Source organism: Labrys sp. ALF-8, from assembly GCF_059699065.1.
This window is the reverse complement of the sequence record NZ_AP048538.1, coordinates 1509214-1739899: the sequence shown is the minus strand read 5'-3', so window position 1 is coordinate 1739899 and position 230686 is coordinate 1509214. Positions and strand designations below refer to the sequence as shown.

The 230686-nt window shown below is 61.1% G+C and carries 211 protein-coding genes, 1 tRNA gene and 1 riboswitch (2 of these 213 running past the window's edge); of the genes, 111 read left to right on the top strand and 101 right to left on the bottom strand.

All coding sequences use genetic code 11. The annotated features are described in order from the left end of the window. The 3 genes from AC6H34_RS28305 to AC6H34_RS28295 all read left to right on the top strand — a co-directional run. On the top strand, positions 1–1352 hold the 3' portion of the coding sequence (locus AC6H34_RS28305; RefSeq protein WP_497541058.1) for an acetyl-CoA carboxylase biotin carboxylase subunit. It extends 664 nt beyond the left edge of the window; 1352 of the gene's 2016 nt are visible here — the last part of the coding sequence; the start codon falls outside the window, past its left edge; it ends in the stop codon at positions 1350–1352. Positions 1353–1509: 157 nt separating this feature from the next. After that, entirely contained in the window at positions 1510–2184 is a 675-nt protein-coding gene (locus AC6H34_RS28300) for a Crp/Fnr family transcriptional regulator (protein WP_497541057.1), read from the top strand. A 144-nt stretch (positions 2185–2328) separates the two neighbouring features. Next, positions 2329–2796 (top strand): hypothetical protein, encoded by a 468-nt coding sequence (locus AC6H34_RS28295; protein ID WP_497541056.1) that lies wholly within the window; start codon positions 2329–2331, stop codon positions 2794–2796. On the opposite strand, the gene lipB is transcribed toward AC6H34_RS28295, so the two are convergent. Beyond that, positions 2780–3562: a lipoyl(octanoyl) transferase LipB gene (gene lipB / locus AC6H34_RS28290; protein WP_448151302.1), complete on the bottom strand. Its 783-nt coding sequence runs from the start codon at positions 3560–3562 to the stop codon at positions 2780–2782. The two genes, AC6H34_RS28295 and lipB, sit on opposite strands and share 17 nt — an antisense overlap. A 103-nt stretch (positions 3563–3665) precedes the next feature. Here lipB and AC6H34_RS28285 point away from each other — a divergent pair. Then, positions 3666–3750: transfer RNA gene (locus tag AC6H34_RS28285), tRNA-Leu, on the top strand. A 183-nt stretch (positions 3751–3933) separates the two neighbouring features. After that, the gene (locus AC6H34_RS28280; RefSeq protein WP_497541055.1) at positions 3934–4371 is read left to right on the top strand and encodes a hypothetical protein; all 438 of its coding nucleotides are present in this window, start codon (positions 3934–3936) and stop codon (positions 4369–4371) included. Between the two features lie 90 nt (positions 4372–4461). Here the strand turns inward: AC6H34_RS28280 and AC6H34_RS28275 are convergent, their stop codons facing one another. Continuing rightward, positions 4462–5328 (bottom strand): polysaccharide deacetylase family protein, encoded by an 867-nt coding sequence (locus AC6H34_RS28275; protein ID WP_497541054.1) that lies wholly within the window; start codon positions 5326–5328, stop codon positions 4462–4464. Between the two features lie 163 nt (positions 5329–5491). Here AC6H34_RS28275 and AC6H34_RS28270 point away from each other — a divergent pair, with 163 nt between their 5' ends. Continuing rightward, positions 5492–6247: a glycoside hydrolase family 25 protein gene (locus AC6H34_RS28270; RefSeq protein WP_448148040.1), complete on the top strand. Its 756-nt coding sequence runs from the start codon at positions 5492–5494 to the stop codon at positions 6245–6247. A 27-nt stretch (positions 6248–6274) separates the two neighbouring features. On the opposite strand, the gene AC6H34_RS28265 is transcribed toward AC6H34_RS28270, so the two are convergent. After that, positions 6275–6538: a DUF3253 domain-containing protein gene (locus AC6H34_RS28265; RefSeq protein WP_448148039.1), complete on the bottom strand. Its 264-nt coding sequence runs from the start codon at positions 6536–6538 to the stop codon at positions 6275–6277. Positions 6539–6676: 138 nt separating this feature from the next. Then, positions 6677–7156: a hypothetical protein gene (locus tag AC6H34_RS28260; RefSeq protein WP_497541053.1), complete on the bottom strand. Its 480-nt coding sequence runs from the start codon at positions 7154–7156 to the stop codon at positions 6677–6679. Between the two features lie 805 nt (positions 7157–7961). Between AC6H34_RS28260 and AC6H34_RS28255 the strand changes: the two genes are divergently transcribed. From AC6H34_RS28255 to AC6H34_RS28245, 3 genes are all read left to right on the top strand, one after another. Then, positions 7962–8603, top strand: coding sequence for a glutathione S-transferase (locus AC6H34_RS28255; protein ID WP_497541289.1), 642 nt, complete (start codon positions 7962–7964; stop codon positions 8601–8603). 3 nt (positions 8604–8606) lie between these two features. Continuing rightward, positions 8607–9026: a DUF1489 family protein gene (locus AC6H34_RS28250; RefSeq protein WP_497541052.1), complete on the top strand. Its 420-nt coding sequence runs from the start codon at positions 8607–8609 to the stop codon at positions 9024–9026. 255 nt (positions 9027–9281) lie between these two features. Next, entirely contained in the window at positions 9282–9641 is a 360-nt protein-coding gene (locus AC6H34_RS28245; RefSeq protein ID WP_448148036.1) for a hypothetical protein, read from the top strand. Between the two features lie 19 nt (positions 9642–9660). Here AC6H34_RS28245 and AC6H34_RS28240 read toward each other — a convergent pair whose 3' ends face one another. Next, positions 9661–10251: a PAS domain-containing protein gene (locus AC6H34_RS28240; RefSeq protein ID WP_497541051.1), complete on the bottom strand. Its 591-nt coding sequence runs from the start codon at positions 10249–10251 to the stop codon at positions 9661–9663. A 197-nt stretch (positions 10252–10448) separates the two neighbouring features. On the opposite strand from AC6H34_RS28240, the gene AC6H34_RS28235 reads away from it, so the two are divergent. After that, a complete protein-coding gene (locus AC6H34_RS28235; protein WP_497541050.1) occupies positions 10449–11198 on the top strand; it encodes a rhomboid family intramembrane serine protease in 750 nt (249 codons plus the stop codon). 76 nt (positions 11199–11274) lie between these two features. Here the strand turns inward: AC6H34_RS28235 and folP are convergent, their stop codons facing one another. The 6 genes from folP to AC6H34_RS28205 form a co-directional block, all read right to left on the bottom strand. Further along, a complete protein-coding gene (gene folP / locus AC6H34_RS28230) occupies positions 11275–12570 on the bottom strand; it encodes a dihydropteroate synthase (RefSeq protein WP_497541049.1) in 1296 nt (431 codons plus the stop codon). An 11-nt stretch (positions 12571–12581) separates the two neighbouring features. After that, complete coding sequence (locus AC6H34_RS28225; protein ID WP_497541048.1) at positions 12582–13454, bottom strand: aminotransferase class IV; 873 nt, start codon at positions 13452–13454, stop codon at positions 12582–12584. Next, positions 13451–14017, bottom strand: a complete 567-nt coding sequence (locus AC6H34_RS28220; protein ID WP_497541047.1) for an anthranilate synthase component II — start codon at positions 14015–14017, stop codon at positions 13451–13453. Before AC6H34_RS28220 ends, AC6H34_RS28225 begins: the two co-directional genes overlap by 4 nt. Next, positions 14014–15372 carry an aminodeoxychorismate synthase component I gene (gene pabB / locus AC6H34_RS28215; protein WP_497541046.1) on the bottom strand — a complete coding sequence of 453 codons (1359 nt, stop codon included), beginning with the start codon at positions 15370–15372 and terminating at the stop codon, positions 14014–14016. Before pabB ends, AC6H34_RS28220 begins: the two co-directional genes overlap by 4 nt. A 196-nt stretch (positions 15373–15568) precedes the next feature. Then, the gene (locus AC6H34_RS28210; RefSeq protein ID WP_497541045.1) at positions 15569–16768 is read right to left on the bottom strand and encodes a benzoate/H(+) symporter BenE family transporter; all 1200 of its coding nucleotides are present in this window, start codon (positions 16766–16768) and stop codon (positions 15569–15571) included. 191 nt (positions 16769–16959) lie between these two features. Next, positions 16960–18183, bottom strand: coding sequence for a hypothetical protein (locus tag AC6H34_RS28205; RefSeq protein ID WP_497541044.1), 1224 nt, complete (start codon positions 18181–18183; stop codon positions 16960–16962). A gap of 448 nt (positions 18184–18631) precedes the next feature. Between AC6H34_RS28205 and cckA the strand changes: the two genes are divergently transcribed. After that, positions 18632–21193 (top strand): cell cycle histidine kinase CckA, encoded by a 2562-nt coding sequence (gene cckA / locus AC6H34_RS28200; RefSeq protein ID WP_497541043.1) that lies wholly within the window; start codon positions 18632–18634, stop codon positions 21191–21193. Positions 21194–21560: 367 nt separating this feature from the next. After that, complete coding sequence (locus AC6H34_RS28195) at positions 21561–22226, top strand: peroxiredoxin (RefSeq protein WP_448148026.1); 666 nt, start codon at positions 21561–21563, stop codon at positions 22224–22226. A 46-nt stretch (positions 22227–22272) separates the two neighbouring features. On the opposite strand, the gene metH is transcribed toward AC6H34_RS28195, so the two are convergent. From metH to AC6H34_RS28175, 4 genes are all read right to left on the bottom strand, one after another. Next, complete coding sequence (gene metH, locus AC6H34_RS28190; protein WP_497541042.1) at positions 22273–26037, bottom strand: methionine synthase; 3765 nt, start codon at positions 26035–26037, stop codon at positions 22273–22275. A gap of 245 nt (positions 26038–26282) precedes the next feature. Continuing rightward, positions 26283–26579 carry a hypothetical protein gene (locus tag AC6H34_RS28185; protein ID WP_448148024.1) on the bottom strand — a complete coding sequence of 99 codons (297 nt, stop codon included), beginning with the start codon at positions 26577–26579 and terminating at the stop codon, positions 26283–26285. A gap of 2 nt (positions 26580–26581) precedes the next feature. After that, the gene (locus tag AC6H34_RS28180; RefSeq protein ID WP_448148023.1) at positions 26582–27643 is read right to left on the bottom strand and encodes an FAD-binding oxidoreductase; all 1062 of its coding nucleotides are present in this window, start codon (positions 27641–27643) and stop codon (positions 26582–26584) included. 143 nt (positions 27644–27786) lie between these two features. Further along, positions 27787–29031 (bottom strand): aromatic ring-hydroxylating oxygenase subunit alpha, encoded by a 1245-nt coding sequence (locus AC6H34_RS28175; protein WP_497541041.1) that lies wholly within the window; start codon positions 29029–29031, stop codon positions 27787–27789. Positions 29032–29150: 119 nt separating this feature from the next. Beyond that, a riboswitch (cobalamin riboswitch) is annotated at positions 29151–29358 on the bottom strand. 243 nt (positions 29359–29601) lie between these two features. Here AC6H34_RS28175 and AC6H34_RS28170 point away from each other — a divergent pair. Both AC6H34_RS28170 and AC6H34_RS28165 read left to right on the top strand, forming a co-directional pair. Further along, positions 29602–31242: a fumarate hydratase gene (locus tag AC6H34_RS28170; protein WP_497541040.1), complete on the top strand. Its 1641-nt coding sequence runs from the start codon at positions 29602–29604 to the stop codon at positions 31240–31242. 415 nt (positions 31243–31657) lie between these two features. Next, positions 31658–32962, top strand: coding sequence for a porin (locus tag AC6H34_RS28165; protein WP_497541039.1), 1305 nt, complete (start codon positions 31658–31660; stop codon positions 32960–32962). Between the two features lie 108 nt (positions 32963–33070). Here AC6H34_RS28165 and AC6H34_RS28160 read toward each other — a convergent pair whose 3' ends face one another. Beyond that, positions 33071–34051 (bottom strand): GAF domain-containing protein, encoded by a 981-nt coding sequence (locus AC6H34_RS28160; RefSeq protein WP_448148019.1) that lies wholly within the window; start codon positions 34049–34051, stop codon positions 33071–33073. A 307-nt stretch (positions 34052–34358) separates the two neighbouring features. Between AC6H34_RS28160 and AC6H34_RS28155 the strand changes: the two genes are divergently transcribed. The 6 genes from AC6H34_RS28155 to recA all read left to right on the top strand — a co-directional run bounded on the left by AC6H34_RS28155 (position 34359) and on the right by recA (position 40724). Further along, complete coding sequence (locus AC6H34_RS28155) at positions 34359–35429, top strand: 2,3-butanediol dehydrogenase (RefSeq protein ID WP_497541038.1); 1071 nt, start codon at positions 34359–34361, stop codon at positions 35427–35429. A 29-nt stretch (positions 35430–35458) separates the two neighbouring features. After that, positions 35459–36424 carry a thiamine pyrophosphate-dependent dehydrogenase E1 component subunit alpha gene (locus tag AC6H34_RS28150; RefSeq protein WP_497541037.1) on the top strand — a complete coding sequence of 322 codons (966 nt, stop codon included), beginning with the start codon at positions 35459–35461 and terminating at the stop codon, positions 36422–36424. A 14-nt stretch (positions 36425–36438) separates the two neighbouring features. Continuing rightward, a complete protein-coding gene (locus AC6H34_RS28145) occupies positions 36439–37464 on the top strand; it encodes an alpha-ketoacid dehydrogenase subunit beta (RefSeq protein WP_448148017.1) in 1026 nt (341 codons plus the stop codon). Between the two features lie 2 nt (positions 37465–37466). After that, positions 37467–38591, top strand: coding sequence for an acetoin dehydrogenase dihydrolipoyllysine-residue acetyltransferase subunit (locus AC6H34_RS28140; protein ID WP_497541288.1), 1125 nt, complete (start codon positions 37467–37469; stop codon positions 38589–38591). A gap of 5 nt (positions 38592–38596) precedes the next feature. Beyond that, positions 38597–39427 (top strand): SDR family NAD(P)-dependent oxidoreductase, encoded by an 831-nt coding sequence (locus AC6H34_RS28135; protein ID WP_497541036.1) that lies wholly within the window; start codon positions 38597–38599, stop codon positions 39425–39427. Positions 39428–39650: 223 nt separating this feature from the next. After that, positions 39651–40724: a recombinase RecA gene (gene recA / locus AC6H34_RS28130; protein ID WP_497541035.1), complete on the top strand. Its 1074-nt coding sequence runs from the start codon at positions 39651–39653 to the stop codon at positions 40722–40724. A 138-nt stretch (positions 40725–40862) separates the two neighbouring features. On the opposite strand, the gene AC6H34_RS28125 is transcribed toward recA, so the two are convergent. After that, complete coding sequence (locus AC6H34_RS28125) at positions 40863–41780, bottom strand: NAD(P)-dependent oxidoreductase (protein WP_497541034.1); 918 nt, start codon at positions 41778–41780, stop codon at positions 40863–40865. Between the two features lie 450 nt (positions 41781–42230). Between AC6H34_RS28125 and alaS the strand changes: the two genes are divergently transcribed. The 3 genes from alaS (at position 42231) to AC6H34_RS28110 (ending at position 45975) form a co-directional block, all read left to right on the top strand. Further along, positions 42231–44882, top strand: coding sequence for an alanine--tRNA ligase (gene alaS, locus AC6H34_RS28120; RefSeq protein ID WP_497541033.1), 2652 nt, complete (start codon positions 42231–42233; stop codon positions 44880–44882). Further along, the gene (locus AC6H34_RS28115; RefSeq protein WP_448148012.1) at positions 44883–45074 is read left to right on the top strand and encodes a hypothetical protein; all 192 of its coding nucleotides are present in this window, start codon (positions 44883–44885) and stop codon (positions 45072–45074) included. 109 nt (positions 45075–45183) lie between these two features. Continuing rightward, positions 45184–45975 carry a dimethylarginine dimethylaminohydrolase family protein gene (locus tag AC6H34_RS28110; protein ID WP_497541032.1) on the top strand — a complete coding sequence of 264 codons (792 nt, stop codon included), beginning with the start codon at positions 45184–45186 and terminating at the stop codon, positions 45973–45975. A gap of 73 nt (positions 45976–46048) precedes the next feature. Here the strand turns inward: AC6H34_RS28110 and AC6H34_RS28105 are convergent, their stop codons facing one another. The 4 genes from AC6H34_RS28105 to AC6H34_RS28090 all read right to left on the bottom strand — a co-directional run bounded on the left by AC6H34_RS28105 (position 46049) and on the right by AC6H34_RS28090 (position 49370). Beyond that, positions 46049–46771: an ABC transporter permease subunit gene (locus AC6H34_RS28105; RefSeq protein ID WP_448148010.1), complete on the bottom strand. Its 723-nt coding sequence runs from the start codon at positions 46769–46771 to the stop codon at positions 46049–46051. A gap of 8 nt (positions 46772–46779) precedes the next feature. Beyond that, entirely contained in the window at positions 46780–47484 is a 705-nt protein-coding gene (locus tag AC6H34_RS28100) for an ABC transporter permease (protein WP_448148009.1), read from the bottom strand. A gap of 94 nt (positions 47485–47578) precedes the next feature. Then, positions 47579–48349: a transporter substrate-binding domain-containing protein gene (locus AC6H34_RS28095; RefSeq protein WP_497541287.1), complete on the bottom strand. Its 771-nt coding sequence runs from the start codon at positions 48347–48349 to the stop codon at positions 47579–47581. A gap of 220 nt (positions 48350–48569) precedes the next feature. Further along, a complete protein-coding gene (locus AC6H34_RS28090) occupies positions 48570–49370 on the bottom strand; it encodes an ABC transporter ATP-binding protein (protein ID WP_448148008.1) in 801 nt (266 codons plus the stop codon). Positions 49371–49527: 157 nt separating this feature from the next. Between AC6H34_RS28090 and AC6H34_RS28085 the strand changes: the two genes are divergently transcribed. Continuing rightward, a complete protein-coding gene (locus tag AC6H34_RS28085; protein WP_497541031.1) occupies positions 49528–50226 on the top strand; it encodes a phosphatidylserine decarboxylase in 699 nt (232 codons plus the stop codon). A gap of 14 nt (positions 50227–50240) precedes the next feature. Next, a complete protein-coding gene (gene pssA / locus AC6H34_RS28080) occupies positions 50241–51080 on the top strand; it encodes a CDP-diacylglycerol--serine O-phosphatidyltransferase (RefSeq protein ID WP_448148006.1) in 840 nt (279 codons plus the stop codon). A gap of 33 nt (positions 51081–51113) precedes the next feature. Here the strand turns inward: pssA and tyrS are convergent, their stop codons facing one another. After that, a complete protein-coding gene (tyrS, locus tag AC6H34_RS28075; protein WP_448148005.1) occupies positions 51114–52355 on the bottom strand; it encodes a tyrosine--tRNA ligase in 1242 nt (413 codons plus the stop codon). A 152-nt stretch (positions 52356–52507) separates the two neighbouring features. Between tyrS and AC6H34_RS28070 the strand changes: the two genes are divergently transcribed. Then, complete coding sequence (locus AC6H34_RS28070) at positions 52508–53632, top strand: anhydro-N-acetylmuramic acid kinase (RefSeq protein ID WP_448151298.1); 1125 nt, start codon at positions 52508–52510, stop codon at positions 53630–53632. Then, positions 53629–54033, top strand: coding sequence for a methylmalonyl-CoA epimerase (gene mce / locus AC6H34_RS28065; RefSeq protein ID WP_448148004.1), 405 nt, complete (start codon positions 53629–53631; stop codon positions 54031–54033). The genes AC6H34_RS28070 and mce overlap by 4 nt, the downstream gene beginning before the upstream one ends. A 130-nt stretch (positions 54034–54163) precedes the next feature. On the opposite strand, the gene AC6H34_RS28060 is transcribed toward mce, so the two are convergent. The 9 genes from AC6H34_RS28060 to AC6H34_RS28020 form a co-directional block, all read right to left on the bottom strand. Continuing rightward, positions 54164–55651: a DEAD/DEAH box helicase gene (locus AC6H34_RS28060; protein ID WP_497541030.1), complete on the bottom strand. Its 1488-nt coding sequence runs from the start codon at positions 55649–55651 to the stop codon at positions 54164–54166. A gap of 83 nt (positions 55652–55734) precedes the next feature. Next, positions 55735–55971, bottom strand: coding sequence for a hypothetical protein (locus AC6H34_RS28055; RefSeq protein ID WP_497541029.1), 237 nt, complete (start codon positions 55969–55971; stop codon positions 55735–55737). Between the two features lie 18 nt (positions 55972–55989). Next, a complete protein-coding gene (locus AC6H34_RS28050) occupies positions 55990–56556 on the bottom strand; it encodes a hypothetical protein (RefSeq protein ID WP_497541028.1) in 567 nt (188 codons plus the stop codon). Between the two features lie 128 nt (positions 56557–56684). Further along, entirely contained in the window at positions 56685–57101 is a 417-nt protein-coding gene (locus tag AC6H34_RS28045; protein ID WP_448148001.1) for an HIT family protein, read from the bottom strand. Positions 57102–57105: 4 nt separating this feature from the next. Next, positions 57106–58350 carry a GNAT family N-acetyltransferase gene (locus AC6H34_RS28040; RefSeq protein ID WP_497541027.1) on the bottom strand — a complete coding sequence of 415 codons (1245 nt, stop codon included), beginning with the start codon at positions 58348–58350 and terminating at the stop codon, positions 57106–57108. 190 nt (positions 58351–58540) lie between these two features. After that, the gene (locus tag AC6H34_RS28035) at positions 58541–59008 is read right to left on the bottom strand and encodes a RidA family protein (protein ID WP_448147999.1); all 468 of its coding nucleotides are present in this window, start codon (positions 59006–59008) and stop codon (positions 58541–58543) included. A gap of 118 nt (positions 59009–59126) precedes the next feature. After that, positions 59127–60338 (bottom strand): NADP-dependent isocitrate dehydrogenase, encoded by a 1212-nt coding sequence (locus AC6H34_RS28030; protein ID WP_448147998.1) that lies wholly within the window; start codon positions 60336–60338, stop codon positions 59127–59129. Positions 60339–60447: 109 nt separating this feature from the next. Then, a complete protein-coding gene (locus AC6H34_RS28025) occupies positions 60448–61095 on the bottom strand; it encodes a glutathione S-transferase family protein (protein ID WP_497541026.1) in 648 nt (215 codons plus the stop codon). A 65-nt stretch (positions 61096–61160) separates the two neighbouring features. Continuing rightward, the gene (locus AC6H34_RS28020; protein ID WP_448147996.1) at positions 61161–61403 is read right to left on the bottom strand and encodes a hypothetical protein; all 243 of its coding nucleotides are present in this window, start codon (positions 61401–61403) and stop codon (positions 61161–61163) included. Between the two features lie 198 nt (positions 61404–61601). On the opposite strand from AC6H34_RS28020, the gene AC6H34_RS28015 reads away from it, so the two are divergent. The 4 genes from AC6H34_RS28015 (at position 61602) to AC6H34_RS28000 (ending at position 65061) form a co-directional block, all read left to right on the top strand. Then, positions 61602–62348 carry an RNA methyltransferase gene (locus AC6H34_RS28015; RefSeq protein WP_448147995.1) on the top strand — a complete coding sequence of 249 codons (747 nt, stop codon included), beginning with the start codon at positions 61602–61604 and terminating at the stop codon, positions 62346–62348. Between the two features lie 83 nt (positions 62349–62431). Beyond that, positions 62432–62929, top strand: a complete 498-nt coding sequence (locus tag AC6H34_RS28010) for a CYTH domain-containing protein (protein ID WP_497541025.1) — start codon at positions 62432–62434, stop codon at positions 62927–62929. Positions 62930–63052: 123 nt separating this feature from the next. Next, the gene (locus AC6H34_RS28005) at positions 63053–64408 is read left to right on the top strand and encodes a tyrosine-type recombinase/integrase (protein WP_497541024.1); all 1356 of its coding nucleotides are present in this window, start codon (positions 63053–63055) and stop codon (positions 64406–64408) included. Positions 64409–64545: 137 nt separating this feature from the next. Further along, positions 64546–65061 (top strand): hypothetical protein, encoded by a 516-nt coding sequence (locus tag AC6H34_RS28000; RefSeq protein ID WP_497541023.1) that lies wholly within the window; start codon positions 64546–64548, stop codon positions 65059–65061. A 147-nt stretch (positions 65062–65208) separates the two neighbouring features. On the opposite strand, the gene AC6H34_RS27995 is transcribed toward AC6H34_RS28000, so the two are convergent. Then, positions 65209–65445, bottom strand: coding sequence for a hypothetical protein (locus AC6H34_RS27995; protein ID WP_497541022.1), 237 nt, complete (start codon positions 65443–65445; stop codon positions 65209–65211). A gap of 143 nt (positions 65446–65588) precedes the next feature. Then, positions 65589–66275, bottom strand: coding sequence for a hypothetical protein (locus AC6H34_RS27990; protein ID WP_497541021.1), 687 nt, complete (start codon positions 66273–66275; stop codon positions 65589–65591). Positions 66276–66656: 381 nt separating this feature from the next. On the opposite strand from AC6H34_RS27990, the gene AC6H34_RS27985 reads away from it, so the two are divergent. The 27 genes from AC6H34_RS27985 (at position 66657) to murI (ending at position 101084) form a co-directional block, all read left to right on the top strand. Beyond that, positions 66657–67202 carry a recombinase family protein gene (locus AC6H34_RS27985; protein ID WP_497541020.1) on the top strand — a complete coding sequence of 182 codons (546 nt, stop codon included), beginning with the start codon at positions 66657–66659 and terminating at the stop codon, positions 67200–67202. Positions 67203–67444: 242 nt separating this feature from the next. Then, positions 67445–68140, top strand: a complete 696-nt coding sequence (locus AC6H34_RS27980) for a DUF4145 domain-containing protein (RefSeq protein ID WP_497541019.1) — start codon at positions 67445–67447, stop codon at positions 68138–68140. A 339-nt stretch (positions 68141–68479) separates the two neighbouring features. Further along, positions 68480–68857, top strand: coding sequence for a DUF7303 family protein (locus AC6H34_RS27975; RefSeq protein WP_497541018.1), 378 nt, complete (start codon positions 68480–68482; stop codon positions 68855–68857). 486 nt (positions 68858–69343) lie between these two features. Then, positions 69344–69592, top strand: a complete 249-nt coding sequence (locus AC6H34_RS27970; protein WP_497541017.1) for a hypothetical protein — start codon at positions 69344–69346, stop codon at positions 69590–69592. Beyond that, the gene (locus AC6H34_RS27965; protein WP_497541016.1) at positions 69589–70269 is read left to right on the top strand and encodes a hypothetical protein; all 681 of its coding nucleotides are present in this window, start codon (positions 69589–69591) and stop codon (positions 70267–70269) included. Before AC6H34_RS27970 ends, AC6H34_RS27965 begins: the two co-directional genes overlap by 4 nt. A gap of 44 nt (positions 70270–70313) precedes the next feature. After that, positions 70314–72785 carry a DNA-directed RNA polymerase gene (locus AC6H34_RS27960; RefSeq protein ID WP_497541015.1) on the top strand — a complete coding sequence of 824 codons (2472 nt, stop codon included), beginning with the start codon at positions 70314–70316 and terminating at the stop codon, positions 72783–72785. Positions 72786–74243: 1458 nt separating this feature from the next. Next, positions 74244–74507 carry a hypothetical protein gene (locus AC6H34_RS27955; RefSeq protein ID WP_497541014.1) on the top strand — a complete coding sequence of 88 codons (264 nt, stop codon included), beginning with the start codon at positions 74244–74246 and terminating at the stop codon, positions 74505–74507. Positions 74508–75079: 572 nt separating this feature from the next. After that, positions 75080–75670, top strand: a complete 591-nt coding sequence (locus AC6H34_RS27950) for a hypothetical protein (RefSeq protein ID WP_497541013.1) — start codon at positions 75080–75082, stop codon at positions 75668–75670. An 85-nt stretch (positions 75671–75755) separates the two neighbouring features. Further along, a complete protein-coding gene (locus AC6H34_RS27945) occupies positions 75756–75929 on the top strand; it encodes a hypothetical protein (protein WP_497541012.1) in 174 nt (57 codons plus the stop codon). 245 nt (positions 75930–76174) lie between these two features. Next, positions 76175–76783, top strand: coding sequence for a GIY-YIG nuclease family protein (locus tag AC6H34_RS27940; protein ID WP_497541011.1), 609 nt, complete (start codon positions 76175–76177; stop codon positions 76781–76783). 12 nt (positions 76784–76795) lie between these two features. Next, positions 76796–77020 (top strand): hypothetical protein, encoded by a 225-nt coding sequence (locus AC6H34_RS27935; protein ID WP_497541010.1) that lies wholly within the window; start codon positions 76796–76798, stop codon positions 77018–77020. A gap of 248 nt (positions 77021–77268) precedes the next feature. Continuing rightward, positions 77269–78891: a portal protein gene (locus AC6H34_RS27930; RefSeq protein ID WP_497541009.1), complete on the top strand. Its 1623-nt coding sequence runs from the start codon at positions 77269–77271 to the stop codon at positions 78889–78891. A gap of 3 nt (positions 78892–78894) precedes the next feature. Beyond that, the gene (locus tag AC6H34_RS27925; protein WP_497541008.1) at positions 78895–79761 is read left to right on the top strand and encodes a capsid assembly protein; all 867 of its coding nucleotides are present in this window, start codon (positions 78895–78897) and stop codon (positions 79759–79761) included. 4 nt (positions 79762–79765) lie between these two features. Beyond that, positions 79766–79993 (top strand): HNH endonuclease, encoded by a 228-nt coding sequence (locus AC6H34_RS27920; RefSeq protein ID WP_497541007.1) that lies wholly within the window; start codon positions 79766–79768, stop codon positions 79991–79993. 231 nt (positions 79994–80224) lie between these two features. Continuing rightward, positions 80225–81184: a major capsid protein gene (locus tag AC6H34_RS27915; RefSeq protein ID WP_497541006.1), complete on the top strand. Its 960-nt coding sequence runs from the start codon at positions 80225–80227 to the stop codon at positions 81182–81184. A gap of 245 nt (positions 81185–81429) precedes the next feature. Next, entirely contained in the window at positions 81430–82041 is a 612-nt protein-coding gene (locus AC6H34_RS27910) for a phage tail tubular protein A (protein ID WP_497541005.1), read from the top strand. A gap of 5 nt (positions 82042–82046) precedes the next feature. Next, positions 82047–84785 (top strand): phage nozzle protein, encoded by a 2739-nt coding sequence (locus AC6H34_RS27905; RefSeq protein ID WP_497541004.1) that lies wholly within the window; start codon positions 82047–82049, stop codon positions 84783–84785. Beyond that, positions 84785–85240: a hypothetical protein gene (locus AC6H34_RS27900; protein WP_497541003.1), complete on the top strand. Its 456-nt coding sequence runs from the start codon at positions 84785–84787 to the stop codon at positions 85238–85240. The genes AC6H34_RS27905 and AC6H34_RS27900 overlap by 1 nt, the downstream gene beginning before the upstream one ends. Before the next feature lie 5 nt (positions 85241–85245). Then, positions 85246–85794 (top strand): virion core protein, T7 gp14 family, encoded by a 549-nt coding sequence (locus AC6H34_RS27895; RefSeq protein WP_497541002.1) that lies wholly within the window; start codon positions 85246–85248, stop codon positions 85792–85794. A gap of 50 nt (positions 85795–85844) precedes the next feature. After that, complete coding sequence (locus AC6H34_RS27890) at positions 85845–89264, top strand: M15 family metallopeptidase (protein WP_497541001.1); 3420 nt, start codon at positions 85845–85847, stop codon at positions 89262–89264. 18 nt (positions 89265–89282) lie between these two features. Then, positions 89283–93275: a hypothetical protein gene (locus AC6H34_RS27885; protein WP_497541000.1), complete on the top strand. Its 3993-nt coding sequence runs from the start codon at positions 89283–89285 to the stop codon at positions 93273–93275. A 35-nt stretch (positions 93276–93310) separates the two neighbouring features. Further along, positions 93311–95629: a phage tail fiber domain-containing protein gene (locus AC6H34_RS27880; protein WP_497540999.1), complete on the top strand. Its 2319-nt coding sequence runs from the start codon at positions 93311–93313 to the stop codon at positions 95627–95629. 1 nt (position 95630) lies between these two features. Then, the gene (locus tag AC6H34_RS27875; RefSeq protein WP_497540998.1) at positions 95631–97031 is read left to right on the top strand and encodes a glycine-rich domain-containing protein; all 1401 of its coding nucleotides are present in this window, start codon (positions 95631–95633) and stop codon (positions 97029–97031) included. Between the two features lie 129 nt (positions 97032–97160). Further along, positions 97161–97418: a hypothetical protein gene (locus AC6H34_RS27870; RefSeq protein ID WP_497540997.1), complete on the top strand. Its 258-nt coding sequence runs from the start codon at positions 97161–97163 to the stop codon at positions 97416–97418. Between the two features lie 21 nt (positions 97419–97439). Further along, the gene (locus AC6H34_RS27865; protein ID WP_497540996.1) at positions 97440–97667 is read left to right on the top strand and encodes a DNA packaging protein; all 228 of its coding nucleotides are present in this window, start codon (positions 97440–97442) and stop codon (positions 97665–97667) included. Continuing rightward, entirely contained in the window at positions 97664–99412 is a 1749-nt protein-coding gene (gene terL / locus AC6H34_RS27860; protein ID WP_497540995.1) for a phage terminase large subunit, read from the top strand. Before AC6H34_RS27865 ends, terL begins: the two co-directional genes overlap by 4 nt. Before the next feature lie 805 nt (positions 99413–100217). Continuing rightward, on the top strand, positions 100218–101084 hold the full coding sequence (murI, locus tag AC6H34_RS27855; RefSeq protein WP_448147993.1) for a glutamate racemase: 867 nt from the start codon (positions 100218–100220) through the stop codon (positions 101082–101084). 10 nt (positions 101085–101094) lie between these two features. Here the strand turns inward: murI and AC6H34_RS27850 are convergent, their stop codons facing one another. After that, complete coding sequence (locus AC6H34_RS27850) at positions 101095–101460, bottom strand: hypothetical protein (RefSeq protein ID WP_448147992.1); 366 nt, start codon at positions 101458–101460, stop codon at positions 101095–101097. 301 nt (positions 101461–101761) lie between these two features. Between AC6H34_RS27850 and rpsD the strand changes: the two genes are divergently transcribed. Next, on the top strand, positions 101762–102379 hold the full coding sequence (gene rpsD / locus AC6H34_RS27845; protein ID WP_448147991.1) for a 30S ribosomal protein S4: 618 nt from the start codon (positions 101762–101764) through the stop codon (positions 102377–102379). Here rpsD and AC6H34_RS27840 read toward each other — a convergent pair. Beyond that, positions 102367–102525, bottom strand: a complete 159-nt coding sequence (locus AC6H34_RS27840) for a hypothetical protein (RefSeq protein ID WP_448147990.1) — start codon at positions 102523–102525, stop codon at positions 102367–102369. The genes rpsD and AC6H34_RS27840 overlap by 13 nt on opposite strands. A 185-nt stretch (positions 102526–102710) precedes the next feature. Between AC6H34_RS27840 and AC6H34_RS27835 the strand changes: the two genes are divergently transcribed. After that, positions 102711–103349 carry a glutathione S-transferase family protein gene (locus AC6H34_RS27835; RefSeq protein ID WP_448147989.1) on the top strand — a complete coding sequence of 213 codons (639 nt, stop codon included), beginning with the start codon at positions 102711–102713 and terminating at the stop codon, positions 103347–103349. Between the two features lie 41 nt (positions 103350–103390). Here AC6H34_RS27835 and AC6H34_RS27830 read toward each other — a convergent pair whose 3' ends face one another. Further along, positions 103391–104317, bottom strand: a complete 927-nt coding sequence (locus AC6H34_RS27830; protein ID WP_448151297.1) for a LysR family transcriptional regulator — start codon at positions 104315–104317, stop codon at positions 103391–103393. Between the two features lie 86 nt (positions 104318–104403). On the opposite strand from AC6H34_RS27830, the gene AC6H34_RS27825 reads away from it, so the two are divergent. Next, positions 104404–105309 (top strand): DMT family transporter, encoded by a 906-nt coding sequence (locus AC6H34_RS27825; protein ID WP_497540994.1) that lies wholly within the window; start codon positions 104404–104406, stop codon positions 105307–105309. Between the two features lie 177 nt (positions 105310–105486). Here the strand turns inward: AC6H34_RS27825 and grxD are convergent, their stop codons facing one another. From grxD to purL, 3 genes are all read right to left on the bottom strand, one after another. Continuing rightward, positions 105487–105828, bottom strand: coding sequence for a Grx4 family monothiol glutaredoxin (gene grxD / locus AC6H34_RS27820; RefSeq protein ID WP_448147987.1), 342 nt, complete (start codon positions 105826–105828; stop codon positions 105487–105489). A 99-nt stretch (positions 105829–105927) separates the two neighbouring features. Then, positions 105928–106158, bottom strand: a complete 231-nt coding sequence (locus AC6H34_RS27815) for a BolA family protein (protein WP_448147986.1) — start codon at positions 106156–106158, stop codon at positions 105928–105930. A gap of 15 nt (positions 106159–106173) precedes the next feature. Beyond that, complete coding sequence (gene purL / locus AC6H34_RS27810; protein ID WP_448147985.1) at positions 106174–108396, bottom strand: phosphoribosylformylglycinamidine synthase subunit PurL; 2223 nt, start codon at positions 108394–108396, stop codon at positions 106174–106176. Positions 108397–108579: 183 nt separating this feature from the next. On the opposite strand from purL, the gene AC6H34_RS27805 reads away from it, so the two are divergent. Together AC6H34_RS27805 and AC6H34_RS27800 are read left to right on the top strand one after the other, a co-directional pair. Further along, the gene (locus AC6H34_RS27805) at positions 108580–108816 is read left to right on the top strand and encodes an Lrp/AsnC ligand binding domain-containing protein (RefSeq protein ID WP_448147984.1); all 237 of its coding nucleotides are present in this window, start codon (positions 108580–108582) and stop codon (positions 108814–108816) included. A 54-nt stretch (positions 108817–108870) separates the two neighbouring features. Then, on the top strand, positions 108871–110031 hold the full coding sequence (locus AC6H34_RS27800) for an FAD-dependent oxidoreductase (RefSeq protein WP_497540993.1): 1161 nt from the start codon (positions 108871–108873) through the stop codon (positions 110029–110031). A gap of 20 nt (positions 110032–110051) precedes the next feature. On the opposite strand, the gene AC6H34_RS27795 is transcribed toward AC6H34_RS27800, so the two are convergent. From AC6H34_RS27795 to purC, 6 genes are all read right to left on the bottom strand, one after another. Further along, positions 110052–110519, bottom strand: coding sequence for a hypothetical protein (locus AC6H34_RS27795; protein ID WP_448147982.1), 468 nt, complete (start codon positions 110517–110519; stop codon positions 110052–110054). Between the two features lie 253 nt (positions 110520–110772). Further along, complete coding sequence (purQ, locus tag AC6H34_RS27790) at positions 110773–111468, bottom strand: phosphoribosylformylglycinamidine synthase subunit PurQ (protein ID WP_448147981.1); 696 nt, start codon at positions 111466–111468, stop codon at positions 110773–110775. A gap of 92 nt (positions 111469–111560) precedes the next feature. Next, positions 111561–112103 (bottom strand): hypothetical protein, encoded by a 543-nt coding sequence (locus tag AC6H34_RS27785; RefSeq protein WP_497540992.1) that lies wholly within the window; start codon positions 112101–112103, stop codon positions 111561–111563. Beyond that, the gene (purS, locus tag AC6H34_RS27780; RefSeq protein WP_448147979.1) at positions 112103–112342 is read right to left on the bottom strand and encodes a phosphoribosylformylglycinamidine synthase subunit PurS; all 240 of its coding nucleotides are present in this window, start codon (positions 112340–112342) and stop codon (positions 112103–112105) included. The genes AC6H34_RS27785 and purS overlap by 1 nt, the downstream gene beginning before the upstream one ends. Before the next feature lie 235 nt (positions 112343–112577). Then, the gene (locus tag AC6H34_RS27775) at positions 112578–113093 is read right to left on the bottom strand and encodes a hypothetical protein (RefSeq protein ID WP_448147978.1); all 516 of its coding nucleotides are present in this window, start codon (positions 113091–113093) and stop codon (positions 112578–112580) included. A gap of 146 nt (positions 113094–113239) precedes the next feature. Next, positions 113240–114004 (bottom strand): phosphoribosylaminoimidazolesuccinocarboxamide synthase, encoded by a 765-nt coding sequence (gene purC / locus AC6H34_RS27770; protein WP_448147977.1) that lies wholly within the window; start codon positions 114002–114004, stop codon positions 113240–113242. Between the two features lie 357 nt (positions 114005–114361). On the opposite strand from purC, the gene AC6H34_RS27765 reads away from it, so the two are divergent. After that, positions 114362–114685 (top strand): DUF1476 domain-containing protein, encoded by a 324-nt coding sequence (locus tag AC6H34_RS27765; RefSeq protein WP_497540991.1) that lies wholly within the window; start codon positions 114362–114364, stop codon positions 114683–114685. Positions 114686–114772: 87 nt separating this feature from the next. Next, positions 114773–115567, top strand: coding sequence for an HpcH/HpaI aldolase family protein (locus AC6H34_RS27760; RefSeq protein WP_497540990.1), 795 nt, complete (start codon positions 114773–114775; stop codon positions 115565–115567). Positions 115568–115701: 134 nt separating this feature from the next. Here the strand turns inward: AC6H34_RS27760 and AC6H34_RS27755 are convergent, their stop codons facing one another. The 4 genes from AC6H34_RS27755 to AC6H34_RS27740 all read right to left on the bottom strand — a co-directional run bounded on the left by AC6H34_RS27755 (position 115702) and on the right by AC6H34_RS27740 (position 119596). Beyond that, positions 115702–116265: an RBBP9/YdeN family alpha/beta hydrolase gene (locus tag AC6H34_RS27755; protein ID WP_497540989.1), complete on the bottom strand. Its 564-nt coding sequence runs from the start codon at positions 116263–116265 to the stop codon at positions 115702–115704. Between the two features lie 177 nt (positions 116266–116442). Then, entirely contained in the window at positions 116443–117753 is a 1311-nt protein-coding gene (gene purB / locus AC6H34_RS27750) for an adenylosuccinate lyase (protein WP_497540988.1), read from the bottom strand. A gap of 85 nt (positions 117754–117838) precedes the next feature. After that, a complete protein-coding gene (gene rpe / locus AC6H34_RS27745; RefSeq protein ID WP_497540987.1) occupies positions 117839–118516 on the bottom strand; it encodes a ribulose-phosphate 3-epimerase in 678 nt (225 codons plus the stop codon). A 96-nt stretch (positions 118517–118612) separates the two neighbouring features. Next, a complete protein-coding gene (locus AC6H34_RS27740) occupies positions 118613–119596 on the bottom strand; it encodes a P1 family peptidase (RefSeq protein ID WP_448147971.1) in 984 nt (327 codons plus the stop codon). Positions 119597–119774: 178 nt separating this feature from the next. Here AC6H34_RS27740 and AC6H34_RS27735 point away from each other — a divergent pair, with 178 nt between their 5' ends. Further along, a complete protein-coding gene (locus AC6H34_RS27735) occupies positions 119775–120578 on the top strand; it encodes a cytochrome c biogenesis CcdA family protein (protein ID WP_448147970.1) in 804 nt (267 codons plus the stop codon). Positions 120579–120778: 200 nt separating this feature from the next. On the opposite strand, the gene AC6H34_RS27730 is transcribed toward AC6H34_RS27735, so the two are convergent. From AC6H34_RS27730 to AC6H34_RS27660, 15 genes are all read right to left on the bottom strand, one after another. Further along, entirely contained in the window at positions 120779–121900 is a 1122-nt protein-coding gene (locus AC6H34_RS27730; RefSeq protein ID WP_448147969.1) for a branched-chain amino acid ABC transporter substrate-binding protein, read from the bottom strand. Between the two features lie 209 nt (positions 121901–122109). Further along, positions 122110–122463, bottom strand: a complete 354-nt coding sequence (locus AC6H34_RS27725; protein ID WP_448147968.1) for a DUF6867 family protein — start codon at positions 122461–122463, stop codon at positions 122110–122112. Position 122464: 1 nt separating this feature from the next. Beyond that, positions 122465–123187 carry an ABC transporter ATP-binding protein gene (locus AC6H34_RS27720; RefSeq protein ID WP_448147967.1) on the bottom strand — a complete coding sequence of 241 codons (723 nt, stop codon included), beginning with the start codon at positions 123185–123187 and terminating at the stop codon, positions 122465–122467. A gap of 2 nt (positions 123188–123189) precedes the next feature. Then, complete coding sequence (locus tag AC6H34_RS27715) at positions 123190–124131, bottom strand: ABC transporter ATP-binding protein (protein WP_497540986.1); 942 nt, start codon at positions 124129–124131, stop codon at positions 123190–123192. Further along, entirely contained in the window at positions 124128–125531 is a 1404-nt protein-coding gene (gene livM, locus AC6H34_RS27710; RefSeq protein ID WP_497540985.1) for a high-affinity branched-chain amino acid ABC transporter permease LivM, read from the bottom strand. The genes AC6H34_RS27715 and livM overlap by 4 nt, the downstream gene beginning before the upstream one ends. After that, positions 125528–126481, bottom strand: coding sequence for a branched-chain amino acid ABC transporter permease (locus tag AC6H34_RS27705; protein WP_448147964.1), 954 nt, complete (start codon positions 126479–126481; stop codon positions 125528–125530). Before AC6H34_RS27705 ends, livM begins: the two co-directional genes overlap by 4 nt. A gap of 429 nt (positions 126482–126910) precedes the next feature. Further along, positions 126911–128527, bottom strand: coding sequence for an NTP transferase domain-containing protein (locus AC6H34_RS27700; protein WP_497540984.1), 1617 nt, complete (start codon positions 128525–128527; stop codon positions 126911–126913). Positions 128528–128562: 35 nt separating this feature from the next. After that, positions 128563–129270: an XdhC family protein gene (locus AC6H34_RS27695; RefSeq protein WP_497540983.1), complete on the bottom strand. Its 708-nt coding sequence runs from the start codon at positions 129268–129270 to the stop codon at positions 128563–128565. 3 nt (positions 129271–129273) lie between these two features. Then, complete coding sequence (locus AC6H34_RS27690) at positions 129274–129615, bottom strand: XdhC family protein (RefSeq protein ID WP_448147962.1); 342 nt, start codon at positions 129613–129615, stop codon at positions 129274–129276. A gap of 109 nt (positions 129616–129724) precedes the next feature. Continuing rightward, positions 129725–130945 carry a vWA domain-containing protein gene (locus AC6H34_RS27685; RefSeq protein WP_497540982.1) on the bottom strand — a complete coding sequence of 407 codons (1221 nt, stop codon included), beginning with the start codon at positions 130943–130945 and terminating at the stop codon, positions 129725–129727. Then, complete coding sequence (locus AC6H34_RS27680; protein WP_448151296.1) at positions 130932–131855, bottom strand: AAA family ATPase; 924 nt, start codon at positions 131853–131855, stop codon at positions 130932–130934. Before AC6H34_RS27680 ends, AC6H34_RS27685 begins: the two co-directional genes overlap by 14 nt. A 67-nt stretch (positions 131856–131922) precedes the next feature. Beyond that, on the bottom strand, positions 131923–132486 hold the full coding sequence (locus tag AC6H34_RS27675; RefSeq protein ID WP_448147960.1) for an O-acetyl-ADP-ribose deacetylase: 564 nt from the start codon (positions 132484–132486) through the stop codon (positions 131923–131925). A 63-nt stretch (positions 132487–132549) separates the two neighbouring features. Beyond that, the gene (locus tag AC6H34_RS27670; protein ID WP_448147959.1) at positions 132550–133347 is read right to left on the bottom strand and encodes an FAD binding domain-containing protein; all 798 of its coding nucleotides are present in this window, start codon (positions 133345–133347) and stop codon (positions 132550–132552) included. Positions 133348–133444: 97 nt separating this feature from the next. Further along, positions 133445–135814, bottom strand: a complete 2370-nt coding sequence (locus AC6H34_RS27665) for a xanthine dehydrogenase family protein molybdopterin-binding subunit (protein WP_497540981.1) — start codon at positions 135812–135814, stop codon at positions 133445–133447. 117 nt (positions 135815–135931) lie between these two features. Then, positions 135932–136426 carry a (2Fe-2S)-binding protein gene (locus AC6H34_RS27660; protein ID WP_497540980.1) on the bottom strand — a complete coding sequence of 165 codons (495 nt, stop codon included), beginning with the start codon at positions 136424–136426 and terminating at the stop codon, positions 135932–135934. Positions 136427–136671: 245 nt separating this feature from the next. Between AC6H34_RS27660 and AC6H34_RS27655 the strand changes: the two genes are divergently transcribed. Both AC6H34_RS27655 and AC6H34_RS27650 read left to right on the top strand, forming a co-directional pair. After that, the gene (locus AC6H34_RS27655; RefSeq protein WP_497540979.1) at positions 136672–137244 is read left to right on the top strand and encodes an RBBP9/YdeN family alpha/beta hydrolase; all 573 of its coding nucleotides are present in this window, start codon (positions 136672–136674) and stop codon (positions 137242–137244) included. A gap of 120 nt (positions 137245–137364) precedes the next feature. Beyond that, a complete protein-coding gene (locus AC6H34_RS27650; protein ID WP_448147955.1) occupies positions 137365–137982 on the top strand; it encodes an exopolysaccharide biosynthesis protein in 618 nt (205 codons plus the stop codon). 111 nt (positions 137983–138093) lie between these two features. Here the strand turns inward: AC6H34_RS27650 and AC6H34_RS27645 are convergent, their stop codons facing one another. The 8 genes from AC6H34_RS27645 to AC6H34_RS27610 form a co-directional block, all read right to left on the bottom strand. Continuing rightward, positions 138094–138501, bottom strand: a complete 408-nt coding sequence (locus AC6H34_RS27645; protein WP_448147954.1) for a DUF930 domain-containing protein — start codon at positions 138499–138501, stop codon at positions 138094–138096. 258 nt (positions 138502–138759) lie between these two features. After that, positions 138760–139161: a DoxX family protein gene (locus AC6H34_RS27640; protein WP_448147953.1), complete on the bottom strand. Its 402-nt coding sequence runs from the start codon at positions 139159–139161 to the stop codon at positions 138760–138762. A gap of 159 nt (positions 139162–139320) precedes the next feature. Further along, positions 139321–140088 (bottom strand): proteasome-type protease, encoded by a 768-nt coding sequence (locus AC6H34_RS27635; protein WP_448147952.1) that lies wholly within the window; start codon positions 140086–140088, stop codon positions 139321–139323. 148 nt (positions 140089–140236) lie between these two features. Beyond that, positions 140237–141049, bottom strand: coding sequence for an ABC transporter permease (locus AC6H34_RS27630; RefSeq protein WP_448147951.1), 813 nt, complete (start codon positions 141047–141049; stop codon positions 140237–140239). After that, positions 141046–141885 (bottom strand): ABC transporter permease, encoded by an 840-nt coding sequence (locus tag AC6H34_RS27625; RefSeq protein WP_497540978.1) that lies wholly within the window; start codon positions 141883–141885, stop codon positions 141046–141048. The genes AC6H34_RS27630 and AC6H34_RS27625 overlap by 4 nt, the downstream gene beginning before the upstream one ends. A 207-nt stretch (positions 141886–142092) precedes the next feature. Further along, positions 142093–143208 carry an ABC transporter substrate-binding protein gene (locus tag AC6H34_RS27620; RefSeq protein WP_497540977.1) on the bottom strand — a complete coding sequence of 372 codons (1116 nt, stop codon included), beginning with the start codon at positions 143206–143208 and terminating at the stop codon, positions 142093–142095. An 86-nt stretch (positions 143209–143294) separates the two neighbouring features. Continuing rightward, entirely contained in the window at positions 143295–144431 is a 1137-nt protein-coding gene (locus AC6H34_RS27615) for an ABC transporter ATP-binding protein (RefSeq protein ID WP_497540976.1), read from the bottom strand. Positions 144432–144553: 122 nt separating this feature from the next. Next, complete coding sequence (locus tag AC6H34_RS27610) at positions 144554–145462, bottom strand: LysR substrate-binding domain-containing protein (RefSeq protein ID WP_497540975.1); 909 nt, start codon at positions 145460–145462, stop codon at positions 144554–144556. A 142-nt stretch (positions 145463–145604) separates the two neighbouring features. Between AC6H34_RS27610 and AC6H34_RS27605 the strand changes: the two genes are divergently transcribed. The 5 genes from AC6H34_RS27605 to AC6H34_RS27585 all read left to right on the top strand — a co-directional run bounded on the left by AC6H34_RS27605 (position 145605) and on the right by AC6H34_RS27585 (position 151303). After that, entirely contained in the window at positions 145605–147176 is a 1572-nt protein-coding gene (locus AC6H34_RS27605) for a zinc-binding metallopeptidase family protein (protein ID WP_497540974.1), read from the top strand. A gap of 15 nt (positions 147177–147191) precedes the next feature. Further along, positions 147192–148115 (top strand): dimethylarginine dimethylaminohydrolase family protein, encoded by a 924-nt coding sequence (locus AC6H34_RS27600; RefSeq protein ID WP_448147945.1) that lies wholly within the window; start codon positions 147192–147194, stop codon positions 148113–148115. Between the two features lie 37 nt (positions 148116–148152). Continuing rightward, complete coding sequence (locus AC6H34_RS27595; protein WP_497540973.1) at positions 148153–149580, top strand: FAD-binding oxidoreductase; 1428 nt, start codon at positions 148153–148155, stop codon at positions 149578–149580. 69 nt (positions 149581–149649) lie between these two features. Beyond that, positions 149650–150546, top strand: coding sequence for an SMP-30/gluconolactonase/LRE family protein (locus AC6H34_RS27590; protein WP_497540972.1), 897 nt, complete (start codon positions 149650–149652; stop codon positions 150544–150546). Between the two features lie 457 nt (positions 150547–151003). Further along, positions 151004–151303, top strand: a complete 300-nt coding sequence (locus tag AC6H34_RS27585) for a hypothetical protein (RefSeq protein WP_497540971.1) — start codon at positions 151004–151006, stop codon at positions 151301–151303. Between the two features lie 101 nt (positions 151304–151404). Here the strand turns inward: AC6H34_RS27585 and AC6H34_RS27580 are convergent. From AC6H34_RS27580 to AC6H34_RS27560, 5 genes are all read right to left on the bottom strand, one after another. Next, positions 151405–152165, bottom strand: a protein-coding gene (locus AC6H34_RS27580; protein WP_497538130.1) for an IS5 family transposase whose coding sequence is annotated in 2 segments (ribosomal slippage) — positions 151405–151838 and positions 151838–152165 — 762 coding nt in all. Because the reading frame shifts where the segments join, the coding sequence is not laid out codon by codon here. 238 nt (positions 152166–152403) lie between these two features. Beyond that, positions 152404–153243 (bottom strand): transglutaminase family protein, encoded by an 840-nt coding sequence (locus tag AC6H34_RS27575; RefSeq protein ID WP_497540970.1) that lies wholly within the window; start codon positions 153241–153243, stop codon positions 152404–152406. A gap of 7 nt (positions 153244–153250) precedes the next feature. Beyond that, complete coding sequence (locus AC6H34_RS27570; protein WP_448147940.1) at positions 153251–154192, bottom strand: alpha-E domain-containing protein; 942 nt, start codon at positions 154190–154192, stop codon at positions 153251–153253. A 55-nt stretch (positions 154193–154247) separates the two neighbouring features. Next, positions 154248–155663, bottom strand: coding sequence for a circularly permuted type 2 ATP-grasp protein (locus tag AC6H34_RS27565; protein ID WP_497540969.1), 1416 nt, complete (start codon positions 155661–155663; stop codon positions 154248–154250). Positions 155664–155938: 275 nt separating this feature from the next. Continuing rightward, positions 155939–156862 (bottom strand): LysR family transcriptional regulator, encoded by a 924-nt coding sequence (locus AC6H34_RS27560; RefSeq protein ID WP_497540968.1) that lies wholly within the window; start codon positions 156860–156862, stop codon positions 155939–155941. 118 nt (positions 156863–156980) lie between these two features. Here AC6H34_RS27560 and AC6H34_RS27555 point away from each other — a divergent pair, with 118 nt between their 5' ends. Continuing rightward, complete coding sequence (locus AC6H34_RS27555) at positions 156981–158006, top strand: zinc-dependent alcohol dehydrogenase family protein (RefSeq protein WP_497540967.1); 1026 nt, start codon at positions 156981–156983, stop codon at positions 158004–158006. Between the two features lie 69 nt (positions 158007–158075). Here the strand turns inward: AC6H34_RS27555 and radC are convergent, their stop codons facing one another. The 3 genes from radC to AC6H34_RS27540 form a co-directional block, all read right to left on the bottom strand. Next, the gene (radC, locus tag AC6H34_RS27550) at positions 158076–158825 is read right to left on the bottom strand and encodes a RadC family protein (protein ID WP_497540966.1); all 750 of its coding nucleotides are present in this window, start codon (positions 158823–158825) and stop codon (positions 158076–158078) included. A gap of 15 nt (positions 158826–158840) precedes the next feature. Then, positions 158841–159671, bottom strand: a complete 831-nt coding sequence (map, locus tag AC6H34_RS27545) for a type I methionyl aminopeptidase (protein ID WP_497540965.1) — start codon at positions 159669–159671, stop codon at positions 158841–158843. 126 nt (positions 159672–159797) lie between these two features. Then, positions 159798–160421 (bottom strand): TetR/AcrR family transcriptional regulator, encoded by a 624-nt coding sequence (locus tag AC6H34_RS27540; RefSeq protein WP_497541286.1) that lies wholly within the window; start codon positions 160419–160421, stop codon positions 159798–159800. A 244-nt stretch (positions 160422–160665) separates the two neighbouring features. Here AC6H34_RS27540 and AC6H34_RS27535 point away from each other — a divergent pair, with 244 nt between their 5' ends. Then, positions 160666–161160, top strand: coding sequence for an anthrone oxygenase family protein (locus tag AC6H34_RS27535; protein ID WP_497540964.1), 495 nt, complete (start codon positions 160666–160668; stop codon positions 161158–161160). Positions 161161–161218: 58 nt separating this feature from the next. Here the strand turns inward: AC6H34_RS27535 and AC6H34_RS27530 are convergent, their stop codons facing one another. Beyond that, positions 161219–161845 carry a 2OG-Fe(II) oxygenase gene (locus tag AC6H34_RS27530; protein WP_448147927.1) on the bottom strand — a complete coding sequence of 209 codons (627 nt, stop codon included), beginning with the start codon at positions 161843–161845 and terminating at the stop codon, positions 161219–161221. Positions 161846–162206: 361 nt separating this feature from the next. Here AC6H34_RS27530 and AC6H34_RS27525 point away from each other — a divergent pair, with 361 nt between their 5' ends. The 3 genes from AC6H34_RS27525 (at position 162207) to gpt (ending at position 164764) form a co-directional block, all read left to right on the top strand. Next, the gene (locus tag AC6H34_RS27525) at positions 162207–163346 is read left to right on the top strand and encodes an Mrp/NBP35 family ATP-binding protein (RefSeq protein WP_448147926.1); all 1140 of its coding nucleotides are present in this window, start codon (positions 162207–162209) and stop codon (positions 163344–163346) included. Between the two features lie 39 nt (positions 163347–163385). Continuing rightward, positions 163386–164144, top strand: a complete 759-nt coding sequence (locus tag AC6H34_RS27520; RefSeq protein ID WP_497540963.1) for a competence/damage-inducible protein A — start codon at positions 163386–163388, stop codon at positions 164142–164144. Between the two features lie 116 nt (positions 164145–164260). After that, a complete protein-coding gene (gpt, locus tag AC6H34_RS27515; protein ID WP_448147924.1) occupies positions 164261–164764 on the top strand; it encodes a xanthine phosphoribosyltransferase in 504 nt (167 codons plus the stop codon). A gap of 51 nt (positions 164765–164815) precedes the next feature. Here the strand turns inward: gpt and AC6H34_RS27510 are convergent, their stop codons facing one another. From AC6H34_RS27510 to AC6H34_RS27495, 4 genes are all read right to left on the bottom strand, one after another. Then, on the bottom strand, positions 164816–166639 hold the full coding sequence (locus AC6H34_RS27510; RefSeq protein ID WP_497540962.1) for a glycosyltransferase family 2 protein: 1824 nt from the start codon (positions 166637–166639) through the stop codon (positions 164816–164818). Between the two features lie 8 nt (positions 166640–166647). Continuing rightward, on the bottom strand, positions 166648–167037 hold the full coding sequence (locus tag AC6H34_RS27505) for a DUF3224 domain-containing protein (protein ID WP_448147922.1): 390 nt from the start codon (positions 167035–167037) through the stop codon (positions 166648–166650). A 166-nt stretch (positions 167038–167203) separates the two neighbouring features. Further along, positions 167204–167662, bottom strand: a complete 459-nt coding sequence (locus AC6H34_RS27500) for a DUF2214 family protein (protein WP_448147921.1) — start codon at positions 167660–167662, stop codon at positions 167204–167206. 153 nt (positions 167663–167815) lie between these two features. Next, entirely contained in the window at positions 167816–168499 is a 684-nt protein-coding gene (locus AC6H34_RS27495) for a GntR family transcriptional regulator (protein WP_497540961.1), read from the bottom strand. 426 nt (positions 168500–168925) lie between these two features. Between AC6H34_RS27495 and AC6H34_RS27490 the strand changes: the two genes are divergently transcribed. From AC6H34_RS27490 to AC6H34_RS27480, 3 genes are read left to right on the top strand one after another with little or no spacing between them, the layout of a single operon-like run. Further along, entirely contained in the window at positions 168926–169831 is a 906-nt protein-coding gene (locus AC6H34_RS27490) for an aromatic ring-hydroxylating dioxygenase subunit alpha (protein WP_497540960.1), read from the top strand. A gap of 22 nt (positions 169832–169853) precedes the next feature. Continuing rightward, the gene (locus AC6H34_RS27485) at positions 169854–171620 is read left to right on the top strand and encodes a PDR/VanB family oxidoreductase (protein WP_497540959.1); all 1767 of its coding nucleotides are present in this window, start codon (positions 169854–169856) and stop codon (positions 171618–171620) included. A gap of 32 nt (positions 171621–171652) precedes the next feature. Beyond that, positions 171653–172300: a glutathione S-transferase family protein gene (locus AC6H34_RS27480; RefSeq protein WP_497540958.1), complete on the top strand. Its 648-nt coding sequence runs from the start codon at positions 171653–171655 to the stop codon at positions 172298–172300. Between the two features lie 150 nt (positions 172301–172450). On the opposite strand, the gene AC6H34_RS27475 is transcribed toward AC6H34_RS27480, so the two are convergent. Then, complete coding sequence (locus AC6H34_RS27475; RefSeq protein WP_497540957.1) at positions 172451–173377, bottom strand: LysR substrate-binding domain-containing protein; 927 nt, start codon at positions 173375–173377, stop codon at positions 172451–172453. Between the two features lie 169 nt (positions 173378–173546). On the opposite strand from AC6H34_RS27475, the gene AC6H34_RS27470 reads away from it, so the two are divergent. The 7 genes from AC6H34_RS27470 (at position 173547) to AC6H34_RS27440 (ending at position 181571) form a co-directional block, all read left to right on the top strand. After that, positions 173547–174659, top strand: a complete 1113-nt coding sequence (locus AC6H34_RS27470) for a polyamine ABC transporter substrate-binding protein (RefSeq protein WP_497541285.1) — start codon at positions 173547–173549, stop codon at positions 174657–174659. A gap of 211 nt (positions 174660–174870) precedes the next feature. After that, positions 174871–176223 carry a M24 family metallopeptidase gene (locus AC6H34_RS27465; RefSeq protein WP_497540956.1) on the top strand — a complete coding sequence of 451 codons (1353 nt, stop codon included), beginning with the start codon at positions 174871–174873 and terminating at the stop codon, positions 176221–176223. A 451-nt stretch (positions 176224–176674) separates the two neighbouring features. After that, positions 176675–177733, top strand: coding sequence for an ABC transporter ATP-binding protein (locus AC6H34_RS27460; RefSeq protein ID WP_448147915.1), 1059 nt, complete (start codon positions 176675–176677; stop codon positions 177731–177733). Continuing rightward, positions 177723–178778, top strand: coding sequence for an ABC transporter substrate-binding protein (locus tag AC6H34_RS27455; protein WP_497540955.1), 1056 nt, complete (start codon positions 177723–177725; stop codon positions 178776–178778). The genes AC6H34_RS27460 and AC6H34_RS27455 overlap by 11 nt, the downstream gene beginning before the upstream one ends. Beyond that, the gene (locus AC6H34_RS27450) at positions 178775–179614 is read left to right on the top strand and encodes an ABC transporter permease (protein ID WP_497540954.1); all 840 of its coding nucleotides are present in this window, start codon (positions 178775–178777) and stop codon (positions 179612–179614) included. Before AC6H34_RS27455 ends, AC6H34_RS27450 begins: the two co-directional genes overlap by 4 nt. Next, positions 179614–180420 carry an ABC transporter permease gene (locus AC6H34_RS27445; protein WP_448147912.1) on the top strand — a complete coding sequence of 269 codons (807 nt, stop codon included), beginning with the start codon at positions 179614–179616 and terminating at the stop codon, positions 180418–180420. Before AC6H34_RS27450 ends, AC6H34_RS27445 begins: the two co-directional genes overlap by 1 nt. Next, the gene (locus AC6H34_RS27440; RefSeq protein WP_448147911.1) at positions 180420–181571 is read left to right on the top strand and encodes a M24 family metallopeptidase; all 1152 of its coding nucleotides are present in this window, start codon (positions 180420–180422) and stop codon (positions 181569–181571) included. The genes AC6H34_RS27445 and AC6H34_RS27440 overlap by 1 nt, the downstream gene beginning before the upstream one ends. A gap of 131 nt (positions 181572–181702) precedes the next feature. Here AC6H34_RS27440 and hemN read toward each other — a convergent pair whose 3' ends face one another. Continuing rightward, entirely contained in the window at positions 181703–183055 is a 1353-nt protein-coding gene (gene hemN / locus AC6H34_RS27435) for an oxygen-independent coproporphyrinogen III oxidase (RefSeq protein WP_497540953.1), read from the bottom strand. 150 nt (positions 183056–183205) lie between these two features. Here hemN and AC6H34_RS27430 point away from each other — a divergent pair, with 150 nt between their 5' ends. From AC6H34_RS27430 to AC6H34_RS27365, 14 genes are all read left to right on the top strand, one after another. Beyond that, positions 183206–183934 carry a Crp/Fnr family transcriptional regulator gene (locus tag AC6H34_RS27430; protein ID WP_497540952.1) on the top strand — a complete coding sequence of 243 codons (729 nt, stop codon included), beginning with the start codon at positions 183206–183208 and terminating at the stop codon, positions 183932–183934. Positions 183935–184065: 131 nt separating this feature from the next. Further along, positions 184066–185679: a cytochrome-c oxidase, cbb3-type subunit I gene (gene ccoN, locus AC6H34_RS27425; protein ID WP_448147908.1), complete on the top strand. Its 1614-nt coding sequence runs from the start codon at positions 184066–184068 to the stop codon at positions 185677–185679. Positions 185680–185687: 8 nt separating this feature from the next. Then, entirely contained in the window at positions 185688–186419 is a 732-nt protein-coding gene (ccoO, locus tag AC6H34_RS27420; protein WP_448147907.1) for a cytochrome-c oxidase, cbb3-type subunit II, read from the top strand. A gap of 9 nt (positions 186420–186428) precedes the next feature. Further along, a complete protein-coding gene (locus tag AC6H34_RS27415) occupies positions 186429–186590 on the top strand; it encodes a cbb3-type cytochrome c oxidase subunit 3 (RefSeq protein ID WP_448147906.1) in 162 nt (53 codons plus the stop codon). Further along, positions 186587–187450 (top strand): cytochrome-c oxidase, cbb3-type subunit III, encoded by an 864-nt coding sequence (ccoP, locus tag AC6H34_RS27410; protein WP_448147905.1) that lies wholly within the window; start codon positions 186587–186589, stop codon positions 187448–187450. Before AC6H34_RS27415 ends, ccoP begins: the two co-directional genes overlap by 4 nt. Positions 187451–187556: 106 nt before the next feature. After that, a complete protein-coding gene (gene ccoG, locus AC6H34_RS27405; protein WP_448147904.1) occupies positions 187557–189113 on the top strand; it encodes a cytochrome c oxidase accessory protein CcoG in 1557 nt (518 codons plus the stop codon). Further along, positions 189110–189610 (top strand): FixH family protein, encoded by a 501-nt coding sequence (locus tag AC6H34_RS27400; protein WP_497540951.1) that lies wholly within the window; start codon positions 189110–189112, stop codon positions 189608–189610. The genes ccoG and AC6H34_RS27400 overlap by 4 nt, the downstream gene beginning before the upstream one ends. Next, the gene (locus AC6H34_RS27395) at positions 189607–191874 is read left to right on the top strand and encodes a cation-translocating P-type ATPase (protein WP_497540950.1); all 2268 of its coding nucleotides are present in this window, start codon (positions 189607–189609) and stop codon (positions 191872–191874) included. Before AC6H34_RS27400 ends, AC6H34_RS27395 begins: the two co-directional genes overlap by 4 nt. Beyond that, entirely contained in the window at positions 191871–192059 is a 189-nt protein-coding gene (gene ccoS, locus AC6H34_RS27390) for a cbb3-type cytochrome oxidase assembly protein CcoS (RefSeq protein ID WP_448147901.1), read from the top strand. Before AC6H34_RS27395 ends, ccoS begins: the two co-directional genes overlap by 4 nt. Positions 192060–192369: 310 nt before the next feature. Further along, on the top strand, positions 192370–193065 hold the full coding sequence (locus tag AC6H34_RS27385; RefSeq protein WP_497540949.1) for an OmpW/AlkL family protein: 696 nt from the start codon (positions 192370–192372) through the stop codon (positions 193063–193065). Positions 193066–193777: 712 nt separating this feature from the next. Then, entirely contained in the window at positions 193778–194455 is a 678-nt protein-coding gene (locus AC6H34_RS27380) for a response regulator transcription factor (RefSeq protein ID WP_497540948.1), read from the top strand. Beyond that, on the top strand, positions 194449–195804 hold the full coding sequence (locus AC6H34_RS27375; protein ID WP_497540947.1) for a sensor histidine kinase: 1356 nt from the start codon (positions 194449–194451) through the stop codon (positions 195802–195804). Before AC6H34_RS27380 ends, AC6H34_RS27375 begins: the two co-directional genes overlap by 7 nt. A gap of 305 nt (positions 195805–196109) precedes the next feature. Beyond that, positions 196110–196475: a hypothetical protein gene (locus AC6H34_RS27370; RefSeq protein WP_497540946.1), complete on the top strand. Its 366-nt coding sequence runs from the start codon at positions 196110–196112 to the stop codon at positions 196473–196475. 14 nt (positions 196476–196489) lie between these two features. After that, positions 196490–197233, top strand: coding sequence for a cytochrome b/b6 domain-containing protein (locus AC6H34_RS27365; RefSeq protein WP_497540945.1), 744 nt, complete (start codon positions 196490–196492; stop codon positions 197231–197233). Between the two features lie 316 nt (positions 197234–197549). Here AC6H34_RS27365 and tssA read toward each other — a convergent pair whose 3' ends face one another. Genes tssA through tssB form a run of 14 tightly spaced genes read right to left on the bottom strand, consistent with a single transcriptional unit; the run spans position 197550 to position 217837 of the window. Further along, complete coding sequence (tssA, locus tag AC6H34_RS27360; protein ID WP_497540944.1) at positions 197550–199085, bottom strand: type VI secretion system protein TssA; 1536 nt, start codon at positions 199083–199085, stop codon at positions 197550–197552. Continuing rightward, on the bottom strand, positions 199082–202846 hold the full coding sequence (gene tssM, locus AC6H34_RS27355; RefSeq protein WP_497540943.1) for a type VI secretion system membrane subunit TssM: 3765 nt from the start codon (positions 202844–202846) through the stop codon (positions 199082–199084). The genes tssA and tssM overlap by 4 nt, the downstream gene beginning before the upstream one ends. Positions 202847–202888: 42 nt before the next feature. Next, complete coding sequence (locus AC6H34_RS27350) at positions 202889–203668, bottom strand: type VI secretion system-associated protein TagO (RefSeq protein ID WP_497540942.1); 780 nt, start codon at positions 203666–203668, stop codon at positions 202889–202891. Continuing rightward, the gene (locus AC6H34_RS27345; protein WP_497540941.1) at positions 203665–205458 is read right to left on the bottom strand and encodes a sigma 54-interacting transcriptional regulator; all 1794 of its coding nucleotides are present in this window, start codon (positions 205456–205458) and stop codon (positions 203665–203667) included. The genes AC6H34_RS27350 and AC6H34_RS27345 overlap by 4 nt, the downstream gene beginning before the upstream one ends. After that, the gene (gene tssH, locus AC6H34_RS27340; protein WP_497540940.1) at positions 205458–208127 is read right to left on the bottom strand and encodes a type VI secretion system ATPase TssH; all 2670 of its coding nucleotides are present in this window, start codon (positions 208125–208127) and stop codon (positions 205458–205460) included. The genes AC6H34_RS27345 and tssH overlap by 1 nt, the downstream gene beginning before the upstream one ends. Then, the gene (icmH, locus tag AC6H34_RS27335) at positions 208124–208969 is read right to left on the bottom strand and encodes a type IVB secretion system protein IcmH/DotU (protein WP_497540939.1); all 846 of its coding nucleotides are present in this window, start codon (positions 208967–208969) and stop codon (positions 208124–208126) included. Before icmH ends, tssH begins: the two co-directional genes overlap by 4 nt. Then, on the bottom strand, positions 208966–210327 hold the full coding sequence (gene tssK, locus AC6H34_RS27330; RefSeq protein ID WP_497540938.1) for a type VI secretion system baseplate subunit TssK: 1362 nt from the start codon (positions 210325–210327) through the stop codon (positions 208966–208968). The genes icmH and tssK overlap by 4 nt, the downstream gene beginning before the upstream one ends. 10 nt (positions 210328–210337) lie before the next feature. Then, positions 210338–210877 (bottom strand): type VI secretion system lipoprotein TssJ, encoded by a 540-nt coding sequence (gene tssJ, locus AC6H34_RS27325; RefSeq protein WP_497540937.1) that lies wholly within the window; start codon positions 210875–210877, stop codon positions 210338–210340. 4 nt (positions 210878–210881) lie between these two features. After that, positions 210882–212393, bottom strand: coding sequence for a type VI secretion system-associated FHA domain protein TagH (tagH, locus tag AC6H34_RS27320; protein WP_497540936.1), 1512 nt, complete (start codon positions 212391–212393; stop codon positions 210882–210884). A gap of 11 nt (positions 212394–212404) precedes the next feature. After that, a complete protein-coding gene (gene tssG / locus AC6H34_RS27315) occupies positions 212405–213436 on the bottom strand; it encodes a type VI secretion system baseplate subunit TssG (RefSeq protein ID WP_497540935.1) in 1032 nt (343 codons plus the stop codon). Next, on the bottom strand, positions 213400–215196 hold the full coding sequence (gene tssF / locus AC6H34_RS27310; RefSeq protein WP_497540934.1) for a type VI secretion system baseplate subunit TssF: 1797 nt from the start codon (positions 215194–215196) through the stop codon (positions 213400–213402). The genes tssG and tssF overlap by 37 nt, the downstream gene beginning before the upstream one ends. Positions 215197–215210: 14 nt before the next feature. Next, positions 215211–215699, bottom strand: coding sequence for a type VI secretion system baseplate subunit TssE (gene tssE / locus AC6H34_RS27305; protein WP_497540933.1), 489 nt, complete (start codon positions 215697–215699; stop codon positions 215211–215213). 5 nt (positions 215700–215704) lie between these two features. Then, positions 215705–217219 (bottom strand): type VI secretion system contractile sheath large subunit, encoded by a 1515-nt coding sequence (tssC, locus tag AC6H34_RS27300; protein ID WP_497540932.1) that lies wholly within the window; start codon positions 217217–217219, stop codon positions 215705–215707. 54 nt (positions 217220–217273) lie between these two features. Further along, a complete protein-coding gene (gene tssB / locus AC6H34_RS27295; protein WP_497540931.1) occupies positions 217274–217837 on the bottom strand; it encodes a type VI secretion system contractile sheath small subunit in 564 nt (187 codons plus the stop codon). Between the two features lie 521 nt (positions 217838–218358). Here tssB and AC6H34_RS27290 point away from each other — a divergent pair. The 9 genes from AC6H34_RS27290 to AC6H34_RS27250 all read left to right on the top strand — a co-directional run. Beyond that, positions 218359–220212, top strand: a complete 1854-nt coding sequence (locus tag AC6H34_RS27290; protein ID WP_497540930.1) for an AfsR/SARP family transcriptional regulator — start codon at positions 218359–218361, stop codon at positions 220210–220212. A gap of 173 nt (positions 220213–220385) precedes the next feature. Further along, a complete protein-coding gene (locus AC6H34_RS27285; protein WP_497540929.1) occupies positions 220386–221600 on the top strand; it encodes a YcaO-like family protein in 1215 nt (404 codons plus the stop codon). Beyond that, entirely contained in the window at positions 221597–222331 is a 735-nt protein-coding gene (locus AC6H34_RS27280) for a TfuA-like protein (protein ID WP_497540928.1), read from the top strand. Before AC6H34_RS27285 ends, AC6H34_RS27280 begins: the two co-directional genes overlap by 4 nt. A 115-nt stretch (positions 222332–222446) precedes the next feature. Continuing rightward, entirely contained in the window at positions 222447–222719 is a 273-nt protein-coding gene (locus AC6H34_RS27275; protein WP_497540927.1) for a hypothetical protein, read from the top strand. A gap of 88 nt (positions 222720–222807) precedes the next feature. Beyond that, on the top strand, positions 222808–223323 hold the full coding sequence (locus tag AC6H34_RS27270) for an Hcp family type VI secretion system effector (RefSeq protein WP_497540926.1): 516 nt from the start codon (positions 222808–222810) through the stop codon (positions 223321–223323). 133 nt (positions 223324–223456) lie between these two features. Beyond that, the gene (gene tssI, locus AC6H34_RS27265) at positions 223457–225982 is read left to right on the top strand and encodes a type VI secretion system tip protein TssI/VgrG (RefSeq protein ID WP_497540925.1); all 2526 of its coding nucleotides are present in this window, start codon (positions 223457–223459) and stop codon (positions 225980–225982) included. Between the two features lie 17 nt (positions 225983–225999). Continuing rightward, a complete protein-coding gene (locus AC6H34_RS27260) occupies positions 226000–227175 on the top strand; it encodes a DUF2169 family type VI secretion system accessory protein (protein WP_497540924.1) in 1176 nt (391 codons plus the stop codon). After that, the gene (locus tag AC6H34_RS27255) at positions 227172–227573 is read left to right on the top strand and encodes a PAAR-like domain-containing protein (protein ID WP_497540923.1); all 402 of its coding nucleotides are present in this window, start codon (positions 227172–227174) and stop codon (positions 227571–227573) included. The genes AC6H34_RS27260 and AC6H34_RS27255 overlap by 4 nt, the downstream gene beginning before the upstream one ends. 50 nt (positions 227574–227623) lie before the next feature. Further along, positions 227624–230686, top strand: the 5' portion of a protein-coding gene (locus AC6H34_RS27250) for an endonuclease toxin domain-containing protein (RefSeq protein ID WP_497540922.1). Its footprint extends 1386 nt past the window's final position; the window shows 3063 of its 4449 coding nt (coding positions 1–3063); the start codon lies at positions 227624–227626; its stop codon lies off the right edge, out of view.

Sequence of the window (230686 nt, the reverse complement as noted above, 5' to 3'; positions counted from 1 at the left end):
TCCACCTCGGCGAGCGCGAATGCTCGATCCAGCGCCGCAATCAGAAAGTGATCGAGGAGGCACCATCGCCCCTGCTCGATGCCGAGACGAGGGCGCGCATGGGCGCACAGGCCGTCGCCCTCGCCAAGGCGGTGAACTACGATTCCGCCGGGACGGTGGAGTTCGTCGCCGGTCAGGACAAGAGCTTCTACTTCCTCGAAATGAATACGCGCCTGCAGGTCGAGCATCCGGTGACGGAACTGGTGACCGGCATCGATCTGGTCGAGCAGATGTTCCGCGTAGCGGCTGGCGAGAAACTGGCTCTGCAGCAGTCCGACATCGAGCTGAACGGCTGGGCGGTGGAATCGCGCGTCTATGCCGAGGATCCGGTGCGCAACTTCCTGCCGTCCATCGGCCGCCTCACGCAATATCGGCCGCCGGTGGAGCGGCGCGACAAGGAAGTCACCGTCCGGAACGACACGGGTGTGTTCGAGGGCGGTGAGATCTCGATCAATTACGACCCGATGATCGCCAAGCTCTGTACGCACGCGCCGACGCGCGCGGGTGCGATCGCCGCAATGTCGGATGCGCTCGATGGTTTCGTCATCGAAGGCATCCGGCACAACATTCCTTTCCTGGCGGCATTGATGGACCACCCGCGCTGGAAAGAAGGGCGGCTCTCCACCGCCTTCATCGCCGAGGAATTTCCGGCCGGCTTCGCGTCGGCGGCCCCACACGGCGTGGTGGCAGACCGCCTCGCCGCGGTGGCCACGATGATCGACCATCTGCAGAACCAGCGCAAACGCCGCATCAGCGGCCAGATGGGTGGCCCCCCCGTCATCTTCGACCGCAGGCGCGTGGCCGTGATGGGGCAGGAGTCCCTCACCCTCGAAGTGGACGATGCGCGTGGAGAGATGCAGGTTACATTCCTGACGCTGGAGGGGGCGCCGGGACGGCTCGTGACGCTGAGTTCCGATTGGAAGCCGGGCCAGCCGGTGTGGACGGGGCAGATCGATGGCGAGGCCGTCGCCATGCTGGTGCGGCCCATCCCGAACGGCGTGGTGCTGTCCCACCGCGGGGCTGCAGCGGAAGTCCGCGTCTACACAACGCGGGAGGCGGAACTAGCTCGCCTCATGCCCGTGAAGACGAACGCGGCTCTCTCAACCGCCTTGCTGTGCCCGATGCCCGGCCTCGTTCGCGCCATCGAGGTCAGGGAGGGCCAGGAGGTCAAGGCAGGCGAAGCCCTTTGCGTGGTCGAAGCCATGAAGATGGAGAATGTGCTGCGGGCGGAGCGCGACGCAACCGTCAAGAAGATTCGCGTCAAATCCGGCGACACGCTTGCGGTGGATGCCGTGATCATGGAATTTGCGTAGACCACGGGCGCTGTAAATCGCCGATGTTTTGGAGTGGCGGCCTCGGCCGTCATCGACTTGTCCGGCGAACACGGCGGTTCAAGACCGGCAGCCAGAGACTGCGCTCCAAATTCGCGGTTTTCCGTCGCTTGGCATCTCGCGTTGATGGAGCCGCGCCTTGAGCATCTGGGATCAGTTCTTCAGCTGGGCGGCCGTGCCCGGACATATTGCCTACGCGATCATCGCCGTCTCCTATCTGCTCACCAATATCTTCTGGCTGCGCTTGGCGGCCGTGGTCGGCATCAGTTTCGAGGTCCTCTATTTCCTGTTCAGCGGCTCGCCCGTCTGGCCCAGCATAGCCTGGGACAGCGCCTTCATCCTGATCAACCTGGTCCAGCTCGGCGTGCTTCTGCGGGATCGCTTCAGCCTGAGGCTCAGCGAGGACGAGAAGGCCTTCATCAAGCCGATCGTGGGAGATCTCGACAAGGCGCAGGTGGCTCAATTGCTGCGTACCGCCGAGTGGCGCACCCTGCCGGCCGGGACCGTGGTGACGACCGAGTCCCGGCCCGTCGAGGAATTGACCTTCATTTGCCAGGGGCAGACCGAGGTGCGCGTGAAAGACCAACTCGTCGCGCATGTGGGGGCGGGGGCCTTCGTCGGGGATGTCTCCTTCGCCACCGGTGTTCCCGCCACGGCGACGGTGACCACCGAGGATGCGGTGCGGGTGCTCGCCTTCGATCAGGAAAGGCTGAAGGCGCTGTGCAAGCGCGACGAGCAGATCGCGTATGCCCTCTATCGGCGGATTGGCGGCGGTCTTGCGGACAAGATGCGGGTGACGACAGGGCGGCTGTAGCCTCCGGAATCGCAAACCTTCCTCTGCGGTGCGCCTGCCGCCGCCTCTACGCCCATGACCTGAGTTCAGCGCTTTTGGCCGGAGAATGCGGCCCAAGGTTGATTCGTCGCGTTGAAACGTGACGTTAACCTCCCGATGTTAAACATGAAATCAGCTTTGTTTAACCGTCTCGTCAGGACAATGCTGTCAGTCGTCATCCTGCGTTTGCTGTTTTCGCCCAATGGGGCGATCGATCGGGCCGCCTTCGCGGCCGGCGTCCTTCTGCTGGCATTGGCGGCGATCGGCGTTCATCATGGCATGCGGGGTTGGAGCGGTCCCTTCGGGCTGGGTTCCTTCGCCTTCGTCGCTGCCGTCGCCTGGTCTGCGCTGTGCCTGTCGCGCAAACGTCTCCATGATTTCGGATGGTCGGGCTTCGTCATCCCGATTTTCCTCGGCCTGTACCTCCTGGCGGTGGCCGGAGCCATCTTCCTCCTCAACCCGGAGGCACTGGCGTCCTGGCAGCAGGCCATCGCCACGTTCGGCCTGTTCAGCGGTCCCATGATCGGCTGGCTGATCGCCCTTGCCATCGTGCCCGGCAACGGCCTGGCTTCGACCGTCAGGACGACCTGGTAAGCGTCGCGCCGAATATCGGCTCGAAAGCCTGCCGCAGCGCCAGATCCACGTCCTCCATCGTCACCGGCAAGCCCAGATCGACCAGGCTGGTCACGCCGTGATCCCGCACGCCGCAGGGAACGATACCGGAGAAGTGTTCGAGATTCGGTTCGACGTTGATGGCGATGCCGTGGAAGGACACCCATCGCCGCAGCCGAATCCCGATCGCGGCGATCTTGTCCTCGGCGCCTTCCCCGCGTTCGGGCCGGCGTACCCAAACACCGACACGATCGTCGCGCCGCTCGCCGCGCACATGGAAGGCCCAGAGCGTTTCGATCAACCAGGCTTCGAGGGCGGTCACGAGCAGGCGCACATCCTGCGCGCGGCGTTTCAGGTCCAGCATCACATAGGCCACCCGCTGGCCAGGGCCATGATAGGTATATTGGCCGCCGCGCCCGCTCTCATGCACCGGAAAACGGTCCGGCGCCACCAGGTCTTCCCGCCGTGCGGAGGTGCCTGCCGTGTAGAGGGCAGGGTGCTCGAGCAGCCAGACGCATTCCGCCGCCTTGCCGTCGGCGATGGCGGCCGCCCGCTCCTCCATGGCTGCCACCGTTTCCGCGTAGGGCACCAGGCCGGAAAGCACCTGCCATTCCACGGGAGGAGAATCGCTGATCGGCAGGAAGGAACTGGCAAGCGCGTCGCGGCTGGTCACGAAGGTCTGATCCAAGGGGCAGGAAGCCCTCATATCGGTGGATTCAGGGGCTTCGGCAAGGGTTGTCATGGGAATGCAAGAAAATCAGCAATAGGCCTTGCTGCCCTGTATTCGATCTGTTAGACGATGCGCCGCTTCACACGGCAGCGCGGCTTCGAGCCGGCTTCGCGAAGCACCCGCGGTCATGGCGGAATTGGTAGACGCGCTAGCTTGAGGTGCTAGTTGGGCAACCAGTGGAGGTTCGAGTCCTCTTGACCGCACCAATTCAGAGCATTGCTCCAGAAGGCGATCCAGGAATGGATCGCCTTTTGTTTTTGGGTGCTTGCGCTTGCTCGCCAAAGCCTCCCCCCATTCATTTCATGCGAACCGGCTTGGTTTTGAGCAGAACGTGGAATCGCGCCAACATGCTATGAAGAAGGCTTTCGCTGCGAGGGGGCGTAGAGCACATGGCCGATGAGGAGAAGACGCCGCTGAGCGACAGGCAAGCGTTTGCACTGGTCGAGGTCATGGATATGGCGTCCGAGTCCGAACGCATCGCATTGCGGGATTGGGCCGCGCAACTGCTCCTCATCAGAGACAGCGAACTCACGCCGATGCGAAAGGCAAGAATGGCGATCGCCGCGACGGCTTCCGCCAAGGTGGTCTGGCCGGCCGTTCGGATAACGGCGAAGAAGTTGAAGGAGGTCGGCTGGGATAATCGTAGCCGATCCGCGCGATTTGGCCTCGCCGGTGCCGCCGTGGGGGTGGCGCTTGCCGGTGGACAGAGTGCCGGCATCGCGGCTCTCGGAACGGCGATAGGCGTGCCTCTCTGGGTGGTATTCGGGGCGGGCGCCGCTTTCGCAAACGGTATCATCGAGGAAGTCAAACGACGCGGGGGCGACTAGCCTTTTTGACGGCACGCTCAACCCCGGCCGGCAGCCTCGGCAATTGGCCGAGAGCACCGATCAAATGATCGTTGGGCCTTGTCCTGTTTGTCACGGGGCCGGCGGCTTGAAGGTGGCGCCCTGCGGCGCGGCTCGGTCAGCGCGCCGCTTCTTGATGATCCGATCGGTCTGTGACGTCCATCCCGCGGGTGCCGGTCTCGTTTCCAGCGAACCGGGACCCGGCACGATCTGCACGATGCGGAAGCCGCGTTTCTTCAACTCCTGGAGGAACTGAGGCAGCATCGCCACGGTGCGTGGCTGGATGTCGTGCAGAAGCACGATGCCGCCCCTGGACTTCTCCAGACGCGCCAGGATCAGCTTCAACTCGGCGTCGGGTGTTTCCGGTTCCCAGTCGCTCGCCCATTGGTCGGCGCCGAATATCACCATGTCGAGCGAGGCCAGCCAGGTATCCAGTTGCTGTGTGTCCGCAAAGCCAGGGAAACGGAAGAACGGCTGATGCGGTCTCTCGCCAACCTTGCCGTAGACCGCCTTGTCGACCGCTCGGAAACCGTTCTCGATATCGGCCTTGGCCCTCTCATAGGCCATGCCGCGCATGACGGGATGAGTCATGGAATGATAGCCGATCGTGTGTCCTTCCCTCGCGACGCGCTCGGCGAGACCCGGGGCGCCCGCCGCGTTGCGGCCGATCATGAAGAAGGTCGCCTTCACGCATTGCGCAGCCAGTGCGTCGAGGACTTTTTCGGTGTGGCCCGGGCTCGGCCCGTCGTCGAAAGTGAGCACGACCTCGCCCGGTTCGAGCCTGAGAGTCTGCGGATAGGTCTTCAATCCGACCTCTCCGCCTCCCACGGTTCCGATCGGCAGGATACGCGAGACACCGAGCGAGTCGGGGCCGCAGGCGGCAAGAGCGGCAGTGGGAAGGGCACACAGCAGCGCCGCGGCAAGTAGTACGCACTTCATTATTGGAACCTGAAGAGGGGACGATTCGCCTGATAGAGACGATTCTTTGGTGAGTTTCCAAAGATTTTTGTCGACAGTGAGAAGCGGTTAAGCTTCTGTGTCTATCGTGCATTTCCAGTAATGGACCGCCGCCGGTAGCGGCCTCTTATATTGGGTTGTAACCATGGGATCGCTCTCGCGGCTCGTTCGCTTTGGCCTCGTTGCGGCGGGGGTGCTGTTGCTCAGCGCCTGCTCCACCGTCGAGCAGGCTTATCCTGGTCCCAAGGATTTCCCGGTTCACGGCATCGACGTTTCGAAATATCAGGGCGTCATCGACTGGCAGGCTGCCGCGCAGGGTGGCGTGCGCTTCGCCTATCTGAAGGCGACCGAGGGTGGTGACCGGATCGACGACCAGTTCCAGGCAAACTGGAATGGAGCCCGCGCTGCCGGCATTCCCACCGGCGCCTATCATTTCTATTATTTCTGCCGCCCGGTGGAAGACCAGATCGCCTGGTTCAAGACCCACGTACCGCCGGCGCCGGATGCGCTGCCGCCGGTTCTCGACATGGAATGGAACCACCTTTCCCCAACCTGCAAGCTCCGCCCGCCGGCCGCGAAGATCCATGTCGACATGGTCAAGTTCCTGCATGCCATGGAGCAGTTCTATGGCAAGAAGCCGATCATCTATACGACCGTCGACTTCCACCGCCAGATCCTGACGGGCGAGCTCGAGGACTATCCGTTCTGGGTGCGCTCCGTGGCCGGCCACCCGGAGAAGCGCTATGGCAATCGCTCCTGGGCATTCTGGCAATACACGGCCACAGGCAGCGTACCCGGCGTGCGGGGCCAGGTCGACCGCAATGCCTTTGCCGGCTCGGAGAAGCAGTGGCAGGACTTCCTGGCGCAGAACATCACCACCGGCAGCGTCGCATCGAACTGACGGACGAAAGCGGCGGCATCCGCCGTCTCAATCCATCCTCACCGGGCCGAGGCGGTAGACGCCCTTGAAGTCGTCGGGATCGGCAGGCTCGCCCTTGCGGTAAATGACCAGACGGCCTTCCTTGGCCAGTCGCACGACGATGCGGCGGATGGGCTGCATCAGTGGCCCCCATTGATCCGCCGCCTTGCCGGCAACTTCCTGCGCGATATCGGCGGGTGCCAGCGTCTTGCCGGCCGGGAGGGCCGCGATCAGCCGCAGCGCGACTTCTTCCAGAATTTTCTTGTCAGCCATTGGATCTTGTCTCCCGGAGCATCCTGTCGCAGGGCAGATGCTGAAGCCCGGCATGCTGCCCACGGTCTCCGGTTACAGCCCGCGTCACGATTCGCCCATGCAAAGGCAGTGCCCCGGATGCCGGTCGCTTCCGTCGATTCAGCAGGCCCCGCCTGCCGGGCCCGGCGCGCAGCGGCGCGGCGCGGGCGCAGGAGTAGGCCGGTTAAAGGACGGGCTCGAAGGCGAGGAGGCGCCGCCAAGGCCGGGTGCGTTTCTCCACGGGCCAGGGCGCGGGGGCGCAATTACCGTCGGAGGGGTGCCCTGGGCGGGCGGTGTGCCCGGTCGCGTGGATGGCCAGTTCGACCAGCGCCCCGGCCGCGGAGTGCCGGGACCGGTGCCCGGCGAGTTGCCGGCGCCAGGGTTGCCGGGCGCGCCGCCGGGGCGATGCGGGACAGGGCGCCCGCATTTGTAGGGATGGCGCCGGCAATAGCGGCGATCGCGGTAATCGTAGTCCGGCCAGGCGTAGTAGGGTTGTTCATAGTAGGGCTGGCCGTAAGGCTGATCCTCGTAATAGCCGGGTACAGCGCACCCGGCTAGGGGAGCCGTCAACAGGGCGGCGAGCAGGATTGTCTTCTTCATTGCCTCAATGCTCCGAGCCCATGTTCGGCCGTCCATAGCATGGCGGCATGTCGCGAGCCCCGCAACTCACCAATTATACCACGTCACCGGCCCGGCTCGCGCGACACGATTGTGGCCTCGGGATATCCCGACCCTGTTGCCGCCACCCCCTCGCGCCGGCTCAGCAACCGCCCGGGCCGGTGCCGGGTGGACAGCGGCGTGCGGCGCCATATCCGCCGCCATTGTTGTAAGCCGGTGCCGGGCCTATGCGCGGAGCGGGACGATTGGGGTTGTTCGTGTAGACCGGGCGGATCTGGCCGGGCCGGGGACGCGGGGGATAGGCGCCACCACCGGCCACGGGACCGCCCGGAGTGGTGACCGGAGGGCGAGGCTGGCCAGGATATCCCCGCCAGGGGCGGCCGTGGCGCCAGTAATCCCCACGATACCGAGGGTATCCGGAATTATAGTAATAGCTGTCCCCATAATAAATGGGAGCCGCGTAGCCGGGTTCTGAGTAGTATGGATCGTAGGGTGAATATCCATCGGTTGCGCATCCAGCTAGGGGAATGACAAGCAAGCCGACAAAAACAAGCATTTTCTTCATGGGTAGATCTCCCTGAATCGTCATGATCCGTAACGGCAACAATGCCCCTGCGACACGCCAAGCGCAACGAGATGTTCCAGCCGGGTCTCACCCGAAAGAAAACGCCTTGCGAGGTGTCGATGTTCCCAGTGGGGAACCGCTGTTGACGGTCGCAATCTCCGTTTGCGCCCAAGGCGTCAACTGGGCATGGTGCGGCACGTTTCCGGAGTGCCCGCCTTGAAGATGATCATAGCGAACAAGAACTATTCCTCCTGGTCGATGCGCCCCTGGCTTGCCGCCAAGGCGGCTGGCATCGGCTTCGAGGAGCAGGTCATCTGGCTGAGGCAGCCGGAGACTTCAGCGACGATCAAGACGATCTCCGCGGCCGGAAAGGTGCCGATCCTCATCGACGGCGACATCCTCGTGCATGAATCGATCGCCATTCTCGAATACCTCGCCGAGATTGCCCCCGCGCTCTGGCCCCAGGACAAGGAGGCGCGTGCGCACGCCCGTTCTATCGGATCGGAAATGCATGCGGGCTTCATGCCACTGCGCAGGAACTGCCCGATGAACATCAAGCGGCAACCCAAGGCGATCGCACTCGACACCGAGACGCTGGCAAGCGTCGAGCGCGTGGTCGATCTCTTCGTGGACTGCCGGGCCCGCTTCGGCGGTGGAGGCGATTTCCTCTTCGGTTCCAGTTTCAACAATGCGGACGCGATGTTCGCGCCGGTTGTCAACCGCCTTCATGCCTACGATATCAAGGTGCCGGCCTCGGTGAGGGCCTATATGGATGCGGTTATGGCGACCCCGATGTGGCGCGAGTGGGAGAGCGCCGCTCTCGATGAGGTCGAGGTGATCGCGGATATCGACGGTGTTGCATAGAGCATGGCTCTCCATTTGATCAAACTATGCGTCGGCGCGGAATCGATCGCCGATCTGGAGGAGTGGATCGCACTGCGGCTGCGGCTGGCGGGTGAGCAGATCCATACCACCCGCATGATGCCGAAGAACCGGGACGCCATTCTCGATGGCGGCTCGCTCTATTGGGTGATCAAGGGAGTACTGTGCTGCCGCCAGCGTATTCTCGGCCTGCGCGGCCATAGGGACGAGGACGGTATCTCCCGATGCGACATCGTTCTCGATCCCGCCGTCGTGGCCGTCGATCCTCGCCCTCGCGGCCCGTTCCAGGGGTGGCGCTATTTCAGCGAGGCGGACGCACCTCCGGATCTCCCCGGCGCCGGCACTCCCGATGCTGAGCTGCCCATGGAACTGCAGCGGCAGTTGCGGGTGATCGGCCTCGTCTGAGCAGGGCGATTCAGGCTCGCGACGGCGCTTTTCAACGGTCTGGAGCCAAGGCCTGTATCGCCCGTAACTGCGGGCGCGAGAACTTGCGCCGCATATTCACGAGAAGGTCACGTCACCTGCGTCAAATTGGCACTCATTGACCGGGACCACGTCGGAAGTCGGTTGCCAAGCGTTAACCATGTTGTGTGCAGGATAGCACTTCGGAATTTCCCCGCTCTGGCATCATCGCCCCAAGTTGAGTGGATGGAGGACGTCATGTTGATCGCAACCACGGAAGGGCAGGGCTGGTGCTACGAGGTGATCGTGCAGTCGGACGGCTTTCTCGTCCAGGCCCGTGACATCGATACAGGCGAGGTCTCCCTCAGCGAAACCAAGCTATTCCGTACGTCTCCGGTCGCGCTGGCCTACGCCGACATGGCGGCGGCCGCCGACCGCTTCGCCGCCTCCCGCCTGGATGATGTCGAGGATTGGCAGGATCTCGCGGACGACTATCATCATGAATTCGATCGCTACCAGGCGATCCGCGACAGGCTCTTCGACGATGGTGTCGGCGGCGACCTTCTCCATCGCAGCCGCGCCGGTTCGCTGCGCGAGAACGCTCATCGCGTGCACTGAGCGGCAAGGCCGAGCTGCTTCAGACGTGCGCCTTGCCGCCGTCCACCAGCGTCAGATGCCCATAGCGACGCGCTCCGGCGGGCAGGGCGGTTGAGCGCCTGGACTGGGCGGCTCTAGTCTCTCCGTGAACCACCTTTTCGACAGCGACGATTTCGAAGCGGGCGATTGGGTGCAGGCCGATCCAATAGGGTGCTTCGTTCGGCGTCAGACAGCCGAGAATGCGCGCATTGGCCTTGCCGCGGTGATGCAGCGGCAGCAAAAGCAATTCGAGATCGAGCTGATGATCCTGCTCGGTGACGGCCCTCACGGTGAGGACGCGCGCCGTCATGTCGCCGGACACCGCCATCACCAATTGCTCCAGCGCGGCGCGCTCCGTCCAGCGGTCGAGCAGCGAGGCGCCGCGCAACTCCCGCCCCAGCAGAGCACACATCCGCGTTCCCGCCAGGCGGAAGGGAAAGGTATGGCTCTTGTCGATCTCCACGATGAAGGTATCGCCAAGGACGCGGCGTATGGCGGCCGGATCGATGTCGACGCGTTCAGGCGCAGGCCGTCCGGCCCTTAAATTGTCCCAATACCCGTAGAGATCGCGTGTCGCCGCATTCTTCATCATCAGTCGCCCATTGCCCGCCGTCATGCGGGCGACGGCGGGACGATAGCACCGGCTGCAGGAACTGCGGCAGAGGGCAGCATGGTTACTGCCTGGAAACGAATTATTAATGTTAACAAAAGGTTAACGATGTTGATTCGGCATTAGGCATAACCGGATGGGTCTGCCGTGTTTGAACCGATGGCCGAGGAGTATCCCGCTTGTCCTTGAATTCTCGCAACAATATCGATCCGCCGGCTGCCTTCAACGTACCCTTGGCGCCGGTCGCGCTGACCGGCCTGCTGGTCGCCGTCCAGATCGTCAGAGCGGTATTACCGTCGGCCTGGGGGAACTGGGTCGACCTCGCGCTTGCCTTCGTGCCGGCGCGCTACGATCCAGCGACGGACGTGGCGAGCGCTTTGCCGGGCGGATACGTGGCCAGCATAACCAGCTTCGTCACGACGTTCTTCCTCCAGTCCGATCCCGGCACGCTCATGATAAACGGTGCGGCCCTGCTGGTGCTTGGCGCAGCGGTCACCTGGCGCTTCGGTACCTGGCGATTCCTCGGGTTCACGGCATTGTGCACCGTCGGCGGCTCGATCGCCTGCCTGCTTGTCTATTGGGGCAGGCCGGTGGCGATGGTGGGGGCGGGAGGGGGATTGGCCGGCCTGTTCGCCGCCGCCATCCACTTCCTCTTCAAGGGGGGCTCTCCCATGAACGCCTTCCGGGTCGCCGGCGGCAGTGCGTTCCGCAAGCCAGCCTGGACGTTGCGCGACGCCTTGGCTGACCAGAACGTGCGGATCTGGCTGGCTGTCTTCGGATTCATCACCGCCTGGAACGCGGTCAGCCCCTTCATCCTGAATGGAACGCAAGGCGTCGCGTCCTGGCCGGCCAATATCGGCGGCTTCCTCGCCGGGCTGCTGCTCTTTCGTTTCTTCGACAAGCAGCCTCGGCTGAGGCGCGTGGTCTAGACAGAAACACTGCAACGACATTGGCTGCCGCTCTCCCCGGCGAACGAGGCGAGGGAAGCGACTCCGGCCTGTGCGGTCAGCCGATGGCCTGGCCTTCGACCGCACTCCACACGGCAAGGGCCTGCCGGGTCTCGGCCACGTCATGAACGCGGAGTGCGTCCGCTCCCCGCTGAGCGGAAGCGATGGCGGCCGCTACCGATCCGCCCAGCCGCTGGGGCGGCGGCACTTCGCGATCGACACCGCGGACAAGGCTCTTGCGCGACGCGCCGATCAGCACGGGATAGCCGAGCGTCCGCAATTGGGGGGTGGCGTCGAGCAGGGCCAGATTGTGCTCGAGCGTCTTGCCGAAACCGAGCCCGGGGTCGAGCCACAGGCGTGAGGCATCGATGCCGGCCTTGATCGCACGCTGGCATTTGAAGTCGAGCTCCGTGCGAACCTGGCTGACTACATCCGTGTAGCACGGGTTGTTCTGCATCGTCTGCGGATCACCCTGCATATGCATCAGCACGATGGGGACATCGTGGCCGGCGAGAAGCTCGCGGCTGGCGGGATCGTCGAGGGCGGAGATGTCGTTGATCATGGTGGCGCCCGCGGTGAGGGCACGGGCCATGGTCGATGCGTGACGCGTATCGACGGAAAGCAGGCGGAAGCGTTCGCGCGCCTCGAACGCCAGCGCTTCGATGACCGGGCCGATGCGCTGCCATTCCGTGTCGGGGTCCACCGGACGCGAGCCGGGCCGTGTGGACTCTCCGCCAATGTCGAGGATATCCGCGCCATCGTCCATCAGGGCGCGCGCATGCGCGACGGCGCCCTCGGCCTGGTCGAAGCGCCCGCCATCGGAAAAGGAGTCGGGCGTGACGTTCACGATGCCCATCAATTGCGGGATCGGCCTCAGAGCGCGCACATTAGCCCGATCGGTCCGGGCGAGCATGGCGACCACCGTCTCGCCGGTGACGGGGTGGCGCCATTCGGGCGCGATGTCGGAGAGCGGCGCCAGGACGAAGGCGCGTTCATGCATGCGTGGATGCGGCACGATGAGATCGGGCGTGTCGATGATCTCGCGCTCATAGGCGATGAGATCGAGGTCCAGCGTGCGGGCAGCGTTGCGCTCGCTGCGTTCCCGCCCGAACAGATGTTCGACGTCCAGCAGGAGTTGGAGCACGCCATGGGGCGGGAGCCGGGTTTCGACCGCGATTACCTGGTTGGCATACCAGGGCTGGCGGGAGCGCGGCACGGGCTCCGTGATATAGGTGCGCGAACGGGCCGTGATCTTCAGGCCACGTGAGGCGAGAGCCGAGATCGCTCTGCGCAAGGTTTCCCGCGGAGCTCCTTCTCGCGAAGGCAGGTTGGCACCGAGTGCGATGAAGATCATGGCAGGCGAACTCATTGAACTGGGATGGGAGGAGCCGGAAGGCGAACGCATGTGTCGCGCTCGATGCGATCCAGGAGACGGGCGAGGATTTGAGGCGTCAGCGTCGCGGGGGGCAGCCTGTGCTCGCCCACGGCGATGACGGGCCGGACCACCCGGACGGAATTGGTGAGGAAGACTTCGTCCGCCCGGGCGAGGAGAGGAGGGGTGAGGCTGCGCTCGGCATGATGCAGCCCCATCGCTGTCGCTTCTTGCAGCACCAGCGAGCGCATCACGCCGTCGAGACACCCGTCGCCGAGCGGCGGCGTGACGAGCATGCCGTCCACCACCGCGAAAAGATTGGCGATCGTGGAGCAGACGGCATTTCCATCGAGGTTGCGGATGATCGCATCGTCCGCGCCCGCCTGCGCCGCCTCGCGCGCCGCAAGGATATTGTCGAGATAGGCCAGCGATTTGATGCGTGAAAGCAGGGAGTGTTGATTGCGGGGCGTGCTCGCTTCGCACAGCCGCGCCGGTTGGCCGAGCAAGGCAGGTGACCATGACTGCGCCGTCACCAGAAGGCTTGCCTGCTGGGCATCACCCGGCCACAGGCCCCTGGTGGCCTGGCCGCGCGTCAGCGTCGTGCGGAGAATGGCGTGCTCGCCACCGGCATCGGCCAGAACCGAGTCGAGCATGCTTTCGAGGGGCAGGTCCGCCGTATCGATCCCGATCTTCTCCGCATGCCGCTTCAGGCGCCCGACATGGTGGTCGCGAAGAAAAGCCCGGCCGCCGAAACTCACCATCGTGTCGAACACGCCGTCGCCAAGCTGGAAGCCGCGATCGAGTACGCTGATCGCGGCACCGTCTGGATCAGGCCGGGAATGCAGGCGTTGAATGAGGAAGCTCACGGAACCCGATCCAGGAACGCACGAATGATGTCGTGACCGTGCGGCGTTAAAATCGATTCCGGGTGGAATTGCACGCCGAAAGTCGGGTGCTGGCGGTGGGTGAGGGCCATGATCTCGCCCTCGCTGCTGCGGGCGGTGACCTCGAGCGGGCTGTCCTCGCCGAGTTCGACGATGAGCGAATGATAGCGGGCCGCCTCGAAGGGGCGCGGGAGGTTGGCGAACAGGCCGCCGCCCTGATGCTCGATGCTCGATGCACGGCCGTGCATCGGCGTGCGTGCATGGGCCGTGCGGCCGCCGAACGCCTCTCCGATGCACTGGTGGCCGAGACAGATGCCGAGGATCGGCAATCTGCCCGAGAAGGTTCGGATGAGATCGAGCGAGGTCCCGGCGTCCTTGGGCGCCTTGGGACCAGGGGAGAAGACTAGGGCCCTCGCGCCCATGCCTTCGACATCCTCGGCGGACACCGCATCGTTTCTCACCACCCGCGGCGTGGCGCCAGCTTCCTCGAAATAACGCGAGACGTTGAAGACGAAGGAATCGTAGTTGTCGACGATGAGGATCATGCCGCCGCTTCCTCCCGGGCGGGATCGTCGAAGGCGGCGAGGAGACGCTCGGCCTTGGCCAGGGTCTCGTCATATTCGGAAAACGGATCGGAGAGCAGGGTGATGCCGCCGCCGGCCCGGACGTGGAGCTCTCTTCCATCGAAGGTCAGCGTGCGGATGGCGATGTTGAGATCGGCCGCTCCGTCGAAGCCGATCCAGCCGATGGCTCCGCAATAGATGCCGCGAGGCTCTCGCTCAAGTTCCCCGATGATCTCCATGGCTCGGATCTTCGGCGCGCCGGTGATCGAACCGCCAGGGAAGGTTGCGGCGATCAGATCCGTGACATCGCGGCCCGCCTTGAGGCGCCCCGTCACCACGGAGGTGAGATGATGCACGGACGCGTAGGTCTCGATGCCGCAGAGGACAGGCACCTCGATGCTGCCGGCTTCGCAGACGCGTGAAAGATCGTTGCGCAAAAGATCAACGATCATAATGTTTTCGGCCCGGTCCTTCTCGCTCCCCGCGAGGGATTGGGCGATGGCCGCGTCGAGTGCCGGATGCGTGCTGCGCCGCTTGGTGCCCTTGATCGGCCGGGCCTCGACGAAGCCAGCGTCGAGACGCAGGAAACGTTCGGGCGAGGTCGAGGCGATGAAGCGCTCGCCGTCTACCAGCAACGCGGCGAAGGTCGCGGGATTGGAGCGGCGCAGGGCTCGGTAGGCCGCCAGGGCGTCGGCGCCGCCGGGCGGCGTGGCGGAGAACCGATGCGAGAGGTTGGCCTGGAAAATGTCGCCCTCACGAATATAGCCTACGACGCGGGCAACCTCGGCCTCGTATTCGGGGCGGCTGCGGCTGTCGCGCCAGGTCAGGCCGGTCGGCGCACGACCGCGTTTGGGCGCATGCTGGAGCTGCTGGTATAGAGCCTGCGCGCCGGCTTCGTCGGGGGCGATGGCGAAGGCGCGGCGCTCGGCCAGGTTGAAGGCGAGCAGCCGATCATAAAAGGGCAGGTCGATTTGCGCCGAGCCCTTCGCGGCCGGCGGAACGTCCGTCCCGAAGTTCTCGAACAGATGCCCCGCCTCATAGGCGATCGAACCTATGGCGCCGCCGGCAAAGGGCGGCGCGCCGGGGCAGGGAGGCCGTGCGTGGCGGTGGAGAACGGCGCGCAGGGCGGCCATGGGAGCCTCGGCGAGGGCCTCCTCGTTCCAGAAGGCCGTTCCATCCACCACCCTGAAGCGCCCGAACGGGGAGGCGGCGAGGTACGACCAGCGGCCGAGGCTCTCGTGGGGCATCGCACTGTCGAGAAGTGCTAGGCGCGGCTGATCGGCCAGCGCGGCGGCGGCTTCGACGGGATCGGTCCAGGGTATCTCAAGCACGATCATGATAGTTCAGCACAATCCCGGCCACGCCCCCCGCAGGACCAGCCAGCTCGTGTTACGCGGAAGCCCGCTTCAATGTTCGGCGATTGGAGCGTCGGGCGGCTTCCCTGTCAGCCGGCCGGAACTCATCACGCTTGAGCTGAAGCTGCAAGCGTCCCGCATCTCTCAGCCCTGTGGAGATACGTGGAACATCGTCTCACTATGTAGCGCTTTTTTCGACTTTTGTCCTGCCCATGTTTGCAGCGTTGTAAAGGAAATGCACCGCAAGTCCTGCACACAGGCCCCAGAAAGCGGCTCCGACACCGTAGAGGCTGAAACCGGAGGCGGTGATCAGGAAGGTGGCAAGGGCAGGCAGGCGCTCCTTTTCATCCTGCACCGCGCCGAGCATGGAGGTGCCGAAAGCTCCCACCAAAGCAAGTCCCGCGGCTGCTTCGATGAGGATGGGCGAAGAGGCGGTGACCAGGCTGGTGGCGATGGCGGCCAGAGGCGTGAAGATCACGACGTAGGCAAGGCCCGCCACCACTGCGGCCGTGTAGCGCCGCTCGGGCCGCGCATGGGCATCGGGGCCGGCACACAGTGCGGCGGTGATGGCGGCGAGATTGATCGTTGGGGCTCCAAGCACGGCCGTGACGGCCGAAAAGCCTCCCGTGGCAAGGAATGCCGGGCGTGACGGCGCCTTGTAGCCGTAGGTCGTGAGCACGGTGAGGCCTGGGATGTTCTGCGAGGCCATGGTCACGATGAACAAGGGCAGTGCGATCGAAATAAGTGTTTGCCAATCGAAGCTTGGCCATACGAACTCAAGTGCCGGCAGAGCGAATTGCTGGGTGCTTCGCTGCCCGTCGAAAGCCATGGCGGCGAGGGCGACTGCCAGCGCAGCCGGCGCCGCCCAGAGGCGCTGGAAGCGGCCCACCACCAACCAGGTCAGGATCACGGGCACTGCGAATTTCGGCACCTCTCCCAAGGCCGTGACGGGAGCGAGGCAAAGCTTGAACAGGATTCCCGCCAGCATGGCTCCCGCGATGGGGCGGGGAATGCGGGTTATCATGCGGCCGAGGGGGGACCAGAGGCCGGCGAGCATGATCAGAACGCCCGTCACCACGAAGGCCCCGGCTGCGGCCGAATAGCCACCCGCGGGAGCCGACAGGGTGGACAGCAGGGCCATGCCGGGCGTCGACCAGGCCGTCATCATCGGCATGCGGGTGGCGAGGCTCAGGATGACGCCGCAAAGGCCCATGGCGGCGCACAGCACGGCAAGACCTGAGGCGATCTGGCCGGGCGAGGCGCCCACGGCTTGCATGCCGTTGATCACGACGGCAACCGAGCTGGTATATCCCACCACGGCGGTCACGATGCCGATCCCGGTGGATTGGCCGCTGATATCGGAAAAGAAGGATCGCATGGGGTATCGGCCGGCGGAGTGAGTGAAACAGGCCTTATTCGGCCACCGGAAAGAAATGTGCAAGCCATGCGGCGTGCCTTGCCCGGTTGGCGAGCCAGATATCAGTTCGCGCCGGCCGGCGCTTGGACAGGATTGCGCTCATCTCGTCCAAAAGCAAAACGGGCGGAAGATCCGCCCGTTGCCACCCTCACTCAGGGCTTCCTGCCGTCATCCCTGGTTCGTCCGAGGAGATTGGCCATTTCCTCCTCGAGACTTGCGAAGGGATCTTCCGGCTCCACCGGGGCCCGCGTGGTCGAGGGTGCGGGCGGCGGCGTCAGCGGGCGGGTCGGCGTGGTCAGACGCTCGCCGATGCGGAAGGGCTCATGGCGGGCAGGGGCTTCGGTGGTCTGCGGCCGGGGCTCCGCCGGGGTAAGGCTGGGCTCGATCCGCCCGCCGCCGACGGGGCGCGGCTCGGGCGTGAAGCGGGGTTCGGGCGTGAAGCGGGGCTCGACCCTTGCTTCGGTCGGACGGGGCGTGGGCGCGGCGGGCGCTTCGCTGCTCGTCGCCGTCGCCGGTCTGCGCCATTGCGGCAATTTGAGATCCGGCAGTCGGATTTCGGGAAGGGTAAGGCGGGTGGTGGTGGGCTGCGGTGTCGTGACAGGCTCGACCTCTTCCGGCGCCGGCTCGAAATCGGTACCCTCGTAGTCGTATTCGCTCACCGGCGTCGCAGTGGTGGTTGCCGCCGGCACGGCCTGCTCTTCGGGAGCGCCCAGCAATTCCTCGAAATGGGCAGCGTCGATATGGGCACGAGGCTCATCCTCCTCTTCCCTGGGTGGCGTGGCGGCAGGAACCGGGGCGGCCGGACCGGCTGGAGGGTTCTTGAAGGTCTGGAAGCGCGTCGATGCACGCTGGAAGAAGCCTGGCTCCCGTGGAGGAACCACACCGGGCCGGGCCGCCTGCGCGGCTGTCGCGCCCGCCACCGGTGGCGCCGTTACGGGAGCAAAGGCGGGTGCCGCCGTCGTCGTGGCGACGGGCGTCGGCACAGGGGCCTCGATCTTGGCAACCGGCGGCGGTTCAATCTCGCCGGGGCGGGCGAAATCCTCTTCGACCTGACGCGGCGCGGGCGGATAGCTCGACACCCGCTCGGGCGCCGCAGTCGGCGGCGGAACGGCGACGCCCGCCGGACGCACCGGCTGCCCCGCGGCGCGGGCTCTCAGTATGGTTGACTCGATCAGCAGGTCGTTGGGGCCGCCGATCATGATGAGGTGCTCGACATTGTCGCGACGCACCAGGACGAGCTGGCGGACGCCGACGTCGTACTTGTCGACCACGCCAAGACGGGATTGCCGCCCCCCCTTGACCGCGCCTCTCATGTGCGGTCGGCTGATCGCCCGCCAGGCGTACATGGAGATGATCGCCACAATGACTGCAGCCACCAACAGCAAGCCAGCGAACAAGAACCACTGCGTGGGCAGCCAAGAGTTCAACGAATTCATCGATACGCTTCCTTAGATCAGGCCCGGCGCCGGAATGCACATATGGCCAGATACGACCTGTCTTCTTTCTGGGCAGTTTTCTTAGAAGACGGTTAACGTCCAAGAATCAACCGCAAACTGGCTAAAAATCCGCCTATCCCTGCAATCCCGCCCTTGATACGGGCAAATACGTTAAAAGACGTTCAACCTTGCCGCCCTTTGCCCTCCCAGTGGCGAAAAAAGGGGATTGACCGCCTTTGTGTGGGGAAGACCTGTCTCCATGGCAGTCGTCTCCCTATTTTTGTGAACGAGGTTAACACATTTTGAAATGTGACCTGATAAGCCAAGCTGACGATTGCCGGGTTCACGGCGGCGAATCGTTTCTTGGATGGATGCGGTGGGGTTGATCATGGCTGAAGGCGAGGAGGCGGCGGCGCGCGGTGCCGCAGTCGACCGCAGTGAGCGGCCCAGCGGCATCGCCTGGGTGTTGGTGCTCGCCGCCGCGATCATCGTGGTGGCCCTCGGCGTGTCCCTGCTGCCGCCCGATTGGGGCAAGATCGCCAGTTTCGGCATTCTCGCCGCCTTTGCCATCGCGGGCATGATCGCCATGTTCGCATGGGCGATGGGCATTGCCCATTTCGGCCTCGCTTCCAACGCCCGCAACGATCTCACCAAGCTCATCAGCGACGATTCTCCGGAAGGCATCCTCGTCACGAACAAGGAAGGCCGCATAGTCTACGCCAATCAGGCCTACCTGACGCTCACGGGTGCGGTGGGCGAACAGGACATGCGCACGGTGGAGCGTGCATTCACGGGGGACCCCGACGTCTCCGAGGCGACCTATCGTCTCGCGCAGGCGGCGCGGGAGGGCAAGCGCCTGATGGAGGAGTTTCGTATCGCGTCGGCCCCTCCGGCCGGCAGCGCCTCCTGGTATCGCGTCCGGGTGCGGCCGATCGAGCGCTCCTCAGGGCAGGCGGAAACCGTGTGGACCGTCGCCGACATCACCCGCGAGCGCGAGCGCCAGGAAAACGTCTTCCAGGAATTGCAGCATGCCATCGACTATCTCGACCATGCGCCGGCCGGTTTCTTCTCCGCCGATCCGTCGGGCGAGATCGTCTACCTCAATGCTACCCTCGCGGGTTGGCTGGACTACGACCTCGCCCAGTTCGGCACGGGGGGACTGACGCTCGCCGACATCGCTCCGGGCAATGCGGGTGCCCTGATGGTTACCCAGGCCGGCGAGCCCGGCGGCGTCCGCACGGAGATTTTCGACATCGACCTGCGCCGGCGCAACGGCACCATCATGCCCGTGCGCCTCTTCCACAAGATCGCCTATGCCGCCGACGGCCAGCCCGGGCCATCGCGCACGCTCGTGATCTATCGCGGCCCGGGCGGGGATGTTTCCGAAGGGCTTCGCGCTGCCGAAGTGCGCTTTGCCCGCTTTTTCAACAATTCGCCCTTGGCCATTGCGACCGTTGATGAAAGCGCCAGGATCGTGCGCACCAACGCGGCGTTCCTGCGCCTGTTCAAGGATTCCCTCAACGGTGAGGCCGCGGGTCATTCCCTGCTCGATGCCGTGGTGGAACGCGACCGCGACGGCCTCAACAAGCTCACCCGCCAGGCGATGGCCGGGCGGGGTGACGTCGATCCCGCCGAGGCCTCCCTGGTGGGCCAGGGCAACCGCTCCGCCCGTTTCTGGTTCGCTCCCGTCGATGGCGGCGAGAACGAGAAGGAAGCTGCCATCGTCTACGTCATCGACACCACCGAGCAGCGCGCATTGCAGGAGCAGTTCACGCAAAGCCAGAAGATGCATGCGGTGGGCCAGCTTGCCGGCGGTGTCGCGCACGACTTCAACAACGTCCTGGGCGCCATCATGCTGGCGGCGGATTTCCTGATCGGCAGCCACAAGCCGGGTGATCCGGCCTTCCAGGACATCATGTCGATCAAGAGCAATGCCAACAGAGCGGCCAATCTGGTCCGCCAGTTGCTAGCTTTCTCGCGCCGCCAGACCCTTCGTCCCCAGGTGCTGAACCTGAACGATGCGGTCTCGGACCTTTCAATGCTGCTACGCCGCCTGCTCGGCGAGAAGGTGACGCTCGACGTCGTGCACGGGCGCGACCTCTGGCCGGTGAAGGTCGACGTCAACCAGTTCGAGCAGGTGGTGATGAACCTCACCGTCAACGCGCGCGACGCGATGCCGGACGGTGGCAAGGTCATCATCCGCACCCGGAATGTGCCGATCTCAGAAGCGAGCGCGCTCGATCGGTCCGACCTACCCCCGGCCGACTACGTCGCCGTCGAGGTCGAGGACAATGGCAGCGGCATCCAGCCGGATGTGCTCGACAAGATTTTCGAGCCCTTCTTCACCACCAAGGAAGTGGGCAAGGGAACCGGTCTCGGGCTCTCGACGGTCTACGGCATCGTCAAGCAGACCGGCGGTTCCATTCTGGTCCATTCAGTGCTGGGCAAGGGGACCATCTTCCAGATCTTCCTGCCGCGCCTGGTGGAAACTGCCAAGGCGGTGCCGGAGGAGCCCGAAGCAGCGGTTGGCCACCCCAGTGCCGCGGCGGCCGCTGCCAAGAAGGAGATCACCGACCTCACGGGTCGCGGGCGCATTCTCCTCGTGGAAGACGAGGAAGCCCTGCGCGCGCTTTCCGCCCGCACGCTCGTTGCCCGCGGCTTTGAGGTCATCGAGGCCGGCTCCGGCATCGAGGCGCTGCAGGCATTGGAGGAGGCCGAGGGGGATATCGATCTCGTGGTGTCGGATGTGGTCATGCCCGAGATGGACGGGCCGACCCTGCTCAAGGAACTGCGCAAGCGCAAGTCCCAGACCCGTATCATCTTCGTCTCGGGCTATGCCGAGGAGGCGTTCGCCAAGAACATGCCCGAGGGCGAGGAGTTTGCCTTCCTGCCCAAGCCCTTTTCGATGAAGCAACTCGTCGAGGCCGTGAAATCCAACATGGGTCCATGACCGCATGTGAAAGAGCCGCGCTGCCGCTGCGGCATCGCCCGAAAGGCTGCTGCGGGTCCGTCTCGGCTTACTTCCTATCGGCAAGAGGAATTCCGGGACTGCCCATGCTATCCATACCCGCGCGCTCGCATCGAGGGGAGCGGGAACTGGCGACCGTTGCGATGGGGGCTGTCGTAGCGGGAAGATCGCTTTTGCGGCACCCCATTGTCGAACCGTCATCGAACGCGCCAGTACGGGCAGACAAGGCCGCCGCGCCTTGCTCGAAACTTTCGGCGCGCGCACTCTTGAGAAAGCATATAGACTTACTTCATGTTAGGTGGAACCGCTCTTCCAGGAGTTCAGGGCGGTTATGGCAAGGAGACTTCATATGACCCTTCAACTTGGCGACGTCGCTCCGGACTTCGAAGCCGACACCACCGAAGGCCGCATCCGCTTCCACGAGTGGCTGGGCGACTCATGGTGCGTGCTGTTTTCGCATCCCAAGGATTTCACGCCGGTCTGCACGACCGAGCTCGGCTACATGGCCAGGATCAAGCCTGACTTCGACCGGCGCGGCGTGAAGATCATCGGCCTCAGCGCCGACCCCGTCGATCGCCACGGCCAGTGGGCGCAGGACATCGCGGAGACGCAGGGGTACGCTCCCAACTATCCCCTCATCGGCGACTCAGATCTCGCCGTTTCCAAGGCCTACGGCATGCTGCCTGCAAGCGCGCCGAATTCCTCGGAAGGACGCACGCCGGCCGACAACCAGACGGTGCGCAATGTCTTCGTCATCGGACCCGACAAGAAACTCAAGCTGATCCTCGTCTATCCCATGACGACGGGCCGCAATTTCGACGAGGTGCTGCGCGTCATCGATTCGCTGCAACTCACCGCCAAGCATCGCGTGGCCACGCCAGTGAATTGGAAGCAGGGCGATGAGGTGATCATCGCAGGCTCCGTCTCCGACGACGAGGCGAAGCGGATCTATCCAGACGGCTGGAAGTCGCCCAAGCCCTATATCCGCATCGTGCCTCAGCCATCCGCGAAGTGACGAGGGCACAAGGTCGGCACGGGATCGTTCGCCTAGGCGCGCGATCCTATGCTGCCTCGCTGTTCGGCGTGTAGTTCAGCACGGGCGAGAGCCAGCGTTCGGTTTCGCTCAGCGACATGCCCTTACGCCGCGCATAGTCCTCGGCCTGGTCCCTCTCTATCTTGGAGACGCCGAAATAGAAGGCCTCCGGATGGGAGAGGTAGAGCCCCGAGACCGAAGCGCCGGGCCACATTGCGTAGCTTTCAGTCAGTTTCACGCCAATTCGCCGCTCGGCATCGAGCAGGGCGAAGAGGGTGGCCTTCTCGGTATGGTCGGGCTGGGCCGGATAGCCCGGCGCCGGCCGGATGCCGCGATAGGGTTCGCCGATGAGATCGCCGGGCGTGAAGGTCTCTTCCGGGGCGTAGGCCCAGAACTCCTTCCGCACGCGCTCATGCATACGCTCCGCGAAGGCCTCGGCAAAGCGGTCGGCCAGCGCCTTCACGAGGATGGAGGCATAGTCGTCATTGGCCCTGGCAAAGCGCTGGGCAATAGCTTCCTCCTCGACGCCGGCCGTCACCACGAAGCCGCCGAGAAAGTCGGCCTTGCCGCTCGTGTGGGGAGCGACGAAATCCGCGAGCGCGACGTTGGGACGCCCATCGCGTTTGGTGAGCTGCTGACGCAGCGTGAAAAAGGTCGCCAGGTTCGTCCCGCGTTTTTCTCCGTCATAGAGCTTGATGTCGTCGCCGACCGCATTGGCCGGCCAGAACCCCACCACGGCGCGGGGGCGGAACCATTTTTCGGCGATGATCCTGGCCAGCATGGCCTGCGCATCCTCGAAGAGCTGCCGCGCGGCTGCTCCCTGCTTCTCGTCATCGAGGATCGCCGGATAGCGGCCCTTCAGCTCCCAGGTCTGGAAGAAGGGCGTCCAGTCGATATAGCGGGCGAGCTCGGCCAGGTCGTATTCATCGAATACGCGCGTGCCGAGGAAAGCCGGCCGGGGCGGTTGATAAGACTCCCAATCGATCCGGACGGCATTCGCGCGCGCCTTTTCCAGCGGGAGTCGCAGCTTGTCGGCCTCGCTGCGCGCATGGGCGGCGGCAACCTTCGCATATTCGGTGCGCAAGGTTTCCACATAGCCGCGGTTCGCTTCGGACGACAGCAGGCTCGAGACCACGCCGACGGCGCGGCTGGCGTCTGTCACGTAGACCGCCTGGCCACGTTCATAGCGTGGGTGGACCTTCACCGCCGTGTGCACGCGGCTGGTGGTCGCTCCGCCGATCAGCAGCGGGATGTCGAAGCCCTCGCGCTCCATCTCCGAGGCGACATGCACCATCTCGTCCAGTGATGGCGTGATCAGCCCCGACAGGCCGACGATATCGACCTTCTCGTCCCGAGCGACCTGCAGGATCTTCGAGGACGGCACCATCACGCCGAGATCGATGATCTCGTAATTGTTGCAGGCGAGCACGACGCCGACGATGTTCTTCCCGATGTCGTGCACGTCTCCTTTGACGGTGGCCATCAGGACCTTGCCGGCACTCCGGCGCGCCTCGCCGCCATTGGCCGCCTTTTCGGCCTCCATGTAGGGAAGAAGCACGGCAACGGCCTGCTTCATGACGCGGGCGGACTTGACCACCTGCGGCAGGAACATCTTGCCGGAACCGAAGAGGTCGCCCACCACGTTCATGCCGGCCATCAGCGGCCCCTCGATCACATGGAGCGGGCGCTCGGCCGCCAGCCTGGCCTCTTCGGTGTCCTGCTCGATATAGTCGGTGATGCCATTGACGAGGGCATGTTCGAGCCGCTTCTCGACCGGCCATGAGCGCCAGGCAAGATCCTGCTGCCTGGCCTCTTTCGTGCCAGCGCCACGGAAACGTTCAGCCAACTCAAGCAGGCGTTCGGTCGCATCCTCCCGGCGGCAGAGCACCACGTCCTCGCAAGCCTCGCGCAAAGCAGGGTCGATGGATTCATAGACCGCGAGCTGCCCGGCATTGACGATGCCCATGTCCATGCCGGCCTGGATGGCGTGATAGAGGAAGACGGCATGCATCGCCTCCCGTACCGGCTCGTTCCCCCGGAAGGAGAAGGAGAGGTTGGAGACGCCGCCGGAAATATGGGCGTGGGGGAGGGTGGCGCGTATCCGCCGCGCCGCCTCGATGAAGGCGACGCCATAGCCGTTATGCTCCTCGATGCCGGTCGCCACGGCGAAGATATTGGGGTCGAAGACGATGTCTTCCGGTGCAAAGCCCGCCTGTTCGGTGAGGATCCGGTAGGCACGCGTCGAGATCGCCACCTTGCGTTCGAGCGTGTCCGCCTGTCCCTGCTCGTCGAAGGCCATGACGACCACGGCGGCGCCGTAGGCGCGCACGAGCCTGGCGTGGTGCAGGAAGGCTTCCTCACCTTCCTTGAGCGAGATCGAATTGACCAGCGGCTTTCCTTGCACGCATTTGAGGCCGGCCTTGATGATCGAGAATTTCGAGGAATCGATCATCACCGGCACACGCGCGATATCGGGTTCGGCCGCAAGGAGGTTGAGGAACTCCACCATCGCCCTTTCGGAATCGATCAGCCCCTCGTCCATGTTGATGTCGATGATCTGGGCGCCGTTCGCCACCTGGTCGCGCGCGACCTCGAGGGCTGTGGCGTAGTCGCCCCCCGTGATGAGCTTGCGGAACCTGGCCGAGCCCGTGACATTGGTGCGCTCGCCGACATTGACGAAGGGAATGGTGGCGTCGAGCGTGAACGGTTCGAGGCCCGACAGCTTCATCTGCGGTTCGAGAGTCGGAATCGGCCGGGGCTTGTGACGTCCCACGGTTTCGGCGATGGCGCGGATATGGTCCGGCGTCGAACCGCAGCAGCCGCCGACGATGTTGACGAGTCCGTCGCGGGCGAAGCCTTCGATCTGGGCGGCCATCGCCTCCGGGCTTTCGTCATACTGCCCGAATTCGTTGGGCAGGCCGGCATTGGGGTAGGCGCAGACCAGCGTGTCGGCCACCTGCGAGATCTCGTCGAGGTGGGCCCGCATGGCATTGGCGCCCAGCGCGCAGTTGAGGCCGATGGTGAAGGGTCGCGCGTGCCGCACCGAATGCCAGAAGGCGGTTGGCGTCTGGCCGCTCAACGTGCGGCCGGAAAGGTCGGTGATGGTGCCGGAGATCATGACCGGCAGGCGCACGCCCTTCTCGTCGAAGACTTCCTCGGTCGCGAAGATGGCGGCCTTGGCATTGAGCGTATCGAAGATGGTCTCGATGAGGATGATGTCCGCCCCGCCATCGATGAGGCCGCGGACTTGTTCGGCATAGGCCAGGCGCAGATCGTCAAAGGAGACGGCACGATAGCCGGGATTGTTGACATCGGGAGAGATCGAGGCGGTCCGGTTCGTCGGCCCCAGTGCACCGGCGACGAAGCGCCGGCGGCCGTCCTGCCGCTCGGCCTTGGCTATTGCACGCCGGGCCAGGCGGGCGCCGTCGCGATTGAGTTCATAGACGGCCGCATGCATGCCGTAGTCGGCCTGCGCGATCGAGGTGGAGGAGAAGGTGTTGGTCTCGACGATATCGGCGCCGGCCATGGCGTAGGCATAGTGGATGGCCTCGATGGCCTCCGGCTGGGTCAGAGTGAGAAGGTCGTTGTTGCCCTTGAGATGGCACTCGCAGCCCGTGAAGCGTTCGCCCCGAAAGTGGCTTTCCTCAAAGCCGAGGCCCTGGATCTGCGTGCCCATGGCGCCGTCGAGGATGAGGATGCGCTCGCGTGCGGCGGCAGCGAGGGCGTTCCGGATCTCCTCGCCGCGGTCGATCGTGGGCAGGGCCGGAAACAGAGCGTCCACGGGAGCAGCCATGATCGGCTCCTATAATCGAATTATGATATCAAGATATCCTTATATGATGCTTACTTAGTGGGAAGGTCAAGGCATTCCTGGGCATCGGGTGTCAGGCTCTGGATTGGGGCGGCGGCCTTAACCACCACATCGGCTCATGCTGACGTGGTGAGGCCATCTTCCTTCTCGCGTGAGACCCATTTCCAGGAATGTCGGCTGGAGATCGCTATTCGGCGTTCCATCCGGTGCCCTGATTCGGGAGCGTCTCAGGCGTCGGCACGGCCTCGCCGTCGCCGACGTGACGGGCCCGCATGCGCGCGGACCTCATCCAGCAACTCGCACAGATAGGGCAGCAGCGGATTGTCTTCGGGAGAGGCGGTGAGGAGCTGGCACTTCAGTTCGAACGCCGCCGTCGCCAGGTTCGTTCCGGGCCGCAGGCTCAGCACCCAGCTGAAGAGCAGGGTGCGCGCCCGTTCCTCGGCCGTTTCCACCACCTCGTCCTGCGCGGACAGCAAGGCATTCACCACGAGGGCGTCCGGATTGAGAGGCTCGAAACCCGGCATCGTCAGGCCTCGATCTCGACGCGCCCGACCGGGCGGGTACAGCAGGCGAGCACGAACCCGGCCGCGATCTCCTCTTCCCGGATGCCGCCCTGATGGTTCATCACCGTCTCGCCCGAGAGGCGCTGCACCTTGCAGGTGCCGCAAAGGCCCATGGTGCAGCCGGTGGGCAGGTTGAGGCCGGCGGAACGGGCTAGCTGGAGGATGGTCTCCTGGCTGGAGGAGGGAACTTCCATGCCGGAGCGCGTAAATGCGACGCTGCCCTCGCATATCTCGTCCGCACCGATCGCGGCCGCCGCCTCGTCCGTTTCGGGCGGATGGAAACTCTCCTCGTGGTAGCGGCGCATGTCGTAGCCATTGGCTTCGAGCATGTCCTTGACCGCTGCCATGAAAGGGGCAGGCCCGCAGCAGAACACTTCACGCTCGCGAAAATCCGGCGCGATGAGACGCAGCGCGGGGGCATTGAGGCGTCCACGAAATCCCGTCCACACTTCACCCGGATCCGCTTCCTCGACGATCCAGGCGAGGCGCAGCTGCCGCATGCCGGCGGCGAGGCGTTCCAGTTCATGTCGGAAGATGATCTCGGAAGGGCGACGCGCGCAATTGACGAAGGCGATGTCGGCCGCCTTGCCCTGGTCGGCCGCAAAGCGGGTCATCGATATCATCGGCGTGATGCCGGAACCTGCCGAGATGAAGAGATATTTCTCCGCCGGATGGCGGTGGAAGGTGAACTGGCCGAGAGGCCCGTAGGCCTTCAGCCGGGCGCCGGGCTTGAGGTTGTCTAACATCCAGCGGGTGCCGATGCTGGTTGCCTGCGCCTTGGCGGTGACGCTGATGGACAGCGGGCGCGAGGGACTGGAGGAAAGCGTATAGGTACGCAACACCGGTCCATCCAGCGCCGGAATTTCCAGCGTTATGAACTGGCCCGGCTCGTAGCGGAACCAGCCCTCCTCGGAAGCGCGGAAGGTGAAGGTCGCGACGTCACGGCCTTCGCTGACGACCGAGACGCATTCGAGCTGCTGGTCCCTGTCGTTCCAGGGCTGGGTTTGGTCGAGATGCTTGAACATGGAATCCTGAGCTTTCACGCTCCCCGGAGGGAGGGGCGACACGAGGTCTCGAAGATTGGGAACGCCGCGGCGGGTTTCATCGCGGGCGATGTCGCCCGGCCGTGGATTCTAGCCCTCTCCGGACGGTGAGGGCGCCTCTGCGCTCACGCCACGCTGCGCAGGCGTACCGCGTCGCCCCCCAGAGAGGCTTCCATCGCGTTGCGGTACCATTCGACGAACTGCATCACGCCGCCCTCGTGATCCGGCGCGTAGGGGCCGGGTTCGTAGGCGGGCGAGGCGACGCCGCGCTGGTTTTCCTCGACAATCTGCCGGTCCTGGTCGTTGGTCATGGTCCAGACATGGGTGAGTTCGTCGATCGTATAGTCGACGCCCTCCACAGCATCCTTGTGGACCAGCCATTTGGTGGTGACCTGCGTCTCCCGCGGGCCGATCGGAAGAACGCGGAAGCTCACGGCGTGGTCGCCCAGCACGTGGTTCCAGGTCGTGGGATAGTGGAAGAGCAGCAGCGTACCGATATTGCCTTCCTCGATCGAGCCGCTCAGCGGCCGGCTGACGGCAGGCCGCCCCGACATCGTGTAGCTGACGGCGTTGCGAAGCAGCGGCATGCGGGCCGTGCGATACTGGCCGCTCTGCGAGATCCGGAAGAGGGAGGGCAGTCCCGCTTCCTCGCAGCGGTCCCAGTGGGCAGCGATGAGTGGATCGTCCTGTGCGCCCTGCACCCCGCTGACGGTCGGCGCTTCAGGGAAGGTGCGGCACAGTTCCGGGTGGTTGCCGGCACAGTGATAGCATTCGCGATTGTTCTCCCACACCAGCTTCCAGTTGCCCTTCTCGACGATCGTGCTTTCGAAGGCGACCTTCGCATCCTTCAGCCGGTGGGGCGCCAGATAGGGCATAGCAAGGGCGCGCAACCCCTCGAAGTCCGGTGCGTCCTTGGCGAGGCAGATCCAGACATAGCCGCCGACGGTCTCGCAATGAACGGGCTTCAGGCCATATTGCTTGGCATCGAAATCGGCGCCCATGTCGCGTGCGAACAGCAGCCGACCGTCGAGCTCGTAGGTCCATTGATGGTAGGGGCAGACGAGCTTGGCCACCGTGCCGCGCTCCGCCGAGCACAGGCGGGAGCCGCGGTGGCGGCAGGAATTGTGGAAGGCGCGGATGGATCCATCATTGGCCCTCAGCACGATGACGGGATAGTCGCCGACCTGGAGGGTGATGTAGCTCCCCGGCTTGCCTAGTTCGCAATCATGGCCGGCGAACAGCCATTCGCGATACCAGATGTGCTGCATGTCGAGATTGAAGAACTCGGGGTCGGTATAGAACTTGCCGTCCAGCGTCGTGCCGGGGCGGTGGCCGCGAAGGCGGCCGAGCATGTCCTGATGCGCATTCATGTCAAAATCCCACGTGACCATCTGTGCGTTGGATGGACAACGGTGGGATTGGAAGGCGGATGGGGTCTTTGCCTCAGGCATCGAAGTCCCATCATCCATCCGGAACGCCCGCCGCGATCCATCGGTTTGGCTTCGAGGCTGGTTTCCGGGCTCAGGAGCGGCCTTGCGGGCCTGGTCTCGGCGCCTTCCCGGATCGTTCCCGATCCAGTGGCAGTTGCCAGACCAACTCCTCTACCGTTGCGGGGGCAGCGCCGGAATTTCCGCCGGCTTCCCAATTATCCAGTCCTCCTCCCAGGCAGGACCGGCACCACGAATGAGGTCAGACTACATGGAGTCGTGGGGCGTACTAGAGGCGAAGCGACATCGGCTGGCGGGATCGGGACATTGCTGTCGGGAGAGCAAGCGCCGCCTGCACCCAGGCACGCCGGGGGCTCGCACGCGGCGAGGGGCGCATGGCTCGGCTGCATTTCCAGGAAACCGTAGGCAGCGCGAGCAATAAGGTCTAGATGATGCGCCACCATGGGCAGTTTGGAATTGCCCTGATCTCGCAATGAACCGGAGTTCCCCTCCATGCCTGCCGATTCAGCTTCGAACGCCACTTATCCTCATGTGCCCCTTTTCCCACTCGGGGTCGATGAGACGCCCTACCGAAAGCTGACGGACCAGGGCGTGCGGGTCGAGAAGATCGGCGACAGGGAGATCCTGCAGGTCGATGGCGAGGCGATGCGGCTGCTTGCCGAGCAGGCCTTCACGGACATCAACCATCTGCTGCGGCCGGGCCATCTTCAGCAACTGCGCAATATCCTCGAGGATCCCGAGGCGACGGACAATGACCGCTTCGTCGCCTACGACCTGCTGAAGAACGCCAATATCGCCGCCGGCGGCGTGCTGCCCATGTGCCAGGACACCGGCACGGCCATCGTGATGGCCAAGAAGGGCCGCAAGGTTTGGACCGACGGCGAGGACGAGGGGGCCATCGCCCAGGGCATTCGCGATGCCTATGAGAAGAAGAATCTCCGCTATTCGCAACTCGCCCCGCTCTCCATGTTCGAGGAGAAGAATACCAAGACCAACCTCCCGGCGCAGATCGACATCTCGGCCGAGGGGGAGGAAGCCTACAAGTTTCTCTTCGTCGCCAAGGGCGGCGGTTCGGCCAACAAGACCTTCCTCTACCAGGCGACGCCCTCCATCCTGTCGAAGGACCGCCTGATCGCCTTCCTGAAGGAGAAGATCCTGACGCTCGGCACGGCCGCCTGCCCGCCTTATCACCTGGCCGTGGTGATTGGGGGGACTTCTGCGGAACTGACCCTCAAGGCCGTCAAGCTCGCTTCGGCGCGCTACCTCGATACCCTGCCCACGCAGGGGTCCGAACTCGGACATGCCTTCCGCGACCTCGAACTGGAGCAGGAGGTGCACAGGCTCACCCAGTCGCTGGGCGTGGGTGCACAGTTTGGCGGCAAATATTTCTGCCACGACGTGCGGGTCATCCGCCTGCCGCGCCACGGGGCGAGCCTGCCCATCGGCCTCGGCGTTTCCTGCTCCGCGGACCGGCAGGCGATGGGCAAGATCACGCGGGACGGCATCTTCCTGGAGGAACTCGAGCATAACCCCGCTCGCTTCCTGCCCGAGATCGACGAGAGCAAGCTGGGGGGAGCGGTGGTCAAGATCGACCTCAACCAGCCCATGCCGAAGATCCTGGAGACGCTGTCGCAATATCCGGTGAAGACTCGCGTGTCGCTCACCGGGCCGATCATCGTGGCGCGCGATCTCGCCCACGCCAAATTGCGCGAGCGCCTGGAAGCGGGGGGAGGGCTGCCCGACTACATCAAGAATCACCCCGTCTACTATGCCGGCCCGGCGAAGACGCCGGTGGGCTACGCCTCGGGTTCCTTCGGTCCCACGACGGCAGGGCGCATGGATAGCTACGTCGATCAGTTCCAGGCGGCGGGCGGCTCGATGATCATGCTCGCCAAGGGCAACCGCTCCGCGCAGGTGCGCGAAGCCTGCGCCAAGCATGGTGGCTTCTACCTCGGCTCGATCGGCGGTCCGGCGGCGCGCCTGGCCCAGGACTGCATCAAGAAGGTCGAGGTGCTCGAATATCCCGAACTCGGCATGGAGGCCGTCTGGCGCATCGAGGTCGAGGACTTCCCCGCCTTCATCGTGATCGACGACAAGGGCAACGACTTCTTCAAGGAGCTCAATCTGGGCTGAACCGAAGCCGTTTCCGGCTGGCAGGAGACCCCTTCCGCATGCGGAGGGGGTTTTCTTTTGTCGGTGGGCGATGTGTCCCTTCAGTCAGGCGACGACCGGGCACGACCTTCGCCCGATCGTCACAATGGATGTCTATAAGGGTGAACGTATTCGACTTTGCTACTTATAGTATATGTTGCATGTGTTATATATGCCACAGGCGTTGGCGAAGCGTAAATGTGTCAGAAGCATGACATAGCTTGTCATTGTTATCTATCGCCCAATGTAAGAGACCTCTCATATCGCAGCGCAGCGAAGGATCTTCGTCTGGCGCTTCAAAGCTAAATTCTGCGCTCTGCAGCGCCGAAGCCTTTGTCATAACTTGTATACCGGTGACGGATTCAAGGTATTGGTGCGATTGACTGTGAGGATTCTTATGAAAAACAAATCACTTCTGCTTGGTGCTATTGCGGCTCTCGCGTCCGTCACTGCTGCTTCGGCTGCCGATCTTCCCATGACCAAGGGCGAGGCGGTCGAATATGTGAAGGTCTGCTCCGCCTTCGGCCCCGGCTTCTTCTATATTCCCGGTAGCGATACCTGCCTCCAGATCAGCGGCCAAGTCCGCGCTGACTACTGGTTTCAGTCGACCCCGGATCATATCGCGAACAAGCGTAACATCAACCAGACCCAGTTCCGTACCAATGCCCGCATCCGCTTCGATGCGCGCACCCAGACGGACTACGGCCTGCTGCGCTCCTTCTTCGAACTCCAGGCCGAATCGAATGCCGGCACGGCCCCGCCCTATGGTTCGACCACGGGCGTGCATGATACGTTCACCGTTCGCCAGGCCTATCTGCAGTTCGGGGGTCTGACCGCCGGCTTCGCATGGTCGCCCTACGCCTTCTACGATCCCAAATACCAGGCCGAGTTCTTCGCGCCCTATTTCGGTGAGCAGGGCCGCCGCAACCTGATCAGCTACACCGCCCAGTTCGACAAGGCCTTCGCCACGCTGTCGATCGAAGACAATCGCGATCACCGTGCGGGCACCACCTACGGCAACACCTCCACGGTGCTCGTCAACGGCATCAACATCAACACTGCCGGCGGCTCGCAGGTGCCCGACATCGTCGGTGTGATCGGCTACGACGACAACAAAACTGGCTGGGGCCGTTTCCAGGTCATGGGGGCGCTGCATCAGAACCGTTCTGCGCTCGCTCAGTACGGCACGACGTGGGGGTATTCGGTCGGTGCGGCTGGTAACGTGAACTTCCCGATTCTCGCTGGTGCTTATATCGCCGCTGAAGGCAGCTATGCAGACGGAGCGGTGAAGTATCTCGGCGTGGGCGGTTCCCAGCCGAACGGCACCTTCGCTGGCAACAGCGTCTTGGGATTTGGAGGCTCCGATGCCTATGTTTCCACGGCTGCTCCGTTTGATCTCGACCGGGCCAAGGGCTGGACGGTGCAGGCTGAAGCGGGCTTGAACGTCACCAAACAACTCCAGGCCGTGCTTTTCGGCGGTTATCTCAAATATGAAGCTCCTAGCATTGCGACCAGCACTACGGCTGACTTCCGGTATTATGTCGTCGGCGGCCAGGTGAACTATACCGTGGTCAAAGGCTTCATTGCCGGCGCGGAAGTCTGGTACCAGAACAAGAATCCGGGCGGTTCGCTGGCGACGCAGTCTCCTCAGAGCACCGTCGACAGCGTCGGTGCCGGTGTGCGCCTTCGCCGCACCTTCTGAACCAGCCTGATCTCCAGCATCAAGCAGGCGCCGCGTCACCCGACGCGGCGTTTTGCTCTTGGAGCGGCGGCGAGCAAGTTCGAACGTGATGCCTGGTGCCCCGAGACGTCAGCGGAAGGCATTGTCTCGCTGCAGGTTAAGGGACCTGATCTTGCGATGCAGGGTGGCGCGGCTGATGCCCAGCAGCCTTGCCGCTTCGCTGACATTGCCCTGGGCCTGCGCGAGTGCGCCTATGAGCACGTTCCTGGTTGCCGCCGCAAAGCTCGCATCGTCCACGCTGTCGCTAAGGACGTCGCCGATGCTCGTCCCCCTTTCCAGGGCGTCCTCGTCGATATTCAGCAGTATCCGGGCTGATCGCGTGGCCCCGACAATCCTTCGGTCCGTGTCCATTGCCAGCAGGGGGACGGAGGAGACGAAGCCGTCCGGCCTCGAGGGCAGGGTGAGTATGAGATAGCGGGCGTAGAGATCGCGAAAGCAGGCAGCTTCTATGCGGCTGGCCGTGTCCTGGACGGCGGCCATCACCAGCGGCAGCAGGCGTCCCTCCGGATCGGGCCGGAAGGAGGAGACGTCGAGGGCGCCCGCGAGGCGTCCGACGGCATCGAACAGGGGAGACACCGTGCAGGTGAGGTGTCCGTAACGGCGCCTGAAATGCTGGTCGCGATGCACCGTGACGGCCCGCTCCTCGGCCAGACAGGTGCCGACGCCGTTGGTTCCCTCGATTTCCTCGCTCCACATGGCACCGGTCCACAGGCTCCAGTGCCGGCATCCCCATTCGTCTGCCTCGGTGACGCGCCGCGCGATAACCGCGCCGTGGAGATCGGCCATCAGCACCGCATAGCCCACGCTCTCGACAAGGCGATGCAACCTGTCGAGTTCGGGGTCGGCGACACGCATCAGGCGCCCGGCCTGATCACGGGCGTAACGCAATTCGAAATTGCTCAGCACGGTCGGAGCAACGGCCTGCTCCGGATCGAGGTGGTGGTCGACGAGGCATCGGCGCCAGGACGCGGCGATGCCGAGGGATTCCTCTGGTTTGCCCAGTACCGCGAACACGCGTTCCGCATGCTGCGACGACGGCAAGCTGCTCATCTGACGTCCTCCCCACGGCCGCTTCTACGAGCGGATCACGACCTTGGTACGTTCAGCATGTACAAAATCCAACGCATCTTCCGGATCGTCAAGTTTATTGCGATGCAACATGATGCGGCACTGTCACACCTGTCGCGATACTGCGACAGTTTGTTGTATGGCGCCAACTTCCTGCTTCGCGCCGCCTCCTAATTTCTTGCCCGGTAGCGATGCCGTTCGCAATCTCCTTGCGATGAGTTCGACAGAAACTCAATGTGAGGAGACGCCGCATGATGACCCGTGCATTTTCGCGCGCGGAGGAGTGCTGATGAAAGCACTTCGGTTCCATGCAAGACGCGATCTGAGGATCGACAGCATTGCCTCGCCGGGTGCGCTCGGCCCGAACGACGTCCTGGTGCGCAACAGCTTCGTTGGCATCTGCGGCACCGATCTCCACGAGTATGCCGCCGGTCCCATCTTCATCCCGGTCGAGCCGCATCCTGTCACGGGGCAGCATGGGCCGCAGGTACTCGGGCATGAATATAGCGGCCGCGTCGTTGAGGTCGGCGAGGCGGTTACGAGTGTCAGGCCGGGGGATCGCGTTTCCATCCAGCCGCTGATAGCCCCGCAGAACGATTTCTACCGGCGCCGCGGCTACGCGCAACTCGCCGATGGGCTGGCATTGGTCGGCCTGAGCTGGCCCTGGGGCGGCATGGCCGAGCAATCGGTCGTGCCGGAGGAGAACCTCGCCCGCCTTCCCGACGCCGTCTCGGACGAGCAGGGGGCCATGATCGAGCCGGCCGCAGTCGCGGTCCACGCCGTCGACAAGGGACGCGTCGCCGCCGGCAATTCGGTGCTCGTCACCGGGGCCGGGCCCATCGGTGCGCTCGTCTGCCTGGCGGCCAGCGCCGCCGGGGCCACGACGATCCTGGTTTCCGAACCCAATCCTGCGAGACGCGAGCGCGTCATGCAGCTTGGCTGCGTGACCGAAGCCTTCGACCCCGCTTCGCCGTCGGCCGCGGCCGCCATCGCCGCGCATACGGAGGGTGGCCATGGCGTCGACGTCGCCATCGAGTGCGTCGGCAACGATGCCGCCCTCGCCACCTGCATCGGCCTCGTGCGCAAGCGTGGCACCATCGTGCAGGTGGGACTGCTGGTGAAGCCAGGGCTTGTCGACGTCTCGGCCCTGGTCACCAAGGACATCACCCTCGAAGGCAGCTGGTGCTACGAGACCACGATGTGGCCGCGCGTCATCGGCCTGGTCGCATCCGGCAAGCTGCCGGTCGAGCGGGCGATCTCCGCGCGCATCGGGCTCGACGACGCGGTGCGCCACGGCTTCGAAGTGCTCACGGCGCCCAACGCCGCGGCGCTCAAGATCCTCATCCAGACGAATGTCTAGAACCGGCCTGCTTCAGGGAGAGCCTCATCATGCAACTCAATCGGACTGACCTGCTGCGGGCCTACCGCACCATGCGGACCATCCGCGATTTCGAAGAACGGTTGCACGTCGAATTCGCCACCGGCGAGATACCGGGCTTCGTGCATCTCTATGCCGGCGAGGAGGCCTCGGCGACGGGCGTTTGCATGCACCTCACTGAGATCGACAGCATCGCCTCGACCCACAGGGGTCACGGCCACTGCATCGCCAAGGGCGTCGAGGTCGCGGGCATGATGCAGGAGATCTACGGCCGCAAGGGAGGTGTCTGCGGCGGAAAGGGCGGTTCGATGCATATCGCCGACCTTTCGAAGGGCATGCTCGGCGCCAATGGCATCGTCGGCGGTGGCCCGCCGCTCATCTGCGGAGCCGCCCTGACAGCCAAGGTGCTCAAGACGGGCGGCGTTGCGGTGGCCTTTCTCGGCGACGGTGCCTCGAACCAGGGTACGACGCTGGAGAGCTACAACCTAGCCACCATCTGGAAGCTCCCGGCCATCTTCGTCGTTGAGGATAACGGCTATGCCGAGTCGACATCCTCGTCCTATTCGGTCGCCGGATCCCAGGCCAAGCGCGCCGAAGGCTTCGGAATGCCATGTCAGGAAGTCGACGGGTTCGATTTTGCGGCGGTCTACGAGGCTGCGGGCACCGCGATAGAACGGGCGCGCAACGGTGGAGGCCCGAGCATGCTGCATGTGCGGCTGGCCCGCTACTACGGCCATTTCGAGGGAGACGCCACGACCTATCGTGCGCCGGGAGAGGTCGACGCCATCCGGGAGAACCAGGATTGCCTGAATCGCTTCCGCAAGCGCGTCACCGAGGCACGCCTGCTGGAGGCCGGCGACCTCGACGAGGTGGACCGGGCGGTGGCGGACGAGATCGAGACCTCCGTGCGCAATGCCAAGGCCGCCTCGCTGCCGACGGAAGCCGATCTGTTGACCGATGTCTATGTGAGCTATTGAGGAGCGTGGGTTCGATGAGCAAGAAGAGCTACAGGCAGGCCATCAACGAAGCCCTGCGCCAGGAGATGCGGCGCGATCCGTCGGTCGTGCTGCTCGGCGAGGATATAGCCGGCGGCGCCGGAGCGCCTGGCGAGCAGGATGCATGGGGCGGCGTGCTCGGCGTCACCAAGGGGTTGCTGGCGGAATTCGGCCGCGAACGCATTCTCGATACGCCATTGAGCGAAAGCGCCTATATCGGGGCTGCCGCAGGTGCGGCCGCGACGGGATTGCGCCCGGTGGCCGAACTGATGTTCGTGGACTTCCTGGGGGTCTGCTTCGACCAGATCTTCAACCAGGCGGCGAAATTCCGCTACATGTTCGGCGGCAAGGCCCGCACGCCCCTGGTCATCCGGGCCATGTACGGGGCCGGTTTCCGCGCCGCCAGCCAGCACAGCCAGTGCCTCTATCCGATCTTCACCCATGTTCCGGGACTGAAGGTCGTGCTGCCGTCCTCCGCCTACGAGGCGAAGGGACTGCTGATCCAGGCCATACGGGACGACGATCCCGTGATCTTCCTGGAAAACAAGGTGCAATATGACGAGGAGGAGGAGGTACCGGACGAGCCCTATGCCATTCCCTTCGGCGAGGCCAACCTGACCCGCGAGGGCGACGACGTCACCATCGTGGCGTTCGGGCGCATGGTGGGATTCGCCAATGCCGCGGCGGATCGTCTCGAAAAGCAGGGCATTTCCTGCACGGTGCTCGACCCTCGCACGACCTCGCCGCTCGACACCGCCACCATTCTCGAATGCGTGGAGGAGACCGGCCGCCTGGTCGTCGTCGATGAGGCCAATCCGCGCTGCAACATGGCGACCGATGTCTCCGCGCTGGTCGCACAGGAGGCGTTCGGAGCGCTGAAGGCACCCATCCGCATGGTCTGCCCGCCTCACACTCCGGTGCCTTTCTCGCCGGTCCTGGAGGATGCCTACCTGCCCAGCGTGGACAAGATCGAGGCGGCGGTCCGGGCCGTCATGACTCACAAGACAAGGGAGGCCGCGTGACGATGACCGCAATTCACGCCATCACGATGCCGAAATTCGGTCTCGCCATGACGGAGGGCAAGGTCGCGGCCTGGATCAAGGCCGAGGGGACACCGATCAAGGTCGGCGACGAGATCGCCGATATCGAGACCACGAAGATCACCAACGCCTATGAAAGCCCGATCGAGGGCACGCTCAGGCGGCATGTGGCTGCGGAGCAGGAGGACTTGCCGGTCGGCGCCCTCATCGCCGTCGTCGCCGACGGGGCGGTGCCCGACGGGGAGATCGACGCCTTCATCGCGCGCTTCCAGGAGGATTTCGCGCAGAGCGGGGCCAGCGTCGAGGGCGCGGCTTCCCCGGTGCCGGCCCTGGCGGATATCGGCGGCCGGAACATCCGCTACCTCGAGAGCGGAGCGGAACAGGCAGGAGCTCCCATCGTCCTCATCCACGGCTTCAGCGGAGACCTGAACAACTGGATGTTCACTCAGCCGGTTCTTGCCGAGCGCCACCGCGTGTTGGCGCTCGACCTGCCGGGGCACGGCGGATCGGCCAAGCAGGTCGGGACGGGGGATCTCGCCAGCCTGTCCGAAGCGGTCGCGGCCTTTCTGCGGGCGCAGGGCATCGGCAAGGCGCATCTCGTCGGTCACTCGCTGGGAGCCGCGGTGGCCCTTAGGCTGGCCCTCGATGCGCCGGCCAGGGTTGCCTCGCTCACGCTCATCTGCCCGGCGGGCCTCGGTGCCGAGATCAATGGCGAGTTCACCACCGGCATGGTCGACGCCTCGCGGCGCAAGCAGCTTGAACCCATCCTGGGGATGCTGTTCGCCGACAAGTCGCTGGTCAGCCGCGACATGGCCGAGGATCTGCTCCGGTTCAAGCGCCTGGACGGCGCCCAGGCCGCCCTTGCAGCCATCGCCGAAGCCAACTTCGGCGGCGGCAGGCAGCATGAGATCCTGCGCGGCCGTTTGCCGGAGCTCCGCAATATCCCCATCCAGGTCATCTGGGGCATCGAGGACGAGATCATCCCGGCGCGCCAGGCCGAAGGGCTGCCGCCCGAGATAGGCGTGCATCTCCTCTCCAAGGCGGGACATATGCCGCACATGGAGCAGATCGGGGAGGTGAACCGGCTGATCCTCGCCCAGGCAGACTAGGGAATATGCTGCCCGGCCAGGGCATCCCGAATACGATCACGGAGGAAACGGTGCAGGGACTTGAAGGCAAGAGCATCATCGTCACCGGCGGCGCGCGAGGAATCGGCCTGGCGATGGCGCGGGGCCTGGTGGAGGGCGGCGCCCACGTCGCGGTGGCGGACCTCAACGCCGCCGACGCGAGGGCGACGGCGGAGACACTCGCCGTCGGAGGTGGCAAGACGATCGGCCTGGAGGTCGACGTGCGGGACCGGTCCAGCGTCAAGCGGATGGTCGAGGCGACCGTCTCGGCTTACGGCAGACTCGACGTGCTGTTCAGCAATGCCGGCATCGCCCAGGTCCGGCCGTTCCTCGACATCACGGAGGACGACTGGCACACGGTCATGAACGTCAACGGCCTCGGCGTGCTCATCGGCATGCAGGAGGCGATCAAGGTCTTCAGGGCCCAGGGGCGCGGCGGCAAGCTCGTCAACACCGCCTCGATCGCCGGCAAGCAGGGCTACGATCCGCTTGCCCATTATTGCGCGAGCAAGTTCTCGGTGGTGGCGCTGACGCAGGCGGCCGCCCGCGGCTTCGGCCCCGAGGGCATAACGGCCAACGCCATCTGTCCCGGCGTGGTGGCCACGCCGATGTGGCAGGTAATCGACCAGGGCTTCCAGGATCACGGCCTGAGCAAGTCGCCCCAGGAAGCCTTCAACAATTTCGCGGCCAGTGCCGTGTTGGGGCGGCCATCCCAGGCGGGGGATCTCACGGGTGTGGCGCGTTTCCTGGCGTCGAGCGAGTCGGACTTCATGACGGGCCAGACCCTGATCGTCGATGGCGGCATGATCTTCGATTGAGCGCGCGGCCCTTCGCAGTTGAAAGCGCGTCACCCGCTTGAAGGCGGGTGACGGTTCCTTCCGGCGACTTTGTTGAGAACAAAAATAGAACTTGCGCCAGTGAGAACAAAATGTGTACAAGAACTCACAGGGCACCGAGTCTTCGCCAAGGCAGCAGTTGCCGCTGTTGGAAAAGCATCCGTTTGGATGACGAATCCATTCACGCTTGATAGGGAACGGGCATATGAGTCAGACACAGCTGCGCTTGGTCGAAGGAACTTCAATGGACAAGACGAAGGCGCTCGACGCCGCCCTATCACAGATCGAACGCTCCTTCGGCAAGGGCTCGATCATGCGTCTCGGCAAGGGCACCAAGACGATGGAGGTCGAGGCGATCTCCACCGGCTCATTGGGTCTTGACATTGCGCTCGGCGTCGGTGGCCTGCCCAAGGGCCGAGTCATCGAGATCTACGGGCCGGAATCCTCTGGCAAGACCACGCTGGCGCTGCATAGCGTTGCCGAAGCGCAGAAGAAGGGCGGTGTCTGCGCCTTCATCGATGCGGAGCACGCGCTCGATCCGGTGTATGCCCGCAAGCTCGGCGTCAATCTCGACGAACTCCTCATCTCCCAGCCCGATACCGGCGAGCAGGCGCTGGAGATCTGCGATACGCTGGTTCGTTCCGGCGCCATCGACGTCATCGTCATCGACTCCGTTGCCGCCCTGACGCCGAAGGCCGAAATCGAAGGCGAAATGGGCGATGTCCAGCCGGGCCTGCAGGCGCGCCTGATGAGCCAGGCCCTGCGCAAGCTCACCGCTTCGATCGGGCGCTCCAATTCCATGGTGATCTTCATCAACCAGATCCGCATGAAGATCGGCGTGATGTATGGCAGCCCCGAAACTACGACGGGCGGCAATGCGCTGAAGTTCTATGCTTCCGTGCGCCTCGATATCCGCCGCGTCGGCGCCATCAAGGACCGCGAGGAAGTCGTCGGCAACCAGACCCGCGTCAAGGTGGTGAAGAACAAGGTGGCGCCACCCTTCAAGCAGATCGAATTCGACATCATGTATGGCGAGGGCGTCTCGAAGGTGGGCGAACTGATCGATCTCGGCGTCAAGGCCGGCGTGGTCGAGAAGTCCGGTGCCTGGTTCAGCTATGAGAGCCAGCGGCTGGGGCAGGGGCGTGAAAACGCCAAGCAGTTCCTCAAGGAAAATTCCGATATTGCCAACAAGATCGAATTGGCGATCCGCCAGAATGCCGGCCTCATCGCCGACCGCATCCTCGACAATATCGACCCTTCCGAGGCGGACGACGAATAGTTCGGCCTCCGTGTGCCGGTTTATCGTGTGACCCCTGTAGTGCGTTGACATGGGCGGGTGCGAACCCGCCCTTTTTTTGTCTGCCAGTTCCGGATCGTCGGAGTCCGCGATCCGGGTGCGAGCCGCAACGTCGCGCGGTCAGGGCTGGTTGGCAGGCTTCAGGTCCACGCCGTTGAGATTGCCGATGAAGTCCGTCAGCATCGGCACATAGGATTGCTCACCACCGGCGGCTACCGCGACGCCGAAGGAGTTCTTCACGGCATTGCCGATCGGATTGATCGCGCCGGCGGCGCTCGCCATCGATTCAAGGTAGCGCAGGTCCTTGAAGGCGTTGGCGATGGTGAACTTGTGGGCGTCGCGATCGCCCTCGAGCACCCAGCGGCTGAAGGTCTGGTAGAAGCCGCAATCCATGCGACCGCCGCGGATCACGGAATCGAAACGCTTGGGGGAGATGCCCACCTTCTGGGCGAGCGCCATGGCTTCCGCATACAGCGCCGCATAGCCGAGCGAGAGGAAATTGTTCAGGAGCTTCATGCGGTGGCCGTCGCCCGTGCCGCCCATGTGGATCACACGGCCGGCCCAGGTGGAAAGCACGGGCTTGAGGCGTTCGAACAAGGCGTCGCTTGCGCCCACCATGGTGTCGAGCGTGCCCTCCCACGCTTCCTTGGGCGTGCGCCCGAGCGGAGCGTCCGCGAACTCGATGCCTGCTTCAGCAAGTTCGGCCGCAATGGCTGCGGAGGAGGTGGGATCCGAGGTGGAGCAGTCCACCACGACCGAGCCCGGCTTCAGGCCGGCCTTCAGCCCATCCGGTCCACGCACGACGGCCTCGACCTCCTTCGAACCCGTGACGCACAGGAAGACGATGCTCGAATTGGCTCCGATCTCGCGCGCCGTCGCCACCTCCTTGGCACCTCGCCCCACGAGATCGTCGATCGGCGCGCGGTTGCGGTGGCCCATGATGGTGAGCGCATAGCCCTTCTCGACGATGTTCTTGGCCATGCCGTGGCCCATATAGCCAAGCCCGATGAAGCCGATCGTCTCTTTCGCATTCGTCATTGCTGTGATCCTGTATCCGTCCCGAAACAACATTCGCGTCTGCCCTTTCGGCAAGGGAGCCGACGGAATGCCGTGCCTCCTGAGGATTTTGCGGGCTCCGGGCCAGCCCGGGAGGAGCTGCCGGAAAGCCGGGTTTCCTGGGGCAGCGTAATGGACGGCCTCATGCAGAGGATTGCAAGCGAATTTGTATGACAACTTCGGGCAATTGCTGTGATTGCCGCGGCTCGCGGAAGCGATCTTGGCCTGCCATCGTCCGGAGACCCACGGGCAAGCTCCGGTCGGCGGCATGGTCGCAGTCCGCACATATTCCCGAGAAAAGCGGCCCGATCCGCCTCGTTCGAAGCTTCGCGACCCTCGACAGGCCGGAAGCACACCGCTACAACGCCCCTCCACCATGATGATGCTGAACCTGCCGAAAGGGAGGACCAGCTGGAACAGGCATACCGGGCAATGAGCGGCGTCAACGAGATTCGATCCACCTTTCTCGATTATTTCGTGCGGAACGGCCACGAGGCGGTGGCGTCCTCGCCGCTCGTGCCCCGCAACGACCCGACGCTGATGTTCACCAACGCCGGCATGGTGCAGTTCAAGAACGTCTTCACCGGCATGGAGAAGCGCCCCTACTCGCGTGCGGCGACCTCGCAGAAATGCGTGCGCGCGGGTGGCAAGCACAACGATCTCGACAATGTCGGCTATACGGCGCGCCATCACACCTTCTTCGAAATGCTGGGGAACTTCTCCTTCGGCGACTATTTCAAGGAACGTGCCATCGAACTCGCCTGGAACCTGATCACCAAGGATTTCGGTCTGCCGAAGTCCAAGCTGATGGTTACGGTGTTCTCCGAGGACGATGAGGCGCATGCCCTGTGGAAGAAGGTCGCCGGGCTGTCCGACGACAAGATCGTGCGCATCCCGACCTCCGACAATTACTGGCGCATGGGCGATACCGGGCCGAGCGGTCCGTGCTCCGAGATCTTCTACGATCACGGCGACCATATCTGGGGCGGGCCTCCGGGTTCGCCGGATGCGGACGGTGACCGCTTCATCGAGATCTGGAACCTCGTCTTCATGCAGTTCGAGGATCTGCCGGGCGGTGAACGCGTCAATCTTCCGCGCCCCTCCATCGATACCGGCATGGGGCTCGAGCGCATCGCCACCGTTCTCCAGCACAAGCACAACAACTACGACATCGACCTGTTCCAGGCCCTGATCCGCGCCTCGGTCGAGGCGATCGGCGTGCCGGCCGACGGCGACCACCTCGCCAGCCACCGCGTCATCGCCGACCATCTGCGCGCCTCCTCCTTCCTGGTCGCCGACGGCGTGCTGCCCTCGAACGAGGGGCGTGGCTATGTCCTGCGTCGCATCATGCGCCGCGCCATGCGCCATATCTCGCTGATGGGCGCCAAGGATCCGACCATGTGGAGGCTGGTGCCCGCACTGGTGCGCGAGATGGGCGCCGCCTATCCCGAACTCGTGCGCGCCGAGGACCTGATCAGCGAGACGCTTCGTCTGGAGGAGACCAGCTTCCGCCGCACGCTGGAACGCGGCCTCGCGCTGCTCGATACGGAAGCCAAGAAGCTCGGCGACGGCCAGGTTTTCTCGGGCGACGTGGCCTTCACGCTCTACGACACCTATGGCTTCCCACTCGACCTTACGCAGGACGCACTGCGCGCGCGCAATATCACGGTGGACCTCACCGCGTATGACGCCGCCATGCAGCAGCAGAAGGCCAAGGCGCGCGCCGCCTGGGCCGGCTCGGGCGATGCAGCCACCGAAGCGGTGTGGTTCGGCCTCAAGGAGCAGGTCGGCGCAACCGAATTTCTCGGCTACGAGACCGAGACGGCCGAAGGCGTGGCCATCGCGCTGGTGAAGGACGGCAAGCAGGTCGAGTCCCTGAACCAGGGCGAGAGCGGCTTCCTCATCCTCAACCAGACACCGTTCTACGGCGAGTCCGGTGGCCAGCAGGGCGACAGGGGCCTCGTCCATGCGGCGGGCCTCAAGGTGCAGGTGACGGATACGCAGAAGAAACTCGGCGATCTCTTCGTCCACGCCGTGACCGTCGAGGAGGGCGTGTTGACGGTGGGCGACGCGCTCGAATTGGCCGTCGATCGCAAGCGCCGCTCGGCCATCCGCGCCAACCATTCCGCTACCCATCTCCTGCATGAGGCTCTCCGTCTCACGCTGGGCGATCACGTGGCCCAGAAGGGTTCGCTCGTGGCACCGGACCGCCTGCGCTTCGACTTCTCGCACCCCAAGCCGATCACGGACGAGGAATTGCGCGAGATCGAGGACCTCGCCAACGAGATCGTTCTGCAGAACAGCGAAGTGACGACCCGCCTGATGAGCGTCGACGACGCCATCGCTTCCGGCGCTCGCGCGCTTTTCGGCGAGAAGTATGGCGACGAGGTTCGCGTCGTCTCGATGGGCGAGGGGCTTCCGGGCTCGAACAAGGCCTGGTCGGTGGAGCTTTGCGGCGGCACCCATGTGCGCCGTACCGGCGACATCGGGCTGATCCGCATCGTGTCGAACGGCGCGGTTGCGGCCGGCGTGCGCCGCATCGAGGCCATGACCGCGGAGGGCGCCCGCAAGCATCTCGTCAATGAGAGCCGCCTCCTGCAGGGCTTCGCCGACGTGCTGCGCGCACCCGTTCACGAAGCCGGCGATCGGCTCGCGATCCTGGTCGAGGAGCATCGCAAGCTGGAGCGCGATCTCGCCGAGGCCCGCAAGAAGCTCGCCATGGGCGGCGGCGGAGGAGAGAGCGAGATCCGCACCGCCGGAAAGACGCGCCTGCTCGCCAAGGCCGTGTCCGGTATCGAGCTCAAGGATCTGAAGGCCCTGGCCGACGAGGGCAAGAAGCAGATCGGCTCCGGCATCGTCGCCATCGTCGCCACTTCCGAGGACGGCCGTGCCGGCTTGGTGGTTGGTGTCACCTCCGACCTGATCGACAGCTTCAATGCCGTCGACCTCGTGCGCAAGGGATCCGAGGCGCTCGGCGGGAAGGGCGGGGGAGGCCGTCCCGACATGGCGCAGGCCGGCGGCCCGGATGGTGCCAAGGCGCAGGCCGCCCTGGATGCGATCGCTGCCGCCGTAGCGGAGGCCTGAATGACACCTCCACCTCCCACTCCGAAATGGATGCAGCCCCTTTGGGTGCGGATACTGCTCTGCGTCCTGCCCGGTGCCTGGGCGGTCATGGAGTTCGTCAACGGCAACCAGTTCTGGGCGTTGATGTTCGCCCTCGTGGCCGCCTACGGGGCCTGGACCTATCTGATCCAGTACAAGCCGCCTGCGGCGTGAGTGCACTGGAGGCATGCGTGTCGAGGAAGCCCATCGGGAAACGGTGGCAGCCTCGGTCCTGGTGGCGATTGTGAGCGAGCCTTGAACGAGAAGGTTCGAAGGGACGATAATGAGCAGCTTTCCCGTCTACAGCTTCGATAACGCCATCGTCAGGCAGCCGCCCGCGAGTGTGACGCACGGCTTGCGGGCAGAGGATCGTGGCGCTCCGACGCATGATGGCGTCAATGCCGAGCACCGCCTCTACGTCGAGGCCCTGCAGAGCGCCGGCGTCGCCGTCGAGGTGCTTCCGGCGCTGGAGGAGTTTCCCGACTGCCTCTTCGTCGAGGATCCTGCGCTGGTATTTCCCGAAGGCGCTATCCTGCTCCGGCCGGGTGCGCAGAGCCGGTTCGGCGAGACGGCGGCCATCGAACCGATCCTGCGTCGGCGCTTCGGCAAGGTTCTGTCACTGCCTGGCCCGGGTTTCGCCGACGGTGGCGATGTGCTGGTGACGCCTGGCAAGGTGATGATCGGCCTGTCGGACCGGACCACGCGCGAAGGAGCGCAGGCCCTGATCGGGGTGCTGGCGGAACTTGGCCGCATCGGCGTCATCGTCACCACGCCGCCGGGTGTCCTGCATTTCAAGTCGGACTGCTCCCTGCTGGACGAGCAGACCATGCTCTCCACCGCCCGGCTGGCGGCTTCGGGCGTGTTCGAGGGGCTGCGGGTGCTCCTCACGCCGGATGGCGAGGAAGGCGCGGCCAACGCGCTGCGCGTCAACGAGCGCGTCTTCGTCGGCGCCGACTTTCCGCGCACTGCGGCCATGCTGGAGGCCGAAGGCTACAGCGTGGTGCGCTTGCCCACGAGCCAGATCGCCAAGATCGACGCCGGGCTTTCCTGCATGTCGCTGCGCTGGCATAGCTGACACGGATTGTGACGGTCCTCCGCCACCTTCCGGATATCGGACGCCCGCCGGCCAGCGCCTTTGCGGTTCTGCATCATGCCGGCCGCGTGGTCTTGGCGAAGTTGGCCTCGAAACGCCGGAATACCGCCTCGATGATCAGCGTGGTCACGAGGTAGCCCGCCGCCACGACCAGGAGCGGGGTGTAGGTGATCGCTTCGCGCGACCGGATGATGTTGATCTGGCCGAGCAGGTCCTGGACGCTGACGAGATAGGCGAGGGCCGTCGATTTCAGGCAAAGGATCGTCTCGCCGGCGAAGGTCGGCATCATGGCCTGCATGGCGCGCGGCAGCCATATGCGGCGAATCAGGCCGAAGCCGTGAAAGCCATATGCCCGGGCTGCCTCCAGTTCGCCGCGCGGCACCGACAGCAGGGCTCCACGGACGATTTCTCCGACATAGCCGCCCACGCTGATCACCAGCGCGAAGATGACATAGTAATAGCCGTCCTTCAGGACCGGCCAGATGAAGCTCTGGCGGATACCGGGAATGGCCGGAAAAAGCGAGCCGAGGCCGTAATAGTAGATGAAGAGCTGCACCAGGAGCGGCGTGCCTCGGATCACCGAGACGAAGCCGGTGGCAAGCCCGTAGATGGCGGGGTTCTTCGATACGCGGCCGAAGCCCACGAGTATGGCCAGCGGATAGCCGAACAGCAGCGAGAAGAAAAGCAGCTTCAACGTGGTGTAGAAACCACTCAGGATAGCCGGCCAGTATTTGGCGATCCAGGCGAAATTGGAGGCGAACCAGGTTGCGAGATCCATGAGTTGCCTTACCCGAGCCTCGGCATCCAGCGCCGGATGTGATGGTCGATCATCTTGATGAAGATGTTTGAGAACTGCGTCAGCGCATAGAAGATAGCCCCGCAAAACAGCAGGAAGGAGAAATACATGCGCGTTGAGCCGGCTGCGGCCATCGCCGTGGAGATCAACTCCTTGTAGCCGACCACGAAGATGAGGGCGGAATCCTTGAGAATCGACATCCAGAGATTGGTGAGCCCCGCGAAGGCGTAGGGGATCATGAGCGGCAGGATGACGCGCCGGAAGAGGCCGAAGCCATGCATGCCGTAAGCTTTGGCGGCCTCGATCTGTCCCTTCGGCAGCGCCACTACGGCGCCGCGCAGGATCTCCGACGCGTAGGCGCCCTGCACGATGCCCAGCACCACGAGCGCGGCGAGGAAGCCGTCGATGCCGACCGTGCCGAACCCCAGCGCGGCCAGGAGTTCATTGAGCGCCTGTTGTCCCGCGTAATAGAGGATCAGGATCATCAGGACTTCCGGAACGGCGCGGCAGATCGTGGAGTAGCCATTGGCGAGAGCCACGATCCAGCGGGGGCCGCGCAGCTTCGCCCAGGCCACCAGCCCGCCGATCAGGAGGCCCGCGATATAGCCGCCGACGGACAGTTCCACGGTGACCACCAGGCCTTGCAGGAAGGCGACGCCCCAGCCCGCCCTCAATTGTTCCCAAAATGCTTCCACGTCCGATTCCGCAATGAGGAAAAGGGCCGGCCTGACGCATCAGGCCGGTTGGAAAGGAATCCGGATTGCCGGGCGTTCAGGCGCCCGGTCCGGCTCACTTCGGCGGGGTGCCTACTTCGTACTTGAAGTACTTCTTCTCGAGCGTCGCGAAATCGCCGCTGGCGTAGACGGCCTTGATACCCTCGTCGAGCTTGGCCTTCAGGTCGGTATCTTCCTTGCGCAGGCCGCCACCGACGCCACCGTCGAAGATGGGATCCTTGGGGAAGGTCTTGACGTCGCAGCAGGTGCCGTCCTTGCCGCCGAGGAAGTCGTCGAGAGCGGCGGCGTCGGCCAGCACGAGGTCCAGGCGACCGGCCGCTAGATCGGCATTGGCGGCATCCTGCGTGCCGTAGGTCTTGATGTCTGCGTCAGGATAGGCCTTTTGCACATACTGGGCGTGGATGGTGCTTGTCTGCACGCCGATCGTCTTGCCCTTCAGCCCTTCCGCCGTGAAGTCGAACTTGTCGTCCTTGTTGCCGATGAACTCGGCCGGCGTGTTGTAGTACGAGATGGTGAAGGCGATCTGCTGCGAGCGTTCCGGCGTGATGGTCATCGACGCCCAGATGACGTCGATCTTCTTCGAGGTCAGGGCCGGAATGATGCCGTCCCAGGCTGTAGCGACGATCTCGCAGTCAAGCTTGGCCGCCTTGCAGACGAGATTGGCAAGATCGACCTCGAAGCCGACCCATTTTCCGGAGGCATCGAGGGAGGCGAAGGGTGGGTAGGGCTCGGCGGCGACGCTGACCTTGATCGGGTCCGCCTGCGCGGATGCGAGCGCCGCGCCAAGGAAGATCGCCGTGGCGGCGAGCATTTTGGTCGTGAGAATCTTCATCGTATTTCCCTGCTGGATGAACGGTCGTCTTTTGTTTTTTATGGTGGTTTTGATTGTTGAGATCTGGTCCGCGAGTGTTCTGGCGCCCTCCTGCCCCGAACTGGAAGTTCAACTGGTGCATTTCACTTTAGGATGGAGACATCCTCAATCGAAAAAGGCTCGTGATTTCTGTATGCTAGGCTGGATGAGCGGTTCTGCCTTACCGCATTTCGCCCTAATGCTGCCTAGGGGAGACGAACTGGCGGCAACGCTCGCTGTTGGGATTGCCGAACACCCTGGAAGGCGGGCCTTCCTCTTCCACATTGCCGTTGTAGAGGTACATGACGTGGCTTGCCACGTCGCGGGCGAAGGCCATTTCATGGGTAACCAGGATCATGGTGCGTCCTTCGGCTGCAAGGTCGCGGATCACGCGCAGCACCTCACCGACCAGTTCCGGATCGAGTGCCGAGGTCGGCTCGTCGAACAGCATCACCTTCGGGCGGATGGCGAGCGCGCGCGCGATGGCGGCGCGCTGCTGCTGGCCACCGGACAGGAAGGCGGGATAGGTGTCCTTCTTGGCGTAGAGGCCGACCTTCTTCAAAAGCTCCTCGGCGTGCTCGATGGCTTCGGCCTTCTTCTCGCCGAGCACATGCACCGGGGCCTCGATGACGTTCTCGAGCACCGTGCGATGCGCCCAGAGGTTGAAGCTCTGGAATACCATGCCCAGGCGGCTGCGGATACGCTGGAGCTGCTTCTGGTCCGCGACCGCCATCGCGCCAGCACCGGCAGGCTTGAGCCGGATTTCCTCGTTGCCGATGAGGATGCGGCCGGAATTGGGAATTTCGAGGAGATTCGTGCAACGCAGCATCGTGCTCTTGCCCGAACCGGACGCCCCGATGAGGGCAATAACGTCACCCTGATGTGCTGTTAGGGAAACTCCCTTGAGGACTTCCAGCAAGCCGAAGCTCTTATGAATGTTGTCGAGCTGTACAACCGGCGTTCGATCGTCGGCTGCTTGCGAGCTTCCCTCAGGCATCCAGATACCTCACGTTCCGTTTCCGGAGTCTCTGCCTAGAACTGTAGCAGCCATTTTAGATTGCACAAGCTGGCAGCAGCTGTCTTTGTGGACAGCGTCATGGTCTGGTCTTTGACGCGAGTTTGGGGTACCCAAGCAACGAAATTGGAACCCGTCGATGTCGCTTGCCTCCTCCATTCGGAAAGTCCTGGTCCCCATCAACCGCGAGGGCTATCCCTTTCTGGCCATTGCCGGCGTGCTCACGCTGATCGCGCTGATATGGGTCAAGGTGCTGTTCTGGCCGTTGCTGATCATCACGGCCTGGGTGGCCTATTTCTTTCGCGATCCGGCACGCGTGACGCCGGTACGCGAAGGGCTGGTGGTATCTCCCGCCGATGGCGTGGTAAGCCAGATCGCCAACGTGCTGCCGCCGCCCGAACTGGGCCTCGCCAACCGGTCGCTGCTGCGTGTATCGATCTTCATGAACGTCTTCGACTGCCATGTGAATCGCAGCCCGGTGACCGGCACGATCACGCGGATCGCCTACAAGCCCGGCAAGTTCCTCAATGCCGATCTCGACAAGGCGAGCGAGGACAATGAGCGCAACGGCTTCATCATTGATACGGGCACCGCACAATATGGCGTGGTCCAGATCGCGGGACTGGTTGCGCGCCGCATCGTATGCTGGACCAATGAGAACGAGCATGTCGCCGTCGGCCAGCGCCTCGGTATGATCCGCTTCGGTTCGCGCGTCGACGTCTACCTGCCGGAAGGCGTGCGGCCCCAGGTCGGGATCGGGCAGAAGATGGTGGCCGGCGAGACGATTATCGCCGACGCGAACGCCGCCATGCCGCATCTCACTCATCGCATCGGCTAGGCCGGTCAGGACCCATGGATCCGCTGTTTCCGCCATTCCAACCCGAAAGCCCGGATCCGAAGAAGGGATGGGGTCGGCGCGGCATTCCTTTCCGCGTGCTCATCCCGAACGTCATCACGCTTCTCGCACTTTGCGCGGGTATGAGCGCCATTCGCCTGGCCATTGAGAACAAGCTCGATCTCGCCATCGGCTGCATCGTCGTGGCGGCCCTGCTCGACGGCATCGACGGCCGTGTGGCGCGCTATCTGAAGGGCACCTCGAAATTCGGCGCAGAACTCGATTCCCTCGCCGATTTCGTCAATTTTGGAGTGGTTCCGGGCATCGTGCTCTATTTCTGGGGATTGCACGACCTGAAATCGCTGGGCTGGATCGGTTCGCTCGTCTACGCCATCTGCACCGTGCTGAGGCTGGCGCGCTTCAATGTCTCGATCGGCGATCCCAACCGCCCTCCCTACCAGGCCAATTTCTTCACCGGGATGCCGGCGCCGGCGGGCGCCTGGACCGTGCTCCTGCCAATCTATCTCAGCTTCCTCGGTATCGAGCACGAGCCGAGCCACGCGATGTTCGAACTCGCTTATGTGCTGCTCATCGCATTCCTGATGATCTCGACCATTCCCACCTTCTCGGGGAAGAAACTCGGCAGCCGCGTACCTCGCGAGTGGGTACTGCCCATTTTCGTGGTGGCGGTGGTGCTCGTGCTGCTGCTGGCCTTCAATCCTTGGGAAACGCTGACGGCGATCACGCTGGCTTATCTCGCCACGATACCGTTCGGCATCATCTATTACCGCCGCCAAGCCAAGGCGTATCAGGCTTCCCGCCAACAGGACGCGGAGAAGCCTGTCGAGCAGGGCTGATGCCTGCTCCTTTTATGGCGAAGGGATCTCGCCTCAGATGGGGCGAGCCAGCACGTGGCGCTTCTTGCCGAGCGAGAGCTTGATCACGCCGTCGGCCGTTACGTCGGCGCTGCCGAGCACGGCCTTGGGGTCGGTGACGGCGCTGTCGTTGATGCGCAGGCCGCCGCTGGCGATCTGGCGCCTGGCCTCGCTGGTGGAAGGCACCAGCCCGGCCTGCACGAAGGCGTTGAGCACGCCGACGCCGTCAGCGAGGCCGCCGAGGTCGAAGCTCGGCAGGTCGGCTGCCAGCGTTCCTTCCTCGAACGTCTTGCGAGCGGTCTCCTCTGCCGCGAAGGCCTTCTCTCGTCCATGGAGCAGGGCGGTTGCTTCGGTCGCCAGGCGCTTCTTCGCCTCGTTGATCTCGGCTCCCCCGAGCGCGGCGAGCCTGGCGACCTCGTCGAGCGGCAGCGTCGTGAACAGCTTCAGGAAGCGCTCGACGTCGGCGTCCTCGGTATTGCGCCAGTACTGCCAGTAATCATAGGCCGACAGCATATCCTCGTTGAGCCAGATGGCTCCGGATGCGGTCTTGCCCATCTTGGCGCCGGAGGCGGTCGTCAGCAGCGGGCAGGTCAGCGCATAGAGCTGCGGCGTGCCCATGCGCCGTCCCAGGTCGATCCCGTTGATGATGTTGCCCCACTGGTCCGAGCCGCCCATCTGCAGCACGCAGCCATAGCGCCTGGAAAGCTCGACGAAGTCGTAGGCCTGCAGGATCATGTAGTTGAATTCGATGAAGGAGAGCTCATGCTCGCGCTCGAGCCTTAGCTTCACCGAATCGAAGGACAGCATCCTGTTGACCGAAAAATGCCTGCCGATGTCGCGCAGCATGTCGATGTAGTTGAGCTTGGTGAGCCATTCGGCATTGTCGACCATCAGGGCGTTGCCGGCGTCGTAGTCGATGAGCTTGGCGAAAACCTTCTGGATGCCGCTCTTGTTCTCCTCGATCTGCTCGACGGTGAGGATACGCCGGGTTTCGTCCTTGCCGGAGGGATCTCCGACGCGCGTGGTGCCACCGCCCATGAGCGTGATCGGCTTATGGCCTGACTGCTGGAACCAGTGCAGCATCATGATCGAGATGAGGGAGCCGATATGAAGCGACGGCGCCGTGCAATCATATCCGACGTAAGCCGTGAGCTGGCCTTTCGAGGCGGCATCGTCCAGGCCTTCCAGGTCGGAGACCTGGTGGACGTAGCCGCGCTCGGTGAGGATGCGCAGGAAATCGGATTTTAACGCGGTCATGACAGAAGCTTTCGATCGGCAAATTCGGGCCGTTGCCCATTCGATTGAGAAATCGCGACGGACGGCAGGCCCCGACTGCCGCCGTCTATCAGGTTTATCCGCGCTTTGGTACAGTCCAAGTCTGAAATCGAGGTAGTTTGCGCATGAAGACGATGTTGACCGCCCTCGGATTGATGTCCGGAACCTCCATGGACGGCATCGATGCCGCCCTGATCGAGACGGATGGGGAGGGGGTGGTGCGAATGGGCCCTTCCAGGGAACTCTCCTATGGCGACGAGGAGCGGATGCTGCTGCGCCAGGCGCTCGCCGATGCGCCGCCGATGACGAAGCGGTCCGAGCGTCCAGGCGCGCTCCGCGCCGCCGAGCGGCTGGTGACCCGTAAGCACGCCGACATCGTTTCCGACTTCCTGAAGGAGCACGATCTCTCCCCCGACGATATCGATGTCGTCGGGTTCCATGGCCAGACAGTGCTGCATCGGCCGCATGACCGGCTGACGGTGCAAATCGGCGACGGGCAGGCGCTCGCGGACAGTCTCGGCATCCCGACCGTTTATGACCTGCGTGCCGCGGACGTAGCCGAGGGCGGGCAGGGCGCACCGCTCGTGCCGGTCTACCATCAGGCTCTGGTGCGTGAGGCCAAGCTGGCCGGCCCCGTCGCCGTGCTCAATCTCGGCGGTGTCGGAAACATCACCTACATTGCCGAGGGGCGCGATCCCGTGGCCTTCGACACGGGGCCTGCCAATGCCCTGATCGACGATCTGATGCTGGAGCGCACCGGCGTGGCCATGGACCAGGATGCCCGTCAGGCCTTGGCGGGGCTGGTCGACCAGGAAATCCTCGCCGTGCTGATGGCGCATCCCTTCTTCCAGGAGAAGCCGCCGAAGTCGCTCGATCGCAACGCCTTCTCGCGCGAGGCCGTCGCGGGACTTTCGACCCGTGACGCAGCCGCAACGCTCGCCGCCTTCACGGCCCGCAGCGCCGCAGCCGCGCGCCAATGGCTGCCGCGTGAACCGCGTCTTTGGATCGTCTGCGGCGGTGGCGCACGCAACCCGGCAATCCTGAAATTCCTGCGCGAGGAAACGGGTGCAACCGTCCGCACTGCCGATGAATTCGGCTGGTCAGCTTCCATGATGGAGGCGCAGGCCTTCGCCTATCTCGCGGTGCGCTCGCTGAAGGGATTGCCACTGACATTTCCCTCCAGCACGGGGGTTCCGCGGGCGCTGACGGGTGGCGTGCTGGCGACGCCCGGCCAAGGCAAGGGCAGGCTCACGGCATGATCGGTCGCCTCAATCACGTCGCCATCGCCGTGCGCGATCTGACGAGCGCTTCCGCCGTCTATCGCGATACGCTTGGCGCGGACGTGTCCGAGCCGCAGGCCGTGCCCGAGCATGGCGTGACGGTGGTCTTCATCACCCTGCCGAACACCAAGATCGAATTGCTCGAACCTCTCGGCGCGAACTCGCCGATCGCCCGTTTCCTGGAGAAGAATCCCGACGGCGGCATGCACCACATCTGCTACGAGGTGGATGACATCATCGCGGCGCGCGACCGTCTCAAGGAAGCCGGCGCGCGCGTGCTGGGGGACGGCGAGCCGAAGATCGGTGCCCATGGCAAGCCGGTGCTGTTCCTGCATCCCAAGGATTTTTCGGGCACGCTGGTGGAACTGGAGCAGGCGTGACATCCTGGGAGCAGGGTATTTCACCGCATCCTGGAACCACGGGCAAAGAAGAAGGGCGCAGCCTGCACGGCTGCGCCCTTGCTTGTTGAAAGAAGCAACGCCCGAAGCATTGGCGACCCCGGGCAGCGTGTCAGCCGTTGCTCTTGCGCCGTATCGGGGTGAGCAGGAAGGACGGTACGTGATCGCCGAGACCGATCACGACCGGGCCGTCGTCCTCGTCATGGCGGCGGCGCTGTGCCGGCCGGCGCTGATCGGCGGGTTTTGGCGAGTCAGCGGCGTTGCGCGTGGCGCGAGGCGATTCTTCCGCGTCACGAACAGGCTTGGCATCGCGGGCAGGCTTGGCTTCGTGAGTGGACTTGGTATCGTGGGCGGGCTTGGCATCACGTGTCCTGCCGCCGTGAGAACGCTCACCCTCGCCCTTCTTGCCGCTGCGATCACGGCGACCGCGGCGGGGCCGGTCGGAAGCCTCTTCCTCGTCGTCGCCCTCGACCGGCGGCGGATCATTGGTGAAGGGGATCTTGTTGCCGGTCAGCGTCTCTATGGCGGAGACGTGCTTGCCGTCCGCCGCGGAAACGAGCGTAAAAGCCCAGCCTGAGCGGCCGGCGCGGCCGGTACGTCCGATCCGGTGCACGTAATCGTCGGCGTGGATGGGCACGTCGAAATTGAAAACATGGCTGACATCTGGAATGTCGAGGCCGCGGGCCGCGACGTCCGAGGCCACCAGGAGCGGCATTTCACCGTTGCGGAAGCTGTCGAGCGCGGCCATGCGCGAGCGCTGATCCATGTCGCCGTGCAGCGCGACGGCGCCGAACCCGTGCTTGACCAGCGATTTATGGAGGATCGCGACTTCCGATTTGCGGTTGCAGAAGACGATGGCGTTCTTGAGATTCTCAGCTGAACGGATCAGGCGGCGCAGAGTCTGGCGCTTGTCATGCGGTGCCGAGCGGGTGTGGACGAGAGCCTGAGTGATGGTGGCCGCCGCGGTTGCGGGACGGGCGACTTCGACCTGCACCGGATTATGAAGAAACTGGTCGGTGATGCGCTTGATTTCCGCCGGCATCGTCGCGGTGAAGAACAGCGTCTGCCGGGTGAAGGGCACCAGCTTGCAGATGCGCTCGATGTCGGGAATGAAGCCCATGTCGAGCATGCGGTCCGCTTCGTCGATCACCAGAAGTTCCACGCCGGTGAGAAGGAGCTTGCCACGCTCGACATGGTCGAGCAGGCGGCCGGGGGTGGCGATCAGCACGTCGACGCCCCGGGTTATCTTCGCATCCTGGTCGCCGAAGGAAACGCCGCCAATAAGGAGCGCCACCGAGAGACCGCTGTTGGAGCCGTAGCGATCGAAATTTTCCTGCACCTGAGCCGCGAGTTCCCGCGTGGGCTCCAGGATCAGCGTGCGGGGCATGCGCGCCCGTGCCCGGCCCTTTTCAAGGAGCGTCAGCATCGGCAACGTGAAGGCGGCGGTCTTGCCGGTGCCTGTCTGTGCAATGCCCAGCACATCGCGGCGCTGCAACACGTGCGGAATGGCCTGAGCCTGGATTGGCGTGGGGGTGGTGTAGCCTGCCGCTTCGACAGCGGCGAGGACCTTGGGAGAAAGACCGAGTTCAGCGAAGCTCATTGCGGAAATGTCGAACCAACAGAGGCCGTCCCCATCGGACGGCAGAGGGCGGCTCGCATCGCCGCACGGAAATCCACATGCCTTCAACGAGGAGGAGGCTTGGATGCCGCGAACATAGGGTCGAAAGTGGAATTGTCAATGGTTTTGGGCTGAAAACGGGCCATTTTCTGGCTCTTCGCCCGCTTTTCTTTATGCAGGGCGAGTCGGAACGCCGCCGGAACCACCCCGTTCCCAAGGAAAGGTGCGATGAGTTTTCCGCCTGAATTGCGCCATCCCCGGATGCAAAAACAAAAAAGGCGGGCATTGCCCACCTTCTTCATGCCGGCGTTCCCGAGGAGTTACTCCACGGATTGGTCGGGCTTCTTTGACGGCTTGGCAGGCTTCGCCGGCTTGGCGGCGGCCGTCTTGACGGGTTTCGGCTTGGGCTTGCGGGCTGCCGGGGTATCCGAGGCATCGCCGAAGCGCTCGTTGATCTTGCGGGCGATCGGGTCGTCGCGCTGGGCCGAGGGATCCATCGGCAGGATGGTCTCGACGGGGTCGCCCTGGTCGATCGAGCCGGTCTGGTCCTGGATGATCGGGAATTGCGGCGCGTTCGGGTCGGAATAGGCCTGCAGGGCCGTGTTGGCCGCCGGCTGGGCGGCGGGCGCGTTGGCTGTGGGAGCCGTGCTTGCGATCAGGGGCTGCGGCTGCGGGGCAGCTTCGGGCACGCTGATGGTCGCCGTCTGGGCGGGTGGGGCGGCGGGCGTCGAATGCAGCGAGCGGGCCGTATCGATCGCGCCGACAAAGGCGACGAAACCAGCCGCGACCAGCGCGCCCTCACGCTTCAGCTTCCAGTGCCAGCGGGCCCGATAGGCCGTATGCCAAAGCCAGCCGATGGTGATATCGACAGCACTCGCAAGCAACATCTTCAACTCCAGACACAACGCAACGCAATTCAGTGACAGGCACTATTGCGCGTGATGGTGAAGAAAGACTTGCCAAGGCGAATCAGTCGGTAAGAAATTTTGCGGCAGGTGCGGATTGTCGCGGAAAGCTATCCCAGCAGGTCCCTGATCTTCTTCGCATGCTGGGCCAGCACGCCGTGGTCCGCCATGGCGCGGGGCCGCGGGGGAATGCCTGTCCTCATGGGCAGGATGTGGAAATGGATATGAGGCACTTCCTGGCCACCCGAGGCTTCCGAATGCAGGCGCAGCGTGTGGCCGTCCGCATCGAACGCCTTGCAGGCGGCGAGGGAGATCTTCTGGGCGACCTTCACGAGATTGGCGAGTTCCTCAGGCTCGACATCGAAGATGTTGCGTGCCGGCTTCCTGGGAATCACCAGCGCGTGGCCGTCGACAATCGGCATGATGTCGAGGAAGGCGAGCGTGCGATCGTCCTCGTAGACGGTGTGGTTCGGGATCTCGCCGCGCAGGATCTTGGCAAAGATGTTGTCGGGATCGTAAGCGGTCATGCCGCTATCCTTTCTTGAAGGGCGCTGCCTCGTCGAGGGCTTCGTGATTGGCCGCCACCTGCGCACGTTCATGCGACAGGTAATCGTCGATCGCGCGGCGCAGGCCGGGATCGGCGATATAGTGGGCGGAGTAGGTTGTAACCGGGCGGTAGCCGCGCGCAAGCTTGTGTTCGCCTTGGGCGCCCGCCTCGACACGCTTCAGCCCGCGTGCGATGGCGAAGTCGATGGCCTGATGGTAGCAGAGTTCGAAATGCAGGAAAGGGTGGTCCTCGACGCAACCCCAGTTTCGGCCATACAGCGTATCGGAACCGATGAAGTTGATGGCGCCCGCAATATAGCGTCCCTCGCGCTTGGCCATGACCAGGAGCACATGTTCGGCCATGCTCTCGCCGATGAGGGCGTAGAACTTGCGGTTCAGATAGGGCCGGCCCCATTTGCGCGAACCGGTATCCATGTAGAACGAGAAGAAGGCGTCCCAGGCCTCCCTGGTAAGCGTCTTGCCCGTGAGATGCTCGACGGTGATGCCGTTGGCGAGGGCATCGCGGCGTTCGCGCTTGATGGTCTTGCGCTTGCGCGAGGCGAGGGCGGCGAGGAAGTCCTCGAAACTGCCGTAGCCTTCGTTGATCCAGTGAAACTGCTGGTCGGTGCGTTGCAGGAAGCCCTGTTCGCCCAACCACTGCCAGTCCTCATGGCCGATGAAGGTGGCGTGTATGGAGGAACCGCCGATCGAGCGCAGCGTGGCCTTCGCTCCGGCGACGAGCGCCGCCGAGACCTCACCCCTGTCCTCGCCCGGACGGATCAGGAAACGCCGGCCGGTGGCTGGGGTGAAGGGCACGCTCACCTGCAGCTTTGGATAATAGTGGCCGCCGGCCCGTTCATAGGCGTCCGCCCAGCCCCAGTCGAAGACATACTCGCCCTGGCTGTGGGTCTTGCCGTAGGCCGGCATGATCCCCGCAAGCCGACCGTCGGGGCGCTCGGCGACGAGGTGCAGCGGTGTCCACCCGCTGCGCTGGCCGACGCAGCCGCTCGCTTCGAGAGCGTGCAGGAAATCGTAGGAAATGAAAGGGTTGAAATGTTCGGCAGCGGGGTCTGGGGCCGCCAACTCGCTGTCGTCAGCAGCCGCACGCTCGACTCCGCCGCGCTCCTGCTGCGGCCAAGCGCGCATGGGATTGGCGCACAGGTCCCAGTCGTCACGTCCGACGGCTTCGATCGAGGAGGCAACCTTGATCGTGAAGCCGGTATCGCTCAATGCCAAAATCCCTCGACTATTGCAGGATCACTATAGGGGGAGCCGCCGCACGGTCGAGGCCGTGGCGGCGCCTTGCCAATCATTTAGGCGTGATCAGGCAGGAGGCAAGAGGGACATTCCCGCGCCTGCGCGTTTCGGCAGGGCGATGACGAAACCGTTGCTATCTTTCGTCCGCTTGCCCTGTCGGTAGTCATTCAACCTCGATCAGCGCTTCGACTTCGACGGTCGAGTCCAGCGGCAGCGAGGGCACGCCAATGGTGGAGCGGGCATGACGTCCCTTGTCGCCGAACACCTCGACCATCAGGTCCGAAGCGCCGTTCATCACGGCGGGATGCGTCGTGAAATCGGCGGTAGCAGCGATAAAGCCGCCCAGGCGCACGACACGCACCACCTTGTCGAGGGAACCCACCGCCGCCTTGATCTGGGCGAGCACGTTGATGGCGCAGTAGCGCGCCGCCACCCGGGCGTCTTCAACGGTAACGGTGCCGGCACCGAGCTTGCCGGTGGCTGCGAGCTTGCCCTCGGCGTTGAAGCAGAGCTGGCCGGAAATGACGAGCAGGTTGCCGGTGCGGACGGTCCCGACATAGTTGGCGACCGGGGCCGCGGGGGTGGGCAGGGTTATGCCGAGTTCGGCAAGGCGTGTATCGATGGCGGACATGGGAAAATCCTGGGAAAGAGGAGGCTTCCTTGGACCGCAGGCGTCCCCCTGCTCCCGGAAACGGTGTCGTTCGAGAGGCAGGCGGGATGCCCGTGGTCACGGGGTAGGGCGATGGCGCTTAAGCCATCGCCTTCTTCAGGTTCTCGTCGACCTTGTCGAGGAAGCCGCTGGTCGACAGCCAGCGCTGATCCGGCCCGACGAGCAGCGCCAGATCCTTGGTCATGAAGCCGGATTCGACCGTGTCGACGCAGACCTTCTCGAGCGTGGAGGCGAACTTGGCGAGTTCGGCATTGTCGTCGAGCTTGGCACGATGGGCGAGGCCGCGGGTCCAGGCGAAAATCGAGGCGATGGAGTTGGTCGAGGTCTCCTTGCCCTTCTGGTGCTCGCGATAATGGCGGGTCACCGTGCCGTGGGCGGCCTCGGCCTCCACAGTCTTGCCGTCGGGGCTGAGCAGCACCGAAGTCATGAGGCCGAGCGAGCCGAAGCCCTGGGCCACGATGTCGGACTGCACGTCGCCGTCATAGTTCTTGCAGGCCCAGACATAGCCGCCCGACCACTTGAGCGCCGAGGCGACCATGTCATCGATCAGGCGGTGCTCATAGGTGAGCTTGCGCTTGTCGAACTCGGCCTTGAACTCCTTCTCGAAGACTTCGGCGAAGATATCCTTGAAACGGCCGTCATAGACCTTGAGGATGGTGTTCTTGGTCGACAGATAGACCGGGAAGTTGCGCGCCAGGCCATAGTTGAAGGAGGCGCGGGCGAATTCACGGATCGACTCGTCGAGATTGTACATGGCGAGCGCCACGCCATCCCCCGGTGCCTTGAAAACTTCCCTCTCGATCACCGTGCCGTCCTCGCCGACGAACTTGATGGTCAGCGTGCCCTTGCCGGGGAAGCGGAAATCGGTGGCGCGGTACTGGTCGCCGAAGGCATGGCGGCCGACGACGATCGGCTGGGTCCAGCCGGGCACGAGGCGCGGCACGTTCTTGCAGATGATCGGCTCGCGGAAGATCACGCCGCCGAGGATGTTGCGGATCGTGCCATTGGGCGACTTCCACATTTCCTGGAGATTGAACTCCTTCACGCGGGCTTCATCCGGCGTGATGGTGGCGCATTTGACGGCGACACCATGGCGCTTGGTGGCCTCGGCGGCCTCAACGGTCACCCTGTCGCGGGTCTTGTCGCGGTTCTCGATGCTGAGGTCGTAATAATCGAGCTGGAGGTCGAGATAGGGGAAGATCAGCTTGTCCTTGATCTGTTGCCAGATGATCCGGGTCATCTCGTCGCCGTCCATATCGACGACCGGATTGGCCACCTTGATCTTCGCCATCGTAAACGCCTCATTTTTTGGGGAATATGAGGCGGCTATAGCACCGCGCTCCCCAAGGGGGAAGCTGGGCAGCGACCGCTTCGGCAATTTTTGCCGCGGGGAAGATGCATCATCGAACCGCCGGTTGAGCCTGCTTCATGGCCGCCACCAGGGCATCGTCTATCGAGCGTGCCCTGATGGCCGCCGGTCGGTCCGAGATCCGGCGCCAGTAGCTTTCGAAGGCGGGGCGCTGCTCGATGGACTTGAACATCAGGCCCCAGCCGATCTGGGCGCCGAAATAGACGTCGGCGGCGGAGAACTTGTCGCCGGCGATGAATTCGTTCTGCGAGACGGCGAACTCGAGAGTGTCCATGACATCCGCGAAGCAGCCATAGCCCGCCATGCGCTCTCGGCCGGCCGGGATCTCGAAGCCGAGAGCCTTGTTGGTCACTGCCGCCTCCACAGGCCCGGCGGCAAAGAACATCCAGCGATAATAGGAACCTCTCGCGGGATCGTTCGGCGCCGGCGCCAGTCCGGCCGCCGGGAAGGCATCGGCAAGGTAGGCGCAAATCGCGCCGCCCTCGGTTACTATCGTACCGCGGTGGGAGATCGTCGGTACCTTGCCCATGGGATTGAGGGCCCGATAGCCCGGCGCCTTCATCGTGGTGCCGAAATCGAGGATTTCGGTGCGATAGGGACGACCGACTTCTTCGAGCATCCAGCGGGCGATTCGTCCGCGCGACATCGGATTTGTGTAGAAGACGAGGTCATCGCTCACGGCCTGCTCCCTGCTCTGCCTGGACTTCAGGGTATCAGGCCGCACGGCTTTTGGAAGGCCAGGCCTCAGTTGCAGACCTCGCGGGTGCGATAGATGTAGGTCTGCGAATAGTCGTCCCAGACGCGATAGCTCACCGTGCGGCAATCGTAATAGGTGGTACGGCTGTAGGTCTGGGTGACGCGGTAGGAATTGGAATAGCCGCCGTAGCCGCCCGAGTAGCCGTAGTCGCAGTCATCGGCGAGGGAGACGGTGGTGGCGGCCGTCAGGGCGCTGGCTGCGAAGGCGAGGGTGAGAAGGGTCTTGCGCATCGTGGTGGTCCTTCATGTGCGGGCGTTGTGCCCTTGTCTATGTGAGGACCCTATCGCCGGCGGCTTGGGCGAGGCCGTGCGGAATGACACGCAGGCCCGGATGGGCGTGATGGCCATGTTTCGAAGGTAACAGGGATCGACCGCAGGGGCGAAGGGCGGTATGGAGCGGGAATCCCTGCCTCGAACGTGAGAACAGCCGTGACGCCTCCCGCCGTAATTCTGGTTCGTCCCCAGCTTGCCGAGAATATCGGCATGTGCGCCCGTGCCATGATGAATTTCGGCATGAGCGAGATGCGCCTGGTCTCTCCTCGGGACGGCTGGCCGAAGAAGGGCGCCCGCCAGGCATCCTCCGGCGCCTCCGCCGTGCTCGACAATGCCAGGCTGTTCGAGACGACCGAGGAGGCGGTCGCCGACCTCCACTACGTCTTTGCCACGACGGCGCGCGAGCGCGGCCAGATGAAGGAGATCTTCGCGGCGGACGAAGGCGCCCGGAAGATGCAGGCGCTGGCAGGCGACGGCGCTCGCAGCGGCGTGCTGTTCGGGCCGGAGCGGATGGGCCTGTCCAATGACGACGTGGCACTGGCGGATGCCATCATCTCCTTCCCCGTCAGCCCAGCCTTCACCTCGATCAATCTAGCGCAGGCCGTGCTGCTCGTGGGATATGAGTGGTGGAAGCTGATCTCGGGCGGCAAAGCGCCCATCGCGTCCACGCGCACGTCCCCGCCCGCGACGCGCGAGCACATGCTGGCGTTCTTCGACTATGTGGAGAAGGAACTGGACGCCGTCTCCTTCTTCTATCCCCCCGAGAAGCGCGACGTGATGGTCCGCAACTTCCGCAACATCTGGCATCGGCTGGAGATGACCGAGCAGGACGTCCAGACGATGCGCGGCGCGGTGGCTTCGCTGGTGGGCGGACGGCAGGGCACCCGGATCAAGCGGGACTGAGAAGGAGGAAGCGCGCGCCATCGCGAAACCTCCGTCACATTGGGGCGCTAGTCTGCGATCGTCTGGCCTATCGCAGGTGCCCCATGAGTATTGAAATCGAGCGCAAATTCCTCGTTCGCAGTGACGATTGGCGCCGGGAGATACTTTCTTCCGCCACCATTCGCCAAGGCTACTTCTGCCGCACGCCCTTGCTGCGCGCTCGGATCCGAGTGTTCGGGGACAAGGGCTTCATCACCCTCAAGAGCGAGCCGGGGATGATGACGCGTTACGAATTCGAGTACGAGATCCCTAAGTCCGAAGCGATGGAGATCATCAAGCGCTTCAGCATCGAGCCGCTCGTGGTCAAGACGCGCTACGACGTGATGCATGAGGGAACGCTGTGGGCCGTCGACGTCTTCGGGGGAAGCAATGCCGGCCTCGTGCTGGCCGAGGTCGAACTAGAGCGTGAGGACCAGGCAATCGCCATCCCGTCATGGGTGGGCGAGGAAGTGACGAGCGACAAGCGATACGGCAACTCCAATCTGGCGCGCTATCCCTACGCAAGCTGGGGCGACAAGACCGTCATGGCCGACGCGTCATAGTACCTTTGCCACCAGCGTGCCGCTTTGGGATCAAAAAAAGATAGATCGGTTTCGAAAAAAGATGGAAAAACCGGTCAAAACGGGCAGAAATGGACCGATTTTGAGCCTTTGCAATGAGTTTTTATGCGGGTACAAAGCCGCACTGCAAAGGGTCCAAAAATGGCAAGTGGGAATTCGACTAAAGGAAAGAACCTTCAAAGGACGGGCTCCGGAAAATTGGAGTACCGGAAGGTTGTACCAGCCGGACTCAGAAGCCTCATCGGCCAAACCGAATTCAAGTTGGCGCTCGATACGAGTGATATAGCGGAGGCTTCGCTAAGGGTCGCTCCGTTCGCAGCAGAGGTAGAGGCCAAGCTGGCCAGAGCACGCGGAATAGTGGCCGATCTCAAATGGCGTCGTGAGAACCGGTCACCGTTGGACAGGTTCATGGTGAGGCCAGCACCGAACGAGCGTGAACTTCTCCGCCAACGAAAGATTCAAGAGGCGAAAGCGTTGCTCGCGGCCGAAGGCGTGGAACTCTTCAGTGAAGAAACCCGCATTGCGCCCGCTGGCAATGTGCTGACGATACGGAAGACGCTGAAGCTCTACCTGCAAGAAAAAAACCCGGACAGAAAGCGCAGGGGCTCCGCTTCGGAGAAATTCGAAAGCGTCCGAACCGCTGAGATTGATCGCTTCATCAAACATATCGGCGGCGACCGGGACATTACCAAAATCGACAAGTATCAATGCCGTTCATATCGAAATGCCCGATTGAAGGAAATCAAGGCGAGCACGGTTAATCAACGACTTGGCCTTCTGAAGACAATCTTTCAGTTTGGACTTAACGAGCTACCTATACCCCCGACGAACCCGTGGAAGTCCGTTAGAGCGTTCGATGAGATTCCCGACAATGAAAGGCGTAGGTCGTTCACCAAGGCGGAAATCGAAATCATCCTTGCCAAGCTGATCAGCAAGGAAGCCAGCGAGTTGCGCACGATAGCCTTGATCACCGCGTTTACGGGTGCTCGCATCAATGAAATCGTCGGACTAAACGCCGAAGAGGTGAAGCTCGATACCGAGATTCCCTACATCCTCATCCAATCGAACGAAAATCGCCGCACGAAAACCAAGCAATCGAAGCGTTTGATACCTCTGCCGAAGCCGCTTATTGACCTGCTTCAGGGGGCACCAAAGACCGGACCGATTTTCCCGGAATATATGGCTTTGAAGACGCCTTCGGATAGCTTCAGCGTGTCGATAAACCAGTACTTCCTTCGGAAGGATTGCGAAATCACGGACGCCAAGGCGACTTGGCATAGCTGGCGTCACACGATGAAGGACGCGCTTCGCAATACGGGTGCATCCGACGGCGTGCAAAATCAAATATTGGGCCATACTCAAGGGGGGATGAGTGGCACTTATGGTGATGGATACAATCTTACGGTTTTGAAACAGGCGATGGAAAAGGCTTTAAAACCCATGATCGAGGCTTTTAAGTGAGAGAAAAGCGGGCAAATTGCCCGCTTTTTTTATGAGATGACTATTAGAATAATAATCGACTCCATTAATGAATCCTTAATTGACTCCGTAAATGGAGTCGATTCATAGTCGGGATTCACGTTTTGGAGTGAACCCAAATGCCTATCGCTGATCATGGCGGCTATGTGCCGCCCGAAAACATTCTCGCGACGGAAGCCGCACCAAAGCAGTTCGTGGACGCCAAGGCCAAGAAGCCTTCCAATCGGCTGGTGATATGGGTTGCCGTTGCCGTGCCGCTGGCATGGATTGGCTACAACGTCTCCGAAGGCCAAGGCTACCGCGCGGCTGTGAAGGAACAGCTTCGGAGCGAGCTTGTCGCCTCATGTGACGCGACCTGCCAGAACAACAACAAGATCTGCCGCGACCTGTTCGGGATCGACTACGGTCCGGATTGCATGAACAAGAACCGTGAACTGAACGGGCTAATTTCCGAGGCCAAGAAGCGTCAACTGGACGAAGGCTTTGCCCGCAACACCGCGCTGAACGCCGATGTCATCCGCCACGGCGGTGTTTGGACCGACGCCGACAAACGAGCCAAACAGGCCAATGAAGACCTGATGGACGCACCCGTTGTCGTGACCTATCTCGGAAGACGATATCAGAGCGCTAAATAAGCTCGCATTGGAATAAACCTGTTTACGATATCGGGGAAGGCGACATCCGGAGACGATTTGCCTCCCCTAAATATGAATGCCGATAACAGATTGTCGGTACTCTCAAGTGAGCCGCTACGGGGTTGATGATGCCCCGTAGCGGTTTTCTCATTTCCAAGCCGTCTTGAGCGTCTTCAATTGCTTGTCAATATGTTCGCGTAAATCCGGTCCTTTAACCTCTTTATAAATGAAGTAAACGACTTCCTTCTCCACATCCTCATAAGTTGCGCCGCTGGCCTTTGCATCTTTGAGGCCTTCCTTGAAGCGCTGTTCGTCAAGATAATGACCCGCAAGAATACGGTCAGCGAGACCGAACCAACCCGGTAAACCTTCCTTCCAAGACATATCTTTAATTCTCCTTATGTGTTAAGACGAGGAGACAGATACGGCGACTTTTCAGCTTCTTCAAGAGGAACTCGGTTCGGCATGTGACATAGGACACACGCTAACTTTGTTACACAATGTAAAATGACCCGACTATTTCCGCTCTAAGAAGCAGGCGGGGATGTTGGCGGTCCGATAATCGGAGACAGGAGGGTTTTTGTCGCTTTCCACTCGTCTTTCAAAACGAGCCGCGATTTCTCAATGACGTCATCATATTTGCCCGACCATTTCTCAATTGACAGATACTTCCCAGAGTCGTCAGGTCTGAGACCTTGTGCGTCAATTAGGCCGGGGATTGCCTTCAGAAAGTCCTTCTCGTGAGGGGACGGGTCAGGATTGATCCGAAGCTTTATTCGGCTTAGCAGCCTTCTTGCCTCAAGATAATGCTCCAACATCTCTTTCGGAGGAGGGCTTTCAAAGTCGAGGCGTTCACCCCGCGATTCATTGGTATCTTTGTAAAGCCGTACGTATCTCTCAGCAGAAGAACAATATTGGCTTATATCATTTCTAAGTTCATTTATCCAATTCTGCCTGAATTCAGCTATTTTGTTTGAATAAGCGTATTGGGCGGCCAAATTCGCAGTTGCCAACGCCGTTTCGACTGTCCTGTTGTTGGTCGCTATAGCTGTTTCGACTGTCTTGTTGTTGGTCGCTATAGCTGTTTTGGTAGTCCATCGAACCCCTAAAAAAGTGCCAATAGCGCTCATGGCTCCTACTGTTAGAGAGGCCACCACAGCGTTGGCCGTAATGGCATACCAGAGGTCGGTAATTACAGGTGCGATTTCAGGCATGCATCCCTGCGACTTTGGTTTGCACTGTTAATACCACCATCATGTACAAAAAGCAGAAAAATGGCAGAAAAATTTCAAAGGGTATACGCCAAGCGTCGGACTCCGGATTCCCCCATGCCCGTCGAGTTTGTCCGGGTAAAATGTCAAAGTAAACGCTCGCTAACGTCAATAGTCTACGGATTTAGTAGGCTGACGAAGGAGGGTTATTATCCGGATGGAAAGCCGAAGGCTCAGGCCGAAGGCACAGATGTTTTGTCCAATAGGGCAGGGTCATTCGGACGCGTCCGCGATGCTATCCGATTGCGTCCAATAAAATGGTATTGACATTGTGGACAATTAGATTCAGAACGTCTTAGAACCTATCGGACGAATGGACACATCATGATCATTGGGTATGCCCGTACATCAACGCTGGAACAGAAAGCCGGCTTGGACGCTCAGCTACGGGACTTGGATACTGCCGGGTGTCAGAAGGTCTTCAGCGAGCAGATATCGTCTGTAGCGAAGCGGGAAGCGCTGGAAACGGCCATTGATTATCTTCGCGATGGCGACACGCTCACGGTGACCAAGCTTGACCGGTTTGCTCGATCCATGCGCGACCTCATTCAGTTGATGGACAAGATTGAAGCCAAGGGTGCTTCGCTGCGCATCTTGGCAATGAATTTGGATACGGCGACGCCAACCGGCAAGCTGATGTTGAACGTTCTTGGATCGGTTGCGCAGTTCGAACGGGAAATGATGCTGGAACGTCAACGCGAAGGGATTGCCAAAGCCAAATCAGAAGGTGCCTACAAAGGCCGTAAACCATCTGCCAGCCTCAAGGCCGATGATGTTCGCAAGCTTCATGCCGAAGGCAAAAACCCGTCTGAGATTGCGAGGGAACTCGATATCGGTAGGGCAAGCGTCTATCGGGCCATTCAGGGCTGACGCAACGTCATATCCGGGTTTGATTGAGGGCAGGGCGGACTTGTGTTCGCCCTGTTTTCGATTTTGGATTTTTGTGTTCGGCTTTTTTTCTTCAAGCTCATTCGGGCTTTTTTTGCACAAGGTCGATTGGGTTGGTTGGGTCAAGGTCGATTAGCTGATTTATTCAGTGGCAGTATCATTGGACATAGAAGAAGTCTGACGTAATCTTCCGGCTTCATCGTTCAATCATGCGAGCATTGGGTATGGCCAGCGAATTAGAGAATCCCAATCTTCTTCAAGCCGATATTCTCAGTGGGGCAGCGAAGAATGTCATTCCCAATGCCTCTATAAGATGTCCTCACTGTAGGCATGTCGGGTCATTCGGTGCGATGAATGGAGGATACACGTATATAAAATATGGGCGGGCAAACGATCCAAGACAAAGGCCGGCTTATGAATACGTAGCTGCAATTCGTTTTTGTCCTAACATTCATTGTAATGGTTTGATTTTAACAGTTGGTGCATACGGTAAACCTCAACCATATCTCGTTATGCCACCTGAATTACTGGATTTCTCTCCTGATAACATCCCTGAAGGAATAGCGGACGCACTTACTGAAGCGATAGCATGTCATGCGGCTGAAGCTTATCGAGCATCCGCGATCATGGTTCGACGGGTGCTTGAGATGATTTGCGAGGATAACAAGGCGGATGGTAAGACGCTGCATGATCGGTTGAACAATCTGAAGACATCGCTGATGATTTATAAAGAGCTATTCGATGCGATGATGGAGTTGAAGACTCTCGGTAATGACGCGGCGCATGTTGAATCGAAAGCGTATGATGAAATATCCAAGGATGAAGCTACAGCCGGTATTGAGTTGATTAAGGAGATATTGAAGTCTCTCTACCAGATGAAGCATTTAACCGGCATGCTCACTCGATTCAAGAAGATTTAATCTTAATTACGTTTTGGGCGCGGGTTTCTTGGGGCTGAAGGTTTTCGGGTAAACTATCACGCTTTAGGGGGCGGTATGTATCGGATCATTATCGAAGGGGTTGAAGATGATCAGATATGGTCTGCGATGGCGGCTATCAGGCGGGAATTCAGAGAGCATGCCGTTTTAATTGATCGCTTGCGACAGGTGATTAACGAGGCACGTCACTACAATCAATCGTACAAGCTTCCGGACACGTGGCGATGTTGGGTTGAATGGAACGGCAGGCCGTTGGGAGGCATCGTCACGCCTTCCATGCTCGCCAATACAGTCAAATTGAGAATCCCAGACCTCACTTAGTTGACCATTTCTGTACGTGGCGCATATTCTCCGTCCATCAATCATGACGGAGTACAAATAATGGCACGCGGTAGGAAAGCGGGAATACGAACTGAAGCTTCTGTTGAGAATGTCGAGGCATCTCATCGGATCGTTCAGACAATCAATGGGATCGATATCGAGGAAGGTATTCCGGTTCCAACCGGACAACGGACTCGTCAGAGCAAATATCCCTATGAGCTATTGGGATTGAACCAATCGTTCTTCATACCGGGAATGAAGGCGAAGTCGTTCACGTCGTCGGTTTACGGCCGGAACAAGAAGGGCGATAAGAAGTGGAAAGCCGCTGACTTTGAACGCGAAGGTGTGGCGGGCGTACGGGTCTGGCGGATTAAGTGAGCTAACCACAACGACAGGTCGATTCAGCGTTAGACAGAATCGGCCAATCCCGCTAATCGCGTTCCCGCCTTAGAAAATCATTGGATCAAATCGAGCCGGTCGAAAGATCGGCTTTTTCTTTGTGCGGCTGTTGCGCGGCGGCACGGTCAAAGCATCTCACATAGTCCATCGGCGTTTTTGAACGCGGGCAGGGATTTTTGTACGTGCGCCGCATGACCGCATTTGTCGGCTCCGCTTGCAATGACCTTAACCAAGCAAGTATACATCGAAATACAACAATATATTGTGTTCGTAATTGCCGCTTTAATCAAAGTATAGATATACAAAAAATAGGGAGTGTGTAACAAAAATTCAAATATTTTTATAATTTTTGGCGTATATGAATGCTTGACCTGCAATAGATAAGCGTATAGACCGTGCTTCACGGCGCGACATGGACTGCGTAAGCGGTCAATCGCGGGGTATTTACAATAGCAGGATACCGCAATGACTATGAATCGAATACCGAGTGAACGGCAGCTTGAGACTATGGGATATCACAATCAATGGGACGTGCTGGATGTATGGGCGCGCGATCTCCGCGAAGAGATTGATGGCATTCAATCCGGCTACATCATTCCATGGAACGGCAGCACCAAATCGGGTCTGCTCGCAGCATCCAGACGCCGCTTGAAGCGGGTGTATCGCTTGGCTGATCAGTTCGGCCATTACGTCGGTCAAGAGGTGCCGCAATGAGTGATGAAAGCGGCGCGGCGGAACCGAAGGTAGGCGGCTCGCCTGAAAACGGCGCGATCAAAATTCGAAACCCTTTCACCAACAAAGATGTGGTTCTGACTTCACACGGGAACCACGGAGCCGCATCCGATGACGCGGTAACCGCTGAATCCGTCGTCGTTCACGTCGGTCATCAAGGCTATTTTCTCAGCTATCATCTGATGGCCGGAATGACGGTCGGCGATAATCTGAAGCTGGCCGATAAGGCGTCAGCCGCTTACAAGTTCGAAGCTATGTCTCGCGAAGAAAAAGAGACTATTATGCGTTTTGTTCAGGAGTGTCTTAAAGATAAAGCAAGACTGTGCGTCTACGGATTCAACGACGATGGCACTGTAGACGAAGAAGACAGGCACTTCCTACCGGACGATGACTCAGATTCCGATGACGATGACAAGCACGGCTACGCGATTTCGGATGAAAATGGTAATTTTATCCATACCTTCGCACTTGGTGAAGGTGCGGAGGAGATGTATGACATTGGGGAGGAAAAATCCTGCGTCTTTTATTCGCAGTCTTATAATTGGCGAGATGCTATGATTTTGGCCAGTCAGCATAAGGCGCAACTCATCTGTGACGTCGTGCTGGCACTGACTGGTGAAAAACTGAGTGTCCGCAAACTCACTGTTCTCATCGATTAGGGGTCTCGCTTTATAAATACTGTCGATCAATTCAGACCGGCAGTATGACCTTACACGACGACCAGCGCGCCATTGAACAGCGTGCCTACGACAATTCACTGACAAGACAGACACGCGCACTATCACGCGCCGCCAACAACCACGCCACAGCCGACTTACGACCCGGTCGATATTTGGCCGGGTCTTTTCATGCGGCCATGGTCCAGCCCGTCGATAACTTCATCAACCGGCCGGCATCACGTGGCCGTTTCCTCAAAGTCTCCACGACGCTGAAGGCATGCGGCCTTAGCGCCGACGTAGTCAGCCATATTGCGGCGAAGGCCATTATTAACACGCTGGCGCTCTCGGATCGGCCCGTTCGTCGTATCAGTCTGTACCATGCCGTTGGGGACGCACTTCACGATCAGTGGCGCGTCGATAAATTCCAAACAGTTTCGGAACGCCGGGCACTCGTCCGGAAGCTATGTCGGGATTTCGACCGTCGCAATTATTCACGCTCGAAGCGCAAAGAGACGATTAAAAGCTATTTCGCCGCTGAGATGGTGAACTGGCAGGGCTGGACGCGGGCAGAGAAAGTCCAGATCGGCCGCGCCTTGGTCGAACTGTTCCAGCGCCATACCGGAATGCTCGAATTCTCCGGCAAGCGGGATGAGTTCATAGGCGCGTCGCCGGCTCTCGTTTCTAAGATCGCGAATGTTCTGTCACGCGATGCCAAGTCTTGGATTCTCAAGCCGCCGATGGTCGTTGACCCTGTCCCATGGAACAAGGGCAATTTGTTTAAAGGCGGATATCAGACCGACGCTTTGGCGTACCCTCTGATCAAACGCGCCAAGACGTCGGACGTCGCTCGCCTCATGGCGTTGCCTGACGAACCAATTGACGCCGTGAATGCGATCCAAGCGACGCCGTTTCGGATCAATCGTCAGATGCTTGAAGCGGTGGAGTGGAGCTTTCGTACCTTCGACAAGCAAGTCGGTAAGTTGCCGGGATCGAGCGATCTCGAATTGCCACGGCTGGACGATTGGCGGGCCACAGACGAGGAGTCGAAGAAGATGCATTTGTTGCGCCGATACGAAATCCGTGAAGAAAATCGGCAGTCCCGAAGCAAGCGGCTCGCCGTCAACATGGCTTTGTCGGTTGCCCGCGAATATCAGGGATACGAACGGGTCTACTTTCCGGTTCAACTCGATACCCGTGGTCGCCTCTACGCCGTGCCATCATTCCTGAATCCACAAGGCAGCGAGTACGTCCGCAGTCTGATCGAATTCGCGGACGGGTTGCCGGTCGAAACGCATGAGCAATTGAACTGGCTGGCGATCAATGGTGCGAACGCATACGGTCAGGACAAAATAAGCCTGCATGCTCGATACGAATGGGTCATCGAAAATGAAGAGATGATCTTGTCTGTTGCCGACAATTATAGAGAAGATCATCGTTGGATGCGTGCCGACGAACCCTTCTCATTCTTGAGATTTTGTTTCGAGTGGCAACGGTACAAGACAGAGGGGCTTGGCTTTACGTCTCACTTTATCTGTAGCGTTGATGCAACATGTAGCGGTCTACAGCATTACGCCGCAATGACGCGTGACGAAGACTTAGGCCGCGCCGTCAATCTTGTAAAGAGTGCTTTGCGACAGGACGTGTACGGTGATGTCGCCGTGGCAACCACCATCCGACTTGTGAAGGATCGCAACGCCGGCATGAAGCCCGCTTTTAAGATCAAGGGGGAGATGATCGAGGCCGCTCCTGATGCTCTCTTGAAGCTGGGGATTGATCGAGCGCTTACAAAAAAGACCGTGATGACGACGGCGTACAACAGCAGGTTCTATTCCGCGTTGACGTTTGTTCGCGAGGCCGTGGCGGAAAAGCTGAAGAGCGGCATTCTTCCGACGTGGAACAGGGCGGACGCCGGGATCGACTCGGCCACGCTGACGTATCTCGCTCAGCAAATTTGGCTGAGTGTGGAAGCCTGCCTTGGCCGTGCCAAACAAGCGATGCGTTGGCTTTCGGCCGTGGCACTGGCCCATGCAAAAGCCGAAAATGAACAGGGCAGGGTGGACGAACCACTATCATGGACAACGCCGGACGGCTTCGTTGTCCGCTACCTTCACAAGAAGCAGAAAAGAACTCTCATTCATACTGTCTTCGATGGCCACCTGATTGATCTGGTTTCATATAAAGACGACAGGCTTATTGATCCACGTAAGATGAGTTCGACTTTTCCACCGAATTTCATTCATTCAATGGATGCAACTCATTTAAGAATGTCAGTGAATAGGGCAGTTCGAAACGGAATTACATCGTTTGCTGTAGTACACGATTCATTCGGATCGCATGTTGCATCAATGCCTGACTTCGTAACTCAGATCAAATCGGCCTTCGTTCAGCTTTATAAAAGTGACGTCATGGCGGATTTACAAGCCGCGTATCAACATCTCGAAATCAAGGTTCCGATACCAATGAAAGGGAATTTGAATCTGAGTGAGATGGTTGATAATGAATATTGCTTTTCTTAAGTATACTTGAATCTATATTATAGTCTATACATCATTCACTATCACGACAGGTCAACTCGATAAACATGAGGCCGTAAGGCCGAAGGTGAGCAACGCGAACCAGTGAGTAGCATTTGAAGTCGGTTTATTCACCAAAGACAAATATTCAGTATGAGTGAAAAGATGTATTGAAAAGGTAGATACGAGATTTCTTTTCAAAAGGTTTTGTATCGACTACGTCTACACTTGATTTCTATTCAAGACATCTATTCAAAAAATCTCTTGGCTCCACTCATTGACTGGACGTCAAATCGTGGAATGGTGTGATTCGATACAGGAAATCGAGTTTGAAGTCAAGACTTTTTTATGAATCTGAATGATATCAATGACTTAGTATTTCATTTCACTCTTGACAATCGAAGTGATTCGTGTCTGTTTTTTGTGATCACAAATGAATCTGGTGACGTGATATGGATTCGATTCCTCGTCGTCACCTTCGATTGAGTCTGAGGCCAAGGGCCGAAGGTTCGGACGCAGGACGAACAGTGAATAGCCTCTTCGATGTCGCCTTTGATGACAGGGTGACATGCCCTTTTTGATCTTCAATTTCGTATCAAATTTTAAGATCAAAAATCCTTGGGGGGAAAACCTTTAAGGAAAGGGGGGAAACGAAATTTTGTAAAAGATTCTTTTTATAGGATTCCTTGTCATAGATTTCTCTTTTTAAATTTTTTGATTCTGAATTTTTGTTTTTGAATTGATATGGGGGATTGGGAAGGGGGGAATTGAACCCACTCCAATCGCGTCTCAGTCAGCCTCGACACACCGAAAATCGGAAATGGCCGTAAAGGGGCCGTAGACGGCCAAGATTGGGGCGGGGGTACCACGTGGAGCTTCTGACGCGAGTTTGCCGCGTACGGCCTTCCCAAGGCACTTAGAATCGATTTTAAAATTGAGTGTAGGATGCAATTGACTGCGTCGCTATTATTTCACGGTTTTTGGAGGGTGTCAAATTCGGTCCTTGACTTTTTCCGGCCAGTTGCCGTATGGTCAACGCTCGTCACTTGGGAATGGCTGTTGTCCTGTTCCCAGATCGACCCATGACGGCGCTTGGATCGAGCAACCCTTTCGTCCACATTGGCAATGCAAAGCCCGACGAAGCCGGTTGCTGGACGCGTTCGGTCCCCAACGGATCACGTAAGGCGCGAGCGCCAACGGACGGCGATGACAGCACCAATCGCATGTCGCCCAAACCCACCCGCCATTCTGGCGCTGGAGATAGCCGAGGGTAGGCACGTCGCTATCGCGGAGGGTTTGCCATTCAAGCACCATGGGTTAGATCATGCGCGACGAATGAGTACGAAACAAGAACATCCAATGAGTATACGGATGTAAACCTGTGGCCCCGGACCTATTGCGGTAAATTGAGTAGTAGTTTAAGTAATATCTACAATCGTTTAAGAACAATAAGAATAAAAAGTGACGATTACTATCATAATTGAGCCGGCCTATGGCGGTGACTACCGCGCTTACATTGAAGATCGTTTGATTGGGCGGTTCGCCCAGCCGTTTTTTCAGACCGCGCGGGTGCTCTTGCGACAAGGCGTTGACCCGGAAACCAAGATCGAGATGCGCCACAAGGGATCAAGCATCGTCGCACTTCGATCCACCGTTGGTGCTGCGTCCAAGCTCATTGCAGCCGAACACTGCTTCTTGCTGTGGAAAGCGCGAACCAAAATCTAAATATTTCGATGCTCGCTCACGTCGAACGGGCAAAAATACACTTGAGAAACGACATTTTGACCCGACTAACCCACTCCTGCAAGGGCCAGGCCCTTACCAACATCTCGCTATCACAAACCGCTGATGGGACTGTTGCCGAACCCGTCAAACCGACTTGTGCGACTTGCCGATTTGCGAGCGAACAAAAAGCGAATTTCCTCGGCTACCGCGACAGGATTTATTGCGGGGTTCGCCTGCCGCCCTTCGTCGCCACACCCGACCAACATCGATACCTACCATCAAACGCCGTCTGTGACCTCCACAGGCCGAAGGACTGATGTGCTCGCCTTGTCCAATGCCCCCTTTGCCGCCACTTGAAAGCGTGCTCACCAATCCCGATCCGAGGTTCTTGAATCTTCCGGAGATACGGACCCGCTACAACGTCGAGTACGAGCCGCGCCGTCATGTCGTCCACCTTATCCCCAAACCAATTAATCCCGTCGAGTTCTTGTTGAACGGCCCGGAAAGCCTCACGGCTTCAGAGCCGGAACCGATCACGATTCCGATGGAAGACTTTAAATCACTGACAAACAATGGAACTAAACCGAATAAAATACGGCACAATCCGTGAAGATGGAAAAATATTCCAACAGTATCTAAAGAGGGGCGATAAGCGCATCGAACTGTGGTTGTCACCTGAAGCTTTCGCCAGAACCAAAGCCAAGGTGACGGCAGATCATCAGAAGCGCTACGCGGCCAATCCTGAAAAGTATAAAGATGCTGTTCTCCAATGGCGTCAGGCCAATCCGGACCGGTACAGAAAGCACCAGCAGTCCTTCGACCATCAGACGCATCCGGATATCTTCCATTTCAAGCGTGCGTTGAACGCTGCCAAGAACAGAGCTAAACGCAAGGGTTTGGAATTCGATATAGACCTCGATTACATCATCTCGATATTTCCGGCTGACCGCGTTTGTCCGGTATTCGGAATGACGATGCAATGGGGACGGATGGCAGGTCGTTATAGTTCCCCGTCTATAGACCGTATCGATAACGAGCGTGGATATGTACCCGGTAACATTTGGTGGATTAGCTGGTCTGCCAATTCCCAGAAGAGACAAAGTGACCTTGGTACATTCCTCACAAGATCACGAAGACGTAAGACAATAAGCCATCTGAACTAACGTATAGCACCAATTTTATAAATATTGAGAAGGGGAGTTGCCAACGCAGCTTCCCTTTTTTGGTGTTTGCCTCGGATAAGGACTTATGGAGAAGGCGGATAAGATAATTGATTACGCGGATTATATCGGAACCTTTGTCGCGGAAGCAGTCCTATCGGAAGACAAACGCGCAAAAGTATTGCTCTTCAAAACAGCAAAACTTCTGATCGACGCCATGAAAGTCGAAGTGAAGGCGAGAGGCAAAATCAAAGAAGCCTAAATAATCCAAGAAACCAATAATCGAACGGGTCATAGATGGCAGTCGAAGAAGGCGCATTGGTGGAATGCATAAACTCCACCGAAACGAAGCTACTCACCAACGGTATGAAATACACCGTCAAGCAATCGCTTGAAGTGTGTGGACGACCAATCCTCATATTGGAGGAAATTAAAGGTGCGTGGCCAGTACAGCGTTTCAAGTTGGTTTCGGAGTAATAACCAACTGGAATCGTAAACAGAATACCAATGCAAGACTACGCCGTTTATATCACCATCAATATTGCCGAACCCGATAAGTTCTATGTCGGCATGTTCCGACTGAGACACACCTCCCATGATGCGTATTACCTCGGATCGGGACGCAACATCACAGCAGCCATTAAAGAGCTTGGTCGCGCAGCATTTCGCAAGACCATTGTGGCACGGTTCGAAACCCTTGACGAAGCCGGCGAGGTAGAAGCCGCTCTCATCGAAGCGCTTGACCCGTTTTACAACATCGCTCCCGGTGGAAGACAGGGGAGTGGTTTGTACCTCCAAGAGTACCTTCGCCAACATCCCGAAGCCCGGCTTCCTTCCTATAGTCTTGAAGCCCGCGCCAAGCACGCCGCTGCCATGCGAGGCCGTAAGCTCTCTGCTTCGCATCGCGCCAAGCTTCGCCGGCCAAAGTCTACGACGGTGAACATGCGTGGTCCGAAGTCGGCTTCCCATCGCGCCAGCTTTTCCGCCGCTCGCCGTGGAGACATCCGAATTACGGACGGCATTTCCAATCGCATCATCCGCGATCTTGCCGACATGCCGGCCGGCTGGCGTCGCGGTCTCACGCGCAAGAATTCGACCCGCACTATCACACACTAAATAAGATCATTCATGGCAAGTTTACGAGATTTAAAACCCAAGTTCATTGAAGACAAGAGCAAGCCGGACGCTCCGTTTATCGATGAAGCGCTAATCAACTTCCTCGAATACCTATACCGCGATCAATATCCAACTGACCTGTCCATTTCGGATCGTCAGATTTGGTTCAAGGCAGGGCAGATCGACGTCGTACGCATGCTCAAAAAGCTTCGGGAAGAACAAGTTCAACCACGCTAATAATAACGAAAGACACAAACTTAATGTGCAGTTCCTCACCGCCTCCAATTCAGTTGCCGGCGACACCGCCTCCGCCCCCGCCTGTTTTAAGCCAAGACGCGCCACAGCAGGCTTCGCCAACGACTTCTGACAACCTGAAGAAGCAGGCGACCGGAACGCGTCAGTATCGCACAGGACTTTCTATTGGCGGTGCTCAGACATCCAGCACCAACAATGGCCTTGGCATTTCACAGTAAGACTTCTGACACGTGTCCAATAACAAGACGGGTACACTTAAAGCCCGCTATTCAAGCCTAACCTCGGATCGTCAGATTTACCTCGACAGAGCTATTGAAGCTTCTCGTCTGACGATCCCGACTTTGATCCCTGAAATGGGTCACAACGCTGCCACGCGCTATTACACGCCTTGGCAGAGCGTTGGCGCGACTGGCGTCAATAATCTCGCGAACAAGATGCTGTTGGCCTTGCTGCCGCCGAACCAAGCTTTCTTCCGTCTGCGCATCGATGAATACACCGAAGACAAACTTGCCGGCACTCCCGATCAGAAAGCTTTGATCGAAGAGGGCTTAGCCAAGGTTGAACGGGCAATTCAGGACGAAATCGAAACATCGGGCTTGAGAAGCCCGATCTTCAACGTTTTGCGTCACCTTATCGTCGGCGGAAATTGCTGCCTTATCCTGCCGAAGGATCAACCTGCCCAAGTCTTCGGGTTGTACCACTATGTGACCGTCCGGGATTCCTACGGGAATATGCTCGAAACGATCACCCGCGAAGTCATCGATAAAGCAACCGCACCCGCTGAAATTCAAAGCCTGATCGGCTTTGCCACTGACGATGACGATGACGAGGATACGAAGCATCCCAGACCATCGGACGGTGACCGGGATGACGAAATTGAACTTTACACGACCTATTATCGTGCCGGCGAGAAAATCCATTCGTATCAGGAAGTGTGCGGGCAGATCGTACCGGGTTCGGAAGGCTCTTGGCCTATCGACAAAGCTCCGATCATGGTCCTTCGCTGGACGCATGTTGACGGCGAGAACTACGGACGCGGTCACGTCGAAAGCGTCATTGGTGACCTGATCAGCCTTGAAGGGTTGTCCCGCTCGATTGTCGAAGCTTCGGCGGCAGCGGCCCGTGTTGTCTATGTCATTTCACCGAACAGCCAAACGCATCACAAGGATTTCGCCCAAGCCGAAAGCGGCGACGTCATCAGTGGTGACGTTCAAGGTGGCGTTCCACAGGGTATTGGCGTTGTCCAGTCGGGCAAGCAAGCCGATCTCTCGATCACATTCCAAGCCGCTCAGAAGCTCGAACAGCGTCTTGCACTGGCCTTTCTTGTGAACTCTTCCGTCCAGCGTCAGGCAGAACGCGTGACCGCCGAGGAAGTCCGCTTCATGGCACAGGAACTCGAAACGAGTTTGGGCGGTGTCTATAGCCAGATGGCAACCGAACTTCAGCTTCCTCTCGTCAATCGCATCATGGCGAAGATGACGCAGGAAAAGAAGCTTCCCGGTCTGCCTAAAGGGGTGGTCAAACCTGCGTTGACGACTGGATTAGACGCACTCGGCAGAGGTAACGATACCAATAAGTTACTGAACTTCATTCAGGCCATTAGCCAAATGCCGTCTGCGATACAGATGATCAATTGGTCAGAAGCGATGTCCCGTCTCTCGACGTCCATGGGCCTCGATCCAAGCAACCTGATCAAAACGCCCGATCAGTTGGCCGCAGAACAGCAGCAAGCCGCACAAGCTCAGCAGATGGCCACAATGGCCAACATTGCGAAGACCGCGTCGCCGGCCGCCGTCAAAGCCATCTCAGATCACTACCAACCCCCAAATAATAATCCTACTCCATCGCAATAATCCATGACTGACGACAATATTCATTCAATTCCAGATTCCACGTTCGAACACACAATTCCTACCGCAGACGGCCCAGCAAAAACCCTTCTCGACAGAGCGGCAGCGCTTGGGATTGATGTAAACAACATCGATCCAACCGCAGATTCTCAGACTGCCGATTTCAAACCGAAGGCCAAGACCGATCTCATCCTTGGGAAGTTCAAGACACAGACCGATTTCGAAAAGGCGTATGTTGAACTTGAACGCAAGATGTCCAAGGGCGAGAAGATCGAGGCCAGCGGCGAAGCCGTTCCGAATATCGATGACGCCGAAGACGCCGATTCCACGACCTCAGACGCTGTACCGGCCGAAGCCGCGAAGGATGTCGTTGAGAGTGCCGGTCTCAACTTCGACGCTCTCGCGACCGAATATTGGGCCAACAACGGTCTGTCTGACGACTCATATGCCAAGCTCGAGAAAGCCGGCATTCCGCGTGCCATGGTCGATCAATATGCAGCCGGTCAACAGGCGCTGATACAGGCGGAACGCACTCAGGTTTTCAGTATCGTTGGTGGCGAAGACATTTACAAGGCCATGCAGACATGGGCAATCGCCACCCTGCCACAGGCCGAACGCGAAGCCTACACGCAGGTCGTGAACAGCGGCAATGCGAATGCTCGCGATATGGCGGTGCGCGGCTTGTTCGCTCGATACAGCGCCGAACATTCGCTTGAACCGACAACCAAGATATCGGGTTCGCGTACCGCAGCAGATAACAAGGCATTCAAGTCTTATGCCGAATTGACCAAGGCGATGAGTGACGCCCGCTACAAAAAGGACTCGGCTTATCGGGAGTCCGTACAGCGCCGCCTCGCCAACTCAGACCTATAATCTTATGGCGAAGGAACGAGACTACAAAAAAGAGTATCGCGACTATCATTCAAAGCCGGAACAGATCAAAGCCCGCTCTAATCGCAACAAGGCCCGCCGTCTCGCTATCGATAAGCATGGAGAGGCAGCCGTGAAAGGGAAGGACGTCGATCATAAAGACGGTAATCCGATGAACAACGATCCTCGTAACCTCGGCTTAATGTCACCAAGTAAGAACAGAGCAAAACACTAACTTATTTCAAAGCGGCTCCGAAACGAGCCGCTATTTTTTCACCTATAAAATAATCAGTTTCATAAATAGAAATACAATTGGAGAAACAACCTTCCAGCCTTTGAAGACTCGGGTGCGCCTAAGTCGATAAGACAACTGCCGATAGCGTCTTAGTTTCGAACAATAACCAGAACAATAATCGAAACCGTAGCTTACGACAAAAAGTCGAAGCCGCAAAATAATAAGAAAACTATGGCTGACGCAACTCCGGCCCGTTGGGGTCAAGTTAATGGCAGCGGCGATACGACCGCGCTATTCCTAAAGGTGTTCGGCGGAGAAGTTCTGACTTCTTACGAAAACACTACAATGATGAAAGACCGTACGCAGCTTATCGACTCCAAGGGCGGTAAGAGCGTACAGATTCCTATCGTTGATAACATTGTTTCCGGATATCACACCGCTGGTGCTGAAATCCTCGGTAACAGTGCTAACATCAATGAACGTGTGATCATTCTTGATAACACGCTGTATACCTCATCGTTTATCGATGACTGGGATACGATGATTTCCCAGTATGACTATTCCGGCGTTATCTCCAATAAAATGGGATATTCGCTGGCAAATATGTATGACAAAAATATTTTCTCGCTGGCGATCAAAACCGCTCATGATACTGGTGCCGGTGGTACTGGTCTTGGTTCGGTTCCCGGTCAGGGAAATGCTCAGGTTCAGACCCTTGCGAACGCTTCCTTCACGATCAGCGACATTCGCGCCGCTGTGAAGTCCGCCGCCACAGCCTTTGATAAGAAGAATGTGCCGAAGGAAGACCGCTATCTCGCCGTCACTCCCGACGTGTATTACATGTTGCTGGACGACGATAAGAACTTGAACTCTCTGTACAGCGTACCCGCTACCGGTTCTTGGTCCGCTGCCAAGCTTCCTCCGGTTCTCGGTTTCGAAATCTTCCCGACGAATAATCTTCAGGTCGATTTTACCGGCGTCTCCGGAATGCTGTCGAAGTACACCTACAACGCTTCGAAGGTGCAGGCTCTCGCATTCCACAAGGATGCAATCTGGACCGCTCAGGCGATGGGTATCAAGACGAAAGTTACCGATGACCCCCGTCGTCTCGGTAAGCTGATGGTCGCTTCAACCATCGTTGGACATCAGGTCGTTCGTCCTGAAAGTCTTTACTCGATTGAATCTCCGTAACGGCTACGATCAAAGCAACCTCCAAGAGTTGAAAAAGGCAGGGCGAAAACCCTGCCTTTATTGCGTTTAAATATCCCGTGGCAATTTCGCCACGAACACACTTGAGAACCCCTTTCATATGACGACTACGACTTCCCTTATTCCACCGGACGTCTCGACTGATCGATAAATACAGACAGTCATATTTTCTGTCTTGAAGGGAGTAGGGCGCTTTCCTACTCCCTTTTTTATTTCCTGATCGGTTTATGTACGACAATACAATTCCTTCCAATTTACTCGACGCGATTAATCTTTGTCTGACTTCGATGGGCGAGCCGCCCGTCAACACGACCAATCCTGACGAGCTACCTCCCGACGCTGTGAATGCGCTTGGCTTTGTCCAGCGTTCGAACCGTGATGTTCAGGCTTCGGGCTGGCACTTTAACACCGAGGTTATGACGCTATCGCCGGACGTGGATGGCTTCATTCAGCTTCCCATTAATGTCGCCAAAGTCGATACCGTAGGAACTTCAAAATCGGTTGACGTCGCTCAGCGCGGTCAGAAGCTCTACGACCTTCGCAACAACACATTCGTCTTCACTCAGCCCCTGACTGTCGAGATCGTTCAGATACTCGACTTTGAAGACACGCCGCTTGTCTTCAGAAACTTTGCCGGAGTTCGCGCGGCCGTTCTTTATCAGCAGAGCATCTTGGGCGATCCCGTCACGGACGGTGCATTGCAAAGACGCATGCAGGAAGCTTGGGCACAGCTTCAGCGTGACGAAGCCAATCAGGCTGACTCCAACATCTTCACCGACAATCTGTCCACCGCCTCGATCCTGTATCGCGGTGGCAGATATCTTGGCCGTCGGGGATGAAGTAAATGCCCCTCGGCACGACCCCGCTTTCCAATTTCTATACCGGCATTTCCCAACAGCCCGCTACGCTCAAGCTTGCGTCATCGGCTGAAGATATCAAGAACGGCTGGCTTTCTGTCGTAACCGGTGCCTCGAAGCGTCCACCTTCCGAACATCGTTTTGCAACCGGCATTTCGACGTCTGCCACGTCTGTCTTCTCCTACCTGATCGACCGGAATTCTTCATACTCGTATCAAGTTCTGATCGACGGAACGACGCTGAAGGTTTTCGACCTGACGACGGGTGTTGCACAGACTGTCAACTTCCCGGACGGTACGGCTTATCTCACGGCAACAACCGATCCTGTCAGGGATTTCCGCGCTGCCACGATTGGTGACACGACGTTTATTCTCAATCGAACCGTGACTGTCGAACCCGACGATTACGGCGAAATCGGTCCGTACGCCTTCACCTACACAACCGTTGTGGACTATGCGCATTTGCCTTCGTCGCCAACGACAGGCCAATACGTCTACGTCTCTTCGGAAGACAATTTCTATCAATATCAGGACATTCCGGCCGTTACCGAAGTTGACGAATGGTACCTTCAGGGGACCGTCAATTGGCAGCTTGGCGTCCCGGCCGGCTATACGCAGGTCAGTTCCCTTCCGCAGGTTGTCACGGTTGGTCAGAAGATTTGCGTTCTGCATGCCGGCCAAATCAAGCCCTACTACTACTGGAAATATCAGGGCATCGTGAAGGTTGCCGCCGCGCCTGCGACGCATGGTTGGGTCAAGATCGAGCAATACGACTTGCCGCGCACGGTTGCCGGACGACTGAATCCCAACAAGATGGGAACCATCATGGTTCTCGATTCAATCGCGAACGTCAATTATTCAGTGTACTTGAACAATGCACTGATCGCGAACTATTTGTCGCCCAAGGCGGTTGACGCAGCCAGTTCCATTCCGGGTACTCAGGACATCGCTTCGAACCTCATTTCGGCCATGACGTCCTTGCCAACTGGCGTCACGGTTACCCGCTATGGTTCGACTATTTCTTTCTCCGGCCTCAAATCCACAGATACACTCGTTGCCCAAAGCACGCGCGGCGACAAGATCATGCGGGCATATACACAAGAGATTGATGACTACAACAATCTGCCGCCGAACGAGGCACAGGGCCGGATTGTCCGGGTCAAGGGCGACGCCAAGACCAATGGAGACGATTATTTCGTCAGATATGACAACGGCCTTTGGATTGAAACATACGGCTATTCGCAGGCGAGTAAGCCGCTTGCCGGAACGATGCCTTATGTCCTTGTGAGAGAAGCTGACGAGACGTGGACCTTCCGTCAATTCGATTGGGATACCCGTATCGCTGGCGACATGGATTCCAATCCAAATCCCAGCTTCTTCGGGTTCACGCTGAATGACATCTTCTTTTATTCGAATCGCCTTGGTTTCGTTGCTGATACGAACGTAATTCTGTCGGAAGCCAATAACTATCACAACTTCTACCGCACAACATTGGTGACGCTGGTAGACAACGACGTGATTGACGTGACCGTTTTAGAGGGTGTCGATACGCTCTATTTCGCCAACCCGTATAATGACGACCTGTTGCTGTCTTCGGATCGCATGCAGTACCGCTTATCCTATTCGAACTACCTTGGTCCGAAGAACTTTCAGATTAAGTTCTCAACCGCGTTCAACATGGGTCGTGACGTCCATCCCGTAAACATGGGGGGATCGCTATACTTCGTTGACGACCGCGAAGAATACTCGTTTGCGAAGATTTTTGAATTCTATCCGAAGGGAAATTATACCGGCGATGACGCTGACGATGCAACCGGTCCAGTACCAAGCCTTATTCCTCAGGGAATTGCTTGCATGGACGGTTCAACACGTCTTCGTACCGTTGCCGTTGTATCGAAGAACGCCCCGAATTCCATCTACATGTATCACTACTTTTGGAACGGGCAGCAGAAAATTCAGAACGCTTGGTGTGTCTGGGAATTGCCGGACGTCACGAAAGTTCATTGGGTAGGTTTCAGCTTCAACTATCTGTATATGGTCGTGCAAAGACCCGAAGGTATCTTCACGGAACGGTTTTACATTGATGAAACCGTATCCAAAGACAGTGATGTAACCCGATATCTAATCGACCGACAAATCACGGAAGACGATGTCACGGTAAGCTATAACGCAACCACAAATCAGAGCACGATAACGCTGCCATTCGCCTATTCGTCCGATGTGATTGAAGTGCTTTCGAATGGTCCGGATTGGACGGATGCGCGCCATACCGTGACGAAGGTCGATAGCACGCACATAAAGGTTGACGATTACGACCTGACGACCGCGACGCGAATTCGTGTCGGTATCCCGTACACCTTTTCCTATACGTTCAGCACGCCGTACATCCGACAGCCAACCCGAACAGGTGAAGTTGTCGTCTTGGATGGCCAGCGCCTTCAGATGAAGTCTCTCACCCTACAGACGGTTGACACGGCGTTTTTCTCAGCACGCGTTTCATATCCCGGTCGCAGCGATATCGTCATCCCTTATGAAGCGATCCGGCTGGATGATCCGAACAATCTGATTTCCGGTCCGCTTGGGGCAGATCGCAAGATTCGTATTCCGGTTATGGGGAACAATACGGACCTCAAGCTTAGCCTTGAAAACGACTCCCCGTGGAATAGCCAGTTCACCAGTGCAGAGTGGACTTTTACGTTCAACATGCGCAACGGAAGGCGCATGTGATGGGCCAATATCTACGCCCGGCAACATTTGAGGATGTTGAGTTTATCGCGGCCAACATGCGTGCGGCAGATCGCATAGAATGCGCTGCGTTCGGTTTCGAACCTCTCGATAATATGATGACCGGACTAAAACAGGCCGCGATTAGCCTTGCCGTTGACGATCCGAAGACAGGTTTGCCAATTGGCATCGTGTCTGTTCACGCCGGGGGACTGATTGGCTTTTTGTCCACGGACGTCATAGCACAGTATCCAATAACTCTGCTTCGCCAGTCGCGCGCCCTCATAAATGAGCTTCATAAATACTCAGATAATGGCCGATTGTATAACTGGGTTTCCGCCAATAATGTCCTTCATTTACAGTGGCTGAAGTGGTTAGGGTTCACGATATACGAAGATAGGCCCGTAGAAGTCAATAATATATCTTTCTACCATTTCGAAAGATTTCCGGAAACCTAATCTCTATGTGTACAATTGCCGCCGCAGCAGGCTTCGGCCTTTCAGCGATTGGCCAAGCCGCAAGTTTCATGGGTCAGCAAAATCAGACTGACGCATACAATCAAGCCGCTCAGCAGAACGCTATCAATGCGAGCGTAGCCGCGTCCAATCAGTACGCGGACGAACAGCGCCGCTTTGCCTACGACGCCAAGGCGACCAATCAGCAAGGCTTTCAGCAAGTCATCGAAGCTCGTCAGGCAAAGGGCACGGCGATTGCATCGGCCGGTAGTTCTGGCCTTGATGCCTCCTCGATCTCCGTTCAGAGCATTCTAAACAATATCGATCAGCAGGAAGCCCGTAACGAAGCCGTTCTTCAGGCCAAGCGTGACGATGCCCAATCGGCTTATAACTCCCGCACGCAGTCTGAATATTATCAGGCAATCGGTCGTACAAATTCCATGCCTTTGAAATCCGGGCCAAGTCCATTGGCCCTTGGTCTTGGTATTGCCGACTCCGGTTTGGATGCCTTTTCGAGCACCAAGTACGGCAAGAGTTGGTTGGGGATCGATCAGTAAATACGCCCTGATAAATACTGGCAGTGTTTCAAGGAATAAGAATTTTATAAATGCCTATTGTCGCTCCGGATATTGGCCAGATTGGCTACGGTTCTTCGACCATCTCGCCAGCCGATACCTATGCACCTCCAGCGTTCTCGCCTGATAAAGGTCTTGAACAGCTTGGCGACGCCTTGTCGGGCTTGGGTGGCAAATTCACACAGCTTTCCTCGAAGCAGACTGCCGCCGCAGAAAACGCGCCGAAGCCTATCGAACAGATGGCCCAACAAGTCACGAACTCGCTGAAGGATGGTCAGCCTCAACAGGCACAGGCCGGCTTGATCCTGCCGCAGGAATCGAAGGCAACCCTTGCACAGATTGACGAACGTCGTGGTTATGAAGCCGGTCAGCAAGCCTTCATGGAACAGACGAAGGATTTGTGGCAAGACCCGAAGTACGTTTCCAATCCCGACCTTCGTAATCAGGAAATCAATCGTCGCCTTGCTGCCTATTCGGAAAAGTATAAGGATAATCCTTTTTACAGCAACGGGTTCTTGAAGGCATCCCGCGATAGCTTTGACTCTGTAAACAAGCATTTCAACGAACTCGGTGCGCAGGCTCTTACAACCGAACAGATGAATGCTTTCCAGCAGGATTCAATCAACGCTGCGACGAAGGCCCAGCAAACGGCTTCCATCAATTGGAAGGGGGCTGACGACTCCGGTGTCGATACGAAGTTTCTGAAGGGCATCGTACAGGGCGGCGCTGCCGTCGATCCGAATTCCAGCATCGGTCATTTGAAGCCGCAGTTCGCTACCGCCGTATCGACCATGCTTCAGGCCATGCCGCCAGAATTGCGTTCGCAGGTTGGCATTACCTCTGCCTATCGCGATGCCAATCATCAGGCTTCTATTCTCGAGTCCGATTTGAAAGGCATGGGCGGCGACGCTCTCGCCAAGTGGCAGCAATATGTCTCGAATGCCGGTGGTGACATCATCAAGGCCGGTCAGGATGCACGCCCTTGGCTGAAGAGCATTGGCATCACACGCCGTATCGCACCTCCGGGCTCAAGCAATCACCAGTTTGGCGAGGCCATGGACCTCACCATTCAGGGCGGCAATTTCAAGGATTTCGGCAATACTCCGGCCGGTCAGTGGATACATGATCATGCAGGCGAGTTCGGGCTGACCTTTCCACTCTCGAATGAGTCTTGGCATATCGAGCTTTCGAACGGACGGCGTTTCGGCGGTGGCAATACCTATGGCCCTGCCAATCCCAACCCGGACAAATATGACGGCGACGGCGTGGACAACGTCGATCCGATCACCGATGCAGCGATGCGCATTAAGCAGGCTGAATCCGGTGGTAATCCGTCCGCTCAAAATCCATATTCGACCGCTGGTGGAAGTGGCCAGTTCATCGATTCAACATGGCTGACGCAGGCTCGCAAGGCCGGTGCGACGGGTACAGATGCACAGGTCTTGGCGATGAAGAAGGATTCTTCGCCGGCCGGTCAGGCATTTCAGGACAAAGTTCTTCTCCAGTTCACGCAGGATAACGCAGCGAAGCTTCAGGCTAATGGTTTGGCGGCGACGCCCGCGAACCTCTACGCCATGCATCATGCAGGCGAGGGGGCTGCAATCCCGATCCTGAAAGCCGCCGATAACACGCCAATCAGCAACTTCTTTGCGCCCGGTGTCATGGCTGCAAACCGCCTTGGTAAAGGCATGACGGTTGGCGGCTATAAGCAATGGCTTGCCGCAAAGGTTGGTGGCCCGGTCACCGCGACCCTTGCCGCTCAGAACGCCGTCAGACAGACCGACCAATATTATTCCCGCACATCCTCGCTCGATAGCGTCATGCGCAGACAAGCGGTTGTTCAGGGTCTCACAACCCAAGCTATTCAGCTTGGCGATGCATCGAAGCTCGACGCCATTCCGCCTGAAATGATCACGCCGGCCGTTGCCGGTCAGCTTGCGGTCGCTCGTAAGCAGATTGCACAGGCCAATTTTGCCGAAGCGCAGCAACAGCGCACGATGGTTGCTCAGCAAAGAGAAGATCAGCGTTATTCGGACATGGGCGCGATCAACACCGCTGCCATGAACGGCACGTCGATCAACCCGGCTCAGTACGCTTCCGATCCGGTCACCTTCGAGCACGCCTTGAAGATGAAGGATGCTGCCTTGAGCCTGAATCCAGTTCAGGCTTCGGCCAACTTCTCCAATCTCACAAGCTCATTGCAGGGCGCGGCAGTCACCGGCGACTATTCCAATATTGATCCTTCCTTCGCCGGACGTCAGCCATCCGTGAAGGAACTCCAGTCGAACATCATGAGCCGCACGGACCTGATGCCAAAGGACAAGGCCGAACTCGTCGGTAAGGTCGAAAGCTTCATTAATCAGGGAAATTTGGCTAACAGCCCGGATGTCACGAACTATTACAAGACGAACTTCGCTGCCTCTGCCGACATGCTGGACAAGGGTCTTCTCACCAAGACCGCTGCCGGCCTGACGAACATTTCATTCAGTGGCGAAAGCGAAAACCATTTCAATGGTGAAGTCCGTGCCGCGATCAAGGCATATGCCCAGAGCAACAACGGCAACGTGCCATACGGTCAAGATTTCCTGAAAATCCTGAAGGATGCAGGTTCATCCACGCAGGGGTACATGGATCGCTTGGTCAAGATCGTGAATACCGATCTTGCCGACCCGGACAAGCTGAAGGCGGACAAGGCCGCTCTCGATCAGGAATACGCTCAGCGTGGCCTTGGTCAGCCTCACGAAGATACGGTTGCACCTTCGACACAGCGGAACGTCGATCAGACCGGCATAACTGGCGGCGAACGTACGGCAATCCATTCCCCTGTGTTTCAGGCAAACGTCACCGATGGCAATGGTCAGGTCAGCACCGTTTCGGTTCGACCTGTCACGCCTGTACAGCCCGGATATCAGCCCGTTGATGGGAAGGTTTTGAACTTCGGTGGCAAGGCATCGATGATGTTTGCCGACCCGAACAACCCCAACCATAGGGTGTCGGTCGAAATCGCCAATGCCAATGCGCCTTCCGCGCCAACTCAGACGGCTTCAACACCCGCCGCGAAGCCCGAACCGAAGCGGCTTGATCAGGAAATCGCGGATGATTGGGCACCACTTATCGACAAGATCAGAAATAGCCCGGCTGGCCATCAGGTCAGAGCCTTTTTGGACAATCTGGCCCTGAAGAACACGCATCCGGATGAAACGCCTGTTGACTGGACACAGCCGCACGCGCTTCGCGATTTGATTTTGCACAATCAGCCTTCGCCCGAACCCGCGCCGACGCCAGTGACGCACATCACGCCAGTGCAGCTTAGAGCGCTCATGGAAGGTGCGAACGGCGGCAAACCAGTCAGCGCTTCCGATTTGAAAAAGACATACGACATTTTGCTTAAGCAGTCTGATGGAAATGCAGTGACCGAAGAAAGCGCTAAAGCGTATTTGAATAGAAAATAAGAAAGACTTTTAAACGGAATGTCCACCTACACAGTTAGCGGAGTTACATACGACTTTCCCGACAACCCTTCTGATCAGGAAGCGCTCGACCGTATCCAACAAATACAGGGACGGTCGGTCTCAACCAATCTGAACACCGCTTCGCTCCTGAATGGTGGTACTTCCGCAATCGATACAGCAACGAATATTCCAACGCAGAATAGCGACCGGACAACCGATCCGGATCAGCTTCAGTTCAATCACAATTGGTTGGACGCATCACGCAAGCTCTATGAATACAATCATGGAGCTAAGTTCGATGGTACCGACTCCGATCTTGCCGAATACGGTTTGGATCAAATGGGGTGGTTCAATTACAACATGCCGACGATGGCTGTTGACGCCGTTCGGGTTCGTAATGCTCCTGACGACGTGAAGCAATCCTTTGTCCACCTCATGGATACCTACGACAATCTTGATATGTCGTGGTCCGGGGCAGGGCGGTTCATCAAGGGCGTTGCTCTCGATCCGACAACCTATGTGGGATTGGGTACTCTCGGTATCGGAACGGTTGTTTCAGGCGGTGCCAAGATCGCGTCGAAGCAGGCTTTGAAGGAACTTCTGATCTCCGGTGTTCGCACCGGCATCGAAGGTTCGATTCAGGCCGGTGTTTCGGATGCCATTCAGCAATCGGTTCGCATTGACGCAGGAACCCAGCAAAGCTTTGACGCAGGCCAGCTTGCCACTTCGACGGGTTCGGGCTTTGCCGTTGGTGGCGCGCTTGGTGCTGCCGCTCCGTTGGCCGGAAGAGCCATTGGCGCGGGCAAGGATTTGGCGTCACGCTTGCTTGGACGTGATGTAGACGAAGCCGCGACGAAGGCGGGCGAAGCCCTTACGCCGAACGTTCCAACCGATGCCACACCCGACGCCGTTTCGCCGGATGCAGTGGCAGCGAAAGTTGACAACGCTACACCACAGGAAGGCGTTCCAAGCGCCGTAGAAGCCCCTACAACGGCCGCGACAAATCCCGACGTCGAAGCTACGGCGAAGGTCGAAGACGGTCCTACGGTGGCCACTGCGGCTGTTTCTGACGCAAAGGCTCCCGTTCTTGAACCACAGCCCGAAGGCGGTGAAGCCGTTGCCGTTGAAAAGCCATTGGGCAAGCCAACCGATCCTCAACAGCTTGAACTCTTTCCCAATGACACGCGTGTTCAGACCGAAGCCAAGACGCCCGAAGGGATCAAGGTTGAACCGGTCAACGTCGAAAAGCGACTGACCGACAATCCGGTCTACGAAGCCATTCGCAAGATTGCCAACGATGACGGTGGACGCACGTTCCCGACGTCTGCCGCGTCCATCGCAAAGGCCGTTGAAGACCCGGTGAAGGTTCTTCAGGACATCAAGCCGGCCGATATCAAGGCCAATATCGAGGAACTTCGCCGTGCCTATTCGACGGGTCAGGAACGCCAGCTTATCGACCAAAGTATACAGGCGGCGACAGAACAGCTTCTCCAGAAGAATGCTGAAATCACCAAACAGCTTGCCGACCCGACCATTGCGCCCGAAGTCCGTGAAGCACTGACGACGGCTCGCGACGCATCGTATCAGGTTGAACAGGCTTTGCGCCTTGCCGATCTCGATCAGTCTTCGATGACCGGTGCCAATCTCGGTTCGCGTGCTGGCAATCTGAACACCGGCAATTTCCGAAACGTCTCGGCTGAATCGATCCTGAAGGATCGCGGCATTGATCCGTTCTACGCCAGTGAAAAAGAATGGTCTGACGCCAAGAACGATTATTATTCCAAGCTCTTGGATCTGCGTGATGAACAGGCCAAGGCGCGAAAGGTCACCGATCTCCAGACACAGGCACAGGCCGCGCTCGATCAAGGCGATTACGAGAAGGCTGTACAGCGTGTTGCAGAAGCTGAATCTGTAGCGGGCAAGACAACAGACAATGGGATTTCGCCGCTTCGTCTTCTCACCGAATACATGATCAGCAACGTCTTCTCACTCAAGAGTGTGGTTGTTAACAGCGTTCCGCACGTGATGGGCGTTGTCTTCCGTCCTGCCTATGAAGCCGCGATAAAGGGTCTTGATGGCAAGGCCATCTCACAGGCCATCGCCCAATACAGCATCATGGGCAACAACATTGGGACGGCTTGGCGTGCCGCGCTCGCATCCTTCAAATATGAAAAGGGTTTGTTGTCCGGCGATATGCGTTTCCTTGAACAGGATGCAGTTCTTAAGCGTGCTTATGGTGGCGGACTGTTGCGTATATTCCCTCGCCTTAATGGCGCGGTGGACGACTTTTTCGGGCAGCTTACATACCGCTCATTCGTTGCAAGCGAAGCGGCCGGCCGTGCTTACGATGAAGCGATTGCCAAGGGTTTGACCGGAAGCGCACGTCGGGATTTCGTTCAGAATGCCTATCGTTCCGCCGTCGAGCAATCCTTCTCGGCAGCGCCAAGAACCTCTGTTGTTTCGTTCCTACGCGAGGCTGGTATCAGCAATGGCTATACCGGTGACAAGCTCGATAATTGGGTAGTCGAACAGCTTAACAAGAACGGAACCCTGTTCCGGGAAGCTACAAACCAGATGGGTTTGAACTTCTCGAATGACATTGCGTTCAAGCGCAATTTCCGTGGTTCGACGGACAATTTCGGCAATCCAACCGGCAATACAAAGATGGCCGGTATTGCTGGCGATCTTGCGAGTTCCTACGAACAATTCGTCAACCGCAACCCGTGGATGAGGTTGGTAGGTCAAATGTTTTTCCGGACCCCCGTTCGTGTATTCGAAGCAGGGTTCCGTCTGACGGCTGGCTTGAACCTTGTCACTCCCGGTTTCCTTCGCGATCTCACCGGCAAAGGCTTCGGTGGAGTGGGGGGTTACGCGCAAGTTCGGGCACAGGGCGAGTTGTTCCTGTCCTACGCAATCGCTCAAGCGGCCGTCTATTTGTACAGCCAAGGCAAGCTTCATGGTTCGGGTTCGTTCGCGGCGAACGATTACCAGCTTGCCAACCAGCGTGCGCAAGACCCGAATTTCTCACCTTATTCGGTGCGTATCGGTGACTCTGAATGGTCCTTCAGAAACGTGGACCCATTCGCAACGCCGATGAAGATCATCGCGAATGCTCTCGATAGCTATGCGATGCTCGAAACCCGTCGTGCTCAGGGCGAGAACGTATCGAAAGCACAAGACGACGCCTTGGCGTATCTGTCGGTTGCATCTCTTTCAATCGCTCAAAGCGTGAAAGACGCCAACCTCATGCAGGGACTAAACGAACTTTCTGACCTTGAATCGAAAATATCCGATCCGGATGCACAGTCAGGCCAGATCATGAAGTATCTCGCGAAAAAGACGCAGTCGCTTATCCCGAACCAGATCAGCAAGTTTCAGGCGCTCAACGATCCGACGATGCGTGATCCAACCACGTTGTCTCAGTATCTCGAAGCCAAGATATTGCCGCAATGGGCTCCAAAGCGTTACGACGCCATGGGCTTTCCAGTGAAGCAAGCCGCTCCGGCAACGGGCATCTATGGCTTTCCGGATATCACGACCGATGCCCAGCGCAACGCAACCTATGCGACGGAATATCAGAAGGCCGCTTTGCATGGTCTTGCACTAACCGGAACACTGACGAATACGAATTACACTGCCAATTATGACGGTGCGAAGTTCGCCGGTTCAAGCAATCCATACCTGCAATCTCTTGCCGGTCAGGATTTGCGAGCGATGCAGACGCATGACGGTACAGAGACGTGGTACGACCGCGCTCAGCGTTATGTTAGCCAGTCAGGTGTCGATAAGCAGTTAGCCGACCTCTTCGCACAGAAGCTTCCTATCGGAACACCGTCGAACAAGGGTGTCATGGTCACGCAGGCAAAAGCCTTGCTCGATCAGGCGAGAGAACGCGCCTTGCTTCGCGTCCAGTCCGAAGAAGATGCGATCACGATTGATAAATACAGAAACAACGCCACAAAAAGAGTGTTTGACCTAACAGGAAAACACGACGTGCCATCTCCGTTATAAGGGGTTGTCACAAGGGATAATAACAATAATAAAAAATGCCTTTGACTCTCGATATTACGTATAACGGAGACGGTACTACCTCTCAATTCGCAATTCCATTCGATTACAACGAATCCTATGAAGTCGTTGTCGTTTGGTCCGGTGGTACGCCAAGCTATAGCTTCCTAAGTCCAACATTGATCAAGCTGGCGACGCCTTCTGTCTTGGGCGTTGGACAGACATTGCGCATCTACCGCGCAACCGATGTCAGTTCGCCGGCCGTCACCTACAACACATCGTCTGCTTTCCGGACAACGCAGCTAAACGACGCTTTTCGTCAGTCGCTTTTCGGTATTCAGGATACGCAGGCGTCGGTTGCCAAGCTGTCCAACACGACGTCGCTTGCCATCTCGACGGGCGACGCCGCAACGCTTGCGAACGCCAAGAGCTATACCGATACCGTCGTTGCCGCGAAGACCTATACGAAATCCGATGTTGGCCTTAGCAACGTTGACAATACGTCGGACCTGAACAAGCCGGTTTCGACGGCACAGGCATCGGCCATTGCAACGGCGAAATCTCAAGCGATCTCCACGGCTGAAGCTTATTCGGACGCTGCCTTGGCGGCGAAGACGTTCACGAAGGCCGATGTTGGTCTTGGCAATGTCGATAACACATCAGACCTAAACAAGCCGATCAGCACGGCCACGCAGACCGCTCTTAATCTGAAGGTGAATGCATCGCTGTTGGGTTCGGCTGCATATGCCAACACGTCAGCCTTTGTTGCAGCCGGAAGTCTGGCAACCGTGGCGACGACCGGTTCATACAACGACCTGTCGAACAAGCCATCTCTCGGTACCGCTGCCGCTGCAAACACTTCTGCGTTTGCTACTGCCGCACAGGGCGCGAAGGCGGATACGGCGCTTCAGGCCAATGCGGTTGCAACTGTCGCGACAACTGGCAGTTACACGGACCTTTCAAACAAGCCGACCCTCGGCACGGCCGCAGCAACCAACGCAAACGCCTATGCAACGGTGAGCCAAGGCGCGAAGGCCGACTCGGCTGTTCAGTCCATTGTCGCGGGCACGAATGTTACCGTTGACAATACTGACCCAAGAAATCCCATCGTCACGGCTTCGCTTGGATCGGGTGCAGGTACGGGTGACGTCACCGGCCCCGCCAGTGCTGCCAACAACAATATTGCGGTCTTCAACGGAACGACCGGCAAGCTTCTCAAGGATGGCGGGACTCTCGCCACAGTCGCCACAACCGGTGCAATCAGCGACACGACGGGAACTCTCTCCGTCGCAAGAGGCGGTACTGGTGGCACATCGTGGGGCTTCGGAAATCTTGTCGTCGGTCGAGTAGGCGGCGCATTTTCGAGTGTTACGAGCGTTGCTGTCGGTTCAATCCTCGCTTCGGGTGGAGCGGGTGCAGACCCTGTTTACAAGGTGCCAAGCGGTGACTTGACCTTCAATGGTTCGACCGGCGCTTTCACAGTCACCAAGTCCAATGGCGTTTCATTCGGTTCGGCCGCTTTCAGCAATACCAGTGCGTTTGCCACGGCGGCTCAAGGCGCTCTTGCCGATACAGCCGTCCAGCCGGGTTCGCTCGGAACGGCGGCAAGCAAGAATACGGGTACGTCTGCCGGCAATGTCCCGGTTCTCGACGGCAGTGGAAAGATTCTTTCCTCCATTCTGCCAGCTATTGCCATCACCGATACATTCACAGTCGCGTCTCAGTCCGCGATGCTGGCACTTACCGCCGAGACCGGTGACGTTGCGGTACGTACCGATCTCAACAAGTCGTTTATCCTGAAGGTCAACGACCCGACGACGCTTGCCAACTGGCAGGAATTGTTGACGCCAACCGACGTCGTTCAGTCTGTCGCGGGTTTGACCGGGGCCATTTCGGCTTCGTCTCTTCAGACGGCCTTGAGCGTGGTCATCGGCACGAATGTTCAGGCATGGGATGCCCAGCTTGATCAGGTTGCCGCGCTCGCCAACGATCCAACCATTTTCCAAGCAACCTTTGTTTTCGATGGTGGCGGAACGGTTCTCACTTCCGGCCTCACGGCAGAACTTCGCTTTGAATTTCCATGCACCATTATCGGGTGGTCGATCACGTCGCCGCAGGCTTCGTCGTCCGCCGTCATCGATTTGTGGAAAGACTCTTGGGCGAATTATCCGCCAACTTCCACTGACACGATCACGGCTTCTGCCAAGCCGACCTTGACGAGTGCGCAGGCCGCAGAAAGCACGACGCTTACCGGCTGGACAACAAGCGTTGCTGCGAAAGACGTCATCTTCGCCAGCCTGTCCAGCGTCACGACGGCACAACGTCTGACCCTGACTCTCAAGATGAAGAGAGTCTGACGTGGCAACGACTTTTGACGCCGGGGCGAAGTACTCCGGCATCACGCTTAGCAACGGCAACAAGACGGCATTTTACAGCACGACCTATGGCGGCGCTCGTCTTGCTGACGCCCTGACAAGCTCAAATCAGTACATCGAATTTGCGGTCACCGGTTCGGGTGGCGCTCTTTATATCGACGTCGGCATGGTCAATTCGACCGGCTGGACATCGCCTTATACGGCTTGGCCGGGTGGTATCGGCACGAACGGTATCAACTTTGGTTCCGATACCGGCAATGCGGTTATCAACGGCGGAACGGCCGCGACCGGCACGTCTCTTGGCGCGGGTGCGACAGGCCGAGTCTGCTTCGCCCGTCATGCCTCTTCAGGACGTATCGGATTTCGCGTGATTTCCTCAACCGGTGTTGTTGGTGCGTGGATCAATAGTTTTGATCCTGTCGCGGGAACCGGTGGATTGCTGCCGGGCATTACCGGAACGCTCTATCTCTGCGTTCTCTCGGATGGCTCCAATAACTTTTGCACCGTCTATTCGGCTGCATCGGAATGGCAGGGAACCGCGCCTTCCGGTTACACCGAAGTCGGCACGGTGGTCACGCCTCCGACCCGCAAGACGGTTTATCTCACCACGACCGGTGCGGGCACGTGGACCGTTCCAAGCGATTGGAATAGCGCCAACAACTATATCGACTGCATTGCAGGTGGTGGTTCGTCGGGACGTTCGATCAACAACAATCCGGGTGGTGGCGGTGGTGGTGCATTCTCCCGCAAGAACAATGTCACCCTGACAAGAGGTGCCTCCGTTGCCTATTCCGTTGGTGCGGGTGGTGCGGCTGCAACAACGACTGGCACGGCTCCGTCTGGCAGCGATACTTGGATGGGCGACACGACCTATGCAGGCGGTGGAACTTTCGTCGCGGCAAAAGGCGGTGGCGGCGGTGCATCCGCTGGAACGGCCGGCACGGGTGGTGCTTCGGCTTCTGGCATTGGTGACGTCAAATATTCAGGCGGTGACGGCGCGGCTTCGTCGGGTGGAAACACAGGCGGCGGCGGTGGCGCTGGTGGACCGAATGGAGCGGGTGTTGCTGCCTCCGGCATAAATGGTGGTGCAGGCGACAACAGCTTGGGCGGTGCTGGTGGTACGGGTGTTGCCTCAGGCACGGGAAATCCCGGTGGAGCCGGCACGGAATACGATGCCACGCATGGTTCCGGTGGTGGTGGCGGCGCTCGATCCAACATCGATAACACCTTGGCCGGTACGACTGGTGGCAACTATGGCGGTGGTGGTGGTTCGCCTCGATCCACGACAGGCCAGAATGGCGGCGCGGGTGCGCAAGGCATCATCGTCATCAACTATTTGCCGGCCGTGAGCGTCCAGACGCGCGCCTTCTTGGTAGGTGCCTGATGGAAGATGAGATTCGCCAGATGCTCGCCAAGGTGAATGCACGCTTGGACGGCATTGCAAATGATATCAAGCGATCCGAAGTCGATATTGAAGAACTTCGGCAACGAATAACCAGCCTGTCGAGCCGAAATGTCAGACCTCGACGGAGACGGTAAGGAAGACAGTCCGGAGATAGAACAGGACATCACGAAAAACCGCCGTCGAATGGCTTGGTATTTCATCGTGGCGTTCACTGTCCTGACCGGGCTCATTCTCTTCTACATCCCAGCCGCACAAGTCGTTCTCTACGACGCAATGTATCAGACATTCGCATTCGTCGCTGCATCGGTGGTGTTGGCGTACATGGGGACGTCTGCCGTCATGTCGTATTGGCAGAACCGTAAATAACAAAAACGACCGTGAGGAAACATGGCTAAGAACTACGGTAAGAAGGCATCTGAGAACGATCTAAACGAACTGCATCGCCTGATTACACAGACCTACATTTCAAAACTTGAAGCAGGCGAGATGACCCCACAGGACATGTCGAACGCGATCAAGTTTCTACGTGACAATTCAATTGAAGCCATTATCGAAACCGACAACGACATGGATAAGTTGAGCGGAAAGATTTTTCGTACTGAATTTGACGAGTGACTGAAGAACTAACGAATAAAGAACTTTATCGAGCGGCAAAGAAGGAATTTAGAGTCTTTCTTCAAATGGTTTGGGAGGCCATCAATCTCCCCGAACCAACACCTTTGCAATACGATATTGCGAAGTACCTGCAATATGGGCCGAACAAGGTATGCATTGAAGCTTTTCGTGGTTGCGGAAAAAGCTTCATCACGTCTGCCTATGTGTGCTGGATTCTTCTGAACGATCCGCAGAAGAAAATCCTTGTCGTCTCAGCTTCCAAAAAGCGTGCGGACAACTTCACAATCTTCACGCTCGATCTCATCCACAAGATGCCCATCCTTGCGCATCTGAAGCCATCGGATGAACAGCGTTCCAGCCGCATCGAATTCGACGTTGGTCCGGCGACCCCCGATCAGTCGCCTTCTGTCCTGTCGGTTGGCATCAATTCCCAGATCACCGGTTCGCGTGCCGATATCATTATCAGCGACGACGTGGAGGTGAGCAATAATTCCGCGACCGTCGATTTGCGCGAAAAGCTTCTCGATAAGACCAAAGAATTTTCGGCCATCCTGAAGCCGCTTCCTGATGCCAAGGTCATCTACCTCGGAACGCCACAGACCGAAGACTCGATCTACAACAAGCTCCCCGAAACCTTCGAAACCCGCGTCTGGCCCGCTCTCATCCCGAACGAGGCAGAGCTTGCCTCTTATGGCGGCAAGATCGCGCCATACATTCTTGGCTTGCGATTGGGCGGTGCGTCGATTGGAAGCCCGACAGATGCCAAGCGCTTTTCCATGGCCGATCTTGGCGCGCGTCAAATCGAATATGGCCGGACGGGTTTTGCTCTCCAGTTCATGTTGTCAACGCAGCTTACGGACCTTGAACGCTATCCGCTGCGTGTTCGCGACCTGATCATCATGGATATTGGCGATACCGCGCCGATGAAACCGCATTGGCTTCCGGACGATTCTCGCCAAATCAAAGACATTCCAAACCTCGCGATGAAGGGCGACCGGTTTTATCCGCTTGCCGGTCATTCACCGGAGTTCTCAGAGTTCACTGGTTCGGTGCTGGCCATCGATCCTTCAGGACGCGGCAAGGACGAAACCGGATACGCCGTCGTGAAGATGTTGAACGGCTTTCTGTATGTGACAAGGGCAGGGGGCTTGGCCGGAGGCTACGACGCAGCGACGCTCGAAAGGCTTGCGATGATTGCCAAGGAAGAGAAAGTCAATTCCATCATCGTTGAAGCCAACTTTGGTGACGGCACCTACACGGAGTTGCTGAAGCCCGTTTTTGCGAAAGTGCATCCGTGCCAGATTGAGGAAGTCCGCCACTCGACGCAAAAGGAAAAGCGCATCATCGATACGCTTGAGCCGGTCATGGCACGGCATAAGCTCATCATCGCTAAGCAGGTTATCAAGGACGATTACCAGACTTGCGAGGCATACGACGCCGAAGCAAAGTTTGAGAAGTCCCTCATTCATCAGATGACCCACATCACCGCCAAAAGGGGCGCGTTGAGACACGACGACCGCTTGGACGCCTTGGCGATGGGCGTGAACTATTGGACTACACGGCTTGGACAAGACGCCGATAAAGGTATTGCCATTCACAAAGAGCGATTGCTGGACGAAGAATTGCGTAATTGGGGACGTGGTGGCGTCATCATGGGCGGCAAGACCGGTGACGATTGGAAGCGCAACAAGAACGCGCTGTTCAAATCATCGTCGCGGCCATATGGCGGTGGTGCCAGACTTTAATCCCGTCAACGGTCCGTCACTGCATTAACTGATGAACAGCCATCAGGAATAACGCAGAAGCGCTAATGCAAGCGGCGATATCGATCTTCCAAACAATGTTCGTTTTGACCGAGGCGGCCGGCACAGGTCGTTTGCGTGTCGGCTTTTTGACCTGACGAGCGCGACGTACCGACGTTGTTCGATTGTTAGCTTGTATTTTCAAAGTAAAATACACCGAAAATAGGGCGCAAAGACACACGCCGTGCCAAGGCAACGGCTCGGTTCACGCTATCTGACTTGCCTGTTTCACGGTGTCTTTGGGGTACATTGCCCCCGTCTGCGTGGAGACGCAGGTTCGAAAACCGCGCCGCTACCCCCGGAGTTTCCCCCGCCGCAGACGTTTCAGACTATGCCATAAGACGTAAGGGCGCATACAGCCAGCGTCAAGCGGCGACGTTAACGCTTTGTTAACTATTCACAGGATTGCGGCGACCGGCTGATATCGTGGTGCGCGCGGAAAGTCCTATACCACGCCATCGTCATGTGGAAATGGGTACAAAAATCACTTGCGCGGCAACAAACTTAGGTCCAAAAACTTTTATCGGCCTTGGACTCGAAAATCCAAGTGACTGAAAAGGCTCATAAATTTCCATCGCTGTCCCAAAGTCGGATCAAAAAAAGATCACGATGGAAACGCTTCATTCACTCATCTGGGTTCTTATGGGCGTGCGCCCGGTTGGGTAGTGCGTACGGGCAATTCAATATGCGGCGATTGGACCTTATGGGTTTCGATCATTCGGAAGAGTCCCCCAAAGGCAAGGGTCCTTTGGGGGTCGACCTTCTGGCTGGCACGGTTTATGGAGTTGCGGTCATGTCCGGCCGCACTCCAACTGTCCTCGTCTTCGATTCCGGCCTGGGTGGCCTCACCGTTTTCTCGGAATTGCGCACGGCGCTTGCAGGTGCCAATTTCATCTACGCTGCCGACGATGCCGTCTTTCCCTATGGCCGCCTTCCCGAGGAGGCGGTGATCGCGCGTGTCGTCGAAGTCATGCAGAGGCTGATCCCGCTGCACCACCCGGATCTCGTGGTGATCGCCTGCAACACGGCCTCCACCCTGGTGCTTCCGGCCCTGCGCAACCGCTTCTCCATTCCTTTCGTCGGCACGGTCCCGGCCATCAAGCCGGCGGTTTCTCTAACCAGGACGGGGAGGGTGGCTATCCTGGCGACTCCCGGGACGGTGAAGCGCGATTACACCCACCAGCTCATCCGGTCTTTCGCCGACGGCATCGAGGTGGAACTGGTCGGTGCGACGGGTCTGGCATCCCTGTGCGAGGCGCATCTCGAGGGCTACACGGTGGAGGACGCCGCGGTTCTCGATGAAATCTCCCCCTGTTTCGTTGACCGGGACGGCAAGCGCACGGATGTCGTGGTACTCGCCTGTACCCATTATCCGCTGCTGCTGGATACGATGCAGCGCCTCGCACCCTGGCCTGTGACCTGGCTCGATCCGGCCCCCGCCATTGCGCGCCGCGCCGCGGATCTGGCGGGGCCGGTTTCCCTGAAAGCGCTTCACGCCGATGCGGCGGCGGTGTTCACCAGCGGGGCGAGGATCACCGGTGACCTGCGCCGGGCGCTCGCCGAGCGTGGCCTGCCGGCAATCGCCATCGAGGCGATGCCGCCTCAATGGCACTGAACGCGGGACCTCAATCCACTTCCACGACGATGAAATTGTCGTAGATGTCGACATGGATGAGAGGGGAACCGTTGAGGATGGCGTTCTCGGCCGATGCGCTGATGCGGCCATTGTTGAGAAGCGTCTCCAGCCTTTGCCGGTTTGCCTTGCTGGCGAAGAAGCTGTCGCCCTCGTCCTCCGGGTCGCGATCGCCGTAGACGTAATAGTTGGCGCGGTCCTGTCGGATGATCGCAGCCACGCTCGTCAAGCGCTCACCGTTGGAATTGAAATGGTCCTGCGAATTGAGGCGCGCGGTATAGCTGGTTAGCGGCTGCTGGGCCGCAGCCATCGACGTCAGGGCCAGAAGGCAGGCGACGGAAAGACTGGCAAGTCTCATGGGAATCTCCGAGCATCTTTCCCGGGAATACAATCGGGGCGGCAAAGTGTCGAGTTGCCCGGGATACAGGTGCCCGAGTGTCCCCCGCTGTCGGGGCGGGGTTCGGCCTTCATCGATTTGACACAACCGCCGCTTTCGACTAAGTGACCGGCACGCGCGGGGCCTTCGGGTCCCGCGTGATGTTTTACGCTCCCGCGATGTCCGCCAGCCGGACGTCTGTCGCCCGCTCTGCAGCTTTTGCCGGCAGGAGGGAGAGGAGGGCGCGTTCCTCGTAAACCTTCGCAAACCATAGAGGACGCGAATGTCGAAGCGCCATAACGCTAAGTACAAGATCGATCGCCGCCTTGGCGAGAATATCTGGGGCCGCCCGAAGTCCCCGGTCAACCGTCGTGAATATGGCCCGGGCCAGCATGGCCAGCGCCGCAAGGGCAAGCTCTCCGACTTCGGCACGCAGCTGCGCGCCAAGCAGAAGCTCAAGGGCTACTACGGCTCGATCTCGGAAAAGCAGTTCCGCAAGATCTACGAAGAAGCTCTCCGCCTGAAGGGCGACTCGTCGGCCAACCTGATCGGCCTGCTCGAGCGCCGCCTGGATGCCGTCGTGTATCGCGCCAAGTTCGTGCCGACCGTGTTCGCTGCCCGCCAGTTCGTCAACCATGGCCATGTCAAGGTCAACGGCCGTCGCGTGAACGTGCCGTCCTACAAGGTCAAGCCCGGCGACGTCGTCGAGGTCAAGGAAGCGTCCAAGCAGCTCGTGCTGGTGCTCGAGGCCGTTGCTTCGGCCGAGCGTGACGTTCCCGACTATCTCGAGGCCGATCACACCAAGATGACCGCCAAGTACGTTCGCGTGCCCACGCTGCAGGACGTGCCCTATCCGGTTCAGATGGAACCGAACCTGGTCGTCGAATTCTATTCGCGCTGATCTGTCAGCGCCGACGCGTCATGGAAGGCCGCCGCATTGGCGGCCTTTCTTTTATGCTCCGTCTTGTCGCCCGCAAGGCCTTGAAGAGTAAGACGTTTTGTCTCGGTGGTCTGCAATTCGGGATAGCCGTATTGCAAAAAGATCATGAGACACGGCGGCTGGGGTGCGTATGGTCGTGCAACGCAAAGCCGACGATACAACCAAGAAAAGCGGCAGGGGCTGCCGGTCGAAATTCTGGCAAATAAAACAGCAGGGCGGGAACCGTCATTGCGCAAGCTTGCCCGAGGGCGAGCTGCCGGCTTCTCCGGCCGGTCAATGCTAAGAGGTCTGTATGGGTTACACGCTTTGGGGCGAACCGGATTCCGGCTCATTCATGATCGAGGCCGCTTTGGCCGAGGCGGGGCAGGAGGTTCACCTGATCGATATTGATTTGACCAAGGACGAGCAGCATCACGCTCAGTACCTTGCGATCAATCCCCTCGGAAAGATTCCGGCCCTGCGTTTCGAGGATGGCACGACCATCGTGCAATCTGCCGCCATATTGATGGCCCTGGCCGAAGCCCACCCCCAAGCCAAATTGATGCCGGCGCTCGATGCGCCCGATCGGCGCCACGCCCTGCGCTGGCTCATCCACGTTGCCGCCGAGATCTACCCGCTCATCGAAGTCTACGATTATCCGCTGCGCTTCGCTCCCCCCGAAACCGCAGAGACGGCCATGCGCTCGCGCGTACGCCAGCGGATTCGTGAGCGGTGGCTGCTGGTCGAGCAGGCGGCGAGTTCGGAGGGCAGCTTCTTGCTTTCCGGCTTCTCGGCCATCGACCTTGCCATTGCGGCCATCAGCAACTGGGCCATCGGCGCCGAATGGCGCACCAAGGAGTGCCCCAAGCTGACCCGCATCACCGAGAATGTCGCCCGACGCCCGGTGATCGCCCCGATCTGGCGACGCCATTTCGGTGGACAGGAGAATTGATTCCCGGCTGCGCGGACGTCCAGTCCGCGCGTTTCTTCCGACTAACCCTTCCTGCCCGGTGCCGTGAACGCCGCGATTGCGGTCTCGTCATGCCCCGCTTCGTGCAGGAACCGCCGCGCGAATTCGGCTGCGGGCGCCCGCAGTGCGTCGTCCGAGCGAATGAGATGGAAGGCGACGTGGTAATCGACCGTTCGGTCTGAAACTGCCACGACCTTGCCGGCTTCGATCGCCGCCGAGGCCAGCGGCGGGCGGGCAAGGGCGATGCCGAGGCCCTGGCAGCAGGCATCCATGACGATGTTGTAGTCCTCGAAGCGCCTGTCCTGACCGCGCGGGGCATAGTCGATGCCTTCCGGGGCCAGCCACCGCCGCCAACCCTCGATATTCGAGTCATGCAGGATGGGCAACTCCAGCAAAGTCGCCGCGTCGGAACGGCCGGCCAGGCGGCGCGCAAGGGCGGGAGCTGCGATCGGAAAGGCCTTCTCGTGCCATAGGTGCTGGCCGCGAACGCCCGCCCATGGACCCTTGCCGCAGCGGACGGCGAGATCGGTGCCTTCGCCGAGGTCGGCAAGCCGATGCTCCAGGAAGAGCTCGAGATGGATATCGTTGCCTTCGAGGCGCGACAGTCGCGGGAAGAGCCAGAGCGAGGCGACCGACGGCGTGACGGAGAGACGCACGGCGGCCTTGCTGCGCCGCGGTGACCAGCGTTCGCCGGTGTTGCCGAGCAGGGCGAGGGCCTCCTCCGCCCGCGCGAAGAAGCGCATGCCTTCAGCCGTAAGATTGACGCCGCGGGCCGCGCGTTCGAACAGGCGGACGCCCATCCAGCGTTCCAGGCGCGAGACTTGGCGGGAAACGGCGCCATGCGTAATGCCGCTTTCTTCCGCCGCAGCGGAGAAGGAACCGAGCCTTGCGGCGCGAGCGAAGGTTTCGAGGGTATCGAGCGGCGGGAGCAGGGGCGAGCTGTGAACCATACGCACATATGATCATCGATTGCAGTGCTTTTCAAGCACGCATCAAGAGCCTAGTCCAGGGCAACGAAAGGTTGCGGGAGAAGACGATGAGTGTTGCTGCGTGCGAACCGACGGCCGCGAAGAAGACCGGCTTCGACCTGATCGCCTTCGGCGCGATCCTGGTGACGATCCTGTTCTGGGCCTCGTCCTTCGCCGTGATTCGCGTCTGCCTCGGCCCGCTGTCGCCGATCGAACTGGCAGCGGCGCGGTATGTTTCCGCGGGTTTTCTGGGAGCGGTCTACCTCATCGCGGCTCGCCCGCCCATGCCGCGCGGAGCAGACTTCCTGCGTCTGGGCATCGCGGGCGTGCTCTTCATCTCCGTATATGCGGTGCTGCTCAACACCGGCGAGCAGACCGTGCCCGCCGGACCAGCCAGCTTCATCATCAACACCATGCCGGTGTTCACGGCGATGATCGCGCTCGTGGTGCTGGGCGAACGCTTCGGGCTTTGGGGGTGGGTTGGCACCGCCGTCTCCTTCGGCGGCGTGGCGCTGATCGCCGCAGCTGCCGACGGCGATTTCAGCTTCGATCCGAATGCGCTCCTGATCCTTGGTGCCGCCATCTGCGCCGCTGTGGCCAGCATCATGCAAAAGCCGCTGCTGAAGCGTTTCCCGGCGCTCGCGGTGACGGCCTGGATCATGCTGCTCGGCTCTGTTCCTCTCCTTCCGGCCGTTCCCGGAACGATCAGGGCGCTCTCGGCTGCGCCGGCGGCGGTGAACTGGAATGTCGCCTATCTCGTGCTGTTTCCAACCGTCATCGGCTACGTGACCTGGGCAATCGCTCTGAAGCGCCTTCCTGCCGGCCGTGCCGCGAACTTTCTCTATGGAGTACCGCCGACCGCCACGCTGATCGGCTTCGTCTGGTTGGGCGAGACGCCAACCGTAGCGGGCCTGGTCGGCGGCGCCATGGCCATCCTGGGTGTCTTGATCGTCAACGTGATGCGGAGAAGGTAGCGTCGGTCTCAGGCGACATCAGCCAGGGGCGATATGGCGGGACCCGCATTCTTGGATGCACAGCATCTGCCGGACAAGAAAAAGGGCGATCGGTGATCGCCCTTTCATGTTTCGCGAGCTTCATACCCGCAAAGCCTTCGACCGTGAGTCGGCAGGACGCCGACGGTTCCGGGGAAATCAGACCCGTGCGGGTGCCTTGACCGGTATATCCTTCTCCTGCAGGAAGGTCACCAGTTCGCCGGACTGGAACATTTCGCGGGTGATGTCGCAGCCGCCGACGAACTCGCCTTTCACATAGAGCTGGGGCACCGTGGGCCAGTTCGAGAAATCCTTGATGCCGTTGCGCAACTCAGGATTCTGCAAGACGTCGTGATCCTTGTAGTCCACACCGAGATAGTCGAGGATCTGCACGACTTGACCAGAGAAGCCGCACATCGGAAACGCCTTGTTGCCCTTCATGAAGAGCACGACGTCGTTGGACTTGATCTCATTCTCGATGAAGGAGGCGATATCGCTCATGGTTTCAATCTCGATTCAGGAAGCAATGCCCGACATGTATGTATGGGGCCACGTCATGTCAGGCCCCAGCCTAACATATTTTCGGGTATGCGATAGACTTTAGGGGGCGCTGGTCGTGAGAGCGAGGGCGTGGAGCACCCCGCCCATCTTGCCCTTGAGCGCTGCATAGACCATCTGGTGCTGCTGAACGCGGGATTTCCCGCGAAAAGCCTCGGAGATCACCGTGGCGGAGTAGTGGTCGCCATCCCCGGCGAGATCGCGGATCTCGATCTTGGCGTCGGGGAAGCTTTCCTTGATCATCGCTTCGATATCGGTGGCCGGCATCGGCATACGGAACGGTCCTTCTCAGGCGGCGTTGCGCTTGGCGCCCATCAGATCGGGCAAGAACGCCTCGTGGCGTTCGCTGAGCGCGGAAATCAGAATGGGCTTGCCTTCAGGCAGGATCAAGGCGTTGCCGCCGGTTGTGCCCAGAGCGGTGACGGGCACACCCGCGGCTTCGGCGGACCTGGCGAAGCGGTCGGCCTCGCTGGACGGCAGGGCGACGACATAGCGCGCCTGATCCTCGCCATACCAGAAGGCGTGCGGCAAGGTGCCCTGCGGTGCTTTCGAAAGGTCCGCGCCGATGCCTCTTGCCATCGCCATCTCCGCTACGGCGACGAGCAGGCCACCGTCCGAGATGTCATGGCATGTCTTCAGGGCACCGGAACGAATCTGGCCGCGGATGAAGTCGCCGTTGCGCTTTTCCACCGCGAGGTCGACGGGCGGTGGGGCGCCTTCCTCACGCTTCAGGATCTCGTTGAGCCAGGCCGACTGGCCCAGCCAGGTGCCGGGCCCGCCCACCAGCAGCACGGCCTCGCCTTCGCCCTTGAAGGCGACGGAGGCGGTTACCGACACATCGTCGACCAGGCCGACGCCGCCGATGGTCGGCGTCGGCAGGATGCCGCGGCCATTGGTTTCGTTGTAGAGCGAGACATTTCCGGAGACGATCGGGAAATCCAGCGCGCGGCAGGCCTCGCCGATGCCCTCCAGACAGCCGACGAACTGGCCCATGATGTCGGGGCGTTCGGGATTGCCGAAATTCAGGTTATCGGTAACGGCCAGGGGCAGGCCGCCCACGGCGGAGATATTGCGCCAGGCCTCGGCCACGGCCTGCTTTCCGCCCTCCACCGGATCCGCCTCGCAATAGCGGGGCGTGACGTCGGAGGTCATGGCGAGGCCCTTCGGACCGTCCAGCACGCGTACCACGGCTGAATCGCCGCCCGGCGTCTGCACAGTGTTGCCGAGGATCAGATGGTCGTATTGCTCGTAGACCCAGCGCTTGGAGGCGAGATCGCTTGAGCCGACCAGCTTGAGCAGGGCGTCGCCGGTCGAGACGTTGGCCTTCAGCGAGGCGGCATCGAGCACGGGCTGCTTGGGCGAGGGAACGTGCGGACGGTCATAGAGCGGTGCCTCGTCGCCGAGCTCCTTGATCGGAAGGTCGGCCTTGAGTTCGCCCTTGTGGAAGATGCGGAAACGCAGGTCGTCCGTGGTCTTGCCGACGATGGCGAAGTCGAGGCCCCATTTGCGGAAGATCGCCTCGGCCTCGGCTTCCTTGCCCGGCTTGAGCACCATGAGCATGCGCTCCTGGCTCTCCGAGAGCATCATTTCATAGGCCGTCATGCCGGTCTCGCGAACCGGCACCTTGTCGAGGTCGAGCTCGATACCGAGGTCACCCTTGGCGCCCATCTCGACAGCCGAGCAGGTCAGGCCGGCGGCGCCCATGTCCTGGATCGCGATGATCGCATCCGTGTTCATCAACTCCAGGCAGGCTTCGAGCAGGAGCTTCTCGGCGAAGGGGTCGCCGACCTGCACAGTGGGGCGCTTCTCCTCCGACTTGTCGTCGAACTCGGCCGAAGCCATGGTCGCGCCGTGAATGCCGTCGCGGCCGGTCTTGGAGCCGAGATAGACGATCGGGTTCCCGACGCCCGTGGCCTTGGCGTAGAAGATCTTGTCCTGCTCGGCGAGGCCGAGCGCGAAGGCGTTCACCAGGATGTTGCCGTCATAGCGGGTGTGGAAGCGCACCTGGCCGCCCACCGTTGGTACGCCGAAGGAATTGCCGTAGCCGCCGACGCCCGCGACCACGCCGGAGACGAGGTGCTGCGTCTTGGCATGGTCGGGCGCGCCGAACGAAAGCGCGTTCATGCAGGCGATCGGCCGGGCGCCCATGGTGAAGACGTCGCGAAGGATGCCGCCGACACCCGTGGTCGCGCCCTGGTAGGGCTCGATATAGGAGGGATGGTTGTGGCTCTCCATCTTGAACACCGCGGCGAGGCCGTCGCCGATGTCGATCACGCCGGCATTCTCGCCGGGGCCCTGGATCACGCATTTGCCGGTGACGGGCAGCTTCTTGAGGTGGAGGCGCGAGGACTTGTAGGAGCAGTGCTCGTTCCACATCGCCGAGAAGATGCCGAGCTCGGTAAACGTCGGCTCGCGTCCGATCAGGGTCAGTATCCGCTGGTATTCATCCGGCTTCAGCCCATGCTGGGCAATGAGTTCCGGGGTAATGGCGGGTTCTGCGTGGACGGACATGCCGTATCGAGCTCCTCAAGCTGCGCGCCTGCCTGCGCGCTCCTTCACCGGAGGCGATAGGGGCATCCGCGCCGAATGTAAACCATTGATCGCATTGCACGTGTCTGATCCACATTGACACCGTAACTTTGTTGGCGTCCCTGTGGTCCAGGACAGGGAAAGAACGGTTCGGGAGTGCCGGGAATGCGCACGTTTTTCGTACAGATCAAATGCCAGCTCGGCCGCACCTATGAAGTTGCCAGTGCGCTCGCGGAGGCCGAGATCGCGTCCGAAATCTATTCGACCGCCGGCGATTACGACATCCTGGCCAAGTTCTATGTCGAGGATGACGCCGACATCGGCCATTTCGTCGGCGAGAAGGTTCAGGTTATCCCAGGCATCGCGGATACCCGCACTACGCTGACCTTCCGGGCCTTCTGATGGCAGGCGTCGCCACCCAGTGCTTGCATCGTAGGGGGCGGTCCCGCCGGGATCATGGCCGGCTTCCTGCTGGCGCGGGCAGGTGTCCAGGTGATCGTCTTGGAGAAGCACTCGGATTTCCTCAGGGACTTTCGCGGCGACACCATCCATCCCTCGACACTCGAGCTGATGCATGAACTGGGCCTGCTCGATGCCTTCCTGGAACTGCCGCACGACGAGGTCCGCGAACTGGCCGGCCAGGTGGGCGACAGGCTGATTCCCGTGGCGGATTTCAGCCATTTGCCGACGCGCTGCAAGTTCTTGGCCCTGACGCCGCAATGGGAGTTTCTGAATTTCCTCGCCTCCCAGGCGAGCCGCTATGCAAGCTTCCGTCTTCTTGTTCAGACCCAAGCCATCGGCCTGATCGAGGGGGCGAACGGTGTCGAGGGCGTGCGTGCCCATGGGCCGCAGGGTGCCTTCGAGATCCGAGCCCCTCTGACGATCGCCGCGGACGGGCGCCATTCGATCCTGCGGGACCAGGCCGGCCTGTCGGTGCAGGACCTGGGCGCTCCCATGGACGTGCTGTGGATGCGCCTGTCACGGCGCGAGAGCGATCCCGCGCAGACGCTGGGGCGTTTCGATCCTGGCGCGATTTTCGTGATGCTCAATCGCCGCGACTACTGGCAATGCGCCTATGTCATTCCCAAAGGGGGCTATGACAGGGTGAAACAGGCCGGCTTGCCGGTCCTGCGCCAGAAACTGGCCCATCTGGCACCGGCCCTCCAGGGGAGGCCCGACGAGATCAGGAGCTGGGACGACGTGAAGCTGTTGACTGTGAGCGTCGACCGGCTGCGGCAATGGCACCGGCCGGGGCTCCTTTGTATCGGCGACGCCGCGCATACGATGTCGCCCGTGGGCGGCATCGGTATCAATCTTGCCATCCAGGACGCGGTCGCCACGGCCAATCTGCTGCATGCGAAGCTGCGCGAAGGGCGTGTGACGGATGCCGACCTTGGGGCCTTGCAGCGCCGCCGCGAATGGCCGACCAAAGTCACACAATGGGGGCAGGTTCAGGTCCAAAACCGGGTCATCAGCACGGTGCTGGCCAGCAGCCAGGCCCTGAAGCCGCCCTTGCTGCTGCGACTTCTAGGGCGCTTTCCGCTGCTGCGCCGTATTCCCGCTCGCCTGATCGGCATGGGCGTACGGCCCGAGCATATCAACTCGCCCGAGCTGTAGATCGGCTTGCGGCGACTGCTTCAGCTCTGCGAAAGGGCTTCCGGCAGCGTCGTCCATTGCGTCACGCGGGCGCCATCGGCGCAACGCTGCGACGCCTTCGCGCCCGAGATGATGTCACCGGTATGGGAACCGTTGGTTACGATCAGGAAGACTTGCGAGCCGCGACCGGAGTCGGCGCTCACGCAGGCGGCATAGTCCTCAGGATGCTCCCGTGCCGCGGCGGCGGTTCGCCAGCCATTGGAGATGCGCGCATCGGCGATGGGGCCGGGCACGAGCTGCATGAGGCGCTGGGCCAGCAGGGTACGGCCGGCCGGCGGAACCGGAAACTGCTGGGTGCCGTCGCTGGTCACCACCGCCTGCGGCTGTTCCTGATAGACGGGCTTGGAGCCGCCGATGCTCGAGGGACCGCACGCCGTCAGTGCGAGCGAGAGCCCGACTGCGCCGGCAAGCCCCCAGGAAAGATGTCCGGAAGAACGACGATGGCTCATAAGTCTGCTCCAGTGCTCACAATCTAAAAATCGCACCACTTCGGTGGGCAGGCAACCTCGCGCGTGCCGACGCACGCAGTGGGGTAAATCAACGGTGAAAGATGTGCGAAAACGCACACCTCGTATCATGGGCATGCACCAGTTCTGCGACAGCCATGCGATGCCCGCCGAAAGAGCCTGAAATGTGAGGCAGAGGTAGTGCTGTCAGCCGGCGCCGGCGGCCGCGAACGGGATAGCCCGACGGCGGAGTCGCTCAGGCCGACGCCATGCCCGCGATGAGGCTGGCGAACAGGCCGCGGCCATCGGTGCCGCCGACGAGCGGGTCGATGAGATTTTCAGGATGCGGCATCATCCCGAGCACGCGGCGATTGGCCGAGTAGATGCCGGCGATATTGTTCAGCGAGCCGTTGGGATTGGTCAGCGCGCCCACCTTGCCCGCCGCGTCGCAGTAGCGGAAGGCCACCAGGCCATCGCCTTCGAGTTGTGTCAGCGTCTCCGGCGAGCAGAAATAGTTGCCTTCGCCATGAGCGACGCAGACATCGATGGCCTGCCCCTTCCTGTAGGCGCTGGTATAGACGGTGTCTGTGCGTTCGACACGCAGGTAGACGCGCTTGCAGATGAACTTCAGGTCGGCATTGCGCATCAGCACGCCCGGCAACAGGCCGCCATCGGTAATGATCTGGAAGCCGTTGCAGATGCCGAGCACGAGACCGCCACGCTCGGCATGCTTGCGGATCGCATCCATGATCGCTGCACGCGCTGCAATGGCTCCGCACCGCAGGTAGTCGCCATAGGAGAAGCCGCCCGGGAGGACCACCAGGTCCGTACCCGCCGGCAGGTCGGTGTCGGCGTGCCATACCGTCTCCACCTTGGCGCCTGCCTGCTTCAGGGCCTTGGCTACATCCCCCTCGCGGTTGGAGCCAGGGAAGGTGACGACGGCTGCTTTCATCGATCGTGCTCGCTGTGGCGCAGGAGGAAGGAAATTGGGAGCCTTATGGTTACTTTGCCGAAGCCGGGTCAAGCAAAGAGTGCACCGACCGGCTAATTTCGTAATTCGAGCCCGGTGAGCAGGGCATCGAACGCCGCGATATCGGCTTTGGAAAGCGTGGGAGCGCTCATGCGCACTTCCATTGTGCCGTGGCCCTGGCGCAGGAGCAGGATCGCGGCGCCCGTCTTCGCGAGTGAGCGATCCTCGATATCGTAGATGCCGCGATAGCCCGTGGTACCGCCGACGGTTACCGGTTCCACTGATGTCCGGGCAAGCAGGCGAGATCCCGGCGTCAGGCTCTGCAGACGCAGGTCGGCGGTGGCGCCTGTGGCTGCACCTGGGCCGAAGGGCGCGAAGCCGGGCGCGAGCAGTGGCCGCTCGTCACGCACGAACGTGACGACATTACCCTCCGAGCAGGCAGGCGAAATACAATGCAGAGTGAGGAGGGAAGGGGGCGCCGCCGTTTGCAGGGCCCATCGGCCGTCGTCCAGGCGAAGGGCAAATCCCTCAGCCTCGATGAGGCGGGAAGCTGCCGGAGCGGCGCCGTTCCAGAGGCAGAGAAGGGCCAGCGCAAGAAGGCCCCGACATGCCGCCATCAGCCGATTTCGATGCTGTAGTTTTCGATGACCGTGTTGGCGAGGAGCTTTTCGCATGCGGCCTTCAGGGTTTCGCGCGCAGCCTCGGCATTGGCCTGGCCGATCTCGATATCGAAGACCTTGCCCTGGCGCACGCCGTTGACGCCGCTCACGCCAAGAGAAGCAAGCGCGCCTTCGATGGCCTTGCCCTGCGGATCCAACACGCCGTTCTTGAGCGTAACGATGACACGGGCCTTCATGCAACACCTGCCTTTTGTGGCATCGCGCCGAAAGAGATAGCGGCATTCGGCGGGAACGATGCGGACGTCTGATGGCGTTGCGCTTAAAGCAGTCCGGCCGGAGGTTCAATCGCCGCGTGGGCCGATACGGTGAGAAAACTGTTCGGCAATGCTGGGAAAGCGGATCGCCGGCCGGTCCATGGCCCCTGATGGGCCGAAGTGTCGGGCCACAGCCCGAACGACCTTCCTGGCGACCCTACCGGGCGGCCTCGAGCACCAGCTTCCGTGCGATATCGGCATTGGCTGCGACCACTACGATGAAGGTCGTGCCGTTGGCGTTGCGTTCGCCCACCACATAGCTGTTGAAATGGTGCGCCTTCTTGCCGCCGGTCATGGCGAGCTGCAGGCCGGTCCAGCTGCCGGTGCTGAAAGGCTCCGCGCTGACGACAGGCTTGGGCAGTATGCTCTTGGGGTAGGGCTTGCCGACCAGCGCCGCGAGCTGAGCAGGTTGGGTCAACGCCTTTTCCCACTGGGCCGCATCCCTGCCGGTCACGATGAAGCGCTCTATGGCGGCATCGTAGCCGCACCGGCGAAGGGTGCATAGTTGCATGCCCTCGACGGTTATGTTCTCCCTCGACACGAAAGAGCGCATGGGCAGCACCACCCACCTCGGCGAATCCGACAGCGAGGCTGCGGGATCGCCATCCCACAGATTCCAATAGGCGCAGCTTGCAAGGGCGGTCAGCGCAACGCCGAGCACGGCGCCGGTCAACAGCTGACGTTTCCATCGGATGGGGGCTTGTTCGGACACAGGCTCGTTCCAGTAAATCACGCCATACTCTTTCAGAGCCTGCTTAACAAAAAGGGCTCGAACGCCATACCGCCCGAGCCCCTTTTCAATAGTTACACCCGAAAGGGTCACTGGACCAGCTTCGGGCCCTTCACAGCTACGTTTTCCATCTCGTTCATGATGCCGAGGCGCCGGGCGACCTCCGTGTAGGCCTCGACGAGGCCTCCCATGTCGCGGCGGAAGCGATCCTTGTCGAGCTTGTCGTTCGACTTGATGTCCCATAGCCGGCAGGAGTCCGGCGAGATCTCGTCGGCAAGGACGATGCGCATCATCTCGTTCTCCCACAGGCGACCGCATTCGATCTTGAAATCGACCAGACGGATGCCGACGCCGAGGAAGAGGCCGGAGAGGAAGTCGTTGACGCGGATCGCCAGCGCCATGATGTCGTCGAGTTCCGGCGGGCTCGCCCAGCCGAATGCCGTGATGTGCTCCTCCGAAACCATCGGGTCGTTGAGCGCGTCGTTCTTGTAGTAGAACTCCACGATGGAACGGGGCAGCTGGGTGCCTTCCTCCAGGCCGAGGCGCGTGGCGATCGATCCGGCGGCGACATTGCGCACGACGACTTCCAGCGGAATGATCTCGACTTCGCGGATGAGCTGCTCGCGCATGTTCAGCCGGCGAATGAAATGCGTGGGGACGCCGATGTCATTCAGGTTCTGGAACAGATATTCGGATATGCGATTGTTCAGGACGCCCTTGCCGTCAATGATCGCGTGCTTCTTGCTGTTGAAAGCAGTTGCGTCGTCTTTGAAATGCTGGATCAGGGTGCCGGGCTCGGGGCCTTCATAGAGGACCTTCGCCTTGCCTTCGTAGATGCGGCGGCGGCGGCTCATCGGGATGTACCGTTGTTTGAGAAAATCCGTCAACGTGCCAGGGCTCCTGGAAATGCGATCCGTGGGCCGGCGCAATTGGCGATTCGGCTTGCGACGGCAAACCGGAGACCTCGCCAACCTACCCGATCATGGCCTTGCGCACAATGCGCGCGGATGAGTGATGCGGGCCATGATCCACGAATCGTGCCAAAGTGCATTTGCTTGTGCACCGGGCATCGGTGTATTTTCGAAATGCCGACTGTTCCCTGGGAGGAGGGCGTTACGGCGGGTTAATTTGATTTGGGGATTGCGCGCCTATATGCAACAGGCATGGCCGGTCCTTCAAGAAAAACCGGTAGCTGAACAGGAATTTAACCGATGACCACCTTCGACAAGCGGGAAGAGGCCTTCGAGAAGAAGTTTGCCCATGACGAGGATCTCCGCTTCAAGGCGACGGCCCGCCGCAACAAGCTGCTGGGCCTGTGGGCGGCCGAGAAGCTCGGCCTTTCGGGCGAGGAAGCGAACACCTACGCCAAGTCCGTGGTTATGTCGGACTTCGAGGAAGCCGGCGACCACGACGTGGTACGCAAGGTTCTCGCCGATTTCGCCGCCGCCAATCTGAGCATGAGCGAGCCTCAGGTTCGCGAGGTCATGAACCAGATGCTCGGGCGCGCCGTCCAGGAAGTTAAGAGCGGCGTCTGATCGATCTTGCCAATCTCGACGAGCGGCGCTCTATTCGCGGGCGCCGCTTTTGTTTGCGGCATTGTTTTTGATTGATCGGATAATGCCATGACCCGTCCTGCCCTGCGTGACCGCCTTGCCCGAGGCGAGAAGATCTTCGCGGGATGGATGGCATCGGCGTATCCCCGCATGGCAGAGGCGCTCGGGCGGGCGGGCTTCGATGCCATCATCATTGATCTTCAGCATGGCGAAGCATCCTTTGCCGAGGCCCGCGATGCCATTTCGGCGGCCCACTTAGCGGATAGGCCGGCCGGCGTGCGGGTCGGCCTCGAGGGCTTCGGCGACGCGGCTCGTCTCTATGACGTCGGGGCCGAACTTGCGATCCTGCCGATGATCAACAGCGTCGAGGACGCCCGCAAGCTTGTCGACACCCTGAAATACCCGCCTGTAGGCGGACGCAGCTGGGGCGGTACGAGGGCGCTGACGCTGCATGGCCTCGATGCGGAAAGCTATCGCACCAGTGCCAACGGCCAGATCATCGCGCTTGCGATGATCGAAACCCGGCAAGCCGCCGACGCTATGGAGGCTATCCTCGACGTGCCCGGCCTGGACGGTGTCTTCGTCGGCCCGAGCGATCTTTCCATCAGCCTCAGTCGCGGCGAGAAACTCGACCACCAATTGCCGGAGTCGGTCGAGGTCATCAAGAAGCTGCTTGCCGCCGCCAAGGTCCGCAACAAGATCACGGCGATTTTCTGCAGCGGCGGCGAGGCCGCCGCCCGCAATGCCGCCCTCGGTTTCGATATCATGGCGGTTGGTTCCGACTGGGCGTTCCTGAGCGCCGGCGCCCAGGCTGCGCTGAAGACGGCACGCGGCCATTCGGGGCCCGGCGAGGCGCAGTATTGATCCTCCGCCCGAGAAGCAGGCAGGCGCATTTTACTTTCAGGCGGAATCGCCAGAACAGAAAAATTCCTGTGATATCTGTATGTTAGGTTAGCTTACGGTTTGGCCTGACCGCATTTTGCTGCGCATCCCGGGACCTACTGCGTGCCCAGCTTCAGTTTCGACAGGAAGGAAGCGAGGCGGAGCAGGCCTTCCGGCCAGGGACCGTGGCCGGATTCAACGTTGATGTGGCCGGCATCGCCCGCATCCACGAACTCGCTTCCCCAGGCCTCGGCAAAGGAACTGGCGCGATTGACTTCGCAATAGGGATCGTTCCGGCTGGCGACGAGCAGGGAAGGGAAGGGCAGGGCCGTCGTCGGAATGGGATTGAAGTCGAGGTCGTAGCCCGGCAGCAGATCCGGTTTGTCCCAGTCGGACGGAGCTACCAGCATGGCTCCGATCACATGGCCCTTGATCTGTTCGGCAGCGAAGACGGTGGTGATCACGCCGATGGAATGAGCGATGATGATGGCGGGCCGGCTGGAGGCGCGCACGTCGTCGACAAGCCGGCCGACCCAGGCCTCTCGTCGCGGCTGCTGCCAATCGTCCTGCATCACCCGCCGTGCGGTCGAGAGCTTGGCCTGCCAGCGCGACTGCCAGTGCTCCGGCGGCGAATTGCCGAGACCGGGCATGATCAGGATGTCGGTGTCGGAGATGCGCATGTGAACTCCCGTCCGTTCGAGTGGGCATTGCTGCCACATGGACGCTGGGCCGCCCGGCCCCGACTCAGGGCGATGAACCCCTAGTTTAGTGACCTGCCGGGCGATCAGAACCAGTTCTTTGCTTGGCCGCCATCGCCTTCCACAAATTTGCGGGCGGGATGGCGGATCACCCGTGCTTCAGGCCTCTTTGCCAAACACGCGTTCGAAGATCGTGTCGACATGCTTGAAGTGGTAGCCCTCGTCGAACATCGCTTCCAGCGTTGCATCGGAGAGCTTGGCGGAGACTTCGGGATCGGCCTTGAGGAAAGCCAGGAAATCACCTTCGCCACGCCAGACCTTCATAGCGTTGCGTTGCACGAGGCGATAGGAATCCTCGCGGCTTGCGCCGGCCTGGGTGAGAGCGAGCAACACGCGCTGCGAGTTGTGGAGGCCGCCGAGCCGATCGAGATTCTTGCGCATGTTCGCGGGGTAGATCAGCAGCTTGTCGATTACCCCGGCAAGGCGGGCGAGTGCGAAGTCGAGCGTGATCGTCGCATCGGGGCCGATCATGCGCTCGACCGACGAATGCGATATGTCTCGTTCGTGCCAAAGCGCCACGTTCTCCAGCGCGGGCGTTACCGCTGAGCGCACGATGCGGGCCAGGCCGGTAAGGTTTTCGGTGAGGATGGGATTGCGCTTGTGCGGCATCGCCGAGGAGCCCTTCTGCCCTTCGGAGAAGAACTCCTCGGCCTCCAGCACCTCGGTGCGCTGCAGATGGCGGATCTCGATGGCCAGGCGCTCGATCGAGGACGCGACGACGCCGAGCGTGGCGAAGAACATCGCGTGGCGATCGCGCGGGATGACCTGGGTCGAGACGGGCTCGACGGCGAGACCCATCTTGGCGGCGACATATTCCTCCACGCGCGGATCGATATTGGCGAAGGTGCCGACAGCGCCGGAAATGGCGCAGGTAGCGATCTCCTTGCGGGCGGCTACCAGGCGCTCGCGGGCACGCGTGAACTCGGCATGGGCTTGGGCAAGCTTGAGGCCGAAGGTCACCGGTTCGGCGTGGATGCCGTGGCTGCGGCCGATGGTGGGCGTGTACTTGTGTTCGAGCGCGCGCTTTCTCAGGGCGGCCAGCACCTGGTCGACGTCGGCGATCAGGATATCGGCAGCCCGGGACAACTGCACCGCAAGGCAGGTGTCGAGCACGTCGGAGGATGTCATGCCCTGGTGCAGGAAGCGCGCCTCCGGGCCGACGATCTCGCCCAGATGCGTGAGGAAGGCGATGACGTCGTGCTTCACCTCGCGCTCGATCTCGTCGATGCGGGCGACGTCGAAGGTTGCCTCCTTGGCCTTCTCCCAAATTTTCGCCGCCGCTTCCTTCGGCACCACGCCGAGCTCGGCGAGCTTGTCGGTGGCGTGAGCCTCGATCTCGAACCAGATACGGAAGCGGGTCTGTTCCGCCCAGATGGCGACCATTTGTGGGCGGCTGTAGCGTGCGATCATGGAAGGTCCCTTTCGGGCCCCCTTTTAGGCATGATCGCAGCGAATGTGTACCCGAATTTGCGATAAATATATGGGAGTGCGCGCCTTATCGCCCGGCTGCCGCCTCAGCCGCCTGCCGGATGGCCGCGATGTTGGCCGCATAGGCCGGGGGACCGCCGCGGAAGACGAACGATCCGGCGACCAGGGCATTGGCTCCAGCGGCGACAACCATCGGGGCCGTCTCCGGCGTGATGCCGCCGTCAACCTCGATATCGATGTCGCGATTGCCGACCTTGGCGCGAACCGCTTCGATCTTGGCGACCGTTTCGGGAATGAAGGCCTGTCCGCCGAAGCCGGGGTTGACCGTCATCACAAGGATGAGGTCGACGAGATTCAGCACATAGTCGACGGCGTCGGGTGGTGTGCCGGGATTGAGGGCGACGCCGGCTCGCTTGCCGAGCTTCTTGATGTGCTGCAGCGAGCGATGGAGATGCGGGCCCGCCTCGGCATGCACCGTGATCGTATCGCAGCCCGCCTTGGCGAAATCGTCGAGGTAGGGATCGGCGGGCGAGATCATCAGATGAGCGTCGAGCTTGGTCCTGACGTGCGGACGGATCGCGGCTGCGACGGCTGGCCCGATGGTGAGATTGGGCACGAAATGGCCGTCCATCACGTCGTAATGCACCCAATCGGCGCCCGCTTCCTCGATCGCGCGCACCTCGGCGCCGAGCGCCGCGAAATCCGCGGAGAGAATTGAGGGGGCGATGACGATGGGACGGGACATGATGGATCCTGCTGTAGAGAACATGCCCTACCTGCCAGACCCCGGTCCCCATTGCAATCGATCAGCGCGTGATGACGGGCTGCCCGCGCGGGCGGATCAGCCAAAGCGTTGGCGCCAGCTAGGCTGGGTCGACGCAAAGGGCAGGGCGGCCGCCTCGTGGATCGCCCGAGCACAGGCGCGGGCCAGGACGTGGGCCGCCTCCGTGCCGAGGGTGATGAGATCGGCGCGGGGTTCGGGCAGGGCGACCCGGCCGGTCGCCGCCGCGAAGACCGTGTCGCCGTCGAGCGGCGTGTGGATCGGATGGATGGCCCGGGCGAGGCCGTCCTGTGCCATCACGGCGAAGTGCCTCGCCTGCGCCTTGGTGAGGTGGGCATCGGTAGCTACGACGGCGATGGTGGTATTCTCGGGCTGCTGCCCCTTGTAGCGCAGTTTCAATGCGTCGGCCGGCCAGGGGTGAGGCAGGCCAAGGCCGCCGAACTCCCCATCCTGCTCGTACGGAGCGGCCCAGAAATGCGGACCCTCGCCGATGGTGACGTTGCCGAGGGCGTTCACGGCGACGATAGCCCCGACCGTATATGGACCGGAACGGGCAGAAGCCGAGCCCAATCCACCCTTGAAGCTTGCGGTGAGAGCGCCATAGCCGGCGCCTGCCGTCCCCAGGGCAAAGTCAAGGCCCGCCTGTGAAGCTGCCTCGAAGCCCAGGTCGCGATAGGGCGGAAAGCGGCCCCACTCCTTGTTGCCGCCATTGATGAGGTCGAACAGGATCGCTCCGGGCACGATGGGTACCCGTACATCACGTACCTGAAATCCGCGGCCCTGCTGCGCCAGACAGGCGACCACGCCGCTTGCCGCTTCCAGCCCGAATACCGAGCCGCCTGAGAGGACGATGGCGTCGACGTGCTCGACCGTACGCTCCAGCGCCAGCAGATCGGTCTCGCGCGTGCCAGGCGCGCCGCCGCGCACATCGACGGCGACGACCGAGGGTTCGTCGAATATCAAGGCCGTGGTGCCGGAGGCGAGTACGGGGTCCTGCGCATTGCCGACCTTGATTCCGGCCACATCCGTAATGAGATTCCGCACGCTACGAGCTCCAGTTGCTGGCGTGCCTCAACGTGGCCACGAAGGCAGCATTGTCAATGCTGCGACTTCACGTCCGATCACGAGAGGATGAGCACGTCGGAAACAACTTGGGCGGGAAGGACAGGCGCGCTAGAGCAAATTCTCCGCGCCTTTCCAGTGCGTATGAGTGGATGAGTCGATGGCCGATATAACCGTGCCTGGCGTGTTTCTCGCCGGGTTGTTTTCATTCCTCTCACCTTGCGTTCTTCCGCTGGTGCCGCCCTACCTGACCTATCTCGCCGGCACCACGCTGGACGAGATAACGGGCGAGACCATCGATCGCACGGTGCGGCGCCGGGCTGTGATCTCCGCCATTGTCTTCATGGCGGGGCTCGCCACCGTTTTCATTTCCCTCGGGGCTACCGCTTCCCTGGTCGGGTCGCTGCTCGTCTCGGGGCGTCGCCTCATGGCCGGATGGCTGGTCGGTGCCGCCAATGCCGGCCTGCTGCCGATGGGTTGGGCGACTTCAGTCGACCCCTTTGCGCTGCTTGCAGGCGTGATCATCATCGCGATGGGCCTGCATTTTCTTGGCGTGTTCCGCATCGCCATGTTGTTTCGCCAGGCGCGTTTTGAAAGCCGTGCCACGCCGGGACCTCTCGGTGCCTATCTGATGGGGCTCGCCTTTGCGTTCGGCTGGACGCCCTGCATCGGGCCCGTGCTGGCGACGGTGCTGGCCGTAGCCGGCAAGGAAGCGAGCGTCGGTCACGGCGTCCTGCTGCTGGCGATCTACACACTCGGCCTGGGTTTGCCCTTCGTCGTCGCCGCATTCGCCATGAACCCCTTCATGAGGTTCCTGCGTGCCTTCCGTGCTCATCTTGGCACGGTGGAGAAGGTCATGGGCGGCTTGCTGGTGGTGGCGGGTTTTGCCTTTCTCACCGGTGGCATGGCCGATTTCTCGATCTGGCTGCAGAGCACGTTCCCCATTCTCGGCCGGCTCGGCTGAGGAAAAAGCCTGCTCGCAGGCTGCAGGATGCATGCCTTTACAAATGTTCTCGGCATCCCCGACCGACGGGGGGGGGGAGGATGCCCGGGCCAGCGATGCGGCGTATCGACCTGCCGGATGAGCATTGCCTTTTCGTGTTGGCAAAATAAAACCCGCCCCGGCGAACCGGAGCGGGTCTGTGCAAAGACGCTGTCGAGCGCTTACGACGGATTCTCGAAGTAATCGATCTTGCCGTCCGGGCCCTTCTTCCAGGTGTAGAGGACATAGCCGGCCTTGGTCAGGTCGCCCTTCTTGTCGTAGGAGATGTCGCCGAGCACGGTCTTGAAGACCTTACCCGAGTGCATCACTTCGGCCATCTTCTGGGGATCGACCGACTTGGCTTCCTCGGCGGCCTGCTTGAAGATCTCCACGGCGGCGTAGGAGTAGAAGGTGTAAGCCTCGGGGTTGAAGCCGATATCCTTGAACTGCTTGACGATCGCGGCGTTGGCCGGGATGTTTTCCGGCTTGGGCGGGAAGGTCATCTGGGTGCCGATCACGGCGTCGCCGCCGATGGTGGCGAAGTCAGCCGAGGTGATGCCGTCGCCCGAGAGCATGACGGTGTTCATGCCCTGGTCGCGCAGCTGCTTGAGGATCAGCGCGGCTTCCGTGTAGAGGCCACCCCAGATCAGCAGGTCGGCGCCCTGGGCCTTCAGCTTGGTGACGATGGCCGAATAGTCCTTCTCGCCGACGTTCACGCCTTCGAAGATGGATTCGGTGACGCCAGCCTCGTTGAGGAACTTCTTGGCGTTGGTGGCGAGGCCTTCGCCGTAGGTCGTCTTATCGTGGACGATCGCGATCTTCTTGCCCTTGTAGTTGGCGACCGCATAGTCGGACCAGACCTTCGCCTGCTGGTCGTCGCGGCCGCAGGTGCGGAATGCATTCCACAGGTTGCGGTCGGTGACCTTTTCGTTGGTGGCCGAGGGCGTGATGAAGAGGACGCCGTTGTCGGCATAGACTTCCGAAGCCGGGATGGTCACGCCGGAGTTGAAGTGGCCGACCACCAGGGTCACGCCATCACCGACGAACTTGTTGGCGACCGAAACGCCCTGCTTGGGGTCGGAAACGTCGTCGCCGACTTCCACGTCGACCTGCTGTCCGAGAATGCCGCCTGCGGCATTGATGTTCTTGACCGCCATCTCCACGCCGTTCTTCAGCTGCGCGCCGAAGGGGGCGTTCGGGCCGGTGATCGGGCCGGCGACACCGAGCTTGATTTGAGCCTGCGCGACACTCGCGAAGGCGAGGCCGGCCGCAAGCACGACGCTCGACAACCAAAGTTTCTTCATGTGGTTCTCCCAGTGGATATAACAGAGCCTGCCGGCTCTGGCTTAGCGGGATGAGGCACGCCAATGGGCTTATCATGCCCAGATTTAGGTGCTTGTCACCCGATTTCGAATACTGCTTTCGTTCCGAGGGACGGCAGTGCTGCCATCCTCCCTTGGCTATCCTTCCCTAGAGGTATCGAGGCGGTAGAATCTGCTCGATACCGTTGGGTCTACTTCGCCGCGGAGCGGGCGTTCCAGTTGAGGGAACCCGCCTTTTCAAACATCCAGCCATATTTGCTGACCATCTGATTGACCAGCCTGAGCCGGTAGGACAGAAAGCCGATGAGCTGGACGATCACGAGGTCCACCACGAAGTAGTAGGGCGAGAACATGTTGCCGCCGAACGGGGCCTGATGCAGGAACCGCACGCCGGCCGTCAGGAGCGCCAGATAGATGAACAGCGTCGGGTAGCGGCTCCATGAAGCGGCGCAGGCCTTGCCGGTCATCCAGGCTGCCCAGCCGCCCATGATCACGGTGACGAGGACGAAGTGAAACAGGCTGTCCTCGTAGAGAAATTGAGCCATTTCAGTGTCCCCCTTCGAGGTAGGCCGCGCGGACTTCGGGACGAGCGAGCAATTCCTTGCCGCTGCCCGACATGGTGATGACGCCGTTGACCATGACGTAGCCTCTATGGGCGAGCCGGAGCGCGTGGAAGGCATTCTGCTCGACCAGGAAGACGGTGAGCTTTTCCTGTTCGTTGAGCGTGCGGATCGCGTCGAAGATCTGCTTGACAATGAGAGGAGCGAGACCCAGGGACGGCTCGTCCAGCATCAGCAGCCGCGGGCGGCTCATCAGGGCGCGGGCGATGGCGAGCATCTGCTGCTCGCCGCCCGAAAGGGTACCGCCCCGCTGGGCCGCGCGCTCCTTGAGGCGCGGAAACAGCGTGTACATGCGCTCGAGATCCTCGGCGAAATGGGCGCTGCCGTCGATTTCGGCGCCCATCTGCAGGTTCTCGAAGACCGTCATGCGCTGGAAGATGCGGCGCCCCTCCGGCGATTGCGCGATGCGAAGGCGCGCAATCTCATGGATCGGCATGTGGGTGATGTCCCTGCCATCGAAGGTGATCGAACCCTGCCGGCACTTCGGCGAGCCGAAGACCGTCATCATCAGGGTCGACTTGCCGGCGCCGTTGGCGCCGATGATGGTCATGATCTCGCCCTCGTTGATGTCGACGTCGACACCCTTGAGAGCGTGAACCTGGCCGTAATAGGTCTGTACCCCGCGAACGGAGAGCAAAGGAGACGCCATACTCAATCCTCCACTTCTTCGTCAGAGCCGAGATACGCCGCGATGACCGCGGGATCGTTCCTCACCTGCTCCGGCGTGCCGTCGGAGATCTTGGTGCCGTAGTTCAGCACCACCACGTGGTCCGAGATCCCCATCACGACCGACATGTCGTGCTCGATGAGGAGCAGGGCGGTGTTGTGATCGTTCCGGATCGAGCGCAACAGGACGTTGAGATCGAGGCTCTCCTTCGGGTTGAGGCCGGCTGCAGGTTCGTCGAGGCAGAGCAGCACTGGATCGGTGCACATGGCGCGGGCGATCTCCAGGCGGCGCTGGTCGCCATACGGCAGGTCACCCGCGGGATCGTCGGCCCGGGCCATCAGATTGGTCTTGTCGAGCCAGTACTTGGCCTTCTCGACCGCATGCTTCTCGGCATGCATGTAGCTGGGCACGGCAAGGATGCCGAGGATCGAGTAACCGGATGCGTGCATCAGGTGGTTGTGCTGGGCGACAAGCAGGTTTTCCAGCACCGTCATGCCAGAGAACAGGCGGATATTCTGGAAGGTTCGCGCGACCTTGGCGGTACGCGAGACCTGGAAGTCGGGCATGCGTTCAAGGAGATAGAGCTGGTCCGCCCCCTGGCCGATCTTCTGGTGCGTGCTGGCGGTGAGGGCATCGAACTCGTCCCATACCGCCATCGTGCCGTGGCGCAGGCCGATACGCCCTTCCGTGGGCTTGTAGAAGCCCGTGATGCAGTTGAACACCGTGGTCTTGCCGGCACCGTTCGGGCCGATCAGGGCGGTGATGTCGCCACGCCCGCAGTTGAAGGTCACCGCGTTCACGGCGGTGAGGCCGCCGAAACGCATGGTGAGTTTCTCGACCTTCAGGATCGGATCGCTGTGCCAGCGATGTTCCGGATGGGCATGGGATGCGAGAGAGGGATCGACAGTCATGGTGGGGGAGCTCATCCGTGGCCCTCCTGGACAAGAGCGCCGGAGACAACCTTGCGCTCCTTGAGGAAGGCGGTCGGTACGCGGTTGGAGATGAGGCCGCGTGGTTTCCACAGCATCATGATGACCATGGCCATGCCGAAGATCAGCGAACGGTAGATGCTCGGATCGAAGTCATTGCCAAAGAAATATTTGAGGAAGGTGATCTCGCGCAGCATTTCGAGGCCGCCGACCAGCACGATGGCGGCGATCACGACGCCCATCAGGCTGCCTGAACCGCCGAGAACCACGATGGCGAGCACCATGACGGACTCGTTGAAGGTGAAGCTCTCGGGATTGATGAAGCCCTGCTTGGCGGCGAAGAAGGCGCCGGCAAAGCCGCCGAACATCGCACCCATGGCGAAGGCGGCGAGCTTGGTCTTGGTGGTGTCGATGCCCAGCGAGCGGCAGGCGATCTCGTTCTCTCGCAGCGCTTCCCAGGCGCGGCCCACCGGCAGCTTGCGCATGCGTGTCGTCACATAGGCGGTGACCAACGCCATCACGAGGATGACGTAATAGAGGAAGATCTTGGTATAGATCGGGGAGAAGGCGAGGCCGAAGGTGTGGGCGAAACCCGTCGGGCTTGCGTTGAACGGAATGCTGAAGAAGGTCGGCGGCTTGATCGACGTGATACCGTCATTGCCGCCCGTGAAGGACTTCCAGTTGATCAGCACCACGCGGATGATCTCGCCGAAGGCGAGCGTCACGATGGCCAGATAGTCGCCGCGCAGGCGCAGCACCGGGAAGCCCAGGATGATGCCCCACAGGGCGGCGAGCGCACCGGCCAGGGGCAGCACTTCCCAGAAGGACAGGCCCCAGTAGTAGGACATCAGGGCATAGGAATAGGCGCCTACCGCGTAGAAGGCCACATAGCCCAGGTCCAACAGGCCCGCGAGGCCGACCACGACGTTCAGGCCCCAGCCGAGCATGATGTAGATCATGATCTGAATGCCGAACGTGTCGATCCACTTCAGCGAGCCCTTGTCGCCGAGGAATCCCAGCATCAGCAGCGGGAAGGCGACGGCCAGGCCGGCGCCGAACCACATGGCGAGGGGCGACATGCCGATGCGTGCCATCGCCGCCGAAAAGGGGGATGCCGTCGTCCTGGCTTCGCGCTTGGGCGAGACGAGAACGAAGATACGGACCGCGACCACGATTCCGACCAGGACTGCGGCGGTGATGAAGCCGCCATAGCGCTGGAGGAAACTGAAGTCTGGGTTCATGAAGTTGAAGCGCAGGCTGTTGGTCTGCGTGTCGGAATAGGTGCTGAAGCCGACGATGGGAAGGAAGATGCCGATCGCGGCGACGGTCCAGAAGGCGATGTCCTTGATGAAACCGCCGGCACCGGATTTGTTCGCGCTGTTCTGAGCCATGCTCAAACCTTCTCCACTTCCGGGCGACCCAGCAGGCCTTGCGGCATGAAGATCAGCGTGATTGCGAGGACGGAGAACACCGCGACGTCCCGGTAGGCCGCCACATTGCCGTCGAACGAGCCTTCCCAGAGCTTTTCCATAAGGCCGATGAGGATGCCGCCGATCACCGCGCCGGGCAGGGAGCCGATACCGCCGAGCACGGCGGCCGTGAACGCCTTCACGCCGGGCACGAAGCCGTCATGGAAGTTCACAGAGCCGTAGAAGATCAGGAACATGAGGCCGGCGACGGAGGCGAGCGCGGCACCCATGATGAAGGTGATGGAAATGGTCCGGTCGACATTGACGCCGAGCAGGGCGGCCATCTTGCGGTCCTGTTCGCAGGCGCGCTGCGCACGGCCCAGCGAGGTCTTGGTCACTAGATACCAGAAGATGGCGAGCAGCACGGCCGTCGTCACGAAAACCATGATGTGCTTGAGCGACAAGGTGGCATCCATCGTATGCCCGCTGGCATCGACATCCTGCCAGATCTCGAATTTCTGGTTGAGGGCGTCACCGAAGGAGTTCGGGATCGCCTTTGGGCCTGCGCCCTGCACGATCTGCACGAAGTTGGACAAGGCGAGCGAGATGCCGATGGCGGAGATCAGCGGCGCCAGGCGGAACGAGCCGCGCAGGGGGCGGTAGGCGATGCGCTCGATGGCCCAGTTCCACAAGCTCGTCAGCACCATGCCGATAAGCAGCACCACCAGGAGCGAGACGATGATCGACGAGACGCCCAGCAACGTGATGAGGATGAGGAACAGGATGAACGCGATCATCGCGGAGAGCATGAAGAGATCGCCATGTGCGAAATTCACCATGCCGATGATGCCGAACACCATCGTGTAACCTACGGCGATCAGACCATATAACGATCCGACCGCCAGCCCATTGATGAGCTGCTGCAAAAACTCTGCCATCTAGTACTTTCCCCTCTGTCGAAGCCACCCTTGTTTTCCCCCGGGCATCCCCTTCTCGGAGATTTTTGCCTAAGAGACAGGCAGTCATGCGACGATTGCTTGTCATAGCAAGCGCTTTGCAGCCTGACAATCGTAGCTGGGCGGCCTCGCTCGAAGTTTATCGATTTTACGAAATTTTTGAGCAAAGGGGTGAAAGATTCAGCGCTAGCTGGCGAAACCAACGCCAAAACGAGGGCGCTGGCAGCCAAAAAGCAGCTTGCAGGCAGATCGGGGTACAACCGCGAGGAGGTGTAACAGCCGTTAGATTTCTTCGAAATCCACACAAAATTCTTCAAGGCCGTACTTCTTTCCCAACCGGAAAGAAAGTTGCTGCAAAATTGCGCAAAGCATTCATTGGGAACAAGTGCGAGGTTGCTCCGCGCAACAATCCTACCGTCGCCCCTCCCTCAGGGCGGCAAGGGCCTGCGGCGTATCCACGTCGAAGGTGACATCGAGGGACGAGACGGGCACTTCCACGACCGCGTCCGCATTGGCTTTGAGAATCTGCCGCCCCCCGGAATCACCCTCCAGAGACTGCAACTCGCCGAAGAATCGGCGCGCCCACAGCACCGGGTTGCCACGCTGGCCGTTGGACACGGGGAGGACGATGCGCGCGCCCCTCTGCGGATCGAAGGCTTCGATAAGGTTGTCGAGGAGTACAGGTCCGACCAGCGGCATGTCGCCAAGACCGATGAGCGCGGCATCGGCGTCTCCAGGCAGGGCAGCCACGCCCGCGCGCACGGAAGTCGAAATGCCCTCCGCGAAATCGGGATTGTAGATGAACGTAACCGGCAGGCCCGCGAGGGCGGCCTGCACCTCCTCGGCCTGGTGACCCGTGACGACGGTTACGGAGCGCGCTCTCGATGCCAGGGCGGCTTCCACCGCGTGGCGGACCAATGGCTTGCCACGGTAATCCTGCAGCAGCTTGTTCGCCCCTCCCATGCGCGTGGATCGGCCGGCCGCGAGGATGAGGGCCGCGACGGACGGTGGGGTGTGGCTGTCCTCTTCCCCGCCGGCGCGGGGCTGCGGGCGGCTGACGATTTCCATCAGGAGCCCCCCCACGCCCAGGCCGATGATATCGGATCGGGTCACGGGAATGCCGGCGAGCAGCCTGTTGAGGATCCAGTCGAAGCCGTTCTCCTTCGGCGAGCGGGCACAGCCCGGCGCGCCGAGCACGGACATGGGACCGATATCACCAAGCAACAGCAGGTTGCCGGGATCGACCGGCATGCCGAAATGCCTGATGGCGCCGCCTGCCGCTTCGATGGCGCGCGGAATGACGTCTCGGCGATCGGCGATCGCCGAGGCGCCGAAGACGATGGCGAGATCGGCGCCGTTCCCGGACATTTCGGCCAGGGCAGCGGTGAGCGCATCCGCGCGGTGCGGTATGCGCTTGTCCGCGACGATCGTGGCCCTGGCGGGAGCGAGGCGGTCACGAAGGACCTGCAGCGTCTTGGCGACGACGCTGTCCTTCAGGCCGGGCAGCATGGTCGATATCGCCGCGACCCGCAGCGGTCTGAAGGGAGCTACCCGGATGACCGGCTGCCCGAGGAGCGCAAGCACGCGATCGAGTATGGGCTGGCCGACCGCGAAGGGAATGATCTTGACGGTACCGACCATCTCGCCCGCCCTGACCTGCGCGAAGGCCGGGAGAGTGGCGAACGTGATGCTCTCATCGATCGTATTCACCTCGTCGATGCGCGCATGATCGAGCACCAGGACGCCGGCCTCTTCGGCGAACAGGTTGGCGCGGCCGGTGAAGGGCGCCTCCACACGGACACCCGCGCCCTTGAGTGCGTTTGCGACGCGGGCGGCGGCTTCGTCCTCACCGATGTCGTCGCCGTCCAGGCGGGCGATCACGATGGTCCTGACCCCTTCGCGGCGCAGAGCCGCCACTTCCTGCGCTCCGATCAGGGTTCCCTTCTTCAGGACGAGGCTGCCCTTGCGGATGGAATGAACCGCCACGCCACCCATAGCGTCTTCAATCGCAATATCGCCGAAAAACATTCAATTACAATCGATTGAGGGAAGGTTCTGAGAGATCAGGCGACCTGTCTCGGCTTTTTCTCGCCGCTTTCGAGCCGCAGGGCAGCGGTGACTTCGGCAATGATCGAGACGGCGATCTCGGCGGGGCTGATGGCACCGATATCGAGACCGATGGGTGCGTGGATGCGCGCGAGATCATGTTCGCCGATTCCGGCCGAACGCAGCCTCTCCAGGCGACGGCCGTGAGTCTTGCGCGAACCCAGGGCGCCGACATAGAAGCACTCGCGCTCCAGCGCGTGAGTGAGCGCCGGGTCGTCGATCTTCGGATCGTGGGTCAGGGCGACGAAGGCCGTGTAGCGGTCGATGCCGAGTGGCGGCAGGGCGACGTCCGGCCATTCGGCGATCAGCCTCACTTCCGGAAAACGTTCGGGAGAGGCGAACGCGGTTCGGGGATCGACCACGATCGGATCGTAGCCGACCAGACGCGCCAGCGGCACCAGCGCCTGGCTGATATGGACGGCGCCGATCATGACCAGCCGCACCGGCGGGACGTGGACGGTGATGAAGTAGCGTTTGCCATCGTGCTCGACCGTGGCTGACTTGCCTTGCCGAAGCTGCAGGGCGAGGGAGAGGGCGAGGGGATCACGAGCGATATCGGCTTCGGCTACCAGCCGTTCGTCGCCGCTCTGGAGGTCGGTGACGAGCGCGGCCGCCTTGCGCTGGGTCCGAGCGAGGTTGAGCGCCTGGAGCGTTGCGAGCTTCATGGATCAATCCAGCTTTTCGACATAGACGCGAATGGTGCCGCCGCAGGACAGGCCGACACGCCAGGCCGTCTCGTCGGCCACCCCGAATTCCAGCATCCTGGGTTTGCCTTCCTGAATGACGTCGAGCGCCTCCGTGACGACGGCTCCTTCCACGCAGCCGCCAGAGACGGAGCCCAGAAAATTGCCGTGCTCGTCGATCACGAGATTGGACCCGGTGGGGCGAGGCGCCGAGCCCCAGGTTTCCACCACCGTCGCGATGGCGACCCCCTTTCCCTGCTCGCGCCAGTGCTGGGCGGAGGCAAGGATGTCCGCATCGGTGGCCAGGTTCGTCGCAGTATCACTCATCGAAATGCTCCTGGAACAGGGGAAAAACATTATGAACTGACAATGATCGCCCGCGTGGGGCGATGGCCCGGATTCCTGTTGGACTTCGCGTTGCTCGGCTCGCCATTTCTCATCCCGCCTTCTTCAGCCATGTCCGAGGATCCGCCGCGGCATCGGCCCTGCGATCCAACGCCTTCACCAGATCGTCCATGCTCTTCAGATTGTGAATGGTCCGGAATTCGTCAACATGCGGGAGCATGGCCTTGATGCCCGCCGCGCGAGCCTCGAAGGCATCGAAGCGCAGAAGCGGGTTCAGCCAGATCAGGCGCCGGCACGAGCGGTGCAGACGGTCGAGCTCCTTGGCAAGGCCGTCGTCGACCTGTCGCTCCAGCCCGTCAGTGATGAGAAGCACCAGGGCGCCCTGTCCCAGCACGCGGCGCGACCAGTCCTTGTTGAAGCGTTCCAGGCAGTGGGAGATACGCGTGCCGCCATCCCAGTCCTTCACGGCTCTGGAAGCCTTGTCGAGTGCTTCATCGGGATCGCGCGTGCGCAAGGCGCGTGTGATGTTGGTGAGGCGCGTGGCAAAGACGAAACCGTGAACGCGCCGGCCCTTCTCGGAAATCGCGTGCAGGAAATGCAGGAACAGGCGCGAATAGTCAGCCATCGAGCCGGAGATGTCGCAGAGCGCCACGATGGGAGGATGCTTCTCGCCCACCTGCCGGTAAGCGATGTTGATGAGGTTGCCGCCGCTGCGCATGGCCGCGCGCAAGGTCCGGCGCAGGTCGATTACCTCGTTCCCGCCGGCTACGAGGCGGCGTGTCGGCACGTTGTCGAACGGCAGGCGAAGCTGGGCGATCTCGCGCTTGGCCGCCGCAATCTCGGCCGCGGTCATCTGCGCGAAGTCCCGCTGCTTGAGGATTTCTCGCTCCGACATGGTCAGCCGAGCGTCGAACTCCACCAACTGTTTCTCCTCGACCTCGCGGGGAGGTTCCTTGTAGAAGGCGTCGTTGACACGTTGCGAACCGGCCTTTGGCTTGGGCGGCTCCTTCGCGGCGACCGCCTGGGGCGACATCATCGCGATGAGCTTTTCCGTCAGCGCTCGCTGGCGCCAGAATAGTTCGAAGGCCTGCTGGAAGAGAATCGACTGCTCATGGCGTGTGACGAAGACGCTGTGGAGCGTCCAGTAGAAGTCCTGCCGTCCGCCGAGACCAACCGTCTCCACGGCCTTGATCGCGTCGAGGACCGAAGCGGGACCGACGGGCAAGCCGGCATCCCGGAGCAGCCTCGCAAAATAGGCGATGTTGTCGGCCAGCTTGCCGGGAGGGACGACAGGTAGCTCAGGCCGCGACATTGCTGTTGGCTTTCACGCTGTCGAGCAGCCGCCTGGCCTGGCTGCCGGTGATGCGCGCGATGTCGTCCTGATATTTGAGAAGAACGCCGAGGGTATCGGAGACCAGTGCGGGATCGAGCGCAACGGCATCGAGTTCTGTGAGCGCCGTGGCCCAGTCCAGCATCTCGGCGACGCCCGGCGCCTTGAACAGATCTTCCTTGCGCAAGGATTGCACGAAACCGACCACCTCGCGCGAAAGCTTGCCCGGCACGTGCGGCACCTTGCGCCGCAGGATCTCGAGCTCGTTCTCGGCGCTGGGATAGTCGACCCAATGGTAGAGGCAGCGGCGCTTCAGGGCGTCGTGGATCTCACGCGTTCGGTTGGACGTGATGATGACGATGGGGGGCGCCTCGGCCTTGACCGTGCCAAATTCGGGAATGGTGACCTGGAAGTCGGAGAGCACTTCCAGGAGGTAGGCCTCGAAGGCTTCGTCCGTGCGGTCGAGTTCGTCGATCAGCAGGATAGGAGCGCCTCCCGGTTGTGGGCGAACGGCCTCCAGGATGGGGCGTGCGATGAGAAAGCGTTCGGAAAAGAGGTCCGAACCGAGGGATGCGCGGTCGACGCCTCCGCTCGCCTCGGCGAGCCGGATCTCCACCATCTGCGCCATGGTATTCCATTCGTAGACGGCCGAGGAAATGTCGAGGCCTTCGTAGCACTGCAGGCGGATGAGGGGACGGTTCAGCGTGGAGGACAACACCTTGGCGATTTCGGTCTTGCCGACGCCAGCCTCGCCCTCCAGGAAAAGCGGACGCCCCATGCGCAGCGCCAGGAAGAGCACCGTCGAGAGGTCGCGTCCGGCGACATAGTCGGCTTTGGAGAGCAGCGCCGCGGTGCCGTCGATCGAAGCGGGAAGGGAGGAAGGCAATTCAATCTCCTGAAGCTCCCGTCACTATAGGACGAGTTGGGTAGAGGCGAAGCAAAACCTTTTGAAAGGTTCCTCAGATGGCGAGCCTCGCTTTCAGAAAGCTCCGGCGATAAAGCGAAGCCGTGGCGGCGTCGAAACAACAGAATATCACCTGCGAAGGGGCATTTCCCAGGCCGGGCAGGGTCTCGATCACTGTGGCCAGAGCGATATCGGCGGCCTCGTCAGGGGGAAACCGATAGACGCCCGTGGAGATGGCTGGGAAGGCAATCGAGCCGACACCATTGGCTGCCGCAACATTCAGGCTCGAGCGATAGCACGAACCGAGCTTGTCCGGCTCGCCGCTCCTGCCGCCGTTCCACACCGGACCCACCGTGTGAATCACGTGTCTGGCGGGCAGGCGATATCCCGCTGTGATCTTGGCCTCGCCCACGCTGCAGCCGTTCAGCATGCGGCATTCGACAAGCAGGTCCGGCCCGGCGGCCCGATGAATGGCGCCGTCGACACCGCCGCCGCCCAGCAACGAACTATTGGCCGCGTTGACGATGGCGTCGACGCGGAGCGTGGTGATATTGGCGATGACGACGTCGAGCCTTGCATCGGATATCGCCGCGGAAAACTCGGGTATCGGATCCGCCATGGCCTCATTCCGATGAGATGGAGGCAGGGCCGCCTTGCGGCACCTGCCTCGAATTGTCGGCGATCATTTCGCTGCGGCGACCGCCCGCTTGGCCAGCACGCCGATCAGATGGGCGCGATACTCGGCGCTGGCGTGGATGTCGCCGTTGAGGCCCTTGGGCGAGATCGTCACGCCGTCGAGCGATTTGGCGTTGAAACGCGGAGACAAGGCCTCCTCCGCCTTCGTGTGGCGGAACACGCCGTCGGAACCCGCGCCGGTGACGGCGACGCGCACCGCGCTGCCTTTCTTGGCGACGAAGACGCCGACGAGGGCATAGCGCGATGCCGGGTTCGGGAACTTCACATAGGCGGCCTTTCCGGGAATGGGGAAGGAAACCTTGGTGATGATCTCGCCTTCCTCCAAGGCGGTGTCGAACAGGCCGGTGAAGAAGTCGTCAGCCGGGATCTTGCGCTTGTTGGTGACGATTGTCGCGCCAAGGGCAAGCGCCGCCGCAGGGTAATCCGCGGCCGGATCGTTGTTGGCGATGGAACCGCCGATCGTGCCGCGGCTGCGCACGGCGGGGTCGCCGATCTTGCCGGCAAGCGCGGCGAGGGCCGGGATTGCCTCGCCGACGATGGCGCTGGTCGCAACCTCGCCATGCGTGGTCGCCGCGCCGATCAGAAGGTTACGGCCCTTGACTTCGATGCCATGCAAGGCATCGATCTTTGTCAGGTCGATCAGGGTCGACGGACTGGCAAGCCGCAGTTTCATGGTCGGCAGCAGCGTATGGCCGCCGGCGAGCAGCTTGGCGTCTTCCGCCTTGGCGAGGGCCGCGACGGCACCGCGCACGGAGGTCGGCCGCTGATAGGTGAAGGGATACATGGATCATCTCCCGAGGAGGTGGAATGATGTGCCGGCTTCCGGGCCGGCATGGAAATAGCACGCGGTGGAGGTGGAGCCGGCCCGAAGGCCGGCGCCGCTACTCTGCCGCCTTCTTCGCCTTCGCGGCGCGCTGAACGGCCTGCCAGACGACCTGCGGCGAGGCCGGCATGGGAATGTCCTCGAGGCCGATGGCATCGGTGAGCGCATTCATCACTGCCGGCGGCGCGGCGATCGCACCCGCCTCCCCGCATCCCTTGATGCCAAGGGGATTGGACGGGCAGGCAGTCTTGGTCACGCCGATGCTGAAGGAGGGGAGATCGTCCGCCCTCGGCATGCAGTAGTCCATGTAGGATGCCGTCAGGAGCTGCCCGTCCTTGTCGTAGACCGCTCCCTCGAGCAGCGCCTGGCCGACGCCCTGGGCGATGCCGCCATGCACCTGCCCCTCGACGATCATCGGATTGATGAGTTCGCCGAAGTCGTCGACGGCCGTCCATCTGTCGATGGTAGTGACGCCGGTCTCGGGATCGATCTCGACTTCACAGATGTGGACGCCGGCAGGGAAGGTGAAATTGGTCGGGTCGTAGAAGGCTCCCTCCTTCAGGCCGGGCTCCAGATCCTGGCCCGAAAACTTGTGGGCGATATAGGCCTGCAGCGCCACCTCGCCGAAGGCCAGCCCCTTGTCGGTGCCGGCAACGGAGAAGCGCCCATCCTTGAACTCGATGTCGCCTTCGGAGGCTTCGAGCACGTAGGAGGCAACTTTCTTGCCTTTGGCAATGACCTTGTCGACCGCCTTGACGATAGCCGACATGCCGACCGCACCAGAGCGCGAGCCGTAGGTGCCCATGCCGAACTGCACCTTGTCGGTATCGCCATGCACGACCGAAACGGAGTCGAGGGGAATGCCGAGCCGGTCCGAGACGAGCTGGGCGAAGGTCGTCTCATGGCCCTGGCCGTGGCTGTGCGATCCGGTCAGCACCTCAACGGTGCCGATCGGGTTGACGCGCACCTCGGCGGATTCCCACAGCCCGACGCCGGCGCCGAGGGAACCCACGGCCTGCGATGGGGCGATGCCGCACGCCTCGATATAGGCCGAATAGCCGAGGCCCCGCAGCTTGCCGGCGCGCTCGGAAGCGCGGCGACGAGCACCGAAGCCCTTGACGTCATGCATCTCCATCGCCTTGTCGAGCGAGGCGTTATAGTCGCCCGCATCGTAGGTCATGATCACCGGTGTCTGGTGCGGGAAGGACCTGACGAAGTTCCTCTTGCGGAACTTTGCCGGGTCGACCCCGAGTTCGCGGGCCGCCACCTCGACCAGTCGCTCCACGACGAAGGTCGCCTCCGGGCGGCCTGCGCCGCGATAGGCGTCGACCGGTGCTGTATTGGTATAGACGCCATCCACCTCCGCATAGATTGCCGGGATATCGTATTGCCCGGAGAGCAGCGGCGCATAGAGATAGGTCGGAACCGAGGAGGAGAAGGTGGACAGATAGGCGCCGAGATTGGCTATGGTGTGGACCCGCAATCCCGTGATCTTGTTGTTCGCATCGACGGCGAGTTCGGCTGTCGTCACGTGATCGCGGCCATGGGCATCGGCGAGAAAGGCCTCCGATCTGTCGCCCGTCCACTTAACAGGCCTATTGATGCGCCTGGCGGCCCAGACGCACACGGTTTCCTCGGCATAGATGAAGATCTTGGAGCCGAAACCGCCGCCGACATCGGGGGCGATAACGCGCAGTTTGTGCTCGGGTGCGATGCCCACGAAGGCGGAGAGCACCAGCCGCGCCACATGCGGGTTCTGCGAGGTGGTGTGGAGCGTGTAGGTTTCCGTACCGGAGTCGTAGTCGCCGATGGCCGCGCGCGGCTCGATGGCATTGGGAACGAGGCGGTTGTTGACGATCTCGAGCTTCGTGATGTGCTTGGCGTTCTTGAACGCCGCATCGGTGGTGGACTTGTCGCCCAGGTGCCACTGGAAGACCGTGTTGTTCTCGGCTTCCGCATGGACCTGCGGCGCGCCCTTCGCCTGGGTCTTGCCCGTATCGACGCTGGCAGGCAGGGCTTCGTAGGTGACGTTGATCGCTTCCGCCCCATCCTTGGCCTGCGCCAGCGTTTCGGCGAGCACGACGGCGACGTGGTCGCCGACATAGCGCACCTTACCCTGCGCGAGGGCGGGGTGTCCGCCGGCCTTCATCGGCGAGCCATCCTTCGAGTGGATCATCCAGCCGCAGATCAGCCCTCCGATCTTATCCTGGGCAAGATCCTCGCCCGTGAGGACCTCGATGACGCCGGGCATCCTGCGCGCCGCGCCGATATCGATGGACTTGATCGCCGCATGCGAATGAGGCGAACGCAGGAAATAGGCATAGGCCTGGCCCGCGCGATTGATGTCGCTGGTATAGTTGCCCTTGCCGGTGATGAAACGGAAATCTTCCTTGCGGCGCACTGGTGCGCCAACGCCCGTGGCGTTCATGACGTTCTCTCCACATCGTCGATCGTGACAGGACGAGGCCGCTTCATTGGCGGCCCTTGTATCCCCGGCAAAGCGAGCTTCGCCGCGAGAGCATTCCGGACGGCAAACGAAAGGCGGCTACTCGGCCGCCTGTTGCATTCCGTCCTCCGCCATGGCCTTGGCACCGGCGGCGACGGATTTGACGATGTTGTGGTAGCCCGTGCAGCGGCAGATATTGCCCTCGAGCTCATGGCGTATGGTGGTCTCGTCGAGGTCGCTGCCCAGGCGATGCACCATATCCACGGAGGTCATGATCATGCCGGGGGTGCAGAAGCCGCACTGCAGGCCGTGATTGTCGCGGAACGCTTCCTGCATCGGGTGGAGTTGGCCGTTGTTCGCGAGGCCTTCGATGGTGGTCACCGAGCCGCCATCGGCCTGGACCGCCAGGGTCGTGCAGGATTTGACGGCCTTGCCGTCGAGATGCACCACGCAGGCGCCGCACTGGCTGGTATCGCAGCCGACATGCGTGCCGGTGAGCCGCAGATGCTCACGCAGGAATTCGACCAGCAAAGTACGTGGATCAATATCAGCCGTAATTTCTCGTCCGTTGACGAGAAGGGAAACGGAAGCCATGGGGTCCTCCAACCGGTTCGCGACCTGTTGTCCCTTCTGGTGTCCCGTGCCCCTCATTGGACGGTCGGAACGAGAGACTCTCATAAAGCAGATCGGAATAATTCCAGTCTGGACCCCGGTTTTTCGGCGGTCAAGTGACAAGGCTGAAAAGTTGAGGTGCGATTTCGCGGCTTTTTTCGGCATTTTTGGTAAAAACTGGGAACGAAGGCCAAACGGTCAGGTTTCCCTTCGACACAGGAGCGATCATGGCGGGCGCTTTATCCAGTTTCGACTTCCTCATCCTGCCGGGTCGGGGCAATTCCGGCCCGCAGCATTGGCAGACCCATTGGCTGGGCATGTTTCCCAACGCCAGCCGGGTATTGCAGGCGGACTGGGACAGGCCCGATCCGGAGGATTGGGTCCGGCGGATCGATGCCGCGATCGCTTCGGCACCGCGCCCTGTGGTGCTCGTTGCCCATTCGCTCGCTACCGCCGCCACCGTCAAATGGGCGGCGGGCGCCTCGGCGCAGCAGCGGGGCAAGGTTGCCGCGGCCTTTCTCGCGGCCACGACCGATGTCGGCAATCCCGATCCCTCATTCGATATCGTGCGGCGGTTCGCTCCCTTGCCGATGGAGCGCCTGCCGTTCCCCACCTTGATCGTCGCCAGCCTGAACGACCCGCGCGTGGCCTTCGGCCGGTCCCAGGAATTCGCGGTAGCATGGGGCGCCGAACTTGCGGATGTGGGCGAGCGTGGCCATATCGGCAGTGATTCTGGCCTGGGTGTTTGGGGCGAAGGCCTGCTGCTGCTTGGCGGACTGCTAGCCAAGGCCGGTGTTTGAGCGTTGCGGCAAAAGCACAGCAGCTTTGGAATCACGGACCCGACACGCGGGAATGGTAGGCATTCCCATAATCATCTCGAAATTGTCGCAGAGTCTGACTATAAGCGCGCCAACGATCCCTTGAGACTGCCCATTTTGGAACCGCGTAATCCCCGAACCTCCGAACTTCTCGCAGCGATAGCGTCGGCGGAAGGGGAGGAGCGAATCTATTTCGGTGACCTAACGGCCGCCATGCGGAATCGCGCCTTCGGCATACTCTTCCTGCTGTTCGGCATTCCCAATTGCCTGCCCATGCCGCCCGGCATTCCCGTCATCTGCGGTATCATCGTGGCGCTGATCGCCGCGCAGATGGTGATGGGCCGGGACAATCTCTGGCTGCCGCAGTTCCTGGCCCGGCGGAGCTTCGCCCGCAAGGATCTGCAACGCATCGTCACCAAGGCCGAGCCGTGGATTCAATGGGTCGAGCGCTTTGCCAAGCCGCGCCTGTCCGTCTTCGCCGATGCCCGCTCGCGTCGCATCGTCGGTATCGTCGGTTTGATCCTCGGCCTTGCGCTGCTGCTGCCGATTCCCATCATCGGCAACATCCCGCTCGGCATTCCGATCTGCATCCTCGGCCTCGGGCTGGTCGAACGCGACGGAGCCGTCATCCTGGCCGGTTATGTTGCCACAAGTCTCGGCCTGCTGATCACCGCCGGCCTTGGCTACCTCATCTTCCAGGGCGCCCTGGCAATCTTCTGAGGATGAAAACGGGCTCCCGGCCCTCGACACGCGTGCAAGGCGTAGCTTGGCTCGATCACGGCCGACCGGCTTACGGTCGAACCGCGTTACGGCCGGCGTCGGCGATAGCGATCAATGGATGGAAAGGCCGTGCGCGTCCCACTCGTCCCGCGGCACGGCCTGGCCGACCTTGAATTCGAGCGAGATCACCTTCATGCGGTCCGGCGTGGTGGAGCAGGTGAAGGAATACTGGTACCATATGCCACCGCTGCGAAAGGCGCCGCCGCTCCCCTTGAGGATGTCACCCGAGATGGTCGGGTCGCCGAGAGCATAGGCGATGACGCTGTCGGGCTTGTTGTAAGGCTGGTCGGCACGGCGAAGGCGCTCCATCAATTCGATGTCGCACACCTGCTGGAAGCGGTCCGATGGCGCCAGCTTTGCAAGACCGGCTTCCGTCTTGCCCTGATGGTTGCTCTGGCGGGCGAGGGCGGGGGATAGTGCAACAGCCAACAGGGCGATCGAAACCAGCAGTCTTTTCATTTTCCAGTCCGGCGACAACACAGAACCATCGGCACCGGCGAGGACCGGCGGGCGATATCCCGACAAAGTTCGAGCTAATATCGAATTGCGCCCTTATCGCGATGGAGGCAGGGCTCAATCCCGGCAAGGCGGCGGCAGAACCGGCTGCATCCCGATTCCGCCGCGCAACCTAATGTCAGATCACGGCATTGTCGATTTGTTATTAGGGTGCAGGCCGGCGCCACGGCACCGCCCGCTGCCCTACTCCTTTCTACGCCCTCAGCCTTCCCGGGCGGCGTCGGCGCTATAGGGGCCGGGACCCGCGAAGACCAGATAGAGAAAGAAGAAGCAGTAGAGGATCGCCGCATCGCCGCCGTTCAGCGCGGGAAAGAACGATCTCGGAAAGTGGAACATGAAGTAGGCGAACGCCATTTCGCCGGAGAGGATGAAGGCGACCGGGCGGGTGAACAGCCCGAGCGTGATCAGGAGACCGCCGACGGCTTCCAGGATGCCGCCGAACCACATCAGGCTGAAGGTTGCGATCTCATGGTCGCCGGCCGGGAAGCCGAACAGCTTCTGGGTGCCGTGTTCCATGAATATCAGCCCGGCGACGATGCGCACGAGTGAGAGGACGGCGGGCGCATGGAGATGCAGTCCTGTTTCGGATGACGATTGTGACATGGAAATCCCTGATCATTGTGGTTGCATGCCGGGATAATCGCGCATGCCGCTTCGCGCCAGACGGGGGCTGGATCACATCCCATCACGAAATGGTGTGGCAATCGTCGGATGCGGGCAAGTTACCGCCGGGATGGACCGGAGGATCGGGCCTGCCAAGCACTACTCCACGTCCAGTACGCCGCTCTTTCCCGTGGCGTAGGGCGGGCGGGGGATGGCGATGTGGGCGGCGCGCAGGGCGGCGGACCAGCGCTCACGCAGATCATGGAAATAGGGCTCGCCCGGCTCGATGCGATGGTTGATCTCGGACTTCAGCTCGTCGCGCCTGGCCACCAGGATGTCGATGGGCATGCCGACCCCGAGGTTGGAGCGCATGGTGGAATCCATCGAGATCAGGCCGATCTTCAGCGCGTCCGGGATATTCGTGCCGTAGTTGACCGCGCGGTCGAGGATCGGCTTGCCATATTTGTGCTCGCCGATCTGCAGGTAGGGGGTATCGACGGTGACCTCGATGAAGTTCCCGGCTGAATAGATCATGAAGAGGCGCATTTTTCCGCCCTTGATCTGGCCTCCGAACAGGAAGGCCACATCGAAGCGGCTGTTATGCTCCTCCAGGCTCTTGCCGTCGGTCGAGTAGACGGTGCGGATCGCGCGGCCGATGAGTTGGGCGCCCTTGAACATGCTGGGCATGGTCATCAAGGTATCGATGACGCCGGTATCGGGATTTTCGATGCCCTCCTGCAGGTAGTTGAGCACGGCTTGGCTCACCGACAGGTTGCCGGAGGTGCAGATTGCCATCACGCGCTCGCCCGGCTCCTCGAAGACGTGGAGCTTGCGGAAGGTGGCGATATTGTCGATGCCTGCATTGGTGCGCGTGTCGGCGATCATCACCAAGCCCTCGCGAACCGAAATTCCCACGCAATAGGTCATCGACTTGACTCCAAATACCGCCACCGGGCGACGCGCCGCCCATACGCGACGGTCATCCCCATAGAGCAAGATTCGAAGGGCGCAAACCGGCAAATGGCGCAACGGCAGTGGATTCGCCAAAACGCCGTTCAGCAGGTGCGAGGCGCTCTCAATGGCTCCGGCGCGCCCTCAGGCTGGAATAGATCATGCGGACCAACAGCACGATCGTGGTCAGGGCGATCAGCACCACGGAGATGGACGCGATGGCTGGATCGATATTGTCGCGCACCCCGCTCCACATCAGCCGGGGCAGGGTGATCGCGTTGACGCTGGTGATGAACAGCGTGACGCCGATTTCCTCCCAGGACAGCACGAAGGACAGGAGTGCTGCGGTCAGGAGGCCGAATTTGATGTTCGGGAGGATGATCCTCGTCGCCCGCTGCCAGACGGTGGCGCCCATGCCCCGGGCAGCGAGGTCGATGCGCCGGTCGACCTGGCTGAGCGAAACCAGGATCAGCACGACACAGAAGGGCACGATCATCACCACATGGGCGAGCACCACGCCGAGCCAGGTATCGTAGCCGACCGCCTGGCTGACCTGGGACAGGGCGGTCAACAGGAAATAGAGCGTCATGGCCGAGACCACCGGCGGCACGATCATCGGCAGCAGCACGAAGCCCACGAGCACCGCCGCGAAACGGGGACGGAACATCCAGATGCCGAGTGCGAACAAGGTCGCCAGCGTAGTGGCGACCAGGCTCGCAACCAGGCCGATGCGGATGCTCAGGAGAATGCTGCTGCCCCAATCCGGATTGGTGAAGAGCTGCTGGTAGTGTACCAGCGAATAATTGCCATTGGGCATCGACAGGTAGCGGGCCGGCGTGAAGGAAACCGGGATGACGGCCAGCAGCGGCATGAGCAGGAAAGCGGCGACGAGGGCGGCCGCCGCGAGGGCGATCAGGCCTGGGCGGTGGGCGGTCATCGCGAGACTCCCGTATCGCCCAGCCGCGCATAGCGGAACAGTAGCCCCATCAGGACGCCGACGATCACCACCAGCGTAACACTGATCGCCGCGCCGAGCCCCCAGTCCGGACTCTGGAACATGCGCAGATAGATCAGTTCCGCCGCCATGATGGAGCGTCCGCCGCCGAGAATGGCCGGGGTAACGAAGAAGCCCAGGGCAAAGACGAAGACGATCAGAGTGGCTCCGACAATGCCGGAAAAGGTCATCGGTACGAATACGGACCAGAAGATCCGGATTGCGCCGGCACCCATGCCGCGAGCAGCCAGGAAGACGCGTTCATCGAGGCTCCGCATCGCCGATGCCAGCGGGAAGACGGCGAAGGGAATGAGGAAATGCGTCATGCCGACGATGACGCCGAATTCGTTGCGCACGAGCGTCAATGGTTCGCTGATGAAACCGAGGCTCTGCAGCCAGGTGTTGATCAGGCCCCTGTTGGAGAGCAAGGCGAGCCAGCCGAAGGCGCGGGTCAGCACGGATATCCAGAAGGGAATCAGGATGCACAATTCCGCAATGCGCTGCTGGAGCACGGTGCCGCGTACCCAGACATAGGCGATCATGTAGGCGGCGATCACGGTGAAGAAAGTCACGGTGGCGCAGATGCGGAAAGTGCGCACGAACACCGAGAAGACCAGCGGATCGCCGGCGAGGCGGGCGTACTGCTCCAATCCCGGCGAGGGCAGGGTGATGCTCCACTGCGCAACGCCGAGGAACGGTATGATGTAGACGAGCGTCAGGAACGCCAGGAGCGGGCCGGTGAGAGCCAGAAAGGAGAAGACGGTGAGAGGTCTTCGCATGGGCTTTTCCAGGCAAGCGGGGGAACTGGCGATGGATGTATGCCCCACGCGCCCGGAATGGGGCGTGGAGCTTGTCGGTACGGACGCGGCGCGCCGGTTTTCTATTAGAGCAAGGCGCGTTTAGGCAGAAAGGCCGCTCTTCCCTAACTCTTTGTTTTTCGAAGGGTCTTTGTGTTTTGCCGATTCCGTCAAAACACAAAAAACGCCTTAGGCCGAAATGATCTTGGTGTAGGCGTCGAGCGCCGCGCCGTAATTGTCGGCATACCAATTCATGTCGAGCGCGACCTGTTTGCCGATATTTGCGGGATCGACTGGGTTGATGCGCTTCTTGTCCGCCGGGATGAGGGCGTCGGTGGCCGGATTGGCCGGGCCCTGGCCGAGCATGTCGAACATCACCAGCTGCTTTTGCGGATCCTGCGCGCTGGCGATGAACTTCATGGCGTTGTCCTTGCCGCCAGGATTGTTTTTGATGACCGCCATGGCGCCCGGTGAAATCAGGCCCTGGTCCCAGATGAACTTGATCTGGCCGCCGGAATCCTGCTCCAGGATCGAGGCACGGGTCGACCAGATCAGCGCCATGGAAGCATCGCCGCTCAAGAGCACCTGCTGGCTTTCGGCGCCGCCGCCCCAATAGGACACGATGTTGTCCTTGAAGGCCGCGATCTTGTCATGCGCACGCTTGAGATCGAGCGGATAGAGCTTCTCGGGAGCAACGCCATCTGCCAGAAGGGCAGCCTCCCACATGCCGGCACCCCACTTGTAGAGGGAGCGCTTGCCGGGGAACTTCTGCACATCGAAGAAGTCGGCCATGCCGGTCGGCACCTTGTCGCCGAATTTCGAGGAGTCATAGGCAATGATATAGGAGAAGAAATAGGTCGAGGCGGCATAGTCCCAGCCGAAACCCGGGCGGAATTTCGACTTGTCGACGATCTTGTAGTCGATGGGTTCGATCATGCCCTGCTTGCCGAGCGATATGGCGGAGAAGGGATCGGCGTCGACGATATCCCAGGTCGGCTTGCCGCTCTTGAACTGCGCGGTGATGCCGCCCTCGGTCGGCCCGGTACCGTCCTGCTTCACGGCAATGCCGGTCTCCTTCTGGAACGGAGCGCCATAGGCCTGGTCATAAGCCTTGACGGCGTCGCCGCCCCAGTTGACGAAGACGAGCTGTCCGCTGTCCGCATGGGCGCTGCCGGCGCGCAGGGCGAAGGGGGCACCGGCCAGGATCATGGCGGCGAGCTGGGTGAAACGGCGGCGGCTGAGTTCCCCCTTTTCGACCTTCGCGGAGAGAATTTCGAGACAGTCTTTCTGGAACGCTTCGTTCATGGGCTGGATCCCCTGTTCTGGTCTGGATGAAGTAGTTTCGATTTTTATTGTATCTATTTGTTATTGCTCGTCTATTTCGCAGAAAATCAGGTTTCCTCCGGCAGGAGGAAGCCCTTGTCCTTGGGCCAGGTGAGCCAGAGCTCCGGCCCTTCGCGCAAGGCCTCGGCCGCCCTCTCGGTGGGAAGGGTGAGGCTGACCGGCGTGCCGCTGCTCGTCAGCAGCGAAATCTTGGTCGCCGGCCCCAGATAGGTCGATGCCGTCACCTTGCCGGCCAGGTAGTTGACGCTGTCGGCTCCCGGCGCATGCGCCACGTCCATGTGTTCGGGGCGGATGGCGAGGATTCCGGTTCCTCCGGCATGGTTCAGCGAAGGTACGTCCAGCACGCTTCCGTCGCAGGAGCCACGGGCATGGCCGTTTTCACGCCGGACGTCCTGCAGCGGCAGAAGGTTGATCTCGCCCAGGAATTCGGAGACGAAACGGCTGGCCGGGCGCTCATAGACGTCCTGCGGCGTGCCCACCTGGAGTAACTGCCCGTGGTTGAATATTGCCACGCGCGAAGAAAGGGACAGCGCCTCGCTTTGATCATGCGTGACAAACACGAAAGTGGTGCCGAATTCCTGATGCAGGCGTTTGACTTCTTCCTGCATGAGACCGCGCAGATGCTTGTCCAGCGCCGAAAAAGGTTCGTCGAGAAGCAGCACCGGCGGCTCGAACACCAAGGCCCGTGCCAGTGCGACGCGCTGCTGCTGGCCGCCGGACAGCTTGGCGGGAAGCTTGCGTTCGTGCCCTGCCAGGCCGACGCGCTTCACCATCTCGGCCACGCGCCTGCGGACCTCCTCGGCCGGTACCTTGCGGATATTGAGCGGGAACGCGATGTTCTGCTCGACCGTCATGTGCGGGAAGAGGGCGTAGCCCTGGAACACCATCCCGAAGGCACGCTGCTCGGCCGAAAGATTGGTGATGTCGACGCCGTCGCGCGTCAGGCGGCCATGGGTAGGGCGCTCGAAGCCTGCCAGGATCATCAGGAATGTCGTCTTGCCCGAGCCGGAAGGGCCGAGAAGGGTCAGGAATTCGCCTCGCCCGATGTTGAGGGAAAGGTCCCTGAGCGCACGAAAGGTGCCGAAGGTCTTGCCGATGCCTTCGGCGCGGATCTCGGCCGCAGCGTGCTCGGTTGCCGCATGAGCGGCTGCCTTGTCCAGCGCTGCTCCTCCGCCTTGCGCCATGCATATCCCTCCATTCCAGTTCAAAAAGCCTATGCGTGATTTTCGTTCACGACAATTGAATGTTATTGCCTCCAAGGAAAAATTCCATTCACCCCAACTGCGTAAACGGCGGGCAGAATGCGTCAGGCATAAGCGGGCTTGAAGGTCGGGCTTGCCTGCGAGAGACAGGTTTTCAGCCAGTCCGCGAAGGCAAGCGAGACGGCGTGTCCGGTCTTGGCGTGCTCCATTACCAGGAAGTAGGATCGCGGCGACTTGATGGCACGATCAAAGGGGCGGACCAACTGCCCCGCCGTCATGGCGGTCCGGCAGGTCAGTTCGTCGCCCATCGCGATGCCCTGGCCGGCAGTGGCCGCGGCGAATACCAGGTTCATATCCGAAAAAATGATACCGCATTCGGTGTTGGGATGCTCGACATTTGTCAGCGCGAGCCAGCGCGTCCAGTCCTCGAAGTCGTTGAGATGGAGAAGCGGTGCACGCAGGACGTCGGCCGGTTCGTTCAAGCCGCCGATCTTGTTGAGAAGGGCGGGACTGCACAGCGGAGTGAATTCGACCTCGCACAGCAGTTCGACGGCCCGGTTGGGCCAGTTGCCGTCCCCGAAGGTCACGAAGATGTCGACGTCGGGATTGCTGACGTCGTCGAGCCGGCGCGGCGTAACGAGACGCAGCGAGACGTCCGGATACATCTCCTGGAACTCGGCGATGTGGGCGCATAGCCAGAGCGAGGCGAAGCCGGGCGTGCAGCTGACGGTAAGCGAGCCGCCGATCCCCTTGTTGCCGTACTGCACGGACGCGTCCCCGATGACCGTCAGGGCCTTGCGCACCTCATTGGCGTAGTGGCGGCCACGGACGGTAAGGGTGACGCCCTTGCCATGACGCTCCAGGAGATCGAAGCCGAGGTCGCGCTCGAGGAGGCGCAACTGATGGCTGACGGCGCTGCGCGTCAGGAAGAGTTCCTCCGCCGCGCGCCACACGCTGCCGTGACGGGCGAAACTGTCGAGCGCGCGCAGGGCCTGGGTCGAAGGAATACGCACGGGAACTCCTGTGGCGGTTGTGTTCGGTCGGCAGCAAATGGTGTGCGAACCGTGAATGGAATTTGCCGAAACCGCGAATACATATCACTTTTTGTGAGCTGCATTCACCGCTTATCCTTTTTTGAAGCGAAGGAGATGCGGTGTGACCAGCGCGGCGCAGGCAACGGCCCTTGGATATGTCGAGGCCAGCAGAGCCGATCTGTCGGCCTGGACGCGCACGATCTTCGACTTCGGCGAGACGGCCTGGCGCGAATATCAATCGGCGGCCTGGTATGTCGAAACCCTGCGCCATCACGGTTTCAGCGTGGAAGAAGGCTCGGCGGGCATGCCGACCGCCTTCTGTGCGCATTGGACCAGCCCGGCCGGCAGCGGGCCGACGATCGGCATGTATGCCGAGTATGATGCAGTTCCGGGAAACTGCCAGGATGCCGCTCCCGTGAAGAGGCCGCGTCCTGGCCTTGGCGAGCATGCCGGCGGCCATACAGACCCGCACTCCGCGCTGGGCATGTCGGGCCTTGGCGGGCTTCTCGCCACCAAGCATGCCATGGAGCGCCATGGCCTCGCCGGGACGCTGCGCTTCACCGGGGAGCCTGCCGAAAAGGTGAGGGGATCCAAGCCCATCCACGCGGCCCGAGGCTATTACGACGGCCTGGACGGCATGCTCTCCTTCCATCCGTTCTACATGCTCCCCCTCTGCAATACGGTGCGCTGGGATACGCATTGCGGGGCTGCCTATGCGATGATCTATCGCTTCGTCTGCGACGAGCCGGAAGCGTGGACACGGGTAGCGGGCGCGCCGATTCCGCAGTCCCATTCGGCCGTGCGGGCTCCCGGCGCGAACGACGCGCTGATGATGATGTACATGGCTTCCAAGGCCCTGCGTGACTCCATGCTCACGCATCAGGGCGGCTGGTCGATAAGCGAGGCCATTCTCACTGCGGGGCAGGCGACGGCGGACAACCTTCCGGCCGGGCTCGCCGAGATCCAGTACATGATCCGCGTGCCGACGCTGGAGATGGCCGAACAGGCCACGGCCATGCTGGATCGCAATGCTGAGATGGCTGCGGGGATGACTGGATGCCGCATGGAGAGGCACTGGGTCTGCAAGTCGCGTCCCGGCCTTGCCAACCACGCCATGGCGGGCATCGCCTGGGATGCCATGCGAGAGGTGGGCGCGCCGCGCTGGAGCGAGGATGCTCGCAGACTCGCGCGCGAGATCCAGGTCAATCTCGGCCTGGAGCCGATGGAGCAGCCCTTCCTCGCCGAATGCGAGCGCCTGATCGAGCCTCAGGCCGCCGAGGCCATCCTGCGCCGCGATCTGGCGCCGTCGCAGCTCAACTCGACCTCGGACGACTACACGGACATGAGCTGGCATGCGCCCACGGCTCGTTTCTACGTGGCACGGCCGGCTCTGCGCGCGCCGCAGGGCTACACCTATCCAGGCTGGGTGATGAATGCGCTCGGCGGCATGCCCGAGACGATCGACCCCATGGTTGTCTGCGCCGCCAAGACGCTGGCGCTCTCCGCGCTTCGGCTGATCGAGGACGACACGGCGAGAATCGCGGCGAGGCGAGAATTCGAGGAGCGCACGGGCGGCGGCATTGGCGGCTCGAACTGGATCCGACCGCTTGCCGACTATCCCCCGCCCATCGGCTTCCGATGGCCCGAATACATCACCACCGTCCGCGGGCGCGAATGGTGGATCCCCACATAAAGCAGAGGAACGGATATGGCCCATATTGATCAGGACGATGCTTTCACCCTGCGCCGACGCAATCTCGCGGGAGGTACCAGGCCCCTCAACGGCTGGGGCTTTCGCAACGAGACCGACAGGCTGACCGACGTGCTGCTCGGCTCGCCGGCGCATTTGAGGCACCTGTCCACCAGTTCCCTGTCGAGGAAGCACCTGCGCGAGGCGCCCTGCAACGTCCAGGTTGCCCAGGCACAGCACAAGGAGCTGGTTTCCGCCTATGAGCATTTCAATGTGAAGGTGCACTGGCTGGAACCCGAAGTCGAATTGCCAATGCAGGTTTATTCGCGCGATTCCAGCGTGATGACGCCGTATGGCGCGATCATCACGGCCATGGCCAACTGGTGGCGGCGCGGGGAGAACTACGCGGCGATCCGTGCCTATGAGAAAATGGGCATTCCGATCTACGACATGGTGACGGCAGGCACCTTCGAGGGCGGCGATTTCAACGTCATCGAGGAGGGCTGCGTCCTCATCGGATGCGGCGGCGCCCGCACGCAGGAGGAAGGGGCGCGCCAGGTGGCAGGCTGGTTCGAGAAGGAAGGCTGGGAAACGCGCATCGCCTTCATCGATGAATATTACGTCCATATCGATCTGATGGTCGTGCCGATCGCCCCGAAGCTGACGGCGGTCTGCCTCGCCTGCACCGAGCCCGGCATCGTCGAATGGCTGAAGGGCAAGGGCCATGAGATCATCGACGTTCCCTTCCAGGATACCATGGCGCTCGGCTGCAATTTCATGTCGGTGGGCAATGATCGCGTCATCGCGCCGATCGCGAGCAAGAGTTTGATCGGCCAACTGAGGGCTCGCGGATTTGAGGTTGCGGCCGTCGACATGAGCGAGATATCCAAGACGGGTGGTGGCATCCACTGCATGGCCCAGTCCCTGCGCCGGGCAGCCTGAATTCTCACTTCATCTCTCGACGAATTGCCCTAAGCCGATGTCCGAAATCGAGAAAACACTCCCGCCCGAATTCCTTGACGCTTTCGCCGCAATCGTGGGCGAGGCGAATATGCGCCAGGGAGAGAGGATCCTGGAGCTCGATCCCGGCGAGGACCGGCACAATCTGGGTGCCTCCGTCGTTGTCTCGCCGGCCACGACGGCGGAAGTTGCCGCCGTCGTGGCACTATGCGCGCGTCAGGGCGTGGCAATCGTCACCCATGGCGGGCGCACGGGGCTTGTCGGAGGCGGTATTTCGTCCCCCGGCCAGGTCGTGGTTTCCACACGCCGCTTGAACCATGTCGAGCGGCTGGATGCTGACGAACGCGTGGCCGTCGTCGAGGCCGGCTGCAGCCTGCAGTCCCTGCAGGAGGCGGCTCTGACGCATCATCTCGAGCCGGGCATCGATCTCGCAGCCCGCGGCACGGCGACCATAGGCGGCATGATTTCCACCAACGCCGGTGGGATCATGGCTTTCCGCAATGGCGTCATGCGCCATCGCGTGCTCGGCCTGGAGGCCGTATTGCCGGATGGCTCCGTCTATTCCGATCTCACCCGCGTGGTGAAGAATGCGGCGGGCTACGATCTGAAGCACCTGCTGATCGGCGCAGAAGGCACGCTGGGCATTGTGACCCGGGCGGCGCTCAAGCTGGAACCGCTGCCGGACACGCATGCGGTGGCCTTGTTCGGATTTCCCACGGTGGCCGCGGCATTGGCCGCCATCAGCCGCGCTTTGGCGGCGGATACGGGCCGCTTGAGGGCCGCCGAGGCAATGTGGGGGAGCTATTTCCGATATTCCGCCGGCCACTTCGGCTGGTCGGCACCCGGTTTCGACATGTCTCAGGCGATCTATCTGATCGTTTCGCTGGGCGGATCCGATACGGAGGCCCTGCAGGGCGAGCTCGCGGCGGTGCTCGATGACATCCAGGCCGAATTCCCTCAGACCACCGCGGTGCTCGCCGGGTCTGTCGTGCAGGAACAGGCGATCTGGCGGCTGCGCGAGGAGTCGGGCGTCGTCTATAGGGACTATCCCGACTCGCCCAGCTTCGATGTCTCCGTGCCGCTTTCGGAACTCGGCTCCTATGTCGAGCGCATCACCGAAGGACTGGCCGGCATCGAGACGGGGCTGGCGCCCTTCGTCTTCGGGCATCTTGCGGACGGCAACCTCCACATCATGCTCAATCGCAGCGCCGAGGCGGTGACCGGGCCAATGCTGGCTGCGGTCGAAGCGGTGCTCTATCGGAATATCAGGACGTTGGGCGGATCCTTTTCGGCGGAGCACGGCGTGGGCTCCAAGCGGATCCACGCGCTCTACGACACGGCCGATCCGGTCAAGCTGCGGCTGATGCAATCGATCAAGCAGATGCTTGATCCTGCCGGGATCATGAATCCCGGCAAGGTCGTCGATTTCTCGCGCCTGTCCTCCTGAAGCATCACAGGCCGTCTTGCCTCGAGGGCATGCTCTTGGAAGGATCGAGGCAGAAGGAGCGACTTTGCGATGAGCGATGTCATCATAGGGCAGGTTGCGGTTGCTGCGCCCACGGGCGACGGAACAGGCGAGGGCGCCATCTGGAAGGCCGACGAAGCCGCCCTCTACTGGACCGACATAACCCGCTTCCTGATCCACCGCTATGATACAGCCACGACCTCCGTGAAGACCTGGCTTTTCGGGGAGCCGGTGGTTGCGCTCTCGCTGACGACCGATCCGGCCCGGCTCCTCGTAGCGCTCGGTTCCCGCCTGATTCACTGGTGGCCTGCGCAAGACCGGCGCTTGGAGCATGGCTTCGAACTGCCGGGCGCCCCGGCCGTACGCCTGAACGATGGCCGCAGTGATCCGGTGGGCAATTTCTGGGTCGGCTCCATGCGGAACAATGTCGGACCGGATGGTGAGAGCCTGGAAGCAGGAGGAACCGACGGCAAGCTCTTCCGCATTGCGCCGGACGGCTCGGTACGGATGTTCCGGGAAGAGCTGATGATCTCGAACACCCTGTGCTGGAGCCCGGATCGCAGTCGCTTCTATTTCGGCGACACGCTGCGAAACGTTATCTGGGAGTTCGCCTATGATCCCGGGGCGGGCGAGATCGGCGAGCCGAGAGTGTTCTTCGAAGGTTTCGAGCGCGGCTATCCCGATGGCTCTTCGATGGATGCGGAGGGATATCTATGGAATTGCCGCTATGGTGGCGGTTGCATCGTGAGGGTTGCTCCGGACGGCAGCATCGACCGCGTGATCGACATGCCCGTCAGCAACATCACCACCTGCGTCTTCGGTGGGGCGGACCTCAGGACGCTTTTCGTTACATCGGCTCGAGCGCCCGACGAGCGTCTGTCGGGCTCGCTGTTCTCGATCAGAACGAGGGTCGCAGGCCAGGAGGAAGGATTGTTCGTCCTGTCATGAGGTCTCTACGGTTTTCTTGAGAGGTAGTTCCGGATGCGGCATCACCCCCGCGCTTCCTGGCGCATATGAGTGGTAAACGTTTACGCATGGCACCTTCCCGAGGCTTGCCTTCCGCAGCGTCCTCTGCTTAGTTCGGGAAATTATCTCGAAAGGCGAGGGAGGCCCGTATCGTTAGTCACGGAGCCGGAATCATTCGGTGAGGCCGCACTGATTATTCCTACCTATTCCGATTAGTGCTTGCTACCTACAAAGAAAGATAGTTCACTCGGGTCGGAAGTGGCGGGCTGTCTAGAGGAATTGGGCCCAAAACGACTGCGAAATGCCGGTCGAGCGGGGACGATAATCAGGTCTGTAGCCGGATCGCCGCGCTGGGAAAGGAGTACTGGCCTGCCTGGTGCAGGCTTCGTCGAAAGTAATGCGTGCGGAGCACAGAACAAACATAATCTTGGAGAGGAAAATGTTCGTGATCTGGCCTGTCGTTATCTCGATGACGCTAGGTATACTTTGCGGGTCTTGGATACCGTTGTTCCATTTTGTCATAGTAGCCGTTGTCGAGACACTTGGCAGCGCCTTGGTCGCATGGCTTTCCGGTCACGACATGTTCGTCGTAATTCTTGATCTGGTTGCGGTTGGGGTGGCTCTGCAGTTCGGCTATGTATTCGGCATACTCGGCTCGTTCGCGGTCTCCCGCGTGCGGAGCAAGACCGAGGTGACAATGGTGAAATACGAACCCAAACACGATACGAGCCTCTCGTGATCGGGTCGTTGGCAGGCACCGGTCCGCCAATCCACAGGTTTTTCCCCAGATTTTATGATCTTCGCCGGGCATCGTCGCGCTAGGCTGTGGTGACAAATTAATCATTTGAGCCATAGCATGATGCTGGCGATTTTGACGAAGCCGAGGAAGTTTTCGGCCCGTTTGTCGTATCGGGTTGCAATGCGCCGCCATTGTTTGAGTTTGGCGAAGAAGCCTTCAATGCCCCAGCGGTTCTTATAGGCAATCTTGTCGTAGCGGTGCTGGTACTTGCGGTGGCGGCGGGGCGGAATGACAGGCTCGCCGCCCTGGTCGAGAATAATGTCGTGCAGCCGATCGGCATCATAGGCCCGGTCGGCGATCACCTGACTTGCCGGCAGGCCCTGGATCAAGTCGCAGGCTGGCGCCATGTCATTCTGCTGGCCAGGGCCGATCTCGAAGCGCACGGGCAGTCCCAGTGCATCTACGACAACATGGAGTTTGGTGCCAACCCCCCCTCGCGAGCGGCCGAGAGCCTGGGCTTCAGATCCCCCCTTTTACGCCGCGCACCAGCGGCCTGGGCCTGCGCCCGGATAACGGTGGCATCGATAGCCACCCACTCCAGGTCAGGATATTCGGCCGCGGCTTCAAACAAGCGATCGAAGACACCTGCCTCGATCCAACGATAATAGCGCCGCTTAGCCCTCTGATACGGACCGAACCGCTCCGGCAGATCACGCCAACGCCCACCTGACCGCGCTAGCCACAAAAGAGCATCGAAGAAACGGCGACCATCGCTGCGCGGGCCACGCTTGCCCCTGCGTCCGCCGGGAACAAAGGGCCGGATCCGCTCCCATTGATCGTCTCGCAAAACCTCGCCTTCCAAAGCTCTCCTCCAAAAGATAGCTTTGAATCTGATTTGCGCTCTCCTGGGAATCCCAAAGCCCTTAAATTGTCACTACAGCCTAGTCGCCTCCAGACGGTGCCGGGCCGGGTGATGACGCCTTGTGAGCCATCTCAGATCCCCGCAAAATCGGTCATCCCCCGCGCTCTGGAGAGAATGATCTTCCCCGTGCACGACGCGCGAGAAGGGCATTCCGCCTCGTCCGAAGCGACGCTCCCTTCTAGGCTTGGCTCTGGCTCTGAAACTGGTTGCGGATGATCTTTTCTCCGATATCGAAGCAGATCTCCACGCTTTCGCCCTCGCCGCCATAGTGAGCGCCCCGCACCGGAGCCGCGCTCAGATAGTCGAGGCCCGCCGCAACGCGAATATGATGCACCGTGGGGCAGATCTGGAGCGAAGGGTCGAAGCCGACCCAGCCCAGGCCTTCGACATAGGTCTCCGCCCAGGCATGGCAGCAGCCGCCCCCCTCGTCCTCCGGCTGGCAGAGCAGGCCGCTGACATAGCGCGCCGGGATCTTCAGCTCACGGGCGCAGGCGATGAAAAGATGGGCCAGATCCTGGCTGACGCCGCTTCGTAGCGAAAACGCATCCGCGATCGTGGTCGCCGCCTGGTCGCGGTCGCTGCTCCATTCGACATGGTCGTGGACGGCTTCCATCAGCGCATGGCTGGCGGCGAGGGCTCCGTCGCCGCCGGGGACTGACTGCCGGGCGAAGTCGCGGATCTGCTCATTCGCAGTCGTAAGGTCCGTATCGCGCAGATAGAGGGAGACGGGAAAGCGTTCGATCACGCCGTGCAGCACCCCGCCATGATCGTGGGTTTCCACCTCGCCCTCGACGCGGACATGCATGGCTTCGATGTTGCCGTTCGCGGTGAAGGCATGGGTGATGTTGCCGAACGCGTCCTCGGCGACGCTCAGCCGGACATCCTGGTCGATGTCGATGCGCCAGCGCACCACATGCTGGCCGTTGTGCGAGCGCGGCGTCAGGCGCAACGTCTGGATGATCGACTTTGCCGGGCGCTCGTAGCGATAGGTTGTCTCGTGGGCGACGCGGATACGCATGGACGTCTCAAGTCAGATATTGCTCGGCGATGGCCGTGCTCAGATTGTTGTTATCTGTAATGAAGTCTGTGACAAAATCATGCAAGCCGGACTGGAAGACCTCGTCGATGCTCAAATTTTGAAGCCGTGACTGGGTCACGCGCACCAGGCGCTGGGCAGGGCCCTGGCGACCGTAGGCCTCGGCAAGGTGGTCCAGATTGCCGCTGAGATTCTCATAGCAGGAAGCGAGCGATCGAGGCATCTGGGTATTGAGCGTGAGGAGATCCGCCACGAGCCACGGCTTGAGGCTCTCCTTGTAGACCCAGTGGTAGGCCGTGAGGGCGGAGACCGCGCGCAGGATCGCCGTCCACTGGAAATAATCCAGGCTGCCGCCGACGCTCTCGGAAGGCGGGAGCAACACATGATATTTCACATCGAGGATGCGCGCCGTGTTGTCCGCGCGTTCGAGGAAGAGGCCGAGGCGCGCGAAGGCGTAGGCGTCGTTGCGCAGCATGGTTCGATAGGCCGATCCGTCGAAGACCAGCGACACGCCTTTCACCCAGTCGAGGAAACGCGAGATTTCCTCCCGGCTCATGCGGGAGGGATCGTAGCGCTTCAACTGCAGCCAGGCATCGTTGATGGTCGACCACATTTCCGCCGTCAGGGCAGTGCGCACGCCGCGGGCGTTGGAGCGGGCCATTTCGAAGCAGTTGCGGATGGAGGAGGGATTGTCGGCCGAGAAAGCCAGAAATTCCGTGACCGTGCGCTCGTTGGCCTCGTCATGCTTGGCGAAGAATGTGGGACCGCAACCGGCTGTCTCGACGGCGCTTTCCCATTCGGTGGTGAGACCGCCATAGGAGGCGGGAAGCGAGGAAAGCCGGTAGGCGGCATCCAGGATGCGCGCCAGATATTCGGCGCGCTCCACATAACGGGCCAGCCAGAAGAGGTTATCGGCGGTGCGCGACAGCATGACTACAGGTCCGTGCAAGGTTGGGGGCGTGAAGGCGGGATCAGGCGTGCTGCCGTCATCGATCGAGAACCCAGGTATCCTTGGTGCCGCCGCCCTGGCTCGAGTTCACGACGAGGGACCCTTCCTTGAGCGCCACGCGCGTGAGGCCGCCCGGCACGATGCGGATCTTGTCGGAACCCGTCAGCACGAACGGGCGCAGGTCGACATGGCGAGGAGCGATGCCCTCGTCGACATAGCAGGGACAGGTCGAGAGCGCCAAGGTCGGCTGGGCGATGTAGCCGAACGGATGCGCCTCGAGCTTGGCTCGGAAATCGGCAAGCTGCTCGCTGGTGGCGTGCGGCCCGATCAGCATGCCGTAGCCGCCGGAACCGGAGACCTCCTTGACCACCAGATCCTTCAGGTTGTCCAGCACATAGGCAAGCGCCTCAGGCTCCCGGCAACGAAAGGTCGGCACATTCTGGAGGATCGGGTCTTCACCCAGGAAGAAGCGCACGATGTCCGGCATGTAGGAATAGACGGCCTTGTCGTCGGCGACGCCCGTACCCACGGCGTTGGTCAAAGTGACATTGCCGGCCCGATAGGCCGTCATCAGACCCGGCACGCCCAGCGCCGAGTTCGGCCGGAAGGCGAGGGGATCGAGGAATTCGTCGTCGATGCGCCGGTAGATCACGTCGACGCGGCGTGGCCCTTCGGTCGTTCGCATGTAGACGACCTCGTCGCGCACGAAGAGATCGCGGCCTTCCACGATCTCGATGCCGAGCCGGTCGGCGAGGAAGGAGTGCTCGTAATAGGCCGAGTTGTACATGCCGGGCGTGAGCAGCGCGACGACCGGATCCTGCGAGGCTGAACGCGGGGCGATGGAGCGCAGCGTGGCCAGGAGCTCATCGGTGTAATTCTCGACCGGCGCGATGCGGTGGCGGGCCACGACCTCCGGAAAGAGGCGCATGGTGACTTCACGGTTCTCCAGCATGTAGGAGACGCCGGAGGGCGTGCGGGCATTGTCTTCCAGGACGTAGAACGTATCGGCGTCCACCCGCACGATGTCGATGCCGGCAATATGCACATAGACGTCGTGCGGCACGCTCTGCCCGGACATTTCCGGGCGGAAGGCGGGATTGTTGAAGATCAGGTCCTCCGGTACCACGCCGGCCCGGACGACCTCGCGTTTGCCGTAGACGTCCTTGATATACATGTTCAGCGCGCGCACGCGCTGCTCGAGGCCTGCCTTGAGCGTGCCCCATTCCTTGGCCGCCAGGATGCGAGGAATGATGTCGAAGGGGATCAGCCGCTCGGCACCATCCTTGTCGCCGTAGACGGCGAAGGTAATGCCCATGCGGCGGAAAAGGAGTTCTGCTTCGTTGCGTCGATGTGTCAGAAGTTCCTTTGGGGCAGTGGAAAGCCAGTGCGCGAGATCGGCATAGGCGGGGCGTATGGTGCCATCGGCCAGGGTCATCTCGTCAAACGCCACCATCCACTCCTCCAAAATCGCGGCCTCGCACTTAGTTTTAGCGAGATCGACCGGCTCGGCAAGCGGTCAATACGCGCCATACAGGCCGAAAGCGGAGCAGGCGCAACTTTGCCTATCAACAGTGCAGTCTGCCTCCGTTCACAAGTCACGATGGCCTAAAAAATGTTCTATTGCGCGCAGGGCGTCCGGTGGAATCGATCCGAAATCATGCTGGCAAGGTATAGCGGCAGTAGAAAGCCCGATGCCTACCGCATCGGCTGGCACTGTTCCGGGGCCGTTCAGGCGGCAAGGCCGATCTCGTTGCCCATCGCGCGGGACAGGTTCGCAGACAGGATGTCGATGGCAGCGCGCACGCGCAGGGGCAGGTGGGGGGATCGCGGCCAAAGAGTGTGAACCTCGAACACCAGCCCCGGAATATCGGTCAGCACGCGCGTCAGTTCGCCTCTGCGCACATAGCCTGCGACCAGCCAGCAGGGGAGCCAGGCTATGCCCATGCCGGCGGCCGTCGCATCGGCGATGGCGTCGAGGGCATCGAACTGGAAGCGGCTCCGCGGCATAATTTCGAGCGGCGCGCCATCCGCCATCGGAAACAGCCAGGGGCGCGGCTGGCCCGCGCGCATATAGGTGATGGCGTCATGGTGATGCAGGGCCATGACCGTCTGGGGGTGGCCCCGGTCGCGCAGATAGGATGGAGAGGCGCACAGGGTCATGCGCTGGTGCGCAACCACGCGCGTGGTGAGATTGGCGTCGGATTGCAGCGCGCCATTGCGGATGGCGAGATCGAAGCCATCCTCGATGAGGTCGACGCGGCGGTCGGTGAGGTTGAGTTCGAGTTCCAGCCGAGGGTGTTGCGTCGCAAGCTTGACCAGCAAGGGTGCGATGCAGTGCCGGCCGAACAGGGCCGGCATGCTGACCCGCAGCCGCCCCGAAACCTCGCGGCGGCCACTGTCCAGCATCGCTTCGCCCTCACGAAGCTCGGCCAGGGCCCGCTGGCAGCGCTCGTAGAAGATTTGGCCATCGTCGGTGAGGCTCTGGGTTCGCGTGGTGCGGTGGAACAGACGGGTGCCGAGCCTGTCCTCCAGCCTGGCGACGGCCTTGCCGACCGCCGAGCGCGACAGGTTCAGCCTTTGCGCCGCGGCGGCAAAGCCACCGGCATCGACGGCCTCGACAAATACCGCGACCCCCGTCAAGCGATCACTCATGGCGGCCTCACCGTAGAATTATTGAAGACAACGATGGGAATTTTTATCGCCACTGGCGCTTGATATTCAACAGTAGTTTTCATGTCCCGTTGCCTGCGGGCAACCGATGGAGTTGGACATGAGTGAAACCATGAAACGCTGGTCGATGGATGCTGTGGGGCGTGATCGCCTCAAGCTCGAAGTGACCGGGAAACCGAGGCCGCGCGCGGGGGAAGTGCTGGTGAAAGTCACCGCGGCGTCGTTGAATTACCGCGACAAGCTGGTGATCGAAACCGGCTTCGGCCTGCCGCTCGCCTTTCCCTTTACGCCTGCGTCAGACATGGCCGGCGTGGTCGAAGCGGTGGGCGAGGGCGCGCAGCGCTTCAAGCCGGGCGACAGGGTGATCTCGACCTTCATTCCCGATTGGATCAACGGCTTGAACGACGGCAATGCACGCACACCGCCCTACCGCACTCTTGGTGGCATCCTCCCAGGGGTCCTTGCAGAGTATGTCGCCTTTCCCGAGGGCTGGTTCACGGCCGCGCCGTCGAGCCTGGACGACGCCCATGCGAGCACCTTGCCCGTTGCGGGATTGACGGCCTGGTTCGCCCTGATGGAACGAGGCGGCCCCCTGCTTGGCAAAACGGTTGTGATCCAGGGCACGGGCGGCGTCGCCCTGTTCGGCCTGCAACTCGCCAAGGCTGGGGGCGCCGAGGTCATCGTCACCTCGAGCAGTGCCGACAAGCTGGCTCGCGCGAGGGCGCTTGGCGCCGATCACGGTATCGATCGCAACGGGGAGGACTGGGTGCAGGCCGTCTATCGGCTGACCAGGGATCGCGGCGCGGACTATATCCTCGAGATTGCGGGAGGCGCGGGCCTTGGCCGGTCGATCCAGGCTGCCGCAATGGGCGGGCGCATCCATGTGGTCGGCGTCATGGAGGGCTTCGAGATATCCGGGCCTGTCGGTCCGCTCATGCTCAAGGGACTTGCCATCCAGGGGATCGGCGTGGGGCATCGCACGGCGCAGGAGGCATTCGGTCGGGCAGTCGACAATCTCGGCCTCAAGCCGGTGATCGACAGGCGCTATGCCTTCGACGAACTGGCCGCCGCTCTCGATCATCTGGAGAGGGGCGCATTCGGCAAGATCGTCATCGATATCGGCTGAACGACCGTCTTTCTTCGCCTTTGGACATGATGTTCCAGGGAGAGGGCGCCGCACAGTGTTGCGGTTCCCTCAAACGAGTCCCAGCGCCTTCAGGCTTGCATGTCCGTCGCGGCCGATGATGATGTGGTCGTGCACGACGATGCCGAGAGGGCGGGCGATGTCGGCAATGGTTCGCGTCATGCTGACATCGGGACCGGAAGGCGAGGGATCGCCGGAAGGATGGTTGTGCACGAGGATGAGGGCGCTGGCGGACAGTTCCAGCGCACGCTTGATCACCTCGCGCGGGTATACGGGTGTATGATTGATCGTACCCGTCTGCTGCACTTCGTCGGCGATCAGGCCGTTCTTGATGTCGAGAAAGAGAATCCGGAAGATCTCCCGCTCGGCGAACGCCATGCTGGAGCGGCAATAGTCGATCAGTGCGGCAGAGGTGGAAAACACGGGCCTTTTGGCCACACCGCCCCTGGCCAGCCGGTGGCCTGCGGCTTCCACGATCTTGAGATCGCCGGCTACCCCGTCGCTGACACCTTCGACCTCCCTGAGCCGGGCTGCGGGCGCGCCGAGTACTTCGGCCAGCGAGCCGAAACGGGCGATCAGGGCTTTGGCAAGCGGCTTGACGTCGCGGCGTGGAATGGAACGAAAGAGCAGCAGTTCCAGAAGCTCGTAGTCCGGAAGCGCTCCTCCAGATTGCGCGAAACGCTCGCGCAATCTTTCTCGATGGCCATGATAGTGCGGCTCGGGCACCTCGGCGGCAAGCCTCGGGGAAGCCTCGTCCAATTCCAGAAGAGGGGCAGACAGAGGCGGGGGCCCCTTCTTCATTGCGGCCATCCGGCTTCAGGCTGCCTTGGCATAGGGCGGCTGGTCGTATTTGGCGGGCGAAAGCGTGAAGATCTCCACGCCCGTCTCGGTGACGCCCACGCTGTGCTCGAATTGGGCCGAAAGCGAACGGTCGCGCGTCACCGCAGTCCAGCCGTCGCTCAGGACCTTCACGTCGGGCCGGCCGAGATTGATCATCGGCTCCACCGTGAAGAACATCCCGGGTTTCAGCACCACGCCCTCGCCGCGACGGCCGTAGTGAAGGATATTGGGCTCGTCATGGAAGAGCCGGCCGAGACCGTGGCCGCAGAAGTCCCGGACCACGGAGCAACGCTCTGCTTCGGCGTAGCTCTGGATGGCGTAGCCGATATCCCCGGTGGTGGCCCCGGGCTTGATCGCATTGATGCCGCGCATCATCGCCTCATAGGTCACTTCCATCAGGCGCTCGGCGCGGCGGGGAATGTCGCCGGCTGCATACATGCGGCTGGAATCGCCGTGCCAGCCATCCAGCACTACGGTGTAGTCGATGTTGAGGATGGTGCCTTCCTGCAACGGCTTGTCGTCGGGAATGCCGTGGCAGACCACGTGGTTGAGGGAGATGCAGCTCGATTTCGGATAGCCGCGATAATAGAGCGTGGCCGGATATGCCTTGTTGTCCATGGCAAACTCGAACAGCATCTTGTCGAGTTTGTTGGTGGTCACGCCAGGCTTGACGGCATCGACCATCAGGTCCAGCCCCTGGGCGGCGAGCTGGCCCGCGGCGCGCATGCCGGCGAACGCTTCCGGCCCGTGGATCTTGATCTGGCCGTTCTTGCGCTGGGGTGACAGTTCTGCGTCGATAAAGCTCATGAAAATTCCTGGATCTGTCTTTGTTCTACTTATGCCATCTGGGGATACGCGCAGGAAAGAGAATTTTGAATTCTGCATGACTGCTGCGCGGCAAACGGGCCAATGGCCGCCCCGAGCAGGCCCCGATCAGGGCGCCAGTATCTCACGTAGGGTCATGGAACGGAAGGCGGCAACGATCGCATCGCCTTCCTTCTCCTCGACCGAAATCGCCAGCCGCATCGTAGCTTCGCCAAGTTGCCAGATCATGAAGGCCCTCATCGCAAAAAGGACAGGATCGGGCCTGCCGTGCGCCCGGGCCATCGCCTCGGCCAGCATCTTGCCGCAGGCGCGGCTTTCATCCAGTTCCAGCGCCATCAACTGCTTGTCGGCCTGCATGCCCGACCAGATGTCCCGCCTCACCGGCTCGGCCTTGAACAGGGCATGGTAGACGTCGATTAGGGAGCCGTAAGCGGCCTCCAGATCGGCGAGCGACGCCACGGGAAGCAGCGCTTCCTCGACGCAGCGGCGGCTCTCCAGGCCATAGCGCTCGGCGAGGCTGCGGATGATCGCGTTCTTGTCGGGAAAATACTGATAGAGCGACCCGATCGAGATACCGGCCTGCTCCGCGACCTCGCCCATCTTCATCTGGTCGCTGCCCTTGCTGCCGATCAGCGCGGAGGCGACCGATAGGATCCTGTCCATCCGCTCACGACTGCGCCGCTGCACCGGTGCCCGGCGGGGCAGGGAGGCATTCGCGGAAATGCCGTCCATGTCAGCCGCGACCGGCGTTGTCGGAGAGGTGTTCATGCTTGACAACATTAATATGAGGATTTATCACATTTTATAAATATGAGGCTTAATCATATTTATGGAAGGAAGCATCAAATGACAATGACCTGGCTTTTGAAAGCTTCCATGCGCCTGCCGCACGACGAGGAAGCGCCGCGTCATGGTGCACGAAGTTTCGTGTCCCGCTTCCTAGGCCTCGTGCCGGCAAACATACGAGGGGACAACCATGGTTGAGCGCGGCCTGGAGGTGCTGACTTTCATGGCTGCGGTGGGAAGCGGCATGGTGGCCGGCGTATTTTTCGCCTTTTCTTCCTTCGTGATGCCGGCGCTTGGCCGCATTCCGGCGCCCAGCGGCATCGGCGCCATGCAGTCGATGAACATCGTTGTCATCAATCCCAGCTTCATGACCGCCTTCATGGGCACGGGCGCGGTCTGTCTCGTGCTGCTGGCGGGAGTCTGGCTTTGGTGGGACGATCTCAGCGGCCAGCTGCTGCTCGCTGGCAGCCTCGCCTATCTGGTGGCCTGCATCGGCGTGACCATGGCGTTCAACGTGCCGCTCAACGATGCGCTGGCCGTCGCCCGGCCGGAGACCGCCGAGGCCGCGGTATTGTGGTCGCGCTATCTCATTGAATGGACGGGCTGGAACCATGTAAGGACCGTTGCGCCCGTCCTCTCGCTCATCTTCTTCGTCCTCGCCCTGATAAGGCGGGCGGCACAATGAGTTCGCCGGGAAATCCTGCCGCCGGATGAACAGAAGGTGGCAGGCAATCCCTTCACGCTCAACGTCCGAAAATGCCCTTGAAGAACTGCGCCATGCCGTTGCGCTTTTTCTTGCGTTCGAGTTCCGTCGCATCCCTGAGCCAGGTGATCTGCACGACACGACGTTCTCCTGCGAAAGGCTTGTGGCCATGCCAGGAGTTGTCGGCACGGCGGAAGCCGAAGCACGATCCCATGACCGGCGATATCTCGGCCGTCATGTCGTCGAAATCATTGGGACCGTTGAGAACGCGCAGGCGCCCGTCGCTGCTCGCGTTCCAGCTGTCGTTCATATAGACGAGGAAGGTGGCGAGTTTGCTTTCGCTGTCGGTGTGTATGCGGCCGTCCTTGAGCTGGGAAAGGCGGCGGATCGTCGTCAGGCGCGGCAGCGGCGTGAGATTGAGGTCGAGCTTGGCCGAAAGGGCATCCGCCATCTCGTCGCTTTCGAGATCCTCGATGAGCTGCTTGAAGGAACCCTTGATCATCACCTCGTCGACCGTCAGGTAACCGGGCTTGTCGATCGGAGGGAATTCCTCCCGAAGCTTCGGGATAGTCTCCTCTTTGAGAAAGGCATCCCCGACAATGTAGCGATAAGGCTGCTCGTGGATTTTCGCATTCTTTATGACGTCGAGATTGATGACGCTGGTCATCTTCAACTCCTGTGGTCACTACGACGCGAGAGGGGCGGTAAAAGCATGCCCTTCCGCGCGACTCGATTGCCCAGCCCCTAGCCCATTTCGGCGCGAAATGTCCTGCTGAACATGACCAGCGTCAAGGACGATCATTCTGCACTCGAAAAAACCGCGATCCCGGCGGCTTCGGGTGGCCGTGCGGCGGCAAAAATCCCCCATAGACGCTGGTGGTGTACCCGCTAACACCCTTGCGAGGCATAATTATTACGCATCTGCTGCCAGCGGCGGTTGATTGGTGCTATGGCGCTTCCCAACTCTGACACGCGGCCCGTCGCTGATTCCTCGGCCGCGCTGTCCTTTGCCTGGTGAGGATACCCCTGTGCCCTTGACGCCCGCCGATGTCCAACGCGCCCTCGAACTCGTCAAATTGCCTGCGAGCGGTCAATCCCTGACGGCATCCGGCCGCCTGACCGAGATACGCATCGACGGTTCGAAGGTCATGTTCGCCATCGCCATAGACCCTACGGAGGCGCGCGCGATGGAGCCTGTGCGGGCCGCTGCGGAGAACGCGGTGCGGGGGCTGCCCGGCGTAACCAATGTCCTGGTCGGCCTGACCGCGGAAAGGCCGGCGGGGGAAGCCCGGCAGAGTCCGCCGGGTCCGCGTGCGCAGACGGCGGCACACAATGCGCCTCAGCAACGCCCCGTGGGCCTTCCGGGCATCCACCGCGTCGTCGCCGTTGCTTCGGGCAAGGGCGGCGTCGGCAAGTCTACGACTGCCTGCAACCTCGCCATCGCGCTTGCGGCACAGGGGCTTCGCGTGGGTCTGCTGGATGCCGATATTTTTGGACCGTCCGTTCCGCGGCTGTTCGGACTGACCGGCAAGCCCGACGTGGAGACCACGCCCACCGGGCGCATCTTGCTGCCGCTCGAGGCCTATGGCGTGAAGGTGATGTCCATCGGCTTCCTGGTGGAAGAGGATACGCCGATGATCTGGCGCGGTCCCATGGTGATGTCCGCGCTGACGCAACTCCTAAGGGAGGTACGCTGGGACGAACTCGACATCCTGGTCGTCGACATGCCGCCCGGAACAGGCGACGCGCAGCTGACCATGGCGCAGCACACGCCCCTGGCGGGCGCCGTGATCGTCTCGACGCCCCAGGACCTGGCGCTCATCGACGCGCGGCGCGGCGTCGGGATGTTCCAGAAGGTCAATGTACCGGTGCTCGGCATCGTCGAGAACATGTCGACCTTCTCATGTCCCAATTGCGGCCATGTCAGCCATCTCTTCGGCCACGGCGGGGCACGGCGGGAGGCGGAGAAGCTCGGTGTGCCCTTCCTCGGCGAATTGCCTTTGTCGATCGAAGTGCGCGAGCGCTCGGATGCCGGCAAACCCGTGACTGCCACGCTGCCGGACAGCCTGGAAGCCGGCATCTACCGGCAGATGGCCGCCCAGGTATGGGCACGCTTGTCCGGCGAGGGAGTTGATCGCCGCCAGCCGCCGCGTATTGTCATCGAATAACGAGAAGCGGCGCTTCGCCCCAGCCTTCAGGAATGCCCCATGGAAAATCGTGAGCCCGTGTCGCCCAGCTCTGTGACGGCGTCCATCCTCGTCGTCGGCGACGAGATCCTTTCGGGGCGAACCAAGGACAAGAATATCGGCTACATCACCGAATTCCTCACCGCGGCCGGCATTGACGTGAAGGAAGTCCGTGTGGTGCCGGACGAGGAAGACCGCATCGTCGAAGCCCTCAACGCCCTGCGCTCGCGCTATGACTACGTGCTGTCGACGGGCGGTATCGGGCCTACGCATGACGACATCACCGCCGATTCCGTCGCCAAGGCCTTCGGCGTCGGCATCGACGTCAGCCAGCAGGCCGTCGAGCTCATGGTCAGACACTATGGCAGCGCCGAGCACCTGACGCCGGCCCGGCTGCGCATGGCACGCATTCCCGACGGGGCCGAACTCGTTCTCAACCCCGTCTCCGCGGCCCCCGGCTTCATGCTTGGCAATGTGATCGTCATGGCTGGCGTACCCAACATCATGCAGCGCATGCTCGACAACGCCATCTTGAAGATGCGTGTTGGGAAGGTCACGCTTTCCGACAGCGTTTCACCCGGGCCGGGCATAGGCGAGGGCATGATCGCCACGCCCCTGGCCGCCATCGCCGAGGCGCATCCGGAGGTCTCGATAGGTTCCTATCCATCTTTCGGTCCCGCCGGTTTCCAGACCCAGCTCGTCATCCGCGGGAAGGACGCCGCAAAGGTCGCCGCCGCCAAGTCGGATATCGAGAAGATGGTCGCCGGGATCAAACGGTGATCGCGGGGATCGTCGCGCCGCCGGCGGTCGCCTTGCTTTGCAGAATGCCCGAAAACCGGGCTTGATCCGTTCGAATTCGCCGCTATGAAGAGCGACCTGCGAACAAGGATCGGACCATGAGCTCGCCCAAGCCAGACAAGGCATTTCCAGTATCCTGGGATCAGTTCCACCGCGATGCGCGCGCGCTCGCCTGGCGCCTTTCCGGCAGCGGCCCGTTCAACGCCATCGTCTGCATCACGCGCGGTGGCCTGGTGCCGGCCGCCATCATCTCGCGCGAACTCGGCATCCGCATGATCGAGACGGTCTGCATTGCCTCCTATCACGACTACAAGACCCAGAGCGGCCTGATGGTGCTCAAGGACATAGACGACAAGCTTGCCGAGAACGGCGGCGAGGGCATTCTGGTGGTGGACGATCTGGTCGATACCGGTTCTACCGCCCGCGTGGTGCGCGACCGCCTGCCGAAGGCCCATTTTGCCACCGTCTATGCCAAGCCGCTGGGACGTCCGCTGGTCGACACCTTCATCACCGAGGTGAGCCAGGACACCTGGATCTACTTCCCCTGGGATATGGGCCTGGCCTTCCAGCCGCCGATCGCGCAGGAGAGCACGGCAGGCTGAGCATCCCGGAGCTCATATCCTCCGGACTTTTTTGGGGGAACGCTCGCCGCCCTAACCGGATGCACCGGCCTTCATCTGTTCGAGTTCCTGCTGCGTCTGCCGGATGATCGGATCGGCTGCGGGGCCGATATGAGCGCGGAAATGCGCCAGCATGTCTTCCATCGGCAGGCCTAGTTCGTCGAAGCCGAGCATGTAGTTGCGGATACGGTCGTGCCAGCTGATCCGGTAGGGCGCGCCCATCGGCCGCTCGAAGCGATGGATCCAGCGCAGGAAAGGCAGGCACAGCGTTCGCCCGCCGGCCTGGCGTACCTTCTCGTGGATATAGCCCTCCTCGCCGCCAAACCCGCGGAAGTGGCCGTTATAGCCTGGCCAGGCCGCCCGCCTGCAGGCATAGAGGCCGAGTCCTTGCATGGGAATGTCGAAAGCAGGCGCGTCCGGGTCGAGGCCAGCCTCGTCCGTGGCCCAGGTGCCGAGCATGCCGTGCTGCCATTCGGCCTTCCAGTGCGTGGAGATCGTCGTGAGATCGTCGTTGACGAGGGGCCCCTGCAGGAGATCGACCGTATAGGGATCGTCGGCGAAATAGCGCAGCAACCGGGAGACGGCACCCGGGACGACGAGGACGTGGCAATCGAGGCACATGACGAGATCGCTCGAGGCCTCGCGCATCACCACGTCCCTTACTGCCGTGCCGATGCTGTCGGCCACCGGGATGTAGCGGTAGCCCGCAATGCTCCGCCCGAGCTTCCTCAAGGCCTCCGCGCAGATGCCGTTGGGATTGTTGTCGACGACGAGGAACTCGATGTCGTCGGCCACTTCGGGATGATAGAGCCGCAAGGCCTGGAGAGTGAAATAAACCCCGTCATAGTCGTCATAGGTGGCCATGCCGATGGTGAGGCGCTTTCGGGCACGCGCGGGAACGGGCTGGACAACGGTCTGTTCGCCGCCCCCCCCAAGCGAGCGGTCGGCTGCCTCCTCAGGCCGGCCCGCATCTGACTTCAACAGGCGCTCCAGGTCCACGGCGCCCGGGTTTGCCTCAAATGTATTTTGGATGAATCGATCCAGAACTCCAGGCAGTTGCTTGTAGCTGCCGAAGCGTAGCAGGGCAGCAGGCACCGTGCGGGCAAACCCGGCCAGGGTGCCGGCCGCCGCCGAGGAAAGGACCTGATCGGGATGGATGCTCTGTTCCAGGAAGAACCGGAGCCGCTCCGGGGGGATCGCCTCGATCGTCGGGGATGCACCTTCATGGTAGAGGGGCACCAGGATCAGGCCGCAGTCGGATTGCCCGACACCGTCCGTCCCAACGGCCTTGATGGCTGCTCCTCGGCCTGTGAGCGTGGCGTAGGACTGTCTGAACGAAGGCCAGGCCAGGACCGTCGGCGCTAGGCTGGCATGCGGCGACAAGGCCAGTGGAACGGGATCGATCCTGCCCCCGGCCGTCGCAATGCCCACGAGATCGTCGGCCAGGAACGCAAGGCCTTGGTTGATCAGCCAGGCGGCAAGGCCCGTCTTACCGCTGCCTGGAGGCCCGACGATCAGTATGGATTTGTTCTCTCCCCGCACGGCGGCCGCCCGCAGCATGGGTTGACTGGATACGGCTGCGACGATGCGGTTGGCCTCGTCGAAGATCGCATGCAGGGCGTCCGGCCAGATCAGGCCGCGCCAGACCAGTCTCCCGTCATTGTAGAGGTCGAGGCGGTTTCCCGCGGCCGCGCACAGATGGAGCGTAGTGGCCGGGGTGTTCTCCTCGCTTGCGGGGAAATGCGAGAAGTGGGGCCAGATCTCATCGTCCAGCACCTCCGGATAGCGCAGCACCAAATTGATAGGCCCCAGGCGCAGAGCGATCACGCAGTCGTCCGTCGCACGATTTTCCGTCATCTCCGATATCAGCTTTCTGGAAGAGTATAATCGAAGACGTAGAAATGCTGGCCATCGGTGATTTCGATCGCCAGAGTTCCCTTGAGGCCGGCGAGAGCGTCGGTACCCGAGTCCGGCACCACGGCGATGAAGAGCGACTGTGCGCCCCGATCCATGCTGCCGCTGTGCTGCAGGGCGAAGGCACCCTGGCGCCCTTCGAGAGTGCCCGTGACCTTTTCCATGGCGACATAACCGGCCGATCCCTGCACGCCGCCGTGAACGGCCAGCATTTCGCCCGTACTGCTTGCCGCAAGGGGGCCATGGTAGCGCTTGGCGAGCGATAGGCGGCCGACGGGAGCCTCCGCCCCGGTCTGCGGCGTGATCGTCACCTCGAATGTTCCCCGAATTCTGCTGCTCATGACGCTTCTTCCTCTGTCGCTTGCGGCCGGACGAGCAGGCCGTTATCGAACCTGCCGCCCCGTTAGGCAACCCGTGGAGGCGGCGCGTCCAATGTTCGGTTCGTGCAGCCGGGGAGGTGAGGACGGCGCCACACCGATTTTCGGTCCGGCCCGGTCGCGCGAAAGCCTAGCCCGCCAGTTCCCAATAGCCGCGCGCCATCGCGGCGGCGAGGAGGGGGAGCAGGGCAAACAACAGCAGCTCGACGATGATGATGTGGCGCGTGGCACGGATCTCGAAAGGGTCCGGCACCTGGCTGGCGTCCTTCCTCTGACGCCGGCGCCAGACGATGAAGCGTCTCGTCGGGACGATGGAAATGAGGCCGATGAGCACGAAGACGCCGATCTTGGTCCAGAACGCCATGTTGTGGGAATAGTAGAGCCAACCCTTCTCGGCGTAGATCGCCCGGCAGAAACCGACCACGACCATCAGGGCCGCTACGACGCCGAAGCCGATGTCCGCGCGCCCGAGCGTCGCCAGCGCCCGCTCACCCACGGGTACGCGGAGCAGTGCCAGTTCGGCGACGAGAAACCCCAGCAGCGAGAAAGCCAGGAGGTGATGAGCAAAGGCCAGATAGAGATCGAGCATCGATGCGATCCGCCGGATGATCGGCCTATGGCCAGGTTAACCTTGCCTGCAGCCTTCAGGAAGGCACATCATGCACCCCGACGCGGCAATCCTGAGGCAGGATATACGGCCGCCGACTTGTTTTGCGCAGGGATGCTTCGCGATCGGCCGACGTCATCGGGGAGCGAGATAGGGAGCCAGCGCCTCGGCGGGAGTGAGTTCGGGAAAGACCTGCCGATCCATGATGTAGCCCCTGGCAACGGCGCGATGATGACTGTCGATGAGATCCAGGGCCTGCTTGAGGCGACGACGCTCCAGCAGCTCGATCAGTCTCGAATGGTCGTCGTGCAGGCTGCAATAGTCGAAATCGGCGGCGATCAGCGAACGCAGCAGCACGGTGCGGCGCACGAGCTGGGCATGGATCTCCTGCATGATCCTGTTGCGGCTCAGCCGCACCAGCATCGTGTGGAATTCCTGGCCCAATTCATCGGCGAGGGCATGGTTGCCGGAGGCGTGCGCCTGACGTTGGCGCTCCACATGCTGGCGCAGCTCAGCCCAGCCTGACGGGCCCAGCCGCTCGCTCAACTGTGCGGCGATACCCTGTTCGACCAGGGTGAGGGCGTCGTAGAGCTCCATCGCCTCCTGCATGCCCGGCTTGGCAACGAAAGCGCCCCGATTGCGTTCGATCTGGGCGAGGCCGTCATCGGCAAGCCGGATCAAGGCTTGGCGAACCACGATCCGGCTGACGTCGAAGATCTCCGAAAGTTCCCGCTCGCCCAGCTTGCAGCCGGGTATGAGACGATGATCGAGGATAGCCCTCGTCAGAACCTCTGCGATCTCCTGCGAGCGGCTGCTCATGCGGTGCTTCCCTGGCCGGCTGATGAAGGAGCCTGCGGCCGCTAAACGGTCGCCAGCATAAGGCCTAGCCGAAGTGGCTATCAGAGAACGCACACTTACCATACAGAAAAATGATAAACACTTTACAATGAATAAGGATTGATATCCAATCTTGTTGTTTCCAATATCCAACTAAGCTGGGTTCGTTCAGAAGAGCCAGCGAAGGAGGGGACATGCGCGAAGCGACCCTTTCCTGCGGCGAAGACCGCAGGCGAAGCAGGACCTGCACGAAGTTTCTGCAAGCCTGTGCTGTCGCCGGCAGACCGGCACCCCTTGCATCGCCGGATCATCCCTGGGCGAACCGAGGCGATCCTGCCATTATCGGCCCTGCGCGTGCGCGGCGCCTGCATGCGCCGGGAGCTGCATCAACGTCGGGGGAGTGCGTTCATGCCTGAAGACAGCTGCAAGGATCCCGTTATCCTGAACCAATGGCATCCCTTGGCCGCTGTCGCCGAGGTGCCGGTCGGAACCGTCGTCGAGACCGTTCTGCTGGGGATACGCCTCAGCCTCGCCGTCATGGCCGATGGAACACCCGCGGTCCGGCGTTCTCCCGCCGAGTTGCGCGACGGCCGCCCAATCGGTACCGGGGCGCTGGGGCAGGCGCTGCCCTCGCGCGAAGCCTATGGCTACATATGGGCGTCGCTCGGCACGCCTACGGTCGATATTTTCGATATCCCGGAATACCGCGAGGCGGACCGTCGTCGGATGAATGCTGCCAGCATCGGTGTGCACGTCTCGGCGCCGCGCGCCATCGAGAATTTCCTCGACATGGGTCATTTTCCATATGTGCACACTGATATACTTGGTGCCGAGCCGCATACCGAGGTGAAGGAATACGACGTGGAGATCTCGATGGAGCGCGACGAGATCCTCGCTACACGTTGTCGTTTCTTCCAGCCTATGGCGGCGGCGACATCGGACGGCGGAGCCGATGTGGACTACGTCTATCGTGTGCCTCACCCTTTCTGCGCCGTGCTCTACAAGTCGAGCCCGGTGGACGATGCGAGGCGGGACGTCATTGCCGTCTTCCTTCAGCCGGTCGGCCAGGAGCGCGTCCGGGCACACATGTTGCTGTGCCTTCTCGACGAGGTGAACGAAGACAAGGCAATCAAACGCTTCCAGCAGACGATCTTCGGCCAGGACAAGCCTATTTTGGAGAACCAGTTTCCCAAGCGCCTGCCGCTCGACCCGCGCGCCGAAACGCCTATCCGTGCCGACAAGTCGGCGATCGCCTATCGGCGCTGGTTGAGCCAGAAGGGAGTGACCTATGGGGTCATTCCGGCCGCGACCTGACAGACGAATCCCGGAGCCAATCATGTTCGACACCGCCAAGACCCGTTGGCATCCCATTGCCGCGTCTCAGGATCTGCCGTTTCGCCACGTGTTCCACGGACAACTGCTCGGCCGCGAATTCGCGGTCTGGCGCGCCGATGACGGGTATATCAATGTCTGGGAGAACCGCTGCCTGCATCGTGGCGTGCGCCTGTCCATCGGCATCAACGACGGGCGGGAACTGAAATGCCAGTATCACGGCTGGCGCTACTCCAACCGTACCGCCGGCTGTACCTACATCCCGGCCCATCCGGCGGATGCGCCGGCCCGCACCATCACCAACCGCACTTTCCCCTCGATCGAGCGATATGGCCTGGTGTGGTCGGCCGAAGAGCCACTCGGCGCGACGCCCGAAATTGAGGGCCTTGCCGAGGATGATCTGCTCGTACTGCGCGGCATTCCGGTGAATGCTCCGGCCGATCTGGTGGCGAGCGCGCTGAGATCCTATCGCTTTCAGCCGAGCGGCAGGATCGAGGGCGACGCTGCCGGCGTCGTGATCGAGACCGCCGGGGATTTTCAGGTGGTGCTGCGGGCAGGCGACGGGGACGCGCAGACCACTGCCATCTTCTTCGTTCAGCCGGTCGATTCCGACCGGTCCGTCATCCGGGGCCTGCTCGGCGGCCGGCTGGAAGAGGGGAGGCGCCTCGCAGTCCTGCGCCATCACAACGGCCTGCTGACGAGGCTGCGCGATGAACTCGAGCGAGAGGCGGCCACCCTCCCTGCATCTGCCCCGCTCGACGCGGCGATCGAACGCGTCTCGCCCGAACTGGCCGAAATGCCCGAACTCGCGACCCGCGGCCGAAAGGCCGCAATTCGCGTTCAGGTGGCCCGCAGATGGCAGGCGGCCAACGGCATTGCGGGCTTCGAGCTTCGAGCGGTGAAGGGGCTGCTGCCGACCTTCCAGCCCGGAGCCCACATCGATGTGCACATGCCCAGCGGCCTGATCCGCCAATATTCGATCATCAACGGTCCGGGGGAGAGCGACAGCTTCATGATCGGCGTGAAGCGGGAGCGGGAGTCGAGAGGGGGCTCGGCCTGCATGCATGAGGCCGTGCGCGAAGGCGACGTGCTGGCGATCTCCGAGCCACGCAACAATTTTCCGTTGCGGCGCGATGCCGTCCGCACATTGTTCGTGGCCGGCGGCATCGGCGTCACGCCGTTGCTTGCGATGGCGCAGGTGCTGCATCATCAGGGCCTGCCGCATGCCTTCCACTATTTCGCTCAGGATGCGGGCCAACTCGCCTTTCGTGAACGCCTTGATCGCTTGAAGGACACGCTCGTGCCGGAACTGGGCCTGACCCCCGAGGCGACGGCGGCCAGGCTGCGGGAAATCCTGGCCGGTTACCGGCCGGGCATGCATCTCTACCTCTGCGGCCCGGGGCCGATGCTGGAGGCGGCTCGGACCATCGCGGCGGAACTTGGCTGGCAGGAGCAGGCGGTTCATTTCGAGTATTTCAAGAACTCCCGCGAGATCGACGACAGCTCGAGCTTCGAGGTTGCCCTCGCGCGCTCCAACATCACGCTGAAGGTGCCTGCGGGCCGCACAATTCTCGACGTGATGCGCGAGGCCGGCATCGACATGCCTTCGTCCTGCGAGCAGGGCGCCTGCGGCACCTGCGTCGCCGCTGTCATCGAAGGCGAACCGGATCACCAGGACGTCTATCTGACCGAGGCCGAAAAGGCTTCGGGCATGAAGATCATGACATGCGTGTCGCGTGCCAAATCGGCCCGCCTCATCCTCGACATCTGAACCCAAACGTAAAACCCGCTGGGACTTTGGCCGTGATCAAGCTCTACGACTACGAACTGTCGGGCAATTGCTACAAGCTCCGCCTGCTGATGGGGGTGCTGGGCATTGCCTATGAGACGATACCGATCGACTTCTATCCCGGTCGGGAACACAAGTCGGAATGGTTTCTCCGGCTCAATCCGCTCGGCCAGCTCCCGGTGATCGAGGACGACGGTGTGGTGCTGCGCGATGCGCAGGCCATCCTGGTCTACCTCGCCTCGAAGTATGACAGGACCCAAGGCTGGTATCCTTGCGAAAATCCCGCCCTGCTCGGCGAGATCAGCCAATGGCTCGCCTTCGCCGATGGCATCACCGCCACTTCCTCCGCAGCCCGTCTTCATGACGGCCTGTTCTACGAACTCGACGTGGAGGCCGCACGAACGGGCGCTCATCGGCTGTTCCGCATCCTCGACGAGCATTTATGGTTCGGCGAGCAGGAGGGGCGTGACTGGATCTGCAGCGCGCCACGACCGACCATCGCCGATATCGCCTGCTTCCCTTATGTGATCCTGTCGGAAGAGGGCGGCATCGCCCGCCAGGACTACCCTGCGATCCGGCGCTGGTTGGACCGCGTCAAGCGCATCGAGGGCTTCTCGACCATGTCCGGCGTGTTTCCCGCCGGTCCGGCGAAGGCGGCGTGACGATCGAAAGGCCCGTCGGCGTGTGATGCCGCCACAATCCGGGTGGGGCAGGGCAGAGGGGCTGCCCCCGAGTATGAGTATGATCCCGGCAGCAGGGAGGGAGATCCCAATCGAGGCTTCCCGGCGAGTGGCAGGATGAAAGCCGTTCGGTCATGCCAAGCCCGTATTCAGGCGTTCATGCAAGAAGCGTTCGAGGTCACGGACGCGCCGACGGCGCGGCTCGTCCGTCGGAAGGATCATCATGTATTGCGCCGGCGCCTCCATCTCCACGTCTGAGACGCGCACGAGTTCGCCGCTCGAGAGCTCATCGGCGGCGGTCATCGCGTCGGCGATCGCGAATCCGCAGCCCAACGCCGCCAATTCAAAGGCGAGGAGCGGATGGGGGACTCTGACGAAGGGCGGCTCGGCGTCGCTTGTCAGGCCGGCGGTTGCAATCAATCTGCGCCAGTCCGACCCGTCATCGTAGTGGATCAGCGGATGGCCGAGAATATCGCTCGGCGTTCGGATCGGCGGCGACAGATTGAGACGCCTTGGGCTGCACACCGGAAAGAAGCGCAGCGGCACATCGGTCATGAGCGGTCTGCGTTCGCCTGGGACGTCCACTTCGCCGAAGGCGATCATCAGGTCGATACCCTCCGGCGGAGGCATCTGGCTGACAATGGATACGCTCAGCTCTCGATTCTGATCCAGGTATTCGGCCAGGAGCGGGAGCACTCGCTTGGAAAGCAGCAGAGGTGCGCAGGCGACGCGCAATTCTCCGCGCATCGGGCCCGCCCCCAGGGCCGTCAGCCTGTCCGCTATCCCGTCGAAAGCCTGCCGCAATGCCGGCAGAAGAAGTCGTCCGGCCGCCGTCAATTGGAGGGGGCGGCTCGTTCGATCGAAGAGCGTGACGCCGATCTGCTCCTCAAGCGCCCGAACCTGATGGGAGACCGCGCTCGTCGTGACCGAAAGTTCGTCGGCGGCCCGCGCCAACCCGCCTAGCCGTGCCGCCGCCTCGAACACGGCCAGTGCCCCAAGGTTCGGCAGGCGTCTGGCGTGCTCTCGCCGGGGTCGTGACGTCGATGAACGATCCATCATGTGGCCTCATTAGTTGAATTTATCTCTACTTATATCGCAAAAATATCCGTTGATTCTAGATAAATACTAAATTTACATCGAAAATGTCCACCAACGAAACTGCATTCCACCGTCACGCGGCGCTTGGAGACATGCCCGCGCGTTCACAAGGGTACTCGCAATGCAAGTAGTGAAGCAGGTTGTCATGGCGGCGGCCCTGACGATCGTAACGTCGACCCTTACGAACCCAGCGTCAGCCCAGGAGAAGCTCGTCAACGTCTACGGCTGGAGGGACTACATCGATCCCTCAGTATTGGAGTCCTTCACGAAGGATACAGGGATCAAAGTCGTCTACGATACCATGGACTCCGATGAGATTCTCGAAACCAAGCTTTATGCCGGCCGCTCGGGATACGACATCGTCGACCCCACCGGCCCTAATCTGAGACGAGAAATCGCAGCCGGCGTGTTCCAGCAATTGGACAAGTCGAAAATACCAAACCTGATATATGGCTGGGATAAGATATTCGATCGACTGGCCTTCTACGATCCCGGCAACAAATACGCCGTGAACTACATGTGGGGCACCACGGGCATTGGCTACAACGTCGAAAAGGCCAGGGAACGCATGGGTTCAGTTCCCATGGATAGTTGGAGCTTGGTCTTCCAGCCCGAGAACATTGCAAAATTCGCCGATTGTGGCGTCTACTTCGTCGATTCTCCGGACGATCTGCTTGCGGTAACATTGAAGTATTTAGGCCGCGATCCCGACTCGAAGAACACGTCCGATATTGCCGATGCTGCAGAAGTTCTTGCCAAGATACGAAAGTACATCAAGAAATTCGACTCCTCCGCCTATATCAGCGCCCTGGCCAGCGGCGATATATGTCTAGTCGTTGGATGGAGCGGGGACGTGATCCAGGCACGAAGTCGCGCAAGCGAAGCTCACTCCAAAGCTCCCGACAAGCCGCTGGTCGAGATCAACTATGTCATTCCGCGCGAGGGATCCCTGATCTGGGTCGATGGCTGGTCCATTCCGCGAGACGCTCCGCATCCCGATGAAGCTCACGCGTTCATCAATTACATGATGCGTCCTGATGTTGCGGCAAGGAATACCAATTACATCTCCTATGCAAACGGCAATTTGGCCGCTCAAAAGCTGGTCGACCCGGGAATACTGAAGGACACGGCGATTTACCCCGACGAGGGGACGATGGCTCGACTCTTCACCACGACGGCGCCGGACGCAAAAATCAAAAAAATGTGGGCACGTGCCTGGACCAGAATCAAGACAGGCGAGTGAGCCGGGATTGATCTTGGACGGGCAATCCTGGCGAGAACGCGCACGGTGGGCGCGGGAGCCGCTGTCGAAGCTTCGAATTCTGTGCCTGCCGGCAATGATTGAAGTGCATGACCCGGCGAGTGGCCGATGGGGGCCTTTCACTTACCCGCGGAGGCCGCGAGCTGCGCCGCCGGTGCGGCGAATCCATTCGCCGCCGCTCAGGCGGAGTCCAATGAAGCCGCCGCCACTGCGATCTCACAAAACCGAGGAACAGATCTCGATTTCAATATCTGATCGTCAGGCACGAAAGTTGGGTAACGAAGTGGATAAGAATTACATCGTAACGAGCGCGGAACTTGAAAGGCTGCATGCCCAGCTCAAGCGAGACGAGGCCGTGGTCACGCGACCCAAAGTCTTCAGCGAGGGCGAGTATAAATCGCGCCTGGGTGCCTTGCACGGTGCGATGAGCGCCCGGGATATCAAGGTGGTTCTGCTCTCTTCGCCGGAGTCGCAGTGCTGGCTGCATGGTTACCAGGCCAGATGGTACCGCACCGGCTCCAGCACGCTGTGGCCGCCTGTGAATTTCACGGCAGTACGCGTCGACGATGACAGGATGGTTGCGTTTGATACGATGGACCACGAGAAGTTGTTCAGATCCACTTCGATCGTCCAAGACTACAGATCTCCAAGTTCCGAAGATCCAACTCTGGAGGATATACACAAATTCGTACTGGATGAGCTTGTGGCCATGGGGTGGATGTCGACAGGCGACACCGTGGGGATCGAAAAGTGGTCACCTCGACAGAACGCGGCGACCACCGAAAATCTCGTGTTTCAGATAGAAGGCAGGGCACGGAGGGTCGTGGACGTCTCCGCCCTGGTGAGACACCTCCAACTCATCAAGTCGAAGGAGGAAATCGAGGTCATCCGGGAGGCCTCGCAAATTCTCGACTCCGCCTATCGGCATTTGACGAAGAAGCTGCATCCCGACATGACCGAGATCCAGGTCTGGGCCGAGCTGGAATGGGCCATGGCTCAACAAGGTGGCGAGACCACTGGACTGCACAATGCTGTCTCACGCACGCGCAACTACTGTCATGCTTTCTCGAGCACGCGCACGATCGGACCTGGCCCGCTGCTTGTCGATCCATGCGGGGTCAAGCACCGTTACCACGCCAATACTGCTCGCCAGTTCTATCTCGGGGCCCCTCCGGCCGAGTTCGTGAAAGCCAGCATGGTTGCGGCATTCGCCATCACTGTTCTCAAGGACGTCGCCAGGCCTGGCGTGACGTTCGGGGAGGTGAATGCCAGACTGAGGGAGTACTACAAGGAGTGCGGCGTGTGGGACTTCCGAGACTGGCTCGGCGGCTATCAGCTCGGCATAGCCTTCCCACCCGATTGGGTGGGCGAGTTCAATTGGAATGTGGATGGTGACGAACGCGATAAAGTCGTCCAGGATGGACTGGTCACCAACTTTGAGAGCTTTGTCGGCGGTGCCGGATGCATCGATACGGTCATATTTCACCGAGAAGGCACTGAAGTACTGTCCAAGATTCCGCAGGAACTTCAAATCATCGAAATCTGAGCTGCCTGCCTCGCGTCTCCGGACCGAGACATCGTGCGCCGCGCACAACGAATGCGTACATAGGAGCTAAGGTCCCGCGAACAGCGGCGATCGCCGGCCAGTCCGGCAATGATGCGCTAAAAGCACGTCACGCTTGCCAACTCCCTTACTATCGAAACACCGCATCCCGCGCATCACGAGGGTCGCACCGGCGGCGCGGAGCCCTCGGTCGGGTCCGCGTTAGCATCCATCTTTCCACCAACGGGCCATTACCCTTACCGTCGGCGGCGCGGCTCCTGCGATGGCCTGCGTTCTCGAGGCAGCATGAACTGCCCGGCCAGGGGACAAGGTCAGGCAGCGTCTAGATGCCATATGTTGAGAATATCTCAATTTAACTGGCAAAAGGATCGCTTGATCGTCGAGTATTTTTCAAATGACATAGATCATACCCCTAAAGAACCTTCCTTTTGGCATGAGTGAATCATCAAGATCTCTTCCCATCCTGTCGCTTCGGGACATCGAGGTCCGCTATGGGGCGGCACGCGCTCTCGCCGGTGTCAGCCTCGACGTGAGCAATGGCGAGTTCCTCTCCTTTCTGGGGCCTTCGGGGTCGGGAAAGACCACGACGCTGAATGTCATCGCAGGCTTCGTAACGCCCTCGCGTGGGGTTGTCCTCCAAGAAGAGGGCGACATCACCGCAACGCCCGCCACGGCGCGCGGCTTCGGGGTGGTGTTCCAGGGCTACGCACTCTTCCCGCATCTCAGCGCGCTCGACAACGTGGCCTATCCGCTCTGGGTCCGCGGGACGTCGCGCACCGAACGCCGGACGCAGGCGGCGCGGATGCTCGAACGCATGGGACTCGGCGCACTGGCGGAACGGCGCCCGGCAGAACTTTCGGGCGGGCAGCAGCAGCGAGTGGCAATGGCGCGGGCGCTGGTCTTCGATCCGCCAGTTCTGCTGCTTGACGAGCCGCTTTCGGCGCTGGACCGGGACCTTCGCAGGCGGCTCCAGGCGGAACTGCGGTCGCTTCATCGCGACGCGGGCAGAACCTTCATCCTCGTGACCCACGATCAGGAGGAGGCGATGACTCTCTCCGACCGGATTGCGGTCTTTCGCGCAGGGCAGCTCGTTCAGACCGGAACGCCGCAGGAGCTTTACCGCCGCCCGATCTCGCGCTTCGTGGCCGAATTCGTGGGAGAGGCGAACTTGTTTCCACCGGTCGCCGCAGGGGCGAATGCCGGCGGCGGCTCTCTCCTGTTGCGACCGGAGGATCTTTCGCTCGGCCGTGCCCGCAAGGGGCGGTGGGCGGGAGCGCTCGTGGACATGGTGTTTGCGGGAGACAGCTGGCGCGTCACTCTGCGCGACGAGGCAGGGCGCAGCTGGATGGCCAGGTTGTCCGAGGCGGAAAGGTCGGCGCTTTCTCCCCTGCCGGGTGAGTGCCTCCAGATCGATTGGCAGGACGAAGCGGCGTGGATCATCGCAGATGATGGTCAGGCCCAAGACAAGAGGGGATCGAAGCATGGGCACTAAAACAGGCGTGACACGCCGCGACACACTGGTCGGGTTGGGCGCATTGGGACTTGCGGCGGGGCTGGGACGGCCGGCTCGGGCAAAGCAGGGCGAACTGATCATGGCCAATTGGGGCGGTGACGCCATAGCGGCGTACGAGGCTGCATATGCACAGCCCATGAATGCGGCGACAGGTCTCTCCCTGCGTATCGATGGCAGCGGCCCGCTCGAAGGAACAGTCAAGACGCAAGTCGAAAGCGGCACGCCGGTCTGGGACCTAGCGGATGTGGAAGCCTACTCGGCCATCAGGCTCGGGCGCCAGGGCCTCCTGGAAAAGATTGGCGATCTGGTTCCCGCCGCGGCCGCACCCGCCGGAATGTCCGACCCTCATGCCGTACCTTACTCCACCTTCAGCTACGTCATCGCCTATGACGCGAAGCGCTTCGGCAATGATCCGCCGCGCAGTTGGGCAGATGTCTGGAACGTCAAGAAGTATCCGGGCAAGCGGTCCTTCTACAAATGGATGAGCGCCAATCTCGAATGTGCCCTTCTGGCCGATGGCGTGCCGCCGGACCAGCTCTATCCCCTCGACGTCGACAGAGCCCTGCGCAAGTTCGAGGAGCTGAAGCCTCACATCCTGGCCAATTGGGGATCGGGGGCGGAAAGCCAGCAACTCCTGCGCGAGGGGGAGGTCTCCATCGCGCATGTGTGGCACTCCCGCGCCATCCTTCTCAAGGCAGATACCGGCGGCGCCATCGATTTCACCTTCGACCAGGGCATTCTGGACTATGGGGTATGGGCAGTGCCGCGCGGGAACCCCGCCGGCATCGAGGCTGCACGGCGCGCACTCGCCGTGACCCAGGATCCAGTGGTCCAGGCGCGGATCATGGAACTCTACAACTACGGTCCGACCAATCCTGCAGCAAATGCGCACATATCCGAGGCTTTGCGTGGCCAAAATCCCTCGGACCCAGCCAATCTGGCCCGGCAGATCGTCAAGAACAACGCCTGGTACGCCGACAATTACGGTTCCGCCCTCGAGCGCTGGCTGGCGTTGTTCGGATGATCGAGGCGAAGCAGCGGGATCGCATGGCCGTACTGGGGCTGGTGCTGCCCCTGCCGGTCTTTGTCACCCTTGCCTATCTCCTGCCGTTCATAGGCCTCGCAACGTGGAGCTTGCGGGGCCAAGGCGGACTTTCGTTCGATGCCTACCGGGCCTTGTTCGGCGACCCGACCTTTGGCGTCGTGCTCAGCCGCACGCTGCGCATTGCAATGTTGACGACGGCGATCAGCATCATTGTCGGCGCGCTCCTCGCTTATGTATGGGCATTCGCTGCGCCCCGCGTGCGGCTTTTCGTCGAAGTCGCGATTCTGGTGCCTTTCTGGATCTCGGTGCTGGTGCGTGCTTTTGCATGGCTCGTGCTGCTGGGTCGGGAGGGGCCTGTGAACAGCGCCGTCGTCGCCATCGGCCTTGCGGGCGAACCGCTCCTTCTTGTCCGCAATGAATTCGCCGTTGTGATCGGCATGGTTCACTACATGATCCCCTATGCGGTCTTTCCCATCCTCGCGGCCATGCGGGAGGTCGATCCACGTCTGTTGCTGGCCGCGCAGAGCCTTGGTGCGGGGCAGGGCCAGCGGTTCTGGAGCGTCCTTCTGCCTCTGGCGCTTCCCGGCGTGACCGCCGCCGCTGCGATAGTTTTCGTCTTCTCGCTCGGTTTCTTCGTGACCCCTGCAATCCTGGGCGGTGGGCGTGTGATGCTCATGGCGGAATACATCTACATCCAGATCTTCCAGTTGGCGGATTGGTCCAAGGGAACGGCAGCCACCGTGCTTCTCATGGTGGCGGTAGGTCTCCTCTATGGCGGGTTCGCCGGAGGACGGCGGCTGATGAGGAGGCTCTGATGCTTGCCGGCCTCTCGCCCCGCCGGATCACGGTAGCCGCCGCCATGGTCGCGCTGGTCTTCCTGATCGCGCCAATCCTCGTGGTTCTCCCGGTCTCCTTCACGCCGGAACGGTACCTTTCGTTTCCTTCCGGAAACTGGTCGCTGCGCCACTACGGCGAGGTGCTGGGCGGCGGAATGTGGCTCGACGCCATAGCCACGAGCCTGGTCGTCGGAGCCACGTCGGCATTGTTCGCGACGGGACTGGCCGCGACGCTGGTGATCGGACTGTGGCTGAGGCCCACGTGCTGGAGAGCGGTCCTGCTGGGGTTGACCACCTTGCCGCTTCTGGCGCCGCAGATCGTCTCCGGCGTGGTGCTCTACGTGGCGGAAGCGCGCCTCGGGCTCGTGGCCAGTTATGCGGGGTTGGTCTTCGCTCATACGATTTTGGCTGCGCCCTATGCCGTCGTGGCTGTCGGTGTCGGGACGGCGCGGCTTGATCCGGCGCTGGCCCGCGCGGCGCAGAGCCTGGGGGCGGGGGTATGGCGCACGGGCTGGTCAGTTGCGGCGCCAAACCTGCGCATGGCGATTCTCGTCGGCTTCACCACGGCATTTGCTGTCTCCTGGGAGGAAACGGTGGTGGCCCTGCTCATCTCCGGTCCGGACATAGCCACGCTGCCCAAGCGCGTGTGGGAGGGGCTTCGCTTCAACATCGATCCGGCCATAGCCGCGCTCAGCGTCCTGATGATCGCACTCACCGTCATCCTCGTCCTTGCCGCCCGTGTGCGCGTGCCGACGGTGCGAGGCAATTCCCAAGGAGATTCCTGATGCAGACTGCCTTTCCCCGCTCGACCTATCGCCGTCGCGTCGAGGCCGTGCTTGCCCGCATGGAAGAGGCGGGCCTCGATGTCCTCGTCACCACCGCACCTGATAACGTCAACTATCTCTGTGGATACGATGCGATCGGCTATCTCTGGTATCAGGGCCTCATCCTGTCGCCGCGCTTGCCGGAGCCGGTTTTTGTCATTCGTCATATCGAGGAAAGCGCGGTCGAAGAGCTCTCCGCTGTGGCGCGGGCGCGATACTACGACATAGCGAGGGAAGCCCCCACGGCGGCGGTCGCGGATGTGCTCCAGGGCGCCGGTCTGTCGGGGGCCAGAATCGGGATAGAGATGCAGTCGACCTGGATCAGCCCGGCGCAATACCTCGCTCTGCGGGAAGCGCTGCCCCAGGGACGCTTCATCGATGCCACGACACTGGTCGCCGAAATCCGGCTGATCAAGACCCCGGAGGAGGTGGACTGCCAGCGCAAGGCCGCGCAGATGGCGGACCGCGCCATGCAGGCGGCACTGGAGGCACTGCGGCCCGGCCTGACCGAGACGGAACTCACGGGCCTCGTCCAGCTCGAACTCGGCCGCATGGGCAGCGAGTATCCGGCGATCCCGCCGCTGGTGGTCTTCGGACGCCGGACCAGCATGGTTCACGCCATGGCGAATCGTGTGCCGTTGGCGCAGGGCGATCTCGTGATGATCGAGGTTGCCGGCTGCTATCATCGTTATCACGCCGTAACCATGCGAACCGCCGTGCTCGGCGAACCGCCGCCGCGGGTTCATGCGGCAGCCGAGGCCTTGTCGGAGGCCTTTGCCGCCGCGATCGGGGCAGTGCAGCCCGGCCGGCCGGTCGGAGCGCCTGACGTTGCATGCGATGCGGTGCTTGTGCGTCACGACCTGGCCCGACGAAGGGCACATCGCATCGGCTACAGCCTTGGTCTCGCCTATCCCCCGACCTGGCTCGAGGCGATGATCCTGGATGGTGGCGACCCACATCGTTTCGCGCCGAACATGAGTTTCACCATGGAGCCCAACCTCGCCTTTGGCGACGAGGGATGGGGCTTGAAACTTGGCGATACCATCCTCTGTACGGAGAGCGGTGCAGAGCGATTGTCGACGCGTCCGACGGGGTTGACGGTGGTCGCCTGAGAACCACGCCGAGGGGCCGGCGCGGCTGCGTCTCCGGTGGCCTCCCGGGAAACTGTGGGGTGCCGGTGACTTCCTTTTCTTCGGTCCGGGCAGGGCTGTGTTACCGAGAGGGTCGGTATCGTCCCGGGACCTCAGATCGCCGCGGAATGGCGGGCCTTTCCCTCGCCAAAATAGGCATCGAAGGTGGCGGCGAGGGTTCGGGCGAAGGGCCTTGCGTGCTCCGCAATGACGAAGCGGTCTCCTTCCTTCCGGAACTGCTGCCCGTCCTGGCCATCGGATGCAAGTCTTTCGGCCTCCTCGACGATCACATGGGCCAGGTTCCCGAAGCGATCGAACATTTCGGAGATGGAAAAGGAGAAGTCGCACATCAGCCGTTCGATGACCCAGGCGCGTAGCCTGTCCTCCTGCGAGAACTCGATGCCCCGCACTGCCGCGAGGCCGTTTTCATGGACGAGGCGCTGATATTCCGGGGTCGAGGTCGCGTTCTGTACATAGCCTTGGCGGAAGGCGCCGATCGAGGAAGCGCCGAGCCCTACAAGCGTTTCAGCCGTGTCGGTCGTGTAGCCCTGAAAATTGCGCCGCAAGCTCCCCTCGCGCTGCGCGGCAGCAAGACTGTCCGCAGGCTTGGCGTAGTGATCGATGCCGATGGCTTCATATCCCGCCGCCCGTATCACTTCGTCGGCATGGGCCCGCTGGCTGAAGCGTTCGGCGGGGCCGGGCAGCCACGCCTCGTCGATCATGGTCTGATGCTTGCGGAACCAGGGGACGTGGGCATAGCCGAACAGGGCGATGCGATCGGGCTCCAGCGACAGCGACTTCGACACGGTTGCGGCGAGACTCTCGCGGGTCTGGTGAGGCAGGCCGTACAGCAGGTCGAAGTTGATCGAACCGACGCCGCGCCTGCGGGCTCCATCCACCACGCCCCTCGTCTGTTCGAAACTCTGTTCGCGGTTGATGGCTTCCTGCACCTTCGGATCGAAATCCTGGATGCCGAGACTGGCGCGCGTCATGCCGATGGCGGAGAGCGCATCGAAGCGGGCGTCATCCATGTCGTTCGGATCCATCTCGACGCTGATCTCGGCATCGGGAAGCAGTCGGAAGCTCTCGCGCAGGCGATCGCCGAGGCGTTGAATGTCCTGCGGCGTCAGGAGCGTCGGCGAACCGCCACCCAGGTGCAGTGCCCGGACTCCAACAGCGCTGCTGATCGTCTCTCCCACGCTGGCAATTTCCATGAACAGCGCTTCGAGATATCGCGTGACAGGGGCGTATTTTCGGGTCTGGCGCGTATTGCAGGCGCAGAACCAGCATAGGCGATCACAGAAGGGGATGTGGACGTAGAGGGACAAAGCCGCATCCGGCTCGATCGCGCGAAGCCATTGCCGGTAGCTCTCGTTGCCCACGCCCGCATGAAAATTCGGCGCCGTTGGATAGCTGGTATAGCGCGGCACCGCGGCTGCATATCGGCGGACCAGGTTCCCGTGCATGGAAGCTCCTTTCGATATCCATGCGCGATTTACCAGCGGGGAAGCAGGGAGCCTTGATCAGGATCAAGGGTTCTTCCAACAGCCGCAATAAGACCGTCCTAGTTACCACGATAGGGCGAGGTGCCCCGTGATTGCCGGGCTGGGGTTGCAATGACGATACATCAGAAAGTTGCTCAGTCGGAAATTCCACTCTTCTGCCAAGGGTGCAAGGTCCGGGTGGAGGGTATTTGCGGGGCGCTCAACCCGTCCCAGCTCACCGCCCTTTCCAAGCAGTCCCATCGGCGGATCATCGATGCCGGCACTGAGCTGATCGGGGAAAGGCAGGTTTCGCATACCATTTCCACGGTGCTCTACGGCGTCGTCCGGCTGACGAAGACGCTTTCGGACGGGCGCCAGCAGATCGTCGGTCTCCAGTTCGCGCCCGATTTCGTCGGCCAACCGCTTGCTGCCGAAAGTTCACTGAGTGCCGATGCCGCGACCGAGATCCTCATCTGCTCCTTCCCCCGAAGCGTGGTTGAAAGGCTCGCGCAGGATTTGCCGGATGTGGGCCGGCGTTTCCTCAGCCAGGCCTTGAAGGAACTCGACCAGGCGCGGGACTGGATGGTGACTTTGGGCCGCAGGACGGCCCTGGAGAAAGTGGCGAGTTTCCTGCTGCTCATCACCCGCAACATGAACCGGTCCGGCGGTGAGCACGCGGGCGAGCTCCGTTTCGAGCTGCCGCTGACACGTTGCGACATCGCCGACTTCCTCGGCCTGACGAACGAGACGGTGAGCCGGCAACTCACGCGCTTGAAATCGGAGGGAGCCATCCGGATCGAGAACAGCAGGCACATTATCGTGGACGATCTGCCTCGCCTGGAAGCGCAGGCGGGGCGCTGAACGGTTCCACTTCCAGGGCGGCCGCCCTGGATGCTCTTTACCTGATCCAGATCAGGGAATTTGCATTCCACCCCGCCAAAATGATCCGAGCGCCCATGTTCCTTTTTCGTGGGGCGGACGGGGACAGCGGCATGAAATTCGAAATAGAGATCGTTCTGGTGGGGCTGGCGGCCTTCGGCGCCCTGGTCGCGGCGGCTTTCTCGCCGGACGATCTTTTCCGGGCGCACATGTGGGTACTCTTCGCCACTCTCATGGTGGGAGAGATCCTGCTGATGCGCAACATCGACTTCTCGCGGACGGCCGTGGCGGAGGATCTCTCCGGCTATTTCGACGGACCGATTCGCTATGGCGTGGTCGCGTCCGTCATCTGGGGAGTGGTCGGCATGCTGGCCGGTGTCGTGATCGCGCTGCAGCTCGCCTTTCCAGATCTCGACATACAGCCCTATCTCAATTTCGGGCGTCTGCGCCCGGTGCACACCTCGGGCGTCATCTTCGCCTTCGGCGGCAACGCGCTGATCGCATCGTCCTTCTATGTCGTCCAGCGTACCTGCCGCGCTCGCCTGTTCGGCGGCAACCTGGCCTGGTTCGTCTTCTGGGGCTATCAGCTCTTCATCATCATGGCGGCGACCGGATACCTTCTCGGCATCACCGAGGGGCGCGAATACGCCGAGCCGGAATGGTATGTCGACCTTTGGCTGACCATCGTGTGGGTTGCCTACCTGGTGGTGTTCCTCGGCACCATCATCAGGCGCAAGGAACCTCACATCTACGTCGCCAACTGGTTCTACCTTTCCTTCATCGTCACCATCGCGATGCTGCACGTCGTCAACAACCTGTCGATGCCGGTCTCGCTGCTGTCGACGAAGAGCTATTCGGCCTTCTCGGGCGTGCAGGATGCCCTGACACAATGGTGGTATGGGCATAATGCGGTCGGCTTTTTCCTGACCGCGGGCTTCCTCGGCATGATGTACTACTTCGTGCCCAAGCAGGCTGACCGGCCCGTCTATTCATACAGGCTGTCCATCATACACTTCTGGGCCCTGATCTTCCTCTACATCTGGGCCGGCCCGCATCACCTCCACTACACGGCGCTGCCCGACTGGGCTCAGACGCTGGGCATGGTCTTCTCGATCATGCTGTGGATGCCGTCCTGGGGAGGCATGATCAACGGCCTGATGACCCTGTCGGGCGCCTGGGACAAGCTCAGGACCGATCCCATCATCCGCCTGATGGTGATGGCGCTGGCCTTCTACGGCATGTCCACGTTCGAAGGACCGGTGATGTCGATACGCGAGGTCAATTCGCTCTCGCACTATACCGACTGGACCATCGGCCACGTTCATTCCGGCGCGCTGGGCTGGGTCGGCATGATCACCTTCGGGACCATCTATTTCCTGGTGCCGAAGCTGTGGAACCGCGAGCGGCTCTACTCCCTTCGCCTGGTCAACTGGCACTTCTGGCTCGCCACCCTGGGCATCGTCATCTACGCGGCGTCCATGTGGGTCTCGGGCATCATGCAAGGCTTGATGTGGCGCGAATACGACGAGCAGGGCTTCCTCGTCTATTCCTTCGCCGAAACGGTGGCGGCCATGCATCCCTACTACATCCTGCGCACGCTCGGTGGCGGCATGTATCTCGTGGGGGCGCTGCTCATGGCCTGGAACGTGGCCATGACCATCCGCGGCTATCAGCGCGAGGAAAAGCCGATGGGCAGCGCCGCACCCGTCCTTCAGCCCGCCGAGTAGGAATCGACATGGCTCTTATCGACAGACACGCCATCATTGAGCGCAATGCGACGCTGCTGCTGGTCTTCTCGCTGCTCGTGGTCACCATCGGTGGCCTGGTGGAGATCGCGCCGCTGTTCTATCTGCAGAACACGATCGAAAAGGTGGAGGGCATGCGCCCCTACAGTCCGCTCGAGCTCGCCGGGCGCGACATCTATGTGCGCGAGGGCTGCTATCTCTGCCACAGCCAGATGATCCGTCCGTTCCGCGACGAGGTCGAGCGCTATGGCCACTACAGCCTCGCGGCCGAGTCCATGTACGATCATCCCTTCCAATGGGGGTCCAAGCGCACCGGGCCTGACCTCGCTCGCGTGGGCGGCCGTTACTCGAACGAATGGCATGTCCAGCATCTGACCGATCCACGCTCGGTGGTGCCGGAATCCGTCATGCCGAGCTACGGCTTCCTCAAGGAGAACGCTCTCTCGATCCGCGACATCGCCAACCACCTCAAGGCCAATGCGAATGTCGGCGTGCCCTATACAGACGAGGATATAGCCAATGCCAAGGCCGATCTCATGGCCCAGGCCGACCCCAACGCCGATACATCCGGCGTCGTGAAGCGTTATCCGAAAGCGGTTGTGGGAGACCTCGACGGAGACCCGCAGCGTGTCACCGAGATGGATGCGCTGGTGGCCTACCTGCAGATGCTAGGCACGCTGGTCGACTTCTCGAAATACGACAAAGTCGCGGGCTATCGGTAGGAGGCTGCGATGGAATTCGAATATTCCCTGTTGCGCGAATTCGCGGATAGCTGGGGCTTGCTCGCCATGGCGCTCTTCTTCCTCGGCGCCGTCATCTACGTGTTTTTGCCCGGTAGCCGCCGCTCGGCCGACGAGGCAGCAAGGATTCCGTTCCAGGAGGGCGAGCCATGAGCGATCGTGAGATCGACGAAGTAAGCGGTGTCGAGACCACTGGCCATTCCTGGGACGGCATCCGCGAACTCAACAATCCCTTGCCGCGCTGGTGGCTCTGGACATTCTACGCGACGATCGTCTTCGCGATCGGCTACACCATCCTCTATCCGGCCTGGCCCCTGGTGCATCAGGCCACGGGAGGGGTGTTCGGCTATTCGAGCAGGGCGGAGGGCGAGGAAGCCATCGCCGCTGGCAGGGCCGCTCAGCAGAAATTCGTCGATGCGATCAATGCGCAGACCGTCGACCAGATCGCGGCCGACGACAATCTGCGCGAATTCGCGGTTGCCGCTGGCAGCGCCTCCTTTCGGGTGAATTGTACACCGTGCCACGGTTCGGGCGCCGCGGGAGGAAACAGCTATCCCAACCTCAATGATGACGACTGGCTGTGGGGCGGCAGCCTCGAGGCCATCTACCAGACGATCTCGCATGGCATCCGGGCCGAGGGCGATCCCGGCACCCGCTATTCCGAGATGCCGGCCTTCGGCAGCATGCTCAAGCCGGATCAGATCGACCAGGTGGCCGCCTATGTGGTGAGTCTGTCCGGCACGCCGCGCAATCCGTCCCTCGTCGAAGCCGGAAAGGCGATCTTCGACCAGAACTGCGTCAGCTGCCACGGCCCGGGCGGCAAGGGCGGCCGCAATGTGGGAGCGCCCAACCTTGCCGATGCGATCTGGCTCTACGGCTCGGGCGAGGCGGCCATCGCGCAGCAGGTGCGCGCGCCCCGCAAAGGGGTGATGCCGGCATGGCACGCAAGGCTGGGCGACACCGCCGTCAAGGAACTAACCGTCTTCGTCCATTCGCTGGGGGGCGGGGAGTAGGATGAGGGCGGCAACCGGCGGTTGATCTGGATCAACGACCCGATGGGCGGTGCCCTGCATGAGCGTTGGGCACTGTCGGCCGCAATCTCCGGACATGGGAAGTGAGATGCTTGATCAGGACGAGGCAGAGAGGCTCGAGGTCGAGGCCGTCAATTCTGCGAAGCTGAGGCAGCCGCTGTATGTCGCCCGCAAGAAGGTCTTTCCGAAGCGAGCGAACGGACAATTCCGCCGCTTCAAATGGATCGTCATGGCGATCACGCTCGGCATTTACTATCTCACGCCATGGTTGCGCTGGGACCGCGGCCCCTTTGCACCTGATCAGGCGGTTCTGGTCGATCTCGAGCATCGGCGCTTCTATTTCTTCTTCATCGAGATCTGGCCGCAGGAGTTCTATTTCATCGCCGGCCTGCTGATGATGGCGGGCATCGGTCTTTTCCTGATCACATCGACGGTTGGGCGGGCCTGGTGCGGCTATACCTGCCCGCAGACCGTCTGGGTCGATCTGTTCCTCGTGGTCGAACGCGCCATCGAGGGCGACCGCAACGCCCGCATAAAGCTCGACGAGGCGCCGCTGAGCTTCGAAAAGCTGCGCAAACGACTGGCCAAGCATGTGATCTGGCTGGTGATCGCACTGGCGACGGGCGGCGCCTGGGTGTTCTATTTCACCGACGCGCCCAGCCTTCTGCCGGATCTGTTGCGGGGCACCGCGCCCGCTGTCGCGTATGTCACGGTCGGTATTCTCACCTTCACGACCTATACGCTCGGCGGCCTCATGCGCGAGCAGGTCTGCACCTATATGTGTCCGTGGCCGCGCATCCAGGGCGCGATGCTGGACGAAAGCTCGCTGACCGTGACCTACAATGACTGGCGCGGCGAGCCTCGCTCGCGCCACGCCAAGAAGGCGGCGGCGCAGGGCCTGTCTGTCGGAGACTGCATCGATTGCAATGCCTGCGTGGCGGTATGCCCGATGGGCATCGATATCCGCGATGGCCAGCAGATGGAGTGCATCACCTGCGCTTTGTGCATCGATGCCTGCGATGCCGTGATGGACAGGACGGGCCGGGAGAGGGGGCTCATCTCCTACGCCACGCTATCGGACTACAACGCAAACATGGCGCTTGCCACCGGTGGCGGCACTCACGCCATCGAGCCGACCCTGGTGCATGGCCCGAACGGCCGCCTTTCGGATCGCATCGCACATTTCCATCTGCGGAAGATCTTCCGACCGCGCACCTTCATCTATTTCGGCGCCTGGGCTTTGGTGGGAGTTGCGATGCTCTACGGCCTGCTCTCGCGAGAACGGCTGGAAATCAGCGTGCTGCACGATCGCAACCCGCAATATGTGCTGCTGTCCGATGGGGCGATCCGCAACGGCTATACCGTCAAACTGCTCAACATGGTGCCGGAAAAGCGAACCTTCACGCTTTCTCTCAGCAGCCTGCCCGGCGCAACCATGTCGGTCGTCGGCATGGATGGCAAGGAAGGCACCTCCTTCTCGATTCCCGTGGAGCCCGACCGGCCTCACACACTCAGGGTCTACGTGAAGCAACCGGCAGAGCAGCTCAGGCCCGGCGGAACCGACTTCCGTCTCCATGTCAGCGAGGAGAACGGTCCCGAAGCGGCAGACTACACTGCAACCTTCATCGCACCGGAGAAGAGATGATGAAGCGGTCCACCCTCGCTCCCAGGCAGCTGAACGGCTGGCATGTGCTTGCCATGTTCATTGCCTTCTTTGGCGTCATCATTGCAGTCAATACCGCGCTTGCCGTCTATGCAAGCCGGAGCTGGACCGGGCTGGTGGTCGAAAATTCCTATGTGACCAGCCAGCGGTTCAACAGCCTGATCGAACGATCGCGCGAGCAGGAGGCGCTGGGCTGGAAAAGCAAGCTGGTCATTGCCGACGGGGCCATCCGCTACGAACTTGCGGATGGGGCCGGAATGCCTGTTGCTCTCCGCGGCGTGACCGTGAAGTTCCGACATCCAGCCTATGATTCACAAGACAGAACGATGGTGCTGCGCCAGGTGGGGCCCGGGGCTTTTTCCCTGGACCATGGGGTTCGTGACGGGCTTTGGATCGTGGAGATCGATGCCGATGCCGGATTGGCGCAGCCCTATCAGGAGGCGTCCCGAATGGTGATTGCTGGTGGATCGGTAAAATGACGTGTTGCGCGCTGGATCCCGAAACCTATGCGGCAATGAAGCCTGCTCCGCCATCAGGCGAGGAAATCCTGCTGGCCAGCCGCCCGTTGGGAGGCGGGTTGCGCCAGAGTGATCTTTCCGTGCCGCGGATGCATTGCGCCGCCTGCATACAGGCCATCGAGACCACGCTTGGGCGGCTCCCCGGTGTTGCGCAGGCCCGGGTCAACCTGTCCGCCAGGCGTGTCGCCGTGCAATGGCGCGAGGATGCTGTGCCGCCGCTCGTGGAGGCGCTGGCCGCGATCGGCTACGACGCGCATCTCTTCGAGCCCGACGCGCGTGGCAAGGACGCGGTCCTGGTGGAACTGGTCCGCTCGGTGGCGATCGCCGGCTTCGCCGCGAGCAACATCATGCTGCTTTCCGTCTCCGTCTGGTCGGGGGCGGATGCCGCCACTCGCGATCTCTTTCATTGGCTGTCGGCGCTGATCGCCATTCCCGCGCTCGCCTTTTCCGGACGCATCTTCTTCCGCTCGGCCTGGGGCGCCTTGAGCCATGGCCGCATGAACATGGACGTGCCCATCGCGATCGGCGTCTCGCTCGCCTACGCCATGAGCCTCTATGAGACCATTCATCACGCGGAACAGGCCTATTTCGACGCGTCGGTTTCGCTGCTCTTCTTCCTTCTGATCGGGCGTACGCTCGATTACGTGATGCGGGAGAAGGCGCGTGCAGCCGTTACCGGCCTGGCACGACTCGCGCCGCGGGGCGCCACCGTGCTGCGCTTCGACGGCAGCCGGGGTTATCTACCCATCGGCGAGATCGAGCCCGGCATGCACCTGGCACTCGCGGCCGGCGACCGCGTGCCGGTCGACGCTCGCGTACTTTCGGGAGCCTCCGATCTCGATTGCTCGCTCGTGACCGGCGAAAGCGAACCGGAGCGGGCAACGCAGGGCTCCGTCCTGAGGGCCGGTACGTTGAACCTAACCGGTGCGCTGACGGTTGAGGCCCTGGCGGGCGAAAGAGATTCCTTCCTCGCTGAAATGCTGCGGCTGATGGAGGCGGCCGAAGGCGGCCGAGCGCGCTACCGGCGCCTCGCAGACCGGGTGTCGGCGCTCTATGCCCCCGTCGTCCATGTCACCGCCTTCGCCACCTTTCTGGGCTGGATGGTGGTCTCGGGCGACTGGCATCGCGCCATCACCGTGGCGATCGCCGTGCTGATCATCACCTGTCCATGCGCACTGGGCCTTGCGGTCCCCATCGTGCAGGTCATGGCCGCACGGCGTCTGTTCGAGAACGGCATCATGGTGCGTGACGGCTCGGCCATGGAGCGGCTCGCGGAAATCGACACCGTCGCCTTCGACAAGACCGGCGTGCTCACCACGGGAATGCCTCGCTTCGTCAAATCAGATGAGATGACCTCCGACTCGATGGTGCTCGCAGGCGCTCTGGCGACACATTCGCGGCATCCGCTATCAAGGGCGATCGCGGATGTGGCTTGGACAGGTGGGCAACCGTCGCCCTTCGATATCGTCACGGAGCAGGCCGGCTATGGAATGGAAGGCAACGTCGGCACCGATCTTTATCGCCTCGGCCGGCCTGATTGGGCGCTCGACAGGCGCATGATCGGGGTTGATCTGCCGGAAACGACGAAGGTCGTCCTGAGCCGCAATGGAGCGTTTCTTGCCGCGTTCGATTTCGAGGACGAGTTGCGTCCGGGCGCCGTCCGGGCGGTGAGGGAACTTTCCGCGCGAGGCCTGGAACTGGAGATTCTGTCCGGGGATCGTCCGCAGGCAGTGAAGACCGTCGCCTCAGCCCTGGGCGTGGATCGCTTCGAGGGCGGCCTGCTGCCGGGCAGCAAGGCCGAACGTATCGCCGAGTTTACCCGCGCGGGCAAAAAGGTGCTGATGGTTGGCGATGGATTGAACGATGTTCCGGCGCTGGCGGCGGCCTATGTTTCCATGGCGCCTGCCACTGCCGCCGACATAGGCCGCAACGCGGCGGACTTCGTGTTCCTGCGGTCCGATCTTTCCGCCGTACCGATTGCCATCGAGACGGCCGGCTTGGCCGCTCGGCTCATCCGGCAGAATTTCGTGCTCGCAATCGGCTACAACGTCCTTGCCGTGCCGATTGCCATTCTCGGCCATGCCAGCCCGCTGATCGCGGCGGTCGCGATGTCCCTGTCCTCCCTGCTGGTGATCGCGAATGCGATGCGGCTCGTCGGCGGCGGGTCGAGCATTCCCGATTTCAGCCCGCGGTCGAAGGCTCTGCGAACGGAGACCGCGCGATGACCGTCCTTGCCTATCTCCTTCCGATTGCCCTCCTGCTCGGAGGCCTTGGGCTGGGAGCATTCCTGTGGGCGCTGCGAAGCGGGCAGTATGACGATCTCGACGGGGCGGCAGAGCGGATCCTCGTCGATGGACCCGTCTCCGACGACGAGCGAAGGCGACAGGGCTTCCGCAAGCCAGCTCCCTGACATCGATGAACAAGTGGGCCGCCCCACGGCACAGGCCGGTCGACGTCGCCTGCAGGGCGGCTTTCCAGGCTGCACGGACATTGCGACGCTTATGGTGCATGGAACGCGCCAGGCGCGGATCAGCAAGGCTTCACAGTTACGCAACGGTGATCGCGGGATTACGCCGAAGGTGGATTGTTGCTTTTCAGCAACGCTTGAGATCGACCAAAGCTCTCGTCGTCTCGATGCACTCGGGTACTGATCTAGATCAGTCGATATCTCTCCACGGACGTCATGGTCGGAAGGTAATTTCTGAGAAGGAGAGAGTACCATGGCGTGGAAGCGTGGGAACGGGGCAACTCGGTTGGCAGCCGCCGTCATCCTGATTGCAGTGGGACAGCAAGCTGGCGCGGCGGATCTTGCCCAACCCGAGACCGTTCCGCAGGCGGGAACGCCCCTTACACAGCTGCCGAGCCCCTGGCAGATCCGTTTGCGAGCCCTGGGTGTCGTCACCGAGGATTCCGGGCATGTCAGCAAGGTGCCGGGTTCCGGTCTTTCCTATTCGGATACGGTGACGCCGGAACTCGACATCTCCTATTTCTTCACGGACAACATAGCCGCCGAACTCATCCTCGGTACCACCTATGCCAATATCAACGGCAAGGGCTCGATCGCGGGGCTGGGCAAGATCGGCAAAGTCTGGCTGCTGCCGCCGACGCTCACATTGCAGTATCATTTTACCGGATTCGGTGCGTTCAAGCCCTATATCGGCGCCGGTGTGAACTACACGATCTTCTATAACCAGGATGCCGACAGCGCCCAGGCCCTTCATGTCAAGAACACGTTCGGCGCCGCGCTGCAGGTCGGTTTCGACTACATGCTGGACCAGCATTGGGGCATCAACTTCGACGTGAAGAAACTGTTCCTGGAGCCGAACTTCAACGTCACCGTCGGGGGCGCGCGTCTGAAGGGCACGGCGAAGCTCAATCCCTGGCTGATCGGAACGGGTCTTACCTATCGCTTTTGATGACGGTTGGCTTGGCTTCGGGAACCGTTGTCCGCGCGACGGGGGCGTCAGCAGTGAGGCAGCGCCGCGTTCGACGCATGGCCGGAAGGCGCCTCGCGGCCGAATGCTTCGAGAACTCCGCGATCAATCGCCGGACGAGCAGGTTTGTCCGGCGACCGGGGATGGAACCTTGGGATCCACCGCTCCCGGACAACCTGTCCGTCGCGTTCCAGTCCTCTCAGGGGCGAAGAAGGCATCTGCTGCGAAATCCCGGGAACTGCGCGGTCCCGTTGGGAAGACCCAGGCTCGCCCACGAGGCAGGTCGCGCGACAGGAAGATCCCGGCACCGCCGGGTCTTGGCACTTGCAGCCTAATGGTTTCCTCATTTTGCGAGCGCTACAACAGCGGGGCTTCAAGAGCACCACTTCGGTGCCGATTGGGACGGACCTGCTGCATTTCCTGGAGCCGCCATCGCAGCCGGTGGGAAGCTGCAACGCATAGGTCTGAACGCCAGGGACCTGCGTTCAGGATGTAGAGAGATGACCAATTTCAAGATGAACGCCGGTGTTGCCGGTTCCTCATCGATTTAAGCCTGTTTCATGCCTAAACAGAAAGACATGCAGACGTCCCCAACCGTCAGGTCTCGATTGAACCTGCATTCAGGCCATGACCGCTCCTCAACGGCGATCGGTCTGGTGCCTCCGCATGTGCGCGAGCGCCCGGGCTCCAGGATATGAGAGTTCTTCTGGTCGAAGACAATGATCGCCTCGGTGCGCTCATTTCGGAGGCCATTCGCGGCCATGGCTTTGCCGTCGACCACCTCTCGTCGGCGGAGGAAGCGGAACTGGCCATCGCGGCAAATCGATACGACGCGATCATTCTCGACCTCATGTTGCCAGGCCGGGACGGCCTGTCGATCATTCAGCCCATGCGTCAGTCCGGTGTTACGACGCCGATCCTGATTTTGACGGCACGCGACGGCAAGGATGCAGTGATCCAGGGCCTCAACATCGGCGCCGATGACTATCTGTGCAAACCTTTCGTCATGGATGAACTCATAGCTCGTCTGCGCGCCTTGCTGAGGCGCCCGGGCCAGGCGCTCGGCGTCCTGCTGCGCGAACGCAATGTCGAACTCGATACCGCCGAGCGCATGGTGCGCATCAACAGCGTGCCTGTCGATCTCAGCCGGCGGGAACTCGGCGCCCTGGAACTGCTGATGCGCCGAAGCCGCAGGGTCGTGCAGAAGGCGGATATGGAAGAATCCCTGTATGGGTTTGGAGAGGAGCCGGAGTCCAATGCCCTGGAAGTCCTGATGCACCGTCTTCGAAAGAAGCTTTCGAGTGCCCACGCGGAAGTCGAGATTCATACACTTCGGGGCGTTGGCTATATCCTCGCGGAAGTGCCATGCTGACACGTCCGCGCACGACGCTGTTTTGGCACCTGATGCTGGGCATCGGCGGCGTCTGCCTCCTGGCAATCGTGGCAGCGACCAGTTTCCTGTATTTTCGCTTCGAAAGCACCGATAGCCGGTTTCGCGAGGGGACGCTGCGCAGTTTCGCCTACATCCTGGCACGCGAGGTACAGCGAAGCGGCGGCCATATCTCTCCTTCGATCTCCATTTCCGAATCGCGTGGCCTGCACAAGGCGGGAGGGCGATTTATCGTCGTTTCCGAGACCGGCACGATATTGGCTGCCTCGCCCGGTGTAACCGAGGCGTTTGCACCGATTTCGGGGAACTCCGACCAGTTCTTCGTTCTTCCCCGATACGAAGGGGAAGGAGCGCTGTACGGCCTGACCACGCCGGTGCCGGGCGCCACGCCGGCCGCTTATGTCCAGGTTGTCTTTCCACCCAACAGTGTCCTCTTCGATTCCGTCCTCGAGGAGTTCCTCGTCGATATCGGCTGGATCTGGATTCCCTTTGTCATCGCGATCCTGCTCACCAATGCGCTCGTCGTTCGCATCTTGCTCAGGCCGCTCGCCCAGGTCGTTCAGGAAGCGGAAGCCATAGGCCCGGGCAGCGTCTCGGCGAGGCTGACGGACAATGGGCTGCCCCAGGACATTTCGGTCCTTGTGAAGGCGGTCAACCGCGCGCTCGATCGTCTGCAGGAGGGGTTCAACGGGCTGGAGGAGTTTTTCGGTGACGTGGCCCACGAACTGCGTACCCCGCTTGCTGTGGTGAAGGCCCAGCTTGACGTTTCGAATTCGGGGCTGGCGGCACAATTGCGTGTCGACTTCGCGCGGATCGAGCGCCTGGTCCAGCAACTGCTCGACAGGGTTCGGCTGGGCGGTCTCCACTTCGAAAGAGGGGATATGGTCGACCTCAGTGCCGTCGCACGCGAAGTGTGTTGCTTCCTCGGTCCGATCGCCATCACCCGGCATCGATCGCTCGAGGTCGTCGGTGCCGAGCGCTCGGTGGTAGTCAACGGCGCCTATGATTATGTCTTCAGGGCTCTCCGGAACCTGATCGAGAATGCCCTTGAGCATACGCCGGAGGGAAGTTGCGTGCGCATTGGCGTTCATCCAGACGCACGCATCAGCGTTACCGACGCCGGCCCCGGCTTCTTCCTGTCGAAGCCGGGCGCGAATGCCGAGGGCTATCCCCGGCGACATGGCAGCCAGGGAGGGGTCGGCACAGGGCTGGGTCTCCTGATCGTCGAACGTACGATGTCCGCACATCAGGGGCGTCTCGAATTGGCGAATACCCCGCAGGGAGGGGCAGTGGCCACGCTTTGCTTCCCTCAGCTTGCGCGTCTGACCTAGAGGCTATTGGTATTTGCCTGCTTGGTAATTCCTAAGCAAACCCTGCCTGGCTCGACCGGGCGGGCCGGGATCTCGTCCTTTGGAAGGAGAGTGCCGACTGGCCAAGCGCCAAGCGCAGGGCCCGCGACGTCACAATAAGACCTTGCGCTCGCCGGAAACTTGTAAGGTACACGTAAGCTCTCTTCACCACCTTCCACAGCGCAATGTCGCACGGAGCAGGGGCACCCTTGATGCCTCGGTGGATATGAGAGAATGAAATGTCGAAATCAGGTATTCCGAGATCGCCCCATGGCTCAAGGAGGGGAATGACAATCGGGTTGGCAGCCACAGCCTTGATTGCGTCCTTGTGTGTGCCGGCCCTCGCGCTCTCGCTCAAGGGCATCATGAAGCAGATGTCCGGCAATACCTCCAGCGGCAAGGCGCTCCTGTCCGACTTCAATGCCGCGACTGCCAAGGCAGTGCTGAAGCGCTATGCAGCGGACGCCCGAAGCGCCGGCAGCGTGGCCACCGGCAAAGGCGCCGCCCAGACGCGAGATCTCGTGGAGCGCTTCGACAAGATGGCCACGACGGCGGACGCAGCGGCCCAGGGTACGCTCGACGAGGCTGCATATCGCAAGGCGTTTCTTTCAATCGCTGCGGACTGCAAGTCCTGCCACAGCGCCTACAAATAGAATCCGGTAGCTCGATGAACGATCAAACCCCATCCCTCGGATCTTCGCGCCGAGCCGGCCCGGCCTTTCGCCTGACGGTCAAAGCCTGGGATCTGCCAACCCGCCTGTTCAAATGGTCCCTGGTGGCGCTCATTGTCCTGGCCTGGATTTCCAGCGGCTTTGGTGATCCCAGCATGACCGTGCACAAGGCCGCCGGCTACGGTATCCTTGTCTTGCTGGTCTATCGCGTCTTCTGGGGCTTTCTCGGAGGTTCCACGGCACGCTTCCTCAATTTCCTGCGGTCGCCAGCGAGCACCTGGAAGTACCTCAGATCCCTGGCGGGCGACAGGGTCAGGCCGTATCTTGGACACAATCCGGCCGGAGGCCTGATGGTAGTCGGCCTGTTGATCGCCTGTGCCGTCCAGGTTGGTCTGGGACTCTTTGCGAGCGATGGGGTGCTCGCGGCCGGGCCTCTCGCCGACCAGGCTGGCGATGCCGTATCCGGCTGGGCGGGCGATCTCCACAAGGCGTGGTTCTACTTCGTAATTCTGGGCCTGTGCGGCCTGCACATTGCGGCGAACCTCTACTATCAGTTCTTCAAGCGCGAGAACCTGATCGGCGCGATGATCTCCGGGCGCAAGAAGGTAAAGAGCTATGTCGACGAGCAGGAGGCGCGAGAAGGGTCCCTGGTCGTTGCCGCAGCCTGCCTGCTCACCGCTGGACTGATCGTCTACATGGGTGTGACCCTTCTGGGTGGCACATTTTTTAGCGCGCCCTGAAACTCGCGGCCGGGCAGGAGTCTTTGCCAGGTCGAGCCGTTCGTGACGATTCCATCTGAAAGGCAAATACGTCAACTGGGATCGAACCGGCATCCTCGGTGCAGCGACAGGCTCGACGAATCCAATGCTTGACGACGATGGAGCGCACTCGCACCCCATCGTTTTGCTGTTCTGACAGGCGTGTTCGTCCCCGCGGACAGACGTGCGCGAGCACGCTTGGGGCCGGTACATAGTTCTTGAAGAGGCCGCCTTCGACCTTTCATTCTCCGCTCGCTTAACCTCGCCAGCGAAGGCATCGTTTGGTCACAGCCGGTTCTCACGTTCCTTTCCTGTTTTCCAGGCGCGCGAGCCTGCGGAAGAGTTCCGGTTCCCATTCTGGCACGGGTAGATTTGTCACCGCCTCCCGCAAGCGTTGGGCCTGGGTTTGCGCGTGCCCCCTGAGGCCGAGTTCATTCAGCATCTCGATCAGCATCACTTCCCACAGTGTCCGGCTTCGTGGTGAGCGGGCGCTTGTCTTGGCATTGTCGAGGGCAGTCAGGGCGGCGGCGACTTCCCCCTGCTTGACCAGGGCGCGGGCATTGCGGGCCACGGCCTGCATGTCGCCATCGAGACTACCAGCGGCGTCGGGCATTTCGCCGGAGCTATCGGCCGGACGCAGAGAGCGTTGCGCCAGTGCGGGTGCCGTGAGCCAATGGGCGACATCATCGGGAACCATGGGGCTGCCATCCGCGAAGCAGAGACCACGGATGGCAGACAGGTTGGCGAAGAAACGGCTGGCTTCCTCGCGAATGGCATCGGCAACGCCGGGGCGGTCCGCCACCTGGGCGAGTTGGGAGGCGAGATATTGCCCTTCCAGCCAGAACGGTTGGAGATGGCAACTGCGCTCCAGGCGTTGCACCATGTCGAGATCGGCCTGACCGCGGTCCACTGCCACGCGATAGCGCTCGATGACCTCCTCGGACACAGGCGTTAGTACGGTGCGCTGCCCCGTTCTGATCGGCGGCGGTGCAGTGATGCCGAACCATGTGGCGTAGCGGCGCACGCGATAGGGGAGCGGATTGGCAACATCGAGGCGCATCATGAAATCCGCCACCACGCTGAGGCTCTGGCGAAGCGCGCGCTCATTATCGACCTCGAGCCTCAACGTCTCAGGACGTGGAGCTGTCTGGTCAAGCAGTGTCTCGCCCGCGGAGGGCGTAGACCTTGAAGCGCCACCACCTGGAAGGACAGGAGGCTGCTCAAGCAGAGAATTCGCCGGTATGCTGAGCATCTCCAGCTTTGCCGGAAGCGCCGCGAGGACGATGCCGATTTCCGGCGCGATTTCGGCGAGGCTGTCAGCACAGACCCGGGCGGCGGCATTGCAGCCCGTGAGGACACCGGCCTGTTCGAAATCGCTGCCGTTCTTCGGGGTGAGTTGCTCCAGCGCTTCTACCAGTCTTGCGGCGAGCCGCGGCTTGAGACGGGAGCGGGGATGAGCATCGCGGGCCCATCGGGAGAGAAAGGTCGCGGTCACTTGCAAACCGAGGGCAAAACGCTGGGAAGTATTGCCGTGACCTAAGCTCTGCATCAGGGACACCAAGAGGCGGAAGTCCTTGCTGTGTGTCAACAGCCGACCGGCTTCCGTCTCCACGAATGCCCAGCGGATCTGCCCCTGCTGCAAGGTGCCACGCTTTATGGTCTCCGCCTCGATATCCTGGAAGATTTCGTGGGTATCCGCTGGCTGGCCACAGGCGTCGGGACCTGGCACAGCGAGGGTTGCGGCAACTACATAAGGGTGCTGGTCGATCTCCTCCATGCCGGTGCCGAAATTGGTAGTAGGGGGAGAGGTGGAAGGGATCCAAGCTTCGGTCATAGGGTTTCGGGCAGCTTGAGCTTGCGCAGCGGCTGCGCCACGAAGGGATTCTCGGGACCCGCGATGCGCATGCGGTAAAGCGCGCGCTGATTTCCGATGCTGAAACTCAGCGTTGCTCCGTCTGGCTGAACTCCCGAAACCGTGGCACGGTCGAGTAAGCGGAAGCCCGACCACAACCCTTGAAAGGTGAGGCTGGCGGTATCGGAGTTCATTCCGGTGCCGAATACCGAGAGCTGGCTCAGGTTCTGCTGGCTGGAGAGCGCATTGGGCCAGAGGATCTGGATCGGTCGCGTTGGGCCATGGCTGTAAGGGACGAGCTGGCCTTCAATGTTGAGCACGGAGCGCCCGGCAGTTCCCGATAGGCTCAAAGGTTCCAGTGAGTAGCGCAATGTCGGGCTGCCGTTGGCATCGAAAAAAGTTTCGCGAATTTTGCGTACCTGCTTCAACTGGTCGACAAAGGATACGCTGACGTCGAGCGTTCGACCATCTATTACAACGGGCTCATTGGTGTCGGAATTAATGAAGATTACCAGATGATCCTTGGCAAAGGTGTCGAAGGCACCCTTCGGACCGAAGAAGCGGGTGAACTGGTCCAGCGTGACGTCTTCCTTCGAATTGCGGTTGAAAGGATAACGCGTGGCGAGATCGACGTAGAACTGGCGATAGACCTGGTCCTGCCAGAGTGCCTGCAAGTCTTTCTTGGCGGCGTCGAGTTCCACCTTCCAGCATTGGTCGGCGATTTTGGTGAGCAGCTTGTTCAGGGGCTGCGGCAGGTTGGCGCTGATGCGTCGCAGGACGTAGATGGGATCGTCTCCCGCGAGGTTGGCGCGAGCCTGCGCCTTGTCGAGGGCAATCGGTTTGTTGGTGGCCTCGCCAGACTTGATTTCACGCATATAGGCCTCGAGATTCTGAAGGGCGCCCTGCAACTCCTCGAAATAAGGCTTGTCCTTTCCATTCGCCGTGACGATCTGGCTCAATTGAGCGAAGGAGCGGGTTATGCGTTTCCCCTGATCGTGATTGTCGTCGGATTCCGCCGCGACTACGGCCTTGGCGATTTGGCCGGCGTCCTGTTTTGCGACTTCGGTCGGTTTGTCGTCATAGATCTCCGACTGATCCTTGATCAGGCTGAGGAGGCGCCCCAGCGGATTGGAGGGACCGTTGATATCCCCGAGCACGGCAACAGCCTGGTCGACATTCTGAAGATCGACAAGATCAAGGCCGTTGATCGCCTGTGTCCAGGCATCGATATAGTCGGTTGAGTAGCGCTGCCGGATCTTCCTGCGAAAGGCCTCCAGGTCTTCGGGTGAGTAGGCGATCTGCTGGCGCTCGCCGGCGACCCAAGCATCCTCGATTGCAAGCACTGAGAGATCGTTGTTGCGTGGCACGAAGTAATCAAGGAAGGCCTTCTTGGTGTAGAAGGCCGATACGGTGATGTCAGACTGGTTCGTGCCATTTTCCTCGCCTTGCTGGAAGATCTTGTCGAAGCTCGGTCCGATCTCGTTTCGCAAGCTGACATCGGTCGGCAACTGGCGATGGGCAAGCGCCTGAATGCTGCGATAGAGACGTTCATCGCGCGGCACGCGCTGCAGGTCGGCCTGCGCCGAAGCAACCAGGCCAGGGTTGAGCGGCGCGGTGAGATGGCCGATATCGAGAGCATGCCACAGATGGGTGCTCAAGCCCGCCTGGAGCGACTTGTCTCCCTCATGGTTCTGCTGCCAGTCCTTGGCGAACCAGGCCATTATGGTTTGCTTGCCTTGATTCAGCGTATTGTCACGGGTGTCGATTTCGTTGCGCTTGTTCAAATCACCGAGCAGGATGTAATTGCGCAGCGCCTCGAAGCGTTCATCACCGGTGCTTGTGTCGGCATTGTTGCCGAGTGTCGCGATGCGGTCTTCGAGCGTGCGGCCAAGTGCCGGCAGATAGCGCTGCTTGAGCAGGGCCAGATAGGCCTCTTCCACCTTCGGACCAACGCGCAGCCCTTGGTAGAGACTGGCGTAGTGTTTCCATTCACCGGCAGTTCGCCAGCCTGGATATTCTTCCGTAGCCGCACGGATGGCATCGAGCGCTGGGTTGAGATCGGCGGCCTCGGCATGGGCAGTGGTGCTGTCACCATTGGCGATGGAGACGAGTGGTCCAGCCAATCCGGCATTTGCCGCTTGGGCTTGCGGCAGGGCCATGAAGGCCTGGCTCTTGCTCAGCACCTCATCAGCCCGGCTCACATTATCGCGCATGGCTTCGTTGAGATAGAAACCAAAGGTCATCAGCGCGAGTACGCTGGCCAGGACGGTGGTGTTGAGCATAAGGCGCTTGTGGCGCTCTACAGCCTTGTTGTCGCCGGCCAGCCCGGCTTCACGGAAGATGATCCGCTGGAAAAGCTCACTGATAAAGTAGGGTAGAGAATGTCCGGAATAGGCCGGCATGATCGGTGCCGGCATGTAGTATTCGCGTGAGACGCGCGCAAGTAGTGCGTTGAACGGCACGCCTTCCTGACGTGTCGAAGCAAAGTAGATGCCTCGCACCATCGGTGGGGTTGAGAAGCGGTCGCCATGCAAAGCGTGCCTGAAAAAGTCTGCGGCAATCGGGCCGATGGCAGCCAATTCACGGGTGAAAATATAGATGCTGCGCCGCGAAACCTGCTCGCGCTGTTCGTAGAGCTTGTCGATGAGGTCGTCATTCATCCGCTCGACGAAGGTTTTGTACGCCGCCTCGAACTCTTCCGACCATTTGTCGGTGTTGAGTTCATTCTGGATAGTGAAGGAAAAGCCGAATGGGCTGACGCGGTCAACCTTCGAGAAGTTCTGAAAATACTCCCGGAAGCCGGTGAGGAGATCAAGTTTGGTGAGCAGCACATGGATGGTAAAACGCGTCCCCAGCTTTTCGGCCAGTTCCACCAGGCGGCTGTGGATCACGGCCGCGAGGTTGGCGCGGCGCTCGTCATCCGCCCTCACCAGTTCGTTGACATCAACGCACAGCACCACCCCGTTGATCGGGCGCCGGGGTCGGTATTCCGTCAATAGATCCGTGAAGGTCTGCCAAAGCCGTGCCTCGCGAGTGACCGGCTTCTTGATAGGGGAGAGCCGTTCAACCCGACCAAAATCGGCCATGTTAGAGGAAGGCAAGGCGGCCTGTTGTTCGGTCGTTCGCATGGTGCGTTGACTGCCGAGGGCTATGTTCTGCTCTACCCACGCTCCGGGCAGGTCGAAGAGGACGCCTTCGCTGGTAACCCAATATTGCGGGTATCCCGTCGGGCGAACCGACTTGAAGTTCTCCTGGCCGAAGACGTGCGCGAGAGGAAACTTCAAGTCTGCATCGACGATCAACGAGGTCTTGCCGACCGGGCCGGGACCCAGCACCAGGTACCATGGAAGGGCGTAGAGTGAGCGGTTGCCGTTTTCCGCGCCGGTCCACTTGCTGCGGATTGTCTGCATCGCATTCTGGAAGGATTGCCGCAGGAAGGCGATTTCGGTCTCCACGAGATCGCGCGGTTTTTCCTCGACCGGCTCCACTTTAGGTTTGGTGCGTGCGGTCAGGATCGCAAGACGGATGTTGTAAAGCCCCCACAGGAAAACCAGCACCACGATGGCTATCAGGCGATTGGTCACGGGTTCGAAAGGGGAATAATCGAGATAGCGAAGCTTTGGGCCAATGTACCAGACGATGGTGCACAGGGCGACGAGAAGAAGCGCACTTCTGACGAATGCCGATTTGGCCAGTCTGGGAAAATATCCCAATATTCGACGCAAAATGCTGAGAGCGCTCATTTTCTTTCCCTTTTTCCTCGTCGCGGGCCAGTCGATGGACGTTTACCAGTGGCAGGCCTGCCGCAGAGGTTTGAGCTTTGTCTGGAGATCCGCGACGGCGAAGACGAAGGCCCTTGCTCCATCGGGATAATTGACTTGAAGCTGAAGCCGGTTTCGTCCAAGCAGCGTGCGCAATGTGTCGATGCTCTCGAGGCCACGGCCCGCTGAAATGATGCGACCATCTTCGACATCACGCCAATTCAGGCGCGAGAAGTCGTTGCTTTCGCTGCCCAGCGACATGTTGGCCTGAAGTCCTGCGATCGGCTTTGGGAGGAGAACCATCAGCGAGGTGATGTTGTTCTCGCAACTCACCATCAATACAGCTCGGTCGCTAGCTCCTGCAGCGTCGGGCTTGGCTGAAAGATCGAGCTCCGGCATCGTCAGCAGCATGTCGAAGGAGTCTGCCTGCATCGCGGCGTTCTGTACTGCTGGATCGGCTGAATAATCTGAGGCCTGCCAAGGGCGAATGCGCGATAACCAGGTGATCTGGCCGGGCAGCCTTATACGCTCCTGATCCTCGGCAAGGGTCTGCCACCGTCCAGGCAAGACCTGTCCCGGAGCAGTCATGGAGTCATTGGGCGTAGACGGAAGCGTCTTGACATTGGCTGGGGTCGAGAACAGTTCATCGAAGCAGGCAAGGCGTGCGACGCGATCTGTCGTGTCCCGGCACTTGTCAATTTCTTGCTGTTCGGCAGGCTTCGGGGCCGCTCGGGCAGGATGAGGACAAGACGTCAGGAACAGGACACTCGCGAATATCGCGGGGAAGGATCTGGCGGCCATCATTTCGATTGTCCCTGGGGCAAGCGCCGCGTGGCAAGGCCGTAGCGTCGGAGCTTTTCGGAGAGGGTGCTCAGAGAAAGACGCAGGTGTTCCGCCATGTGGCGGCGATCCCCGCCAGCCGCCGCTTGTGCATCAAGGATGAGTTGCTTCTCGAATTCTTCGCGCGCCGTCTTCAGATTGACTGGCGGGTTGCCGATGCGGCGTGTCAATGCAGGATCGAGACTTCTAGCAAGCGTGAGGCTGACAAGCTCGTCTCTTGCGGCATCCGCCTGGAGCTTCCGATTCAGGGTACGGAGTGGAATGCCGAGCCGGTTGGCGGCCTCCCGGCGATTGCCCTCGACGGCGATATATTCGTCAAGGATCAGAAAACGTTCGAAACGATCTCGCACGCCTGCGATCCCTGCAGCATTGAGCAAGCACCGGAGGGGGGTGTTTGCCACCGGACTTTCAGCACCTATCGGAACATCGAGATGATCAGTCTCGATGATGCCGGCCTCGCCTGCGACGATAGCCGCACGCTCGATGACCGACTGCAATTCGCGAACGTTTCCTTGGAAAGCCTGCCGCTTGAGCAGGTCGAGGGCCTTGATGCTCAAGCTCTTGGCCGCCATGCCCTCTCTTTGTGCGATCTCCCTAAGAAAATGGTCCGAGAGCGGCGAGATGTCCTCAATTCGATCGCGCAGAGGGGCGATCGTGAGGTGGGCAGGCGCGATACGATAGAACAGGTCACCGCGAAAACTTCCGTCTTGGATGGCGGCCCCCAGATCGCGGTGGGTGGCGCAGATCAACCGGAAATCGGATGCGATCTCCCTGTCGGAGCCGACGGGGCGGAAGCGCTTCTCCTGGAGCACCCGGAGCAGCTTGGCCTGCAACGGCATCGGCATCTCGCCGATCTCGTCGAGAAAAAGAGTTCCCCTGTCCGCTTCCGCAATCAATCCCTTGCGATTAGCGGTGGCACCGGTGAAGGCGCCGCGAACGTGACCGAATAATTCGGCTTCGAGAAGATCCGCCGGTAGCGCAGCGATGTTGACGGCGACAAGAGACCTTGCGGCACGATCCGATATGCGATGAAGCTCGCGCGCCACCAACTCCTTCCCGGTGCCCGTTTCTCCGGTAATGAGAACGGCCAGACGGGACTGCCCGAACTTTGCGATGTCGTGGCGAAGGTCCTGCATAACTCGCGTATGGCCGACCAAGCGCCCCGACAAGATACCGGGGAGCGTCTCATTCAGGACACGGGAACGATTCAGATCGGCATGGTCGAGCGCCCGCGAAAGATCTCTGCGAGCAATACCATCCATTTCTACCTGTAGGAGCAGGCGGTTCAGACGCGCGCCGTGATTACCAAACTCACTCAGTGCCGTGATGTCAGCCGGAGATGGCCCGACCACCAGAGGCAGGAGCAAAAGAAAGATGAGATCAGCTCTTTTGCCGCTGCCATTTCCCACCGGAATGGTGAGGAGCCGGCCAGGCATGTCGAACAGCGAGAGGCGCGCTTCGCTCAATCGGCCGTTGGCGGTTTCCAGGAGCGGCATGGTTGTCGCCATGACGGCGGCGAGCGGGTGTTGCGCGCGCTCGACCTCGGCGAGATCCGGCAATTCAACCTCCAGAACAGCCGGTAGTACGCCTAGGCGAACGAACTCCCCGGTATCGCTGCGTCCAAGGAGAAGGCCAGCCGAGGCTCTCGCAAGACCAACCATGCCAGCAAGCAGGACTTCGCGCAGGCTTGCGGGCGTTGTCACCTCGGAAAGCGCGTAGCAGGCAGCCAGATGATCCGTCTGAAACCCCGGCATCAGACAGCCGCCACTGTTGGCAGGCCAGTTTCCTGTGCGCGAACGAAATGAAAGAGAAAATCATCGGTTGGGCCGGCGTCGACAGTCGCCGTCTGGAGAGTGGCACCTGCGATACCGCAGTCGAGAATCTCGCGCGATATGCTCGGCAGGATTCGGCGCTGGATGACCTGGTCGACCAGGCGAGCACCGCTGGCAGCTTGGGCGCAGAGAACCTGCACGCGGTTACGAGCTGCTTGAGAGAATGCAAGGCTTACGCCCTGGCGCTCAAGGAGCATTGCAGCCAAGGCACCGATCTTGGCCTCGACAATCTCGGCCATGATCGAGGGAGTGAGGGGCATGTAGACAAGCGGCTGCATGCGCGCCAGCAATGCTGGCTTGAAATGGTTCGAGAGTATTGGGCGAATCTCGTCGAGAATGGTCTCGGCGTCCAGCGCCTGCTTCTCGCCATCGCTCGAAGCCAGATAGGCGATCTCCTCCGAAGCTAGGTTCGACGTGAGGAAAAAGACAACATTCCTGCAATCAATCGCGCGCCCTTCGCCATCGTTCATCTCCCCTTTGTCGAACGCCTGATAGAACAGGTTCAGGATATTGGGATCGGCCTTCTCGACCTCGTCGAGCAGAACCACGGAATAGGGCTTCTTGCGGATGGCCTCCGTGAGTACTCCGCCTTCTCCATAACCGACATAACCTGGAGGAGAGCCGATCAGGCGGGAGAGCGCGTGTTTCTCCTGATATTCCGTCATGTTCACGGTGGTGAGGTATTGCTCGCCACCGAAAAGACGTCGGCCGACCTCAAGTGCCGTTTCCGTCTTGCCGACGCCGGATGGGCCCGCAAGCAGGAAGACGCCGAGCGGGCGGCCCGTGTTCTGCAGGTTGAGTTTGGAACTCTGCAACTGGTTCTCGATCGCACGCAAGGCGTGATCCTGGCCTCGTACGGTTTCGCCCATGATCTGGGCAAGATGCAGCAGGCGGGAAACCTCGTCCTGCGTCATGGTGGAGACCGGAATGCCGGTCCAGTCGGCGATGACGGCAGCAATCTCGGCGGGACCGACGTCGAGGCTCACCAGGGAATTGCCCTGGCGCTCAGCATCGAATGCGGCGCGCGCACGTCGAAGCTTCTCGATGTGGAAGGGCTTCTCTTCCTCGGTCGGTCGCGCATCCTGCAGCGAACGTATATCCGCGGCGAGGGTCCTTTGCCGGGCAAGATCGGCTTCGAGGCTCGCACGTTGCGCCTCGATCACCTCGAGTTGCGTGTCGATGCCCACGATACGCTCATTCAGGGAGAGTGCCTCGTGGCCCGCCTCGCGATCGCGATCGAGTGCCTGGCGTTCCCTTAGCAGGGCCTGCTGCCGCCGGCGCTGCCGCTCGATGGCGGGGGGGACTGAGTCGAAGGCCACCTTGACCCTGGCGCATGCGGTATCGAGGACATCGATGGCCTTGTCTGGCAGTTGGCGGCCGGTAATGTAGCGCGCCGACAATCTTGCCGCGGCTTCGACGCCGGCTTCGGAGATGTAGACGCCGTGCGCCTTCTCATAGCTGGGAACCAGCCCTTGGATGATAATACGCGCCTCCTCGACGCTAGGCTCATCGAGTTTGACGAGCTGGAAGCGGCGGGTAAGGGCGGGATCCTTTTCGAAGTACTTCTTGTACTCGGACCACGTTGTCGCAGCGATCGTCTTGATCTCTCCACGAGCCAGCGCGGGCTTGAGAAGGTTGGCGGCATCGCTCCCACCAGCAGGGCCCCCGGCACCGACCAGCGTATGGGCCTCATCGATGAAGAGTATGGTTTGCTGGTCAGCATTCTTGATTTCTTCAAGCACGGCCTTCAGGCGCTTCTCGAACTCCCCCTTTACCGAGGCCCCAGCCTGCAAGGCCCCTATATCGAGACCCCATACCTCTGCACCGATCAAGCTTTCGGGGACATCGCCTTCCGTGATCTTGAGAGCAAGGCCCTCGACGACGGCGGTCTTGCCGACACCTGCTTCGCCTACACAGATCGGGTTGTTCTTGCGGCGGCGGGCCAGAATATCGACGATCTGGCGAATCTCGTCATCGCGACAAAAGACGGGATCGATACGCCCCTGGCGTGCCGCCTGGGTAAAGCAGGTGGCAAAACGCTCAAGTGCTGTCTCGCCTACGGGAGTTGAAGGACGATTGGACGTCCTGACTTCGTCAGCGGATGCGGTCTTCGGCGTTTCGACCGAGCCTGATGTAAGATCGAAGAACTTGCGGCGGATATGGCCGGCAGGGAGACGCTCGAGCAGCATGCCATATTCGAAGCGGGCATATCGATCTGCGTTCTCGATCAATACAAGCAGGATGGAGCCGCTGCGGAGTTCGCTCATCCCGAAATCGAGCGAGGCGACCATCCATGCATCCTGGAGCAGTTCGATCAGCAGCGGCGAGAGCACGGGCGCACTGCCGGAACCCTCACGAAAACGATCGAGGCTTGCTTTTACGGCATTCCTGACAACGTCTGGATCGGCGTCGCAAGCCTGAAGAATGATGCGGGTGTCTGCCCCAGGCTGGTTCAACAGGGCCGTCAAGAGGTGCTCCACCGCGACCTCGCGATGGCCGCCGGATACGCATAGGGTAGCTGCTTCTTCCATGCCGGCTCTCACCGCGCCATTGAGCCGGGAAATAAGCGATTTGAGATCAACCTTGATCATTTCGAACCAGTTCCCAACACGTTGCCGATCTGCCGCAGGAGCGTGTCGACGTGGTTTTCGGTATAGAAGAAGAAGCCGCCATAGAGGGCCGCGGCGAACAGCACGGCGATGAAGATCACCAGCAGAACGGGCGTCTGCCAGGCAACGTGATGCAGACGGTCAACGACATTCTCGCCGCGAAACAAGGTCAGAGCTTCAGGATGCCCCTTGGCCTTGCGGATGACATCATGCACTTCCTTGATGATGGCCTCGTGTTGGGTACGGCCATTGTGCATCGAGCGATATTTGCCCTGATAATCAAGGCAAAGCAGTAAATACAGAAACTCGATCAGATGGAGATAGCGGGTAGGTTCCATCAAGAGACGGTCGAGAATGACAAAGAACTTCTCGCCGCCCCAGGTTTCATTGTGGAAGGTCGCGAGGAAGCTGCGTTCGGACCAGTTCGAGTTCTGCCCCCAGGGACTGCACATGACAGCCTCATCGATGGCCGAGCTGAGACAGTATCGATGCGCGAGTATGCTAACGCGATCATAGCCGAGCCGGTGCAGTTCCAGCTCTATCGATTCAATCTCGTGCAGGCAGCGCTTGTAGAGATCATCGAGAGCCGAATGGGAGCTCACGGTGGTCACACGCAGCATTAACGCGATCAGGGGAGCACTCGCATCGACCAGAGGATTGATGCTGTCTCCCCTCAGATTGAAGCTGAAGACCTGGTCGCGGGATGGCGGAAGCGACGCTGGGGCGTTGGTGGTGCTGGCGCCTGCTTGGGCGGGCGTGTCCGTTGCATTGATGAGCGCGGGCTCTTGCGCAGTGCCGTTCAAGGCACTGAAGACGTCATTCATGACAGCCCCTTGTCTCTGCGGCCACGGATGGCCCAGAACTGCATTTCGAGATCGGGAAATTCTCCAGCGACATGGAAGGCGAAGCCGCTGGTATTTTGCAGATGACTCCAGCCGCTCGAATTGTGGTCCAGCAGGAAGTAGGTGTAGCCGGCGTGGTAGGGCAGTTGGCGCGGCGCGGTCGGCATCGCGTGAAGGGTGACGCCCGGCAGATGCAGATTGATCAGCTCACGAATTTTCTCGATGGACGAAACCTTGACCTGCGAGGGGAATGTCTTCGCGAGTCGCTCGATTGGCATCGCAGCCCGCACGGCTAGCACGAACACGCTCGACTGGATGAGCGAGGGATCGGCAACCGGCGCGGTGAGAAGGCCGAACTTGTGCTTCTGAAGAGAAAGGGCAACTGCGTTGGGCTCGAGCATGACGCTAAGCGACCGGCGCAGTGACGCGATCAGCGGATCGAAGCTCAGATGAGGCGTCTCATGATTGTAGGCTGGCCATTCCTCAGGCAGGCGGGTTTCATGCGTGAAGCTGGCGAGTTCGCCGGCTGCCATGGCGAAGACTTCGAACAGGCGCTCGGGATGCAGGTGATTCAGCGAACATAGATGTTCGAATTGCGCACCCAGCCGATTGATGGTCTGCAAGAGCAGAAAATCCGCCACTTCCGCGACGCCGCCTTGTCCAAGCGCGCCCAGGCGCGTGGAGATCTGCCTAGCCCGCTGATGGAGGAGACCGGCGAAATCCTCCAGTGCGCGTTGAAGGATCGGGCTTGCCTCGAGGGCGCAGGCCATGGGCATGAAGGTCGGATCGAGGATCAGTCCGCCGTCTGACCGCCGCTCCTGTACCTGCGCAATCGGGATGCAAGTCCACGAACTGCGATCCTCGCGTGCTAACATCAGGCGAGGGCGCAGCTGCCCGACGCTGACCATATAGGGCTCGGCGTCGGAACTGGTTGAATCCAGCACTTCCTGCGCGAGAGGCGTTAGCCGTGCGACCTGATCGGTGCCGCCATCTTCGGTGATGTTGTCCGGCACCCCGTTGGCCCATAGTGGGAGGGCAAGGTAGATCGTTTCGTTGACGATGGAGGTCGCGCTCAGATCAAGTGCTTCCGGCGATGGGCATTCATTGGGTATTTCGAAAGGCGAACGATCCGGGAAGATCCCGCTGGACGATACGATCGAGATGCGGCCATGGAGCAGGTTTTCCCGGTTTATCTCAATGGTCTCGAGGCCATATTGGTAGGCGTTCACTGCGTCACCGCGTCGGCGGGCGACATAGTCCGTGTAGCGCTGCTGTTGCTGGAAATGGTGGGGCTTGATGAAGAGCCCGTCCGACCAGATGACGGGATTGCGCAACGACATGGCTGGACCTCTACCGATCGACCTGTATTGTGATGGCCGCTGCCTTGATGGCGACGGTGATCTTGTATTTCTCCCCCTTGGGGTGGACGGTCTCGACCGTTCGCCAATTGACCTTGTCGATATTCTGGTATCCCGCAGCGACGCCAATGAAGCGGGTCTCCTTGTCAAATTCCCAGTCGGAGATGACCTTCGCCTTGCCGGGTTCCACCTGAAAATCCTTGTGCGAGACATAGCTGGTGGTGAGCGCGGCCTTCGGATCCGCCGACATGGTCATGAAGTCGATTGTTTTCAGCTTGCCGTCGTCGCTGAGTTGGTAGAGCCAGACGTCGATGGGTGATGCCTGCCCAAAGCTGTTCTTGTTGATCCCCGCCTCGGCATAAAGCGTGACGGTAGCCGCCGACGGCTGCTCATTGTTGGCGCCGAGAGGAGTATCCGGATTCCAGGCGACCTGTGCCATCTTGGAGCCGGCTTCGTACAGTTTGGCCGGCGTGCACGCGCTGAGACACAGCAAGAGCAAAGGCGTGAGGACAGGGCGCAAGGCGATGTGCATTCCCTCAGCTCTCCAGCGTCCGGGCGCGCATTTCCCGGTCATAGACTTGGCGGAAGACTTCGCGGAACATGCGTGAGAGGCCGCCTTGGCGGTCGGAGGAGAGTTCGCCGTAGTAATGCTGATACATCCGCCAGTGCCAGGCATCCAGGTCACCCGTTCGTGGCGCATGTCCCTTGTACTTTAGGAAGCGTCTGGCGAGAGAGAGAGGAGCCAAGGCACGCAGGACGGCAGCGAGGGCAGCGTCCGTAGCCTTCTCGCTTGCCATCTGGTGATGCTTGAGGACGCTCAGGCTTTCAGAGACGGCGGCCGTTGCGGAAAGATGGACCGGGCTCTGTACCATGAAGAGATCGCGGATCGCCTCGTCGGGCTTTTCGGCGAGGCGAAGGGGGTTGTCTTCGATTGCATGAAGATGCGTCTCCGCCAGCAGGCTGCGGCTCGAGAGTTCCTCGCCGTTGAGCTCCATCAGACCGGTTACCGCGGCGCGCAGAGCACTACCGATTTCGCGGGCAAGCTGATTGGCTTCCGGCACAGTCATATTTTCGATGGAAAGTCCCAGAGCGTGGCAGAGCGGACGCAGGACCACATGGTCGACCAGCTGCTCCTCGCTCCCTGAATTGACGCGATCATTCTTGACCCCGCCGAGCCAGCCATCACGTATGGCGACTTCTTGATTGCTGCGTGTCTCGACGGGGCGGTCGCTCAACGTGCCGCTGGAGAGCGACGCGAGATAGGCGTCCATCTCGTCCGTTACCGCCGCCTGACCGATCTTCGAAGCCCGATCGGAACTGTCTTTTTGCCGAACGCGTGGGGGCGCGAAATAGGCCGATGTCGGCTGAAGGTCATCGGGAATCGCGTCGGGATTGGCTTCTTCCGGTATTGCGTTGACATAATCTGACAGTTTGGAGTTCACGTCCTGGTTCCCCGGGGAGAGATCGTGGTCGAGCGCTGCAAGAGGATCCTTGTTGACCGGATTGGTGGCCGTACTGGCCTCGTGCAGAAGGGATAGGGGGTCGGTTCGCCGTTGGCGTTCAATTCGCTCCTGCAGCGAGATACGGTTGTCTCGGTGGGTGAGGGCGGCATCGAGCGGACTTGCGGTGTCCTCGCCGCCGAGGCGATCGCTCAACAGCGTTTCTACCGAACCGAAACGCTGAGCCCATTGTTCGCCTCGGCGTCCGGGAAAGGTCTCCTCCAGGTTCTCGCTGACAAAGGCCGATATGTCGAAGCGGCCAAGTCGGACGGCGTCGCCATCCTGGACCTGGAACGGATTTCCGGGCATCAGGGGACGGCCAGTGTGGTTGATGACAAGGCCGGCGGGAGACGTGGCTTCCAGGCAGAAATGGCCATCGGCAAAGAAGACACGCGCATGTTGCGGAGAAACCGAATGCTCGTGGTCCGGGAGGCGCCAGCTGCTTGCATTGCCAGATCCGATCGTCCCGCCGTCCTCGTCGAAGACGAAGGTGGCTTTGGCTCCGCCCTCAAGAATGGCGGTATTGTTCACGACGAGGGTCAATCGCATGAGGTTCTCCCCTATGACCGGACACGAATGACGACGGGGCGGATATCGTCGACCTCGCCCTCGCCCATGAAAGACGACCAGCCGAGGCGACCCTCCTCTGCTCTCTGCAAGGTGAGAGGACGGGCTTCGCGTGGGGCCAGGCACAGCTTGAGGTCGTAGGCGAACTGGTCACGCAACATGACCTCTACGAGGCCTCGGAGGCGCTTGAAATCCTTTCCAGCGGGGAGGAAATCGGAAAAGCGCCGGTGGGTCAGATCGTGGAGCACGATGCGGAACTTGCCCTGGCAGTCATTGGCGCGGTCGCCGATCACCATGGACTGCCCAAGCATGCAATTGGTTCCGCCGGCTGCACAGCGCTGCTCACGCGGGATCTCCACCTTGCGCCTGACCATTTCCTCGATCTCGACACGCTTGATATCGAAGGCGTGGCTGATCACCGTCGACAATACTCCCGGGGAACGGTTGCGTGTGGCCAGGATGCCAGCGAAGCAAAGCAGGCGCGGCCAATAGACCTTTGTCGACGCCCGCACGCGTTCGTCGCCGAGACCGAACAGCGAGAAGACCCATTGCGAGAACGGATCGCTGCCGCCGGGCTGATAGCGCTGGTAGTAACGATATTTGCGCCACGATCGATGAAGCAGGCCAACGGTGCGGTTGTGAAAGAAGTCGAAGAAGCCCTTCAGCACGGAGCCCTCGGCTTCATACTGCGCGATTGTCTCCGGATAGTAGGAGGGCAGGGGCGAGCCCGAGCCGTGCAGCCCCAGGAAATTCACCGTCATCATGAAGCGGCGGTCGGCGCCCTCTTCATCGTCGCTGGCCGGCAGATCGTCGATTGCGGCGATGTCCGAGAGGGGGAAGGCGAGGTTGTGATTGACGTTGAAGAAGACCTTCTCGTCGCGCGCGAGCACATGCGTGCCGACCTCGCGGCCGTCATCTAGCTGCTTCTGGATCAGCTCGACGGCTTGGAAGAATGCATAATGTCGGCCGCGCTCCTCGAAGTGAGTCCTTAGATCAGGGGCTGACGACCGATTTTGGCTGGCCATCGGTATACCTCCCCTCTCTGCTCACCACGCACTTCCAGTTCGTGGAACGAATTGACGGTTGAATAGAGCGAGAAGAATTCGCTCAGCACGGAGCCGAAAAGGTACATCTCGCCTTCGGTCTGAAAATTCGCCTCCCTGAGGACCATGCGGGAGCGCAACCCGCGGATGGGCAGGCCTTTGAAGAGGCGGTCATAGGGCTTGGTCTCAAGGCCGACGATGCCATCGAGGCGCCGTTGGCCCGCGCGCTGCGCCTGTCTGTCGTTGAGAGCGCGGTGGTCGTAGACAGCCAGGATCGCCGCCAGCGCCTTGCGGTCAAGCAGCGACATGTAGTTGAGCGACATGTTCGAGATCATGGCCCAGTTCAGGGAGCCGTCGAGCGGAGGATAGATGACCGGTGTCGGCCGGGAAATGTTGGTAATGCCGACGAACGAGGGTACGTCCTGCAGGCCGAACAAGATGTCTCCGACCGCAAGCTCGCTGGCGACCGATCCGTTAAAGCAGGTCAGGTCGATCGACACGGCCTCCTCGGGTGCAAGGGCCTTGCTGCCGTCGTGGCGCACAAAGGAGATTTCATATTGGTAGCCCCCGCGCAGCAGGGGCGTGATGCGTTGGCGGAAGTATAGTTGCTTGCGGCGTTCCGCCTGTTCGATTTCGTGCTCGAAGGATTCGAAGCGAGGATAGACGTGCTGCCGGCTGCGCCCCTCACGCACAAGGCCACGCTGCTCGCTGCTCACCCGGTCGATCGAGAAGATCTCGCTGGCGGGGCTGCGGGTATCGGCGAAGGAGGAAGGCTCATCCTGTCGCGGCCCGCGCGGGCGTACACGATAGGAGGATTTTTCGTGCCTGTTGATGAAGGGGTCGGCATCACACGCGAATAGATTTACTGCTGGGACACAATAAAGCTGGATATTGTCCGGTCTCAATTTGACGTCGACCGGTAAGGGGCGCTCATATTCGATCTCCAGCGTGAATTCGCTCTCATTCACGCCGCGCAGGGCCGCTTGCAGTCCATGCACGTCGACGCAGTAGAACTTTTCGGGGAAGGCGAAGAATTCCTGCAGCAGCCGGTGGCCATCGAAGGCGAGCACGCTATGCGGCAGGATCGCCTCTTCCGGCCCGAAACCACCTGGTGCGAAATTCTCATGAGCGAGGTTGGGGCCATTCCCCTTGCCTGCCGGTAGGATACGAGCGGAGCGCATATAGCGCCGCGTCCACAGATAGAGCATCTGGGCCACGGCGGACTCACCCGTGAAGGTCAAGCGCAGCGTGTCGAGCCCTATCTCGCAAGCTGGCTGTCCGGACAAGGTCGTGAAGGTCAGGCTCAGCCTCGCCCTGTCACGCGTGCGTTCCATGCGCGGTTCGGCCAGATTGAGCGGATAGACGATGCAGTCGGAAGTTGTTCGAAACTGGCAGGCCACGCCTTCGATCGGACGCGAGCGAAGGGAGCTGCCCGCCGCAATGACCTTGCGTTCTGTGATGGCCCGGTCGTTCGGGATGAACTTGACCATCGCAGTGGCGGGAAAGGGGCGCAGGAAATTCGGCCAGAGCAGTTCCATGATCGAATGGGTAAGCTCGGGAAGCTCGTCCTCGATCTTCTCGCGTACCTTCGAGGTGAGGAACGCAAAGCCTTCCAGCAAGCGCTCCACATCAGGATCCGAACTCGATTCAGACAGATATTTGCTGAGCTTGGGGTTGAGTTTGGCAAACTCTTTCCCAACCTCCCGCAAATAGTTCAACTCGTCCTGAAACAGCGAAGTCATGACCCGATCATTAGTCAGTTGGTAGGCACGAAACGGCCATCGAGCATGGCCAGATCAACACGGATCTGTTCCTGACGGCCGGACACGAGGATGGACGCCACGATCGAGAACCGTGGCGACAAGGGCCTGTCGGGATCGGGGATATGCTCGACCCGGACATCGCTGATCCGCGGCTCGTTGGAGAGGATGCAAGTGCGGATTGAGGCACAGATATGCTTGGTCGGATCGTTCGATTGCATGACGCCGTCATTGAAATCGGCGATACCCAGGGCCGGGTTGGCGGCAGCGCCACCCGCCCGTGTGTTGAGGATCCGGCCGAGATTGCGCTTGATGGAACGTATCCGCGCGTCGGCAAGATCGCCGCTCCAGTCGAGGGGCGTCTCCTCCTCGTCGCCGATCAGGCGGTCGAACAGGCTGCCGGCCATGGTTCGGGCGCGCGAACCCCAGACAGGGGAGGCGGCGTCCGCTCGTCCGGCGGCTCGGTCCTTATCCGGCTCCGGCATGCGCGTCAGGTATATTCGGAATCGGCGCCAAGGACGGTTCGCTCGTTCTTATCAAGCTTGCCTACCAGCGAAAGTTCGAAGTTGGCGCCCATATACTTGAAGTGCGGACGCACCTTCAGCGTGACCTGATACCAGCCCGGATCACCTTCGACGTCGGAAACCACAACTTGCGCGGCCCGCAGGGGACGGCGCGACCGCACGTCGGATGGTGGGTTCTCCTGGTCGGCGACATATTGCTTGAGCCAGACATTCAGCTCGCGCTCGAGATCTTCGCGTTCCTTCCAGGAGCCGAGTTGCTCGCGCTGGAGCACCTTGATGTAGTGGGCCAGACGGTTGATGATGAACATATAGGGAAGCTGCGTGCCGAGCTTGTAGTTCGTCTCGGCCATCTTGCCTTCCTTGGTATTTGGAAAACGCTTGGGCTTCTGGATCGAATTGGCGGAGAAGAATGCGGCATTATCCGATCCCTTGCGCATGGTGAGCGCAATGAAGCCCATCTCTGCCAGCTCGAACTCGCGGCGGTCGGTGACCAGCACTTCGGTCGGGATTTTTGCCTCTATCTGACCAAGGGCCTCGTACACATGCACGGGCAGGTCATAGACGGCACCGCCGGATTGCGGGCCGATTATATTGGGTGACCAGCGGTATTTGGCGAAGCTCTCGGTGATGCGGGTAGCCATCAGGAAGGCGGTGTTGCCCCACAGATAGCTCCCATGATCGGAAACCACGTCCTCGGTGTAGTTGAAGCTGCGTACCGGATTGTCGAGCGGATCATAGGGTTGGCGCAGGAGGAAGCGCGGGCCGGTAAGTCCGAGGTAACGGGCGTCCTCGCTCTCGCGCAGGCCGTTCCATTTGCGGAATCGCGGGCTCTCGTAAACCGACGACAGCTCTTTGATCGCGGGGAGTTGCGTATAACTCTGGATACCGAACATTTCCGGGGCCGCGGCGGCGATGAAGGGCGCATGCGCCATCGCGCCAATTGAGGCCACGTATTGCAGGAGCTTGATGTCCGGTGCGCCGGGACCGAAATTGTAGTTGGCGATCATGCCACCTATGGGCTCGCCGCCGAACTGGCCGTAACCGGAGGAGTACACGTGCTTGTAGAGGCCGGACTGCACGACTTCAGGCGCAATCTCGAAATCCTCGAGCAGGTCAGCCTTGGAGACCGGGAGAACGTCGATCTTGATGTTCTCGCGAAAGTCCGTGCGATCCACCAGAATCTTGAGGCCACGCCAGGCCGATTCCATGTCCTGGAAGGAAGGGTGGTGGACTATGGCATCCACCTGGCCGCCGATCTTCCTGTCGAGCTCGACGATCATGCGATCGACGACCGCCTTGTTGATCTTCTCGTCGGAAGAGTCCGACTTCAGCAGATCGGCGATGAAGGCTTCGACGCCACGTAGGGCAATGTCGTAGCTCTCTTCGCCAGGCTGGAGCTGCGTCTCTTCCATGATCTGGGCCAGCAGCGAATTGCTGTCGAGCGTCGTCGCATGCTGGCCTGCCTGTAGAGCAGTATCCATGGTCGCAAAATTCCTGGAGTTGTGGGATCAGAAAGCGGGCCGAAGGGCAGAGCGTCAGCTGGCCTCGGCTTGAATATCGAGCTGATCGTTCAACGCGGGCTTCTTCGAGGCGCGCTGGGCGGAATCTGTGGATGGTGCGACGCCTTCGAGCTCGCGCAGGAGTTCTCGCCGGCTCTTTTCGTCACTGAGCAACGTTTGAAGACGCTTCCGGAATGCCGGCATGTTGCCCAACGGTCCCTTGAGCGCGACGAGGGCTTCGCGAAGCTCGATCAGCTTCTTCAATTCCGGCACCTGTCGCGCGATCGAGTCGGGTTCAAAATCCTTGAGCGACCTAAACTGCAGCGACACCTTCAGATCGGCATCGTCCTCCTCCGACAAGGCATTCCTGGCTGTGAACTGGCGCTCGAGCCCAGCCTCCTCCATCACGGTTGCGAACGTATTCTTGTCGATCGAGAGCAGTTTGCGTTCCTCGACCGGCGTGCTGTCTTCCTTACCGAGGAAGTCGCCCATGACCAGAAGGCGAAGGGGCAGTTCGATTTCCGCCTGCTGCCCGAGCGTTGCCGGCACATAACGGATATTGATGCGCTCCTTCGGTGCGACTGATCCTTCCTTACCCATGATGGCTCCTTACCAGCTGCTCGTTGTCGGGCGCCGGCTCATCCGAATGGACGATCGGCAGCGCAAGTTGTTAATGACTGATAACCTAACGTCCTTGCGTCACAAAAAGGCCGAGTCATGGTTCCCGTGAAATTGATACTTGTTGCGCGGAATGTGACGCTCAATTTCAATGCGGTTTGGCGTTGGAATGATCCACCACTACGTCTGCGTGTTTCATCAAATAGCTGTGAAATAGGTACTTTTTGGTTCCAAGGGAAAATCGAATTCGTTCTTGAAGAGAGATTGCGTCACAAAATTGCGTCACAAATTACGCGCGCCATAATCGTCGTGGATTACGAAAGGAAAATTATCGTCTAGATAGTGATGTTTCTAAAAAAATTACAGGCGTCGCCATGTTTCGTGACAGAAGTTATAGTAATATACCAAAATTGGATGATAAACTGAATATATCCATTCTGGGCCGGGCTCAGGTGACACTCGATTCCGGTACGAGCATCATACTGCCTAGGAAATCGTTTCTATTGTTTGCCCTTCTTGTCATTGATGGCCGTAACGGCAGTATAAAACGTGAGGTAGCCGCCGAATTCCTCTGGGAAGATGTTGATTCAGAGCGCCGTGACGGCAACCTGCGTAACCTACTCTATCGGGAACGCTTGGCCTTTGGCGCCCACGGAAATCTTAGTCTCTTCGATATAGAGGAGGGTGAGATACGGATTAGCTCTTCCATTGGCTATATTGATGTTGTCGCATTCAGGGCTGCTTTATCGCGAGTCTCGAAGCACAACATTCTTACCGTCTGTGAGGCCTACCGAGGAGAACTGCTGCAAGGGCAGACTGCCAATGGAGAGAAGCTCACCCATTGGCTGAGGGACAGGCGCTCCGGACTGCAGCAGGAACTCGTGAATTCGGTTGCCCATCATCTTGATACGAGCTCTACGGCTGCTCTGCCTCCCCAGTCCCAGGTTGCCGCCAAGAAACTGCTGCAGATAGACGTGAACAACGAGGCGGCCTATCGCGTCCTGATGCGCCACAAGGCCGAAAGAGGCGATACCAAAGCGGTCGCCGCCCTCTATCGCAAGCTCGCACGGTTGCTTGATAGGGAGTTTCAGGCAAAGCCCGAGGAAAAGACGCGCGAACTTTACAAGCAACTTAACGGGGTGAACGCTGCAGAAGCCGCTCAGAGTGCTACCCTCGTCGACCGAAAGCCGGCGGCTGCACCCATCGTCAGTCGCTACCGACCCAGGGTTGCGCTCGTTACATACCGTCCCGCGGATTCTTCAAGGCTGGAAGGGGACATTCTCGCTGGATTGATCGACCAATTGGTTGAACAGCTTTGGCTATCGAGCGAATTTCTTATCCAAGACTTGGGCACGCATGGAATATCGGACACGCTCTTTCGTCAGAGCGTCTACCATGCTGATATTGACTATATTGTAGAGATTGCTTGTCGTCGTTCGGAAGCGTCATCTATTGCGATGTCATTTCGCCTAGTTGAACGCGCAACCCGCGACGTCCTCTGGACGAAATCCTATCGGATACATGACCGGATCATGCAGGCCGTTCACGACGCCAGCTATTGCCTGATGTATCACGTCGAAGTGCGGGAAATAGCAAAGCTGTCGGAATCGGCGGCCTACACGAATGCTTATCGACTGGCGATTCAGGGCGGCCGCGCCTTGCAAACACTCGAATTGCCGAGCGTCCGGCGTGCCCGAGGCATCATGAAGAGTGCTTTGGCAGCCGATCCTGACCATATTCCCGCGCTCGCAGGGTTGGCCCGTTCTTACGTTCTGGAAGGGTTGTTGGCAACACGCGCCGACAAGAAGCTTCTCGACGAGGCAGAGCATCATGCGAAGAAGATCATTTCGCTGAATCCGCACAATAGCCGGGGGTACCAGGAGCTTGGGGTCGCCAGGCTCTATGGCCGCCATTTTGCGAGCGGCACGGACTTTCTGCGCAAGGCAAAGGAACTCAATCCGGGCAATGTCGATGTCAATATCGATTTGGCAGATGCCCTCGTTTCGATTGGAGCATCTCGGGAGGCACTCTCGATACTGGGGGAACTCTCGAATACCGCCTCTGTCAACGCAGATCTACGACACTGGATTGCAGCGAGCGCGCACTACTCCCTGGAAAGCTACAAGGAGGCTTTGAAATGCATCGATAGCATGAGGAACCCGGAATCCGTTTCGCGTCTGTCCGCCGCCGCGCATGCGATGCTCGGTGAAAGGGAGCGGGCCGCAGAGGTGCGCGAGGCCGCGATGGATTTCAATCCCTCGTTCCGCACCATGCAATGGTTGGCGCAATCGCCCATCGGCCAGCGCGAGGCAGTGCAGCATTATGCTACGGGTCTTCGTTCGGCTGGCTTTCCTTAAATGAACAGGTGTCATCATGACTGAAACAGAAAAAGTGGCTCGTGAATACAAACTCGACACGCATGGAAACCGATCCATCGAAAATGGCGAATATCGGAAGGACCGGTCAAAGCGCAGTTTCTACGAGGCAATCTCCCCTAAACCTGTGAAGTTGCGCGCAACAAGTGCTTCCCATGCCTACTATTCTCCCCGCTAAGCTCGATCATTTTGATTTTTGCGATCGCGTCTGTTCGCCCGCGGAGACGGTTTCGCGTATTCACCCGCGCTTTCTGGAGTTCGGCATCACGCGTCTGGCCCGGCTTACCGGGCTGGACTGCGTCGGTATTCCGGTTTGGGCAGCGATCAGGCCCAATTCGGCGACACTTGCGTCCTCGCAGGGTAAGGGTGTCAACGACGATGCCGCAGCAGCCTCGGCGGTTATGGAGGCCGTCGAAATTGCCTGTGCCGAGACGATGAGAGTGCCCGCGCGGCTTGCTTCCGCGCGCGATCTTGCGAAGGGAGGAGAGGAGGCTTGGCTCCTCCCCGAACTGTTGCTGCAAGATGCCGATCCGGTTGGTGAGGAAGAAGTGCTATCGTGGTTGGAGGGCCGGGGTCTGCGGACGGGTGGCCCCGTATGGGTTCCGCTTGAGGCCGTCGGCCTGATGCACGGCGTCGCACCGGGGCGCTACTGGCAATCCACGGACGGCCTCGCCTCCGGCAACGTTCAGGAAGAAGCCGTCTTTCATGGCCTGTGCGAGCGGATCGAACGCGATGCGCTGATGCTTTGGCGGGTACGCACCGATGCCTTCATACAAGCGCGCTGCTTTGATGGCCGCGGTCTCGGCAGCCCGGTTCTCGACTTGCTGATTGACAGGATCGAGCGAAGGGGCGGCTTCCTGCGATTGTTCGACATCACCAGCGACATAGGTGTCCCGGTGTGCTTCGCGACGCTGTCGCCACGGCCCGACGGACGTGAAGAAACCTGGACCCATTTCGATCTGGCGAGTGGTAGTGGCTGCCACGCAGATTTTGCCCAATCCGCCATTCGCGCGGTCACGGAAGCTGCGCAGACTCGCCTGACCACGATTGCCGCTTCACGAGATGATTTTGATCCCGCTCTCTACAGACAAAGGCTGGACGAGGATCTTCTGGTTTACCTCCGTGCCGAACCGGTTTGGTGCCCACAGGTCCATACCGAATTGCCGGCGAGGAGGTCCGAACGTCTCCGTACTATCCTCGATCGCCTGGAGGCCGCCGGGGCAGGGCCTGTGGCAGCCGTGCCATTGACGCCGCCGGAAGAGTGCTTCGCAGTTGTGAAGGTCGTTGCGCCGGGACTTGAAAATCCTCAGGGACCGAGGTGCTTTCCGCACGGCGAGCGCCTGCGGCGAGCGGCTGCAGAGGCCTTGTGAAGATTCTGTTTGTAGGGCCCAGCCTTTATGGCTCGACGGAGGAAGGCTGGCTTCGCGGGGCTTCCGATATTGTGTGGAGTGGCCCGGCCCGGCAGGGTGACGTGGCGCGAGCCGTGCTCGAAGACGCCAAGGTGATCGGCTTGGTCGATGGTCGCTACGAAGACGTTGCGGCGCCGTGGCACAAGGAGATTCTCTTCGCGCTCGAGCGAGGCGTGACCGTATTTGGCGGCGCGAGCCTCGGTGCCTTGAGAGCGGCAGAATGCGCGGCCTATGGCATGATCGGGGTGGGCAGGATTTTCGAGGCCTATCGCGATGGCGCTCGCGTCGATGATGCCGATGTCGCGCAACTGCATGGGCCGGCCGAACTCGGCTATATGCCCGTCACCGAGGCGCTGGTGAATATCGAGGCGACACTCGGCCGGCTCCTTCGGATGGGCGTGATCGAGCCGCGGATGGAGCAAAGGCTCGTGACCGAGGCGAGAGCTATATTCTTCAAGGACTTGTCGATCGAAGCGGTTATCGAAGCGATCGGAGAAGGTGAGGCGATGGGCGAGGAGCTTCTAGATCTCTATCGCGCTCACTATGTCGATCAGAAACGGCTCGATGCTTTGGCGTTGGTCGAAGCAATGCGGGTGCAGCCCGACGAACTGTGCCGGGGAGCGAAGAGCTGGGTTCTCCAGACCCCTGCTGCATGGAGGGGCTTTATCGGCAGCATCGAACCCGGGAGTTGATGTAGGATTCGGAGAATGACCCGGAAACGCCGATTTCAGCCATTTTCCGAATTCGCCCGGTGAAGCGTGGCCCAGGCTGGCTAAGAGTTCGTTGGTTCTTGTCTAGATAATTGATTTGAAACGTATTCTGGATGTTCCGGATCCGAAACATCAAATTCCGTATCCGGAACGAAATCGCGTGCGCGATAGGATGACGGTTTCATGGTACCGTAAATCTAAGCCGATTTCCGTATTGACGCCGCTGGACCTTGCCTCTTTTGACGGCAGCCGCGGACCGGGCCTGCAGTTCGTAAAAATTATTTTCTTCTTCGATATCAATGTGTTGCTTCTGATCTTTCGTTTCGCGAGGCCCGTCCTCGCCTTTCTGGCACAAGCGTTGCTTCCCTAACGGCAAGTGGGCGGGACAACCTCCCGCTTCGGCGCGTCCCCGCCGATCCATTTCCAGCCTGCCGCGGCAGGCCAGCCAAGGAGCAGCCATGCCTACCCCCGCCTACATCACGATCGAGGGCTCGACCCAGGGCCCGATCACACAAGGGGCCTTCACAGAGGATTCCGTCGGCAATGTCTGGCAGGAAGGTCATGAGGACGAGATCCTGGTGCAGCAGGTCGACCACGTCATCACCATTCCGCGCGACCCTCAGTCGGGCCAGCCCTCCGGCCAGCGCGTACACCGGCCGATGAAGTTCACCGCCGCCCTGAACAAGTCCACGCCGCTGCTCTACAACGCGCTGACCTCGGGTGAAATGCTCACCAAGTGCGAGCTCAAATGGTATCGCACCAACTCCTCGGGCAAGCAGGAGCACTTCTTCACCACCTCCCTGGAGGACGCCACGGTGGTCGACATCGACCTGTCCATGCCGCACGCCCAGGACCCGAAGAACGCCGACTACACCCAACTCGTCACCGTGTCTCTGGCCTACCGCAAGATCAACTGGGAGCACACGGTCGCCGGCACCTCCGGCTCCGACGACTGGCGCGCCCCCAAGGGCTGAGCCCGGGAGCCCGGGCGGCGAGTTCTCCCACCCGCCGCCTTTTCCCCTTCTCCGCAAATCGCCGCGGCCGCGGGCCTGACGGCCTGCACCCGGTTCCCGTCGTTGTCTCCTCCCCAGCAGCCGGATCGTCATCATGAACGCCATCACCGAAACGATTATGCAGGATCAGGACAGCGATCTCGCCTTCACCTTCAAGTCCCGGGGCGATCCGGATGCGGGGCTGGTGGTGCGGTCCTTTCGGGCGGAGGAGGCGGTGTCGGCGCTCTATCGCATAGAGATCGAACTTGCCGCCGAGCGCGCGGACATCGACCTCGCCAAGCTCCTCGACAAGCCCGCCTTGCTCACGCTGCACGACCGCTATGGCGAGCCGCGCCACCTGCACGGGCTTGTGGAGGAGGCCCACCAGGGCGACACGGGCGAGCACCGCACCTTCTACCGCGTCGTGCTGATGCCCAAGCTGCACCGCCTGCGCTTCGTTTCGGACGCGCGGATCTTCCAGGCCCGGTCGGTGCCCGAGATCGTGGAGAGCGTGCTCAGGGACAACGGCGTGTCGGACTACTCGTTCGACTTGCGGGCCGATCACGCTCGGCGCGACTATGTGGTGCAGTACCGCGAGACCAGCTTCGACTTCATCGCCCGCCTGCTGGCCGAGGAGGGCATCCACTACACCCACGAGCATGGCGAGAGCGGCCATAAGCTGGTGATGCGTGACACCTCCTCGGTCGCCCCGGACGTGCCGGTGACCGCCAGCCTTGACTACAACGCCAATCCAGGCGGCGACGTGAAGGGTCCCTTCGCCAAGGCCTTCACCAGGGTGGAGCGGGTGGAGAGTTCGGCCGTGGCGCTGGCCGACCAGCACTTCCTGCATCCACGCTACACCTTCCCCGCCGTTTACGAGGCGAGCCGCATCAACGGCCTCGCCGGCAAGCTGGAGCATTACGAGTTCCCCGGCCGCCACAAGACCGACGAGGCAGGCGCCGCCTTCGCGCGGTATCGCCTCGAGCACATGCGGGGCCTGGCCAGCCACGGCAAGGGTGCCGGGCGCTTCGCTCATGCCACCGCCGGGGCGCTGTTCGAGCTCGCCCACCATCCGGCCCGGGCTTTGAATCGCAAATACTTCCTCACCCGCGTGGTGCAGGGGGGCCGCCAGCCCGGCGCACTGGAGGAGGACACCGGCTCGCAGCACCGCGCCGACGGCGGCGGCACCTTCCTCGACACCGCCTTCGAGGTGGTGGCCGCCGACCAGCCCTTCCGGCCGGCCCAGCGCGTCAAGCCGATGGCGGACGGGCCGCATCTCGCCATCGTCACCGGTCCCTCGGGCGAGGAGATCTACACGGACGAGCATTCCCGCGTGAAGGTGCGGTTCTTCTGGGACCGCCACGCCAGGAACGACGACACCTCCTCGTGCTGGATCCGGGTGGCGCAGAACTGGGGCGGGGCACAATGGGGCCACATCGCCATCCCGCGCGTGGGCCAGAGCGTGCTGGTCTCCTACGTCAACGACGACATCGAGCAGCCGCTGGTGACGGGCCGGGCCTACAACGCCGACAACCACACGCCCTACGCGCTGCCGGGGCACAAGACCAAGATGGCGATCCGCAGTCAGACCCATAAGGGCGAGGGCTTCAACGAGATGAGCTTCGAAGACGAGAACGGCGGCCAGAACTTCTTCATGCATGCCCAGAAGGACATGACGTCGAAGGTCTTGAACAACCAGGTGCACGCGGTGGACGCCTCGGGCTTCCACTCCTACGGCCAGCAGCACCAGCTCACGGTGGGCGCCAACATGAACCACCAGGTGGGGGGTGGGCTCAACCAGGTTATCGGGGCGGCGACGGGCGCCGGGGCGCAGGCCCTGATGGGCGGGGCGCTGGGCGCGCTGATGGGGCAAAGCGCCGGCATGCTGCAGGCCGCGATGAGCATCGCTGGCGCCGCCGCCGCAAACCAGTCCGGCGATGCGGCAGCCAAGACGGTGGGCGCGGCGGCCGGGGCGGTGGCGCAGGCGGCGACGGCGGGACTCGAGACAGCGACGAGCGGAGGGGCCGGCGGTGGCTCGCCCGCTAGCGGCGCTGCGCCCGCTGAGGACACGCCCAAGGCCCACGGCGCCTCCCTCGGTACCGCCTTCGCCGCCCCGGCCGATACCAGCCAGCAATCGACGGCTGCCGGCGATCATAGCTCCAGCCTTGCGGGGGGCGCCCTTGGCGCGGCATCCCAGCTCTTCGACAAGGCCTTCTCCTCCGCCACCTCCGCCACGCCCAACGACATGACCACCGCAGGCGGCGCCTCCATGGCCAGCGCCGGCTCGAGCCTGCTCGGCCAGCTCGGCTCCATGGTCGGCGGCGGCATCCTCAACCAACTCGTCGGCATGATGAAGAACACAAATGTGGGCGTGGCCAGCACCGAGCAGATCGGCACAGCTAAGGTCTCAACCGTGGGGCAGGTGTTCAAACAAGCTGTGGGCCATAGCTATCACATCGACGTGGGAGACGAGTTCGTAATCGGCGTTGGTGCCAGCACGGACAAAGATGGCAAGTCCATACCACCAAAATCCCTCCTGATTATGAAGAAGGATGGAACTGTCCTTCTTCAAGGCGTCAATGTTTATGTTGCCGGAGAAAATCATGTGCAGGTGATCTCCGAGATGATCGATCACAACTGATCATATCGAGTGTCCCCATGCCCGACATCGAGAACTACACACCGTTTCCAAACTTCCGATACTACTCCAGCGACAGCGGCGGCCGGGATTTCGGTGTCGTCATCGTCAAGGCAACTTATGACTTTGCACCTTCTGGTCGTCTGTTGATCGGCCGGGAACAGGCGCCCATGGCTTTTACGGACCTATGCCATGGCTCGGTGAATGTCTCCTCGCTCAAATATCCTTCCGACCTCGTCCCGAACAAGCCGGCAACGGATATCATCGTCAATGCAGTTGCGCGGGCGCCAAAGGGCAAGGCAGCGCCATCCTGGCCGTGCGGCATTGGTATCGATGACAGTGTAGGCAACATTCGCGCGCTACAGGCACTACGCGTGACCGGTCCACGCCAATGGGTGCCAAAGTGGAAGCGTATGCTCTCCGACGAGGAGAAGAGAGAATGGCAGAAGCATCGGGCCGATTTCGACAAATGGAAGCTCTCCGCTCCCGAACCTATCGCTGAACTGCCGTTGCACTACGAATATGCTTACGGGGGTGTCAAGCCAAAGGGATATCAACCTGATGGCACCGTGTTATTCGATCATGATCCGCACAACCCCCTTGGCCTTGGTGCGATCGACGTAGACTGGACGGATCATACCAAGCCGGTGCCGGCGCCCCAGATCGAAAGGCAGGGCGAACCCATCACCGAGGCCTACAAGGCTTACCGACCCGAAGGTCTTGGCCCTATACCGCCGGCCTGGGATCCCAGACTGCCGCTTGGTGGCACCTATGATGAGAACTGGCGAAAGAACGTCTGGCCCAATTGGCCTGACGACTATTCCTTCGCCTATCACAACAGTGCTCATCCGAGCTTGATTTGCAAGGGTCACCTCTCCGGCGATGAGCGCGTGGCACTTCTCAATCTCCTCCAAGATACGAGCGCTTTTGCCTTCGATCTGCCCGGCGACAGGATCGCGCTCAGCTTCGTCAAGCCCGACGGGAGTGAGCACGATCAGGAGATGGTGCTGGACACTGTGTTGATCGATATCGCCTCGGATAGCCGTCGCAGGCGACGCGTCTATCTGTCGTGGCGAGCGAATTTTCCACCGGATGTCTATGAAACCGTCCGCATCGATCTCAAACGCCGAGAGCGCACGGCACAGGATGTACGAACGCTGATCCGCCAACGCATCAATGAAAGAACCGCCTCATGACTGGCAAGGTATCCGCACGGCAGGATGCTGCCAATGTGATCGTTTCCAAGGGTCCGGACGTGTGTTGGACACCACGCGGCGACAGCATGGTACCGGTCGCGTACACCTCCATTGCCTTCCTCGACACCGCTGTCCGCGTTTCAAATTCGGTCCGCAACAATGGCAACTATGATTTCCAGCTGAATTCCCGCTGCGCCACGTCTACTGGGCACGAGCCTGGTGTCGGCAAGGGGGTCGTCGTGCCGGGGTACCTGGGCCCAGCGCACACTCGTACTGCTTCGGATTTCGTTTTCTCAGAAGGATTTGCCACTGTCAGCCATCGCGATCCGGCCTGGATCAATCGGCCTGATTTGGGGCCTAGCGAGAGATTGGCGGGCAGAAATGCAGACGAAGTGTAGCGGAATTCCACCTCTCCAAATCATAACTTCTAAAAATCCAGGTCTCTCTCATGTCGATGGCGTCCACAAATTCTACTTCTGCTGCTCCAAAACCGCAGCAAGAGCGAGAATACGTCGTCATAAATGGGCGTGTCTTCGAAAAGAGAGGTTACGATAACTCTCGTATCGATGCGAATGGAGACGCCTACGTACTCGTCGATGCAACGATGTGCACGACGGACAATCCCACCGGCCAGATTCTGCAAAGGAAAAAGGAAGATACGCTCAAACCCGTTCCGGATCACGGTGTCATAGATTCATTTGCCGGTGGTGTTGTCGACAACGCTACGTTTGGTCATGCGGCAGAAGCCGGCGCCATGACGAACGCGCTGCTTTACGGCGGCGGGTACAGCTTAATAGACGACGACAATTCGGTCATCGCGCGCTATCGGCGGGTTTTGCCTGCTTTCGAAGCGAAGAAAGCAGATGATCAATTCGTTCATCCGGGCGCTTGGACATCCGGAGAGGTTACGACAATGGCAGCGGGGGCTACAAAAGCCGCCGGTGAAATCGTCTTTTCCAAGCTAATCCTGAAGAAAGCTGAAAGGAAGGCCGCAGAACAAGCTGCTTCCGAGGTATTGACAACCGGCGAGCCTGTATCAGTCGCCACAGGCGAATATCTGGAGACCTGGCGCGATTTTCTGGTGCCCGGTTCGATCAGTTTCGACGGCTCCCGCTATATGGGATTGAAGCTGCCCACATCCTGGCGCTGGCGCAATCCGCTCGGAGCTTGCCAGATCTCGGCTTTCGACGAGCATCTTGCCAGCCGCAAGGAGGGAGATCTCGATTTTCTTCAAGCTGACGGCAAAAGGATTCGTTTCCAGCGACCTTTCAATTTCCTGCCTTCAACCAACGCAGCCTTTCCTCATCTTGAGCTCAAGGCACCGGAACCGGGCTCGTTGTGTCTCAAGGACCGAACCATTGTTAAATATTTCTCCGAATACGACGACCATTTCCATCGCCTCGAGAAAATCGAAGACCTAAACGGCAACAGCCTCCTCTTCCAGCGCTCGTCGGCCGGCGTGCTTCAGAAGATCGTCGGTTCCAACGGCCTCTCGCTTGAATTCGACAACGATGCTGATGGGCGCCGCACCGTCATTACGCTGGTGGGTACCGACAAGTCGCGCTTGGTGCTGGCCAACTACGCCTACGACCATCGCGGGCGTATGGTCTCGGCCAAGTGCGCCTTCGGCATGTCGGTACGCTATGAATGGCATGCCTCCAGGCCGTTGCTCCTGTGCTGGCACAATCTGACACGGCGCTCGGAGACGACCTTCACCTATGACGATGAAGGACGCGTCATCCATACTGCGACGTCCGGCATCTGGAACGAAGACCGTTTCCGCTATGACCGCGACAGGCGGGAAACGACCTATCTTCCGACCGGCGAGGAGGAGCGAGCGCAGCGCTTCGCCTATGATGAGCACGAGAACATCACCGCCGAGATCGACGCGCTCGGGGGCACAATCTCCCACCGCTATGACCAGGCGGCCTTCCGCATTGCCACGACGGATGCGAACGGCAACACCTCGCATACGCGATACGATGTGTATGGCAATGTTCGCCACTTCACCGATGCCGAGGGGCGCAAGACCGTCTATGGCTGGGGGCGGCATGGCGATATCGACAAGATTATCGATGGGAGCGGATGCGTCCGTAAATTCGAGAACGACAACAAGGGCAATGTCCTTGCTGCCATCGATGCGGAAGGGAACGAGACGCGCTTCGAGCGCGACGAGCGCGGCCGCATCGCCCGCACGATCTTCGCGGACGGCTCGGAGGAGCGGCGTGCCTATGACCAGCATGACCGTCTGTGGGGCATCAAGGATGCCAAGGGCGGCGTAACCGAACTTCTCTACGATGCTTTCGGCCGCCTGATCGAGCGCAAGGATGCCGATGGTGGTGTCACGCGCCTAGTCTACGAGGCGGGTGCAGGCGGCTTTGCGACGCCGACGAGCCTCACCCGCCCGGATGGTGTGACGATCTCCCGCCGATTCGATGCGGAAGGCTCGCTCGCCTCGGTGACGGACGGCGAAGGCCGCGTCTGGACGTACGAGTTCGGCGCCTTCGAGGTCTTGCAGGCGATCGTCGATCCCAAGGGCGGGCGGCTGGCCTTTTCCTATGACTCGGAGGGGCGGCCCACGGCGGTGGGCAACGCCGTGGGCCAGATCTACCGGCTGGTGCGCGATGTCGCCGGCCGGGTAGTGCTGGAGGAGGATTTCGATGGCCGCCGGACGCGCTACACCAGAGACCCCGGCGGGCGGGTGATCGAGACGGTGAAGCCGGATGGGGCGCGTCTGGTCCATAGCTACGACAGGACCGACAAGGTCACGCGCATCGAGAGCTTCGCGCCGGGGGGCGGACCGGGAGCGAGGCCGCAGGATATCACCCGCTTCTGGTATGACGGGCGCGGGCTGCTGGAGAAGGCGGAGAACGGCTCCTCGCTCATCGAATACCGGCGCGACAGGAATGGCGCGGTCATCGCGGAGGCGCTGAACGGGCGCTGGGTGGAGAGCAGGCTCGATGCCATGGGCCGTCGCATCGAGCGTCGGATCCCCGGGTCAAGCCCGGGGACCTCCAGCCTCGTCGCCTACGCCCATGATCCGCTGGGGCTGATCGAGGATATTGCCATCGGCGATCACGCGCCGCTGTCCTTCACGCGCGATGCGATGGGCCGGGAGACGCGGCGGGCGAACGGCATCGGCTTCAAGCTGGACTCGGCCTACGACATCGCCGGCCAGTTGATCAAACAGACGGGCGGCTTCGACATCGCCTCCTTCGGCACCGGTCTGGCGGGCGCCATGGCAGTCCGGCAGGCGGGCTTCGCGCCGGGCGCGGGAAGCCAGATCGAGCGCAGCTATAGCTGGGACAAGGCTTCGTCCCCGCTCAGCATCGCCGATAGCCTCTGGGGCAAGACAAGCTACGCCTATGATGCGAACGGGCAGGTGAGCGAAGCCCGCTTCGGCGATCAGCTTGTCGAGACGTTCGCCTACGATGCCGCCCGCAACATGGCGGGCGCTTCCTCCTCCGGGCCGCAGGCGATCTCGGGGCTGGGGGAGGACATCGGCAAGTTC

Coding starts and splice junctions, on each gene's coding strand:
- AC6H34_RS28295 (WP_497541056.1), top strand. CDS start 2,329: ATGAAATCAGCTTTGTTTAACCGTCTCGTCAGGACAATGCTGTCAGTC.
- AC6H34_RS28280 (WP_497541055.1), top strand. CDS start 3,934: ATGGCCGATGAGGAGAAGACGCCGCTGAGCGACAGGCAAGCGTTTGCA.
- AC6H34_RS28275 (WP_497541054.1), bottom strand. CDS start 5,328: ATGAAGTGCGTACTACTTGCCGCGGCGCTGCTGTGTGCCCTTCCCACT.
- AC6H34_RS28270 (WP_448148040.1), top strand. CDS start 5,492: ATGGGATCGCTCTCGCGGCTCGTTCGCTTTGGCCTCGTTGCGGCGGGG.
- AC6H34_RS28265 (WP_448148039.1), bottom strand. CDS start 6,538: ATGGCTGACAAGAAAATTCTGGAAGAAGTCGCGCTGCGGCTGATCGCG.
- AC6H34_RS28260 (WP_497541053.1), bottom strand. CDS start 7,156: ATGAAGAAGACAATCCTGCTCGCCGCCCTGTTGACGGCTCCCCTAGCC.
- AC6H34_RS28255 (WP_497541289.1), top strand. CDS start 7,962: ATGATCATAGCGAACAAGAACTATTCCTCCTGGTCGATGCGCCCCTGG.
- AC6H34_RS28250 (WP_497541052.1), top strand. CDS start 8,607: ATGGCTCTCCATTTGATCAAACTATGCGTCGGCGCGGAATCGATCGCC.
- AC6H34_RS28245 (WP_448148036.1), top strand. CDS start 9,282: ATGTTGATCGCAACCACGGAAGGGCAGGGCTGGTGCTACGAGGTGATC.
- AC6H34_RS28240 (WP_497541051.1), bottom strand. CDS start 10,251: ATGATGAAGAATGCGGCGACACGCGATCTCTACGGGTATTGGGACAAT.
- folP (WP_497541049.1), bottom strand. CDS start 12,570: ATGATCTTCATCGCACTCGGTGCCAACCTGCCTTCGCGAGAAGGAGCT.
- AC6H34_RS28220 (WP_497541047.1), bottom strand. CDS start 14,017: ATGATCCTCATCGTCGACAACTACGATTCCTTCGTCTTCAACGTCTCG.
- pabB (WP_497541046.1), bottom strand. CDS start 15,372: ATGATCGTGCTTGAGATACCCTGGACCGATCCCGTCGAAGCCGCCGCC.
- AC6H34_RS28210 (WP_497541045.1), bottom strand. CDS start 16,768: ATGCGATCCTTCTTTTCCGATATCAGCGGCCAATCCACCGGGATCGGC.
- cckA (WP_497541043.1), top strand. CDS start 18,632: ATGGCTGAAGGCGAGGAGGCGGCGGCGCGCGGTGCCGCAGTCGACCGC.
- AC6H34_RS28195 (WP_448148026.1), top strand. CDS start 21,561: ATGACCCTTCAACTTGGCGACGTCGCTCCGGACTTCGAAGCCGACACC.
- metH (WP_497541042.1), bottom strand. CDS start 26,037: ATGGCTGCTCCCGTGGACGCTCTGTTTCCGGCCCTGCCCACGATCGAC.
- AC6H34_RS28185 (WP_448148024.1), bottom strand. CDS start 26,579: ATGCCGGGTTTCGAGCCTCTCAATCCGGACGCCCTCGTGGTGAATGCC.
- AC6H34_RS28180 (WP_448148023.1), bottom strand. CDS start 27,643: ATGTTCAAGCATCTCGACCAAACCCAGCCCTGGAACGACAGGGACCAG.
- AC6H34_RS28175 (WP_497541041.1), bottom strand. CDS start 29,031: ATGAATGCGCATCAGGACATGCTCGGCCGCCTTCGCGGCCACCGCCCC.
- AC6H34_RS28170 (WP_497541040.1), top strand. CDS start 29,602: ATGCCTGCCGATTCAGCTTCGAACGCCACTTATCCTCATGTGCCCCTT.
- AC6H34_RS28165 (WP_497541039.1), top strand. CDS start 31,658: ATGAAAAACAAATCACTTCTGCTTGGTGCTATTGCGGCTCTCGCGTCC.
- AC6H34_RS28160 (WP_448148019.1), bottom strand. CDS start 34,051: ATGAGCAGCTTGCCGTCGTCGCAGCATGCGGAACGCGTGTTCGCGGTA.
- AC6H34_RS28155 (WP_497541038.1), top strand. CDS start 34,359: ATGAAAGCACTTCGGTTCCATGCAAGACGCGATCTGAGGATCGACAGC.
- AC6H34_RS28150 (WP_497541037.1), top strand. CDS start 35,459: ATGCAACTCAATCGGACTGACCTGCTGCGGGCCTACCGCACCATGCGG.
- AC6H34_RS28145 (WP_448148017.1), top strand. CDS start 36,439: ATGAGCAAGAAGAGCTACAGGCAGGCCATCAACGAAGCCCTGCGCCAG.
- AC6H34_RS28140 (WP_497541288.1), top strand. CDS start 37,467: ATGACCGCAATTCACGCCATCACGATGCCGAAATTCGGTCTCGCCATG.
- AC6H34_RS28135 (WP_497541036.1), top strand. CDS start 38,597: ATGCTGCCCGGCCAGGGCATCCCGAATACGATCACGGAGGAAACGGTG.
- recA (WP_497541035.1), top strand. CDS start 39,651: ATGAGTCAGACACAGCTGCGCTTGGTCGAAGGAACTTCAATGGACAAG.
- AC6H34_RS28125 (WP_497541034.1), bottom strand. CDS start 41,780: ATGACGAATGCGAAAGAGACGATCGGCTTCATCGGGCTTGGCTATATG.
- alaS (WP_497541033.1), top strand. CDS start 42,231: ATGAGCGGCGTCAACGAGATTCGATCCACCTTTCTCGATTATTTCGTG.
- AC6H34_RS28115 (WP_448148012.1), top strand. CDS start 44,883: ATGACACCTCCACCTCCCACTCCGAAATGGATGCAGCCCCTTTGGGTG.
- AC6H34_RS28110 (WP_497541032.1), top strand. CDS start 45,184: ATGAGCAGCTTTCCCGTCTACAGCTTCGATAACGCCATCGTCAGGCAG.
- AC6H34_RS28105 (WP_448148010.1), bottom strand. CDS start 46,771: ATGGATCTCGCAACCTGGTTCGCCTCCAATTTCGCCTGGATCGCCAAA.
- AC6H34_RS28090 (WP_448148008.1), bottom strand. CDS start 49,370: ATGCCTGAGGGAAGCTCGCAAGCAGCCGACGATCGAACGCCGGTTGTA.
- AC6H34_RS28085 (WP_497541031.1), top strand. CDS start 49,528: ATGTCGCTTGCCTCCTCCATTCGGAAAGTCCTGGTCCCCATCAACCGC.
- pssA (WP_448148006.1), top strand. CDS start 50,241: ATGGATCCGCTGTTTCCGCCATTCCAACCCGAAAGCCCGGATCCGAAG.
- tyrS (WP_448148005.1), bottom strand. CDS start 52,355: ATGACCGCGTTAAAATCCGATTTCCTGCGCATCCTCACCGAGCGCGGC.
- AC6H34_RS28070 (WP_448151298.1), top strand. CDS start 52,508: ATGTTGACCGCCCTCGGATTGATGTCCGGAACCTCCATGGACGGCATC.
- mce (WP_448148004.1), top strand. CDS start 53,629: ATGATCGGTCGCCTCAATCACGTCGCCATCGCCGTGCGCGATCTGACG.
- AC6H34_RS28060 (WP_497541030.1), bottom strand. CDS start 55,651: ATGAGCTTCGCTGAACTCGGTCTTTCTCCCAAGGTCCTCGCCGCTGTC.
- AC6H34_RS28055 (WP_497541029.1), bottom strand. CDS start 55,971: ATGAAGAAGGTGGGCAATGCCCGCCTTTTTTGTTTTTGCATCCGGGGA.
- AC6H34_RS28050 (WP_497541028.1), bottom strand. CDS start 56,556: ATGTTGCTTGCGAGTGCTGTCGATATCACCATCGGCTGGCTTTGGCAT.
- AC6H34_RS28045 (WP_448148001.1), bottom strand. CDS start 57,101: ATGACCGCTTACGATCCCGACAACATCTTTGCCAAGATCCTGCGCGGC.
- AC6H34_RS28035 (WP_448147999.1), bottom strand. CDS start 59,008: ATGTCCGCCATCGATACACGCCTTGCCGAACTCGGCATAACCCTGCCC.
- AC6H34_RS28030 (WP_448147998.1), bottom strand. CDS start 60,338: ATGGCGAAGATCAAGGTGGCCAATCCGGTCGTCGATATGGACGGCGAC.
- AC6H34_RS28020 (WP_448147996.1), bottom strand. CDS start 61,403: ATGCGCAAGACCCTTCTCACCCTCGCCTTCGCAGCCAGCGCCCTGACG.
- AC6H34_RS28010 (WP_497541025.1), top strand. CDS start 62,432: ATGAGTATTGAAATCGAGCGCAAATTCCTCGTTCGCAGTGACGATTGG.
- AC6H34_RS28005 (WP_497541024.1), top strand. CDS start 63,053: ATGCGGGTACAAAGCCGCACTGCAAAGGGTCCAAAAATGGCAAGTGGG.
- AC6H34_RS28000 (WP_497541023.1), top strand. CDS start 64,546: ATGCCTATCGCTGATCATGGCGGCTATGTGCCGCCCGAAAACATTCTC.
- AC6H34_RS27995 (WP_497541022.1), bottom strand. CDS start 65,445: ATGTCTTGGAAGGAAGGTTTACCGGGTTGGTTCGGTCTCGCTGACCGT.
- AC6H34_RS27990 (WP_497541021.1), bottom strand. CDS start 66,275: ATGCCTGAAATCGCACCTGTAATTACCGACCTCTGGTATGCCATTACG.
- AC6H34_RS27985 (WP_497541020.1), top strand. CDS start 66,657: ATGATCATTGGGTATGCCCGTACATCAACGCTGGAACAGAAAGCCGGC.
- AC6H34_RS27980 (WP_497541019.1), top strand. CDS start 67,445: ATGGCCAGCGAATTAGAGAATCCCAATCTTCTTCAAGCCGATATTCTC.
- AC6H34_RS27970 (WP_497541017.1), top strand. CDS start 69,344: ATGACTATGAATCGAATACCGAGTGAACGGCAGCTTGAGACTATGGGA.
- AC6H34_RS27965 (WP_497541016.1), top strand. CDS start 69,589: ATGAGTGATGAAAGCGGCGCGGCGGAACCGAAGGTAGGCGGCTCGCCT.
- AC6H34_RS27960 (WP_497541015.1), top strand. CDS start 70,314: ATGACCTTACACGACGACCAGCGCGCCATTGAACAGCGTGCCTACGAC.
- AC6H34_RS27950 (WP_497541013.1), top strand. CDS start 75,080: ATGGAACTAAACCGAATAAAATACGGCACAATCCGTGAAGATGGAAAA.
- AC6H34_RS27945 (WP_497541012.1), top strand. CDS start 75,756: ATGGAGAAGGCGGATAAGATAATTGATTACGCGGATTATATCGGAACC.
- AC6H34_RS27940 (WP_497541011.1), top strand. CDS start 76,175: ATGCAAGACTACGCCGTTTATATCACCATCAATATTGCCGAACCCGAT.
- AC6H34_RS27935 (WP_497541010.1), top strand. CDS start 76,796: ATGGCAAGTTTACGAGATTTAAAACCCAAGTTCATTGAAGACAAGAGC.
- AC6H34_RS27925 (WP_497541008.1), top strand. CDS start 78,895: ATGACTGACGACAATATTCATTCAATTCCAGATTCCACGTTCGAACAC.
- AC6H34_RS27920 (WP_497541007.1), top strand. CDS start 79,766: ATGGCGAAGGAACGAGACTACAAAAAAGAGTATCGCGACTATCATTCA.
- AC6H34_RS27915 (WP_497541006.1), top strand. CDS start 80,225: ATGGCTGACGCAACTCCGGCCCGTTGGGGTCAAGTTAATGGCAGCGGC.
- AC6H34_RS27910 (WP_497541005.1), top strand. CDS start 81,430: ATGTACGACAATACAATTCCTTCCAATTTACTCGACGCGATTAATCTT.
- AC6H34_RS27905 (WP_497541004.1), top strand. CDS start 82,047: ATGCCCCTCGGCACGACCCCGCTTTCCAATTTCTATACCGGCATTTCC.
- AC6H34_RS27900 (WP_497541003.1), top strand. CDS start 84,785: ATGGGCCAATATCTACGCCCGGCAACATTTGAGGATGTTGAGTTTATC.
- AC6H34_RS27895 (WP_497541002.1), top strand. CDS start 85,246: ATGTGTACAATTGCCGCCGCAGCAGGCTTCGGCCTTTCAGCGATTGGC.
- AC6H34_RS27890 (WP_497541001.1), top strand. CDS start 85,845: ATGCCTATTGTCGCTCCGGATATTGGCCAGATTGGCTACGGTTCTTCG.
- AC6H34_RS27885 (WP_497541000.1), top strand. CDS start 89,283: ATGTCCACCTACACAGTTAGCGGAGTTACATACGACTTTCCCGACAAC.
- AC6H34_RS27880 (WP_497540999.1), top strand. CDS start 93,311: ATGCCTTTGACTCTCGATATTACGTATAACGGAGACGGTACTACCTCT.
- AC6H34_RS27870 (WP_497540997.1), top strand. CDS start 97,161: ATGTCAGACCTCGACGGAGACGGTAAGGAAGACAGTCCGGAGATAGAA.
- AC6H34_RS27865 (WP_497540996.1), top strand. CDS start 97,440: ATGGCTAAGAACTACGGTAAGAAGGCATCTGAGAACGATCTAAACGAA.
- AC6H34_RS27850 (WP_448147992.1), bottom strand. CDS start 101,460: ATGAGACTTGCCAGTCTTTCCGTCGCCTGCCTTCTGGCCCTGACGTCG.
- rpsD (WP_448147991.1), top strand. CDS start 101,762: ATGTCGAAGCGCCATAACGCTAAGTACAAGATCGATCGCCGCCTTGGC.
- AC6H34_RS27840 (WP_448147990.1), bottom strand. CDS start 102,525: ATGATCTTTTTGCAATACGGCTATCCCGAATTGCAGACCACCGAGACA.
- AC6H34_RS27835 (WP_448147989.1), top strand. CDS start 102,711: ATGGGTTACACGCTTTGGGGCGAACCGGATTCCGGCTCATTCATGATC.
- AC6H34_RS27830 (WP_448151297.1), bottom strand. CDS start 104,317: ATGGTTCACAGCTCGCCCCTGCTCCCGCCGCTCGATACCCTCGAAACC.
- AC6H34_RS27825 (WP_497540994.1), top strand. CDS start 104,404: ATGAGTGTTGCTGCGTGCGAACCGACGGCCGCGAAGAAGACCGGCTTC.
- grxD (WP_448147987.1), bottom strand. CDS start 105,828: ATGAGCGATATCGCCTCCTTCATCGAGAATGAGATCAAGTCCAACGAC.
- AC6H34_RS27815 (WP_448147986.1), bottom strand. CDS start 106,158: ATGCCGATGCCGGCCACCGATATCGAAGCGATGATCAAGGAAAGCTTC.
- purL (WP_448147985.1), bottom strand. CDS start 108,396: ATGTCCGTCCACGCAGAACCCGCCATTACCCCGGAACTCATTGCCCAG.
- AC6H34_RS27805 (WP_448147984.1), top strand. CDS start 108,580: ATGCGCACGTTTTTCGTACAGATCAAATGCCAGCTCGGCCGCACCTAT.
- AC6H34_RS27800 (WP_497540993.1), top strand. CDS start 108,871: ATGGCCGGCTTCCTGCTGGCGCGGGCAGGTGTCCAGGTGATCGTCTTG.
- AC6H34_RS27795 (WP_448147982.1), bottom strand. CDS start 110,519: ATGAGCCATCGTCGTTCTTCCGGACATCTTTCCTGGGGGCTTGCCGGC.
- purQ (WP_448147981.1), bottom strand. CDS start 111,468: ATGAAAGCAGCCGTCGTCACCTTCCCTGGCTCCAACCGCGAGGGGGAT.
- AC6H34_RS27785 (WP_497540992.1), bottom strand. CDS start 112,103: ATGGCGGCATGTCGGGGCCTTCTTGCGCTGGCCCTTCTCTGCCTCTGG.
- purS (WP_448147979.1), bottom strand. CDS start 112,342: ATGAAGGCCCGTGTCATCGTTACGCTCAAGAACGGCGTGTTGGATCCG.
- purC (WP_448147977.1), bottom strand. CDS start 114,004: ATGAGCCGCCGCCGCCGCATCTACGAAGGCAAGGCGAAGGTCCTCTAT.
- AC6H34_RS27765 (WP_497540991.1), top strand. CDS start 114,362: ATGACCACCTTCGACAAGCGGGAAGAGGCCTTCGAGAAGAAGTTTGCC.
- AC6H34_RS27760 (WP_497540990.1), top strand. CDS start 114,773: ATGACCCGTCCTGCCCTGCGTGACCGCCTTGCCCGAGGCGAGAAGATC.
- AC6H34_RS27755 (WP_497540989.1), bottom strand. CDS start 116,265: ATGCGCATCTCCGACACCGACATCCTGATCATGCCCGGTCTCGGCAAT.
- purB (WP_497540988.1), bottom strand. CDS start 117,753: ATGATCGCACGCTACAGCCGCCCACAAATGGTCGCCATCTGGGCGGAA.
- rpe (WP_497540987.1), bottom strand. CDS start 118,516: ATGTCCCGTCCCATCGTCATCGCCCCCTCAATTCTCTCCGCGGATTTC.
- AC6H34_RS27735 (WP_448147970.1), top strand. CDS start 119,775: ATGGCCGATATAACCGTGCCTGGCGTGTTTCTCGCCGGGTTGTTTTCA.
- AC6H34_RS27730 (WP_448147969.1), bottom strand. CDS start 121,900: ATGAAGAAACTTTGGTTGTCGAGCGTCGTGCTTGCGGCCGGCCTCGCC.
- AC6H34_RS27725 (WP_448147968.1), bottom strand. CDS start 122,463: ATGGCTCAATTTCTCTACGAGGACAGCCTGTTTCACTTCGTCCTCGTC.
- AC6H34_RS27720 (WP_448147967.1), bottom strand. CDS start 123,187: ATGGCGTCTCCTTTGCTCTCCGTTCGCGGGGTACAGACCTATTACGGC.
- AC6H34_RS27715 (WP_497540986.1), bottom strand. CDS start 124,131: ATGAGCTCCCCCACCATGACTGTCGATCCCTCTCTCGCATCCCATGCC.
- AC6H34_RS27705 (WP_448147964.1), bottom strand. CDS start 126,481: ATGGCAGAGTTTTTGCAGCAGCTCATCAATGGGCTGGCGGTCGGATCG.
- AC6H34_RS27700 (WP_497540984.1), bottom strand. CDS start 128,527: ATGTTTTTCGGCGATATTGCGATTGAAGACGCTATGGGTGGCGTGGCG.
- AC6H34_RS27695 (WP_497540983.1), bottom strand. CDS start 129,270: ATGAAGCTCGCAACGCTCCAGGCGCTCAACCTCGCTCGGACCCAGCGC.
- AC6H34_RS27690 (WP_448147962.1), bottom strand. CDS start 129,615: ATGAGTGATACTGCGACGAACCTGGCCACCGATGCGGACATCCTTGCC.
- AC6H34_RS27685 (WP_497540982.1), bottom strand. CDS start 130,945: ATGTCGCGGCCTGAGCTACCTGTCGTCCCTCCCGGCAAGCTGGCCGAC.
- AC6H34_RS27675 (WP_448147960.1), bottom strand. CDS start 132,486: ATGGCGGATCCGATACCCGAGTTTTCCGCGGCGATATCCGATGCAAGG.
- AC6H34_RS27670 (WP_448147959.1), bottom strand. CDS start 133,347: ATGTATCCCTTCACCTATCAGCGGCCGACCTCCGTGCGCGGTGCCGTC.
- AC6H34_RS27665 (WP_497540981.1), bottom strand. CDS start 135,814: ATGAACGCCACGGGCGTTGGCGCACCAGTGCGCCGCAAGGAAGATTTC.
- AC6H34_RS27660 (WP_497540980.1), bottom strand. CDS start 136,426: ATGGCTTCCGTTTCCCTTCTCGTCAACGGACGAGAAATTACGGCTGAT.
- AC6H34_RS27655 (WP_497540979.1), top strand. CDS start 136,672: ATGGCGGGCGCTTTATCCAGTTTCGACTTCCTCATCCTGCCGGGTCGG.
- AC6H34_RS27645 (WP_448147954.1), bottom strand. CDS start 138,501: ATGAAAAGACTGCTGGTTTCGATCGCCCTGTTGGCTGTTGCACTATCC.
- AC6H34_RS27640 (WP_448147953.1), bottom strand. CDS start 139,161: ATGTCACAATCGTCATCCGAAACAGGACTGCATCTCCATGCGCCCGCC.
- AC6H34_RS27635 (WP_448147952.1), bottom strand. CDS start 140,088: ATGACCTATTGCGTGGGAATTTCGGTTCGCGAGGGCTTGGTGATGATC.
- AC6H34_RS27630 (WP_448147951.1), bottom strand. CDS start 141,049: ATGACCGCCCACCGCCCAGGCCTGATCGCCCTCGCGGCGGCCGCCCTC.
- AC6H34_RS27625 (WP_497540978.1), bottom strand. CDS start 141,885: ATGCGAAGACCTCTCACCGTCTTCTCCTTTCTGGCTCTCACCGGCCCG.
- AC6H34_RS27620 (WP_497540977.1), bottom strand. CDS start 143,208: ATGAACGAAGCGTTCCAGAAAGACTGTCTCGAAATTCTCTCCGCGAAG.
- AC6H34_RS27615 (WP_497540976.1), bottom strand. CDS start 144,431: ATGGCGCAAGGCGGAGGAGCAGCGCTGGACAAGGCAGCCGCTCATGCG.
- AC6H34_RS27600 (WP_448147945.1), top strand. CDS start 147,192: ATGGCCCATATTGATCAGGACGATGCTTTCACCCTGCGCCGACGCAAT.
- AC6H34_RS27595 (WP_497540973.1), top strand. CDS start 148,153: ATGTCCGAAATCGAGAAAACACTCCCGCCCGAATTCCTTGACGCTTTC.
- AC6H34_RS27590 (WP_497540972.1), top strand. CDS start 149,650: ATGAGCGATGTCATCATAGGGCAGGTTGCGGTTGCTGCGCCCACGGGC.
- AC6H34_RS27585 (WP_497540971.1), top strand. CDS start 151,004: ATGTTCGTGATCTGGCCTGTCGTTATCTCGATGACGCTAGGTATACTT.
- AC6H34_RS27575 (WP_497540970.1), bottom strand. CDS start 153,243: ATGCGTATCCGCGTCGCCCACGAGACAACCTATCGCTACGAGCGCCCG.
- AC6H34_RS27570 (WP_448147940.1), bottom strand. CDS start 154,192: ATGCTGTCGCGCACCGCCGATAACCTCTTCTGGCTGGCCCGTTATGTG.
- AC6H34_RS27565 (WP_497540969.1), bottom strand. CDS start 155,663: ATGGTGGCGTTTGACGAGATGACCCTGGCCGATGGCACCATACGCCCC.
- AC6H34_RS27560 (WP_497540968.1), bottom strand. CDS start 156,862: ATGAGTGATCGCTTGACGGGGGTCGCGGTATTTGTCGAGGCCGTCGAT.
- AC6H34_RS27555 (WP_497540967.1), top strand. CDS start 156,981: ATGAGTGAAACCATGAAACGCTGGTCGATGGATGCTGTGGGGCGTGAT.
- radC (WP_497540966.1), bottom strand. CDS start 158,825: ATGAAGAAGGGGCCCCCGCCTCTGTCTGCCCCTCTTCTGGAATTGGAC.
- map (WP_497540965.1), bottom strand. CDS start 159,671: ATGAGCTTTATCGACGCAGAACTGTCACCCCAGCGCAAGAACGGCCAG.
- AC6H34_RS27540 (WP_497541286.1), bottom strand. CDS start 160,421: ATGGACGGCATTTCCGCGAATGCCTCCCTGCCCCGCCGGGCACCGGTG.
- AC6H34_RS27535 (WP_497540964.1), top strand. CDS start 160,666: ATGGTTGAGCGCGGCCTGGAGGTGCTGACTTTCATGGCTGCGGTGGGA.
- AC6H34_RS27530 (WP_448147927.1), bottom strand. CDS start 161,845: ATGACCAGCGTCATCAATCTCGACGTCATAAAGAATGCGAAAATCCAC.
- AC6H34_RS27520 (WP_497540963.1), top strand. CDS start 163,386: ATGGAAAATCGTGAGCCCGTGTCGCCCAGCTCTGTGACGGCGTCCATC.
- gpt (WP_448147924.1), top strand. CDS start 164,261: ATGAGCTCGCCCAAGCCAGACAAGGCATTTCCAGTATCCTGGGATCAG.
- AC6H34_RS27510 (WP_497540962.1), bottom strand. CDS start 166,639: ATGACGGAAAATCGTGCGACGGACGACTGCGTGATCGCTCTGCGCCTG.
- AC6H34_RS27505 (WP_448147922.1), bottom strand. CDS start 167,037: ATGAGCAGCAGAATTCGGGGAACATTCGAGGTGACGATCACGCCGCAG.
- AC6H34_RS27500 (WP_448147921.1), bottom strand. CDS start 167,662: ATGCTCGATCTCTATCTGGCCTTTGCTCATCACCTCCTGGCTTTCTCG.
- AC6H34_RS27495 (WP_497540961.1), bottom strand. CDS start 168,499: ATGAGCAGCCGCTCGCAGGAGATCGCAGAGGTTCTGACGAGGGCTATC.
- AC6H34_RS27490 (WP_497540960.1), top strand. CDS start 168,926: ATGCCTGAAGACAGCTGCAAGGATCCCGTTATCCTGAACCAATGGCAT.
- AC6H34_RS27485 (WP_497540959.1), top strand. CDS start 169,854: ATGTTCGACACCGCCAAGACCCGTTGGCATCCCATTGCCGCGTCTCAG.
- AC6H34_RS27475 (WP_497540957.1), bottom strand. CDS start 173,377: ATGATGGATCGTTCATCGACGTCACGACCCCGGCGAGAGCACGCCAGA.
- AC6H34_RS27465 (WP_497540956.1), top strand. CDS start 174,871: ATGAAGCCGCCGCCACTGCGATCTCACAAAACCGAGGAACAGATCTCG.
- AC6H34_RS27460 (WP_448147915.1), top strand. CDS start 176,675: ATGAGTGAATCATCAAGATCTCTTCCCATCCTGTCGCTTCGGGACATC.
- AC6H34_RS27455 (WP_497540955.1), top strand. CDS start 177,723: ATGGGCACTAAAACAGGCGTGACACGCCGCGACACACTGGTCGGGTTG.
- AC6H34_RS27450 (WP_497540954.1), top strand. CDS start 178,775: ATGATCGAGGCGAAGCAGCGGGATCGCATGGCCGTACTGGGGCTGGTG.
- AC6H34_RS27445 (WP_448147912.1), top strand. CDS start 179,614: ATGCTTGCCGGCCTCTCGCCCCGCCGGATCACGGTAGCCGCCGCCATG.
- AC6H34_RS27440 (WP_448147911.1), top strand. CDS start 180,420: ATGCAGACTGCCTTTCCCCGCTCGACCTATCGCCGTCGCGTCGAGGCC.
- hemN (WP_497540953.1), bottom strand. CDS start 183,055: ATGCACGGGAACCTGGTCCGCCGATATGCAGCCGCGGTGCCGCGCTAT.
- AC6H34_RS27430 (WP_497540952.1), top strand. CDS start 183,206: ATGACGATACATCAGAAAGTTGCTCAGTCGGAAATTCCACTCTTCTGC.
- ccoN (WP_448147908.1), top strand. CDS start 184,066: ATGAAATTCGAAATAGAGATCGTTCTGGTGGGGCTGGCGGCCTTCGGC.
- ccoO (WP_448147907.1), top strand. CDS start 185,688: ATGGCTCTTATCGACAGACACGCCATCATTGAGCGCAATGCGACGCTG.
- AC6H34_RS27415 (WP_448147906.1), top strand. CDS start 186,429: ATGGAATTCGAATATTCCCTGTTGCGCGAATTCGCGGATAGCTGGGGC.
- ccoP (WP_448147905.1), top strand. CDS start 186,587: ATGAGCGATCGTGAGATCGACGAAGTAAGCGGTGTCGAGACCACTGGC.
- ccoG (WP_448147904.1), top strand. CDS start 187,557: ATGCTTGATCAGGACGAGGCAGAGAGGCTCGAGGTCGAGGCCGTCAAT.
- AC6H34_RS27400 (WP_497540951.1), top strand. CDS start 189,110: ATGATGAAGCGGTCCACCCTCGCTCCCAGGCAGCTGAACGGCTGGCAT.
- AC6H34_RS27395 (WP_497540950.1), top strand. CDS start 189,607: ATGACGTGTTGCGCGCTGGATCCCGAAACCTATGCGGCAATGAAGCCT.
- ccoS (WP_448147901.1), top strand. CDS start 191,871: ATGACCGTCCTTGCCTATCTCCTTCCGATTGCCCTCCTGCTCGGAGGC.
- AC6H34_RS27385 (WP_497540949.1), top strand. CDS start 192,370: ATGGCGTGGAAGCGTGGGAACGGGGCAACTCGGTTGGCAGCCGCCGTC.
- AC6H34_RS27380 (WP_497540948.1), top strand. CDS start 193,778: ATGAGAGTTCTTCTGGTCGAAGACAATGATCGCCTCGGTGCGCTCATT.
- AC6H34_RS27375 (WP_497540947.1), top strand. CDS start 194,449: ATGCTGACACGTCCGCGCACGACGCTGTTTTGGCACCTGATGCTGGGC.
- AC6H34_RS27370 (WP_497540946.1), top strand. CDS start 196,110: ATGACAATCGGGTTGGCAGCCACAGCCTTGATTGCGTCCTTGTGTGTG.
- AC6H34_RS27365 (WP_497540945.1), top strand. CDS start 196,490: ATGAACGATCAAACCCCATCCCTCGGATCTTCGCGCCGAGCCGGCCCG.
- tssA (WP_497540944.1), bottom strand. CDS start 199,085: ATGACCGAAGCTTGGATCCCTTCCACCTCTCCCCCTACTACCAATTTC.
- tssM (WP_497540943.1), bottom strand. CDS start 202,846: ATGAGCGCTCTCAGCATTTTGCGTCGAATATTGGGATATTTTCCCAGA.
- AC6H34_RS27350 (WP_497540942.1), bottom strand. CDS start 203,668: ATGATGGCCGCCAGATCCTTCCCCGCGATATTCGCGAGTGTCCTGTTC.
- AC6H34_RS27345 (WP_497540941.1), bottom strand. CDS start 205,458: ATGCCGGGGTTTCAGACGGATCATCTGGCTGCCTGCTACGCGCTTTCC.
- tssH (WP_497540940.1), bottom strand. CDS start 208,127: ATGATCAAGGTTGATCTCAAATCGCTTATTTCCCGGCTCAATGGCGCG.
- icmH (WP_497540939.1), bottom strand. CDS start 208,969: ATGAATGACGTCTTCAGTGCCTTGAACGGCACTGCGCAAGAGCCCGCG.
- tssK (WP_497540938.1), bottom strand. CDS start 210,327: ATGTCGTTGCGCAATCCCGTCATCTGGTCGGACGGGCTCTTCATCAAG.
- tssJ (WP_497540937.1), bottom strand. CDS start 210,877: ATGCACATCGCCTTGCGCCCTGTCCTCACGCCTTTGCTCTTGCTGTGT.
- tagH (WP_497540936.1), bottom strand. CDS start 212,393: ATGCGATTGACCCTCGTCGTGAACAATACCGCCATTCTTGAGGGCGGA.
- tssG (WP_497540935.1), bottom strand. CDS start 213,436: ATGGCCAGCCAAAATCGGTCGTCAGCCCCTGATCTAAGGACTCACTTC.
- tssF (WP_497540934.1), bottom strand. CDS start 215,196: ATGACTTCGCTGTTTCAGGACGAGTTGAACTATTTGCGGGAGGTTGGG.
- tssE (WP_497540933.1), bottom strand. CDS start 215,699: ATGCCGGAGCCGGATAAGGACCGAGCCGCCGGACGAGCGGACGCCGCC.
- tssC (WP_497540932.1), bottom strand. CDS start 217,219: ATGGATACTGCTCTACAGGCAGGCCAGCATGCGACGACGCTCGACAGC.
- tssB (WP_497540931.1), bottom strand. CDS start 217,837: ATGGGTAAGGAAGGATCAGTCGCACCGAAGGAGCGCATCAATATCCGT.
- AC6H34_RS27285 (WP_497540929.1), top strand. CDS start 220,386: ATGCCTACTATTCTCCCCGCTAAGCTCGATCATTTTGATTTTTGCGAT.
- AC6H34_RS27270 (WP_497540926.1), top strand. CDS start 222,808: ATGCCTACCCCCGCCTACATCACGATCGAGGGCTCGACCCAGGGCCCG.
- tssI (WP_497540925.1), top strand. CDS start 223,457: ATGAACGCCATCACCGAAACGATTATGCAGGATCAGGACAGCGATCTC.
- AC6H34_RS27260 (WP_497540924.1), top strand. CDS start 226,000: ATGCCCGACATCGAGAACTACACACCGTTTCCAAACTTCCGATACTAC.
- AC6H34_RS27255 (WP_497540923.1), top strand. CDS start 227,172: ATGACTGGCAAGGTATCCGCACGGCAGGATGCTGCCAATGTGATCGTT.